The sequence below is a fragment of the Pseudomyxococcus flavus genome (assembly GCF_050038885.1).
GTDB classification, from domain to species: domain Bacteria; phylum Myxococcota; class Myxococcia; order Myxococcales; family Myxococcaceae; genus Myxococcus; species Myxococcus flavus.
Map to the genome: position 1 here is coordinate 3,593,257 of NZ_CP143624.1, position 227,736 is coordinate 3,820,992.

A 227,736-nucleotide genomic window follows, 5' to 3' on the forward strand; every position below is an offset into this window, starting at 1 on the left:
GCAACAGGCCCTTCACCCGCCGCCACGTGACGGAGGGGAAGAAGTCCTCGAGGTCCACCTTCACCACCACGTCCGCGCCCTGGTGGGCCAGCGCGTTGGTGAGGATGGAGCGCCCCGCGACGAAGCCGTGCGCCGCGCCGTGCACCGGCAGCCGCTCCACGACGTTGGACAGCACCCAGCGCTGGGCTTCCTTCAGCTCCGGCTTGGGCGACGTAATCGTGCGCTTGCCGCCGTCCCGCTTCGGAATCGTCCAGCTCACGTAGTGCGTGGCCGTGTCCACCTCGCGGTGGAACGCGAACCAGCGCAGCCTGGATACGCTCAGCCCCAGCGCCTTCGCCAGCGCGTCCGCCGAGTCCAGCTCCGCCAGGCCGTTGGCCTTCGCGCGCTCCTCCCGGTGGGGCACGTCGAACGCGTCCGCGGGGTGGTCCTCCTCCCAGTGCACGCCCGTGCCCAGGTGGCCCACGTGCGTGGCCTTCCACGCCTCGTAGGCCTGACGCTTCAGCGCGCGGCGCTCGGCGGCCTCGGCCTTCTTCTTCTCCTTCCAGGCCTTCTTCTCCTTCTCGGAGGCGCTGGAGAAGTCGAGGTCCTCCACCGCGAGGCCCTTGGCGACGAGCTGTGCCTGCACCCAGTCGTCGGCGCCGCCAGCTTCGTCGACGGCCTTCGCGCGGACGAGCAGCGCCTCGTGCGCGAGGCGGCGCGCTTCACGCTTCGCGGCCGCGTCGGGCGCCGGGGCGGTGGGTTCGGGCGTGGGCACGGCCTGCGGCGAAGCTGCGGGGACGAAGGAGTCCAGCCTGGCGGTCATGTCTGCACCTTGGACGCGCGCGGCGGCGGGAGACGGGACATGTCGCGAGCAGTCGAGGGAGGCCGGGAAGGCACCACCATCTCACCTGGGGCACGGTAGCCTCACCGGCTCTCCCCTCCTAGGCACTGCTGCCGGGGTGGGTAAACGGCGGTCGCGTCGTTGGCTCCGCTACCCACCCTGGCAGCAGTGCCTAGGAGGGAGAGAGCCAAGAACAGGCTACCTTGCGGAGAGTGTCCTGCATTCCAACCAGAGCGGCGCAACGCCGCTCCCGCGCTCGAGGCGCTCAGGCTGATGCACTCCAGACCTCTCTCGGCTGCTCGCGCGTGAAGCGCACGTCATCGTCTCTTCGTCGCACCTGTCCTGCCGGCCGCTCGCGGCGGCCGAGCCGTGATTGATGGGTTTACACCAAGGCCGAGGCTGCGTCGATGTAGCCTTCAGCCGCCAATTTCTCCAGGCGCGCGAAATACGCCCCGCGCGCTTCCGCGTCCGAGTCGAACCACAGGCGCTGGTGACGCGGCGAGCCCGTGCGCGGGCCCCACTCCACCGAGACCACCTGACCGTCCAGGGAAACCCGGTACACCGTCTCCTGGCCGCTCTCCGCGTCCCGGCGCACGTAGGCGCGCGTCTCTGCGCGGATGAGCTTGCGGCCCTCGGGCGTCTGCCGCAGCGCCTCTTCCTCGGCGCGGCGGCGCGCATAGGCCAGTCGCAGCGCCAGCAGGTGCTCGCAGGGGCCCTCGCGCAGGCCGGAGCGCCGGTGGTGCGGACAGCCGCAGCTGGCGTCCTTCACGCGGCCTTCCAGGTCCAGCGTGAAGCTGGGGAAGAAGCTTCGCAGCGCCTCGCGGTCCACCACCTCGCCGTGGATGCGGATGCCCTCGCCCACCACGTCGTGCACCTTCGTCAGCTTCACCTCGCCCGCGCCCGGAGCGCCGTCGCCGCCGAGCAGGCGGTGCGCGCGTGCCTCCAGCTCGCTGCCATAGCGGATGACGGCGGCGTCCACCGGCGTGGGCATCAGCTCGCGAGGGCGGTACTGGCCGCGCGCCACGTCGAAGAGGATGCGCCCGCGCAGGCACTCCAGCTGGAGCGCCGCGCGGACGGACTCCTTGGGCGCACCCGCGCTGGCGGCGAGCGTGTCGAAGGCCAGCGGCCCTTCCGCGCGCAGCCGGTCGCGGAGCGTGTCCGCCAGTCCGTCCGGCACCGCGCGGGGCATCAGCACATCGAAGGCCGCCGCGGAGGACCAGCCGCTCTCCGTCCAGCCCGTGAGGCCCAGCGTCAGCGTGGCCGCGCCCATGTCGATGACCCAGAACACCGGCAGGCCCGGGCCCATGAGCTGCACCCGCACCGACTTCGCGTGGGGCAGGAGGCGCGCGAGCGCGGCCAGGCGCTGGCGGCCGAAGGTGCGCACCACCGCGGGCGCGGTGCCGTTGTACGTGCCGCCGTGGCACTCCAGCACCAGCTCCCACGGCTCCAGCACCAGCCGGGGCGGGGCGCCGGGCACCAGCTCGAAGCGCAGCGCGCGCGGGGCCTTCTTCGCCTTGCGCGAACGGAGAGCGAAGAGGAGGTTGTAGAGGTCGATGGGCGCCAGCTCGCAGGTGCTCGCGGGCAGCGTGGCGGCGGACTGCACCTGGAGGAAGCCGCGCAGCCAGGCGTGGGGCACCTCCACGTTGCGCGGCGCCCGCGCCGGCTGCGTGGCTGGCGTGGACGGCGCGACGTGGGCCTCCAGGGAGATGGGCACGTAGGTGCGCAGCCGGTCCACCCGGCCGGGCAGCTCCGGCGGCACGTCCAGGAAGGTGGAGCCGTGCGCGGCCTCGCGGCCCTCGAAGAGGCGGTTGTCGAAGGACAGGCGGGCGTAGGCGCTCTCGTCGCGGGAGAACACCTCCAGGGACACGCTGTCCGGATCCACCGTGAGCACGGGGTCCAGCACGGCGTCCTGCTGCTTCTCGCCGTCCAGCGCGTTGTCGAGGAACGCCTTCTGCGCCTCCCAGATGAGCGCGCTGGCCCGCTTGCCCTGCTTCATCAGGTAGGCGAGGTACGCGGTGCGGTCCTTGCCCCGGTAGCGCAAGTCACTGGCGAGGATGCCGAAGGTGGCGGCCAGCGCGTCGCGGAAGAGGGCGGCGTCGGTGACGCGGCCGCTCACGCCCACGGTGCCACGCGAGCCCTCCAGGGCCAGCCGCACGCGGGAGCCATCCGCGCCGGAGTCGACGTCGCTGGTGGTGGTGTAGCGCAGCTCGACGGGGTGCCGGGTGGCGGTCGTCACGACGGGTTACCTTCCTTCCGGGCGCGCTCGGCGGCGCGGCGTGCGCGTTTGTGGGCGCGCCAGGCGGCCTTGCGCAGCTCCACGGTTTGGGACTTGTCGAAGGCGGCCTCGTGCAGCAGCTTCGCCGCGTCGTCTCCGCCCAGCCGGCCCAGCGCGGCCCACGCGTCCTGCCGCGTCTCCGGCTTCGCGTCGGTGGCCAGGGGCTTCAGGGGCTCCAGCGCGCGGGCGCCCAGCAGCGCGGGCACCGACAGGCGGCGGCCCTCGGAGGTGGCCAGCACCTCGCGCGAGGGCTTGCCGCCCATGGGCCCGAAGGCCACCGCGTCGAAGGGCTTCACCTCCAGCGCCCACGTGGCGGTGCGCTCGGGGACGAGCTTCGCCAGCGCGTCCGCCGCCGCCGCCCGCACCCGCGCGTCCGGGTCCACCAGCACCGCGCGCAGCGTCTCGGCCGCGGCGGCGCGCTCCTTCTCGTGCGTCAGCACGGGGGCTGGAGCCTGGCCGGTGAGCGTCAGCGTGCCTCCCGGCGTCGCCAACCGCGCCAGGGCGCGCGCCGCCTCCTGGCGCACGGGGGCCGGGGCCGCGTGCTCACCGCCCTGGAGGATGGTGCGCGCGGAGTCCGTCATGCCGGCGGTGCCCAGCCGGGAGCCTGCCCACAGCAGGCGCTCCCAGGCGGTGGCCAGCGGGGCGCGTTTTGGCGGCGGCGCCGAGCTCCAGTCGGCGGCCGTGCGGCGCTCGGCCGTCACCAGGGCGCGGGACAGCGCGGCCAGGTCCGCCGTGCCGGGCTCGCGAGCCTCCCCCGTCCAGGTGCCCACCAGCAGCGCGGCCTCCTCGCGGGCCTCCGGCTTGTCGTGGCCCAGCAGCGCCACCACCTCGGGCACGGGCAGGGCGCCCCGCCGCGCGAGCCCGCGCCGCAGGCGCAGCCGCAGCGTCACGTTGTCCAGCGTGGCCAGCCGAGGCACCAGCAGCGCCGGGTCTCCTTCGTTGGCGAGGTAGGTGGCGGCGGGCGCGGAGATGTCCGGATTCCGGCTGGCCACCGCGAGGAACTCCACGCGCGTCCGCTCGGTGGGGAACAGCACGTCGAGCGCCTTGCGCGCCTCCTGGCGCAGCTCCTGCTGCGGCACGTCCAGCGCGGCGGCGAGCGCGGACTCCGCCGCGGTATCCTTCAGCTTGCCCAGCTCCTGGGCCGCGGTCAGCCGCACCGGCAGCGCCGTGCCCGTGTCGCCGAGCAGCGCCTCCACCTTCACGCGGGCGCGCTCACCGCCGATGGCGCACAGGCCCTTCACGCCGGCCTGTTGCAGCTCCAGCGTGGTGCCCTCCACCGCGGCGGCCTCCACCTTGTCCTCGACGCGGCGGCGCTCCTCGCCCTCCGGCAGCTTCGAGGCGAGCCGGCCCAGGCCCTCGATCGCGGCCGACACCATGCTTGGCTCGACGGGGGCCTCCGCCGTGCCGCCCGCGGCCACCGTCTCGAGCTCGCTCAGGGCGCGTGCGTCACCCAGCGTGCCCAGGGCCCGCAGGGCGCGCTCGCGCTGGCCGTCCTCACCCGCGCGGGCGTACAGCATCAACGGTCGCAGCGCGCTGGCGCCGCCCTTGAAGGCGACACCCTCGGCGGCGGGCAGCATCAGCTCGCGCGAGCCGCCGCGCAGCACCGCCTCCAGCGGCTCCACCGGCGCGCCATGCTCGGTGACGCGCTTCGCGTAGCGCTCCACCGCCTCCGCGCCCACCGACACGAACCGGTCGGAGAAGAGGCCCGCCAGCAGCTCGGACTGACCGGCCTCGGCGCCGTGCTCCAGCTCGCGCAGCGCGGTCAGCCGCACGGAGACGTCCTGGCTCTTCACTACCTGCCGCAGGAAGGACACGGCCAGGGCCGCGTCGCGCTTCTTCACGTCCGTGCCGGCCACGCTCATGGCGGCGGCGACGCACGCGTTGCGGACCACGCCCTCCTCGTCCGTCAGGCACTGGCGGGCCAGCACCTCCAGCGCCTCGGCGCGGCGGGTGGCGCCCAGGGCTCCCACCAGGCGCTTCCGCTCATGGAAATCCCTGGCCGTGGGCAGCCGGGCCGCCAGCGCGCTCACCGCGGCGGGCGTGGCCAGCCGGGCCAGGGCCTCCGTGGCTCGCTTCGCGGCCGTCGTGTTCTCCGAGCGCAGGAAGCTGGCGAGCACCTCCACCGCGCGGTCATCACCCCGCCACGCGAGCAGCTCCGACGCGCGCAGGCGCAAGTCTTCGTGCTCGCTGGCCATGGCGCGGCCCAGCGCCTCGGTGACGCGCGAGTCGTTGGCGCCGGCCAGCCGCTCAATCACGCCCACGCGCAGGTCGGCGTGCTCGCTGCCGAGCGCGGCCAGCAGTGGCTCCAGGCTCCCGGGCGGGCTGAGCTTCTCCAGCAGCTCGAAGGCGTAGCGCCGCACGTCCGTCAGCGGCGAGTTCAGCGCGGCGCTGATGCGCGGCTTGGCGGCGTCACCCCGCGTGGCCAGCTCGTCCAGAGCGGCGCGCGCCACGTCCGGCGCCAGCGAGGCCAGGGCCAGCGCCAGCGGCTCGTCGCTGCCGGCGGGGAAGAGCTCCTTCAGCCCGGTGAACGCGGCCTTGCGCACCAGCTGGTGCGGGTCCTCCAGCGCGCGCAGCAGGGCGGCCACCGCGGCGGGCGTGCCGGCGAAGCCTTCCTGCGTGAGCTTCACCACGCGGTCCACCGCGTCGCGGCGCACGCGGTGGCCCTCGTCATCGCCCGACGACACCTGCCGCAGCAGGCCGACGTAGGCGCCGAAGGCCAGCCGGCGCAGGTGCTGCCGCTCGGCCTGGCTGGTGGCCTCGGGCGAGGCGGCGGGGGCATCCGGCTTCACCGCGGAGAAGATGCGCCGCAGCCAGCTCTTCGCGGGCGTGGCCTGCACGGGCGAGCTGGCGGGCGCCGTCTCTGGCTTCCAGGGCGCGTCCAGCGTGCTGGGCCGCGCCACCTTCTTCGCGTGGCGGAAGTACTCCAGCGGCTTGTCACGCAGCAGCAGCACCTGGGCCGCCGCGTAGCGCTGCTCGGGCTGGAGGCTGGACAGGGCCTCCGCGAGGCCGACGACGTACTTCGCGCGTTCCTCCTCAGCGGGCCAGTCCTTCATGTCCGCCACCTTCTCGGGGCGGGGCGGCAGCAGGGCCTCCACCAGCTGGGCGCGCGACGCGTCCGGTTCCGTGCGCAGCTCCAGCGCGCGGGCGGCGGCGTAGCGGACCTCCGGCCTGCCGCTGGAGAGGGCGCTGGTGAGCAGGTCGGGCGGCTCACCCCGGCGGCTGGCGCGCGAATCCCGAGCGAGGACGATGGCGAACACCATCTCCTGCACCTCGCGCGCGCGGTCCTCCAGGCCGTGCAGCAGGCCGCCGTCGCCCTCGGGCCCCAGGGCCGCGAAGGAGAGGATGGCGCCCAGCCGGATGGGGAGGTGGTCGTGGCGCAGGTTGCCGGTGAGCACCGGCAGGGCGCGCGCGTCACCCAGGCGGGACAGGCCATCCGCGGCCCAGGAGCGCACCGCCACGTTGGCGTGGCCCAGCGCGTCCAGCAGGAAGCCCTCGTCGCCCCGGCGGGCGGCGGTGGCGAGCCCGCGGGCGCCCTGTTCCTGAAGGTCGCCCAGCTCGTGCGGCAGCAGCACGGTGGCGAAGAAGGTCAACAGGCGCCGCGAGCCCAGCGAGGCCAGGGCCCGCGCGGCGCGGATGCGCAGCGGCACCAGGAAGGCCGGAGGGTAGAGCCGCTCCAGGTCCTTGTCGGTGATGAACGCGCGCAGCGGCTCGATGATGTCCTCGGCGCCGCGCGAGGCCAGCAGCTCCGCGGCGCGCACACGCACCGGCAGCGGCGCCGCGGCGAGCCCGGCCAGCAGAGGTCCATTCTCGCTGGGCAGCAGCTTGTCCAGCGCCTCCAGCGCAGCCACGGCGACGGGGACCTCCTCGTCCTGGACGCGCTTGAGCAGCGGCGAGCGCAGGGGCTCGATGGGGGCGTGGACGGCGCCCTTCGCGGCGTGCTCTCGCAGCAGCGCGTGCGGGGTGGCCAGCGCCGCCAGGTGGGCCTCCGTGTGCTCCTTGCCCACGTGCTTCACCCACGCGTCATACGCGGCGGTGGCCACGCTGGCGTCGCGGTCCTCCACGGCCTTCTTCAGCCGCTCCAGCGCCCAGCCCTCGGCGGCGCGCTGCGCCAGCACCTCCACCGCGCGGTGGCGCAGGTCGGGGAAGCGGCCCGCCAGCGCGCGGTCCAGGGCCTTCTCCGGCGCCTTCTCGTTCCAGGCCCACAGCGTGCGGAAGGCCTCGCCGCGCACCTTGCCGGACTCGTCCTCCAGGGCGTCGCCCAGCAGCGGCTCCGCGCCCGGCGTCGCCGCGCCCAGCTTCACCAGCCGGTCCAGGCCGCGCACGCGCACGTCCTCGTGGCCCGAGCGAAGGGCGGCCTCCGCGGACGCCAGCGGCGTCTCCGCGTCCAGCGCCACCACCGCGTCCAGCGCGGCGGCGCGCACGTCCGCGTTCTCGTCGTCCAGCATCCACACCAGCCGCTCGCGGGCGCGCGCGTCCTGGAGGGCCTGGAGGGAGGAGGCGGCCACCCGGCGGATGGCGGCGTCCGGCTCGCGGGAGAGCTGGAGCAGGGCGCCCAGCGCCCGCGCGTCGCCGAGCTGCGCCAGCCCGCGCGCGCCGCGCACGGCCGTGTCCGGCGTGCGGCAGGCCATGGCGGCGAGCAGCGGCTCCACGTCGCTCTCGGTGATGGCCGCGCCCGCCGTGCCCTGGCCAGGCATGGCGTTGCGCGCGGCCTGGAGCTCCTCGTCTGTGATGGGCGCGTTGTTCGTTCCACCCTGCGCGCGGCGCGCGAGCTGGGCCAGCCAGCGGACCACTTCCTTCACGCCCCGGGCGAAGTCCTCGTCACGCGACTCCAGCGCCTGGGCCAGGGCCCGCCGCTCCATCACCCGCACGGTGAAGGCCGCGCGGCGCACGCCCGGGTCCGCGTCGTCCAGGGCGCGGGCCACCAGCGGCTGGAGCTGGGGGTGGCCCAGCATCCCCTTCGCCGCGGCGCGGATGAGCACCTCCACCTTGAGCAGCGAGGGTCCGCGCTCGAAGGCGGTGCGCAGCGGCTCCGCGCCGTCGCCCGGGAGGACCTGGGCGAGCGCGTCCAGCGCCGCCAGGCCCACCGCGTCCTGCGAGTCCGCGAGCTGCCCGGCGATGAGGCCCGGCACCAGGGGCGACGTGCCACCCAGCTTCGCGAGCTTCTCCAGGCCCAGCACGCGGATGTCCGCGTGCTTCGACTCCAGCGCCGCGCGCGGGGCGGCCAGAGGCGACTCGGGCTCCAGCGTGGTGAGCGCCTCCAGCGCGTCCTTGCGCACGACGGGGTAGGCGTCGTTCAGGCACTCGCGCAGCTTGGGGCGCGCGGCGGTGCGGCCATGTTGCGCCAGCTCACGCACGGCGAGCCGCCGCACCTCCGGGTCCTTGTCCGTGGAGAGCACCTGGAAGAGGAAGTCCAGCGCCTCCGTCTCCTCCAGCGCGGCGGCCTCGCGCACCGCGGCCTCGCGGCGCGGACGGCCCGCCTTGAGGGACTCCGTCAGCAGGTCGATGCCGTGCTGGGACGTGTCGTGGTCGCCCGCGGGCGCGCCATCCGGGGAGAGGCCGAAGCGGTGCGTGCGGCGGTCATCCCCGCCCGTGAAGACCGACCCCAGGGACGTCTTCGCCAGCCGCGGGTTGGCGGGCGGGGCGAAGGCGAGCGCCTGCACCGGCTTGCCACCCGCGTCGAGCGTGCGTGGCTTGCGGCGAACATCCAGACGCCAGACCTTGACCTGTCCGTCGCTGCCGGCGGACCACACGCGGTCGCCGGGCTCTTCCTCTCCCGGCTTCGCGGTGGGCGTGGGCGGGAAGAGGAGGGCGAGCACCGGGCCGGCATGGCCGGTGTCCTTGTCGCCGCGGACCTCGAACTCCACCGCGCCCACGAGGTACCAGATGCGCAGCTTGCCGTCGTCACCGGCGGACACCAGCCGTCCGTCGCGCGGGGTGAAGGCGAGCGCGCGCACCGCGCCCTCGTGGCCGGGCATGTCCCGCTGCGCTCCGGTGGCCACGGTGAAGACGCGCACCACGCCGTCATCGCCAGCGCCCGCCGCGTAGGTGCTGGACGGGTCCAACGCCACGGCCCGAAGCGACTGGGGAGACGCCTTCCACTCGTGCAGCTTGCGCGTGGACTCCCAGTCCCAGGCGCGGATGGCGCCGTCCGCGCCCGCGCTGAGGAGAAGCTTGCCATCCGCGCTGGACGCGAGCGCGGTGACGCCGCCCGGGTGCACGCCGTGGAGCTGGAACCGCACCAGCCCATCGGACAGCTCGCCGATGCGCACCGTGCCATCCGCGCCCGCCGCGGCCCACCGCCCGCCCGAGAGCGCGAGCGCGTTCACCGCGGAGGGCAGCTCGGTGCTCCACAACACCTTGTTGGTGCCCGGCTCGAACGCGGTGAGACGGCTGGCGGCGGAGGCGCGCGCGCCACCCACGAGCAGCACGCGCGCGTTGGCCGCGAGTGCACGGACCTTCTCGATGTTGCCGATGGCGAGTACGGGCATCACGTTCCCCAGTGAGCGCCCTTCTTAGCACCGGCGCTCTCGATACGAGAGCGCACAGGCGCGGTGGCGCACGTGGCGCGCCGTCAGCGTCCGCTGCCCCGGATTCCCGTGGAGCGCAGGTAGAACCGGGCCGTCTGCGCGAGGAAGCGCATGGGAAAGCCCGGCTCGGCGAGCTGTCGCTGGAGCTCCGTGCCCAGCTCGGCCATCAACGTCCGGAGCAGCTCCAGCTTGCTCGAATCGTCCAGCGTGGAGGCACGCCCCAGCGAGGGCATCCGTCGACGCCACACGGGGCTGCTGGCCAGCGTGGCCCGCACGCCGTCGAGGATGTCCAGCAGCGTGGGCGGCATCAGGCCGATGGAGATGGAGAGCGCCTCTTCGGGTGCCTGGGCCATGTGCCAGTACCCGCCTGGGATGTAGATGAAGTCCCCGGCGCCCAGGGTGTGCGTCTCCACGGGCGTCTTCTCCTGCGCGGCCAGGGCGCCGCTCGGCACGGACTCCGGCAGGGGCACGGGGTGGAGCGTGTTCTCCCGCAGCAGGTACTCCTTGCGGCCCGCCGTCTGGAGGATGAACACCTCCTCCGGGTCGCAGTGCCAGCCGAAGCCGTGGTGTCCCGCGGGCGTGCAGTAGATGTGCAGGTTGATGCGGCCGTGCAGCTCCGCGCTGAAGCTGCGCGCCAGCTGCGCCAGCTCCGGGTGGTGCTGGTCCGGCTGCCGCAGCGCGAGCGTGTAGCCCTGCGCGAACAGCGCCCGCGCCTCCTTCGCCGTCGTGGGCCTGTCTCCCGGGTAGGGCACGCCCTGGCGCGCGAGCAGGATGTCGCAGGCCGTCTCCTCCACGAGGAAGTCGATGGTCTCCCACGTCCCCAGGCGCTGGAGGCGCTCCGCGGCGGAAGCGTTGGTGAAGGGACGCCGCTGGTAGTGCTCCTGGAGGAAGCGCTCCCGCGGAAAGCCATTCAGCAGTTCGTCGAGCAGCATGGTGCTTCCAATGACTCAGGCGCTTCCGAGCTGCACGCCCGGATGCGCGGCCCGCAGCCGCACCAGCGAGGCGAGGCAGCTCTGCCATTCCCCCTTGGCCAGCGAGCCGGTGAACTCCTCCAGCACCGGGGCCACCACGCGGGCGAAGGCCGCGTCGTCCAGGCCCAAATCCCTCACCAGCTCGATGACGCGGCGCTTGGCCACGCTGGCGGACAGGCGCTTCTGCACCTCGCCCTCGCGGGCCTCCTTGGCGCGGCCCGGCGGCAGGCCGAAGAGCATCTTCCGCAGGAAGGTGCGCAGCGCGTCCACGTCGGTGAAGCGCTCCGTGCCTCCGAGGGCCAGTGCCTCCATGGCGCCCGCGGGCTTCCACCCCTCCGGCAGGTGCGTGGGCCGGTGCTTCTCCCAGAGGAGCCGCACGGCGAACAGGCCCACCTCGCGGTCCGCGCTCTGCATGAGCCACGCGAGCCGCTCGGCGCCGCCCAGCCGCGCGTAGTGCCGGCGGATGAGCTCCACGGCGACCTCGCGGGTGCTGCGCCGGGTGCTCTCCGTGAGGGAGAACACCTTCACCGGGTCCAGCTCCTCCGGCTGGAGCGTGTGCCGCGCGTCCGCGCCTTCTTCGCCCGCGCGCAGCAGGGCGTCATAGGCCAGGTTGCGGACCTCCTTCGCCTCGGCATCCGCCAGCTCGTACACGCGCGTGTGCCAGCCCCAGGCGCGCAGCTCCGCGCGGGCGATGGCCACGGCGAAGCGGCGCACGTCGTCGCGCGAGTCGGTGAGCGCGGGCCACAGCAGCTCCGGCGTGTACGCCTTGCGCGGCGCGCGGGGCTTGAGGTTGTAGGACCTCGACTCCGGCTGCTCCGGCCCGATGACGGGGTGGTGGCAGCGCAGGTACGTCTGCGCGAAGGCGCGCACCGGCGCCGGCTGCTTCGCGCCTAGGGCCAGCTCGAAGAGGCGCTCCAGGCCCGCGGCGGCGTCGCCCGAGTCGCTGAAGTCCGCGGGGGCCACGTTCTCCAGCAGGTAGCGGTGCGCGAAGCCGTGCAGCTCCGGGTCGGCGCGGCGGGCCAGCGCGAGCAGCCAGGGCACGGTGAGCTGGCGCGCGGTGAACAGCTTGCGGTTGCCCAGCAGGGCCAGCGCCACGTGCCGGTACTTCGCGCTGAAGACGCGCGCCTTCACCTGCTCCACATCCAGTCCGGGCAGGCTGTCCGCGCGCAGGAGCCACTGGCTCACCTGGTGGCCGATGCGCGGGTGGGTGGCCTTCTCCAGCAGCCACTCCGGGCCGATGGTCGCCGCCGGGTAGGCCGACAGCGCCTTCATCGCCATCCCCTCCACGGGGTGGGGCTTCTTCGCCAGCCGGGGGTCGTCCAGCAGCGCCTTCCAGAAGTCCGCGGGCAGCTCGGTGGCGCCGTACTTCGAGGCGATGAACCCCTTCACCCAGCCGAGCTGCTCACCGGTGCCCAGGTACATGTCGCGCAGGAAGTCCGCGGGCAGCTCGGCGCGGTCGAAGGACTGTGCCAGCGCGGCGGTCGCGAACGCCGCGGTGGGCTTGTACGACAGCAGCCGCCCCAGCAGCGCCACGCCCAGCTCGCGTGGGTTGTGCTTCTCCAGCATGGCCGCGGCGAAGGCCTTCACGTCCGGCGCGCCCTGGGCCACCAGCTCCGCCAAGCGCTCCGCCGGCAGGTCCTGCGCCTGGGCGCGGGCATACTCGATGGCGTAGCCGCGGGCCTTGAGGCTGGGGGAGAGCAGCAGCGCCAGCACCGCCTCGTGCAAGCCGAGCTCACGCAGCCGGCCCTGGTGGAACTCGGGCGAGCCCTGCAGCGTCTCCACCAGGAAGTCATGCGCGCTGCCCAGCGGACGGCGGGCGAGCCGGTCCAGCCACGCGGGCGTCACCTTGCGCAGCGCCTCGGGGAAGTCCTTGCGCAGGCCCTGGATGGCGAAGCTGGCGGCCGGGTCCGACTCGCACAGGTCCAACAGGCGCATCAGCGCATCCGGCGAGCGCTTCCACGCGTCCGGGTAGGCGCGGTGCTTCACCATGTCGCTGGGCGGCGGCATGGCGAAGCTGTCCTGCGAGTAGTTGCCGCTGCCGTGCGCCCAGATGTGGTGGGCCACCCAGACGGTGTACCAGGAGGTGTCCGGCGTGTAGTGGCGGAGCACCTCCACCGCGAACTGCGGATAGAGCTCCGGGACGGCGGCGCCCAGGTGGCGCAGGTAGCGCCACGCGCGGCGGCGCAGGTAGGTGAGGGTGCCGGCAGAGACTTCGCGGCCGGTGCCGCCGCGGTGCCGCTCCACGTCGAAGCGCCAGGCGAGCACGCCGAACAGCTCCGCGTCGTGGTTGGCCTCCGCCAGCTTGTAGATGCGCTTGAGGCCGCCCCACAGGCCGAAGCGCAGGTCCGCGCGGCGGGCGATGTCCACCAGCGCCGCGCGCGAGGCCTGGGTGCCCCGCTGGTAGAGGGCCACCAGCAGGTCGGCCAGGGCCAGCCGGGGTGGGCGGGGCACGTCCTGCTGCGCGAGGTAGCGCTGCCACGCCTCCGAGGAGGCCTGGCGCCGGCTGTCCGGGTCGTAGTGCGCCCGGGCCTGGGCGAGCATCTGGAGGAGCGCCTCGAACGTGAAGGCGTCCTTCGGCAGCGGCTTCTCCGGCACCTGCTGGGGCTCGGCGAGCAGGGCGAGGACGGCATCGGCCAGGTCGGGGGACTCGGCGCGGACCAGCCGCTCCAGGTCAGCCGCGCTCAGCGCATCGCTCGTGGACGTGGACATGTCGCGGGATCTACCACGCTACTTCTTCCAGAACATCAGTGCGTCGAGCAGGTCCAGTCCGGGGCCCACCGCGGAGCGGGAGCTGTTGTTCTCGAAGTACGTCAGGTCGACGAGCAGGGCGACCGCCAGCACCAATTGCCGCAGCCGGAAGTCCGTGCACTGCGGTTGGAAGTCGAGGGTGAAGGTGTCCGCGGCGCTGAAGCTCTCCTGAAGGAGGCCACTCCAGCGCTTGCGGACGACGGCCACTTCCGCGTCACCCTGGAAGATGCGGAAGGTCCAGGGTCTGAAGAGCGGGCCCTTCACGGTGGCGATGACGGCGCCTCCGGGCGTCACGATGTCCAGCCTGCGCCCCAGCAGGGTGAAGCGCTGCTGGATTCGCGCCATCAGCCGGCCATCCCACGCCAGGACGTCCGCCTTCGTGAGGATGATGCTCCAGGGGCGCTCCACGACGAGCGCAACGATACCTCCCTGCGTCATGCACTCCAGCCGAGCCTTGTAGAAGGGCCAGAAGGTCCGCCGGAGCATGGCGCCGAAGCCACGTGCCTCCTCTTCCGCGTACAGCACGACGCGGCCCATGTTGTCGCAGACCTCGTAGCGGTTGCGTGTCTGGGCGCCGAAGATGATTTCCAGGCCCTCGCGGAACTGCCGCATGCGCAGCGCGGGCGTCTCCATCATCACCTGGAGGGCCATGCGCAGCTCGGTGCCCATGTGGCGCACGTCGCCCGGAAGCCCCTTGCCCGCGCCGGACGGCACCTCGACCTCGGGGAGCGGCTCCACGGCCGCGCTGGCGGGCGCTTCCGGCTGGCGGGGCGTGCGGCCACGCCAGTCCAGCTCCAACTCGGTCGTATCCGCCAGGGGGCGCTTGTCGCTCATTCGCTTCACGCTAAGCGTGAGCCGCGCCAACCGATAATCGGTCCAGGGTTCAGGGACTGGGCCGGAGCACGACGTGGATGTCCCGCGTGAGCGTCGCCCCGTCCGTCACAGTCAGCTCCTCCCGGTAGGCCTGGAGTTGCGCATCCCATGGGGCCTGCTTGCCGATGGCGATGAACGTGTAGCGCCCGGCTGGGAGCTGCTCGTACACCCGGCTCAGCCCGCTGCTCTGGGGGGACTCGAAGAGCTGCTCGGAATACGCTCGCCTTCGGAGCTCCACTGTCGACGTGGCGGGCGGCACGGAGCCTGGGATCAGCGCGAGGAAGTAGATGTTTTCTTCCTGGAGACCCGGGGGCAGCCGGACGCTGAGCCGCACCGTGGCGCTTCCGGGGGGCTCGCGAACGGCCAGCGTCACCCGGCCCATGGGAGGAATCTGGACGCGCTGGGCCAGGAACGTCACCGGGCGGCCCTCCAGGTTTCTCGCCTTCACGATATTCAGCACGTAGGTGCCACCCGGCACTTTGTGGGCGCGGAAGGTCCCCGCTGCTTCCTCGACGGACACGATGCCGGGTTCGGGATCGTCACCACCGACAGGTGAGAGCCAGACGGTGGCCTCGACGGGCTGACCGTCGCGGTCCGTCATCGCGCCCTCCACGTAGGCGCCCGGGTACAGCCGCAGCTCCAGGTCCATATCGCCGGTGCCCACCGGTCGCCGCAACTCGGGATGGGCGCCATTCAGGGGGTGAACGAGGAGGTCCAGCGGGCGGTCCTCCACCAGCGGCAGGTGGAAGGTGCCATCCGGGCCGGTGCGGCCCGCCACCAGGGGGGGATGGAGTCCCCTCTCCGCCACCCTGCCCTGACCCGGCAGGTAGGCCCCCACAAAGGCCCCTTCGATGGGTTGCAAGGTCTCCGCGTCCAGCACGTGCCCCCGAATCTGGCGGCCCGCTTCCATCCGAACCGCGCCCAGGTCCACCTCCTCGCCGGGGGATACATCGAGCTGTCGCGTGGTGTGATTGAGGCCAGGGACCGCGAACTCCAACGGCATGCCCCAGGGCCCGCGTGCTGAAATCCGGAAGGCGCCCTCAGGGTCCCGGAACTCCTGCTCGTTGATGAAGAAGTGGGTGATGGGCGTGCCGTTGCTGCGCACCAGCCGCCCGCGGACACGGCCCATACTGCGCAGTTCCAGCCGCACGTCCTCGTCCCCGGCCATGGCGCGGACCGCGGGTGTACTGTCGCCCGGGAACTGCTTCCTGGCGGACTCGAAGTCATAGCCCTCTTTTTGGGCCCGCAGCTCGCATGCGCCATCGGGCATGTGGTGAAGCGTGAAGCGTCCATCCGGGCCGGAGTACACGGCGTCGTCGAGGGAGGAGTGACGTTCTCCCTGAAGTGGTTTCCCCTCCACCTTTGCACGGGCCACCGGGTGCCCGCGCTCATCCACCACGATGCCTGACACCGGCTGCCCCGTGTCCAGCCGCAGGGAGGCTTCCACCGTCTCCGTGCCTTGCACGCTCACGGTGCGCGACGCGCGTTGCGGGACGCCGCCGACGTCCAGCTCCGCGTGCAGGGTATAGGTGCCCGGCGGAAGGCTGCCGAAATGGAATCGGCCCGAGTCGCCGCTGTCGGTCACCTGCGTGGGGTGCTGGCCATCGGAGGTCAGCGAGAGCTGCAGGGTGCGCAGCGGCACGTCGTAGGTGTTCGTGATGATGCCCTCCACGCGTGCCGCCGCGCGCAGCACCACGCGCAGGTCCGGCGTGGGCGCTTCGACCGGCACCTCCGCGGGCAGGTGGCGCTCGCTGCGGATGGTCAGGGTCGCGGCCATGGGCCGAGGGAAGTCGAGGTCGAAGTGGCCCTGCTCGTCCGTCACCGCGCCGGCCACGTAGATGCCCTCTCCCGCATCGACTCTCACCGCGGCGCCCGGCACGGGGCGGCCGTCCGCCTCGGTGACGGTGCCTTGCACGACATGCGCGCGCTGGAGGATGAACTCCAGGGGCGGATTGGAGTGGGAGAGGGTGACGTCCATCAGCTGTTTGAACTGGTAGCCCCTGGCGACCGCGGTGAACACGTAGTGCTCGCGCCGCAGGGGCCCGAGTCGGAACCGGCCATCCGCCTCCGTGGTGGCGACGACAGGCGCCAGTCCCAGCTTGCCCGGGACGCTCACCTCGGCACCCGCGATGGGACGTCCGGATTCGTCGCGCACGACGCCCTCCACGACGACGAGCGTGCCCAGATGGATGGTGGGCTCCAATGCCCTGCCTTCCTCCGTCAGCGTCACGTTCGCGAAGCCATGGCGGCCGAGGTGCTCCGCCCGCACCTCGTAGTCGCCGGGGGAGAGCTGCTCGAAGCTGAAGCGACCCTCCTGGTCCGTGGTGGTGACCCTTGAGCTGTGCACGAGGTGCACCTCGGCGCCCGCGACGAGGCTCCCCTCGGCGAGCACGCGCCCGGAGAACCCTCGGGAGGGATGGAGCGTGATGACGGTGAACGCGTCGTCCAGGCCCCGGTGGTACTCGGGCAGCAGGTCCGGAGCGAAGGCGACGGCGCTGTAGTCCCCCTTGGGCAGCGGGCCGAAGGTGAAGCGGCCTTCCGTGTCCGTGGTGGCCTCGAAGAAGCGCGAGTGCGCCTGGTGGAAGAGCGTCACGCGCGCGCCGGCCAGGCCCGCTCCGGATTCGCCGATGACCCGTCCCGGGAAGACGCGGCCGGCTTCCAGGCGAAGCTCCACGTCGTCCGCGCCGGCGCGGATGTCTGGCACCATCGCGGCATCGTGGCCACCGAAGGCCCACAGCGTCACGGTGCCCTCGGGCAGCGCGTCCAGTTGGAAGGTACCGTCTTCCGAGGTGAGCGCTTGGGCGAGCACGGGCGTGTCACCATGGCCTGCCTCGACCAGCCCCTTCACGAGCTCCTCCGACTCACCCAAGCAATTGCTGGACGACAGCGGCATGTCCTCCTCGGAGGTGTCACAGGGCAGCGCGGACAGGGACTCGCCGGGCATGGCGCGCGTGGCGGAGACCGTGGTGCCCGGGGCGGGGCGGCGCTGCGCGTCGAGCACGCGTCCACGGATGACGTGATTGCCCCGCGGCGGTGGGGTGGGGGCGCTGAGCGGCTGGCGCGTCCCTGAAGTCGTTCGCGAGGCCGTGGGAGCCTCTTCCGAGGTACCTGCCTGGAAGCGGATGAGTGCCACGGCCAGCACCAGCGCCAGAGCGCCGAGTGCCATCCTCATTGCCGACTGCTTGCGCATCGTATCGTGTTCCCCCGGTAGGGCCCCACCTCGAACCTGGTGCCCATCTTTGCCTGAGGCCTCGGGCTGGCGAAACACGTTGCCGTCCCATCGGCCCGGGCCGGAGGCCCTCAGGGGATGGGGCGGGGCGCCACCTGGATTTCGCGCGCCAGCGTTGCGCCCTCCGCGAGGGAGAGCTCCTCCCGGTGGAGCTCGAAGCGCGGAGGCGAGTCCTCCACCTCCAGGAGGACGATGAACGTGTAGCGTCCACCTGGAAGCTGCTCGTACACGTGCTCGGTGCCGTGGCTCTTCGTGGAGGCGCGGATGTCCCCGAAGCGGGCGCGATTGCGCAGGTCCCTGCCGGAGATGCCGGGTGGAAGCGTGCCCGCCAGCAGCGCCGTGTATTGTCCCGTCCCCGGAGGGATGGGCGGCATCCGGACGTCGAGCCGCAGCGTGCCGCCGCCGGTGGTCTCGGTGAGCGCGAACGCCACCTTCCCCATGGGCGGAATCGTCACGCGCCGCGGGAGGATGGTCACGCTGCGGCCCTCTGCCGTGCGGCCCACGGAGGCGGACAGGGTGTAGGTCCCCTCGGGGACGTGCTCGGCCAGGAAAGACCCCGTCTCCTCCTCGACGGGGAAGGAGGTGCCCTGGGCGTCGGGTATGAGATGCACGATGGCGTCCACGGGCTTCCCGTCGCGGTCCGTGAGGGTGCCTTCCACCCGCGCACCGGGGGGGATCCGAAGCTCCAGGTTCTCGTCACCCGTGCCAATGTGCTGGCGCCGCAGCGGGTGGCCCAGGTTCGTCTGGACCAGCACGTCCAGCGGACGTGCCTCCAGCGGTGGGAAGGTGAAGGCTCCGTCGGTACCAGTGACGGCCACGGCCACCGGGGTGGTTTCCTCCATCGAGCCGCCTTCGCCCGGCAGGTGGACCTCGATGATGGCGTCCACCAGGGGCTGATACGTCTCCGCGTCCACCACCCGGCCGCGCACCTTGCGGCCTGCCACCAGCCGCACCTCACCCAGGTCGAGGTCCTCTCCCGCGGCGACCTGCACCACGTGCACGGCCCGCGTCAGTCCGGGGGCCTCGAAGCTCAGCCGCTGCTCGCCGGCCATGAGGGCGGCGAACTGGAAGGCGCCGCGCGGGTCTCGGAAGGACTGCTCGTTGAGGGTGAATCGCGTGATGGGCGAGCCATCCTCGCGCACCAGGCGACCATGGATGTGGCCCTGGCTGCGCAGCACCAGGCGCACGTCGCGCGCTCCAGACTTCGCGAGCACCGCGGAAGGGCTGACGCCAGGGGCCAGGGGCTCGGTGGCCTCGAAGGCATAGCCGTCCTTCGATGCGCGCAGCGAGCTCGCGCCGTCCGCCAGGTGGTTCAAGGTGAAGCGGCCCTCCGCGTCGCTGTAGGCGATTGCGGGGAGGACGCCTCGGCCCTTCGTGTCGAGCGAGTTCGCGTCAATCATCGCGTTCGCCACCGGGCGTCCGAGCTCGTCCACCACGATGCCGGAGATGGGCTCCCCTGTGTCCAACTGCAGTGAGGTCTCCACGGTTTCGGTGCCGTGGACGGTGAGGGTTTGCGTCGCCTGCCGGGTCACGGAGCCGATGTCCGCTCCGGCCCTCAAGGTGTAACGGCCCGGTGGAACTCCACCGATGGAGAAGTGCCCCTCCTCGTCGCTCTGGACCTGCCAGGAGCGCTGTTTCGTCTCATCATCCACCAGGGTGACGGCGACGCGGCGGATGGGCGTTCCCCGGGAGCTCGTGACGGTGCCTTCCACCCGGGCTGCCCCGCGCAGCACCACACGAAGCCCCGAGCCGGGCGCGCTCGCCAGGATGCGCTCTTCCAAGTGGCTCTCGCTGGTGAAGACGAGGGTGTGACGCCCGGGCCTGGGGAACGCCAGCTCGAAGCGGCCGTTTGCATCCGAGGTGACGGTCTCCACGTCCTGGAGCTCCGTCTCCGCCTCGTCGCGCTCCTGGTCGTCGAGGGCGACCTCCACGTCGGCCACGGGGTTGCCCTGGGCGTCGGTGACGGCGCCTTGGACCAGGTAGGCGCTCGGGAGGGTGAAGTCCAGACGCAGGCCGGGCGCGGGGGTGTCCTCATGCAGCAGGCCCTGGTAGCCGGAGGCCACGACGTTGAAGACATAGGGCTCGAGCCGCAGCGGCCCCAATCGGAACCGGCCATCCGCCGACGTGGCGGCGTAGTCCACCGGCGGCGCCTGGCCTCTCGGCGGGGCGGCGCCCACCGAGGCCTCGCGGATGGGGCGGCCGGACTCGTCGCGCACGGTGCCTTCCAGGTACACGTGCGTTCCCAGCCGCACGGTGGCGTCCGCGTCTCCGCCTTCCTCGGTCAGCGTCACCGCGGCGAAGCCGTACTCGCCCTGGTGTTCGGCGCGCACCTCGTAGTCGCCTGGCGCGAGCGAGTCGAAGGAGAAGCGGCCCTGCGCGTCCGTCACGCCCGCCTGCGAGGTGTGCTCCACATGGACTTCCGCTCCCGCCACGGGCGCCTCGTCGGCGAGCACGCGTCCCGACAGCCGCCGGGGCGGGTGGAGGACGACGGGGTCGATGACCTCCTCGTCCACGTCCTGGAGGGAGTCCGTCAGCAGGCCCTCGCTGGCGGCGACGAGGGTGTAGTCCCCCGGAGGCAAGGGGCCGAAGGCGAAGCGGCCCTCCGAATCGGCCTGGGCCGCGAAGAAGCGGGAGTGCGCCTGGTGGAAGAGCGTCACGCGCGCGCCGGGCAACGGCCTGCCGGACTCGTCGACGACGCGGCCAGGAAGGAAGAGGCCTTCTTCGAGGACGAGCTCCACATCCTCCGTGCGGGTGGGGACGTCCAGCGCCAGGGCGGCGTGCCGCTCACCGATGGCCCAGAGCGCTACGGTGCCCTCCGGCAGTCCGCTGAGCACGAACGTGCCGTCCGGCGCGCTCACGGCCTGGGCAACCACCGGGGAAGCGCCATGGCCTGCCTCGACGAGGCTTCGCACCCGTTCCTCGGACTCGCCGATGCAATCGCCGGAGGATAGCGGGACGTCTGGCGCGGAGTCACAGAGCAGCGCGGACAGGGACTCGCCGGGCATGGCGCGCGTGGCGGAGAGGGTGATGCCTGGGGCGGGACGGCGCTGCGTGTCGAGCACGCGTCCGCGGAGCACATGGTTGCCATGCGGAGGTGGAGTGGGGGCGCTGGACACCGTGCGCGGGCGGGACGTCGCCTGTGAGGTTTTCGTGGGTGCTTCGTCTTCCGAGGTGCCCGTCCGGAAGCGCACGAACGCCACCGCCAGCACCAGCGCGAACACGCCGAGTGCCACCCTGACCGCTGGCTGCTTGCGCATGGTGTGGTGTCCCCCGGGGCGTGCCCTGCCTCGAACCCGGCGTCCATCTTGGACCGGGGCTGCGCTCTAGAGGAAGAGGGGGCTATGCGCCGGAGGCGTCTCGCGTCTGCGCCTCGATGCGCGCTTTTTCCGAGATGATGAGATTCCGGACGTGCTCACGCAGGGCGGGCACGTCTTCGAACGCGCTGGGGTCCACGGGGGGCATGACCTGGACGTGGCAGCGGGCGGTGGTGTCCAGCACCAGGCCATGCTTGGGCAGGGTACGCGCGGTGCCGGTGAGGACCACGGGGATGACGGGGCAGCGCTGCTTCATGGCCAGCACGAAGGCGCCATCCTTGAAGGGCTTCACGTTGCCGTCGGACGAGCGCGTGCCTTCGGGGAACATGAGGATGGGCACGCCGCGCGACAGCCAGTATTCGCACTGGGCCATCATCTTCGCGATGCTCGCCTTGTCTCCGCGCACCAGGGGGACATAGCGGTTGAACCGCATGTTCCAGCCGATGAGGGGCAGGTTGAAGTTCGACGCCTTGGAGACCCACTTGAAGGGACGGTAGAGGCCGAAGAGGACCAGGATGTCGCCGAGCGACTCGTGGTTGGACACGAGCACCGCCGCGCCCTTCCAGGGCAGGTGCTCGCGGCCGTCGACCTTCAGGTGCCAGAGCGGGTTGACGTAGAAGTAGAGCTGCGCCCAGAAGCACGAATACAGGTGCAGGATGCGCCCGTTCCGGTCGAACGGCAGCGTGACGGCCCAGACCAGGAGGGCGCCCACGAAGAGCACCGTGCTGGAGACCACCAGAAACGCCCAGAAGACGATGGAGAACAGGAGTCGGATGGCGCGGCAGTGTGCCACAGGCCCGTGGCTTGTGGGCCTGTACTTGGCGGTGCCGCGGCGCGGTGTCTTGGCCTGAAGCTTCGGGCGAAGGGACTCCGGCACCGCTTCACCCAGCGTTCGAGCCGCATGGCGGACGGAAAGTCAGGGGCTTCCGCGCTGGGCGCATCGGGCGAGCAGCGCCGAGAGAATAGGCTCGGCATGTGTCCACAGGAGCGCGCCGCCCGCGTCGGGTTCCAGGTGGAGCCGCGCGGTGGGGATTCTCCGGGCGAGCGTCCGCCCCTGGTCGGGCGAGTGGACCGTGCTCGTGTCGAGGCCACCGTACCAGAGGTCCACGGGCACGGTGAGCGCCTCCAGCTCGAAGGGCCAGCGAGACATGGCCAGCACCGTGTCCCGCGCATAGCCCGCCGCGCCCTGCGCGAAGCCCTCCTCCAGGGCGCGCCGGTACGCCTCGGCGAAGCGCGGCTCGGTATACACGGCGCGGTCGGCCTCGCAGCTCATGCCGATGACCATGTCCCACATCATCTGGACGCTCATCCCCGCGAAGAAGGCCTCGGCTCGGGCGGGCTCCGTGGCGGTGAGCACCACCAGCCGCGCGACGTCGGGATGGCGCAGTCCCCGCAGCGCCGGGTGCGCCAGCTCATCTCCCCCCGAGACGATGGCGGCGCCCTCCACGACCCGAGCGGCCGCGCAGGCGAGCGCGAACGGCGCGCCCTGGGAGAACCCCACCGCGAGCAGCCCGCGCAGCTCCCGAGCGGCGGAGAAGTGCTGGACGTCGGTGGCCCAGTCCAGGAGGTTGCGCCGAGGCGCGGGTGTGGAGGCTCCCAGTCCTGGTCGGTCGATGGAGATGAGCCGGACGCCCTGCCTCCTGAGCGCGTCCGCGCCGAAGCCCAGCCAGCGGCTCGTCGCCGCACCCGGGCAAAGCAACACGGGCCTGCCGTAGGCGGAGCCCCACTCGCTCCATCCCAGCACGCGGCCATCGGGCAGCGGCGTCGTCCCCAGGCGCTCGGGGCCCTGCAAGTCGGTCGTCGTCATGTCGCGGATGGTCGAGGCCCTGGAGGGAGCCTGACACGGCCTCCATGGCACTCAATACGTTCCGAGCACGCCGTCCTGGCGGCAGACCTACCCGGCCTTCAGCACGGGCACCGGGAGCGGGGGCTCGCTCGGGGGGACGTCCAGCGCCTGCACCCGGGCGCCCTCGGCGGCGAAGGCGTCGCGAAGCCAGGGGTGGCACGTGAAGGCGATGACCTGCTGGTGCTCGGAGAGCTTCGCCAGCAGGTGGATGGCGCCGCGCGCCCGCTCCGGGTCGAAGTTCACCAGCACGTCGTCCACGATGAGCGGCAGGGCGCCGCGCGTCTCGCCGAAGTCGCGCACCACCGCCAGCCGGAACGCGAGGTAGAGCTGCTCGCGCGTCCCCCGGGAGAGCTGCGCCGCGCTCCAGTCGCGCTGGCCATCGCTCACGCGCAGCTCGCGCTCCCCGCCCGAGGGGATGAAGACTCGCGGGTAGCGGCCCTGGGTGAGCGCGGCGAAGTGCTCCGAGGCGAGCTGCACCACGCGCGGCTGCTGCTCCTCCTCGAAGCGGCGCCGGGCCCGCGCCAGCAGCGCGAGCGTCAGCCGGTCCGCCGCGTATTGCTTCGCCAGCTCGGCGGCCCTGGCCCGCAGGGACTCCTCGACGATGCGGAGCTTCGCCAGCGCGTCGTCGTTCTCCCACTGCTCCAGCTGGTGGCGGAGCGCCCCGCATTCCGTGAGCACCACCTTCTGACGCTCCTGCGCTTCGGCCAGCTTCCCGCGCAAGGCCTCCAGCTCCGCGCGCAGGCCCTGCTCGCCGCCCACGTCCATGAGCGCCTGCCGCGCGGACGTCTCCGACAGGCCCGTGCGCGCCTCGATGCGGTGGGACAGCTCCCGCGTCCGGCCCGTGAGCTCCGCGTACCGGCGGGCCTGCGCCGCCCGGCGCCGGAAGGTCTCCTCGTCGGCGCTACCACCCTCGGCCAGCAGCGTCGCCAGCGCCGCCTCCTCGTCATGGCACAGCCCGTCCAGCCGCGCCTTCTCCGCCCGCAGCTCGGCGCGGCGCTCCTCCAACGTCCGGCGCTCCAGGCTCCGCGCGCGCTCCTGCTCCAGCGCCGCGGCCACCCGCGTGGCCACGGGCTCCAGTACGCTCGCGTCCAGGACAGGGGGCTCCGCGGGGGGCGCGACGAGCCCCGCCGCCACGGCCTCCGCCCACAGGCGTGACGTCACCTGCTCACAGGCCCCCGCGTCCACCGCGAGCGCCGCTTCCTCCGCGCCCACGTCCAGCAGCCGCTGCCGCAGCGCCGCCGCATCCCGCCACAGCGTCAGCGCCGCGGACGCGGCCAGCGTGGGCGGGAAGCACCGCGCGGACAGGTGCGTCGCCAGCTCGGCGCCCAGCTGCCCCTGCCGCGACTCCGCCTCGCCCACCGCCTCGCTCGCACGATGCTCCTCGCGCAGGGCGGCGGTGTGCTCGGCGCGCAGCTTCTCCTGCTCGCGTTCCAGCAGCTCGCGCCGGCCGGCCCGCTCCAGCGCGTCCGCCAGCGCTGCCTCGCGCGCCGCCATGTCAGCGGCCGTCGCCACCAGGTTCAGCCCGGCCTCGGCGGCGGCGGCCAGCAGCTCGCGGTGCAGCAGCTCCTCCCGCGCCGACAGCGCCAGCAGCGCCGAGCGCAGCCGCTCCTCCTCCTGCTGCCGCCAGCGCTGGCGAGCCCCCTGCGCCGCCACGTCCGCGTCGCGCGCCGCCTCCACACGGCGACGCGCCAGCTCCAGCACGCCCGTCAGCAGCAGCCCGCCCACCAGGCACAGCGCGCCCACGGTGTTCCCCGCCAGCAGCCACGCCGTCACCGCGAGCGCCACCGCCACCACCGCGACGGCCGGGACCCACCAGATGGGCAGCACCGCCGCGGTGACCTGCGGCTCGCCTTGCGTGCGGACGCTCTCGAACTGCCGGTGCAGCTCGGCGCGTTGCTCCGACAGGCGCTCCATCTCACTGCGCACCGCGCGCAGCCGCCCCAGGCCGGCCTGCTGCTGGCGCAGCTGCGATGTCCGCTCCTGGGGCAGCGTCGCCAGCTCCGCGTCCACGCGCGCCAGCGCGCCGTCCAGCCGCTCCCGCTCCGAGACGGCCCGCGCCCACGTGCCCTCCGCCTCGCGGTGCGCGGCCTCGGCGGCGCCCAGCCGCAAGGCCAGCTCCTCCAGCGTCACGCGGACGCTGGCGCTCAAGTCCAGCGCGAGCAGGCCGGGCCCATCCACGGGCAGGCCCAGCTCTCGCAGCGCCAGCTCCACCTGCCGTTGCTTCTCCGCCAGCGCGGCCCGCCGGGAGGGCAGGGCGCGCAGCAGCACCGCGCGCTCGGTGTACGCCGACAGCGCCAGGCCCAGCGCCTCCTCGCGGCCACGGACCCCCGAGGGCGCGGCCAGCCGCTCCAGCCCGGCGTCCACCGTCGCGAGCCGCTCCGCCAGCCGGGCCCCTTCCGCGCGATGGGTCCTGCGCCGGTTCAATCCTTCCTCCAGCCGCGACTCGCCCGCCTCGGGGAACGTCTTCAGCACGGGCAGCGTCATCAGCTCGGCCCTGGCCTGCGTCAGCGCCGCCACGTCCCCCAGCGCCGCCTCCAGCCGCGTCAGCCGCTCCAGCCCGGCGCCCATCTCCAGCAGGTCCGCCTCCAGCACCCGCTGCTCCTCGACGAGGGCGCCCAGCCGCGCCTTCTCCGCGAAGTAGCGCGCGGGCCGGTCGCCTTCCTGCCGCAGCCGCGCCTGCACGTCCTCGAGCGCCTTCAGCGTCTCGTTGAGGGACGGCTTCACGCCGTTGGGCTTGTAGATGCCCTCGGTGCTCTTGCGCAGCTGGTCCATGACCTCGGGCAGCCGGCGCGCGCCGCGCATGCTGGCGGCGACGAGGGCCTCGGAGGCGCCTCGCTGCTCGGTGAGCCGCTCGAAGCCGGCCAGCTCATCCAGGCGGAAGGCGAACACGTCGAAGAACAGCTCGCGCGACACGTGGGCCAGGGCACCCTCCAGCCACTCCTTCGACAGCTCCTGCCCCTCCGCGTTGTGCACCGACAGCTCGCCTTCCGACGCGCGCCGGCTCGCGATGCGGCGCACCCGCAGCGTGCCGCCGCTGGTGGACAGCGTCAGCTCGCCACCGAAAGCGCCGCCGTGGGCCGGCTCGTACCGCTCCGGCTGCCCGCGCTTCTCGAAGCCGAAAAGCATGCTGCGCAGGAAGGCCAGCAGCGTGCTCTTCCCCGCCTCGTTGGGGCCATACAGCAGGTGCAGCCCCGGACCCAGCTCGCGCGTGAGGCCCGAGAAGCGGCCGAAGCCCAGCACGTGCATCGCGTCGATGCGCAGCCCGGGTTTCATGAGGACTCCTCCTCGTGCAGCGACTCCACGCCGCGCAGCCCCGCCTGGACCATCCACTCCGCCCGCGGCGCCTCCAGCGCGTCCACGCCCAGGCGCTTCAGCCGCTGGCTCAGCGTGCCCAGCGCCTCCTCCTCCCAGAGCCGCGCCAGGGCCTCCGGGTCCTCCGCGAGGAACCCCACCTCGTCCAGCAGCGTGCGCGCGAAGCCGCCGGCCGCGCACACCGCCTCCAGGTCCACCTCCGGACGACTGCCGTCGCGCAGCGACTCCAGCAGCACCGGAGGATGACTCCGCGCGAGCTGCTCGCGCAGGTCGTTCTCCAGCTGCGCCAGCGCGCCGGGCCGGGCCAGCTCGCGGTGCAGGGGGCCGCGGCCGGTGAGCATGAGCCGCACCGCATGCCCGTCCAGCTCCGGCGCGCAGCGCGACTCCACCACTTCCAGCGCGGTGGCCAGCAGGCCATCCAGCGTGCCGACGCCGGACAGCGGGACCTCCAGCTTGTGCCAGCGCACGCCGTCCACCGGCACGAAGCGGCGCCGCATGCCGCCGTCCTCCACCTCCACCAGCATGCACCCGCGCGGGCCCGTCTCGTTCGCGTGACGGCCCTGCGGGTTGCCGGGGTACACCGCCACGCCGCCGCCCGGCAGCGTGTGCTCGGCCCGCGTGTGCACGTGGCCCAGCGCCCAGTAGTCCAGCCCGCGCGAGCCCAGGCCCGCGGGGGTGCAGGGCGCATAGTTGGCGTGGCCCTCCACGCCGCCCAGGTTGGCGTGCAGCAGGCCCACCGTGAAGCCATCGCCGGTGCGGCGGAAGCGCGCGGACAGGTCGTCGCGCACCTCCACGTCGGGATACGAGATGCCCTGCACGCGGCACAGGCGCCGGCCCTCGCGCTTCACCTCCACCTCTTCCCAGTCCGGGCCGAACACCTTCACCGACGCGGGCAGCCCCAGCGCGCCGGTGTCGCCGCTGAGCGGGTCATGGTTGCCGTGCACGATGAAGGTGGAGATGCCCGCCGCGTCCAGCCGGCCCAGCTCGCGCCGCAGCGCCAGCCGCGCGCGCACCGAGCGGTCCTTCATGTCGAAGAGGTCCCCGGCGAGCAGCAGGAAGGCCACCCGCTCGCGCAGGCACAGGTCGGTGATTCGCGTGAGCGCGCGGAACGTGGCGTCCTGGAAGCGTCCGAGGAGCGGCCCCTGGGTCGCGACGCCCCGGAAGGGCGTGTCCAGGTGCAGGTCGGCGGCATGAACGTACTTGAAGGGCATGGCGCGCCACCCACCGTACCCGATGCGGCCAGGTGACCCGACTTTCCGGTCCGGACGCTCGGTCGCTGGCCGACAGCAACCCCTCCCTTTGTTCCCGGAATGCGTCGAATCGCCGCCACACGGGGTGTGGTGGCCAGGACAGAGCCACGTTCCCACGGGGCGTCTCACCCGGAGCGGCGAGCCCCACCGGTCAGGTTGCCCGTGCGCGGGTCATGACGCGGACGGAGCCCAGGAACCTCCCGGGCCCCGCCGAGTCCCCGCAGGTTGCCCAGCGCGGCGCGACTACTGGCCTTCGGGGCTCTGCGTGCCCGTGTCCATGCCGCGCTGGTCCTGGTTCATCATGTCGGAACCGGAGCCGCCGGTGCCCGCGTCCATGCCCTGCATCTCCTGGCCGCTGCCGCCGGTGCCCGCGTCCATGCCCTGCATCTCCTGGCCGCTGCCGCCCGTACCGCCGGTACTTCCGGTACCGCCGCCGGTGTCGCCCATGCCCCCGCCCGAGGGGGGCTGCTGGCCGCCCTGGCCGCCGCCGCCCGTGCCTTCCTCCATGCCCGGGCTCCCCTGGCCGCCACGGCCCTGCTCCCTGCATCCCGTGATACCCACCACGGCGGCCACCGCGCCCAGCACCATCCAACGCTTGAGAACCTGCATCGCGATTCCTCCCTGAGTAGCGACTTGCCCAAGGCTGGGGCCGGTCCTCCCGTACCGCACCCCGCCCTTTCGGCCGTTGCGTGTGACTGTTCAGGCAGCGGCCAGCCAGGCAGGCGCCCGCAGTCCCTCGCGGCGCTGCTCGCGATGTCAGGCGGGCCGGCGGAGCACGAGCAGCGCGTACTCCAGACCTCCGTCCATCAGCGCCTGTTGCAGGCGCAGGTGCTCGCGGCTGGATTCTCCGCGGCCGGCCTGCGCCAGCGCGCGCAGCGGGTGCTGGGTGGGGGAGGCGGACGCGCGCTCGTGGACCAGCAGCTCCAGCGTCAGCGACCAGAAGCCCACCACGCGCGAGGACACGTCGTCGCGCACCTCCAGCTCCAGCCCCGCGGCGTGCGCGGCGGACAGGTATTCGTCGACCGAGCCGATGCGTGTGCGCCAGTACCGGTCGAAGGGCGCGGCCAGCTCCGAGCGGCCCAGGAAGCAGTCGGCGATGGCCACCACGCCTCCGGGCTTGAGCAGCGTCCGCGTGCGTCGGAACCATTCGGCGCGGGGCAGGTAGCAGGCGCTCTCCACCGCCACCACCGCGTCGAACGCGGCGCGGCCCGGCACCGCCAGCGCGTCGCAGAGCAGGGGGCGCACGCGCGTGCCCACGCCCGCGGCCTCCGCGAAGCCCTGCACGAGCGCCACGTGCGAGGGCACGTTCGTCACCGCCGTCACCTGGGCCCGATGCTCGGTGGCCCAGAAGAGCGCGCCGCCGCCCAGGCCGCAGCCCACGTCCAGCACCTCGCCGCCGTCCGGGAAGCGGCCCACGGCGCGCGCCAGCTCCACCAGCATCGCCTCCTGCGCGGCGTGGACGCTCGCGCGCAGCGCCTCGGGCGGAGCGCCCGGCGGAGGCAGCACGTCCACCAACCCGGAGTGGTAGTGCACCCGGGGGCCGGGCCCGTATCGCTGGAGCAGCCGCTCCGTCTTCGCCTCGTAGTACGCGCTCACCTCGTCGCGTCTCCACTCGGGTTCCACGGCTTCGGCCCTCATGATTTCCCCTCCGGCAGCATCGGTTCGATGCGGCGCAGCGCCGCGTCCAGGCAGCGCAGGTCCTGGCGGCGCAGTGACTGGGTGGCCGCCCGGGCCCAGTCCACGATTTCATGTCGGTCCGCCTCGGGCATGCGGGTGAAGCGCACATCGCGCGAGCGGATGTCCTCCGCCACGTGCGCCGCCACGCCCAGCGCCCGGCCCGCGGCGGCCGCGCGGGGCTCCAGCACCGTGCCCGCCCACAGCACCTGCAGGTACGCGGCCCACTGCTGGCCAGCGATGCCCTCCGCCACCTGGCGGAACAGCGGCGCCGTCCACTCGCGCGCGCGCACCTCCAGCGCCTGCGGACCGGCGGCCACCGCCAGGGTGCGGACGGCCTCCTCCAGCACCGGGCCCGGCAGCTGGGCCTGCGCGCCACACAGCGTGGCGAAGGCCAGGTTCTGGAGGATGAACTGCACGCACGGCCCCACGCGGACGGGCGGGTCGTGGTACGTGCACTCGCCGTCGATGAGGTCGTCGGCGAGGTTGCCCGCGCAGAAGCTCAGGAAGAGCCCCGCGCCCCGCGCCAGCAGGGCACTCCGAGGCAGCCCGGCCTCCGCGCCCGCTTCATAGAAGAGGGCCAGCGGGCCCGGCTGCGCCGCCTCCATCGCCGCGAGCACGTCCCGCTCGGACACCTCCGGCAGCGCCAGCCGGCGCAGCGCGCGCAGCGACTCCTGGTACAGGGCTCCTCCGCTCATGGGTACTCCCTGGGAAGGACCATGCGCAGCACGGCCCCGCCTCCGGCCGCGTTCTGCCGGTGCAGCATGCCGCCGCTGGCGCGCAGCAGGCACTCGCTGGTGTAGAGGCCCAGGCCCGTCGCGTGGGCCTTGCTGGTGTAGAGCGCCTCCGCGGGCCGGCTGAGCTGCCCGGGTGGGAAGCCCGGCCCGTCATCGGTGATGACGACCTCCAGGCGCCCGCTGAGCGGCTCCACGCGCGCGTGGATGTGGACCCGCGCCGCGCCCTCCTCGCCGTCGCCCTCGCAGGCGTTGAGCACCAGGTTCTCCACCACCCGCCGCAGCGTGGGCGCGCCGCCGCGCATGAGCGCGCGCAGGGGCGCGGCGGGCTGCTCCACCTCCACCTGGATGTCCACGTCCGGGAAGCGCAGGCCCACGCTGGCCTGCACCGAGTCCAGCACCGGCGCCAGCTCCACGGGCTCGGGCTCCGTGCCGGCGTGGCGGCGGCCCTTGGTGCGGGCGTCCGTCACCGTGTCCCGGATCCGCGCCAGGCTCTGGTTGAGCCGCCGGAGCAGCTCCTCGAACTCGGAGCGGCCCGGCGCGAGGCGAGGGGCGCCCAGCACGGCCAGCATGTCCGCCGCGCTGCCCGCGGCCATGAGGGCGTTGTCGATGTCGTGGTGGTAGCCGAGGATTTCCGCCAGCGCCTGCGACAGGCGGCCCACGTCGCGCTCCTGCTGCTCCAGCAGCTGGGCGTGCACGGCGGCGCGCAGGCGCTCCGCGTCCGCGCGGGCCCGGTCATGCTGCACGGCGAAGGTCCCCAGGTACAGCTCGGCGGTGAGCGCCGCGGGCCCGATGACGCCGAAGAGCGCCAGGTGCTCGTCGCTGCCGCGCAGGGGCAGGGCCAGGCCCAGCGCCACCGCGGTGCCCAGCGCGAGGAAGGGCTGGCGCGGCGTCACCCGGTGCAGCCGGCCGTGGAAGGCGGTGGCGAAGAGGAACAGCGAGGCGATGACGGCCGCCCCCGGCAGCGCCGACAGCGCCATCAGCGCGGCCAGGAAGAAGTGCATCGCCGCCACGCCGGCGGCCAGCCACACCCAGCCCCAGGGCTCGATGCGGCGGCGCCGCCGGTGGACGAGCGAGAAGAGCACACCACTGGCCAGCATGGGCACGGCACACAGCAGCGCCGTCCCGAAGTGGATGCCGAAGAAGCTCCGCGCGCCCGGGGCCCAGGCCGCCATGGCGAGCATGCCCGGCACGAAGGCGCACAGCGCGAGCCACGGGCCCAGGCCCGAGGCGGCCATCACCTCTGCGGCGTTCTGGGCGCGAACCCATCGCCGGAACGAGGCCAGGACGGCCTGGCGCCCGGCGGTGCGCGCGCTCATACGGTGGCGGAGAGGGTGTCACCCGCCTCCGTGTCCAGATGGGCGGACTCCACGGTGACGCGCTCGGCCCGGAGGTTCAGCTCATGGACGATGTCCGCGTTGCCACGCCGGAGGACGTGCACCGCCACCTCGCCGCCCGCGAGCACGTGGTGGAGGGCCTCCAGCACGGGCTGGAGCGCGGGGTTGAGCACGCGGGCGCCCAGCGGGCCTTCCATGGCCCCCAGCTGGTGGCTGCGCGACAGGTAGTCCGCCAGCGCGCTGGCAGGCAGGGGCTCGGCGCGCGGGGTGCTTTCTTCCGGTCCGATGACCCGGGGCCGGGTCCGGACGGGCGCGGGTGCACCCGTGCGGGCATCCCAGCGCGGTGGACATTCTCGTCGCGTGCGAAGCGGATGAAACCGTATTTCTCGGACTCTTGGATTCATGCTGGCTCCCCCCGGGGCCTGGCACAGTCGTTTCACCACCGAGCAAAGCGAACGGTCCCAAGTCCCGTCAAACTCCTGGCCGGGCGAGTGTTGTCCAGCGTGTTCTCCTCACCCTGCGGGGCAGGAGGGTGGTACGGGGTGGACAGTGGGCGAGGTGGAAGAGGTGCGCGGTATGTCTCGAGTCTTGACCCGTCCGGGCCCCGTGACGGTGGCTGTCCTCACGCTGCTGGTGGCGATGACCTCCATCCAGACGGGAGCCTCGCTGGCCAAGCGTGTCTTTCCCGTGCTGGGCGCCTCGGGCGCGACGGCGCTGCGGGTGTTCTTCGCGGCGCTCATCCTGGCGGCGGTGTTCCGCCCCTGGCGCCAGCGGCTCTCCCGTAAGGACTTGCAGGCGGTGGCCATCTACGGCGCGGCGCTGGGCGGGATGAACCTGACCTTCTACCTGGCGCTGGAGCGAATCCCGCTGGGGATTGCCGTCGCCATCGAGTTCACCGGGCCGCTGGCCCTGGCGCTCTTCTCCACGCGCCGGCCGCTCGACTTCGTGTGGGCGCTGCTGGCCGTGGCCGGCATCCTGCTGATTCTTCCGCTGGCCGAGACGTCGCGGGCGCTGGACTGGATGGGCGTCTTCTGGGCGCTGGTGGCCGCCACGTGCTGGGCGCTCTACATCCTCTTCGGCCAGCGGGCCGGAGGCGCCGTCCACGGGGGCACGGCGGCGTCGCTGGGCATGTTCATCGCGGCGTTGCTCGTGCTGCCCTTCGGCGTGGCGCACGCGGGAACGAAGCTGCTGGACGTGACGCTGCTGCCCATCATCCTGGGCGTGGCGGTGCTGTCGAGCGCGCTGCCGTACTCCCTGGAGATGTACGCGCTCAAGGCGCTCCCCACGCGCACGTTCGGCATCCTGATGAGCCTGGAGCCGGCGCTGGCGGCGGTGTCGGGGCTCCTGCTGCTCGACGAGCGCCTGTCGCTGGTGCAGTGGGTGGCCATCGGCTGCATCATCCTCGCGTCCGTGGGCAGCTCCGCGACGTCTCGGAAGGCGGCGGAGGAGAAGGCGGCGCCGGCGTGACGGCGGGCGGTGATGTCCGGTGCTGGATGGGACGAGGCTCCCGCGCCCGTGCGCCCCGGGTGGCGCGGCGCCGCGCGCGCCCCCAGGCCCTCTTCGGGCTCGCAAGGGGCGCGGCGCCGCGCTAGAGGACGGCCACATGCGTGACCGAATCCTGGCCGTGCTCCGTCAGCTGGCCCAGACGCCCGAGCTGGAGGCGCGCTGGCTGCACACCCTGTCCCTCATGGAGTTCATCGGCGCGCGGAAGATTTCGCGCACGGTCGCGGACCGGCACCCGTCGCTGGAGGTGCTGGGCCACCTCGCCGACGAGACGCGCCACGCGTTCGCGTTCAAGCGCCTGTCCGCCGAGGTGGCCGGCGCGGAAATCACCGCGTTCCTCTGCCCGGAGGCGGCGGGCCGCTACTTCCAGGCGCTGGACCACGAGCTGGCCGCCTGGGCCACCGCGTTCACCGGCGCGCCGGACGTCTACCTGCACTACCTGCTCACCACCACCGCCATCGAGCGGCGCGCGATGGTGCTCTATCCGCTCTACAAGGCGGCCTCGCGCCACCCGGGCGTGCGCGAGGAGCTGGGGCGCGTCGTCACCGAGGAGCAGAGCCACCGGCGCACCATCGAGGACGCCTGCGTCGCGCGCCTCACCGCCGTGGGCGCCACGCTGGAGGCCGCGCTGGCGCTGGAGGAGCGGCTCTTCACGGCCTTCATCGGCGAGCTGGAGGCCGTCGTGGCGCGTGAGGCCGGTCCGGCGGCGGCCTTCGCCCCGACGGCGGTGGAGGACGTGGCGACGGGCGCGGCGAAGTAGCGCGCGGGTCCGTGGGCGGCCTTCGCCCCGACGGCGGTGGAGGACGTGACGACGGGCGCTGCGAAGCAGCACCGCGGGCCCGTATCCATGGCTCGCGCGCCCATGCCGCGCGCTGCCAGGCGAGGTGCGCCACGTCGGGGCCCCCGCGTGCCGGCCACGTGACTACAGCGCGTCGTCGCCTCCGCCGGGCGCGCCCGTGCCATGCGCGCCCGAGAGCACCAGCGTGCCCTCCTTCAGCTCCGCGCGCAGGTTGCGTGCCTTGCGCGCCCGCTTGCGGCTGAGCTCCACGCCCACCGCGTCCAGGCCCAGCGCGTTGGCCACGGCCAGCACGGTGCCGTGGCCACAGAAGGGGTCCACCACCGTGCGCGTCCGCGTGTGCTCCATGAGGAAGCGGCACGCGATGAGGCAGGCCTCCACGCCCATGCCGCGCGTCCACGTCACCTCGCCCGCCTCCGGCATGACGTCCGGCGTGGACTTCGCCATGTCCACGCGCACGCCGCGCGAGAAGCACAGCATGTGGGAGTACGCGGGCCGGCCGAACGTCACCGTCCCGGGCGGCCGCCGGCACACCACCTTGTGCCAGAGCATGTCGACCCCCGCTTCCTCCGCGGCACGCGTCACCAGGTAGCCCTTGTCCACCCAGGTGCCCGCTTCCTTCACGTCCGTCTGGTAGAAGATGGCCACGCCGTCCGGGGGCACGCGCGAGAGGAGCAGCCCGGCCGCGCGGATGAACCACGCCTTCCACTCCGCCAGCGAGAGCGACGGGAACTCGGACAGGTCCGGCAGGGATGCGATGGCCGAGCACCCCTCCAGCACCGGCTGCGCCTCCAGCCACGCCAGCGCGTCCTCGCAGTACACCGTGCGCCGGGGCTCCCGCCGCGTCGCGTCCCTGCCACCTTCCCGTTCATCCACCATGAGGCCGCGGAGTCTGCCAGAGCGCCTGCCCACGCTGCTGGAGCGGTGACGGGACGCATACCCCGGGTGCGCCCTGGCGCACTGCATCGCGCCCTCGCTCCGGCCGCACTCTCCGCGTAGGTGGTAGCCAACCGCCCAAAACCATGGCTTGCTAGAGGTTCCACGGATTTCTACAATCCTGCTTTATCCAATTTTGTGCAGAGGAGGCGCCATGCCCTCGACATCAGCGAAAGACGGAACGTCACTCCACTACCGGGTCGTGGGTGACGGTCCGCGCACCGTCGTGCTGGTCCACGGGTGGATGGTGTCCGGCGCGGTGTGGGATTCACTGGTGGAGCGGCTGGACCTGTCCGGGCTGCGGCTGGTGATTCCGGACATGCGCGGCTCCGGCAAGTCGGGCCGGCCGGAGACGGGCTATGGCCTGGAGACGCTGGCGAGCGACGTGCTGGCGGTGGCGGACGCCTCGGGGGCGCAGCGCTTCACGCTGGTGGGCCACAGCATGGGCGGCCAGCTGGTGCAGTGGGTGGCGGCGGAGGTTCCGGAGCGCGTCGAGGGGCTGGTGCTCATCAACTCCGTGCCCGCCGCGGGCCTGCCGCTTCCTCCAGAGGCCGCGGGGTTGTTCCGCACCTCGGCGGGGAGCCGCGAGAAGAAGCAGACCATCCTCGGCCTCGCGTGCAAGCAGCTGCCGCCGGAGGCCCTGGAGGCGCTGGTGAAGGACTCGATGGACATCAGCCAGCCGGCCATCGAGCACGTCTTCGACGCGTGGACTGCGGGGGGCTTCGCCGACAAGCTGGCCGCGATTACGGCGCCTGCGCTGGTGCTGGCCACGGACGACGCCTTCCTGCCGGCGCCCTTCCTGCGGGAGTCCGTGGTGGCGAAGATTCGCCGCGCGCGCCTGGTGTACCTGCCTGGCCCCGGCCATTACCCACAGGTGGAGCGCCCGGCGGAGACGGCGGCGCTGGTGTCCGCCTTCCTCGCCGGCACCCAGCCAGCCTGAGCGCTTCGAGGAGACCGTAGAATGGCCTGGAGCATGTCCTTCGAGTACGACGCGCAGAACGACGTCGTCACCGCGCACTTCACCGACTGCGTCCTGGTGAGTGAGGCGGACGTCCTCCGCTGGAGGAAGGAGGTGGAGGAGCACCTCTCCAAGTACCCGTCCAAGGTGGACCTCCTCATCAACCTGGACGGGCTGGTGGTGAAGTTCACCGCGGGCCGCGTCTTCGGCAAGGAGCGCCGCGAGGTGCTGGAGCGCTACACGCACCGCTCGTACCGCTTCGGTGGCGACGAGATGACGCGCATGTTCGTGCTCACCAGCGGTGCCATCAACGGCGCTGCCGTCAATCACTTCACCTCGCGCGACGAGGCGCTGGCCGCGCTCCAGGCCGAGCGCGAGGCCCTGCGCAAGCGGGGCTTCTCGCCGTTTGGCGGAGGCTTCGCCGGCAGCAAGGCCTGAAGCCCGGGCGGCTCAGACGCCGGCGAACCACTCGTAGCCGCGGTCCTCCCAGTAGCCGCCGGTGGGCTCGGGCAGGAAGTTCACCTCGGTGAGGTACTTCACCATCTTGTAGCCCAGCTTCACGCCCGAATAGAGGCGCAGCGGCGCGCCATGCCCGGGCGTCAGCGGCTGGCCGTTCATCCCGTAGGCCAGAATCGTCTGGGGATGGAAGGCGCTGGGCCGGTCCCACGACGAGTAGTAACCGGCGTCGAACGAGCGCAGCTCCACGTAGCCGGCGCGCGTGTCGGCACCCACGTACCGGGCGAGCTCGCTCACGCGCACGCCATGCCAGGACGCCACCGCGCTCCAGCCTTCCACGCAGTGGTGGCGGATGCGCAGGTCGGTGCGAGGCAGGCGCTGGAGCGTCTCCAGCGTCAGCACGGAGGGCCGCGCCACCTGTCCGCCCACCTGGAGCGCCCAGCCCGCGGGCGCGAGCGGCACCGTGTCGGAGACGAAGTACTCGGGGAACTTCCCGGGCGGCGTCGTCTCCTCGGGCGGCAGCTCGGGCGCGAGCCGGTGTTCGTCGAACAGCGCGGCCTGGGCGCGGGCGTTGAAGCGCTCCATGGCGCCCAGGAAGCCCTCTCGCGGGCGGCTGCTGTCACACGCGCCGGCCGTGAGCGCGCTGGCGCCCACCAACGCCGCGCGCCGCGTGAGCAGGTGTCTAGGCATCGGGCTTCCTTCCACCCGTCACCATCTCTCCCAGGCTTCGTGGGTGGAGCAGCACCAGCACGATGTGCCCCACCGTGAAGAGGGCGAGCAGCGCCAGCACGACGAGGTGGACGGCGCGCGCGGTGTCGTAGCCGCCCATCAGCGTGGTGAGCGCGCCGAGCTGCACCGGCTTGTAGAGGACGAGCCCGGAGAGCACGGCGAGCAGCCCCAGCGCCAGCGTGCCGGTGTACGCCAGCCGCTGGAGGCCGTTGTAGAGCCCCTGGGCCGGGGCGTGCCGGCGCACGCGCAGGTAGAAGGCGAGCGTGCCCAGGGCGTTGCGCGTGTCGCGCCGGGGCAGGAAGAGGCGGCGGCGCCACTCGCCGCTGATGGCGAGGTAGAGCACGTACGCCACGCCATTGAGCGTGAGGAACCAGGCGAAGGCGAAGTGCCAGTGGCGGGCGCCCGCGAGCCAGTCGCCCAGGCGCGCCCACTCGGGCGGAGGGACGCCCTGGAAGGGGTACCAGCCATAGGGCCGGCCCTGCGGCCCGAGCATGGGGTAGGCGACGAGAATCTGCAGGCCGCTGGCCGCCATGATGAGCAGCAGCGGCACGTTGAGCCAGTGGGCCACGCGGATGGGCCAGGGCTGGGGCCTGCGTCGTTCGGGGGCTTGCACGCGCGCGGAAGAAAGCACCCGGCGTCCCGCGGCGGAGGCATCGGCCTGGCTGAGGTGATGGGCAGCCATCAGAAGCGGGGGGGCGGCGGAGGGTGTGCGTCACGCCGGGGACGGGCGCTGGCCCTGGAGGGTGACTGCCCGGGACGCACGCGGCGGCGGAGGTGCGCGTGTCGCGGGAGGCACACGGCGGTGACATCGTCGTGGTGAGCGCGCTCCGCCAGGGTCGCACGTCCTGGTTCACGCTGCCCCAGTGGGAAGAGCCCGCGCTTGTGAGTTCGTGAGCGTGGGGACTCAGCGGTTCTCGAACGGCGGCGGGAGGAGTTTCCGCACTTCACTGATGAACTTCGGCACGGACTTCGACAGCCCATCTAGCAACCGCGGAAAGGTGATGGGCGGGTTCTTCAACATCTCCGCCTGTGTGCGCAGCAGCTCCAGGACCACGCTGGGAGTCTGGCTGAGGAGGTTCTGCAGGAAGGTGTCTGCGTCTTGTGCCTGCATGGCCCGAGGCAGATGCTCCGCCGCGAAGTCGCGCAGGTTGTTGGTGACAATGGTTTGCGCGCCCACATGCACTGCCGCCGCAAGGACGTGCCGGTCCTTGGGGTGATTCGTCATGGCCGGGACAAGACGCTCGTAGCCGGACACCATCGCTTCGGGAAAGTGCCTGCGCATGGCGGTGACTCGGCGTTCTGCTTGTGCACCCGTGAGCCCAACCTGCTCGACGAGGTTGCGGCGCACCTCCTCGAGGATTTCCTCCGTCCAGTAGAGCTGGATGAGCCCTTCGTCAGCGGCCAGGAGCAGGACGTCACAGAGTGAGACGGGAATCAGGACGTTTGCGTCGAGGACGACGGGAAATGGGGCGGGGTTCACAGCCCAGTCGTCCCGCGTCGCTTTCTTGCTGTCAACGGTGGCTTCGCCGTCGGCTCACTCATCGAGCTCGGGATAGCCACCGGCGAGCTGCGAGTCCTGAATCATCTCGACCAGCTTCGCCCGGCGATCTGCTTTTCTGCGCGCACGGTACTCGAGCACGTCCTGCGTGTAGACGCGCCGATGGGTGCCCGTGCGGTGGAATGGAATCTTCCCCTCGTCGAGGAGTTGCACGAGGTATTGGCGAGACACGTTGAGCAGGTTCGCGGCCTGCTGCGTGGTGAGTTCCTTCTGGACTGGGACGATGGAGACGGCATCGCCCGATGCCAGGACAGCGAGAAGCTGCTGAAGCAGGGTCAGCACGTCCTTGGGCAGAGGGAGCGCCTCGTGATTGGGGCCGAGGAGCGTGAATCGAGGCTGGGACCCCGTTCCATGAAGCGTCTCGGTGATCAGTTTGGCGAGCTGTTGGACCTGCCCCAGGGTGCTCTCCGTGGCCGCTACGGGCTCCGAAACACGCGAGCGCGCGTCGTCGGTGTCTGAATCGAGAGTGGATGGCGACATGCGGACCCCGTGGGACGCCTCCTGAGCGGCGCCTTACGAGGTAATACCCGAACATGATGGGGTATTACCCGGTATCGTCCATGTAATACGTGGCGTTATTCGACGCAAGTGCAGGTTCCGGCGGAGTTTTAGGTTGAATAGGTCGCATTCGCCACGCTCTATCTGTCCCAAGCGCAAGTTCCTGCATTGTCGCCGGAGAGGGAAGGCTCAGACGCTCGCCTGCCCCTCCAGCTTCTGCATCTCCTCGCGGCGGACCTCGGACGCCGTGCGGACGATGTCCTTGCACGACATGCCCAGGTCCTGCTCGGTGAGTTTCTGGCCGAGCTTGGGCAGCACGTCCCGCTCCTCCATCGTCACGTGGTCCTTCACCACCTTCTCCAACTCGCCAATCAGGGAGGTCAGCTTCCCCACGTCGTTGCGCGAGCGAATCATCTGGGCGATGAGCTGCTTCATCTCCCCGTGCTCCTCGATGGAGTCCTGAATCAGCGCCTCATCCACCACCCTGCGCGCGGCGGGATATACCCAGCGCTCCTCGATGGTGCTGTGCAGCGTGAGCGCCTCCGCGAGCTGGACGCAGAGCTCCTTCTTGCTCGCGTCGTCCTGGGCCGCCCGGCAGGCGTCGAACAGCGCTTCGGCCTCGCGGTGCTGCTGAATCAACAGGTCAATCACATCCACGTCTGCGCTCCTTGGAATCGGTTCCGTGCCACTCAACGGTCCGCACGCGTGCGGGGGCTCGCAATCACCGCTCCAGGCGCGCGGGGCCCTGCCCGTTTCCCAGCACCCGCGGGCGCTCAGCCCTCGCCTGACCCGTACTTCTTCTGCACCCGCCACAGCGTGGACGCGTCGATGCCCAGCACCCGCGCCGCCTTGTCCAGCGTGGGCGCCGAAGCCATGACAAGCCGCACGTGCTTGCGCTCGATGTCCTCCAGGGTGTGCGGCCCGCCCAGCGCTCCATGGACCTCCCGCCGTGAAGCTGCAGTCCGGGACGCCTGCGGCACCAGCACCCGCATGGGGCGCTCCCGGATGTCCATGGCTTCATCCTAGGAGCAATGCCCGCGCCGGGCGCCCGCCACGCGCCCGGACTGCTGCCCAGCGTGCGGGGGCACACGCAACCCAGGCATCGGTGCCCGCCGGAAGTTGGCGGTTGCCGCACACCCGCCGCACACCGCGCTGGCCTTGTTCTCCGGATTGGGATGGAACAGGGGGGTATGCGCTTGATTGGGATGATGGTGGGCGGCACGCCCCCGGGAGATGGCGAGGAGGAGAACGTCTTCTCCAGGGCCCGGGGCCCCTCGGCGTCGGAGCGGCGGACCCGGAAGGCGCTGCTGCTGGGCCTGGTGCTGCTGCTCCTCGGCGGGGTGTGGCTGTACCTCCAGGGCGGTGAGAACCGGGCCCTGAACGCGTTGTCCCCGGCGCAGCGCGCCTCCCTGTTCCAGGAGACGCGCGAGTCCTTCCGCGAGCTGTGCATGGGGGACGCTGGGACGAGCCGCTTCCCGAAGCGCTGCGCGCAGATGGCGGGCTTCCTCACCCGCTTCACGGAGTGCGACGAGGCCTGCCGGCAGGAGATTGCCCCCGCGCTCCAGCGCGCCGTGCGCTGATGAACGGCGGTGGGCGGCACGGAGACGGAGCCTCGGCCGCCCGCCCGGTGAGCACACGAAACAAAGACATCCGTTGTTTCATGATGTAGGTGGGGCGGCACCTACCCGGATTTCATGTCTCTCCGTATCTGCCTGGGTGACACGGACCGTGAGAGTTACCTGCTCGTGCACAGTTGGCTATCCTGCGTTGCGCGCGGCGTGAACAACGGCCGCACGGGTTCGAGGCTCCTGCGGGAGTCCGCGGAAGGATGGCGACATGTGCTGGCGCAGCGGGCCCCGGAAAACGGGGTGGCTCTTCAACAGCCGGATGGCGGCCGTGAGACCCGGCCCGAATCCACGGCGGTTGAAGCGCGCTCACGGTAGCGGGGAGGTCGCCCGGTGCGTTTGAAGCTCAAGCAGAAGCTGATGTTGCTGCCCGCGGTCGTCGCGGTGTTCCTGGTGGCCATCCTCGTGGCCTTCATGGCCCTGGGCTCGCGCTCGGGCGCCGTGTTCGAGCGCATCAGCGCCTCGAACGCGCCCTCGGTGGAGCTGAGCCGCGAGGTGATGCACCGCTTCCCGGGGCTGCACCGCGGGGTGTCGGCCGCCGTGGCGGGGAAGGTCTCGGACGGCCTGGAGCGCCTGCGCCCGGAGGTGGAGCAGCTCCAGGCGAAGCTCGACCAGGCGCGGGCCGTGCCGGGCGCGAACGTGGCGCGGGTGGATGCGCTCAAGGCCTCGCTGTCCGCGTACTGGGCCACTGCCGAGCAGGGGCTGGCGGGGGACGCGCAGGCGGCGCTGGCGACGCGCTCGGAGCTGGAGTCGCAATCGGCGGCGCTGCGCGAGGCCCTGGAGCAGGCCGCGGCCGAGGACGGCCAGGCCGTCACCGACTCCTACCGGGAGGTGGCCGGGCTGCACAGCGCCACCACCTGGACGGTGTGCGTGCTGGTGCTGCTGTGCATCGGGCTGACGGTGGGGCTCGCCATCTGGCTGCACCGCGAGGTGACGGTGCCGCTGGCGAAGCTGACCCACGTGGCTACGCGCATCGCGGAGAAGGGCGACCTGACGCAGGCCATCGACGTGCGCGGCGAGGACGAGGTGGGCGAGCTGGCGCGGGGCTTCCAGGTCATGGTGACGCGGCTGCGCGACGTGCCCACCACCATCCAGACGGTGGTGGACGAGCTCTCGGCCGCGGCGAAGACGCTCACGCAGGCCAGCAAGGACCAGGTGGACTTCCTCACCAACCAGTCGCGCAGCCTCACCGAGGCGAGCACCACCATCGCCGAAATCGCGCAGACGTCCAGCATGGCGGCCAGCCGCGCGGAGATGGTGCTCCGCGTCGCCGGGCAGGCGGATGCGTTCGGCGCGTCGGGGCAGGAGTCCATCGAGAAGAGCGCCGAGGGCCTGCAGCAGATTCGTCAGCGGGTGGGCGCGCTGGTGGGCAGCATCGCGCACCTGAGCGACCAGGCCGTGCACGCCGGTGAAATCATCAGCACCGTGAAGGACCTGGCGGACCAGTCCAACGTGCTGGCGCTCAACGCGGCCATCGAGGCGGCGCGCGCTGGTGAGGAGGGCCGGGGCTTCGCGGTGGTGGCGAAGGAGATGCGCTCGCTCAGCGGCCAGTCGCTGCAGAGCACCCAGCGCATCGGCAAGATTCTCCTCGAAATCAACCAGGCCATCCGCCAGACGGTGGGCATCGCCGAGGGCGACAGCGAGAAGATGGAGGAGGGCATCGAGCAGGTGCTCGCCTCGGCCAACACGCTGAAGGAAATCACCACCGTGGTGCAGGAGAGCAGCCAGGCCGCGCGCCAGATTGTCGCCTCCGTCACCCAGCAGAACGCGGGCATCGCGCAGATGACCGACGTGATGACGACGCTGTCCTCCATGATGGCGGACGTGGTGACGGCCACGATGACGGCCGAGCAGGCGGTGACGCAAATCAACGCGTCGCTGGAGCAGCTCCAGACGCTGTCCACCGGCTTCCGCGTCTGACGCCGCGCCCGGGCCGCGCGGGTGCCACCGACGTCGGTGGCACCCCGGCCCTTCCAGGCGTCACTCCCCCTGCATCAGCCCGGTGACGCGCCCGTCGTCGTGGACGGTGACGCGGCGGGCCGCCGGCTCGCGCGGCAGGCCGGGCATGGTGAGGATTTCCCCGGTGAGCGCCACCAGGAAGCCCGCGCCCGCGGACAGGCGCACCTCGCGCACGGTGAGCGTGAAGCCGCGGGGGCGTCCCAGCTTCGTGGGGTCGTCCGACAGCGACAGGTGCGTCTTCGCCATGCACACCGGGAGCTGGGCGCCGCCCAGCTCGCGCACCGCCTCCAGGTCCTTCTTCGCGCCCGCGGTGAAGGTGACGTCGTCCGCGCCATAGACGGTGCGGGCGATGGCGGCCACCTTCTCCTCCGGCGCCTGGTCCACGTCGTAGAGGAAGCGCGGCTGGGGCGGGGCGGCGTCCGTGCCGTCCAGCATCTCCAGCACCCGGTCGGCCAGCTCCAGCGAGCCGTCTCCACCCCGCGAGTAGCCGTCGCATACGGCCATCTCCACGCCGCGCGCCTTGCCGAAGGCCCGCAGCTCCTCCAGCTCGGCGTCCAGGTCCTGCGGGAAGCGATTCACACACAGCACCGCGGGCAGGCCGAAGGCGGCCACCGACTCCAGGTGCTTCTCCAGGTGCGCGAAGCCGCGGACCAGGGCCTCGCGGTCCGGCTCGGCCACGCGCGAGGGCGCCGCGCCCCCGTGGTGCTTCAGCGCGCGCAGCGTCACCACCAGCACCACGCCCCGAGGCCAGATGCCGGCGCTCCGGCACTTGATGTCGAGGAACTTCTCCGCGCCCAGGTCGAAGCCGAAGCCCGCCTCCGTGATGACCTCGTCCGCGTAGGCCAGCCCCATGCGCGTGCCCAGCACGGAGCTGCACCCGTGGGCGATGTTCCCGAAGGGGCCCGCGTGCACCAGGGCCGGGCCGCCCTCGCGCGTCTGGGCGAGGTTGGGCATCAGCGCGTCCTTGAGCAGCGCCACCATGGCCGCCGCCGCGTCGACGTCCCGGGCACGCACCGGCTCACCGTCCCGGGCGTGGCCGATGACGATGCGGCCCAGGCGTGCCTCCAGGTCCTTCAGCCCCTCCGCGAGCGCGAGGATGGCCATGACCTCGCTGGCGGCGGTGATGTCGAAGTGGTCCTCGCGCGGCACGCCCTGCGCCTTGCCACCCAGGCCGACGATGACGTTGCGCAGGAAGCGGTCGTTCATGTCCATGGCGCGCCGCCAGCGCACGCGCGTGGCGTCCAGCGCCACCGGCTGGCCGTAGTAGACGGCGTTGTCCACCAGCGCGGCGAGCAGGTTGTTGGCGCTGGTGATGGCGTGCAGGTCCCCGGTGAAGTGCAGGTTGATGTCGGCAGCGGGCTCCAGGCTGGCCTGCCCGCCGCCGGTGCCGCCGCCCTTCACGCCGAAGACGGGGCCGAGCGACGGCTCGCGCAGGGCCGCCACCGCCCGGCGCCCCCGCTTGCGCAGCCCCATGGCCAGGGCCACCGACATGGTCGTCTTCCCCTCGCCCGGAGGCGTGGGGTTGATGGCGGACACCAGCACCAGCCGGCCCTGCCGCCCTCCGCGCTTGCCGAGCGCGTCCAGCGACACCTTGGCGCGGTGGGTCCCCCACGGCAGCACGTCCTCGGGAGACAGGCCCAGCTCGGCGCCCACTTCGGTCATGGCTCTCAGCTTCATGCCGGGACTCTCCGCGTGGCATGGGCCCCTGGTCAACCGCGGCAAGGCCTGGGCCGAGGTCAGGGTCGTGCGCCGGTCAGTCCAGGCGGAAGCCCTCGGGCGCGCGCGGGTCCTTCCGGTCGTACATGTTGAGGTACAGCGTCACCGGCTTGTCCAACCCGTCGTAGATGACGTCGTACACGTCGAGCAGGCCGCTGCCGAAGGGCGAGTTCTCCGACGCGAAGGCGCAGCAGCTTCCTCTCCGCTCGTAGCGGACCTTCTGGCCCTCCGGCCCCCGCAGGTGCTCGAGGTACTCGTATTCACCATCGACGCCGCCGCCCACGTGGATGGGGTCGTTCTCGCTGTAGCCGTAGCCGGAAGGCGCGGGAGCGGCCTTCGGGGCCTCGGCGGTGGGCGTGGGCTCGCCGGGGCGGGTGCTCGACGCGGTGGACGCACACCCCGTGGCCAGCGTGGGGACGAGGAAGAGCAACGCGAGTCGTGAGGTCGTCATGCCGGCCAGCCTAGCGCTTTCGCACAGGGCCCGGCCCCGGGGCGGGAACCCTGCCGTCCATGGCTGACAGGCAAGGCCCGCCGGTGGACCCTTTGACGCTCCGGGTGGGGGTCGCATGTTTCCCGATGGAGTCCTGGCCCGCCGCGGAGGAGCGCTCATGTCGAAGGCCCACATCCATGACGGAGGACGCGGCATGTGGAGCGTGGCCGCGCAGGCCAGGGCCCTCCGCTCGGACAGGCCCTCGTTCTCTCCGACGCTGCTCCAGGTGGGGGCCAGCCTCCAGGCGGCGCTCATCGTCGATGCGCAGGGGCGGGTCGCCTTCATGGACGAAGCGCTGCTCCGCGCCACCCGATGGAGGGACGGTCCCCTGGAAGGCCGGCTCATGGGCGAAGTGCTCCGCGGGCTGTCCTGGCTCACGGAGGCGCTCGGGGTGGCGCTCGAGGGCAAGGCGGGCGTCCAGGAAGGGCCCGGAGCGGGACAGCGGCTGACGGCCTTCGTCCTCCCCATCTTCGGCGACGGAGGGGCGCTGCTCGGCGCCTGTGCGCGGCTCCAGCTGCCCGAGCCGGCCAGGGACGGGCCACCCGACCGGAGCGCGATGGCACACGGCGCGGAGTCAGGGGAGGCGCGGCATGGGCCCGAGAGCCTGGAGCACATGAACTCGGTGCTCCGCGCGACGCTCGACTCCATCGCGGAGGGCGTCATCGTGGTCGACCTGAGCAGGCGCGTCACCGCCTTCAACAAGCAGTTCCTCGATATGTGGGGGCTCACCGAGGAGATGATGGAGGACCGCGACGCGGAGCCGGTGCTGGTGCGCGCGGCGAAGAGCGTGAAGGACCCGGAGTGGTTCACCTCGCGCATCCGGGAGCGCTTCGAGGCGTCGGCGCAGGTGGACGTGGAGACGGTGGAGTTGCTGGACGGGCGCATCCTGGAGCGCAAGTCGCTGCCGCAGCGGTTGGGGAGCACCATCATCGGTCGCGTCTGGAGCTACCGGGAGGTGACGGCGGAGCGGCACGCCGAGGCCGAGCGCGAGCGGCTGCTGCGTGATGCCCAGGAGGCCATTCGCGTGCGGGATGACTTCCTCTCCATCGCCGCGCATGAGCTGAAGACGCCGCTCACCCCGCTGAAGCTGCACCTGCAGCGGCTGCGTCAGGACGGAGTCCTGGGAGACGCTCCGCACGCGCGCCACGTGGACAAGTCGCTCATGCAGGTGGCGCGGTTGTCCGGACTGGTGAATGACCTGCTGGACACCTCGCGCATCCAGGCGGGGCGGCTGACGCTGAAGCACGGGCCCATTCCGTTCCAGGAGCTGGCCAGTGACGTCGCCTCCGAGATGCGCCTGGCCAGCGCGCACCACCATGTGGAGTTCGACGCGCCCGACGAGCGGCTGGTCGTCCTGGGGGATGGAGACCGGCTCGCGCAGGTGCTCGTCAACTTGATGGAGAACGCCTTCAAGTACAGCCCCAGCGGTGGGACGGTGCGCGTCCGGGTGCGTCGGGATGGTGGCCACGTCCGGGTCTCCGTGCAGGACGAAGGCATCGGCATCCCACAGGACCAGCACGAGCGCCTGTTCGAGCGGTTCTTCCGCGCTCACAACGCCCCCATCTCTGGCTTCGGTGGGCTGGGCCTGGGGCTCTACATCTGCCAGGACATCGTCGAGCGGCATGGCGGCCGCTTGTGGGTGGAGAGCGAGCTGGGCAGGGGCTCCACCTTCCACTTCACCGTGCCGCTGGCGGGGTGATGCTCAAGGCGCGGGGGGGCGTGCGCTCAGGAGGAGCATGGCGGTGGCGAGGACGAAGAGGGCGAAGCCCTTGCGCAGGTGCGATGGCGAGACGCGGCCCGCGAGTCTCCCGCCCAGCAGGCTGCCCGTCATCGCGGCCAGCAGCACCTCGCCGGTGAGCACCCAGGGCAGGTCGACATGGCCCAGGTGTCCGACGAAGCCCGCGGCGCACTGGAGGGCGATGACCACCAGCGAGGTCGCGGTGGCCATGGGCGCGGAGAGGCCCACGAGCATCAGGGCGGGGACGATGAGGAAGCCGCCTCCCGCGCCGACGAGGCCCGACAGGATGCCCACCGCCGAGCCCTGCGCGAGCACGCGCGGCGTGGACGGCGCGGGTCGGGGACCGGAGGTGGACGGCGCCGCGTCCTTGCGGCGCAGCATGGCCACGGCGGCGGCGACCATGACGCCCGCGAAGAGGACCAGCAGCGTGTCGGGTGCGAGATACGGGTTGAGCCTTCCGCCAAGGAAGGCTCCCGCCATGCCGCCCGCTCCGAACACGAGCCCGGTGCGCCAGCGCACCCGGCCCGCGCGGGCGTGGAGGAAGGCGCCGCTGGCGCTGGTGATTCCCACCACCACGAGCGACATGGCGATGGCCGTCCGGGGCTCCACGCCCAGGACGTACACCAGGAGGGGCACGGTGAGGATGGAGCCGCCACCTCCCAGGAGCCCCAGCAGGATGCCCACGAGCAGCGAGCCTGCGATGCCCGCGTACAGCATCAGCAGGTGCCTTCGGGAAGCGCCACGGCGAGCTGGTCCCTGAGGCTGCGTAGCAGGTGCTCGAAGGCTGCTGTGTCCTGGATGGCGGGGGGACGCGCCGCCTGGAGCGCATCCAGCACCGCGGAGAGCGCCAGGCGCGAGGGGCAGATGCCGGCTCGGAGTGAATCGGGATGCACGGTGGACGTGACAGCGCCGCTCGCGAGCAGGGCACCGGAAATGGGGGCACGAGGCACGGCCGTGACGTCACGCGAGTCCTGAGCGGCTGGGCGGGATGCGTGAGGCGCGGCCGTGGCGGCTCGTGCGTCCTGGACGGCGGCTGACGCAGCAGCGCTGGTCTCGAGCAGGGCACTGGGAATGGATGGGCGAGGCGCAGCCGCAGCGTCACGCGCATCCTGCATGGCAGGCACGTCGCGACCTGGCGGCTCGGACGACAGGAGCAGGTGGAGGCCTTGGAACAGCCTGTCTCGCACCGCCGCCAGCGTGGGCAGGGGCGCGGGATGCGTGCGCACCACGGGCAGTTGCTCCGTGTTCCAGGCGAGCATGCCGCCTCGCAGGTTCATCACCCGGCTGAATCCGAGCGCCACGAGCTGGACCGCGGCCCTCGCGGAGCGCGCTCCGGAGCGGCACACCAGCACGACCTGCGTCTGCCGAGGCCAGGTGCTGACGACGTCCTGCACTGTCGCGAGAGGCGCGAGCCGCACGTCGGCGATGCGACCCAGGATGCCGTCGAGCTCGGCGGGCTCGCGCACATCGAGCACCGTGAGGCTGTCTCGCGAGGCGGCGGCGAGCTGGCGCACGTCCACGTCGCGGTAGCCCGCGGGGTGGGGCGTGTCGTCGTCGAAGAGAGGGGGCATGGCGCAAGACCTCCGTGGTGCGTCAGGCCTGGACGGTCGTGGGGACACGGCCGCAGGCCCGGTTGGCGGGAACCGCCACGTCCAGCTTCCGGGGAGGCGGCAGGTTCCGGTCCTTCATGAAGGCGATGAACGCCTCGCGCGACCGGCCGGCGAGCCGGGGGTTGTGCCGCTTCTCCTCGCCCACCGTGGACATGGCATGCCCGGCGTAGTCGTGGCCCGGGTACACCTCTGTCTCGTCGGGCAGGGTGAAGAGGTGGCGGGTGATGGCGTCGTAGAGCTGGCCGGGGTCGCCGTTCTGGAAGTCCGTACGGCCCGTGCCTCGGATGAGGAGTGCGTCGCCGGTGAAGAGCCGGCGCTCGCACAGGAAGCTGAGGCTGTCATCGGTGTGGCCGGGCGTCTCCAGCACGCGCACCTCCAACTGGCCCACATGGACCACGTCGCCGTGCCCTACCGCTCGGTCCACACAGGGCGCGCCACGGCTCGACGCCACCACCGTGGCGCCCGTCCGCTCCCGGAGCGCGCCCGCGCCGGTGACGTGGTCGGCATGGACGTGCGTCTCCAGCACCACGGTGAGCTTCAGGCCCAGCTCCTGGAGGAGCGTCAGGTCTCGCTCTACCTGCTCCAGCACCGGGTCGATGAGCGCGGCGGCGCCAGTGGCCTCATCGGCCAGGAGGTACGTGTACGTCGACGTGTCCGCATCGAAGAGCTGCCGGAAGAGCATGGCCTGCCTCAGAGGTGGAAGTTCCGGGCCCGGGGATTGCCAGCATCGTGCCAGCCATGGCGGTGCGGGGTTTGCCGAGGCGCTTCCAGAGGGAACGTCAGACCTCGAATGGGTGTGGGACCCACGGCAAGGCACAGCGCCAGGGCGTGAGTGTTTCACGAGGGTGCCCTCCGGAAACACCGTTGAAACACTTGATGAAACGGCGGCCAGACTCCTGCTGCGAAACGTCTCCGGAGCCGCACTGCCGGCGCGGCGAGGTCATCCGAGGGATGACTTGCGATAGCGGCTACCGTGCGACACGCAATCCAGCGCTTCGGCGTCGAGCAGGCCGTGCCACCTCGAACCCTGGCTGACGCCGAGCGGGCGCGTGGCCTCGCGGCTTCACGAGACACGGGGCCCGGCACCTTGAAGCCATGCGGCAGCCCTCCACGGCGAGCCCGTCTCATCCCAAGCAGGCGCGCGGCGACGCGGCGCCTCGGCTCAGCGCTTCGAGGCCGTGCTCGAATCGCGCAGGCGCCGCCACAGCGTGACGCGGCTGACGCCGAGCAGGCGCGCGGCCTCGGAGCGGTTGCCGCCCGCCTGGGCGAGCGCGGCCTGGACGCGCTCGGGCTCCAGCGAGACGTCGCGCGAGGTAGGCGGCGCCTGTGGGGCGGGCGCCCGGGGCTCGGCGAACTCCGGCGGCAGGTCCGCTTCACGGACCACCGGCCCCTCTCCGATGACGTAGGCGTACTCCATGACGTTGCGGAGCTCGCGCACATTCCCCGGCCAGGCGTGCTCAACCAGCAGCCGCCGCGCGCCCGGGGAGAAGCGCTCCACGCGCCGGGGGCCTCGTTGGTTCAGCTCCTCCAGGAAGCGCATCGCCAGCGGGAGGATGTCGCCCCGGCGCTCTCGCAGCGCGGGCAGGAAGAGGGGCACCACGCGCAGGCGGTACATCAGGTCCGCGCGGAAGCGGCCCGCCTCGACCTCGCGGCGCAGCGGCCGGTGGGTGGCGGCGATGATGCGCACGTCCACGGGTACGGGCTGGCGGCCTCCCACGGGGATGACGGTGCGCGTCTCCAGCACGCGCAGCATCTTCGCCTGGAGGTCCAGCGGCATCTCGGCCACCTCGTCGAGGAAGAGCGAGCCCTTGTCCGCCAGCCGGAAGTGCCCCGGGCTGTCGCGCACGGCCCCGGTGAAGGCGCCGCGCACGTGGCCGAACAGCTCGCTCTCCAGCAGGTTGGGCGGCAGCGCCGCGCAGTTGATGGCGCGAAAAGGCCCGCGGGCGCGCGTGGACAGCGCATGCAGCGCGTGGGCGATGTGCTCCTTGCCGGTGCCGGACTCGCCCCGTACCAGGACGCTGGACTCGGTGCGCGCCACCTTCTCGACGATGCGGAAGACGCGCTGGAGCTCCGGTGACTGCGTCCACAGCCCGTGGAAGAGCTCGGCGCGCTGGGGCATGGCGCCAGTGGGCGCCGGGACGACGAGCAGCGCCCAGCCCGCCCTCCGCGGCCCCTGCGACAGCGCTTGGGCACGCACGCGCACCGCCTTCGAGTGGCCGCCCACGCGCAACTGGGCGGACGCCTCTCGCCCCTCGACCAGGAGCTCCTCGCCGTCGTCGGGCACCAGCACCCGCGCCAGCGGCGTGCCGGCGCGGAGCGTGCCGCCGAGCGCGGCCTCGAGCGCGGGTGTGAGCGCGGCCACCTTCCGTGCCTCGTCCACGAGGAGCACGGGCCCCGCGAGGACATCCAGGGCGGGGAGCACGAGGCGGGAGGTGGGGCTGGGACGGGAGGATGGCATCGTCAGGGCCGGGAGGGGCCTGCATAGCCCGGCCCCCGGCGCATCAGGCAAGGCCTCGCATCATGAAGGTCCAGTAGAAGAAGGGCAGACCATGCTTCTTCAGCAGCCACAAATCGCTCCGCTCCTGGGTGGTGTCGATGAAGGGGATGCTGGGCGCGGGCTTGCCGTCGTAGTCGAACTCGGCGAGCAGCAGCCGTCCGTAGCCGGTGGTGAGGGGGCAGGACGCGTAGCCGTCATAACGCGCGGGCAGGGGGCGGTCCCTCATGCAGGCGAGGAGGTTCTCCACCAGCACCGGCGCCTGCTTGCGCACGGCGGCGCCCGTCCTGCTGGTGGGCAGGTCGGACGCATCCCCGAGCGCGAAGACGTTGGGATGGTCCGGGTGCTGGAGCGTGTACTTGTCCGTCTTCACCCAGCCGGTGTTCGGACCCTCGCGCCAGGCCAGGGGGCTGCCCTTGATGAAGTCCGGTGCGCTCTGCGGTGGGGTGACGTGCAGCATGTCGTAGGAGAGCGTGAGGCGCTCCGTCTGCCCGTCTCGCGAGGTCTCGAAGGTGGCCTCTCGCTTGTCGCCGTCCACGGCGACGAGGTCGTGCTGGAAGCGCGGGGTGATGCCGTAGCGGTGCACCACGCCCTCCAGCACGGAGGCGAAGGGCTTCACGCCGAAGATGGCCTTGGCACCGGAGCCGAAGACGACGCTGGTGCGCTCCAGCACGCCGGTGCGGCGGAAGTGGTCCGCGGCCAGGTACATGATTTTCTGCGGCGCCCCGGCGCACTTCACGGGCGTGGACGGCTGCGTGAAGAGCGCCGTGCCGCCCTTGAAGCCCTGGATGAGGCGCCACGTCTTGGGCGCGAGGTGCACGTCGTAGTTGCTGCTGACGTGCGGCGTCTTCAGCGCCTCGCGAAGGCCGGTGACGCGGTCCCAGTCGAGCTGGATGCCGGGAGCGACGACGAGGAAGTCGTAGCCCAGGCGCAGGCCACCGCGGGTGCGGACCTCCCGGGCGTCCGGGTCCACCTCCGTGGCCGCATCGCGCACCCACCGCACGCCGGGCGGAATGAGGCGGGCTTCGTTGCGCACGGTGTCCTCGATGCGAGCCTCACCGGCGCCCACCAGGGTCCACAGGGGCTGGTAGTAGTGGTGCTGCGAGGGCTCGAGGACGGTGACGCCCTTCTGGCCGGCGCGCGCCAGCCGGGCGGCCACCGCGATGCCCGCCGTGCCGCCGCCGATGATGAGCACGCGATGATGCTCGCGCACCGGTGCCACCAGGGCGTCAGGCGACGTCATCAGGTTCTTGCGGTCGAAATCCTCGCTCGTCTGCATGTCGCGCGCTCCCTCGTGAAACGTGAAACGGGCAGAAAGCCCTAGCAGGGCGCGTGCCACACTCGTCCTCAGGTGCAGGCCCCAGGTGGCGGGGTGAACAGGGTGTTTCGCGAGCGTTTCAGCGTGTTTCAGGAGCGCCCGCGGCTGGCGGCGCTCCGGGCATGAAAAAGGGCCCGGACCGTGAAGTCCGGGCCCCCGTCATTCGGGTCGGCTTACTTGCCGAAGAGGCCGCGCAGGCGCTTCTTCGCTTCCTCCTCGGCGCGCTTCTTCGCCTCGGCCTCCAGGCGCGCCTTCTCCGCGGCGGCCTTGGCCTCCAGCTCCTTGCGCTTGGCCTCGGCCTCGGCGCGAATCTTGTCCTCGCCGCCCTCGATGAGGCCCTGCACCTGCTGGCCGCGCTCGCCGCCAATCAGGCTGCCCGCCAGCGAGGACGCCGCCAGCTTGGCGATGAGCGTCACCGCCGGCTTCACGTCCAGGCTGGTGACCTCCGGCTTCCACGCGGGGCCCGTCAGCTTGAGGCCCACGGGGATGTCGGACGGCGGCGTCACCTTGCCCAGCGTGAGCGTCTTCACGGTGGACGGCGTGAGCGACACGGTGCCCGTCAGGTCCAGCGTGCCGTCCAGGCGGATGCCGCCGTCGAAGCTCAGCTGCGCCTCGGGCCGCGCCCACGTCAGCGGCTTGGACAGCTGGGCCACGCCGTTCTTGATTTGCACGTTGAAGGGCAGGTCGCCGCCCAGCTTCGTCACCTGCTCGTTCTTGAGGCCCTTGGCCGCGATGGGCAGCGCCTTGGCGAGCGGCTCGGACACCGCCGCCACCAGGTCCTTGCCCAGCAGCTCACCGTCCAGCAGGTCCCCGCTGATGCCGCCCAGCAGCGTCTGCTTGAGCTGGTCTGGCGTGTAGCCCACGCCCTTCACGTCCACGTTGCCGTTGAACTTGCCCGTCACCGCCTTCTGCGGGGTGAACTGCGTCAGGGCCTGCTCCACCGCGACGTTCTCCACCTTCACCTTCGCCTCGAAGGGGCGCTGCTCCGGCAGCGGGCCCAGGCGCACCGTCGTGCCGTCGGCGACCACCTTTCCGCCGAAGACGCCCGTGGAGAACTTCTCCACCGTGATGAGGTCGTCGGTCATCTTCACCACGCCCGTCACGTTGGACATGTCCATGTCCAGGTAGCGCAGCGTGCCCACCGCGAAGCGGATGTCGCCCCGGTAGCCGTTGAAGCGCGTCGGGTCATCCGACGGCGGCTCCTCCGGCGGGGGCCCGCCGCGGGCCTGGACTTCCTCCTCGCTCATCATCAGCGCGTCCGCGTCCAGCTTCGCGCTCTTGAGGTCCGCGGCGAAGGTGGTGGTCTGCTGCTTCCCCTGGCCCGCGAGCGCGAACGACGCGCTGCCCGTCAGCGTGTCCTCGAGGACGTTCGCGGTGAGCTCGGGGATGTCCACCTTCATGCCGGAGCCCTTGCCGGGCGCGTAGGTGCCCGACGCGCTCAGGTCCATCCGCTGCCCCGGGGCCTTGGCCACCAGCAGGCCGGGCCGCAGGTCGATGCCGCCCAGGTCCGCCTTCGCGTCGAAGCGCAGGGCGCCGCCGCTGGCCGCCGCGCCGGAGACGCGCGCGGAGAGCTTCATCGCGCCGCCCGCGTCCTTCGTCAGCTGGGCGGGCACGCGCAGCCGCACCGGCGTCAGGTCCACGTTGACGTCGAGCGCCTGGGCGTCCTGCGTGCCGCTGCCGCGCACGTCCAGGCCAATGGGGCCGGCAATCATCCCGTTGAGCTGCTTGCGCAGCGGCGGGTAGTACTCGGCGAGCGCGGCCGGGTCGAGGTTGCGGCCCGTGAGCTCGAAGCCCTCCACCGCGGGCTTGTCCGTGAGCAGGCCCTTCACGCTGCCCTTGCCGGTGAGGCTCGCGGGGCCCAGGTCCACCTTCAGCTTCGTGAGGGTCAGGTCGCCGGTGGCGATGTCGCCCGCGACGTCGGTGTCCATCACCACGTCCAGCGCCTTGCCGCCCTCCGAGCCGGTGAAGCTCAGGCCCAGGGCCTTGATGATGCCCACCAGCCGCGTGGGGCCCTGGCCGCCCGGAACGGCGCCGCCGAGGTCCGCCTGCCAGTCCGCGTCCAGCGTGCCCGCCTGCAGGCCGATGTCCGGCGGCAGGAAGGGGCCCAGCGGGGCGAGGTCGATTTTCTGCGCCTTGAGCGTCACGCGCTCGGGCGTGGGCACCAGGGTGGGGGGCAGCGGCGCGGCATGGAGCGACACCTGCAGGTTCTGCGTGTCGGCGAGCACCGCGGCGGCCAGGTTCACCACCAGGGGCTTGCCGGCGCGCAGGTCCTTCACCTCGATGTCCAGGTCCTTCACACCCAGCTCGCGGGCCTGCTGTCCGGCGCCGCGGTCCACGAAGCGGATGGCGCCGTCGGTGAGGGCCGCGCGCTCCACGTGGACGCCGGAGAGGTCCATGGGCTGTGACTCCTCGGCCGGCGCCTCCTCCTTGGGCTGCTGCTCCTCCAGCCGCTGGAGCAGGCGCTGCACGTTGGTGGTGCCGTCCGGGAAGCGGACCAGGTTGACGGTGAGGCCGGAGACCTCGGCGTTCTTCACCTGGATGTCCTTGCCGCTGGAGGACAGGAGCGGGCCCGCGGCGACGCGGACGTCCACCAGGGCGAGCTGCGCCAGCGGCAGGTCCTCACCCTCGGCGGGGCCGACGGTGACGTTCTCCACCTGGGCGCCGAGGGTGGGGAAGAGCTTGGTGGAGATGTCCCCGATTTCGATGGGGCGGCCCAGCAACTGGGAATAGGTGGCGGCCTGGTCGCGGGCCGTCTTCAGCAGGATGGCGTCCAGACGCCAGAGGGCCACGGCCACGACGATGACGAGGAGCGCGAAGACTCCTCCGAGCACATAGGGCCAACGGCGCTTCTTCTTCACGACGGTGTCGGACATCGCTTGAAACCTCCTCCAGCGAGCGGGCCGCAGGCGCCGGCCTGGTGTGCGGTACCCGGGGAGCAAGCAGACGCTTAGCCCAGCCCTGGCTCGTCCGCACGCCTCAGGCGCGCTGGCCCGCCTCGGGACAGCAGAATCTCAGTTCTGCCGGAGTGGACGCTGGAGGCGGAGGGAAATGCACGGAGGCGTACATTTCAGAGGCTGGCCGGCTGTCCCGCGGGCAAAAACAACGGGGGCGCCAGCCGGCTCCTGGCGCCCCCTGCCACTCGACACCTCTGGAAGTGCGCACGCGGCGCCAGGAAGGGAAGGCGGCCCGTGTCGTCCCGGCCGCCCCTCCCTGGCGGGGGGGACTGGGAGGGGGCGGGCGCCTGCACCCGGGCGCGGCGGCCTACCGCTCAGCGCGCGCCAGCCACGCTACACGTCCCCGCGGGCCGGAGACGCAGCGCGCGCAGCTCGCGCCCGTAGTCGGTGCTGTCGGTCGCGGTGAAGTAGACGTCCCAGCCCGAGCGCACGAAGCCCTTCGGCTCGGAGTGCATCGTGCCCGGCGCGATACCCATCAGCTCGAAGGCCCCGTCCTCACGGCTGTCGCTCACCCACGCCTCCCGGCCTCCCTCGTCCGTCTGGGCGCTGAAGAAGAGGTACGCCTCCACGGCGGTCAGCTCCGACGGCGCCGAGCCCAGCGCACCGGGGGCGATGTCCGCGCGCAGCACGGTGCCGGCGCTCGTCCCGTCGCTGACCCACAGCTCGCGGCCATGCACGCCGTCATCCGCGGTGAAGAAGAGCCGGTCCTTCACCACCGTCAGGCTCTCCGGCTGCGACGGCACCGGGCCGGGGAAGATGTCCTTCACCCGCGTCGTACCGGACGTCGTCCCATCGCTGCGCCACAGCTCGAAGTCGTCGCCCGTCTCGTCCGTCGCCGCGCTCAGGTAGAGCCGGCCCTTGTACGCGGTCAGCTCGGAAGGCGTGCCGGTGAAGGTGTAGACGAACCGCGCCCAGCTCGACGTGCCGCTGGTGACGTAGAGCCGGGTCTCCTGCTCATCGTTGTTCCAGGTGAAGAACAGCCTGTCCCCCACCGGCGTCAGGTGGCTGATGGTGTTGTCCTCCGGCCCGTCCGCGAGCCGCACGAAGCTCGTGCCGTTGGTGCGGTAGAGCTGGACGCGGCTGGGGAAGTCGTTCGACGGCGAGAAGACATCCACCTGGACGAAGAGCGCGTTCGAGCCGGCCACCAGCTCGAAGCGGCTGGAGACCTGGTCCCCCACCACGCTGAAGTCGCGCAGGAGGTAGGTGCCCTCCTCGGTGCCGTCGCTGCGCCACAGCGCCCGGCCGTTCACACGGTCATCCGCCGTGAAGTACAGGATGCCGTCGAAGACGGTCAGGTGCTCCGGGTCGGAGTCCTGCGGCCCTGGCGCGATGTTCTTCACCAGCGACGTGCCACCGGGCGTGCCGTCCGTCTTCCACAGCTCGCGGCCATGCACGCTGTTCTTCGCCGCGAAGTACGTGGTCGTCCCGCTCTGGATGAAGGGGCCCGCGTCCGAGTTCGGGCTGCCGGAGTGGATGTCCATCAGCGGCAGCGTGCCAGGGGCCACGCCCGAGCTGAGCCACAGCTCACGGCCCCAGACGCCGTCCGTGGCGGTGAAGAGGAGCGTCTGGTTGCCGTGGTGGAGGTGGAGCGGGTTCGAGTCACCGGGGCCCGGAATGATGTCGCGCACGAGGCGGGCGTTCGTGTCGCACAGCTCCCAGTCCTCGGTGGGCTCTTCCTCCGGCCGCGCGCTGTCGTCGCGTCTGGCCTCGGCCTCCACCTCCCCGTGCTCCAGGCGGACCGGGTAGGGGGCTTCAATGCCGCATCCGGTGGCGGCAATGCCTGAGACGACGGACAACAGCAAAGGAACGCTCTTTGCGCGAAGACGCATACTCACTCCTTGTTGCGGTGGCTGGCTGCGGTGGGGTGCCGCGGTCGCGCAATTTGGTCGGGATGTGACGGAACCCAACCCGTCCGCGAGTCGGTCCAGGGCTGCCATTGCGTGACAGTCCTTTCGCACCGCGTGCGTCCGGGGGGCTCGGCGTACGAGCCCGGAGCCCTTCAGCGAACAGCTGGAGTGCGCGGTGTTCGACGGCGGAACCTCCCGGACGCGCTTCCCGCTTTCCGAACCGCGGCCGCATAACGAGACTCGGCGCGCCATGCGCATCCGCTCCGCTTTCGTCCTGTTGGCCTGTGTCTCCGCTTGCGCCTCACGCCCGGGCCCCGGGCCCGCGTCGTCCCCCACCATGTCCACTGCCTCACCCACCGCGGCGGAAGCCGACTACGTCCTCCTCGCGCGCGAGTACCTGGACTGGTACGCGGCGGCGAACCCCACCCGGGCCACGCAGCTGGGCTACCACATGCATGACGCCCACCTGCCGGACCTCTCCTCCGACGCGCTGAACCGCAAGTCGGAGGCCCTGCGCGGCTGGCTGAAGCGCCTGGAGCAGCTGGACCGCGGCGGCCTGTCGGGGGACGCCGCCGTGGACGTGCGCGTGCTGGAGAACGCGATTCGCGCCGACCTGGTGGAGCTGGAGGAGGAGCGGCCCTGGGAGCGCAACCCGGGCTTCTACGTGGGGCTCATCTCCAGCGGGCTCAGCAGCCTGTCGTCACGGGAGTTCGCGCCCCTGGTCGAGCGCCTGCGCGCGATGCGCTCGCGGATGGCCCGCATCCCCGGCGTGCTGGACGCGGCCCAGTTCAACCTGGACGGCGTGCCGAAGCTGTGGGCCGAGTACGCCATCCGTGACGCGCGCGGCACCGTGGCCTGGCTGCGCGGCGACCTGCTCCGGGCCCTGGAGGCGCAGGGCTACGCGCAGGTGCCGCTGAGCGAGCGCGCCGCCTTCACCGCCGCGCGCGAGGAGTCCGCGCGCCAGCTGGAGGCCTTCGCGGTGTGGCTGGAGCGCGAGCTGCTGCCGAAGGCGGACGGCGACTTCCGCCTGGGCCGCGAGCGCTTCGAGAAGAAGCTGGCGCTGGAGGAGCACGTGACGTTGAGCGCGGACACCCTGCGCGACATCAACGAGCGGGCCATCCGCGAGTACAAGGCCTGGGTGGCGCGCGAGGCCGCCCGGGTGGACCCCACGAAGACGCCCGAGCAGGTGATGGCGGCGCTGGTGAAGGACCACCCGAAGGCGGAGGAGCTGGTGGCCTCGGCGCGGAAGCAGCTGGTGGAGCTCCAGCGCTTCGTGCGCGAGCGGGACATCCTCACGCTGCCGTCGGACCGGCTGCCCGTGGTGCGCGAGACGCCGCCCTACGCGCGGCTGGGCTTCGCGTCCATGGACACGCCCGGCCCCTTCGAGACGAAGGCCACCGAGGCCTTCTACAACATCACCAACGTGGAGCCCGGCTGGACGCCCGAGCAGAAGGCGCAGCACCTGACGTACTTCAACCGCGCGGGCCTGCTGGGCATCACCGTCCACGAGGCCATGCCCGGCCACTTCGTGCAGTTGCTCTACGGCTCGCGCATCCCCACGGACGTGCGCAAGGTCTTCACGCCCGCGTCCCTGGTGGAGGGCTGGGCGCACTACACCGAGCAGATGATGGTCGACGAGGGCCTGGGGGACGGGGACCCGGTGGTGCGCCTGGGGCAGCTGCGGCGCGCGCTCCAGCGGCACGCGCGCTGGTACGCCGCGCTGGCACTGCACGTGTACGGAGAGCCCATCGAGGCGGTGGCGAAGCGGTACGCGGAGATTGCGTACTTCGAGCCCTTCCCCGCGCTGCGCGAGGTGGAGCGTGGCACGCTCAACCCCACGTACCTGTATTACGCCCTGGGGCGCATGCAGATTTTCAAGCTGCGCGATGACTACCGCCGCCACCTGGAGGCGCGCGGCCAGAAGTGGGTGCTGAAGGACTTCCATGACCGGCTCCTCCAGCTCGGGCTGCCCGTGGCGCTCGCGCGGGAGGTCTTCCTGCCGGGCGACACGGCGCCGTCGCTGGAGTGAGCGGGCGCGGGCTACAGCTCGATGACCCGGGGGGCTTCCTCGGGCTCGGGCTGGGGCCGGCTGGCGAGCCCCTGGAGGCTGAAGCCGTGGGGCGCGTGCACGGCGCCCGCGGTGTTCGGGTCCAGGTACAGGTTCACCGGGGCGGCGAGCCCGTCGTACGTCACCTCGAAGACCTCCAGCTCGGTGGGCGCGCCGGTGCCGCAGCAGGGGCCCACGCGCCGCCAGGCGATGCGCTCACCGTGAGGGCCGCGCAGCAGCTCGAGGAAGGCCATCAGCCCCCGGTCACCCCAGCCCACGCGGATGGGGTCCTGGGGATGGAAGCCGTACTCCACCACCTCGACCCGCGGCGCCGCGGCCGCCGTGGCGCGTGGCTCCGGCGCCACCGACTTGTTGGATGATGCACACGCCGCCAGGAAGAGCATCCCGGCACAAGCTGCTCGAAGTCGCGACATTCCGACCCTCCCCACCACCACCGTCCCGCGGGGAAGATGTGCTCGGGTGGCGACGCGTGCACCCCGGCCTGGACCGCGGCCGTTCAGCGCAGGACGTTGGCCGGACCCGGCGTCACTTCTTCGGCTTCTCCGACATGGAGCGGATGAAGACCTTGTCGATGCCGTGGATGCGCATGCGCACCAGCTCGTCCGCGGTGATGTTCGGGTAGCCCGCCTCGCGCATCTGCTTCACGAAGTCCGGCGTGACCTTGTGGATGCGGAAGGCCAGGACCTGCTCCTGCGTGAGGTCCTTGAAGCCCAGCTCGCGCATCTGCCTCACGAAGTCCGGCGTGACGCCGTGGATGCGGAAGGCGACCACGTCATCCGCGTCCGTGGTCTTGAAGCCCAGCTCGCTCAGCTGCTTCACGAAGTCGGGCGTGACCTTGTGGATGCGGAAGGCGACGAGGTCCTCGTTGCTGATGTCCTTGAAGCCAAGGCCCCGCATCTCCCGGGCGTCGTCGGGCGTGACGCCGTGAATCGTCATGGAGATGAGCTCGTCCCAGGACCCGGGCTTGATGCCCGCGGCGGTGAGCGCCTTCACGCGCTCCGGCGTGGCCTTGTGGATGCGGCCCTGCACCAGCTCCTTGAACGTCAGCTGGGGGTAGCCCGCGTCGGCCAGGGCGCGCGCGTACTCCGGCGTCACGTCGAAGATGCCGGCCTGGATGAGGTCATCCACGTCGAGCTGCTTGTAGCCCATCGCGGCGAGCCCCTGGACGCGCTGGCTGGTCACGTTGGTGGCGGCGAGCTGGAACTGGGCCCTGGGCGTGAGGTCCTTGTAGCCCAGCGTGGCCATCGTCTTGGCGAAGGCGGCGCTGGCGTCGAAGCGGAAGTGCCCCGCGCCCTGGCCGTCCTGGAACTGGCCCTCGAAGTGGAAGGTGCCGGCCTCGCGCGGCAGGGTGAAGGTGGTGGGGCCGCCCGCGGTGGACAGGTCCTTGAAGGAGGCCAGGGGCTCGCTGAAGCCCATGTGGTGGCTCGTGCCCTGGTGCAGCTGGAGGTTGAGCGTGTGGGCCTGGCGCCGGTGCGGCGAGGCCGTCCAGGTTCCGCGAGGCTCGAACGGAGCAGCGTCGGCGGACGCGACGGTGGCCATGAGCAGCGCGGCCACGAGCGGCGGGAGTGACGAGGGGCGACGCATGGAGGACTCCTTCGGGTAGACCCCTCCCGTGCGGCGCGCGTCCGGAGAGCGGCGCGCCGAGCGGGGCGGGGTGGTTTCAACAGGTGAGGGGAAGGGCGTTGGGACGCCGGCTCACTTCTTCGAGCCGGTGCCGCGCATCTTCCGGATGAAGTCGGCGTCCACGCCGCCGGTGCGCAGCCGCACCAGCTCGTCGGCGGAGAGGTCCGTCATGCCCGCGTCGCGGAGCTCGCGGATGAACTCGGCGTCCACGCCCATGGTGCGCAGCCGCTTGAGCGTCTTCGCGTCGGTGGCCTGCACGCCCGCCTTGCGCATCCCGGAGAGCCACTCAGGCGAGACGTCCACGGCCCGAAGCTGCTTGAGCTCCTTGGGCGACAGCCTGGACAGCCCGTGCTTGCTCATGGCGTCGATGTACTCCGGGCTCACGCCCACCGCGCGGAGCTGGGCGAGCTCGTCGAGCGAGAGGTTCGTGTAGCCCGTGGCCTTGAGGCCTCGCACGTAGGTCTCGTCCACGCCCACGGCGCGCGCGTGGACCAGGGCGTCCGGGTCCTCGACGGAGAAGCCCGCGGACTTGAGGGCCTCGATGTACCCGGGCGTGACGCCCAGGTGGCGCATGCGGGTCAGCTCCTCGGCGTCCAGCTTCCTGCCGAAGCGGGCGTTCATCTCCTGGACGTACTCCGGCGTGACGCCCGCGTGGTGCATGCCCACCAGGTTGGAGACGGTGGGCGTGTAGCCCAGGTCCGTCATCTGCTTCACGTGCTCCGGCGTCACCCCCGCGACCTTCAGCTTGACCAGCTGGTCCACGGAGAGGTGCTGACCGGCGCCCACCTGCGTCTGCGAGTCCCGGGCCTTCTGCGAGCGCGCGCCCAGGCTCCGCGTCGCGTCGAAGGCCAGCTGAGGAAGGCTGTCCATGACGGCCTCGACCGCGGTGAGGGCCGTGGCCGCGATGGTCGCGGAGAACTCGGGCGCCGCTTCCGGCTCGGGCGGGGCCACCGGCGTGGGGGCCGGCGCCGGACGTGGGGCCGCGGACGCCGGCGCCGCCTTGATAGCCGCGGTGCCTCCGGAGGCGGCGGGCGTGGCGACCGGCGCGGGCGTCGCCTGGGCCGCCGCCATGCTCGCGGAGGCGGCGGGCGCTGCGACCGGTTCCGGCGCCGCGTTGATGGCTGCGATGCCCCCAGCGGCGGCAGGCGCTGCGGCCGGCGCGGGCGCCACTCGGAGGGCCACGACGCCCGCTGGGGCTGGCGGCACCACCGGTGCGGGGGGCGCGACCGGCGCGGGAGGAGCCCTTGGCGTGGGGAGGGGACGCCCGTGGATGGCCGGGCTGCCCGCGGCCACTGGCGACAGGCGGAGGGGCGCCGCGGCACCGACGCGCTCGGATGCCTCCGGCACGGCGTCGCCCGACGTCCCACCATGGGGCGCTCCCGGCGTCGTCGCCGTGAGGCGCTCTGGCTCGACGTCATCCGCCTGCGCCGCCAGCTGCCCCAGCATGAGCGACGTCAGCGGCGCGGCCATCGCGAGGCTGCTGACCAGCGTGAGCACCGAGGCGCCCGCGGCCCAGCGCGAAGCGCAGCGCGACGAGGGCAGGGTGATGAGCCGGCGCACGCGCTCCGGCAGCGAGCCCCCGAGCGCGGACATCGCGGGGCTCGGCGTCTCCGGCAGGACACGCAAGGCCTCGAGCGCCGTCAGCGCCCGGGCGTAGGAGACGGAGCTCCCGCTGGCCGCCACCGCGACGTCATCGCAGCAGTGCTCGCGCTCGACGCGGATGACGTGGGAAATCCACCGGACCGCCGGGTGGAAGAAGAGCAGCGTCTCCACCAGCACCTGGGCCAGGTTCACCGCGAAGTCGTGGCGGCGGATGTGGGCCAGCTCATGGGCCAGCACCATCTCCAGCTGCCGCGCGGGAAGCCCGGACAGGGTGGACACGGGCAGCAGCACCATGGGCGACAGCCAGCCCACCGCCGAGGGCACATCCACGTCGTACGACTGGAGCAGCCGCACCGCGCGGCGCAGGCCCAGCTTCCGGGCCAGCGCGTCCATCCGCTCCTGCCACGCCTCGGGCGCGGGCAGGGCCCGCTGCGTCAGCCGGCGCAGCTTCATCCACTCCGCCGCCATCCGTCCCGAGCACAGGCCCACGCCCGCCACCCAGGCCAGCACCAGCCAGTGGAGGTGCAGCTCCACCACGGACAGCGCGCGTTGCAGCAGCAGGCCGCCAACGACGAGCATCGGCCCCATCCGCGCGAGCACGGTGCTCTCGACGCCGAACGCGGGGCCGTCCTCGGCCATGTCCGCGTCAATCCACTCCTGCGCCGCGTCGGCCGGAGCCTCCGCCGTCCGGGCCCGGGTCTCGGGCTCCGGGCGGAGCCCCGCCGCGAACGCCACCGCGGGCTCGTGCGCCGCCACCTCCGGGCGCGGAGACGGCACGTCCACCGAGACCGCCGCATCCCGCCGCGCGGGCGCGCCCTGGAAGTGCTTCCACCCCGACACCACCGGCAGCGCGAGCGTCAGCACCAGCGCCCCACACGCGAGCGCGTAACGCGCATGCGCCGCGCGCCGCCCCACCGTGACGAGCGCCACCGCCAGCGTCAGCGCCACCAACGTGCCCTGCCAGAGCGAGTGCAGCAGGGCCCAACCGATGGACTCCATCAGCAGCTGGCTCATTCCTCGCCTCCTTCCAGGGTGTCGAGCAGCCGGCGCAGCTCCGCCAGTTCCTCGGGACGCGTCTTCTTCGACGCCAGCGCCTGCATCGCCAGCCGCGCCGGAGACCCGCCAAAGGCGCGGTCCACCAGGTCCGTCACCAGCTGCCGCTGGGTCCGCTGCTCCGTGGCGCGGGCGCGGTACACGTGCGCCCGCTGGGACTCGTCGCGCTCCACCAGCCCCTTCTCCGTCATGATCTGCATCAGCTTCAGCACCGTCGTATACCCGGTGCCCTCCGGCTCGTTCCGGGTGAGGGCCTCGTGCACCTCCCGCACCGTGCTGTCCCCGCGCTCCCAGAGCACCCGCAGGATGGCCAGCTCCCCATCCGTGGGGCGCGGCAGCTTCGTCTCGCTCATGACGCTCCCTCTGCGACTCGATTGCCTGTGGCTATATTACGAATGCGTTCGTAGATGTCAACGAAGCCCTTCGTAGATTGAGTCCGTGAAAAGCCCCCTGCCTCGGCGTGAGGAAGGGGGCGGGCCTTCGTCCGGGCGCCTGGCCGTCAGCCCTCCTGGCGTGCCGCGGGCTCCGTCGGGGGCTGGGGAGCGCCGGGCGCGGCCGTGTTCTCCCAGAAGCGGCGCGGGTGGCCGTCGCCGCGGGTGCCACCGGAGAGGCGGTCCACCCAGGGGTAGCGCTGGGCCTCCTCGGCCGTGTAGCCGAGGTTGAAGACGGTGGGGCTCTTGGGCCGGTCACCGGACTTCTCGTAGTAGGTCCCGAAGAGGCGGTCCCAGAAGTAGTTGGTGATGCCGTAGTTGCCCTGCTCGTTGTGGAAGTGGTGCGACAGGTGCAGCCGCTTGATGTCCTTCAGGAACTGGAGCTTGGGCGTGTAGTTCAGGTGCTGGATGCAGTGGCAGAACTCGTAGAAGCACGTAATCACCATGGCCCAGCCCAGCGCGGCGGCGGCGCCCGCCTTGCCCCCGATGAGGTAGCCGATGGGCGCAATCACCCCGCCCACGGTGGGGAGCACGTTGGCCAGCGCGCCGAAGAGCACGCGCAAGTCATTGGGGTCCTGGTGGTGGTCGAAGTGGATGCGCTTCCACGTCGCCGCGGTGAGGGGCGACTTGTAGAGGAAGCGGCTGTGCAGGATGTGCTTGTGGACCAGGTACCAGCCGAAGGGGAACGCCACGCTCGCGGCCAGCATGGCCAGCAGCATGCGCAGCGGGTTCTCGAACCACTTCACCGCCAGGGCCAGGCTGATGAGGCCCACGGTGATGTAGGCCACCACGGCGTAGTAGGTGAAGAACGAGAAGACCAAATCCCCCAGCGTCATCCGGTCCAGGTTGTGCTTCCGGTTCTTCAGGAACGAAAAGGGTGCGCTGACCGCCACGGTATCCTCGCAAGGAGTCGCTGCCCTCGAGGGCAGACAGAGCAGGACAGGATCCACGCCGCGCCCGCCGGCCTCGGGGCTTACGGCGGTGCTGTCAGTAGCAGGGGCGTTTGAAAATGCTGCATCCTGAATGACGCCCGGTAGCGTTTTTCTGGAGCCGCCAAGAAGCAAGCCTGTTGAGTGAACAGACGGCACGCTGCCCGCCTGCCCAGAGGCCGGCTCAGGCACGGGCTTCCTTCGCGTCCGACAGCAGCCCACTTTCTCGGAAGACAGGACGACTTTCCGGGAGGTGCCGATGGCGGAGCATGAAGGACAACAGACCCCCAGGACGCAGGTGCGCAGACGCAGGACGGCGGCCTCCAGGCCGGTGCGCACAGGTGAACGAAAGGCCCCACCCGAGCGAGGCGCCATCGCGCTCCGCCGCACGGCGTCGGAGTACCGCGCCACGGCGGAGGAGCAGGCGGCGCGCGTGCGTGAGGAAATCGAGGCGGCGCTCGTCCAGGCCCGCAGCACGCGCGAGGCCATCGAGCAGCGCATCGCGGATCAACTCCACGCGCCGCTGGTGAGCCGCAAGCCGCCTCCGCGCCGCAAGCGCTCGGGCCGTGCCTCCGAGAAGTAGCCTCATTCTCAGGGCATGAGGCGCGTGGGCTGGGACGCCGCCACCGGCGCGACGTCCTCGACGGGCGCGCTCGAGGGCGGCTCGCCCAGCTGCTTCAGCTTTCGTGCCAGCTCGGCGGCCTGCGCGCCCTTGGCGCCCAGTTCGCTGCCCTGCACCCCGATGAAGGACACCCGGGCCCGCTCCAGCAGGGCCACCTGCGCGTGGAGCTGGGCCAGCAGCCGCTCGCTGCGGCGAGCCAGCACGTCCAGGTGATTGAGCTCCTCGCCCAGCGAGGACGCGGCCAGCTCCAGCTGCCGCCGGGCCACCGCGTCCTGGGTGGCGGCGGCGCGCTCGCGCAGCTCACGCACCTGGGCGTCCACGTCATTGGCCACCACCGAGCCGAGCTGCGCCGCCAGCCCGAAGTGGGCCTCCGCCAGTGAGAAGCTCTCCGCCGCCAGCTTCTCCAGCACGCCCAGCAGCTCGGCGCGCCCGGTGCTGGCGGGCAGCTTCATCACCGCCGCCTTGCACTGGCGGTAGAGGCCCAGCGCGCGCACGGCCAGCACGCGGGACTCGCCCTTGAGGGCGTCCTCCAGGCGCCGGCCTCGCGCCTCCACCGCGTCCAGCTCCACGACGATGTTGGCCGGCAGCGTGCCCACGCTCCAGAAGAGGCCCACGACGAGGAAGCCCACCAGCGCGGACAGCAGACCGGTGCTCCCCAGGAAGCGCGCCTCCAGCACCTGCTGGACGTACAGCCCCAGGGGCACGAGCACGCCCGCGGCGGCGGCGCTCGCGGCCACCGCGTCGGGCTTGCCCGGGTGCTCGCGCCCATGGCCCAGCCAGGCCACCAGCGCCGCGGCCAGCGCGGCGCCGATGCTCTGGGGCACCGGGTCCGGCGCCTCGAAGAAGTGGGGCAGGGCGGGCAGCACCGCCAGCGCCAGGCGAAGCGCCAGGGGGTGGACCCCGGTGGGCTTCGCGCACGCGAGCGCCGCGGCGGCCACGGCGAAGTACCCCGGGCCCAGGTCCATGTGCAGCCGCTGGGCGGCGCCCGCGAGCAGGCCCATGCCGGCGGCGCCTCCCAGCGCGCGAAGCGTGCGGGTCTCGAACTCCTCGCGGTGGAACAACTGCACGGAGAGGGCCATGTGGGTCACCGTCCTGCTAGTACGTATTGTTCTGGCCGAAGTTCTTGATGGACTTCTTGAGGAGGTTGCGCGACTCGGCCTGCGCCTCCTCCACGCTGGCCGCTCCCGCCAAGGCTGCCTGGGAGGTGCGCACGTCCGCAAGCTCCCCCGCGAGCGCGTCCGCGGAGGTGCCGAAAATCGACCGGGCGTTGTCCAGCAGGCTACGGGCCTTCGCCTTGTTGCCGCGCTTCATCTCCTCCGCGGCGGCCACCATCTGCTGGGTGCCCAACGCCCGCGTCGCGTGGACCCGCACGTCCTTGTCCAGGTGGGCGCGCACGCGCGCCACGTCGTCCGTGACCTGCGCGGTGAGCTCGAGCGCCGTCTCCGTCGGCATGTCGCGCGCCACGTCCACGTAGTGCAGCCGGGCCTTCAGCAGCGCCAGGGTGCCCGCGCGCTGGTCCGTCTTCAGCGACAGCTTCGCCACCACGCGCACGCTCTGCGAGCCCGCCAGGTCGTACAGCGGCACCTTCAGCACATTGCCCTCGCGGAAGGACGCCATGCCCATGACCTCCAGGTCCTGCACCTCGGGGGGCACGTCCAGCCGCAGCTCCACCAGCCGGGCCACGGTGCTGGTCGCCTGGTCCAGCTCGCGGGAGAAGACCTCCGCCAGCCGCGACGAGTCGTCGATGAAGCCGGAGAAGCCGCCGCCCTGCTCGGCCATGCCGCGCATCAGCAGCTCCTGGTAGTCCAGCCCCACGCCCAGCGCGCTGACGGTGATGCCGTCCGCGCGCAGCCGGCGCACCTGGTCGAACAGGTCCGTGTCGCGCGTGAGCCCGGTGGTGGGCTGCCCGTCGCTCAGCAGGATGGCGCGGCTGACGCGGTACTCGCGCATGTGGGGCCGCAGGGTGTCGGCCGCCGCGGCGAGCGCGCCGCTGATGTTGGTGCTGCCGTCATCGCGCAGCGCCGCGATGAGCGAGAGCAGCTCCGCGCGCGCCTCGGGCGTCATCTTCTGGCTGTGGTGCACCTTCACGTCGGTGCCGTAGTCGATGAAGGCCAGCCGGTCCTCCGGCGTCAGCCGCTGCACCAGCTCCATGGCGGCGCGCCGGGCGTCGTTCAGCTTCTGTCCGCCCATGGAGCCGGAGCGGTCCAGCACCAGCGCCAGGTTGACGGGCACACGCTGGCCGGACTCGGGCGCGCGCGCCTTCAGCTCCAGCCACGCGAAGGCCTCGCTGGGCCCCGTCTGCACGTATCCACCGGAGAGCTTGCCCGACATGGAGACGGCGCCACCTTCCGGCGCCGACGACACCAGCGGCAGCGTGTAGACCGCGGGCGGGTCCTCCGGGCGCCTCACCGTGTGGCTGGTGTCGGTGACGGCCGGCGGCGGCGGCTCAGGCGGCTGAGGGGGCTTGCCCAACAGGAGGGCGCCCACGGCGAGCGCACCGGTGGCGGCGACCAGCAGCAGCGAGCGGTTCATTCAGGGCCTCGGAATCGGAAAGGGTGTCAGGGGTGCTGGGTCGCCACACTCGCCCGAGCCCCACTCTCCGCGCATCGGTCACCGGGAGGAGGGTCCACCCGTTGGCCGATGCCGCCGCGCGCCCCCCGCTCAGGCGTCGTGCGCGGCCTCCTGGCGTTGGCGCACGATGTCCTCCACCACGGTGCGGACCCGTGACTCATCGAAGGGCTTCTCCAGCAGGAGGTTGGGGATGCTGGCCAGGAAGTCCCGCGCGCCCGTGGTGAACGCGCCGCCGGAGACGAACACGAAGCGGCGCTCCAGGCCCGCGTGCTCACGCAGCACGGCCTCGTACACGTCGCGCCCGGTCAGGTCCGGCATCATCACGTCGCACAGCACCGCGTCCGGCTCCAGCCCCTGCTCCAGCATCTCCAGCGCCTGGCGGCCGCTGCACGCCACGTCCACCTGGTGCCCCCGGAGGATGCGCTGCAGCACCCGCCCCACCGCGGGCTCGTCGTCCACCACCAGCACCCGGCCGCGCGGCGCGCTGGGGGGCAGCGGGGCGGGTGGCTCCGCGGCGCCCCAGCGCTCCACCGACTGCGGCGTGGGGAGCACCACCCGGAAGAGCGTGCCGCGCCCCGGCTCGCTGTCCACGGTGATGTCGCCGCCCAGGCCGCTGATGATGCTGTGGCAGATGGACAGGCCCAGGCCGGTGCCCACGCCCACGGGCTTGGTGGTGAAGAAGGGGTCGAAGATGCGGTCGATGACCTCGCGGGCGATGCCCACGCCCGTGTCGCTCACCTCCACCACCACGCGCCCGACGCCGTCCAGCCGCGTGGCCAGCCGGATTTCGTGCCGGTGCGCCGCGCCCTCCGGAATGGCCTGCGCCGCGTTCACCACCAGGTTGAGGAACACCTGGCTGAGCTTGCCCTCGTTGGCCATGACGGGCGGGATGTCTCCGTACTCGCGCCGCAGCTGCGCGCGGTGGCGGATTTCGTTGGCCGCCATCATCGCCACCGACTCCAGCACCGCGTGCACGTCCAGCGGCGACACGTGCTCCTCGTCCGGGCGGGAGAACGTCTTGAGCTGGCGGACAATCTGCCGCACGCGCTCGGCGCCCTCGCAGGCCTCGCTCAGCACCTCCTGCCATTCCCCCAGGTCGGGCTCGCCCTTGAGCCGCGCCTGGAGCGCCGCCGCGCCGTCCCCGGGCGGCAGGCTGCGGCGGAACTCGTCGGCGAGGAAGCCCAGGTTGGACAGCACGAAGGCCAGCGGGTTGTTGATTTCGTGGGCGATGCCCGCCGCCAGCGTGCCCACCGACGCCAGCCGGTCCGCCAGCGTCAGGCGCGCCTGGAGCTGGCGCTGCTCCGTCACGTCACGGGCAATGGACACCACGGCCGGCTGACCGTCGAAGCGCAGCGGCAGCGACACCACCTCCGCCACCCGCGTGCGCCCGTCGCGGCGCACCAGCCGCCGCTCGCCGGTGAGCGCGCCCGCCTTCACCGCCTCCGGGCTGCGCATGTCGCGCACGAACTCCGTGAGGGCCCGCCCCACCAGCTGGTCCGCGCGCTCGAAGCCCAGCGTGGCCACCAGCGCCGCGTTGGCGTAGACAATCTGGTTGTCCCGCTCGATGGCGGCCGCGTCCGGCACGCCCTCGAGCAGCGCGCGGAAGCTCGCCTCGGACAGGCGCAGGGCCTCCTCCGCCTGCCGGCGCTCGGTGATGTCGCGCGCCAGGCCTTCCACCGCCACCATCCGCCCGGAGGCGTCCGTCACCGGCGCCACCACGTGCTCCAGCCACAGCGTGCGCCCGTCGGGGTGGAGGAAGCGCACCACCACCGGCGCGCCCTGGAAGGGCTCGGGCGCCTCCAGCAGCTGCTCCATCAGCGCCCGGTCCTCCTCGTGCACGCGCCGGTACCACAGCTCCGCGTCCGCGTAGTGCGCCACCGGCCCGTAGCCCAGCTTGGTGTGGGCCACGCGGCTGACGTAGGCGAAGCCGCGCGGGGCCTCGCGCCGGTAGACGTAGAGGACGTCCGACGCGTTCTCCGCCAGCTGCCGGAAGCGCCGCTCGCGCTCGCGCAGCGCGCGCTCCGACTCGCGCCGCTCCAGGGCCATGGAGATGGCGCCCGCCGCCGCCGACAGCAGGTCCACCTCCAGCCGGTCCCACCGCCGCGCCTCCAGGGTGTTGTCGAAGCCGATGAAGCCCGTCAGCACCCCGCGCACCCGCAGGGGCAGCGCCAGCAGCGACAGGATGCCCTGCGGCTCCAGCAGCTCGCGTTCTGGCAGCGGGAAGTCCGCCACCAACCCCTCGATGACGTCGCCGCGCGACATCGTCTCGCTCCAGCGCCGCAGCGCGGGCTCCACGGGCAGGTTCTGGAGGTCCGGGTTGTCGATTTCCGGCTTCACGCCGGGGGCGCACCACTCCGCCTTCTGGCTGCACAGCATCGAGCCGTCCGGCGCCCGGTGCAGCTCGAACACGTAGACGCGGCTGGCGCCCGACGCCTGGCCCAGCGGCGCCAGCGCCGGGCCATAGAGGTCTCCGCCGTCCTGCGTGGCCAGCAGCCGCTGCTGCATGTCCACCAGCGCGGTGAGGTAGCGCTCGCGCCGCGCCAGCGCGCCGTCCGCCGCCTTGCGCTCCGTGAAGTCGTTGAGCGTGCCCGCCGTGCCCAGGATGGTGCCGTCGCTGTCGTGCATCAGCCGGGCGAACACCTCCACCCAGCGGTAGTCGCCGTCGCGCGTGCGGTAGCGCACCTCGTGCCGCACGGACTCCACCTCGCCCGCGAACAGCCGGCGCAGGGGCTCGGGGTTCTGTCCCACGTCCTCCGGATGGACGAAGTCCATGAAGGAGCGCCCCAGGCTCTCCTCCACGCTGAAGCCGGTGATGTCCGTCCACGCCAGGTTGAGGAAGGTCCACGTCCCATTCAGGTCCGTCTGGAAGACGACTTCCTTCAGGCTGTCGATGACCAGGCGGTAACGGTGCTCGCTGGAGGTCCAGTCAGGCGTGGTGTGCGGCTTCTGCATGATGGAGCTCGAGAAAGTGGGCCGCACGGGTGGACGCAAGGTCACCCGGGTGCGCTACAAAGGGCGAGAGAATCTGGATTTCCGGGCAGGCAAGCAAGGGGGGCCTCGATGACCCTGGTTGGCTCGGGATGGGGATGCAACCCCTCCTGGTGTTGTGTGGAGGCACGGGGGCTTACTTTCTTCCGCAGTGGCGGACATGCCTCCATGCTGCCTCTGCTTGCGGGACGTCCCTCATGGCCTCTGGAAGCGCTTCGCTTTCGATGACTCGTCCGGACTCCGAAGAGGTGGACGCCCTGCTGAAGGATGGGGTGCTCCGGCTGCTGCTCGAGCAGTCGGGAGAAGCGCTCGTGCTGCTGGATGTCACCGGGCGTGTGCTCGCATTCAACAGAGAGGCTGGGCGCCACTTCCGCATGGGCCGTCCGGAGCGCGCCGAGCACGGGTGGCTGCCCGGCTGTGTATGGATGCGTGCGGACGACGCATCCATGTCGGTGGAGGTGCCGCCGCTGGCGCGCGCGCTCACGGGCGAGCAGGTGCCGGAGGCCCACTGGCGGGTGCGCCGGCCGGACGGGACGCAGGTGGTGCTGCGGGCGTCGGCGGTGCCGCTGGGGACGCGTGAAGGGCTGACCGCGGGGGCGCTGCTGCGCGCGTGCGAGGTGGCCTCGTCGCCCGAAGTGGGCGCGGTGGACTCCACGCGGCTGCTGGCGGAGGCCGGCGCGCTGCTGGGCGCGACCTTCGACGAGGAGGTCGCCCCGCGGCTGCTCCGGCTGCTGGTGCCGGCGCTCGCGGACGCCGCGGTGTTGTACCTGGGCGCGCCCGGTGAGGCGCCCCGGCCGGTGGCGTCGCTGCATGCCGAGCCGGACCGCCACGCCCTGCTGGAGGAGGTGCTGCGCGACTATCTGCTGCCGCCCGAGCGCGTGCTGCCGCTGTTCGGCACCGGCCAGTCGGAGCGGCTGCGGGTGACGGAGGCGCAGCTGACCGCGTCGGCGCGGGACGCGGAGCACGCGCGGCTTTTGCGAGGGCTGGGCCCGTGCTGCTACCTGGGCGTGCCGCTGGTGGCGCGCGAGCGCGTCATCGGCACGCTGGCCCTCTTTCGCGCGGACGCGGCGCGGGACTTCGGCGTGGAGGAGGCGAGGCTGGCCGAGGAGGTGGCCCGCCGCACCGCGCTCTCCGTGGACAACGCGCAGCTCCTCCAGGAGGCGCGCGAGGCGGTGCGCCTGCGCGACGAGTTCCTGGGCATCGCCAGCCACGAGCTCAAGACGCCGCTGACGCCGCTGCACCTCAAGGTGCAGCTGCTGCAACGCCAGGTGGATGGGATGGCCGCGCACCACCAGCCGGTGCCCGCCGAGCGCGTGTCGGAGACGCTGGAGGTGGTGCAGCGCCAGGTGCGCAAGCTGACGAACCTGGTGGACAACCTGCTCGACGTGTCGCGGATTACCGCGGGCCGCCTGAAGCTGGAGGTGGAGGAGCTGGACCTGGCCAGCGTGGCGGTGGACGTCCTCTACCGCTTCGCGCCGTCCGCCGCGCAGCTCCAGTGCGAGCTGGAGCTGCACGCGCCGGTGCCCGTCATGGGCCGGTGGGACCGGTTGCGGCTGGAGCAGGTGGTGACGAACCTGCTGTCCAACGCGCTGAAGTACGGCGCCGGCCGCCCCGTGCGCGTGGCGGTGGAGGCGGAGGGGCTCACCGCGCGCCTCTCGGTGCGCGACGGCGGCATCGGCATCTCCGCGGAGGACCTGCCGCGCATCTTCGAGCGCTTCGAGCGCGCGGTGAGCGACAGGCACTACGGCGGCCTGGGCCTGGGGCTCTACATCACCCGGCAGATTGTGGAGGCCTTCGGGGGCACCGTGCGGGCCACCAGCGAGCCCGGCCAGGGCTCCGTCTTCGTGCTGGAGCTGCCGCGCGGCGATGACATCCCCGAGGAGTGGCTGACGGCGCACAGCGTCCCGGAGCCCTCGGCGGACTGAGCCGCGCTCAGGCCGCGCTCGCGGGGACGGCGGGCCCGGTACGGCGGGGCAGCCGGACGTGGAAGCTGCTGCCGCGCTGGGGGCCGGGGCTCTCCACCCAGATGGTGCCGCCGTGCCGCTCCACGATTTCACGGCAGATGAAGAGGCCCAGCCCCAGGCCGCCGAAGTGGCGCGCCTGCGCGTTGGACGCACGGGCGAAGGGCCGGAACAGGTCGGCCACGTTCTCCGGGGGGATGCCGATGCCCTCGTCGCGCACGCGCAGGAGCACCGAGTCCTCTGCCTCCTCCAGTGACAGGCGCACCGCGCCGCCATGGGGGGAGTAGCGCACGGCGTTGCTGACCAGGTTGGTGAGCACCTGCTCCAGGCGGAGCGCGTCCCATTCCCCCTCCACGGCGTGGCCGGGGACCTGGAGCTCGAAGGTGATGCCGGACTCCGCGCGCAGCTCGAAGCGCTCCACCACCTCGCCCAGCAGGGGCACCAGGTCCAGCCGCTTGCGCTCCAGCTCCAGCCGCCCGCCCTGGATGCGGGCGGTGTCCAGCAGGTCGTCCACCAGCCGCGTCAGCCGCTCCGTCTGCCGGGCCATGGAGCGCAGCGCCTTGAGCAGCCGCTCGCGCTCGGGGAAGTCCCCGCTCTTCTCCAGCCGCTGGAGCGTCAGCGCGGCGAAGCCCTTGAGCGGGGTGAGCGGCGTGCGCAGCTCGTGGCTGGCCACGCTGAGGAACTCCTCGCGCGCGCGCACGGCCTCCTTCAGCTCCGTCTGCGTGGCGCCGGTGCGGGCCGCCATCTCGTTGAAGCCGCGCGCCAGCTCGCCCAGCTCGTCGTCCTCCTCCACGTCCACGCGCTGCGCCCAGTCGCCCGCTGTCAGCGCGGCCGTGGCGGCGCGCAGGTGGTCCAGGCGGCGGATGATGTCGCGGGCGACGAGCTGGGACAGCACCAGCGCCATGAGGACGCCCAGCACCACCAGCCCCACCACCGCGGCGCTCATGCGCGTAATCGCCGCGTAGGCCACCACCAGCTCCTGCGTCACCAGCACGCTCCAGTCGGTGCCATCCACCGGCGCCTCGGCGGCGAGCATGCGGCGGTCGGCCGCGTCGAAGGCCTCCAGCACGCCGTTGCCGGGCCGGACGAGCTCCAGGTTGAGCGCCTCCGGCAGGTGCGCCTCGCCCAGGAGCAGCGCGCCCGGCGCGGTATCCCGCAGCACCTTGAGGCCGCGCCGGTCCAGCACCTGCACGCGGAAGCGCCGCGAGGCCGGCGTGGTGTGCTGGCTCAGGCGCTCCAGGGACAAGAGGCCCACCAGCATGCCGCGCACCTCGCCGTCCTGGCGGAAGGGCTGCGTCACCGCGACCAGCGGCTGTCCGGGGGGGCGGATGAAGGGCGGGGAGACCTCGGCGCCGTGGGTGAAGGCCGCGGGCAGGAAGTCGCGCGGGGCCAGGTTCCAGCCCTCCACGCCCGGCGACGCGGCCAGCACCGTGCCCCGGGTGTCCACCGCCAGCGCCGCGTCGAAGGCCCGGGCCTGCGCGGCCAGGTTGCCGAGGTAGGGCTCCAGCCGCTCGCGCTCACCGGCCACGAAGGCGGCGCGGAAGCCGGGGGACTCCAGCATCAGCGCCAGGGACTCGCCCGCGTCGTCCAGGTAGCGGCGCAGGAAGTCCGCCTCGCCCGCGGCGGCCCGCTGCGTGTCGTCCCGCACCTGCTGCTCAATGGCGTTCTGCGCCAGGTAGGCGGCGAGGCCGCCCAGCGCCAGCAGCGGCACCAGCCCCGCGAAGGCCAGGCCGCGCAGCAGCTTCCACCCCACGGTGCGCGGCGCGCGCGGGCGCCAGTCGAGCGCCTGGCCGACACACGCCAGCGTGAGCACCGCGTACACGCAGGCGCCCAGCCAGGACGAGCCCCGGCCCAGCGCGTAGGCGAGCATCGCGAAGGGCACCGCCAGCCCGCCCATGAGCAGCGACGGCAGCCGGCGGTGGAGCCGGTGCGCGGGCAGCAGCATCCCCACGCCGCACAGCGCGAAGAGCATGCCCACCAGCGGCCGCAGCGGCGCCAGGTGCGCGTAGACGGACAGCGGGAAGCGCTCGGGCACCACCAGCATGGCCACGCCGAACGCCGCGCCGGTGAGCGCCGTGAAGGTGCGCAGCACCGGCCGCTGGCGCATGGCGGGCCAGGCCTCCAGCACCACGCCGCCGAAGAGCACCGGGTAGAGGATGATGCCCGTGAAGCTGCCGGGCAGGACGTTGAGCACCCACCAGTACAGCGCCATGGCCGCGCCCAGCAGCAGGCGCCCCGTCACGTCCAGCCAGCGCGGCGCCCGCGGGTACAGCAGCGCCCCCATGAGGAGGATGCTGCCCGTCAGGTAGGTGACGCCCAGCAGGCGCACGTACGGGTAGAGCGGCCGGAACGAGGCCACCCGGAACTCGTACGGGACATAGGTCATCAGCACGCCGAACATCAGGCCCACGACGGCGGCGGGCCAGGTGAGCGGCAGGGGCGAGGGCGGAGGTGGCGCCTGGATTTGCGGTGAAGACGAAGAAGACATCTTTCCCGGATTCACGCGCGGCGGGCGCCTTCGGTACTACTGCCCCCCGGGCTTTCGTCAATGGCCCGACATCACGCGACCTCGAGCACCGTCCACTCACGAACCTCGCCTGCCAGCGTCACCTCCACGGTGTCGCCTGCCTTACGTCCCATGAGGGCCCGGCCCACGGGCGAGGCCGGGGTGATGACGGACAGGAAGCCGTCGCCGCCGGGGCCCGTCAGCTCGGTGCCCGCCCCGGCGGGCAGCACGAAGAAGGTGCGCTCGGCGAAGCCCTCCTCGTCCTCCGTGCTGACGTCCACGATGGCGCCCAGTCCCACCGGACCCTGTCGGGTGAATCGCGGCAGCTCTCCCTGGCCGAACTTCGTCAGCGCCAGGAGCTCTTCCTGGACGCGCCGGGCGCGCTGGGCCTGTCCGGTGGCGAGGCTGCCGAACTCCAGCGCGGCGCGGCCGTCTTCCTTCTTCTCGGACTCCGTGGCCAGGCTGCGGGCCGCCTCGCGGGCGTCGGCCTCGGCGCGGTGGGCCAGCCGGTCGCTCTGCTGGAGGCGCTCGGCGAGCTGGCCCAGGAGTGCATGCTTGTCGAGTCGCATGATTGTACAGGACTGTAGCGTCCGCCGTGGACACCTCCAGTTTTCGGCTGGGCCTCCGCGCCGCGCCCGGCCTTAGAGTGGGGGCATGACGCCTCAGGAACTCTCGGAGAAGGCCCGGCAGCTCGTCGCCGAAGGCGCGGTGCTGCTGGATGTGCGCACGCCGCAGGAATTCCAGGAAGGGCACCCCGAGCCCGCCCGGAACATCCCCGTGCAGGAGCTGCCCCGCCGGCTGGCCGAGGTGGGGCCTCCCGGCACGCGCGTGGTGGTGTACTGCGCCGCCGGTGGCCGCAGCGCCCAGGCCGCACACCTTTTGCGCGCCAACGGTTTCCCGGACGTCTTCGACCTCAAGTCGGTGCGCAACTGGTAGCCATCCGCGGGAGGTGACACCGGCCCGCCCTTGGAGCAGGGTTCGCCCTCCGGCCATGAGCCGCACGGCGGGCTTCCTCATCGTGGCGTTGTCAGGGGTGTGCTTCGGCGCGCTCGGCCTCTTCGGACGTCTGGCGTACGCGGCTGGCACGGACGTGGCCACCTTGCTCTTCCTGCGCTTCATGCTCGCGGGGCTGGTGCTCGCCTGCGTCATGGCGTGGCGCCGCCAGCGGCCACCTCGCGGCGGCGTGCTGCTGGGGCTGGTGCTGCTGGGCGCCGCCGGGTACTTCAGCCAGTCCGGCGCCTACTTCTTCGCCTTGCAGCACGCGCCCGCGGGGCTGGTGTCCCTGCTGCTGTACTCCTTCCCCGCGCTGGTGGCGCTGGTGCAGCGCCTCGTCTTCCGCGAGCACCTGGGCCGGGTGAAGTGGCTGGCCGTCGTCCTGTCGGTGGGCGGCACCGTGCTGACGGCCGACCTGTCCCAGGGCGGGGCGACGCTGCTGGGCGTGCTGCTGGGCCTCTTGTCCGCGCTCCTCTACACCGTCTACGTCGTCGCCAGTGCCCGGGTGTCCGGCAGCGCGGGGCCGCTGGCCTCCAGCACCGTCATCCTCTGTGCGGCGGGCTTTTCCTTCGGCGTGGCCATGCTGGTGCGCGGCCCCGCCTTCCCCGCCACCGCCACGGGCTGGGCCGCGGTGCTGGGGCTGGCGCTGGTGTCCACGGTGGCCGCGGTGCTGCTCTTCTTCGTGGGCATCCAGCGCATCGGCGCGGTGAACACCTCGCTGGTGTCCAACCTGGAGCCGCTGACGGCGGTGGTGCTGGGCGCGCTCTTCCTGGACGAGCGGCTCACCCCGCGCCAGATGCTGGGCGGGGTGCTCATCCTCGGAGCCGCGGTGCTGCTGGCGCGGGCCGATGTGCCCCGCGCCTCCCCGGAGCCGCCGGCGGGCGGCGGGGCTCCGGGGCCAGTGCCGGGCTGATGCGTCCCGGGCGTCCTACCCGCGCGTCACCGAGCGCAGGAAGCGCTGCACGTCCTGGTTGAAGCGCTGCGGACGCTCCGCGTGCGGCGCGTGGCCCGTGTCCGGGTACAGGATGAAGTCGGCGTCGGGCAGCGCGTCCACCAGCGCCTGCTGGTCGGCGACGGGGAAGAAGCCGTCCTGGTCACCGCCGATGACGAGCACCGGCACGCGGATGCGGTCCAGCCGCGCCGAGTGGTCCTCCGTGAGCATGCCGTCCAGCGCGTCCTGCCACACGCGCGCGGGCACCTTGCTGCTCTCCGACACCAGCCGGTCGATGTACGACGCGGGGACGGGACGGACGAAGGTGCTCTCCTGGAAGGCGCGGATGAACTCCGGGTCCACCGTATCCTCAAACGTGTCCACGATGGACTTCAGCTCCAGCGCCACCGGGTTGCCGGCGACGGTAGGGGCCGAGCCCACCAGCACCAGCCCGTCCACGCGCCGGGGGAAGTCGAGCGCCACCTGCTGCGCGATGAAGCTGCCCATGGAGTGGCCCACGAGGATGGCGCTGCGCTCGCCCACCGCGTCCAGGAAGGCCGCCACGTCCGCGGCGAAGGACTGCTGCGTGTAGCAGCACGCCGGGCGCGTCGAGTCGCCATGGCCGCGCTGGTCCAGCACGTAGACGTGGTAGCCGCGCGAGAAGGTGCGCAGGTTCAAGTCCCACGTGTGGTTCGAGTCCGAGAAGCCGTGGAGGAACACCACGGCCGGACCAAACGGTACACCCTGCTCCACGTAGCGCAGCGTCACGCCGGTGTGCAGCCGGACGGAGCGCTCGCGGGGAATGACGAACAGCTCCTGCTCGGTGGAGGCCAGCTCGGCGCCCTCGGGGGCCTGCTGCAGTTCATTCGAGTCGGACTCCGGCGCGGGGCCACAGGCGGCGAGAACGGGAAGAGCGAGCAGGGCAGCGAGGAGCTTTCTCATGCGTGAATGCCTCGGGGCTCTCCGGCGGGGAAGTCCGCCGGTGCATGAAGGATTCTACGGCTACCTCTGACATTGCCTCGTCGGAAGCGACTCGCGGGGTTGTCGCGAGCGCGGTTTTCAGAGGCGTGTCGCTGTCAATCCGCTCGAAAAACGCACCGTGGACGGAAGGTTCTCGCGACGACGGCGCGCCCGTCACGGACGTGCAAGGCGCGCCCGCGTAACCTTTGGGCCCCCGCCGTCGTGGTGTCGCCAGATGCCCGGAATTCCACCGGGCCTTTTCGGAGGACGGCAGATGGCGACGGCTCGAGTGGCAGTCATCGGCGGAGGGCTGGGCGGCCTGGCCGCGGCGGCTTTGCTGGCGCGCGATGGTTGCGAGGTGACGCTGTACGAGCGCTCGAAGCAACTGGGCGGCCGGGGGCAGACGTCGGACGTGGAGGGCTTCCGCTTCAACCTCGGCCCCCACGCGCTGTACCGGGGCGGCGCGGCGTTGCGCGTGCTGGGGCGGCTGGGCGTGAAGCCCACGGGCGGCGCGCCCGGCGCGGGCTCGTACCTGCTGCGAGGCGGGCGCCTGCACACCATGCCGCGGGGGCTGGTCTCCATGATGGCCACGGACGCGCTGGGACTGTCCGGGAAGCTGGAGCTCGCGAAGCTGCTCGCGAGGGTGGGCAGCGTGGACCCCGCGTCGCTGGCGCGAACGCCGATGCGCGCCTGGGTGGAGCAGCGCCTGGCGAACGAGGACGCACGCGACTTCGTGATGGCGCTGACGCGCGTGATGACCTACTGCGCGGACGTGGAGGCGCTGAGCGCCGAGGTGGCGGTCGCCCAGCTCCAGGCCCTGCCCAGCGTGCTCTACGTGGACGGCGGATGGAGCACGCTCGTCTCCGCGCTGGAGGCCCGCGCGCGTGAGGCGGGCGCGCGGCTGGCGCTGTCCGCGCGCGTGACCTCGGTCATCCTGGACGAAGCGGGCCATGGGGTCCGGGGTGTGCGGCTCGCGGATGGGATGGAGCACGCCGCGGACGCGGTGGTGGTGGCGGGCGGGCCCAGCGACCTCGCGGAGCTGCTGCCCGGTGACGCGGCGCTGGCCCGGGACGCGGCCCGGGCCGTGCCGGTGAAGGCGGCCACGCTGGAGCTGGGGCTGTCCCGGCTGCCCCGTCCCGACGCGCTGTTCGCGCTCGGTGGCGACGGGCCCTGGTATGCCTCCGTGCACTCGGCGGTCGCGAAGCTGGCGCCAGAGGGCGGCGCGATGGTGCATGTGATGCAATACCTGGGCGGCCGCGGTCCGGAGGCGAGTGAGGCTCGCCTGGAGGAAGTGATGGACGTGCTTCAGCCGGGGTGGCGGACGTCGGTGGTGGCGCGCCGCTACCGGCCCTCGTTGCGGGTGTCGAACTGGCTGCCGACGGCGGAGACGGGCGGCCTCGCTGGCCGGCCTCCGGTGGAGGTGCCGCACGTGCGCGGGCTGTACCGGGTGGGAGACTGGGTGGGCCCGGAAGGGATGCTCGCGGATGCCTCCTTCGCGAGCGCCGAGTCCGCGGCGCTCGCGCTCCTCGGAAGCCAGCGGGCCGTTTCACGCAGGGGGATGGGGGCCTGACGCATGGCGCGCCACGCGCACGGAGAGCTGGCGGAGGCGGCGCGAGCGCACGAGCGCTTCCTGTGGGGACTCTGCTACCGCATGACGGGTGTGTCGGCGGACGCGGATGACCTGGTGCAGGAGACCTATGCACGCGCCCTGGCCTCGCCGCCCGCGCGTCAGGAAGAGCTGCGTCCCTGGTTGACGCGGGTGGCGGTGAACCTCGCCAGGGACCTTCTGCGGCGCCGCAAGCGCGAGGGCTACGTGGGGCCCTGGCTGCCCTCGCCGCTGGACACGGGTGAGGACGAGCTTCCGCCGCCGGGCGTGGAGGCGCGGCTGCCCGGCGGAGGCTCGACGGAGGGCCACTACGCGTTGCTGGAGAGCGTCTCCTTCGCCTTCCTGCTGGCGCTGGAGGCGCTGTCGCCCAAGCAGCGGGCGGTGCTGCTCCTCCGCGACGTCTTCGACTACACGGTGCGCGAGGTGGCCGAGGCGCTCCACATGAGCGAGTCCAACGTGAAGGTGGTGCACCACCGCGCGCGAGCCGCCATGGCGGCGTATGACAGGGCCCGCTGCCTGCCGACGCGGGAGCTCCAGGCGCGCTCGCGCGCCGCGCTGGAGGGGTTCCTGGGCGCGCTGCTGTCGGGGGACGTGGCGGCGGCGGAGGCGGTGCTCGCCAGCGACGTGTCCGCGCTCTCGGACGGCGGAGGCCAGGTGCGCGCGGCGCGCGTCCCCGTGCTGGGGCTGCAGCGGGTGTTCCTGCTCTACCGGCGGCTGCTGGAGCTGCGCGGACCGCCCGAGGCCATGGAGCTGCGGATGCTCAACGGGCTGCCGGCGATGGTGGCCGTGTACCCGCCATCGAAGCGGGACCCGATGCTGGGCACGCGGCTGGTGCTGCGCGTGGAGCTGGGCGAGGAAGGGCGCATCACCCAGGTCCACTCCATCCTCGCGGACCACAAGCTCGCCGGGCTAGGCATGCCCGCTTCCGCCTGAACCCCAGGCCCGCGGACGCCGGGAGACGCCGCGCTGGCGCCGCCGCACTCGCCGCTCTCCGCCTCCGGGCAGGGGGGCAGGTCCCGCTTCGAGACGAGACGGCCCGGAGGCCCAGGCGCGCACGCCGGAGCTCCGGGCCGAAGGTTGCGACGGACCCTGCGGACGCGTGGGCCCGAGCCGCCTACCGCGCGCCCACCGTCCCCGGGTTCTTCGGCGCCGAGGGCGGAGACGACGCCGTGCCCGGCTCGCGGCGGCGCAGCAGGCCCCAGACGCCGTAGAGCAGCAGCGCGATGGAGCCGTACTGCGCGGGCGTCAGGCCGAAGTAGCGGGCGTCCACGTAGGCCATGTCCGTGGCGCGCAGGAAGTCGAAGAAGAAGCGGCAGATGGAATAGAGCACCGCCAGCAGTGGCAGCAGCCGGCCCTTCAGCTTCCCCGAGCTGCGCAGCGCGTACAGCACGCCGGTGATGGCGAAGAGCGCGATGGCGTCGTACATGCCCAGGTCGTGCCGCGGGCCGCCGGGGAAGGCCACCGCGAGGAAGAAGTCGGTGGGCACGCCCGGGTGGTCATGCACCGCGAAGCAGCCCAGCCGCGCCACCGCCCAACCCGGCGCCACCCCCAGGGCGAACGCGTCCGCGTAGTCCGAGAAGCGCAGCTTGCGCATCCTGAAGAACACGACGGCGGCGAGGATGCCGCCCAGCAGGCCGCCGAAAGAGGACAGGCCATCCCAGACCTTCAGAATCTGGAACGGGCTCTTGGAGAGCTCCTCCGGGTGGTAGAAGAACAGGTGCACCAGGTGACCCACGACGACGCCGACGCCCACGCCCCAGGGCGCGAAGTCGGCGAGGGGTTCCGGGTTGAGGCCCTCCTTCTCGGCCTGACGGCCAAGCAGGCGGGCGGCCAGCAGGATGCCCGCCGCGACGAAGATGCCGAAGGGCTCGATTTTGAGGGGCCCCAGCTCCAGCGAGGGGGCGTGCCAGTAAGGAATCACGTCAGGCGGCTCCAGGGGAAGCGAACACCCCACCCTTAATCCGGGCGGAGGGATGTGGGCGAACAATTGTCGGAACGGAGTCTTTCCCGACTTCGTCTTGTCCGAGGTCGGGTGGCGGACACCGCGCCTGTGTGCCTCCGGGCACCCCGCTCGTACCCGGGAGGGAATCACTCCCACTTCCGGACGTTCGCGCAAGGCCAGTTAGAACCGAATTACCCCATTCGTGCGTGTACTGCGGGAAATCCGTGGTTTTTTGTCAGGCCCTTCCTATCCAATCGAACGGGGAGCCCAGGGCCTATCCGGAGGAAGGGGGACAGGCATGACGCCGCAAGAAGGACGCCACCACATGCCGGGCGCGAGAGGCAGCGCGAGGCCGACGTGCGCGCGTTCGTGGCCACGCCATCCGCAGCCTCTGGGGGACGCCAGGGACTCACATCCTCCACCCGCCGGCCCGGAGGTCCCGGTGGGAGCCCGCCACAGGCACGCGGCGCGCACGTCGCGCCGTCGGGCCTCCCTCGTCGAGTGCGCGCGGCCACGTGCGCGCCTCCCTCGCCCCCGTCGCACGCGAGAGGCTCCGCACGCGATGGGCGCTGACCTGGTGCTGGACGCCCTTGCCGCATGCGTCTGGTGTTGCACGGTGGTTCAAGGAGCACACAACTCATGAAGTCCTACCTGTTGGTACCCAAGGAGTCCATCGAGACGCAGGCTCGCGTGGGGCCTCGCGGCACGGAGCAGGGCGAGCGCGTGCTGTCGCGCACGACGGCGCTGCGCTTCACGGTGGCGCACAAGGCGCCGGACACGCTCTTCGCGCTGGGGCTGCGGTCGGCCACGCTGCCCGGACCGCGTCCGCCCGTCAGCGGCCAGGAGGAGCGCCGCAAGGGCAAGGGCCGGAGCGCGAAGGCCACGCGCGGCGCGGACTCCACCACCGCGCCCATGCCGGGCGCGACGGTGGCGGAGCAGACGGGCGCGGAGCCGGGCAGCTACCGGTACATGCCGCTCATCGGCGCCACCATGGCCCACTTCTACGAGGACCACACCGAGAAGGAGGCGCGGGGCGAGCTGGAGCGCGACTTCGAGTTCATCCCCGACGTCGTTCCGCTGTCCTTCCCCGGCCCGGTGTCGGCGGGACAACCCGGACCGCGCAACCGGGGCATGTCCTCGCTGGCGGAGCGCGAGTGGCCCGACGAGTCCGGCGTCCCGCTGGCGCACGCGCAGGGCATCCGCGGCGCGGGCGTCATGCTCGGCATCCTCGACACCGGCGTGGACGCGGACCACCCCGAGCACGCCGCGCGCGTCATCCAGTTCCGCTACGTGTCGCTCTTCCCCAACTCGCCGCACAACCCGGCGCGAGACATCCGCGGCTTCGACCCGGACGGCCACGGCACGCACGTGTGCGGCATCGCCGCGGGCGTGCACCACGGCGTCGCTCCGGAGGTGGACCTCTACGTCGCGTCCGTCATCGAGTCGGAGACCATCCGCACCAGCCTGGGCCGCGTGGCCGCGGGCATGGAGTGGCTGCTGCACCAGTTCAGTCGGCCAGAGAACTCGTCGCGGCCCGCGGTGGTCAACCTGTCGCTCGGCTTCCCGCTGATGCCGCCGCCCGGCATCTCGGAGGCGGACTACAACCTCAACCTGCGCGCGCTCCAGACGATGATTCGTCGCCTGCTCGACAGCAACGTCCTCCCGGTTGTGGCGGCAGGCAACAGTGGCCCCGACACGGTTGGTTATCCAGCCGCCTTTCCGGAATCACTGGCTGTCGGCGCGGTCGACTTCGCGCGTAACGTGGCCACATTCTCCGCGAGTGGCACCGTGGGTAGGCGCGTCGTGCCGGACGTCATGGGGTATGGCGTGAATGTCTATTCCAGCACGGAGCGCCGCTGTAACAACCAGGCGTTCTACGAGCGAATGAGTGGCACGAGCATGGCCGCGCCTTATGTAGCGGGTATCGCAGCGCTGTACCGCTGCCGTGCCCCTGACTTGACGGCACTCGAGGTGAGGGATTTGATCCTGGCGAATGCGGTGAAGCTCCCTCGCTCGGGTACGCACAAGACAGGCAAGGGCCTGGCCGTATTCAGGTGACGGTGGTGGTTGAAGCCGGGGTCGGCGCCATTGCGCGCGCCGGACCCGGGGGAGGAAGAGGCCATGAGCAGGAAGAATGGCGATTGGGGGGACGTCCGGGCCGGCGGCGTCCCCGGTGTGTCCGCGCGCGTGCGTCCCTTGCCGGGCGCTGCGGGCTCGGACACCCAGCCAGACTGGATTGACGTGACGGTGATGCCCCGCGAGGAGCCCGCGGCGGTGTCGCGTGGACGCACGTCTCCGCGTCCGCCGCTCCGCTCGCGCGCGGAGGTACACCAGGCGGGCCTCGCCGAAAGCGCGCGCTTCCACCAGAGCCTCATGCGCTGGCTGGAGGCACACCACCTGCTGGGCGCGGTGCGCTCGGTGAGCGAGCCGGGCTCCATGCCCATGCTCCACCTGCGCTGCGCGCCGCGCGTGCTGGACCAGCTGCGCCGTGCCCCGGAGTTCGAGGCGGGCACGATGATGCCCCTCGACCTCATCTAGCGGTGGGTGCCCCTCGCCGCGCACCCCTGGTCTGGGACTCCCTCCCTATCTGAAGAGGGCTGCCCGGGTGGCTTTCCCGCCACCTGGAGGCGGCGCGTATTCGCGCCTTTCTCGAAGATGCGTCTGAGCCTCCGTTTCCGCTACTGAGAACCGACGACCCCGCCGCTTCTTCCTGAATAACGTAGAATCTCTGGATTGCCCTGCTCATCTGCCAGTCGCCCGTGAGTCGAATGGTGACGTCGGGTGGCGGACGGCGCGTCGCGAAGGACGTGCGAGTCTGTGCGTGCGGTGACGTGTTTCGCGGTGGCTGTCAGTCCCTTGCGCCGGGTCTCGCTGTCACCTGCGTCGCGCGGTGTGCTGTCCAGTGCACACGCGCACAGTCCGTTCGTCCCGGACTCGTCCCAGGGCCGCAAGGAAAACCGCGGACCTGCGTTTGTCCGTTGGAAGGCATGAAGGTTGCCTTTCGCGGTCCGTCTGGACCGTTTGGACGTGGACGTGTGCCCCCGGAGTCCATCCATGGAACTGGCGACGAAGCCCTCATTCGCAGCGGAGTGCCGTGGTGCGTGCAGCCCTTCCCCTGGGGAGGTGGTGTCATGACGTCCTGGACGCCAGGCAGCTCGTGCCACCGCTGCCGCCGGACGCGCTCACGCCGCGTGTCCCGCTCCACCGCGGCGACAAGTGCGTCTCGCGCTGGTCCCCACGCCAGCGCCGCGGCCCGCTGCACCGCTGGCAGGCGGTGTGACTGCGCGACGCCGCGTCCCCGCAGCGTCCGCCGCCGGGTGGAGCCCATTCGCCGCCAGCAGCGGCAGTGGTGGTGACTGGTGACGCCAGTCACCAGCAGGTGAGCGGTGTCATCGGCTCACAGGCCCCTGTTCACCCCATGGGCCTGCGGAAGTCCTTGAAATCACAGCGGCCATGGCGCGGAGCCTGACTCGCTGCGGCAGGCACGGGAGATGCTCTGGTGTCAGAGCGTCGCCTACCTCCCGCTCCCCGAGGCTCCCCATGAAGATCCGCTCCAAGCCGTCCTTCTCCGCGCCGAAGCCCTCCCCGTCGTCGTCCTCCTCTTCCTCGCGTCCCCGCGCGAACAGCGCGCCCCCCAGGCTGGACGCGAGCAGGCCGCAGAGGACGGAGACAGCGGCGAATCCTCAGGCGCCCCGCCCGACGCCCAGCGAGCTGCAGACGGGCAGGGACAACCTCAAGCGCGCGGACTACGGCGTGGTCCACCCGGACCTGCAGGGCATCCGGACCCGCCGTGACAGCGACCCGCGGCAGACCGGCGCGGACTTCGCGGACTTCACGTCGGACGTGCGCAACTCCACGCACCGGCTGATGAGCCGGCCCGAGGGCAACCGGATGCTGACGGAGCTCAACGGCCGCACGCAGGCGGTGAACCCGGGCACGACGGGCACGCTGAGGACGCCCATCACGGTGGCCGACATCCGCTCGAGCCGTCCCATCGAGGACAAGCCCGACTCGTACATGCCCAACTCGCACATGCCCCGCAACGACGGCACGCTCGCTTCGACGCGCCCGGCGTACCGCTACGACGGCCAGCCCAGCGCGGGCCGGCCCAGCGACATCAAGTACGACGAGCGGGCCTCCGGGCCGCGCTTCAACAGCCTGGGCCACGAGTCGGTCCACGCCTGGCGCGCGGCCAACGGCCTCCAGGTCAGCCCGCTGGCGGCCAGCAAGCACGCCGACGCGCCCGTGTTCCACCAGCAGCCGCAGTTCACGGGCGCCATGAAGGAAACGGTCGACGACCGGCTGCGCCTGACGGAGGAGTTCGAGACGGTGGGCCTGCGCCCCACGCCGCACACGCCCGCGGGCTGGGCGCCGACCGAGAACAAGATTCGCGCCGAGCACGGGCTGCCGCTGCGCCAGGACTACTCGGGCATGCGCCCTGGCAATAACAGCGTCAACCAGAACCTGGACATGTTCAACCTGGGCTCGGACAACCGGAACCCCCTCCAGAGGCTGCTGGGTGCGCCGACGCCCGTCGAGAAGATTCTCAACGACCTGGAGAAGTGAGCGCCGCCGTCGAGTCACCGGGAGGACCCGTGGGAAAGGGGCCCTCCCGGTGAGGGCGGACACCGGGCCCGCGTCATCCTGGACGAGGGCCCGGGCCTGCCTCACGAGCGCAGGCTCAGCGCGACATCACGGCGTGGTCGGCGTCTCCGCGACGCACGTTCCGTCCTGCTCCACGTAGCCCTCATCGCAGTGGCAGTGGTCGCCGTGCGAGTGCCCGTGCTCGCCGCAGTCCAGCGCGGGCTCCTCCGCGACGCAGGTGCCGTCCTGCTCGACGTAGCCCGTGTCGCAGTGGCAGGTGTCACCTTCCATGTGCCCATGGCCGCCGCACTCGGCGGGCACGCAGGTGCCATTCTCCTCCGCGTAGCCCTCGTCACAGTGGCAGTGGTCGCCGTGCGCGTGTCCGTGCTCGCCACAGTCCAGCACCGGCGTCTCCGCGACGCAGGTGCCGTCCTGCTCGACGTAGCCCTCGTCGCAGTGGCAGTGGTCCCCGTGCGCGTGGCCGTGCTCACCGCAGTCCAGCGTGGGCTCCTCGGCGGGCACGCAGGTGCCGTCCTGCTCGGTGTAGCCCGTGTCGCAGTGGCAGTGGTCGTCGTGCAGATGGCCATGGCCACCACATTCGACGACGGGCTCCTCGGTGGGGACGCAGGTGAGGCCGTCCGCTACGTACCCCTCGTCACAGTGGCAGTGGTCACCGTGGAGGTGCCCGTAGCCTCCGCACTCGAGGTCGTCGGAGTCGGAATCGGATGAGCCGCAGGCGGAAAGGGCAAGCGCCGCCGCGGCCAGGAAGGCCAGTGAAAAGGGTCGAAGGTGCATCACGGTTCCCGGCACGTAGGTGTGTGGCGCGAAGCCCTCAGTCGGCTTCAGCGCGTCACCGCATATGGCACGGTCATTCCGGTTGTGCAATCATGTTGCAATAGAATCTTGGGTGCCGAGCTGCCGCCGACGACTCCGGCGGGTCGTCGCGCGTCCCGTGCCGCCGGCCACGGGGCGTCGGGGTGGGCGTGAGTCCGCGCTGGCCCGTGGTGGTGCCATGCGCCACCTGTCCGCAGAGCCGCCTACGTGCTCGCGCGCCGAGCCGTTGGGTATCGAGCAACCGCCGCCGTACTCCAGGCCGTGCTGTATCCGCTGGATGACGGGGGCGCGAAAACCCGTGTGAGGTACCGGTCCCAATCTCGCCCCGCGTGACGATGCATTGCCGTCCCTGGTTCAACGATGAGGGCGGTCATGGACGGACTTCGAGCAGGTGCCGCGGTGTTCCTCGCGTGCGCGGGCATGCTGGGCGCCCCCCCTTCCTGGGCGCAGGCGCCGCTGGAGGAAGCGCCCGGCGAGGTGCTCTCCGAGGACCAGCTGGAGGCGCTGCTCGACTCACCCGCGGCGCAGCCCTCCGACGGCGAGCTGGATACCCAGGCCTTCGGACCGGAGCAGCTGGCGCCCTACTTCGCGGAAGGCTCGCTGGCGAAGGCACACGCGGAGTTCCGGCGGGGCCGCTACGCTCGCGCGCGGGCCCTGCTCTCACAGGAGGAGGCCACTCCGCAGGTCCGCTTCCTCATGGCGCAGAGCGCGCTGCTGGCGCGCAACCACGCGGTGGCGGCCACGGAGTTCGCCGCGCTGGCGGAGGACTACGGCGTGCTGCGCGACCACTGCCTGCTGCGGGCCGCCCAGTCCAATGAGCGGCTGCGCAAGCTGGACACGGCCGCGGGGCAGTACCGCGCCGTGAGCTCCGGCTCGCCGCTCTACCCGGAAGCGCGCTTCAGCCTGGCGCGGGTGCTCAAGCGGCGGGGGGATATCCCGGGCGCGCTGACGGCGCTCCAGGAGCTCATCGACAGCCGCCAGTCGAGAGGGCCGGACGCGCTCCGGATGAAGGCGCTGCTGGCCATCTGCGACCTGGCGCGTGCGCAGGGGCAGTACAACGCCGAGCACCGCGCGCTGCTGGAGGTGTGGGCCACCAGCCCGCTGTCGCGGGAGGCGAAGCGCGCCGAGCAGCGGCTGAGGGGCCTGCCCCTGCCCCTCAAGTGGCGGGTGCGCCGGGCCGAGGCGCTGGTGGAGCTGCACCGCAACCACGCGGGCATGGCCCTGCTGGACAAGGTGCTGCCGCACGTGAAGATGCCCGACGAGCTGGCCTGCCGCGCGCACCTCACCTATGGCCGGGCCCTGCGCAAGGAGCGCAAGCACCGCCGGGCCATCGACGTGCTGGAGCCCATGGTGGCCGGCTGCACGGCGTCGGAGCAGCGGCCGCAGGCGCTCTACATCCTGGGCTACTCCCAGTCGGTGGTGGACCCGAAGGCGGCCATCGCCACCTACGCCACGCTCGCGCGGGACTACCCGGACCATGGCTACGCGGATGACGCGCTCTTCTTCGAGGCGTGGCTGCTCCAGCGCCTGGGCGACGTGGACACCGCCCTCGCTCGCTACGAAGAGGCGGCGCGGCGCTACCCGGCGGGGAACTTCGCCTCCGAGTCGCTCTTCCGCGCCTTCTGGCTGCACTCGCGCAAGGCCAACGCTGCGGCGGCCCTGGCCGCGCTGATGGCGGTGGAGAACCTGCCCGAGGCCGCGCGCACGGACGAGGCCCTGTGGCGCTCGCGTTACTGGCGCGCGCGCATGCAGGAGGCGGGCACCACCGCGCAGGAGGCGCTCGACAGCTACGAGCACATCGCCACTGAGCGCCCCGCGGCCTGGTACGGCATGCTGGCCCGCTCGCGGCTCGCGCTGCTGGCGCCGGAGCGCGTGGCGCGGCTGTACGCCAGGCCGGCCGGTCCCGAGGCGCTGGAGGGCACGGGCGGCTCGGGCCGGGCCGATGTCCCGGCGGACGCGGCCCTGGAAGAAGTAGGCGAGTCGGAGGAAATCTGGCCGCTGCCGCCCGGCTCGCTCGCCAGGGACGCGCGCTTCCTCGCGGGCGTGGAGTTGATGCGGCTGGGGCTACCAGGCGCGGTGGAGGAGTTCCTGGCGGTGGATGCGCGCGGCCTGTCCGAGGCCCCCGCGCGCCTGCTGTACCAGACGCTCAAGCGCACCGGCCGGAACCGGGCCGCGCGGCAGGTGGCGCGAACGTCCCTCAAGCAGGAGGTGCACGGGCCGCTGAGCGCGGCGTCACGTCCCATCTGGGAAGCGACGTGGCCGCTGGCGTACCGGAGGCACATCACGCGATATGCCCGCGCCCACCGCGTGGACCCTGACCTGCTCCAGGGCCTCATCCGCGAGGAGAGCCGCTTCAATGCCCGCGCGCGCTCGGCCACGGGCGCGCTGGGGCTGGCGCAGCTGATGCCGGCCACGGCGCGGCAGGTGGCGGACTCACTGGACATGCCGATACCGGGCGAGGCCGCGCTGCTCCAGCCCGCGACGAACATCCGCCTGGGCGCGGCGTACCTGGGACAGCTGCTCAAGCACTTCGGCGGCAACGTCGCCTACGCGGTGGCGGCCTACAACGCCGGGCCCCGCGCGGTGGAGCGGTGGCGGCACGCGCTGCCCGAGGCGGAGCTCGACGAGTGGGTGGAGCACATCGCCTTCGAGGAGACGCGCGGGTACGTGAAGAAGGTGCTGGGCAGCTACAGCGCCTACAAGCTGCTCTACGCGGACGAGCCCGCGGTGCTGCGCGACCTGCGCCTCAGTGACGCCAGCCGGCGGTGAAGCCACGGCGTGAAACGGACGCCGCCGCCAGGTGTGGCCCGCCCACCGAAGCGCCGGCGGCGCGGTGGAGCGCCGCCGGGATGCCCCTGGACAACCTCAGAAGTTGAGGCCGCCGTCCACGTCGATGGTGCGGCCGTTGAAGTAGTCGCACTCGATGATGAACTTCACGGCCAGCCAGATGTCCTCGGGCACGCCGATGCGGCCCACGGGGATGGCGGAGACCAGGGCGTCGCGGGCCTTCTGGTTCATGCCCTGCGTCATCGGCGTCTCAATCATGCCCGGGGCCACCGCGCCCACGCGCACGCCGAAGGGGCTGAACTCACGCGACCAGGTGACGGTGTTGGCCGCCAGCGCCGCCTTCGCGGACACGTAGTTGGACTGGCCGCGGTTGCCGTGCCGGGCGATGGACGACATGTTGACGACGACGCCGCCCTTCTGGCCGGACTCGGCGATCTTCGCCACCACCTCGCGCACCATCAGCGTGGCGCCCGTGAGGTTGACGCCGATGACGGCGTTCCAGTCCGCGGTGGACAGCTTCTTCACCTCGCCCGTGTTGCGGTCCTTCTTCACCAGCAGCGCGTCGCGGAGGATGCCCGCGTTGTTGATGAGGCCGTTGAGGCCGCCCATGGCGCCCTGCGCCCAGGCGACGAAGGAGACGATGTCCTCCTCGGAGGACACGTCCAGCTTGCGGCGGTGGATGCCGGCGGGCAGCGCCGCGAGGCGGTCCTCGGCGACGTCACCCACGGCCACCTGGGCGCCGGCCTCGTGCAGGCGCTGCGCGAAGTGAGCGCCCATGCCCTGGGCGCCGCCCGTCACGATGATCTTCAGGTCCTTGAGCTGCATGTGTCTCTCCGGCAGGTGGGGTGGTACGAAATGCCGCGCAGGGTACGAAACCCCGCCCGCCCTGGCCAGCGGCGAGAGATTTGAAACCTGAATCAATCTTCAACTTGGGTGAAGCGAAGCGCGCCGCGCCGTCTCCGACGCGGCGCGGCAAAGACGCTCCGTCAGCGGGCTACTCCAGCGCCGCGGCAATCACGCCGCCCAGGCGGCGCATGCCCTCGGTAATCAGCTCCGGCGGGCGGTTGGAGTAGTTGAGGCGCATGAACTCCGGCCGCGGGGTGTTGGCGAAGAAGGGGGCGCCGGGCACGAAGGCCACCTTCTGCTCCACCGCCTTGGGCAGCAGCGTCTGCGCGTCCAGGCCGCCGGGCAGCTCCACCCAGAGGAACATGCCGCCCTCGGGGTGCGTCCACCGGGTGCCCGCGGGCATGTGCGCCTGGAGGGCGTCCAGCATGGCCTGGGCGCGCTCGCCGTAGACGGGGCGCAGCGACTCCAGGTGGGCCGCGTAGTCGAAGCGCGCCAGCAGCTTCACCACCGCGCGCTGGGCCAGGGTGGCGGTGTGCAGGTCGGTGGACTGCTTGGCGATGGCGAGGCTGCGCACGAAGTCGCGCGGACCCGCCACCCAGCCGATGCGCATGCCCGGCGCCAGCGTCTTGGAGAAGGTGCCCAGCGACACCACCACGCCCTCGTCGTCGAAGGCGGCCAGGGACGGCAGGTGCTCGCCGCGGAAGCGCAGCTCGCCGTACGGGTCGTCCTCCAGGATGAGGAAGCGGTGCTGCTGGGCCAGCCGCACCAGCTCGCGCCGCCGCTCCGCGGAGAGGGTGGTGCCCTTGGGGTTCTGGAAGTTGGCCACCACGTACACCAGCTTGGGCCGGTGCGTGGCGAGCAGGCGCTCCAGGTCGTCGGTGCGCATGCCCTGGTCGTCGCTGCCCACGGTGGCGAAGCGCGCCTCATAGGCGCCGAACGTCTGGAGCGCCGCGAGGTAGCTGGGGTTCTCCACGATGACCAGGTCACCGGGGTCCAGCATCACCTTGGCCACCAGGTCGATGCCCTGCTGCGAGCCGTTGGTGATGAGCACCTGGTCCGCGGTGGCCACGCGGCCGCGCTTCTGCAGGTGGCTGCAGATCCACTCGCGCAGCGGGCCGAAGCCCTCGGTGGTGCTGTACTGGAGCGCGGCGCGGCCCTCGGTGGCGAGCACCTCGGCGTGGGCCTCGGCGATGGCCTCCAGCGGGAAGAGCTCCGGAGCGGGCAGGCCTCCCGCGAAGGAGAGGATGTCGGGCCGCTCGGCGACCTTCAGGATTTCGCGCACCGCGGACGTCTTGATGCGGGACATCCGCTGAGCCAGCCGCCATACGGGCGGCGGGGGAAGGGGGGCGCTCATCGCGTCGGCGCTCATACCTCACGCTCCTTTCGGGGGTCTGGAGGCACGTGCACATGCGTGTCCTCCTTCATGGACGTCAAAACGATGGTGGTCTGCGTGCGGGTGACGCCCGCGATGGTGCGCAGCGTGTCCACCAGCAGCGAGTCGAGCGACTTCGTGTTCGCCGTCTTCACCTTCAGCAGGTACGAGTCCTGGCCCGCCACGCGGTGGCACTCCAGGACGTCCGGCAGCGCCAGGACCTTCTTCAGGAACTCGTCGAAGTACTTCGGGTGCTCGATGCTCACCCCGATGAAGGCGGTGATGTCCTTGCCGAGCTTCCCCGCGTCCACGCGCGCCGTGTAGCCGGTGATGACCCCGCGCTCCTCCAGCTTGCGGATGCGCTCCGCCACGGCCGGCTGGGACAGCTTCACCGCACGCGACAGCTCCAGCTGCGTGGCTCGGCCATCGCGCTGCAACAGGTCGACAATGCGGAGGTCCTGTTCGTCCAGGTACATGGGGCGCATGGCCTTGAATTTATAGGTGGTTCGGCGTGGGCGCAGATAATTTATATTTGATGCTCCAATGATGCAACCCCGGGGGCGACGTTTGATCGCGCCTGGAACTGTGCTGGTGACCGAGGGTGGAAGGTGTGCGGATCCGCCGGGCGAGGCCTCGGTTGGATGCTGGCGGGAAGGCGCGTCCGGCGGGCTGTGGCCGTGTGCGGGTGAGCGATGCGCCAGCAGTCCGGGCGGGAAGGTAGGCCCGGAGGACAAGGTGCGCACCGCCGGCTGTGCGCGGGTGAACGTTGCGCTAACGGCGGCTCGTCAGTGGTACGCGGGTGGATATCGCGCCGGTGGTGGCTTGTAGGCTGCGTGCGGGTACGTCGCGCTGGCGGCGGGATGCAGGCTGCGTGCGGGTACGTCGCGCTAACGGCGGCTCGTCGGCCGTGCGTCGGTGCCCGTGTGTCGGCAGCCCAGCGCGACGGACATGCGAAGGGACGGGCCATCGCAGGTGTTGGACACGCCCTTTGTCGCCTTCCAGATGGGGATGGAACGGGTTGGTTCTTGGCTGCGTGACCTTACAGGTGACATCGGAGCCAGCTCGGAGTTCGATGCGCGAAGGCCTGGGGGGCACGCATGTCCGACAAGGGCGAGGTGTATGTGAATGGCATGACGCCCGTCACCACGGAGAGCGGTGGCAGGGGGGGCTTTCCGGACGTGTGCAAGGTGCCCTCGCCTGGAGGGCCCATGCCCGTGCCGTTCCCCAACGTTGCGGAGAGCAAGGAGCTGGAGAATGGCTCCCGGACAGTACGCATCAACGGCGCATCGGTGGCCGTGCGGCCCCCGAGTTTTTGCGGGAAGTCACGACCGCCCACGCGAAGGGCGGTGTGAGACCGCTACGTGGAGGCCGGCCACAAGAAGGGCAACGTCGTCGTTGCACTGCTCCCCGGCCCAGCACCCATGGGGGCGATAGGGCTTCGTCCAGCGCGGCTACAAGCTCACGCGAATGGCCATGAACTCGGAGCCCCCGTCCGTCGTCCAGGTCCGTCCGACGAGGACGAGGCGACCGCTGGCGTCCAGGGTGGTCGCATGCAGCGCGGTGCTGCCGGAGCCGATGATGACGTCTTGGCGACCGTTCGTTCCAAATCCAGGATCGCGGCGGCCGTCGGAAAGGTAGCGCATGAGCAACCCGTGCTCGACCAACCCAGGGGCCGCGGCGCTGGCCAGCGCCAGGCTGATCTTGCCATCTGGCAACAGGGTCAGCCCCATCGGCGTTTGCTGGAGAGCGTAGTCATTGCCGCCGAAGGTCTCGGACACGACGCCGCCCGTGCCAAAGCTCGTGTCGAGCGCTCCGCTCGGTCCCACGCGCACGATGTCCACGGCACCCGTGGCGGTCGCCGCGACCGCGAGGACCGCGCCGTCGTCCTGCACCGCCACGGCCATGGGTTTCATCTCGGGGACATTGCTGACTTCGATCGCCCCGAAGTCGGTGTCGAGGGTGCCGTCGGTATTGAATCGCACCAGCACCGGCGTTGCGCGCCTCACCCCAAGCACGACGAGCTTCCCGTCGGGCTGGACCGCCGCATGGGTCGCGCCGCTCCCCGGCTCCCCGAACGCCGTGGTTGCGGCACCTCCGTCGCCGAAGCTGGGGAGCCGGTTGCCTTCACCATCGAGAGCGATGACACCAAACTCGGTGACCGACTCGCCTTCTCTCACCAACGTCTGCCCAAAAACGTAGATGGTTCCGTCCGGCGCAGTCGTCATCCCGTGGCTCGTGGCCGGCAGGTCCCCAACCACAGGTCCGCCGGCGATGCCTTGCTGGCCAAAGCTGGGATCCAGCTCGCCGGACTCAGCGACACGGCGCTCGACGACGAAGCCCGAGGGGAAAGCGCGGTCATCGGACGTTCCGCTCACGAGCACCGACCCACCCGGACCTTCGGCGATGGAGCGCACCCGGCTAAAATTGGGGAAGTACGTCATGCTGCCACGGTAACCAAAGCCGACGTCCTGGGCGCCATTCTCGTCCAGGCGCACAATGGCGGCGCCGTGCGTCCCATTGGTGATGCCTGCGATGAGGATTCCTCCGTCCGCGGTGGTCGTCACGGCGAGGGCGCTGTCGAAGGAGCCGCCGCCTGGCGTGATTCCCTCGGCCATGCGGGTTCCGTCCGCGCTGGTCTTGCTCCACGACGGCAACACGCCTTGTTGGCCGCCCACTCCAACTCCAGCCGCGGTGAACGAACCGTCGGGCTCGACCACGACGTTGCTCAAAGCACTGTTGTAGCTATGGGCTCCGACGCCCGCGTTGCCGAAGCTGGGATCCAGGTTTCCATCGGCGTCGAACCGCGCGCTGCGTCCAAAGATGTTCTCGTCGAGCTGCACGAACCCGCTGGCGATGATGTTGCCGCTCGCGTCTCTGCCAAGGCCCATCGCCGCCCCGCTGACGCCAATGGCCCCACCCGCGAAGCCATCATCTGGCGAGCCGTCAGCGTGAAAGCGCTCGATCCACAGCTTCTCAGGGCCCGTCCCGCCCACAGCGCCCCCGACCACGAACCCTCCGCCGGCATCAAGGAGAATGCTGGAGAGCCTGCCACTGGAGCTGGTGCCCAATCCTCGGACGTAACCCTCTTCTCCAAAGCTCGTGTCGAGTGCGCCCGAAGCAGTCACCCGAACCACGTAGGCATCACCCGCCGCCAGGATCGCGCCAGCGGAGGTGATGGCCATGTCGACAATGCGCATGGGGCGAGGCAGCGCGGTGCGGCCCGCGGTCCCGAAGCTGGGATCCGCGCTGCCATCGGCGAGGAGGCGGTGAATCGTTGAGAGGCCCCCCACCACGATCTTCCCGTCGCCGAGGAGGGCCAAGGCGCTGGCCGTCTGGAAGTCCTCGTGGACGACCAGTCCCCCGTCCCCGAAGGAGGCATCCAGCCTTCCGTCCGCCTCCAGGCGCGCCACCAGTCCAACAGCCCTGGGCTGAAGCCCCTGACCGCCGTTTGTCCTCAGGAATGGCGAGGCGACCAGGATCTTGCCGTCTGGTTGGATGGCACAGCCATAGCCATTGTTGCTTCCGTTCCGCTGACCGGTAGGGATCTGAACCACGCCATTGCGCCCGAAGCCGAGGTCCATCGCGCCACTCGGGAGGATGCGGACCACCAACACGCCCTCCCGGCTGAATCCGACCCCGACGAGCTTGCCATCGGGTTGTCGCGCGATCCGATACAGCGCCGCCAGGGCGCCGTCATAACCGAGGCGAAAGAGACCGTCGTCGCCGAAGCCAACGTCGAGTCCGGGGAAATTCGGGCGGGCTTCGGACTCGTCTGGCGGATTGACTTGTGGAGGAGTGACTTGGGGATCGACGCCGGCGTCACTCGGAGCTGGTTTTGTGCTGCCACTGCTGCACCCAAGGCAGGCCGCCATGAGGAGAACGATGAGCTCGCGCATGACTGCATACTACGGCGCACGGAGTGGGGTGCAATTGCGATGCATGGTGTGCCCCGTTCCAGACGCCGCTTCTTCGTAAGTGCTCGCCGTCGCCGTCGTGACCAGCACAACCGAGTCGTGAGACGTCCTGCCCCCTCACCCGAAGAGTTGGAGATGGGCGCGGAGCTGGAGCGGTTCCGGCAAGAGGTGGCGAGGCTGCAGGAAGGGCAGGTGCGCAGCTCGGTGCGCTACCCCGAGGCGCTACGGAGATTCGCGGTGCGCTACGCGACGGAGGCGTTGAAGCGCGGAGCGTCGCGGGTGAAGGCGGCGGCACGGTTGGGGATTTCCGAGCCGACGCTGGGGGCATGGCTGTGTGGGGCGACGTGGCGAAAGAAGGAGGGCTCCGCGGAGGCGCCCAATCCAGGAGCGCGGCTGGTGCAGGTGGGGTACGAGAGGAGCGGGCGCGGGACGCCACGGGGCCGGAGGCAGCGAGCCGCCGGTGATTCGCGACACGCCCTCGTGGCTCCCCACGCCCAGGTCCACCAGCACGGCCTCGCCATCCTCCGCGCGCACGAGGACATTGGCTTCCTTCACGTCCCGGTGAAGCGCCCGGTGCTGATGGAGCGCCCGCAGCGCTCGTGCCACGCCGCGCACCCGGAGCAGCACCGCGTGCGCGGACGGGTTCTCCAGGTCCGCCCAGACGTCCAGCCGCTGGCCGCCCACGTACTCCATGATGATGACGAGGAAGCGGGGTGCCCGGTCCGGCCACTGCCAGTGGCCCAGCAGCCGCACGACGTTCGGGTGCCGCACCTTCGCCAGCATGAGCAGCTCGCGCTCGCCCCGGGCGCCCAGCCCGCCCCTGTCAGGGGAAGCAGCTTCAGTGCATCGCGTTGCCCGCCACGCTCTGCGAGATACACCTTGCCGAAGCCGCCCTGTCCGGCCAGCCCCATCAAGAGGTAACCGCCCACGTCGTCGCCGGGCGCGGGCTCCGCTGACTGGACTCTGGCGCGTGGGTGCATGGAAGTGCCGGAGCGCTGCAAGCTCAACACGGGGTCACCGCCCGCGAGGCGGCCCAGCGGCTGGTGCCACGGGGCATGCTGGGACCGCGGCTGGATGGCATGACACCGGAGCCTCGCGGGCTCCGCGATGTCCGCCCCTCCCATGAACGAGAAGCTGGCCGCAGCCATCGGAAGTGCCGCTCGCGCCGCCCGGGAGCGGCTGGGCCTGACCCAGGTCGAGGTGGCGGGGCGCATGGGGCTCTCCCCCCATCGTCTACAACCGGCTGGAGCGGGGGCGGATGCTCCCCAGCGTTCCCACCCTGGTCCGGCTTTGCGAGACGCTGAAGGTCTCCCCGGAGGTCATGCTCGGGGCCGCCGAGCCGCCCGTGAAGGGGAGGGGCCGGGGCACGAGGCGTGAGGAGGCGCCGCCCTCCGTGCACCTCCTGCCGGGGCTCGCGCGAAAGCTGGACGAGGAGCAGCGCCAGGTACTCATCCTCATGGCGAAGGTCCTCCTGCGCTGAGCGCCACCGGGCCATGGCCGCCTCACCCGGCGTCCTCGTCCATGTCCGGCATCAGCTCGTGCGCGTCGAGCCCGGGGGGATGGATACCGCCTTCAAGGGGGGCCCCGAGCCCGCGCATGCCGCTGGCATCGATGATGACGCGCGCCATGTCCTGGGCCGCCTCGGCGCGCCCGTACCCGGGCGACAGGGTATGGAGTTGGGCGCGCAGCTCACGACAGAGCGCCTCGGCCGTGGCGTACCGTTCCTCGGGGGCCTTCGCGAGCATCCGGCGCAGGATGGGCTGGAGCCCGGGGGGCACGAAGCCGTCGCGCGCGCCACGTCGTCCTGGGTGCAGCGCTTCGTGAGGGCGAGTATCGGGACGGCGTCCGGAGCGCCAGGTGTGGAGGCCCCCGCCTCGCGAGGCGCCATGCACGTTTCCCCCGCGCGCAACACTCCTCGTTACCAGCGGCCGCACGCGCCGAGGATGATGCGGCACGTCGTTCCCGCGCCGCACCCGCGGCGTGGGGCGCGCGGGCCGCCCCGAGGCCATAAAGCGCGCGAACGCTGCAATCACGGTAGGCTCTTCTGTCGTTGGCGCGACACGCGCGCTGACGCCCTGCGTCGTTCACTCTCTTTGACGCGCAGAGCCATCGACCGCGCTTTGACAACCCTGTCAGCCGGGTGCTACCGCTAGGTGAAACATGAATCGGGCTTCAGCTTCTCCAGACCGCTCCGGACCCGTCACGCCGCGAGGCCAGCGGACGCGTGCGAAGCTGTTGAAGGCCGCGGAGTCGGTCTTCGGTGAGAAGGGTTACGAGCGCGCCTCCATCGCGGACATCACGCGCAAGGGAGGCGTGGCGCTCGGGACGTTCTACGTCTACTTCCCCGACAAGCAATCCATCTTCGTGGAGGTGGTGGACGAGCTGGGCACGCGCCTGCGCCGGCTCATCGCCGAGTCCGTCGCCGACTGCAAGAGCCGCATCGACGTGGAGCGCCAGGGCCTGCGCACCTTCTTCCAGTTCGTGCGGCAGCACCCCAACCTCTACCGCGTGGTGCGGCAGGCGGAGTTCGTCGACGAGGCCTGCTACCGCCGCTACTACGACCGCTTCGCCCGGGGCTACGTGAGTGGCCTCACCCGCGCCATGGAGTCGGGCGAGGTGCGCCGCATGGACCCGGAGGCGCTCGCCTACTGCCTCATGGGCATCAGTGACTTCCTCGGCATGCGCTGGGTGCTCTGGGAAGAGGACCCCGGCCTGGAGCGCGTGCTCGACACCGCGATGACGCTCATCTCCCACGGCCTGGACACCCGTGGGGCACCGGCCCGCAACACCGTGAAGTCCACCGCCGCTTCGAAGTCGAAGCCCAAATCGAAGACCCCGAAGAAGAACACCCTGCGTCCCGCCCGCCGTCCGGCGCGCGGCGCCCGGAGCTGACGAACACCCATGCGATACGCCCAGATTCTCTCCACTGGCCGCTACGTTCCCGAGAAGGTCCTCACCAACGCCGACGTCGAGAAGATCCTCGGTGAGAAGGTGGACGAGTGGCTCCAGCAGAATGTGGGCATCCGCGAGCGCCACATGATGGCGGACGACCAGGCCACCTCGGACCTGTGCGTGGGCGCCGCCCGCCAGGCGCTGGAGCGCGCGGGCACGAAGCCGGAGGAGCTGGACCTCATCATCATCGCCACCGACACGCCCGACTACCTCAGCCCCGCCACCGCCTCCGTGGTGCAGGCGAAGCTGGGCGCCGTGAATGCCGGTACCTACGACCTCAACTGCGCGTGCGCGGGCTGGGTGACGGCGCTGGACGTGGGCTCGAAGACCATCGCCGCGGATGACAGCTACCAGCGCATCCTCGTCGTGGGCGCCTACGGCATGTCGCGCTACATCAACTGGAAGGACAAGAAGACCGCCACCCTGTTCGCGGACGGCGCGGGCGCGGTGGTGCTGGGCGCGGGCGACAAGCCCGGCTTCATGGGCGCCAGGCTGCTGGCCAACGGCGAGTACCACGACGCGCTCGGCGTCTACACCGGCGGCACGAACCGCCCGGCCACGGCGGAGTCGCTGGCGCTCACCAACGGCAAGCCCGCGGTGCAGTTCGTCCGCAAGTTCCCGGCGACGTTCAACACCGAGCGCTGGCCCATGCTGCTGGAGCAGCTCCTCAAGCGGCAGAACCTGAAGCTGGACGACGTGAAGCAGTTCGTCTTCACGCAGCTCAACCTGCGCACCATCGAAGCCACCATGAAGATCCTGGGCCAGCCGATGGAGAAGGCCCACTACACCATGGACAAGTGGGGCTACACCGGCTCGGCCTGCATCCCGATGACGCTGGATGACGCGGTGGTGCAGGGCAAGGTTCAGCGCGGCGACCTCGTCGCCCTGTGCGCCAGCGGCGGCGGTCTCGCCATGGCCTCCGCCCTCTACCGCTGGACGGCCTGAGCCACGCCATGACGGAGGGCGCTCACATGTTCATCGGTGACTGGATGGGCCGTGGCGCCCTGTACTGGCCCGATAGCGTCGCGGTGGTGGACGCGTCCCGCGGTGACGCGGGCCGCTTCACCTACCGCGCGATGAACGCGCGCGCCAACGCCCTGGGCGGCTGGCTGCGGGACGTGGCCGGCGTGAAGAAGGGGGACCGGGTGGGCCTGGTGGCCCACAACGGCGTGGAGTACCTGGACGCGCTGTTCGCCTGCGCGAAGATTGGCGCCATCTTCGTCCCCTACAACTGGCGGCTGCACGCCGCCGAGCTGGCGGACCTGGTTCGTGCCATTCGCCCCAGCGTGCTGCTCTTCGGCGACGAGTTCCGGGACACCGTGGCGGACGTGCGCGAGCGCCTGGGTGGCGGCCCGCGGCTGGTGGCCCTGGAGCCCCAGGGGCTGCCCGGCGCGGACGCCTACGAGACGGCGCTGGCCCACGTGCCCGCCGCGCCCGTGACGCAGGACGCGGTGTCCGAGGAGGACATCCTCTGCCTCATCTTCACCGGCGGCACCACCGGCCGCTCGAAGGGGGCGCGCGTCAGCTACCGCATGGTGGCGTGGAACACGCTCAACACGCTCATCCACGAGGTGCGCCCCGGCGACGTCACGGTGACGCACACGCCCATGTTCCACACGGGCGGCCTGCTCGTGTACACGCTGCCGCTGCTCACCGTGGGCGGCACCGTGGTGCTCATGCGGCGCTGGGAGCCGGAGGCGCTGCTGGAGCTCATCCCGCGGGAGAAAGTGACGCTCTTCTTCGCGGTGCCCACGCAGTACCAGCAGCTCCTGGAGTCGCCGCGCTTCAAGACGACGGACTTCTCCACCGTGCGCTTCATGACCAGCGGCGGCGCGGCGCTGCCGGTGCCGCTCATCCAGGCCTGGCAGGCGGTGCACCCGGTGCCCTTCAAGCAGGGCTTCGGGATGACGGAGTTCGGCCCTGGCCTCTTCAGCATGGGGCCGGAGTACGCGGTGTCGAAGGCGGGCTCCATCGGCCGGCCCAACTACTTCATCGCCGCGAAGCTGGTGGACGACGACGGCCGCGAGGTGCCCACGGGCGAGGTGGGCGAGCTCCTCCTCAAGGGGCCGTCCATGTGCTCCGGCTACTTCGAGGACGAGGAGGCGACGCGCGAGGCCATCGACGCGGAGGGCTGGCTGCACACGGGGGACCTCGCGCGCAAGGACGCGGACGGCTTCTTCACCATCGCCGGACGCAAGAAGGACATGTTCATCTCCGGCGGCGAGAACATCTACCCGCTGGAGCTGGAGGCCGCGCTCTACGAGCACCCCGAGGTGGCGCAATGCGCCGTGGTGGGCGTGCCCGACGAGAAGTGGGGCGAGGTTGGCCGGGCCTTCGTGGTGCTGAAGCCCGGTGGGAAGGTTTCGGCGGAGGCGTTGTTGGAGCACCTGCGGGGCCGCGTGGCGCGCTTCAAGGTGCCCAAGCGCGTGGAGTTGATGGAGCGCCTGCCCATCTCCGCGGCCGGAAAGATTCTCAAGCGCGAGCTGCGTGAGGCGGCGGTCGCCGCCGAACGGGACAAGCCGCGTCATTGAGAGAGTGCGCACCTTGAAGGACGGGCCACGCCAACGGTGGCTCGCAGCCTGTCGACTGTCGCGTCAGCCCGGCGATGCCGCCGGAGGAAGAGGAGCAACCATGAAGACGAAGCTGCTGTCCGCGGTGATGACGTCCGCGCTGTGCCTGGTGGGTTGTGGCGAGAGCGACCCGGTGGACAACACCCCCAACCTGAGCACGTCGCAGGGCATCCTGGCGTTCCTGGAGGGAAAGACGCTGACGATGGAGGGGGAAGACATTCCCAGCCATCCGAACGGCTTCAGTGAAGACATCAACTTCGGTGCCAGCTCGCAGTGTTATCAGAGCGTCACCATGACGGTGCAGGGCGGCAACTTCCGGGTGGACAGCATCCCGGGCACCATCGAGGGCGCGCCGAACGCAGGGCAGGTCGGTACCTGCAACCCCGAGGTCCCTCAGAACGCGCTGAGCTTCACCTCCACCGTCGTGAGCATCGAGAACGTGCAGGGCCAGGGCGAGTGCTTCGACGTCGCGTTCACCTTCCCGGGCTTCCGTCAGGTGGGCCGCGGCCGGTTCTCCGCGGACCGGCAGACGCTGGACCTGGAGCTCTTCTTCGAGGGCGGCGCCACGGGTGCCAACTGCGCGGCGGGCGCGGTCGGCTCGGACACGGTGAACCAGGTCATCGGGGACCAGAGCCAGCCGTTCGACGGCAACGCGGTGCAGCGCTACACCATCAGCCAGTAGCCTGAGTCCCTGTGGAAGGGAGGCGTGCTCCTCCTCCCTTCCGCGTGGGACCCGTGCCCGGCAATGGCCGTGTGGCGCGGGCGAAGGAGTGGAAAACGGCCTCGCGAGGCGGGCAGTCCGCGGGCCATGGAAGCAACGAGCTCGCAGACGTTCGCAGCCCGGCCGGAAGGCTGGGAGCGCCCCCCTGGCGAGGGGCCGAGGTGTTTATGGCACGGTGGTGGTTGTCCAAGGCACGCAGGACGGCACGGCGCTCCGCGGGAGCGCTGGCGTTGGCGCTGGCGGGGCTGTCGCTCCCGGCGGCGGCGCAGAGCACGCCGGTTCCCGGCTTGTATTACGGTGAATGGAACGACGAGGAGAACCGCGACGAGGACGCGAAGCCGCGCGAGTTCAGCCTCATCAACTACTTCTTCACGCGCGTCTCGGTGCAGAACCAGGTGGGTGACCCGGCGGGCCTCCGCGGCGTGTCGCTGGGCCCCATCGGCCTGCCCGCGGGAAGCGCGGTGCGCGCCGAGCCCGGCCTGTCCGCGTACTTCATCGAGCAGCGGTGGATTCCCGTCATGGAGTACAGCCCCCACTTCGTGGACGGGCTGGCCTCCTTCCGGGCCCAGTTCGAAATCGACTACATGTGGGGCCGGTCGGCCAACGCGCTCCAGCAGAACGAGGGCGGCGGCTTCAACGCCGACCAGGTCAACATCCAGACGAAGAACGTCAACGTCGCGCTGTACCCCACGCGCAACCCGCGTCAGCTGACGCTGCTGGTGGGCACGCAGCCCGTCTACGACAACGTCTACGACCCCACGCGCACGCCGCTCGCTGAAATCACCCGCACCGGCTACAAGATGAGCTTCCTGGGTAGCGACGCCACGGGCATCTCGCTCTTCAGCGGCTACAAGGGCCTGGCCAAGCTGAGCCTGATGCCGCTGGGCTCCGCGCAGGCGGACAAGGGCACCCGCAACGACCCGCGCCTGAAGTACATCTGGCTCATCACCGGTGACTACGTGTACCCGGTGCGACCCAACACCAACGTGGGCCTGTCGCTGTGGCTCCTCAACGACCAGACGAAGGGTGACGCCTACGCCTTCGAGGGCCTGGTGAAGAGCGGCCCGTCGTCCACGGGCCTCAACACCTTCACCGGTACGGCGCGCTTCGACATCGCGCGGCCCACGGGCAACGTCTTCTGGGCGGGCGCCAACTTCAACCACAACATCGACTTCCGCACGGGCCGGTTCGGCGCCTCCGGCTTCGTCATGTACAACGGCGGCAAGTACGTGAGCGACGACCCGGAGCGCTCCGCCCTGGACGAGCTCACCATCTCCGGCCTCTCCGCCAACCTGGAGCTGATGTACCAGTGGGGCCGCGGGCCCGCGGACATGCTCACGCTCGAGGGCATGTACACCACCGGTGACGACGACCTCTCCGACAGCCGTTACACCGGTGCCTTCACCCTCAACCAGTACGGCCTGCCGGGCGCGGTGTGGTTCAACCACAAGATGCTCATCCTGTTCCCGTTCACCAGCACGGTGAACAACTACACGGGCGCGGTGACGGACATCTCCAACCAGGGCTACGGCATGCGCGCCGCCATCGCCACCGCGGCGTGGGACGTGGTGCCCAACAAGCTCAACCTCAAGCTGGGCGTGGGCACGGCCACCTCGGACGCGACGCCCGTGCGCTGGACGCCCGAGGTCGCGCGCGGCCGGTACATCGGCACCGAGGTCAACGCGGAAGTGCGCTACCACCTCCGCTACCTCATGACGCTCGGGCTGCACGCGGGCTACCTGTTCCGGGGCAGCTTCTACGACGGCTCGCCCACCATCCGGACCAACCCCTACTCCGTCTTCACCACCTTCACCTGGTACGCGTTCTGACCATGAGCACCTCCCGCGCATTCACCGCCCTGCTCCTCGCGGCGGGGCTCTCCTCCGCCGGCTGCGTGCGCTCGTACGCGCACCAGCCCGCGCTGTCCTTCCAGGACCTGGACTACACCTCCGAGGGCACGAAGCAGCCCTGGCCCGTGAAGCGGATGCCGTTGCCGCGCACCGCGAATCAGTACGGCATGGCCGTGGTGCCCGAGATGGCCTACGTCGACATGCCCGGCAGCGGGCCGGACGCCAAGACGGTCGTCTTCATCCACGGCCTGGGCTCGTACCTGAAGTTCTGGCGGGCGCAGCTCGACGCCTTCCAGCAGCAGGGCTACCGCGTCATCGCGGTGGACCTGCCCGGCTACGGCAAGTCCGACAAGCCCGGCACCTTCCCGTACACCATGGAGGCCATGGCGGACGCGGTGCTGGAGCTGGTGGACACGCTGGCGCTGGACAAGCCCGTCCTCGCCGGCCACTCCATGGGCGGGCAGACGTCGCTCTCCTACGCCATCCGCTACCCGGATTCGCTGAGCGCGCTGGTGCTCGCGTCGCCCGCCGGCTTCGAGAAGTTCAGCTGGAAGGAGAAGGCGTGGTTCGCGAAGTCGATGAGCACGGAGTTCATCAAGTCCGCGCCCGAATCCAGCATCTGGGGCAGCGTGCGCCAGGCCAACTTCATGCACTGGCGGCCGGAGCTGGAGTGGCTGATTGAGGAGCGCGTGCGCCTGGCGAAGTCGCCCGAGTTCGACGCCTACGCCTACGCCAACGTGCGCACGGTGCGCGGCCTGTCCAACAACGACTTCGTGCGCGACAACCTGAACCGCGTCACCGTGCCCACCGTCATCATCTACGGCACGGATGACCGGCTCATCCCCAGCCCCTTCCTCCACGGCGGGGAGACGCGCGGCATCATGGAGTACGGCGCGTCCCACATCCCGGGCGCGAAGCTGGTGGCCATGGAGGGCTGCGGCCACACCGTGCAGCTCGACTGCCCGGAGCGCTTCAACGAGGTGGCCTTCGCGTTCGTGCGTGACGCGGTGGCGGGGAACCTCCCGGTGCCGTCCGCTCCCGCGAAGGAGGAGGCGCCGAAGCCGGAGTCGCCCTCCACGCCGTCGTCCGAGCCCCAGACGCCGGAGCCCCTGCCTCCGCCCACGCCGGGGCAGGAAGGCGAGCCGACGCCGGGCGTGCTGCCCCAGCCGTAGCGGCGAGGCGAACCGGTTCACCTCCACCCTCTCGAAGGGTGGAGGCGCCGGGGACGGACGGTTACGGGATGGTGTGGTTGACCACCATGCCGTACTGGACCTCCGCCGTCAGGTCCTTGGTGTTGAAGTGGCCGTAGGGGTAGCCGGTGTAGCGCTTCTCGCCCGTCTGCCCCGGGATGCGCGACGTGTACTCACCGTAGACGATGCCGTCGTAGCCGATGATTTCGTCCGCCGTGGAGTAGATGCTGTAGCGGTAGGCGCCCTCGTAGCCGCTCTGGGAGAGCAGGTCATTGAGGTACGACGAGCGGCCGGTGACGCCGAGCCAGGAGACGTAGCCCGGGTACAGGCCGTTGGTGGCGCCGCAGGTGGGCGTCGTCGGGCCGGACATGTAGCAGGACGTCAGGCCGAGGTTGGCGCCCGCGATGCCCACGAAGGTGTCCACCGAGGACGTGAGCGGCGCGCCCACGTTGTACGTGCCGCCATCCGCCGCGTCATGGGCCGTGCCACCCATGATGGCCTTGCGCGCCAGCGTCACGCCCATGGAGTGGGCGATGATGTCCACCTTCGAGGCGCCGGTGTACGCCTTCACCGCCTCGATGAACTTGCGCACCTTCATCACGTTCTGCTTCGAGTGGTACTGGTTCGGGGACTGGAGCGCGTTCGCCGGGCCCCACGTCGTCGCGTACAGCTCGCTCGTCTTGTAGCCCCGCGAGTGGAAGTACTCGATGGAGCTCGTCCAGCCCGTCTGGCCGAAGATGGAGCCCACCGCCTTGTCCGAGTTGCCGTGGATGAAGATGACGGGCTGCTTCGTCACGGTGTCGGTGCTGCTCGCCTTGCCGCCATAGCTGCCGCCCGACAGGTCCGCGCGAACGAAGTCGTAGCTCCCATAGCCGTTGGCCGACAGCCAGTTGCGGAAGTGCGAGGTGACTCCCGACGTGGAGACCGCCGCGGCTTCCACCGCGCCGAGCTCCTCCTCGTGCGGCGCGAAGTCCTCGCCACAGCCAGTGGTGATGCCAAGCAGCAGCGTGCTCGCGAGATACAGCGAAGGCCTCAGTCGCATGGGCATACTCCTTCGTTTGTTTTTGGAAGACGCACCCGGAACGAGACGTGTCCTCGAGCGCGATACACAGTCTAGAGACATCTCACGCGAGCGTCTTCCCTCGACTGCATGTGCCCGGACGTTGTCGCGATGCGTCGCGTGGTAAGCAACGGGCCATGCGCGCACGCAAGGTCGTCATCCGGAAAGCCGGTGGGTACGAGCAGCTCCACCTTGAAGAGGTGAATCAGGTTTCACCTGGAATCGGGGAGGTCCGCGTGGCCACCGAGGCCATCGGCGTGAACTATGCGGACTGCGTCATCCGCATGGGGCTGTACGCCTCCGCGAAGGAGTACGTGGGGTGGCCCATCACCCCGGGCTTCGAGTTCGCGGGCCACGTGGAGGCCGTGGGACCCGGCGTGGAAGACCTGGCCCCCGGAGCGCGGGTGTTCGGCGTGACGCGCTTCGGGGGTTACGCCACCCACGTGACAGTGCCCCGCCACCAGGTGTTCGCGCTGCCCTCGCGGTTGAGCATGGAGCAGGCCGCGGGGTTCCCCACGGTGTTCCTCACCGCGTACTACGCGCTGTTCGAGCTGGCGCATCCGCGGCCGGGCGCCCACGTGCTGGTGCACTCGGCGGCGGGCGGCGTGGGTGGAGCGTTGCTCCAGTTGGGCCGTATCGCCGGGTGCCGGATGGTGGGTGTGGTGGGTGGGACGCACAAGGTGGAGACGGCCCGCGCGCAGGGCGCGGAGGTCGTCATCGACAAGAGCCGGGAGGACCTGTGGGCCGCGGCCAGGAAGGCTGCGCCCCGTGGATACGACGTGGTGCTGGACGCGAACGGGCCGGCCACGCTGCGGGACAGTTACAAACACCTGGCGTCGCCGGGGAAGCTGGTCATCTACGGGTTCCACTCCATGCTGCCGCGCACGGGCGGTCGGCCGAACTACGCGAAGCTCGCGTGGGACTGGTTGCGGACGCCGCGGTTCGATCCGCTCTCGCTCACCAACGCCAACACCAGCGTGCTGGCGTTCAACCTGTCGTACCTGTTCGAGCAGCGCGCCGTGCTGGAGGAGTCCATGGCGCGGCTGCTGGGCTGGCTGGAGGAGGGGATGCTGGTGCCGCCACCGGTGAAGGCGTATCCGTTGGACGCGGTGGCGGACGCGCACCGCGCGCTGGAGTCCGGCGGTACGGTGGGGAAGCTCGTGCTGGTGCCGTGAGGGCGCGCTTCAGAGAGGGAGCTGCGCGCCCTGCAGGGTGAGGAGGCTCTGCGGGACGACCCATGCCGCCTCCGGGTCGGAGAGCACGCCGAGGTACGCGCCTGGCACCACATGGGGGCCGTGTGCGACTGGGACTTTCAACCGGAGGGGGACCTTTCGCGGCGATGGGTGGGACAGGTGCCACGGGGTGACGTGGAGGTCGAGCAGGTAGTGGGTGATGCGGCCTTTGCTGTCCGGCACCTGCTCCACGATGGCCGAATCCGTGATGCGCGCCCACGTCAGGATGGCGCGGCTCACGTGTTCGATGCGCGCTGCCTCGTCGCGCTTGCGGGTCTTGCTCTCCTGGCTGAACAGGAGCGCGGCGAAAATCCACGCCAACAGGCCTCCGATGAAGCCCACCATGGCCACGGCGCGCTCGTCTTCGTGGAGGGCGATGGCGCCCAGTAGCGGGAGGCCGGTGCCGATGATGATGGCGTTCGTGGTCCCTTGATAATGCGCTGGTGGCTTTGGCTGAACGCGCAGCGGTGGCGGCGGCCACGGTGGAGTGGCGCCCTCGGCGAGGGTCGACGGCGCGGGGCTCAATGCAACGAGCTGGGTGTCGTGGTGCGCGAGCATGTTCGTGACGACTTCCTGGGTGCCGAGGATGACGCACTGTCAGGCCGTGCGGGCGTCTGTTCCGGAACAGGCTATCAAATGCGCGATGGCCTGGCCGAAAGCCCCGTTCTAGCGAGCGGGCCGAGGTACCTGTTGGCGAACGGCACCCTTCGTGGGAGCGGCCTGGGGGCGTGTGCGTTGCCGCTTCCTCATCATCGCGTCGATGCGGCGGCCCAGGGCTGGGATGCGCTGCGTGTAGCTGATGGCCGTGCTGACGTAAGGGAAGCCGTCTTCGCCCTTCCCGAAGTCGGCCGCGCCGGCCACCGTCGCGTCGTAGTAGCGATAACCCAGGTTGGACAGGAGCACGACGATGTATCGGCGCCAGGGTTTGCCCGGCAGGGAGCGGACGATGCCTCCGTCGCTGCCGTAGTTCTCCGTCAGCCCCGTCTTGTGGAGGAACGTGACTTCCGCCGCCGCGTTGCAAGGGCGCGTGTCCCGGCCGAAGGAAGTCTCCGCCGCCGTCACGGTGCCGTCCTCGGAGTTCACCCATCGCGTTGGGACTGCCGCGGGGATGCCTGGCTCCGCGCGGGCATCTCCGCAGAGGAGCGTGGATGACAGCGCTTCGTGGAGGGCCTGGTCGGTGAGCAGGGATTGGAGGTGGGCCCTGGACGCGCCAGAGAGCTCCTTCGCCGTTACCTCTTGCCCCGAGGCGGTGCGCCAGAGGACGCCGGGGCCTCCTTCGATGAGCAGCAACAGCCGCGCGGTATCCAACGCCGTCATGTGAATCTGGCCGGGGTTCCAGCTTCGGCCCGTCACCGGGGACGTGCCATGGATTTGCAGCGTGTCCAGGCCCAGCGCGGCCAGCTCCGCGTTGAGGCCCGCCATCGCGCCTTGCTCGTGGAGCAGCTTCACCAGTGCCTCGGTGGCGGTGTTGTCCGATTCGGTCACCATCGGCTCCAGCCAGTCACGTATCGGGCGCGTGCCCTTGTCCTCGGTGTCCCGGAGGAAGCGCCAGGGCTGGTCCAACGTGAGGTGGCCCCGGTCCACCCACTGGAGGACGCGAAAGGCGATGAGCAGCTTGAAGAGCGAGGCGGGGTAGGGCGCCATGAAGTGGAGCGGCGCTTGGTCTCGTCCGGGGACCAGGGCCTCTGTGAGGGTGGGGTCCTGGGCGCCGCTGTCCCAACGGTCCAGATTCCACGCCGAGTAACGCACTGCCGTGGTGCCCAGCGTTTCGACGTCGATGGGGACGATGGCGCCAGCTGGGTGGTCGCGAGACAGCAGCACGTTGGCGGCGGCCGTGGGGCGGCTCCGGGCGTCCAGCTCGATGACGGCAACGTCGACATAGGGGGTGTGGGCGATACGTGCACCGCCGCGCTTGAAGTCGAGCACCTGGTCGAAGCCAGCGTCCCGCACGGCCGCGAGGAGTGACTGCTCCAGGGAAGCGGAGGTTTTCGCGCGGCGTGTGCGTTCGGCGCGCGGCATCCTTGTGGAGGCGGCGCCTGCTTCCGCGCACAACAGGAGGCTCATTGCGACGAGCAGCCATGGGTGGGATGGGGGCTGCATGTCGTGTGGCCCTCCGATTGGGTGGGGAGGTGACGGCGAGGTGGGTTGCCTGCCCGCCTCCCTCTCATGAGCCGGGCGCGATGCCGCCGGGTTCAGCTAGCGTGGATACCATGCCTATCGTCCATGACTGGCTGGCCCGGCGTGCCGCGCTGGCCCCTGAGCGTACCGCCCTCATTGACGCCGACCATGGCGAGCGACGCATCTCCTTTCGTGAATGGAACGATGCGGCTTCGCGTACTGCCGCCTTCCTCCACCAGGGACTGGGCGTGGGGCGAGGGGACCGTGTCGCCGTGCTCGCCTACAACTGCGTCGAGTTCCTCGACCTCTTCTTCGCGTGCGCGAAGCTGGGCGCCGTCCTTCAGCCGCTCAACTGGCGGCTGAGTGCCGCGGAGCTGGGTGGGCTGCTCGCGGATGCCGAGCCCTCGGTGTTCGTGTTCGGGCCGGAGTTCCGTGCCCAGGTGGAGGCTGTGCGGCCGGGTGCGTCCTTCGTGCGCCACTGGCTCAGCCTCGCGGCTCCAGGGCCGGGTGAGCGGGCCTTCTCCGAGCGCGAGACGCAGACGGACGTGTCCCTTCCTCCGCTGGAGCTGGAGGAGGATGCCCCATGGGTGCTCTGCTACACGGGTGGAAGCACCGGTCTGCCGAAGGCCGCTGTGCTCACGCATCGCTCCATCACCGCCAACGCGGTGAACACGGTGGTGGGGTGGGGACTGACCGCCGATGACGTGGCAATCCTCAATGCGCCGTTGTTCCATGCCGGAGGACTCAGCGTCTTCACCGCGCCGCTGGCCTACGTCGGCGGTGCATCGGTGGTGTGCCGGGGCTTCAGTGTGGAGGGCGTGTTCGACCTCGTGCAGCGGGGCGTGGTGAGTCTCTTCTTCGGCGTGCCCACCATGTTCATCGAGATGCAGCGCCACCCGCGCTTCGATGCCGTGGACCTGTCACGCCTCAAGCTGGTCATCAGCGGTGGCGCGCCCTGTCCGGACCCCGTCTTCGAGCGTTTCTTCGCTCGGGGCGTGGACTTCAAGACGGGCTATGGCCTCACGGAGGCGGGGCCCAACAACTTCTGGCTGCCGCCGGAAGACGTGCGCCGCAAGCCGGGCGCCGTGGGCGTGCCGCTGTTCCACGTCGAGGCACGCATCGATGGGGAGAGGCAGCCGGGGGACGTGGGAGAGCTGCTGCTGCGTGGTCCCCATCTGTGCGCGGGGTACTGGCGCAGGCCCGAGGACACCGCGCGCGCCTTCGCGGGCGGGTGGTTGCACACGGGGGACCTGGCCGTGCGGGACGCGGACGGGTGCTTCCGCATCGTGGGGCGGAGCAAGGACCTCATCATCTCGGGCGGGGAGAACATCTATCCGTCGGAAGTGGAGAGCGTCCTCGCGGGGCATCCCGATGTGGCGGAGGTGGCTGTGATTGGGGTCGCGGACCCGAAGTGGGGCGAGACGCCGCGTGCGCTTGTCGTGGCCCGGCCGGGCACGGCGCCGACTACCGAGGCGCTGCTGGCTTTCTGTGACGGCCGGCTTGCCCGCTACAAGACGCCGAAGTCGGTGCGCTTCGTTGATGCATTGCCGAGGACCTCGGCGGGCAAGGTCGACCGGCGCGCCTTGAGCGCCACGCACGGCGCGCCCTGAGTTGCCCACACGTTGTACCTCGTCGAGGCGCTGCCGGTGCCGGGGCCTGCCGGCATGCTCGAGCGCCACGCACGGCGGTGTCAGGACCGCGGACGGACGTGCACTCCGACCGACAGGATTCGCATGGTGCGAATGTCCACGGCGTACGTCGTGACGTCCAGCAGCGGCTTTCCGGAGCGGGCCTCCACCGAGAGCTCGGGAGAGGGGGGACATACCGCGTCGTTCTGGGTGAACTGGACCAGGACCACGCCTTCCGGCCCGGGGGCGAAAGTCACGTCGTAGGACCGTTGCTCGTAGAGGCAGGTTTCGTCTGGCCGCGTGTCCGCGGGGATGGGGAGGCCTCGAGGACGGAAGTCCTCCAGCGCGAGCTGGATGGCAGCTGCCGTGTTGCCATCGAGGTGAAGCAGTCCTTCGGCCGGGAGCTCCGTCGGGAAGGTGAAGCGCGACGCCTCTTCTGCCGGCGCACGGGGAAGCGGAGCTGGCGTGATGGCACAACCAAGTGCCATGGCGCCGAGCGCCAGAAGCGACAGCGGTCGGACGCGCGTCATGGCTGCTGCACCGCCAGGATGCGCCAGGCTCGGGTATCCACTGCGTAGGTAGCGCCCATGTCCAGGACGGCACCCTGCTGCATGCAGGCGCCAGGGCTGACCGAGAAGCGGATGAGCATGATGCCCTCGGAGTGGGGCGAGGTTCTCACGTCATAGGACTGCCGCTGGTTCAGGCAGACCTCGACGTCGGAGGCGCCGTCCGGCAATCGGAGGTGTCTTGGCAGGAAGTCGTCCATGGCGAGCTGGATGGCGGCGACCGTCACCGCGGGCACTTCGCGCCTGCCATCGACTGGCAGGGTCTCCGGGAACTTGAACCACGCGGCCTCTGCTGGAGGGACGCGGGGGAGCGCTGCGGGCCGGACGGCACAACCGGAAAGCAGGACGCTGATCGCGAGCACCTTGGGCTTCATTCCGTCACCGTGGTGATTCGGCCGGTGGCCTTGTCGTCGGGGAGGATATGTCCGACGAGCCGCCAGCGCTTGTTCTCCCGGACGTACAGCTCACCTGGCCTGGGCTCGTTCGCGTAGGGAATGAGCTTGTGGATGATGCACCGGGCATCGAACTGGATGCGGATGAAGTATCGCTGGGTGGCCGCCCTCCGGTCTTCTTCGGACATTGGCGAGGGGGACCAGGGGTGGCTGTGGTAGTCGGCGATGACCGATGCCCTGCCGCGTGTGTCTCGGACGCTCAGCGGGGCATAGCAGGTCTTCCTCTTGCTGGGACCGACGGGGCGCCTGGCGCCCAGGGGCGAGGGGAAGCTCGCATGGTAGACCCCGTCGCCCAGGGTGTAGAGCGCCCCGCAGTATTCCTGGCCATAGTCCCGGTCCGTGGCCCCCGGTAGCTTCATGATGGCCGGGCAGAGCTGGTCAATGACCTGGTCGATGTCTTCGGACGGCGAGACGGCATTCCATGGCCCGCGGACCCAGACCCGCTGGTTGGACGGGCTCGCGTAACCGAAGTGCTCGGCTTCGCGAGGCGCCCAGGGCGCACTCGAACACGCGACGAGACAAGTGCTGGCGAGGAGCAGGCATCGTCCGCGGGGCATTCCCGGCAGGATACCAGCGGCCAGCCGGCCCCTCACGCCCGCGCGGTGAAGCGCGAGGCCAGCTCCTTCAGCTTGGAGGCCCGTGCGTGCAGGTTCTCCACGGCGCGGGCAATCTGCTGCACGCCGGCCACCGACTCCGTCGAGCGCACCGACAGCGCCTGGATGCGCCCGGCGATGTGCTCGCCGGACTCGGACTGGCGCGTGTTCTCGTCCGCCATCCGCTCCACCTTCCCGCCAATCTCATTCACGCCCGCCAGCAGCCGTGACAGCGCGTTGCCCGCCACGGAGGACAGGCCCAGGCCCTCGTGCACCGCCGCGGTGCCCTGGCGCATCAGCTCCGCCGCCGCGCGCGTGTCCGCCTCGCTCCGGCTCAGCATCGCCTGCACCTGCCCCGCCGCGTCCCGCGTCCGGTTCGCCAGCTTGCGCACCTCGCCCGCCACCACCGCGAAGCCCTTGCCGTGCTGGCCCGCTCGCGCCGCCTCGATGGCGGTGTTCACCGCGAGCAGCTGCGTCTCCTCCGCCACCTGCTGGATGAGCCGCAGCATCTCCGCCGTCACCCGGCCGGAGGCCTGCAAGCGCTCCACCGTCTCCGCCGAGCGCTCCACCACCCCCACCATCTCCTCCATCTTCCGCAGCGCCTGCCCCACCGCCGCGCCGCCCTCGCGCGCCACCGCGCCGGTGTCCACCGCCGCCTTCGCCGCCGTGCGCGCCGCCTCCGCGCCCTGGGACACCCGCGCGCTCATGCCCTGCACCGTCTCCGCCGCGCGCTGCAGTGAGTCCGACTGCTCCCGCGTGGTGACGGACAGCGCGTCCGCGGACGTGCGGATGCGCTCGGCGTCCGCCGCCGTGGCCCCCGCCGCGTCCACCAGCGCCCGCACCACCTCCCCCAGCCCCGCCACCATGGTGTTGAAGGCCGCTGACAGCTCGCCCACCTCGTCCGAGGTGCGCACCTCCACCCGCGTGTCCAGGTCGCCACGCGCCACGCGGCGCGCCGCCCGCGCCAGCTCCCGCACCGGCCGCACCACCCGCCGCGACAGGTACATGCCCGCCGCCAGCGCCAGCAGCAGCGCGCCGCCCACCGCCACGAGGATGCGCTGGCGCACCGCCGCCACCTCGCGCTCCACGTCCTCCACGTACACGCCCGTGCCCAGCACCCAGCCCCAGGGCGCGAAGAGCTTCACGTAGCTCTCCTTCGGGATGGCCTCCGGCGAGCCCGGCCGCGTGGCCTCGTAGGACACCGCGCCCTCGCCCTGCGCCCGCGCCAGCGTGACGATGTCCACGAACACCGGCTTGCCACGCACGTCGCGGTAGCCCTTCAGGTCCTTGCCCAGCATGTCCGGCAGGTGCGGGTGCATGACGAGCCGCGTGTCCAGGTCGTTGACCCAGAAGTACTCCACCTCCGAGTAGCGCAGCTGCTCCAGCAGCGCCGAGGCCTGGGCCTGGGCTTCCTGCCGCGTCAGCGTGCCGGCCCGCTCGCGGGCCTCGTAGGCCTGGAGCACGCCGTAGGCCGTCTCCACCGCCTGCCTCAGCGCCAGGACGCGGTCCTCGCGTAACTGCTCCCGCAGCTGCGGCAGCACGAACCCCAGGATGACCAGGAGCAATGGCAGCGCCACCACGCCCATGGCCACGCACAGCTTCAACAGCAGATTCCGGCCGACTGACATCGGCCCGCAGCGTAGCCCCCAGCCCGCCGCGCCGCTCGTCCACCTGAGTCTGGAAATACCCCCGGTCTCAGTTCCGCCCAGTTTGCGCACACCCGGTGAGGTCTCCCCTGCCTCACCAAGCCCAGTATTTCCAGATAGATATGGCACATGGGCGAGCCCTTACGCGCACGCTGAAAACATGAACCAACCCTAGAGGGCGGGACAGCGTGCAGGACTCGACGGAACCGTAGGAAATTTGCCGCCCAACGTATCAAGTCCTTCGGCGACCCAGGAGCCTCCGTACCTCCGGAGGGCCCGCCCGCGTCCTCGCGCCGCCGTTCTCCGTCGAGAAAACGCGTGGGTCAGGCACGGCATATGGACCTCGCGAGTCCACCTCGTGCACAGCAACCCTATGGGTGAACAATTGGAGACTGACCCGGCAAGTTCTGTCTGTCTGCCCCCGTGCGTCCTATGCCAGCGGCCAAACGTTTCGGGTTGGTAAGGCATGGACAAGAAACTCGCAACCACCATCGGGGCTGCTGCGCGCGTTGCTCGCACCCGTCTGGAGCTCACCCAGGCGGACGTGGCCGAGCGTATCGATGTGGCCACCGAGGTCTACGGGCGTCTGGAGCGCGGCGGGATGCTGCCCAGCGTGCAGACGCTGCTGAAGCTGTGCCACGAGCTGCACGTGTCCGCGGACGAGCTGCTGGGGCTCTCCTCGAATGGCGCCCCGCGCCCCGGTGAGCCGCCCGCCACGCCGCAGGAGCGCCCCGAGGTGCGGCGCCTGCTGCGCACCGTGCGCCCCTTGGAGCCCGCGAAGGTGAAGCTGCTGGGCCTGGTGGCCAACGCGTTGATCCGCCGCTGAGCTCCGCGCTCGCGCCGTCAATCCCTCACAGCTCCGAGAGAACCCGGTCCAGCTCGTCAGGCTTCACGGGCTTGACGAGATGACGGTCGAAACCGGCGCGCATCGCCTGGTCCCGTCCTTCCGGCCCGCCATAGCCCGTCAGCGCCACCAGCCGGATGCCGTTGCCCACCTGGGTGCGCAGCGCCTCCGCCACCCGGTAGCCGTCCAGTCCGGGCAGGCCGATGTCCACCAGCGCCAGCTCGGGCGAATGGGACAGGGCGAGCGCCACCCCCTGAGGACCATCCGGCGCCACCGCCACCTGGTGGCCCCACAGCTCCAGCAAATCCCTCATGGCCTGACACGCGTCCAGGTTGTCCTCCACCAGGAGGATGCGCCGGCCCCGGCGGACGTCCGCGCCGTCGCGGGCGAGGAGGGGCAGGGCCACTGCGTGGGTCAGGGGCAGCTTCACCACGAACTCGCTGCCCTGACCGGGGCCCTCGCTGTGCGCCGTCACCTCGCCGCCGTGGAGCTGCACGAGCTTGCGCACCAGCGTCAGCCCGATGCCCAGGCCGCCGCGGGAGCGCTCCAGCGAGGTGTCCGCCTGGGCGAACAGCTCGAAGATGCGGGGCAGCACGTCTCGCGGAATGCCGATGCCGGTGTCCTTCACCCGCACCACCGCGCGGGCGGAGCCGTCCACGCCCTCCTGCGCCACCTGCAGCATGATGAAGCCCTGGTCCGTGTACTTGACGGCGTTGTCGAGCAGGTTGGTGAAGACCTGCTCCAGCCGCGTGGCGTCCGCGTCCAGCCACAGCGCTCCCGGGGGCAGGGAGACCTCCAGCCCCAGCCCGCGCGCCTCCGCCAGCGGCTGCGTCACCTGGAGCACCTGCTTCAGCACGGGAATCAGGTCCAGCCGTCCGGGGCGCAGCTCCACCTTGTCGCGGGTGATGCGGCTGACGTCGAGCAGGTCATCCACCAGCCGCGCCAGGTGGCTCGTCTGGCGCTGGATGATGCCGCGCATGCGCGCTTCCTTGTCGTCGGACGCGGGCCTGCGCTCCAGGATGCCAATGGCCGTCATGATGGCGGCCAGCGGGTTGCGCAGCTCGTGCCCCAGCATGGCGAGGAACTCGTCCTTGCGGCGGTCCATCTCCGCCAGCTCGTTGGCGCGGTGGCGCGCCACCTGCTCCGCGTGGCGCAGGCGCAAGAGCGACTTCACCGTGGCGATGAGCTCCGCGCCCTCGAAGGGCTGGGTGAGGTAGGCGTCCGCGCCGCCGTCCAGGCCGCGCACCTTCTTGTCCGAGGTGACGAAGGTGGCGGAGGTGTGCAGCACCGCCATGGCGGACGTCCTCGGGTCGGCGCGCAGGCGCTCGCAGACCTCGTAGCCGCTGATGTCCGGCAGCTTCACGTCCAGGATGACGACGTCCGGCAGGTGCTGCTGCGCCATCAGCAGCGCGCCCATGCCGGTGGCTGCCTCCAGCACGTTGTAGCCCGCCAGCGTCAGGATGCGGTTGACGAGGTATCGATTGGCGTCGTCGTCGTTGACGTTGAGGACGGTTGCCAGGCGAGGCTCAACCACGGCGGCTTCCCTCCTGTAGGCCGTTCGCGCCCAGTCCCGCCTTGGACAGGGCGTCGCGGATGCGGGTGATGGCCACCTCGCGGCTCAGCGTGTGCTTGGCGAGGATGGCGGCCGTCTCCTTCGCCAGGCGCGTGCGCTCGTCCTCCTTCAGCTCGTGCGAGGTGTGGAGGATGACGGGCACGTCCCGCGTGCGCGGGTCTGCCTTCAGCTCGTCGAGCACGTCGAAGGCGGTGATGTCCGGCAGCACGAAGTCCAGGAAGATGAGGTGCGGGGCCTTCTCCCGTGCCATGTGGACGCCCTCCTTGCCGCCGGCGGCCTCCAGCAGCACGTAGGGCATGTCCTTGAGGAGTTGCTTGAACAGGTAGCGGTGCACGTCATCGTCATCGATGAGGAGGACGCGCTCCACCGGGCCGGTGCGCGCCATGGCCTGCAGCTTGCGTTGCAGCCGCGCCTCGTCCACCGGCTTGAGCCAGAACTCGTCGGCGCCCAGCGCGCGGGCCTTCTGCTCGCGGTCCGTCACGGTGACGACGAGGACGGGGATGTCGCGGGTGGACTCGTTGTTCTTCATCTCCGCCAGGAAGCCCCAACTCGTCTCGCCCTCCAGCATGACGTCCAGCACCATGGCGGCGGGGCGCACGCGCTCCAGCACCCGCCGGGCCTCGTCCGTGCTGCGCACCGGCAGCACCTGGAAGCCGGAGCGGGCCAGGTACTTCTCGTAGAGGAAGAGTGTCTGCCGGTCGTCCTCGAGCACCAGCACCGGCGCGCGGCCGGGGTCCAGGTGCTCGCTGCGCTCGGTCATCCCCGTCATCTCCGAGACCTCCATGTGGACGCGGGGGACGGTGATGGTGAAGGCGGCGCCCTGGCCCAGGGCGCTCTTCACGGTGAGGGTGCCGCCCAGCAGCTCCGTCAGCCGGCGCGCCAGCGGCAGGCCCAGGCCGGTGCCCTTCGTCTTGCGCTGCAGGTGGCTCTCCACCTGGGAGAACTCTTCGAAGATGCGCTCGTGGTGCTCCGGCGCGATGCCGATGCCGGTGTCCTGCACGGTGAAGACCACCGTGTCCCGAGGCCCGGGCGCGGCGGAGACGGTGACGTGGCCGGTCTCGGTGAACTTCAGCGCGTTGGACACCAGGTTGCGCAGCACCTGGCTGAGGCGGGACTCGTCCGTCTCCATCTCCAGGGGCTCGGCGGGCTCCACCAGGCGCAGCTCCACCGGCGAGCCGGGCGGCAATAGCGGCTTCATCATGCCGCGCAGCGCGCTGAGCACGTCGCGCACCACGAAGCGGCTGTGGCGCAGCGTCGTCTTGCCGGCCTCCATCTTGGAGAGGTCCAGCAGGTCGTTCACCAGCTCGGAGAGCGCCTCCGCCGAGTTGCGGATGAACTGGACCTGCTTCTCCTGCTCGCCGCTCAACGGCCCGTTGATGGGGTTGAGCAGCACCTTCGACAGGCCGAGGATGGAGTGCAGCGGGGTGCGGAACTCGTGGCTGACGTTGGCCACCACGCGGCTCTTGATTTCGGCGGCCAGCTGGAGGCTCTCGGCCTTCTCGTCCAGGGCGGCGTGGAGGCTGCGCACGCCGCGGTTGGACTCCTCCAGCTCACCGTTGAGCCGGGTCAGCTCGTCCGCGCGGCGCTTGAGCTCGCGCTGCTGGCGCTCCGTCTCGCGGTGGAGCACGGACAGCTCGCTCAGGGTGGTGCTCACCCGCTCGAGCGCGACGCCGTAGTCCTCCGGCACCAGGCTGCCCACCAGCAGCACGCCGCCGTCGTGGGGCCGGGCGCGGAAGGCGAAGGTGGTGGGCACCTGGTCGCGGCAGAGGATGAGCTCCCAGCCCTCCACCGCCTCGTCACGGGCCTGGACCAGCAGCCGGTCCACCTTCTCCTCGGTGCCGAGGGCCGCCAGGCCGCGCAGCGACTGGCCGGGCGCGGCTGCCAGGATGTCGCGGGCGCGGGCGTCCACCCAGGTGAGGGTGCCTCCCGCGTCGCAGGCCAGGGCGACCTCGCGGCTGAGGTCATCGAAGAACTGCGACTCCTGGGAGGCGAGGGGCCTCATGAACGGGTCTCCTCCCAGGACACCCCCGCTTCGGCGAGGAGTGTCCGTGCTTCGGCGTGGCGTGAGCCCAGCACGGACTTCAACATGCCCAGCACACTGGGAAATGCCAGGAGGCCAAATCCACGCCTCGGCCAGAAGCCGGCGTACCAGCGGACATGGTCGCCCATGAGCGCGGGCTTGCCGGCGGCGAGCGCATCCGCGAGGTAGGACAGATGCAACTGGAGCTCTTCCTCGAGGCGGCTCTGGTCCTCGGGGATGATGTACAGGGTGAGGCGCGAGGTGGCGGCGCGCGCGAGCTCGGGCGCGTCTTCTTCCAGCAGGCGTGCGGGCCCGTCGGGGTAGCGCAGGGCCTGGCGGGCGGCGCCCATGTAGTCGTGAGGCTCGGTGCCCGGGCCCCAGCCTTCGGCTTCCAGCGCGGCGGCCAGCCCGGCGAAGTGCCGGTCCAGGTGCCGCGAGCACATGCCGCGCGACACCAGCAGGGTGCGCAGCCAGCGGGCGTAGCCCTCCAGGACGGAGGGCCGGCGCTCTTCCAGGGCCTGCACCAGATAGCGCACGTGGAAGCGCGCGTCCTCGTCACCGAAGCGCTGGGCGCGCTCCAGGCCGTAGCGGGCCTCCCAGAAGGGGTCCTGGTAGAGCGCCTCCTGGGAGGCGGTGGCCAGCCGGTCTGCCCGTGCTTCCACGCTCTTGCTCACGCTCTCCATGCGGTTCTCAGACTCCCAGGACCCGGCAGGCGGTCGCGACGAATTCCCGCGCGTCCTTGCCGAAGAGGTTCACGCCCAGCTGGTCCTCCAGGCCCGGCGCCCAGCTGAAGGCCAGGCCGCCCACGGCGAGGGGGGCATCCGGGAAGACCTTTCGCACATGCGCCACGGCCTCGCGGAGCGCGGGCAGGTGGTACGTCATCGTCACGGAGAGGGCGACGAGGTCCGGGCGAACCTCGCTCACCATCCGGGCCAGGTGCTCCGGGGGGACGTTGGCCCCCAGGAAGCGCACGTCGAAGCCGGCCATCTCCAGGAAGTCGCTGGCCATGCGCGGGCCCACTTCGTGGAGCTCGCCCTGGACGCAGGCGATGAGCACGACCTTGCCGTTGGGCGGGTCCCTGGGCAGGTGCCGGTACAGGTGGGCGAGCGCGAGCTGCGAGACGGCGGTCGCCAGGTGCTCCTGGGCCACGGAGATGATGTTCTCCTGCCACAGCCGGCCGATTTCGTACTGGGCGGGCTGGATGACGTCCAGGTGCAGCGTCTGGAGGGGGATTCCCCGGAGGATGCCCTCGTCCACCAGCAGCCGCAGGGCCTCACGCCGGTTCCCGGCAAGCTGCGCTGCCAGATACGCGTTCAGCAGCCCGGTCAGGGCGGATTCGTTCGAGGTCAGCACGGGCGCCGTGGGGAGGGGGCGAGAGGGCAAGGTAACGGGGTTGCGTTTCTCAGTTACAGCGAACGCGCCCCGATTTCATCGCCAACCTGACAGTGGCCGGCCCTTCTTTTGTGCGCCCGTGTGCCCGGCTGCTTGTAGCTTTTACCGATTCGTGGGCCCGCATTGTACCTGGGTACAAGGGCCGTGGCCCAGCCGGGGCTCAGGGGGATGCCAGGCGGAACTCCAACTGCCCAGGAGGCCCCAGCTGGGAAATATCCACGGAGCGGCAGGAGACGGGGAGATTGCTCGCACCATCGCGTAGGCGCTGAGCGTTGCTCGGGTTGTCCAGGTCTCCCCGGACCGGGACCACACAGAGGGTGTAGTGGCCCGGCGACAGCCGGGAAAGGCTCACGGGCTGCCCATTCAACAACAGTTGGACCCGGGTCTGCCCCTCGCCACGTGAGGCAAGCACGGTTTCGAGCTGCCCCAGGGTCGCGGCTTGCACGGCTCCGCTGCTGAGGTAGACCTGCCCATTCAGGAGCCGTTGCCCATCGTGTTCGAGGACATGGACGATGAGGCCTTGGCTGCCCAGGGCAACGTCGATGTCGAAAGCGGTGCGCTGAGCGCCCACCTGCGCGAGCAGGCTTTGCTGAAGTTGGCTCGTCGGACCTTCTTGCAGCACCGCGGTCACCACGTGGTCACCCGTGGCGAGTCGGTCGAAGTGGTAGTGGCCGTCCGCGCGCGTGACGACCATGAAGCGACCCGTGCTGCTGCCGCGTGGCGCTGCGACGACCGCGGCATTCCCCACCGGCTGTCCGTTGCTCCTCACGGTCCCTTCGAGGCTGCCCAGCGCACGAAGCGTCAGCTCCAAGGAGGGGCTGTTGGTGTCCACGGTGGTGACCACTGGGAGTGAGCGTCCGAAGTCGGGGTGTTCGGCCATCACCGTCAGGGGCTCCTGCCCGCCGCCTTCGAGGCGGAAGCGACCGTTGCCATCGCTGCTCCCGCGAAGAGGCGCGGGGCCCAGCTGGCTGCCGTTGCCAAGCAGATGAGGGCCCGCGAGTACCGATGCCCCAGGCACGGGAGCGCCCTTCTCGTCGAGGACGACGCCTGTGAGTTGCCGGCCTTCGCCAAGAGTGATGATGCCCAGGTCCTTGTCCTCGCCCGCTTCGATGGCGATGTCCGCTATCGTTCTTGGGGCGAGGCCCTGCGCGAGCACGGTCAGGACGTGTTGACCCGCGGGGACGTCCGCCAGCACGAAGGTGCCTTGGGTGCCCTGTATCTCCATGGGAGGCGACATCGAGAGGGCGACCGAGAACCGTTCTGGCGCGGTGCCATCCATGCGCTCCACCCGCCCGCGCAGCGTCCCCGGTGACTGGAGTGTGAGCCGCACGTTCTCATCGCCCACACTGGCAACCACCCCGGTGGAGAGCCAGAACGTGGACGCCTGCAACGAATGCGTGAGGGAGCCCCGCAGCCGGTAGCGGCCCTGGGCGAGCCCCATCAGCCGGAAGCGGCCGTTGCCGTCGCTGATGTCGGAGGCGTACCGCCCCGAGCGCGACGCAGAGAGCGCGCTGCGCTCGGCCCTGTCCTCTGGGATGGCCACGACTTGAGCTCCTGCGAGAAGGCTGCCGTCCGCTCCGACGACGACCCCTGAGATGGTGCCCTCGACATCCAGGCGCAGGGTCACGTTCGCCACGCCTGGCTCCAGATTGACGTCCTGGGGTACGGCGGAAGCGCGGTCGCTTCTGGCTTCCACGCGGAAGCGGGCCCGAGGCAGTCCGGTGATTCGGAATCGGCCGGCGGTGTCCGCGACCGTGCCATGGCTCGCGCTGCTGTTCATTCCAGGGCCTGCGGGGCGCACTTGTACACGTGCGAAGGGGGCGGGGCGCCCGGTCCTTTCCACCACCGCTCCCTCGAGAACAGCGCCCTCCCGAAGCACGATGGAAATGGACGCAGGGGACTGGCGACCATCCAGGGACACCACGTCAGACAGACCGGGCGCGAGCAGGTCGTGCTCCGCGATGAAGCGGAAGGTGCCCGCGGGCACGGCGCCGAAGGTCCACCGTCCATCCGGGCCCGTGTGCACCTCGTCCACGACGCCGCCCTCGCCTGGAAGGGCGGTGCTGACATCCAGCGCACGGACGCGTGCGTCTGCGACAGCGCTTCCTGCCTCGCTCACGACACGGCCATGAACCAGCGCTCCACGATGGAGCAGCAGTTGCACCTGGATGGGACTGCTGGCGCGGGCATCATGGAAGACGGTGGCGCGCCCCGGGGCGCGTCCGGCGGCCACGGCTTGGATGAGATGTCGGCCTGACGAAAGCCCCCGGAGCTGTGCCTTGCCTTCCATGTTCGTCTGGGCCGTGAGGTCGTCCTGCTGCTCCACGGTGATGCGCGCGCCTTCGATGGGGCTTCGCTCGTCCGCGTCCAGGACCGACACCTCGACGGTGGCTGACGGCCGCACCACGAGGATGACCGGCTCGGTCGTGGGCGTCAGGCGCGTTTCCACGGGCTCCGCGACAAGTGCGCCATGGCGGGCATGCAGCGAGTAGGTCCTCGGAAGCAGTCGCTCGAAAGTGAAGACGCCATTGGGCTCGGTGAGGACGGCGCGGGGCGGAACGGTGTTCAGCGTCACCCGGGCGCCTGCCACGGGGCGTTGCTCATCGTCGATGACCTGTCCTTCCAGGCGGAGCGCGCCTTCAGGCTCGCGTGTCTCCCGATATCCGTGGAGCGGAAGGACCGGCGCTGGCGGAGAGGCGTGTTCCGGAGACACGGCGCGCGGCTGGGCGGAGCCGGGGATGGGGACCTCGGCACGAGGAGGCGGCGCGTCGGGGCCCTGGTCTGAGGTGCCCAGCACGAGACCTGCCAGCGCCGCGGCAAGGACCACGATGGCGGTGACCAGCTTCCGGTTCATCTCACTCCTCGAGTGTCATGAAGGCCGCAGGGCACAGGCCGGCGGTTCGATGGGGCCACGATGCGGAGACACAGGCCGGGGGCCTGGCATCATCTCCCCCAGAGAAGGGACGCCGCGAGCGCCCCAGCGAGCAGTGTCAGTTGCGCTGCCACTCGGAGCGTCCGGTGAGCCGCGAGATAGGTGAAGGGGACCAGCGCGCTCGTACCGATGACGCAGAGGAGCCAGACCTTGCGCTCCCAGCCCACCATCAAGCAGAGCCCGGCTGCTGGAATGAGCGCCGCCGTGCCCCACTGGAACAGCAGTCGTGCCCTGAGGATGGCGCCTCGGGGCGCCAGCCGCAGCCGGTCCGGGGTCATCAGCTCCGGTTCGAGGACGCGGTCCAGCATCACGGCCACGCCCTGGACGGCCAGCAACGCGCAAAGCACGGTACGAAGCTCGGGCTGGTCGAAAGCAACCGCCATCACGGGAATGAGCCCCAGGAGCGCGAGCAGCCACGGCGAGCGAAGTGCGAGCCGGCTCCAGCCCGGAGTTCCCCAGGCAGGCTCGGGCGCAGTGCGCGGCGTCTGGGTGCCTTGGAGGACATCGATGAATCCGTGAAGGGCACGCTCCCACAACACAGGCAGGAGGAGTGGGGTCAGGGCGAGGAACATCACCAGGGCGGGTGTCCCCAGCTGCCTCCGAACCAGCGCGCCAAACGCCATCATCGCCAAAAATGCCAGCCAGCCAGAGAAGGCGGCCAGCAGGCGTGCCCCGCGCTCTCGGCCGAAGCGCTGCCCGATGAAGGTCGCGCAGGCAACGGCGGCCAGCACCGCCCACCCCAGGGCACACGCCCCCGCGAAGAGCATGCTGGTTGCCACGAGCGGCGCCCGGCGCGCCGCCAGCACCGCGAAGGGAAGCCCGACAAGCGTCAGCGGACAGAGGGCCGCGAGCAGGGCGGGGGCAAGCGCGATTTTCAGTGCCGTCTTGGGGGGCGTTGGCGACAAGGACAGTAGCCACAGGGCCTCAGGGCGTCCAAGCAACCGGGACAGGGCGAGGCCTGCCGCGCCGGTGGCCAGCAGCAAGTTGAACCCCACGAAGCCGCCGACCACCCCGATTTCGAGCGGGCGCGGCGAGGGAGGCGCGAGGAACAGCACGAACACGAACAGCCCGGCTTCGAGCGCGAGAACGAGGGCGACCAGCAGCCATCTGGCCCAGCGCCAGGGCAGGAGCTGCCGGAATGCGTGTCGGGTTTCCCACGCTGCCGCGGCAATCAGGTTCAAGCGCCTGGCTCCCGTTCTTCGCCCGCTCGAAGCGCCTTCGGTCCACAGGTGGCGTGGAAGATTTCCGCCGTGCCTCCCCGCCGCGCCACCTCCGCTCGGTCGTAGAGCCCTGCCAGCTCCCCTTGGTGAAGGACGGCGAGTCGGTCGGCCAGGGCGTCGAGCGCCTCGGGTTGGTGACTGCTGAGGAGAATGCAGTCGCCCGCTTCTGCGCGGCGGCGAAGCAGGTCCCGGAGCCAGAGGACCGCGCTCATGTCGAGCCCGTTGAACGGCTCATCCAACACCAGCACGGGAGGCTGGTGTAGCAGCGCGCAGGAAAGCGCGAGCTTCTGCCGCATGCCGCGCGAGAAACCCTCCACCCAGGTGTTGCGTTCCTCCCAAAGGCTGGTCTCGCGAAGCAGCGCCTCGCTTCGGTGACGGGCCTCTGCGCCAGGAACGCCCCACAGCACTGCGAACTGGTTGAGGTTCTCCAGCGCGCTCATGCGCGGGTAGAGCAAGGGCTCATCCGGAACGAAGCCGAGGCGGCGGCTGGCTTCACGCCGGTCCTCTGCCACATCGATATCCGCCACACGGATGCGCCCAGTCCGAGGCTTGAGCAGCCCGGCGATGAGCCGGAAGAGCGTGGTCTTTCCGGCGCCGTTGACGCCAAGCAATCCCAGGATTTCTCCAGGGCGTGCCATCAGGGACAGGTCGCCCAGGATGTCAGGCCCTTTTCCATGGCGGAAGCCAAGCCCTTCCACTTCCACTCCAGGCATTCAGCGCTCCTCCGTTCCCACTGGGGTGGCCCGGGACCTTGCCGCCTCAGTGTATGTCGATGGTGTTACGGGCATGGGCTGACGCGATGCCAGATAGGCGCTGAGCCGTTGGCCCTGCCCCGAGAGACCGGCGAGCGACTGTACCGGTCGCGAACGCCAGAACCTGGTCAATTGAGGCGTGAGCGTACGCTGCTGCCAGTCGTTGAACCATGCGTATTCCTTGTCGGTGACGAGGAACAGCTCGAGGCCAATCATGGCCACCGAGAAGCAGATGAGGCCCATCAACGTGGCGATGCCCACATGCATGAGGACGCCAAAGGCAAGCCAGAGCAGGCGTAGCCGCGTCAGGACCGCGATGGGGAACCAGACCTGGAAGAACAGGGTGGCGTAGCTGGCAAGCGTGGTGAGGTACGGGTTCTGGAAGGGCTCGCGCATTGCTGGGTGGGAGAACCACTCCACCTGACTTATGAGGTACATGGCGGTGCCGTTGCTCCACTTGTCGCCCGTGGCCTTCAGGAAGCCGGAGGTGAGATAGAGCACGCCAATCTGAAGCCCGATGGCGAGGATGGCGATGTTGTGCAGCCAGACCTCCAATGAGCCACGACGAGGCTGTCGGTGTGCGGGCAGGGCGAACAGCATGTACGTCAGTACCAGCCGAGCAACGTTGTCTCCGCCGTCCCCCAGCTCCGGAAGGCGCGCTGCCAGCGCAAGAGAGCTGAAGAGCGCCCCTGCTGTTGCGAGGCGCGTCGACCATCCAAAGATGAGGCAGACGGCCGAGGCCCCCATGAGGAGGACCAGCAGCTGGGGGCCCTGCTCCACGGTGAAGAGTTTGTCGACGACGGGAGCCAGTCGCGGGTGAAGGAAGTCGATGGTGGAGCCTGCGCCGATGCCCTGGGGCCCCCAGAGATAGTTCGCGAAGCGCCCCTCTGTGCTGGCCCGAAAGAGCAGCATGAGGCCGAGGCATACCTGGAGTGCCCGGAGCCCCTGTCGCTGGTGAGGTTCATTGGCCAACCAGTCCCATCCATTGCGGAAGTAGCGCTTCATGTTCCCTCCGCTGCATAGAACCCTGGCAAGGCGACTGTTTCGTCGAGCTTGAAGACCCCGAGCTCGAAGTCCTCTACCTGGGGCTGTCCTCCATGACGGGCAGACCAGGGGACGGCGCTGCGCTCTCGAAAGCGGAGCGCGACAGCGCCCAAGGCCTTCCCGGGATACGCCTCGCGGCAGAATGCGGAGCCAATGCGGCGGAACATTCGCGCGGCTTGCTCGCGTCGCGGCTGGAGGGCTGTATCCCGCACCTGGCAGGCTTCCGCATCGCCTTTTCGGCAGGCGTCGTGGAAGGGGTACAGGTCGGGGCCCCCATGCAAGTACTGCCGCAGCGAGTTCTGCAGCGGCCTCACCAGCCGTTCATAGGCGGAGAGTCGGTGCCGCTGGGCCTGGACGAAATGTGCAGAGGAGACGTCCTCCCACCCATCCGTGGGGAGGGCGCTGGAGGAGGAGGCTGGAATCTCCTCGGCAGACAGGCAGCGCACGAGGAGGGCCTGGGTGCTTTGGACAGGCGTGGGTGCGAACAGGCTCCAGTTCTGTGGGAAGTACGTGCCGATGGTGAGGTTTGCCAGGACCCCAAGCTCCATCTTCATGGGGTTGAGCGGGAACACGTAGAGGAGCGTCAACGCGAAGTGGAGGACGAGCCCCACGAGCGTCAGGACACGAACGGCGTGTCCGAGATAGGCGAGCGGACGGCGCATGAGAGACCCGCTAGAAGAAGCGGGACCGGCCAGTCCACCAAGCAGGACGGCCGGTCCCGTGTTCCGTTGGAGGCTGGCTCAGTCGAGCGCGCTCAGCGGCGCGATGGTCGCTACCGGCTGTTGCGCGGAACCAATCATGTAGTTCCAGGCTTGCGTGCCGGCGTAGTACGCGCCGCCAGACACGGCACCCGCGACGCCACCTGCTGCCGCGCAAGCTGCCGCGCCCACGGGTGAGCCCACCAGCGCCGCGGTCACCGCTCCGCCCGCTGCACCACCAGCCGCCCAGCCTACGACCTGTCCACCGAAGTCCGTCCACGTCCAGGTGTCATCACGCATCTGCTTCTGCGTGATGGCCGAGGCCTCGCGGGAGACCGTGGGCTGCGCTCGCACCGTGGTGGAAGAGAAACCCAACCCAACGACACCCACAACGGCGACTACTTTGATTGCGATGTTCATGTTGCTTCCCCCTCGTCATCGGCTCCCCCATGGGCCGATGGAGACTGCTGTCGACTTCTTTCAGGGAAGGCACTGGTGTCACCGCTGATGGATGACTCCGCTTCAGCAGGACGCTCCATCGCTGGAACTGTCGAGCCGGCTGCGGCCGTGCTGCTTGCTGTGTCCCCCCCTCTCGCTGATGCCCCTCAGTGGGCCGTACTGGCTGGGCAGCAGCGCTTCGACTCGCACTTGCTGTACGACCATGCCGTTGGCATGTCAACAGGATTGCCGGCGAGAGGGCGGATGTTTCCGCCGTGAACTGCATCGACCGGAGTGGCAGGAAAGGGTGGACGTGCGCAGGTCCTGAAAATGCCGGCCGCGAAATGCGGGACTGAAAAGTCAGGGTGACAGTTCTCCGGGGCCGTGGTGTTCCCCTTTCCGCGGCAACCGAGGGAGGCGAAAGACCGGTGTCTATCGATGTGGAGGCCTATTACCGGCGTTACGGCCCCCAGGTGCTCCGGCGCTGCCGCTTCCTCCTGCGTGACGAGGAGAAGGCCGTGGACGCCATGCACGACGTGTTCGTCCAGCTGCTTCGCTACCAGGGCGCGTTGAAGGACGCGGCGCCGTCCAGCCTGCTGCACCGCATTGCAACCACGGTGTGCCTCAACAAGCTGCGCGGCGCGAAGCGGCGCCCGGAGGACCGGGAGGACGAGCTGGTGCTGCAGATTGCCGCCGCCGAGGACACCGAGGCGCGCACCGCCGCGCGGGGCCTGCTGGACCGCCTCTTCGGCCGGGTGCCCGCCTCCAGCCAGGACATCGCCGTGCTGCACCTGGTGGATGGGATGACGCTGGAGGAGACGGCCCGCGAGGTGGGCCTGTCCGTGTCCGGCGTGCGCAAGCGCCTGCGCGCGCTGTCCGCAGTGCTGCAAGAGCTGGAGCTGGAGGCCGCATGACGTCCACCCACCGCACCCCGGATTGGCTGCTGGAGCGAATCGCCCTGGGGGAGCTGCCGCCCGCGGAGCTGGCCGCGGCCCGCGCCCGCCTGGCCGAGGAGCCCGACGGGCTGGCCCGCCTCGCCGCGCTCGAGGCCGACTCGCGCGCCACCCTGGAGAAGCTCCCCCCCGCCCGGGTGGTCCGCGAGGTGAATGCCCGCGCGTCCCGCCCGGAAGCGTCGCGCCCTTTCTTCCGCCTGTCACCCGCCTGGGGCCTGGTCCCGGTGCTCGCCGCGGTGGCCCTCTTCGTCGTGGTCCGGCCGTCCGGGCAGGTGTCGTCCGGCGTGGCCACGGGAGAGGTCCCGGAGGTGACGCGCGTCAAGGGGCTGGCGCCCCAGCTCGTCATCCACCGGCAGGCCGCCGGCCGTCCCGAGCGCCTGGCCGACCGCGCGGCCGCCGCCGCGGGTGACGTGGTGCAGGTGGGCTACATCGCCGCGGGCCGCTCGCACGGCGTCATCGTCTCCATCGACGGCAACGGCGCCGTCACCCTGCACGCCCCGGACGAGGGGCCCCAGGCGATGCCCCTGGCCCCCTCGGGGACCCAGGCGCTCTCCCGCGCCTACGAGCTGGACGACGCCCCTCATTTCGAGCGCTTCATCTTCGTCGCGTCCGACGCGCCCTTCGACGTGGAACCGGTTCTGGCCGCCGCCCGCGCGTTGTCGGGAAAACCCGACGCATCCACTGCCCCGCTGTCGCTGCCCGGGAACTTGACGCAGGTATCCCTCACGCTGGAAAAGCATGAGTGATGAACTCCTTGGCGCTCCTTGCATTCGGATGGTGGGCAGGGGTGGTGTCCCCCGGGCCCCTGTCCGCGCACCGTCTGACTCTCCTCGATGAGCGGCAGGGAAGCTTCGCACAGCAGGCCGATGACGATGTCCCGGAGCCGCCCTCGCGGGGGCTGCGCCGGGGGGGCGCCCACATGGAGTTCTGGGTGAGCGACATCCAGGTCTCCAACATGGGCGTGAAGCTGGGCGGAGGGCCTGTCTACTTCACGTTGATGGCGGGCCTGCAGCCGGGCCGCGACGCGCGCTTCAGCTTCGCGGCGGGCGTGGGCGGGCACCTGACGCTCGCCCGGCGACTCTGGGTGGACCTGGATATCACGGGCGGCGCGGTCCAGCCGGTGCGCAACCCGCTGGAGGGCGACGGCGGCAACGTGCTGGGGCAGGCGCGGCTGATGCTGGGCTTCCAGCTGCTGCCGCGCCTGGCCGTGTTCGCCGGGCCCACCTACAACGCGTGGTACTCCTGGGGCGAGTCGGACTTCGACAGCATCACCAAGATGCCCCTCCGCGAGACCCATCCGGACGCGGATCACCGCCTCCAGCACTGGCCCGGCATCCAGGTGGGGCTCCACATCTGAGCCCCGGCCCGGTGGGCCGCCTCAGTTCTCGACCTTGCTGGCGCGCAGGACGGTGGCCGCCCCCGCGGGGCCCGCGTTGGGCCGCGTCTCCAGGGTGCCCTGGACCTTGAGGCCGGTGCCGTCCAGCGTCTTGCGGATCAACGACTCCGTCTTCTCGTCCGAGCCGTCCGTCACGGCGGACAGCTCCAGCTCGTGCACGGGGATGGGCTCCGCGTCCGGCTTGTCCACCGGGAAGGCGTTGTAGCTGGGGCAGGGCGGGGCGATGCAGCGCACGCCGCTGTCCTTGACGATGTAGACGGCGCTCTCACCCTGCTTGGGCTGGGAATCGTTGGTGGGCGGTGGGGTCATGGCGGGCGTTCCGTTCTCACTGTTCTGGGGGGCGGCGTTGGCGGCAGACGCGGCCGTGGCGCCGGGCGGCTTGCTACACCCGAAGGCGAGGCCCAGGGCAAGGGCGGCGAGGAGCAGCGGGCGGCTCTTCATGCGGGGCTCCAGGGGAGGAGGGAGGCGCCAGTGTGCTTCGGCTCGCCGCGCGGGGCCAGCCCGTCCCGTACATTGGTGACTGGCGGTCATTTGCAAGCGGGGAGGGTGGGCGACAGGGCGCGGACAATGATGTTCCGGAGGTGCTCCGGGTTCGTTGACGGACCGGAGTGCAGGGGCTACATCCGGCCTGCATGATCGGCCTCCGGGGCCGAGACCTGTAAGGACGCCCTCCGATGGAATTCCGCATCGCCGCCGACGAGCTGAAGAAGGCCCTCTACCGCGCCCAGGGCATCGTGGAGCGCAAGACGACGATGCCCATCCTGGCGAACGTGCTCGTCAACGCGAACAAGGGCGGCATCACCGTCACCGCGTTCGACCTGGACATCGGCATCGTGTCCGAGCACCCGGCCGAGGTCATCAAGACGGGCGCTGTCACGCTGAGCGCCAAGTACGTCTTCGACATCGTCCAGAACCTGCCGGACGCCCAGGTCACGCTGAAGAAGCTGGCCAACAACTACGTGGACATCTCCAGCGGCTCGGCCCACTTCAAAATCGTGGGCATGGCGGCCGAGGAGTACCCCAAGCTGCCCAAGGAGGAGAACGCGCCCCTGGTGCAGGTGGGCGGCAACACGCTGCTGGAGATGATCAAGAAGACGCAGTTCGCCATCTCCAGCGACGAGACGCGCTACATCCTCAACGGCGTCTTCTTCGAGCCCCAGGCCACCGGCAAGGTCCGCATGGTGGCCACCGATGGCCACCGGCTGGCGCTGGTGGAGCGCGAGCTGCCGGGCGACTTCAAGCTGAAGGGCGGCGTCATCATCCCCCGCAAGGGCCTGATGGAGCTCAAGCGCCTGCTGGACGAGGCGCCAGACGCCGAGTGCCACCTGGGCTTCGCGGAGAACTCGGCGCTGTTCAAGAAGCCGGGCCTCACCATGGTGATGCGCCTCATCGACGGCCAGTTCCCCGAGTACCAGCGCGTCATCCCCAAGGAGGGCGAGAAGGTCGTCCTGGTGCCGAAGGTGCGCCTGCTGGAGGGCCTCAAGCGCATCGCCCTGCTGTCGGCGGACAAGAGCAACGCGGTGCGCATCGGGCTGGAGGAGAACCAGCTCATCATCACCGCCAGCAACCCGGACCTGGGCGAGGCCAAGGACGTGCTGGAGCTGGCCTACCGCGGCAACAGCATCACCATCGGCTTCAACGCGCGCTACCTGATGGACGTGCTCGCCGTCACGGAGACGGACGAGGTCTCCTTCGAGCTGGGCGACGAGCACAGCCCGGGCGTCCTCCACGCCCCGGGCGACCGCAGCTTCACCGCCGTCGTCATGCCCATGCGGGTGTGAGGCGGCCGGCTCGCATCGTTCACTCGTGACGTGAGGGGCCCCGCGGGGGCCTGACACCCGGCCGGTGCCTCCCTATCGTGGAGGCATGGCCACGCACCCGGACATCCTGCGCGCCCGGCTGGAGGACCGCGCGGACCTCCTGGAGGCCACCCGCCTGCGCTACCGCGCGCTGCGGGGCATGCTGGCGTCCTTCTTCTGGAAGGAGCGGGTGCGCGCGCAGTTCGAGCTGCTGCTGGAGGTGGCTCGCGCGCAGCCGGAGGTGGACGCCGCGCTGGCCGCGCTGAAGCGCCGCGCCGCCGCGGAAGGGTGGCCGCCGGATGCCGCGCCGATGAAGCTGATGCGTGAGGTGGAGCGCCTGCGCGAGGCCGTGCGGCGCGCGGCCTTCAAGCGGCTGCCCCCGGACGGACGGCCCGCGACGCTGGGCGAGGCGCTGCTGAAGCTGGAAGGGACGGTGCTGGAGGCGGGGCCGCTGTTGGGGCGGCACATCTGGGCGCGCGCGGTGGAGCTGCTGCCGCGCAACCTGCCGGAGCTGCGCGCCGCGTGCGCCGCCGCGGAGGTGTTCGAGCGGGTGTTCATGCGGCCCGCGCCGGAGAGGGTGTTTCCCTTCACGGTGGAGGAGGCAGAGGCGCTCCAGCGCGCGCTGCCCCTGGCGGAGGCGTCCCTGGCGGCGCTGTGGCAGCGGCTGGAGCGCTTCGATACGCGGGGGCAGGTGAAGGGCTTCCTGGCGGCCCGGGCCTCACGTGCACCGCGGCGGGTGCCGCGCAGCGGGCCGGAGCTGCTCCTGCACGCGGCGTTCTGGCGGGGCGTGGCGTGGGCGCGGCTGCGGGCCTTGCTGGAGGAGCGGCTGTCTCCGGTGGTGCCGCGAGATGACGAGGTGCCGTCGCTGCTGGTGTGGCTGGCGGCGCGGGAGGCGCGGCTCGAACGCTCCGTGCAGGAGGGCGAGGCCCGGGCCGGGGACGTGTTGGCGCAGGCGGCGCCGGGCCTGGAGGCGCCGCGCTCCTTCGCGGGCGACGCTGCGCGGAGCGGATGGCCCGCTGGGCATGCAAGCGTCGCCAGTCCGGCGCGGCTGGGCGGCATGGGCATCGATGCGGCCGGGGAGGCGCGGCTCGCCGCCTGCGAGGCGTTTGGCGAGGGCCGCGCGGGGCTCTTCGAGCTGGCCGCGCAGCTGGCGACGCTGTCGCGTGAGCGGCCCGTGGGAGCCTGGAACGAGGAGACCGCGTGGGCGCGGCTGTGGAACGCGGCGCAGCGCGCGCGGGACGAGCAGGGCCCGGACGTGGAGCGGCTGCGGGACGCGCTGCGCCTGTTCATCCTGCTGCGTGGCCAGGGGCAGACGCCCGCGCGCCTGTTCTCGCCCGAGCGGGCGCGGGTGCCCGCGGCGGAGGCAGGTTCCGACGCGGGGCCTGGCCTGAAGGACCTGCCCGCGCTGGTGCATGCCGCCCGCGCGGCGGCGTGGCGCGGGCGCTAACCGGCGCGGCTCGCCGCACCTTCGCGGGGGCGCTTGCGTCAGCGCACCTGGCAGGTGAACCGCACGCGTCGCACGCCTTCCATCATCTCCAGCGCGAACTGCGCCGACGCTGGGGCTGTCCGGAAGCCGCAGCGTGCCGCCGTCCCGCGTCGTCGTCCTTCCGGCTGTGGGTCAGCGCATCCGGCAGGGCCCAGTGCAGGTGGATGCCGGCGGGCAGCCGGAGGAAGCTCCCGGAGGGCGACGGCGAGAGGATGCTCGTACTGAGGTTGGGGCGCTCCCGGCTGAGCGGGTAGAAGTGCGGAGCTCCGCCAGAATCCTTGTAGACGAAGGGGTGCCGCCCATCGTCCGCCAGCGCTTCCCGGACGTTCGTGTCCGACGTCAGGCAGAGGGCATCCAGGTGCAGGGGGACCAGAAGTGCATTGGGCATGGCGCACCGGGGCCCGCGGCAATCGGCACGCCACGGCCGGGCCCTTCGCGCGTGCGCTCAAGCTCGCGAAATGAGGTGCGGCACGTCACGTTGCGGAGGGGCGTTGACGCGTCAGCGCGTGGGCGAACGCGTCAAGGACGCGTGGAACGTGTCACGGCGCCGTCGCGTCACGAGAATCCGTCGGGAGAACCGGGGCCCGTTGCGTCGGCGCTGGCGCCGCGCTGCAAGGGCGCAGGCCGCCCGCGTGAGGCGGGCGGCGCTTGCACGGAGGTGCGGTCGGTCACCCTGGGAGGATGGCCGCCTGTCCGGCGGAGGGCTCGAGTGTGGGCATCAGCCGCGAGGCCAGGCCGGCGAGGAGGGCGTCCTCCGTCAGGGCCACCGCCACGTCCGGCACGCCCAGCTTCTTCGTGGCGCCGCGCCGCAGGGCATAGAAGGCCCAGCTCGACGCCAGCGCCGCCACCGCGCCGAGGGCCGCCGCGGCGAGCCGCCCTCCGCGTTGCCGCTCCGCCGTCACCGAGGCCGCCGCCAGCGCGCCCGCGAGCATCCGCCCCGCCAGGGGCACCGCCATTACTCGCGCGGGCGTCTTCGGCAGCTTGTCGACGATGAACTCACCGGCCGTGAGCAGGCCCAGCACGCGCGGCGCCCAGGGATGGGCCATCACCCGCGAGAGCCTGTCCTCGCGCTGAGCGCGTGTCCGCGTCAGCCACCGGCTCGCGAGCGTCGGTGCGCTCATGCTCCGCATCCCCGCCAGCACGCCCAGCCCCAGGGCCGTCAATCCGAGTCCTCGATTCATGGCCTCTCTCTCCTCCTCCAACTGCGTTTCACGGCGTCCTCGCGCCCGCTGCGCGAAGAACTGCACCGGCGCGGTGGTCAGCGCATGGCCGGAGTGCTCCAGCTGGCCGCTCTGCGCGGGCTGCCCCACGAGCTCTGGATGCTTCCAGACGAGCTCGCGCAGCCGCACGTGTGTCAGCCGGTGCCACGCGCGCTGGTAGCGCGGCGCCACCATCGCGAAGCCCAGCCGGCTCCACCAGTTGGGGAACTGGCCGGGGCGCCAGGCGGCCTCGATGTGGAAGCGCACCTCGCCGCTCTTGTGGTCCTTCCTCAGCAGGAACCACTCGCGCCCGGCCTCGATGTGCCCATTCAGCGTCTCGAAGCTGAAGCCGAAGACGCTGCACACCTCGCCATGTTCCTGGCGCGTGTCCCCCACGCGCACGCCGCACAGGTAGCGCAGCTGCTGCCCCAGGGAGCGCAGCTCCAGCAGCACCGTGCGGCCCTGCAGCGGCTCCTTGGCGGAGAAGTGCCAGGCGACGATGCGCGGGTCGGAGAAGTCGAAGGTCTCCAGCACCTGCCGGGCGCGCTCGAAGAGGCCCCTCGGGACGGGGAGGCCCGGGGCCTCGTGGCCGAGCACGCTCCGGGAGTGGACCTGGCTCCAGCCGGCCTCCAGCGTCATCTCGCCGGAGACCTCCGGGAAGTTCCGCTCCAGCATGCGGGCCTTCGCCAGCCGGGGAACCATCTCCTCTTCCGTCCAGCCAGAGAACCAGCGCCACTCAATCATCGTCTTCAGTCTCCCTGCGCCAAGAAGGTGGGCCCGTGTTCGGCGTCTCCGCCGGGGGGCTCGTCGTCCAGCTCCGTGGTGTCCGCGTGGATGACGCCCAGCACCCCGTCGCCGGCCGTGAGCGCGGCGCGCAGCACGAACTCGGTCCAGGTGTTGGTCTGCATCGCGTCTCCAGCGGTGACGAAGCCGAGATAGTGGAACGTGGAGCCGGAGCGCGCCCGGCTGCGGATGTGGAAGATGACATCGCCGTGCGCGTTCCGGTAAGCGCCGAAGGTGATGCGGCCCGCCTCCGGGTGCCCGTGGAGCGTGCCGAGCGTGAGGCTCTGGGCGTCCTGGTGGATGACGCGCACCGCGAAGGTGCCCGCGCCCTGGATCTTCACCGTCATCTCGTCACCCAGCCTTAGCGGCTGCCCCTGGTGCGACGGGTCCTTGTGTTCGAAGACGCAGAGCTCCGCGGGTGCGAACTCGGCGAAGCGCAGGGCCACCCAGCGCATGAGCTCCGAGGGGGAGGCCCGGCTGTTCCGGATGACCGCCCAGTAGTCGCGCTGGAGCAGGGGGCCCGCGCCCGCTTCAGGGAGCTGGAGCTCGCCTGATTGGTTGGCGTCTGTGTGCATGGATTCGCTCGCCATCTCGCCCTTTTCCTCCATCGGTCACACCATGATGGGGACCTCTCCGGCGGACTGCAGGCGCGTTCTGCACGACGGGTGGGGCGTGGGACGGGCCTGCCTGCCCGTCCAGGGAGGGAGCATGCAAATGGACGTCAACCCGGCGAGCCGGGCCTCGGAGCATGACTACAAGGACGTGCCTCCGGTGGTGCGCGCGGAGCACGCGGAGTCTTCACTGACGCGCATGATTGAGCAGCAGACGGCCAAGGTGCCCTCGCACGTGTTCCTCGCCGCGAGCCTGACGGCGATGGCCGCGTCGGCCGCCCTGGAAGTCATGGGGCGCTCGCGCCCGAGCCGCTTCGTTGGCCAGTGGGTGGCGCCGCTGTTGGTGATGGGCGTCTACAACAAGCTGGTGAAGATATTCGGGTCGCGGTGAGGCGGAGTCCCTGACAAGAGAGGCGCGGACGCCTGGGAGGGGCTGGGCAGACAGGCATTGGAGTGGGCCGCCTATGCGGCACACGCATGCTGTCTGCCTCCTGCTGCTCGTCATTCCGTGGCTGGGATGTGCCTCCGTCGAGAGGCCCGCTGGAGTGCTGCTCAGCATGCACAACCGGGAGGCTGCCGACACGTCTTGCTGCAAGAGATGCAGGTGTCTCCACAGGGACACCCACGCTGACACACCTTGCAGCAAGGCCTGGTGGGCATGGTGGCCGCAGGCGTCTCCGTCCCATGGGAGGCGGGCTTCGCGCTCGTGCGCTTGGGAGCAGGCGGTGGCGCGGCCTCCATGGGGGGGGACGCAGGCGGTGCGACCGCGCTGGGCGCCTCTGCTGGAGGGCTCACGGACCGCGGGCTCTTGTACCCACCGCAGTATGCGGTCAGTCCTCCCACGAGCAGCACCCATATGATGGTGCTGCCGCATCCACTTCCCGCCTGATTCTTGGCCGCCATGCGCCCCCCTTGGAGTTGGCGATGGCGCCGACGGTAGCTCCGGCCGATGCCGCTCGACCTTCACCCCCGGGAGGTATTGAGGCGGTACTGCTTTACGCCTGCGCGTCGCGGGCGGCCAGGATCGCGTCGATGGTGCTGGCGTGCTCCGGGAGCTGCGCCCGGAGCCGCTGGAGCAGGCGGTCGAAGTCCTCGGGCGTCTGCGCGAAGCCCGCCTCACGCGAGATGTTGAGCAGCACCACCAGGGTGCTGTTCGACGGGTCCTCGTTGCCGTTGCCCATCGTCGACAGCAGCGCGTAGGCGTCGTCGCCGTGGATGCCGTAGGCCTTGAACATCTCCACCACGGGGTCGAAGTACAGCCCGTTGTTCGTGCCCTCGGTGAGCAGGCTCGGCATCTGCACGGCCAGCGCCTGCACGTCCTCCGCCGAGATTCCCAGCTCGTGCCGGAGCTCCTCGATGCGCTCCGGGTCGGCATCGCGCAGCACCTGGCTCAGCTCGGGCGAGACGCCAATCGCTTCCAGGTAGCGCTTGCGGGCATCGTTCAGCTTCGCGGCCTCGAAGGGCGCCACGGTGAGCTCGCCAATCGCGCTGATGGCCGCGCCGATGCCGCTCACCACGAACCCCACGGGGGCCGCTGGCGTCAGCTCCAGCACGGAGCCGAGGACGCCCACCGCGTCGCCGAACGCGGCGATGAGGTAGCCCGGGTTCTGCTCCTGGGCGAACTGATTGAGGTGGATGCCCAGCGCGGTGGCATTGGCCACCAGCCCCAGGGCTGGCGCGAGCTTCGCCGCGAAGGAGGCCGCGCGCGAGGCCTCCCCGACGATGGACATCGACTGCAGCACGCCCGCCGTCAGCTGAGCGCCGCGCTCGCCCGCGCTCGCCAGGCCTTGCAGCATGCCGGCGAAGTCGCCCTCCCGGCCCGCCGCGATGGCTGACACCGCGCCGAAGGCCACGCCCGCGACGGCGAGGCCGCGCATCAGGGGAGAGGCCGAGTCCCAGCGCTGCGCGAGCTGCGTCAGCCGGTCGTAGTTGCCCGCCCGCGCCTGCTGGATGGCTTCCAGTCCGTCCTTCAGGTCCCGGTAGGCCGTCGCCGCGGGCCCCTTGGCGTTCTGCAGCGGCTCGAGCAGCTCCTGCAGCCGCGCGAACGCCGTCTCCGGGTCTTCATCCGCCAGCAACTGCGCGGTCGCGTTGGCGATGCCCTTCTCCAGGACCTTCGTCTCGAAGTCACCCCAGTGGGCGACGACCTGGCCCATGGGGCTGGTGGGGTCCGCCAGGTAGCGCGCGCCCATCTCCAGCGCCACCGCCGCATGGCTGGAGTCCGCCAACAGCTCCAGGGCCTTGCGCAGCGCGGCGCCATCACCCTGCGGGTCCGCGTACGCGGCGGCCTCCATCACGGAGGCGTTGGCCTGCACGACCTCCGCGAGCCGCGCCGCCTTCGCTTCCAGGTCGTCGTAGACGGCCTTGTTCTCCGGGTCGTTGCGGTACGCGTTGATGTACGCCTGTTTCTGCTCCTCAGTGAGCAGGTCCCCCATGTCCGCGAGCTGCTGCGCCAGCCACTCGTCCCTCTTCCGGGCCTCCTCCTGCGCGGCTTCGTATTCGCTCGTCGCCTGCTCCACCTCGGACACAGCGGCATCCGCGCCCGAAGGCGGCTGGGCCACCTGGACACCCAGCGCCCCGAGCACCTCCCCCCAGACGCCCGGCGCGACCTGCGCGAAGGCCTGGAGGTCCGCGTCGTTGATGACCCCCGCGTCGCGCGCGGCCTGGAGCGCGCCCAGCAGCGCCTCGCGGTGCGCTTCACTCCCCTGGTATTCGCCCGCGCCGCTGATGATGAAGAGCCCCTCGAAGCCAGCCACCACGTTCTGGAGCTCGCCCTCGGGGCCGCTCTCGGCGAGCAGCCCGATGAGGTGGGCCTGATAGTCCGGGTCCCCCGCGTGCTCCTCCAGCAGCGTCGCTGTCAGGTAGGGCCGCGCCAGGTAGTGCGCATCCATCAGCCGCTGGAAGTCTTCCTCCGCCTGGGCCTTGGAGTCCGCGTCCAGCGCCCGCATGGCGGCGGGTGTCGCCTCAGCCACGGTGCGTGCCCGGGCATCCGAGGACAGCAGTCGTTGCAGGCTGGGGCTCTCTCCCGGCGTCCGCCGCTTGCCGGTGGTGCCTGGCGCGGAGTCGAAGAAGCGCGCCGCCTGCGCCGCGGTCAGCGTCACGGCCTGGGAGGACTCGACGGGCACACCCGGGCGCACCACCGCCGCCGCGGGCTGGCTCGGGGGGGGCGAGGCAGCGGCGGGCGTGAAGGGAGCGGCGCCTTCCAGACGAGCCCTGTTCCCGGGGCGCCGGGTGGACTCGAAATGAGACTGCGCCGCGTGCCCCGCGCCTGGAGCGGGCTTGTGCTCCGGGACGCGAGCGGGCGCCTCCGGCTTTCGTGCCACGCCCACCGCGGACGCGGTGGTCACCGGCTTCGAACCCTTGATGGTCATGCGCGTGCTCCCTGGGGGCGGAGTGCGGCCCACAGTTCAGGTATCGCCGCGCGCTCGAGAGAGTTGCCTGTGGACTCTCAATTCCTGACGAAAAGGGAGCCTGGGCTCCACGCGGGGCGGCGCATCGCAGGCGGGAGGGATGGCTCCCCCTACCTGCTCACCTCGACGACGCCCAGCGGCAATCCCTGTCCATTCACCAGCGCCTCGAAGCGGTGCGGGCCCGGGTAGTGCTTGCGCGTGGTGAGCTGCTCGAAGGAGACGCGCTTGCACAGCGCCTCCGTCTGTCCCGGCGCCAGCTCCAGCTCGCGCACCTTGAACACCTTGGGCTTCGCCTCGCCGTTCGCCTTCTGGAAGTGCACGGCCAGGTCCACCACCAGCGTCTGACGTTGCTTCGAGCGGTTGGTCACCTCGAAGTGGACCTCCACCGTGCCGCCCAGGGCCGCGCGACGGGGGAGCTTCGTCACCCGGGCCTCGATGCCCGACGGTCGCCCCGCGCCCACCACTTCCAGCGCCGCCGGCTCACCCCGCTTGATGGAGGAGCGCAGCGCGTGGCGGACCAGCCACGCGCGCTCGGGCGTCGCGTCCTTCATCCACGCCTTCGCCACCTGCACCAGCAGGGCGGGGTGGTCCTTGCCAATGTCGTTGAGGTTGTTGGCCACCGAGCGGCGCACGTACAGCTCCGGGTCGTCCTTCAGCCGCTCCAGCAGCGCGAGCACGGGCGCGGGGTCCTTCTGGAACGCGCGCAGCCGCGACGCCCACGGCAGGCGCGGCCGCGTGCCCTCCGACACGAGCCGCCGCACATGCACGCTCGGGTCCTTCGTCCACTCGCGCAGGCGCGCCAGCGTCTGCTCGGTGTGCTGCTCCAGGTAGGGGCGGATGGAGAACTCCGCGGTGAAGCGCTGGGTGAGCGCGTGCTGCGCCCGCATGGAGTCCTCGAAGTGCGCCAGGCCGTGCTCCGCCACGAACAGCGTGTGCGGCAGGTAGAAGAACGAGGACATGGCCCCGCCTTCCATCGGCTCCGCCTGGGGACCGAGCGAGCGCAGGAGCACGTCCACCGCCTCCGGATAGTCGCTCGGCAGGGCACGATGCATCGCGGCACCGATATGACGCGCCCGGTCCATGAGCGCTCGTCCGTCCAGCCCCGCCGCCGCCTCCTGGAGGAAGGTCGCGCGAGGGAAGGCCGGGGATGCCTGGTGAAGTGATGCGGCGAGCCGCTCGACGAGCCGGGCGTCGAAGAAGGTCTTCAAGGGGTCCGCCATGGTGCATGCATCCTGGCATGCGCTCTCCAGCGCACCAGCCCGATGTGCGTCCCAGGGGGCGCCGGTGGGCGGGCCAGACGGGCGCCGAAGGTGGACTGTGCAGCCCGCGGTGGCTCTGCTACGCCCTCGCCCGTGGCGACGCGAATCGGCGAGCACTGGACTCAAGACCTCCGAGGTGGGCCCAGCGCTCCGGAGGCCCGTTCATTGCGCGAACAGCTCGCCGCGGTGCCGGATTCGCTCGCGCTGCTCGAAGGCCTGTTCACCCACTCGCCCGTGCCCTACGCCATCTTCACCGCGGACGGGCACTGCCTGCTCACCAACCCCGCCTTCCTCCAGATGTTCGGGGCGGGACCGCCTCCCGAGTACAGCCTCTTCCGCGACGAGCTGCTCGTGAGGCTGGGGTACACCCAGCTGCTCATGCGCGCTGTCTCGGGCGAGCGCGTCCAGACGCCCGTCTTCTGGTACGACGTGAAGGAGCTGGAGCACGTCCGCGCGCCCGATGAGGCGAAGCGCATCGCCATCTCCTGCACCGGCTTCCCCCTGGTCTCCTCGAGCGGCGGCGTCACGCACATCGCCGTGGCCTACGAGGACATGACGGCGGAGCTGGCGGCCCGGGAGGCGGCGCAGGCGGAGCGGCGCAACCTGCTCCAGGTCTTCACCCAGGCGCCAGTGGCCATCAGCGTGCTGCGCGGCTACGAGCTGCGCTTCGAGTTCGCCAACCCGCTGCTCCAGAAGCTCATGGGCGGGCGCGAGCTGACGGGCCGCACCCAGGAGGAGGCCATCCCGGACCTGTCCCCGGAGCTGCTGAGCCTCCACCGGGGCGTGCTGGAGACGGGCGAGAAGGCCGTCGCGCAGGAGTGCCCCGTCACCATCGACTACGAGGGCCACGGCCGCGTCGAGACGAAGTTCTGGAACATCATCTTCGAGCCGCTGCGCGACGAGCGTGGCCTGGTGGACGGCCTGGTGACGTTCGCCTTCGACGTCACCGAGCAGGTGCTCGCCCGCCAGGCGGTGGAGAGCCAGCAGAAGTGGCTGGAGGCCGTGCTGGACCTGATGCCCATGCCGGTGGTGATGGCCGACCCGAACACCGGCGACCTCAACTTCTCCAACGCCGCGGCGGACCGGCTCTACGGCCGGAGCATCCCCAAGGACGTGCCTGCGTCCGCGTACGGCGAGCACTTCCACGTGACGGACCTGGAGGGCCGGCGGCTGCGCGTGGACGAGATTCCCTCCAACCGCGCCGCCCGCGGCGAGCGGCTGGATGGACTGGAGGTCCACTGGCACACGCCCGCGGGCCAGTACTTCCTCAGCATCTCCTCGGAGACGCTGCCGGCCATGCATGGCCACCCGTCCTCGGTGGTGATTCCCTTCCTGGACATCACCCGCCTGAAGACGGTGGAGCAGCACCTCCAGGAGGCCGTGCGCGCCCGCGACGAGTTCCTGTCCGTGGCCAGCCACGAGCTCAAGACGCCGCTGACGTCGCTGGGGCTGCGGCTCCAGTCGCTCGTGCGCGCCGTGCAGGCGGACCCGTCCTCCTCGCTGGCGCAGCGCCACGGCCGCGAGGTGGAGGCCATGCGCCGGCAGGTGACGCGCCTGTCCAAGCTGGTCGACGGGCTGCTCGACGTGTCCCGCATCAGCACCGGGCGGCTGAAGATGCAGTACGAGCCGGTGGACCTGCCCGCGCTGGTGCGGGAGGTCGCCGCGCGCTTCGAGCTGGAGGCCGTGCGCTCGGGCAGCGAGCTGCACGTCACCCAGGCGGAGGGCTTCACCGGCACCTGGGACCGGCTCCGGCTGGAGCAGGTGGTCTCCAACCTGCTGTCCAATGCGCTCAAGTACGGCGCGGGGACACCCATCCACATCGACGTGGCGCCCGGCGGGCTGGGAGCCCGGCTGTGGGTGAAGGACCAGGGCATCGGCATCAGCCCGGAGGCCCACGCGCGCATCTTCCAGAAGTTCGAGCGCGCCGTGTCCGAGCGGAACTACGGCGGCCTGGGCCTGGGGCTGTACGTGACGCGCACGCTGGTGCAGGCCATGGGGGGCACCATCCAGGTGGACAGCCGGCCCGGCGAGGGTGCCACCTTCGTGGTGGAGCTGCCGCTCCAGCCGGAGAGATAGGTCCCCCTCCGGAGGGCGGAGAGGTTATACGGAGGGGGCCGTGCGCCTCCTCGCGCTTCACGTCCACGACTTCCGGAACCTCCCCCAGGTCCAGCTCGCGCCCAGCGCCCACGCCACCATCGCCGTGGGACAGAACGGGCAGGGCAAGACGAACCTGCTGGAGGCCCTCTACTTCCTCGCCACGCTCAAGCCCCTGCGCGCCGGGCGGCTGTCAGAGCTGGTGCGCTGGGGCTCGCAGGGCGCGCGGGTGACGGGCCGCTTCCTCCTCAAGGGCGCCGAGCGCGAAATCTCCGTGGAGGTGGGCGGGGGCACGCGCCAGGCGTTCGTGGACGGGAAGAAGGCCTCCAGCCTGGAGGACTACTTCGGCGGCGTGTCCGTGGTGGCCTTCACGCCGGATGACCTGGAGGTGGTGAAGGGCGGACCCGACTCGCGGCGCGGCTTCCTGGACCGGGCGGTGTTCAACCGCTTCCCCGCCTTCCTGCGCGAGAGCCGCGAGTACGCGCGCGCGCTGAAGAACCGCAACCGCCTGCTGCGCGAGGGACACGCGGTGGACGCGGTGTACCTGGAGGCCTACGACGAGACGCTGGCGAAGGCCGGCGCGCGCATCTACTCGCGGCGGCGCGCGCTGATGGCGGAGCTGGCGCCCCGGGCCCAGGCGACCTTCGCCTCCATTGGCCGCACGGTGGACCCGGCCGCGTACGGCTACCGCCCCGCGCACCTGGACGGGGACTTCGCCAACGCGGACGAGGCGACGCTGGCCGCCATGCTGCGCGAGTGCCTCTCCGCGCGCCTGCGCCGCGACATGGAGCGCGGCTTCACCTCGGTGGGCCCCCACGCGGATGATGTGTCGGTGACGCTGGGGGGGCGCAGCGCGCGGGCCTACGCGAGCCAGGGCCAGCAGCGGGCGCTGGTGCTCGGCTGGAAGATTGCCGAAATCGAGAACCTGGAGGCCGCGATGGGCTTCCTGCCGCTGCTCCTGCTGGACGACGTGTCGAGCGAGCTGGACCCCGAGCGCAACGCGTACCTCATGGGCTACCTGGCCCGGAGCGGCGCGCAGGTGGTGCTCACCACCACGGACGGCTCGCTGGTGCGCGGCGCGGCGGCGGAGGACACGTTGTGGCTGGACGTGCACGCCGGGCAGGTGGTGGTGCGCGCGGCGGACGCGGCGCCGACCGCCGGCTGAGTCACGGCGTCGCGCGCCGCCGGTGCCAGGGCCAGTGGACGTGGAAGCGCTTCCCCGTGTGGTGCGGCACCGCGTCTCCCGACACGTGCTCGAAGAAGGGGAAGCGGTACTCCGCCCAGAGCACGCCGTAGCCCACGGCGAAGAGGAAGGTCGCGATGGGCAGCCAGAAGGGCGTGCCCACGGCCAGGGCGATGACGGTGAGCACCAGCAGCACCACGCCCATGCCCAGCGACAGCTCGCGCAGCCGCTTCGATTCGCTGAAGGCCATTCCCATGGAGATGACCGACAGGAGCAGGACGGAGACGGCCAGCCAGTAGCTGTGGCGCGTGTACAGGTTGGCGATTCCCAGCAGGAAGAGGCCAAAGCCGAAGACCGCGAGTCCGCCATCCATGTGTGTCCTCCTTGTCTCGTGCGTGGGGACGCGCTGCGTTCCACGGCTGGCGCGTGTCGGGACAAAGCTGGGGCTTCATGGGGCCGGCTGGGACTGCTTGGCGCGGGGCGCCCGTGATGACGGGCCGCTATCGCGGCGAACAACCGTCCACCATGGGCGACGGGAATGTGACGCGGCAAGGCCCTATAGAGGTGTGACAGTGGACGTTTGCCCCCTACCCCACGGCATGGAATTCCTTGCAGGGGCGCGACTTGTGACGCATGACTCGGGCGCAGGGCCGGAAGAGAGCCACGAAGAACGGTGCCATGCTGCGGAAGACGTTGCTGTGCCTGCTGGCGGTCATGCCCCTGACGGGCTGCCACCGGACGACGTTCAAGGACTCCGTCCTCACCAAGTCCGCTGTGCGCTACCGCATTGGCGAGCTCCCCGCGTACTGGGAGCGGGTGTGGTTGGATGACAATGACCTCGCCTTCGCCGAGGCGGGCACCGGCCGCGCGCTCTCCGTCAACGCCACGTGCAAGGGGCATGACGACCCGTCCCTGCAGGTGCTCACGCGCCACCTGCTGTCGGGCTTCACGGACCGGCAGGAGCTTGCCACGCAAAACATCCCCATGGCGGGACGTGAGGCGCTGCGCAGCCGCTACCTGGCGAAGATGGACGGTGTCCCCGTGCAGCTCGAGCTGGTGGTGCTGAAGAAGGACAACTGCGTGTTCGACTTCACCTACGTGGCGCCGCCCGGGCTGGCGGACGCGCGGATGGCGGACTTCGACGGACTGCTGGCGGGCTTCGAAGCGGAGCGCCGGGGATGACGACTCGGCAGCCTGAAGTGGGCGCGGTGGCGCCCCCCGCGACGCCGACCCTGATGGAGCGCGCGAAGGAGCGGCTGGAGTCGCTGGGCGCGCTGTCACGCATGACGGGGCAGGTGTTCAGCCGCGCGGTGCGCCCGCCCTATGACTGGCGCGGGCTCGTGTATCACACCGAGTCGCTGGGCGTGCGCTCGCTGCCCATCGCCCTGCTCACGGCGATGTTCGCGGGGCTCGTCATCTCCCTGCAGTTCGGCTACTTCCTGGCGCGCTTCGGCGTGCAGTACACCGTGGGGCGCGTGGTCATCCTCACGCTGTTCCGCGAGCTGGCGCCGGTGCTCACCGCGCTCACCGTGGGCGCGCGCATCGGCAGCGGCATCGCCGCGGAGCTGGGCGCCATGACGGTGACGGAGCAGGTGGACGCCATCCGCGCGCTGGGCGCCGACCCGCTGCGCAAGCTGGTGGTGCCCCGCGTGCTGGCGTGCCTGATTGTCCTGCCGGTGCTCACCGTGTTCGCGGACGTGGTGGGGCTGGTGTCGGGCGCGCTGGTGGTCAACTTCCAGTATGCGATTACGCTGAACCTCTTCTTCCAGGGCGCGCTGGACGCGGTGCTGATGCAGGACTTCGCCTCCGGCGTGTTCAAGGGCGCGGTGTTCGGGCTCATCATCGGCCTGGTGGGGTGCTTCCGGGGGCTCACCGTGGAGGGCGGCACGGAGGGCGTGGGCCGCGCCACCACGCAGACGGTGGCCACCACCTCCGTGTCCGTGTGCCTGGCGGACTTCTTCATCACCCAGCTGACGCTGAGCCTGTGACGCGCCATGCGCTCCTCCCGTCCGCCATCCTCCGAGTTCGAGTTCCTCCCGCCCCGCGCGGGAGAGCAGCTCATCCAGTTCGAGCACCTGACGAAGGCGTTCGGCCCCAAGCGCGTCTATGACGACATGCACCTGGACGTGCGCGCCGGCGAGACACTGGTGGTGATGGGGGGCTCGGGCACGGGCAAGAGCGTGCTGCTCAAGTGCCTCATCGGCCTGCTGGCGCCGGACACCGGGCGCATCCTCTTCCAGGGGCACGACCTGACGCGCTTCACGGAGGAGCAGTTCATGCCGGTGCGCCGGCACGTGGCCATGGTGTTCCAGGGCGCGGCGCTCTTCGACTCGCTCAACGTGGGGGAGAACGTGGCCTATCCGCTGCGCGAGCACTTCCCGGACATGCCGGCGGACGAGGTCCGCGCCCGCGTGGCGGAGAAGCTGGCGCTGGTGGACCTGCCCAACACCGAGACGCTGATGCCCTCCGACTTGTCGGGCGGCATGCGCAAGCGCGTGGGGCTGGCGCGGGCCATCGCCACGGAGCCGGAGGTCATCCTCTGGGATGAGCCCACCACGGGCCTGGACCCCGTCACCACGCAGTCCATCAACGTGTTGATCAACTCGATGAAGACCCGGCTCGGTTGTACGTCCATCGTCGTGACCCACGACATGGTGAGCGCGTTCACCGTGGGAGACCGCATCGCCATGTTGGCCAATCGGAGAATCGTGCAGGTGGGCACGCCGCAGGAGATGCTCCACTCCACCGTCCCGGAGGTCCGGGCCTTCCTCGACGCGCGCCGCGTGGAGCTGTATCCCGGAGGGGCGCCATGAGCCTGTTCTCTCCCGCCGGGTCCGAGCGTCGCCTGGCGTTTCGCGCGGGGCTCTTCGTGGCCATCGGCCTGGCGGTCGCTGGCGTCGTCGTCATGGTCATCGGGCAGCAGTCGCGCCTCTTCGAGCGCAAGACGACGTACCGCGCCTACTTCGCGAACGTGCAGGGGTTGAGCGACGAGTCGCCCGTCTGGCTCGGCGGCCTCAACGTGGGGCGGGTGACGGGCATCACCTTCTCGCCCGACCCGAAGGACCCGCGGCTGGAGATCCGGTTCCAGGTGTCCTCGCGCTACACGGACCGCGTGCGGCAGGACTCGGTGGCGCAGCTGTCCAGCATGGGCGTGCTGGGGGACAAGGCGGTGGACATCTCCCTGGGCAGCCCCACGGCGCCGCCGGTGGAGCCGGGCGGGGTGCTCCAGTCGTCCACGAGCGGGGACCTGTCCGCGCTGCTCAACGGCGCCTCGCAGGTGATGGAGAACTCGGTGGCCATCAGCAAGTCGCTGCGGGCCGCGGTGGAGACGTATGCCGACCCGCAGATGGCCGAGGACGTGACGCGCGGCGTGGCGGCGCTGCGGGCGCTGCTGGAAGAGGTGGAGAAGGGCGACGGCGTGCTGCACGCGCTCATCTACGACAAGCAGGCCGGCCGCGAGGTCCGGGGCCTGCTGGCCAACGCGTCCAACGCCGCGGCGCGGGTGGACGGCGCGGTGGGCGAGCTGGAGGCGCTGTTGCGCGAGGTGCGCACCGGGGACGGCACGGCGCACGCGCTCATCTACGGCCAGGAGGGCACGAAGGCGCTGAGCGAGCTGGGCGAGGCGGCCGGGCAGCTGGCGGGGCTCATCGAGGATGCGAAGAAGAGCCCCAACGGGGCGGTGCACCAGCTGGTGTACGGCGACGCGAGCGGCATGTTCGCGGACCTGGGCAGCGCGGCTGCGGACCTGAAGAAGATTACGGCGACCGTGGCGAAGGGGGACGGCACCGTGGGCGGGCTCATCAGCGACCCGACGGTGTACGAGGACTTGCGTGAGGTGATTGGCAACGTGAAGCGCAACCGCATCCTCCGCGCGCTGGTGCGCTTCTCCCTGAGCAATCGGGAAGATTTGGAGCAGGTGGGCAAGGTGGAGCGCGTGGAGCCGAGATCGGAGGCCCCGGCCGCGGCTCCCGAAGGCGCGGCACCCGCTGCTTCTGGAGAGACGGTGACCCAGCCCTCCTCGGGGGAGATGGCGCCCTCGTCGCAGTGAGGCACGGGGTGTCCGCGCCGTGGAGGAGCGGCTCACGGCTCATGCTGTGCGAGCATCTTCGCCGCGTGTCAGGAGGACGGCGGCGGTCTGCCCCGCATCAGAGATCGAGCTCAGCAAGGCGCGCTCGCCGGTCGTGTGGCCCCTGAAGAACGCCCAGGCCGCCGCCGCGAGTGATATCGGCGCGGAGGCCGTGCCCGTTTCTCCCAGCGAACTCGCGATGTGCAGGATGCGGCAGCGGGGAAGGTCCAGTTGCTCGGCGAGCAGCACCTGGACGTGGCCCCAGACCTGGGCTCTCCAGGCCTCGCCGTTGAGGTCGAGGTAGAGGTCACCCTGGAAGCGCGGTGGGGCAGCGTGGGCGGGAAGGACGCGCTGAAGTGACTCCGCGAGCACGCGTCCGAGCTGCGCGTGCGTCATGCCTGCCTCCGGGAACCCGCCAAGCGTCACGGCTTCCACCTGCACGGCCGAGAAGGCGCGCCTCCCGCGGGCCGTCACGGGGCGCTCCAGCAGGATGGCGGCCCCTGCTTCACCGGGCATGAGGCCTATCTGCCGCCGCGGAGACTTGAGCCGATGGCGGCTGGCGAGCCACGTGAGGCTCTCCGGGTCTACATAGGAGTCCGCGGCCAGGACGAGCACCCGGTCCACGGCCCTGGAGGTCAGCAAGGCGTCCGTCTGCTCGAGCGCCGCCGCGAGGCCGCAGTGCCCCAGCGCCAACGCTCGTGCGTGTTCCTCCCGGATGGGAACGTCCATGAGGGACACGAGGGGGCGCAGGTAGAATGACTCGAGCGCCTTGGGCATCTCCTGGAGCGACCAGCCGAAGCGCTCCTCGTCGACGAGAGGGGCCAGGACGATGAGCCCGGTGCGGTGCCAGAACGGGGCGTCCACGCGGGAAGGCAGCGCGGCGGCGTCGCGGAGGTCATCGAAAGCGCCCGACGCCAGCCGCACCCAGGCGCCCGTCTGGAAGAACCCATCCGCGAATGGTGTGGCGGGAAAGCCGGTGACGGGAATGGCTTCGCCTGGCTCATCCTCGACGGTGAAGGCCGGGAGGGGGCTGGGATGGGAGAGTCCCGCGCGCAGCGCGGTGCAGGACCCCACGACGCCATTGCCGACGGAGGTGACGAGCCCGAGTCCTGTGACAGCGAGCTTCATGGTTCCTGCACTGGGGCGTTCGCCATGCCCTGGATGGAGGTGATGAGCTGCTGCCAGGACGCCGGAGGCGGGAGCCGGGCACGGTCGAGCCGGCGGGCCACGGAGGGCGCCAGCGGGTAGTGCATCTCGGTGGACAGCCCCGCGCGCTCGGCCAACCGCAGCAGCGCGAGCACCTCCACGGAAAGGTGGGCGGTGGTGGAGGCGTCGTCAGGGGAGAGGCGCTCGGCCGCGATTCGTTGGCGCAGCGCCTGGGTGCGGGCCTCCAGCAGGAGGCCCAGGCCGTCCTCGAAGCGCTGGGCGTCTGCGGCGACCAGGGCCTGACAGAGTGTGAGCCGCACATCGTCGTCCGCTGTCGGGAGGCGCTCGTAGCGTTTCATGGTCACGTCGAGGTGGTCGTTGGACGCGGCCAGGGTGAATCGCTCCATGAGGATGCGGGCATAGAGGAAGTCGTCCTCGTACTCCTCACCGGGGCTCCAGGTGGCGCGGGAGTGCTGGGCAATCTCTCGCTCCGCCTCGGTATCCCCACAGGCGATGGCGTCGAAGTATGGCTCGGAGCGGCTCGTCGTCTTGGCGGAGTCCTGAGCACCCTGGAGAAAGAAGAGGAAGGCGCGCGCCGAGCGGGAGAGGTCCTCGAAGAAGCCATCCGGCAAACCGGAGAGGAATAGCTGGGCAATGCCCATGCGCCGGTAGAGGGCGCAGACGCTCATCATCTGGGCCTGGGTGACCTGTCGGGCGAGGACGCGCGGCAGGACCATCTGGAGCTGGATGAGGCTGTTCTTCTCGATGAGGGGCAGGGGCGTTCGCACCATGGATGGGGCTTTGTGCCGCGCGTTCGCTGGATCAGCTCAGGCCTGTTCCAGCTTGGTGAGGTAGACGTTGGTGGGGTTGAGTTGCCGCAGTTCGTCCACCAGCGTGTGGCTCAGGACGTAGACGTAGGGGTCTCCCTTGATGCGGAAGAAGTCAGGCGCGGAGCGGAGCTTCTCGGTCGAGAGTACGTATTTGTCGATGCCAATGATTTCTCCCGGCATCTCTTTGGAATACTCGATTTCGCTCTTCTCGATGTGCAGGCAGTCGAAGGTGCCCAGCGGGTTGATGATGAAGTAATCACGGCTGGCCACCTGCCCCTTGTGGTCGAGCAGGGTGAAGTTGAGGCACTCCATGGGAACGCCAGTGCGCTCGAAGACATCCTTCAAGGCCCGCTCCACCACGACATAGTGAGAGGCGATGAGCGAGGCCAGTTTGCTTCCGCCGTACTTGCTGCTCATCTGCCACACTGCGTCTGGGGGGTACTTGTCCCCCATGGGGTAACCTTCCGCCAGTCGGTGGCTGAACATTCTCAGGCCCTGGGGCTCACGTTCGAGCATGCAGAGACTACGATCAACGGTAGGGCCTCGGGTGAGAGCGAAATAGTCCATAGAGTTCTAGCTAGAGTTCTAGCTTCGAGGGAGCTTGGGCATGTCTGAAATGGGTTCGCCGGGGTTTGTTTGTCCTAACGCCGTGATGCTCCTGTAGCAAATCGTTGAGAGCCGCTCGAGTTCCACCTTGGAGAGTTTGAACTTCGAGGTGTCGCAGTTCTTGCGGAGCTCCGCATCGCATATTTTTACATAGCGGTTGATGATGGGCTCGAGCCTGTCCTGAACGTTCCAGTTGTAGCCCAGGTGGTCGAACTTGGGGCTGTCTTCAATCATCCAGGAGCCATCCTCCAAGATGAGATGCCGGGGCAGTCCCAGGACGCGGGCGACCTCCAGGTCCTGTGGCAGGATGATGACGTTGATATGGTGGTTGATGTTGTAGCCGGCGCGCAGCAGCGCCAGGCGAATCAGCGTCTGGCAGTCGGCATCATCGATTTCCGCGATGGTCTCGTTGAAGAGCCCCTTGGGAATCAAGTGGTGCGAGTTGTGCCAGTACGGCCACGTATGCTTCGAGAAGTTCTGTCCGCGAGGAATAGACCTTCCCGCGGCATCCGCCATGTCGTCCCGGGTGGGGCCGTCCAGGTGCCAGTCGCCTGGCTCCGGCAGGCAGATGACGGCGCCGTACTGTCCCGGGTAGAGATTCCCCCGGGTGCTCAGGTAGGCCGACGTGGCCAGCAGGCCCATGGGCGCGGGCTTCTGCCGCTTCCCGGCTGTGGGAGTCTTGTCGTAGAGCGCCGTGCGGTTCCGCCTGGACTCCGTGAGCGCCTGCCAGCGATAGGAGCAGGTGCTGGGGGCGAGGCTGGAATCGTGTCCTGTCAGGCACGCGCCACCCTCGGTGTCCTCCTTCACCACCACGTGAGGGCAGGTCCCGTCCGGATTGACGACGTGTTCGTCGGTGCTCTTCCCCATGGCGTTCCTTCCTGCCGTGTCCGGCTACTTCATCTGCTTCTTGCAGATGAGGCAGTACGGGGCTCCAGCGTTCTTCCCCGTCGCAACCACGGGAGGCTGCATGAGTGGAAAGGGGGGCGTGTTCTTGTCGTTGTGCATCATCAGGTCGAGGGCTCGCGCCACGTTCTTCCCCTCGAACTTCACGTCGAAGGAGTAGTTGACGAACTCCGCCTTGCCCTTCGTCTTCCCGGAAATCACGCCACCTCCCGCGGCGCCGGCCTCATCTCCGGTGCTCGTGCTGAAGTTCGAGTCCTTCAGGCACACGGGATTGCCCTCCACGAACACCGTGCTGCTGCCCTGCGCGGTGTCCGCCGAGCGCGCGACGTTGGGGTAGGGGATGGGGACGGGCCCCGCGGGACTGGGCGTCTTGCACACGTCGGGGAAAGCCACTGTGGTGCCGTTGCTGTCCTTCGTCACCACGGACATCTTGTTCACGCCAACGGTATTGCCCATCTCCTGCCTCCAATCTGTCTCTCAGCGGCTCATCCAGGTGGCGAAGGGTCGCAAGGCGGCCCCGCCATTCCAGCTTCGGGCTTCCGCAGCTTGCCGACGCTGCACATGCAACCATCCGCGGGGCTCCACTGCGTATTGGCCTCCGGTGCGGATGGCCAACTCCAGCGCCAGCGGAGGCCGGCGCCGCATGGGCAGCGTCTCCAGTGCTTCGACGAGGCGCGTGGCCGTGAGTGGTCGGCCACCCAGGACGCGCGAGTCCGGCCGGAGATGCTTGCGCGCTTCGCTCCACCAGCGTTCCACCTCGGAGGCGCGGGCCAGCGGGAGCGCATCATCGGGCTCGGGTGTCAGGGGTGTGCGGAGGTCCTCCTCCAAGGGCGGCAGCGAGTCATCCTCCTCTTCGCGCTCCCGGAGCAGGCCGTCCTTGAGCACCAGGCCGGTGATGGCGCAGAAGGCCTCCGCGGCTCGGCCTCCCAGCCGCGGGTCCTCCAGCCAGGGAAGACACGCATCCGCGGCCGCGGTCCGTCCGGAGAAGCCCAACGCCCACAGGGTGTCAGGTCTCAGGGGCGGCGTGTCCAGGAGCTTCACCAGCCGGGAGATATCCTCGTCCTCTCCTCCCAGCGCGAGGAGCAGCCGCGCGGTGCGCCCCATCGCATCCGGCGCCTCCGCCGCCGCACGGCAGGCCTGCCAGACCGGGCGTTGCGCCTGGACCAGCCCTGCTTCCAGCGCTGCCGCGCGGAGCTCGGGCAGACCCGACTCCAGCCCCCGCCGCACGAGCCCTGCCTCCGCGTCTCGTGGCCATCGCCGTGCTGCTCGCAGGGCCGCCAGCCGGGCCTCGGGCGATGGATGCGCGAGCGCACCTGTCAGCACGGCGCCTCCGGGGGAATGCCCCTGGAGACGCAGGGACTCCAGCGCTGACGCCTGGACCTCGGGCTGCTCCCTGGGGTTGAGCAGCGAGACAAGCTGGTGGGCCAGTCCGGGCCGCTCACTGAGCGCCAGGGCTTCGGCGACCCAGCCCTGTCGCTCGGGAGTTCCCTCCCTCAGCTCCGTCAGCACCGCCGTCAGGCCATGAGGGGCCTCTCTCGCGAGCAGGGCCAGCGCCGCCACGCCCGTGCACTCCCGGTCATCCTCCTGGAGATTGGGAAGCAGCAGCCGCTCGGACACCCGCGAGGCGCTGTGCGCGAGCATGTCGATGAAGGCGCGCAGCCGCTCCTCATGAAGCTCCGCGACCTGGCCAGGTTGGAGGGTCGCTGACTGGAAGAAGTACTCACGTTGCTGCCACTGGTAGCGTGCCTCGTCGAACGCTTCCTCCAGGAGGTCCCAGCGTGGGCTCAGGTCTGGACGGAATGCCCACATGGTCAACCGTGGCCCTTCGCGTGCTCGGTGGATGCCCGGACGTTGCCACTCGCCAGGCGCGCCGCCTGTTCGCTCAGCGTCGGGAGGCCGTGTCGGCGGCGCGGTACGCGCTCCGCGCAGGTCGCAATGATGGCCTTCCTCATGCCGTTCCCCCTGGCTGTTCGCGGCCTGGAAGTGTGCCTGTTGCTTGGAACCCTGTCGAGCGACGCTCGGATGGGGATGCGGCGGGCAGGTGTCTGGCGCGTGGCTGGTGTGATTCGACGGCGTGGCCGCATCTGGCGTTCGTGCTCCCAAGCCACTAAGACGGCGGCCCGCCACCTCGGCGCTGCCGGAGCGCGAGGGGCTCTCGTCGCGATGAGCTCACCTGCCGTCTCCACGTCCGCCGCTGCCGCGCCCACGCTCCCCAGGTCTCGGACCTGGGCCGGACGCGTGTTGCTCTTCGTGGGCTTCTTCGCGGCGCTGGCGGCGTTCCCCGTCTACACGCCCTTCGACTCCAAACTGACGCTCCCCACCACGCTGTCATTGCTGCGGGAGGGGAACCTCGACCTCGATGAGTACGCGCCCACCTTCGAGTCGTACCGCCATGGCCTCTACGAGCGCGACGGCCACCTCTACAACTACTTCCCCCTGGGCCCCTCGCTGGCCGCGTGGCCCATGGTGTTGCTGGTGGATGGCTTCGTCCGCCTCGCCACGCCCGTGGGCAACCTCCACCCGGCCCTGGCCCGGCCGCTGGCGCACTGGCGCCACATCTACGACGCCACGGGCCGCGTGGACCTGGACGCGTGGAACGGACCGCAGCGCCTCTTCGCGTCCGTACTGACCGCGCTGGCCGGCGTCGTCATGTACGTGCTCGGCACCGTGCTGCGCCTGTCCCGCCAGCGCGCGCTCCTGCTCGCCGGCGTCTTCGTCTTCTGCACGCCGCTGCTCTCCACCGCCAGCCGCGCGCTGTGGCAGCACGGCCCCTCGCTGCTGTGCCTGTCGCTCGTGCTCCTGTGTCTGGTGCGCGCGCGCGAGGCCCCGAAGCACGTGGCCTGGGCAGGCATCCCCCTCGCGCTCGCCTACGTCATGCGGCCCACCAACAGCATCTCCGTGCTGCTGCTGTCGCTCTACGTGCTGTGGACGTACCCGCGTCAGGCCTGGAAGTTCTTCGCGGGCGCGCTCGTGGTGGCGATTCCGTGGGTGACGGTGAACCTCGTCCACTATGGCACCGTGCTGGCGCCCTACTACGAGCCCCAGCGCCTGGAGCTGTCCGCGTCACGCGTGGCCGAGGCCCTGGCTGGCAACCTCGTGTCCCCCGCGCGAGGGCTGCTCGTCTTCACGCCCGTCCTCCTCCTTTGCGCCTGGGGCCTGTGGTTGGACCTCCGCGCTCGCGCCTTCACCCGGCTGCACGCCGTCCTGCTCGCGGTGGTGGTGCTGCACTGGGTGGCCATCTCCACCTTCCCGCACTGGTGGGCGGGGCACTCCTATGGCCCGCGCTTCTTCACGGACATGGTGCCCTTCCTCGTCTTCTTCCTGGTGCCCGTGGTGCGCGCGCTGCGCTGGCGCGGCCCGGAGGCCCGGCGGGGACTCACGGCCACCTTCGCGGTGCTGGCGGTGCTGAGCCTGGTCATCCACATCCACGGCGCCAGCTCGCGCGCCGTGTACCGGTGGAACAGCTTCCCCGTCGACGTCGACGAGCACCCGGAGCGGCTCTGGGACTGGAAGGATCCGCAGTTCCTCGGCCGCCGCTGAGCTACTCGCCGCGCGCGTGCCGCACCAGCGCCCGCGTCAGGTGCCCGGCCACGTCCGAGCCGCCCCGCGCGTCGAAGCCGAGGAACATCGCCGAGCCATTCAGCTCCAGGAAGCGCGGCACGCCATCCGCGTCCCGCTTCAAATCCAACCCCGTCCACCGGAGGCCCAGCACCTCGCACGCCTTCACGCAGGCGCGGGCCACGTCCTCGGGAAGTGTCACCAGCTCGATGCGCTCCTCGTTCTGCCGGAAGTCCAGCGACGCGGTGACGATGCGCAGGCTCGCGATGACGGCGCCGTCCAGCACGTACACGCGGAGGTCCTCGCCCGGCAGCAGCTCCTGGAAGGTGACGGGCGCGGCGGACAGCGCCGCGAGGCGTTCATCCGTGAGGTCTTCCGCGCGCAGCTCCCGCGTCGCCGCGCCGCCCATGACGGGCTTGTACGCCACGCGCCCGCCCCGCGCGAAGCGGCGCACCGCCTCCGCGTCGTTCGTCCACAGCGTTCGGGGCACGGGCAGCCCGGCGGCCTGGAGCGCGGCGAGCTGCGCGGGCTTGTGCATCACCCAGTCCGAGGAGGGTGGGTTGTACAGCGGTACGCCCAGGCGCTCCCACCGGCCCAGCAGGCCATTCAGCAGGGCGCTCTTCTCGCGAAAGGCGGTGAGCGTGGTGCGCCAGTCCGCGTCCATGGCGTCCTGCGCATCCACCAGGTACGCCAGCGGGTGGGCGTGCAGCCCGCGCAGGTACACGGCGGCGGGCCGGCCCACGTCGCGCCCATCCACCACGATGCCCGCCAGGTCCTCCGTGAGCGACAGCCGCGTCTCCTCGGGAAAGGCGAGCGTGTCCACCACCACGCTGTCCACGTCCTCGGCGCTGAGCCGGCGCGCCATCTCCTGCACGTGCGCGTCCTCTCGCGAGCCTACCAGCACCACCGTGCCTGTCCGTGTCACGAGCATCCTCTCCCGTCGATGTCAGGAACCGCTAGCGTTGTAGCGCGTCTCCGCTATCGGTCTCCTCTCCGACTTTCATCGTGGTCACCGGGTCTGACGGCGCGGGACGCGTCCCGGGCGAGGTCGGCGTCCAGTCCCGGATGAAGAGCGCGCGACACGGCTTCGGTGGAGCTGGCTTGGGCATGGTGGTGACAAGATGGGGCCGGGCGCCGTGCCGCACCAGGGGCCTCGCTGGGGCCTGGGACACCGCGTCACCTGGGTGTCGGGCACTGCGCGGTGCGCCGCGCGCGCTGTCGTTTCCGGTGACTTCCACCGGGCGCTTGGGCTCCAATCGCACGCCATGAAAGCGCTCTCCCTGCGTGAGGACCGATTCCTCGACGTGCTCCGGCGGCTCATCGCCCTGACTCCCAAGCTGCAGAACAACCCTGGCGCGGGGCTGGTGCCCGAGGAGCGGCTCGCCGCACAGGTGGTGCTGGACACGCTGGCGCCGCACATCGAGAGCGGCTTCATCCAGGCGGAGTCCATCGCCGGCCCGGGCCAGGAGGCTCGCCCCTGCCTGGTGCTCACCGTGCAGGGAGAAGGGGAGGGCGCCATCGGCTTCGTCGGCGCGCACTTCGACGTCGTCCCCGCGGACGAGAAGGCGGAAGGGTGGGAGCGCAACCCCTTCGCGCTGTGGGAGGGCCCTGGCGGCGTCCTCTACGGGCGCGGCGTCACCGACTGCCTGGGGCACGTCGCCGTGCTCACCGACCTGCTCGCCCAGCTCGCGGAGCGCAAGGTGCGCCCCAGCCGCACGCTGAAGGTGGTGCTCATCTCCAACGAGGAGTCCTCGGAGCTGCCCGGCCTGGGCCTCAACTACGTGGCCGAGCAGGGGAAGCTCAAGCCGCTGGAGGGCGAGCCGGTGTACTGGCTGGACAGCGCCAACTTCGGCCCCACGCTGGGCACCGCGGGCGTCACGTTGTGGGAGCTGAAGGTGACGGGCGTGGGCGGTCACTCCGGCATGCCGCAGAACTGCGTCAACGCGCTGGAGCTGGGCATGGCCGCGTCGCTGGAGCTGGCCCGCTTCTTCCACGAGCGCTTCCCGCCCACGGAGGACGAGCAGCGCTGGGGCTTCCTGTCGTCCTCCAGCCTCAAGGCCACCGTGGTGGAGGCGCCCAACACGAAGGAGACGAAGGTGCCCGCCGACGTCGTCGTGCGCGGCGACATCCGCCTCACGCCCTTCTATGACATGGCCGAGGTACAGCAGGCGGTGGGGGACTTCGTGCGCGAGCTGGACGCGCGGCTGGAGCGCGGCGAGGCCCCCGCCCACTTCCCCCGCACGCGCACCGCGGGCGGCAAGCGCGGCGCGCTGGCGCTGCGCTTCCTGGGGACGGGCACGGAGGGCATCGCCTGCCGGCTGGACTCGGAGGGCCTGCGCGCGCTGAAGGAGGCGATGCAGGTGGTGCGCGGCGTGACGGCCACGCCCTTCTCGCTCACCGGCTCGCTGCCGCTGGTGAGGGACCTGCAACGCCAGGGCTGCGACGTGCAGATTACGGGCTTCGGAGACATGCAGTACTACCACGCCCCCAACGAGCAGGCCCGGCTGGAGGACTTCCGGCAGGGCTTCGCCATCCTGCGCGAGCTGCTCGTCCGGCTCTGAGGCCGCGCCCTGTTCAGCGCGGGCCACCGGACACACGTCTGGCGCATCTGTGCGTGGACAGCGCGGCCGGGGGCCGTCACAGTCAAATCGAGCCGCGGGCACCCCCGCCCGCGGCGGCTGCGCGAGAGGAGCGGTGACGCCGTGAGAGACTTGCTGATGATTCCCGGGCCGGTGGAGTTCGAGCCGGAGGTGCTCCAGGCGCTCGGCGCGCCCACGCTCAGCCACACGGACCCCGCGTTCATCACCGTCTTCGGCCGCGCCCTCCGGCGGCTCCGGGAGGTGTGCCTGGCGCCCTCCTCGCAGCCCTTCGTGGTGTCCGGCTCCGGCACGCTGGCCATGGAGCTGGCGGTCGCCAACCTGGTGGAGCCCGGCGACGCGGCCCTGGTGGTGAACACCGGCTATTTCAGCGACCGGATGGCGAAAATCCTGGAGCGCCACGGCGCGACGGTGACGCACGTGCGCGCGCCTCCGGGGGACGTGCCCTCCCTGGACGAGGTGGAGACGCACCTGGCGAAGGGGACCTTCAAGCTGCTGTCCGTCACCCACGTGGACACGTCCACGGGCGTCCTCGCGCCGGCGGAGGCGCTGGTGCGCGCCGCCCGCAAGCACGGCGTCCTGTCGGTGGTGGACGGCGTGTGCGCCACCGCGGCGGAGGCCTTCCACCAGGATGCGTGGGAGGCGGACGTCTACCTCACCGCCAGCCAGAAGGCGGTGGGCGTGCCGCCCGGGCTGGCGCTGCTCACCGTCGGCCCCCGGGCCATGGAGGCGTGGCGGAAGCGCCGCGCGCCGGTGGCCAGCGTCTACGCGGACTGGGCGGAGTGGCTGCCCATCATGGAGGCCTACGAGGCTGGCAAGCCGGCCTACTTCGCCACCCCGCCGGTGAACCTGGTGGCCGCCCTGGACGTGAGCCTGGGACAGATTCTCGCCGAGGGCATGGAGGCCCGCTTCGCCCGGCACCAGCGCATGGCGCGGGCCTTCCGTGCGGGGTGGAAGGCGCTGGGCCTGCGCCTGCTGCCCACGTCCGACGCCGTGGCCGCCAACACCTTGAGCGCCGTGTACTACCCGGAGGGTGTGGACGCCGCGCTGGTGGGCGGGGTGAAGGGGCAGGGCGTCGTTGTGGCCGGAGGCCTGCACCCCGACCTCAGGACGCGCTACTTCCGCGTGGGCCACATGAACCGCGTGGGGCCCGCGGACGTGTTGTCCACGGTGGGGGCCCTGGAGCGCGCCCTGCTCGCCGCGGGACACCGCTCGGAGCCGGGTGCCGCCGTGGCCGCCGCCCAGGCGTCCCTGCTCGCGGGCTGAGCGGACAGGGCCGCTGCTGCCTCGGATGATGTTGGCTGTTGGAAGCTTGTCTCGGCCCGCGGGGCGAAACGGGTTTGCTTCGACAGTACCGTAAAAATATGCGACTGTTGGCTTCCCGGAAGTGGGGGGAATCCAGGGAGCCTGGAAGCATCCGCGAGGTTTGGTGGCGGTGTGTTCCCCGGGCGCCCTGGTGGGTCCCCTCGGGGAGACGACCATGTACGCGGGTTATGAATCGAGCGCGGGTGGCGGGGCGGCCTGGGAGCTGGAGTTGCGCCGGCTGGCGGCCACGGACGACGACATGGCCCGGGGGATGTTCTTCCAGGGCACGCTGGACGTGGTGGGTTTCCTCGGCGGTGAAGGCGCCGTCGCCCGGTGCAAGGGCGTGGCGGGCATGTGGGAAATCAACCTCCTCCACCTGTACCCCATCACCCGTTTCCTCCGGATGACATCGACGGCGGCCCGCCTGCTGGCGCCGCAACTGGAGGGCTTCGAGAGCGTGCTGCGGCGCATGGGCACCCAGGCCACGATGGACTTCCTGGCGTCCGTGTTCGGGCGGGAGCTGATGCGCACGGCCTCCGGGAAGCCGCGCGTCCTGCTGGAGTCGCTGGGCGAGGCCTACCGCTCCGCGGTGACGTACGGCGAGCGCTACCCGCAGTGGACCGGCGAGACGAGCGCCCGCTTCATCATGCGCCGCGATTTCATGCCGGCCGCCTACCACGAGGGCGTGCTGCACGGCGTGCTAGAGGCCATCGGCATGCGCGAGGTCCGGGTCCAGGGCCGTCAGGTGGGGCTGCTGGACAGCGAGTACGAGCTTTCCTGGAAGTAGCCTCGAGAAAGGACGCCCGAGTGCCCGCGGCGGACGCGCGCGAAGCGTCCGCCGATATGTGGCGCTGGGCGCCGGACGTTCACCAGCCATCGCTCGTGGCGGCGCGTCTTCCGCTTCACCTCCGAACTTCCGAATGGGCAGTAAGCTCATGCACGTGCCGCGGGCCGCGCGAGCGCAGCGGTGCGTGTTACCCCGGGCGGGCCGTTGGAAGACAAGGAGAGGCGTGAGTGAGTCGGCCGTTGCTGGTGGTGGATGACGACGCGGACCTTCGTGAAGCGCTGGAAGAGGTGCTCCGCGACGCGGGCTACACGGTGCTGGGTGCCAGCAACGGCAAGCATGCCCTGGAGGTGCTGGGCGCGGCGACGGAGCTGCCGGGGCTCGTCCTCCTGGACATGATGATGCCCGTCCTGGACGGCGGCGGGTTCGCCAGGGCCATGCGGCAGGTGCCGGAGTGGCGCGAGATTCCCGTGCTCGTCTTCTCCGCGTCCGCCAATGCACGGCAGGTCGCGGACGAGATTGGCGCTTGCGGACACCTGCGCAAACCCGTGGACGTGGAGACCCTGCTGGACGCCGTCGGCCGGCACCTGACGTCGTAGAGCAGGCAGGCGCATGCCCGGGGACGTCCTGCATCCCCGCTCGGTTGACGCATATGGGGCTCGTTGGTAAGTGCCAGCTTAACACTTTACGTGGAGGGCCGGATGCACACCAACGCACTGGCGCTGCTGATTCTGCAGCTCATCGTCATCATCGGCTTGTCGCGGCTCATTGGCCGCGGCGCGCGGTGGTTGGGACAACCGCTGGTCATCGCGGAGGTGGTGGCGGGCATCGTCCTGGGGCCGTCGCTGCTGGGCTGGCTGGCTCCTGACGTGATGAACGGGTTGTTCCCGGCGTCGTCCATGCCGGTGCTGACGATGCTCAGCCAGGTGGGGCTGGTGCTGTTCATGTTCCTCATCGGCCTGGAGCTGGACCCCCGGCTGCTGAAGGGACGTGGCCATGCGTCGGTGGCCATCAGCCACTCCAGCATCATCGTTCCCTTCGCGCTGGGCGCGGGCGCGGGCGCGCTGTGGTTCTACAAGAGCCTGTCGTCGCCGGAGGTGCCCTTCTCCTCGTTCGTGCTCTTCATGGGCGTGGCGATGAGCATCACCGCCTTCCCGGTGCTGGCGCGCATCCTCACCGAGCGCGGGCTGCTCCAGTCGAAGGTCGGCACGGTGGCCATCGCCTGCGCGGCGGTGGATGACGTCACCGCGTGGTGTCTGCTGGCCTTCGTCGTCTCCATCGTCCGCGCGTCGAGCCTGGCGCAGGCGGCGCTCACCACGATGCTCGCGCTGGGCTACATCGCCTTCATGCTGATGGTGGTGAGGCCCTTCCTCGCGCGCCTGGGCGCACGGGTGGCCAGCCGCGAGGGGCTCACGCAGAACGTGGTGGCGGGCACGCTGGTGCTGCTGCTGGCGTCCGCCGGCGTGACGGAGCTCATCGGCATCCACGCGCTCTTCGGCGCCTTCCTCTTCGGCGCGGTGATTCCCAAGGAGGGCCGGCTGGCGGAGTCGCTGGCGGAGCGGCTGGAGGACGTGGCGGTGGTGCTGCTCCTGCCCGTCTTCTTCGCCTTCAGCGGCCTGCGCACGCAGATTGGCCTGCTGAACACCGCGGAGGACTGGGTGATGTGCGGCGTCATCATCGTGCTGGCCTGCCTGGGCAAGTTCGGTGGCAGCGCGGTGGCGGCGCGGATGACGGGCCTGCGGTGGCGCGAGGCGAGCGCCATCGGCATCCTGATGAACACGCGCGGCCTGATGGAGCTCATCGTGCTCAACATCGGCCTGGACCTGGGCGTCATCTCGCCCCAGCTCTTCACGATGATGGTCCTGATGGCGCTCGTGACGACGTTCATGACCACGCCGCTGCTGCGCTGGATTTATCCGACGGAGGAACTGGCGAGGGACCGCGTGGTGCTGCCGCTGCCGGTGGAGCCGGGGCCGGCGCCCTACAGCGTGCTGATGTGCGTGTCGCACGGGCAGGCGGGGCCCGGCATGGCCACGCTGGCGCGCTCGCTCACGGGGGTGGACGAGGGCGCGCAGTTGCACGCGCTGCACCTGGTGTCCCCGGAGCGCGCGTCGCTGCGTCCGGACTCGCAGAAGGACCCGGAGGAGGACAGCGCGCTGACGCCGCTCCTGGGACGGGCCGAGAGCCTGGGGCTCTCCGTGCGGCCGCTGTCGTTCGTCTCCGGCGAGCCCGCCCAGGACATCTGCCGCACGGCGAAGGCCCGGCGCGCGGACCTGGTGCTGCTGGGCTGGCACAAGCCGCTCTTCAGCCAGACGGTGCTGGGGGGGACGGTGCACGAGGTGATGCAGGAGGCGAGCGGGCCGGTGGCGGTGCTGGTGGACCGTGACCTGGCCGAGGTAAAGCGCGTGCTGGTGCCCTTCATCGGCAGCCGGCATGACCGCGCGGCCCTGGCGCTGGCCCGGCGGCTGATGAAGCAGTCGGGCGCGGAGGTGACGGTGCTGCATGTGACGTCGGACCTGGGCGGCCAGGGCGGAGCCCGGGCCCAGGTGGAGGAGCTGTTCCCCGCCACCGAGGGCGGTGTGGTGCTGAAGGTGGTGCGCAGCGCCGCGCCGGACGAGGCCGCGCTGGAGGAGGCGCGCCACGGCTACGACCTGGTCGTCGTGGGCATGGGCGCGCAGTGGGGGTTGGAGGACAAGGCGTTTGGCCTGAACCGCGAGCGCCTCGTCCGGGACGCGCCCGGGTCGCTGCTGGTGGTGTGCGATGCGACGCCCGCCTCGGCGGCGGAGGCGACGTCGGAAGCTGCTGACGCCGGGCCCCACGCGGCCCGTGCGCTGCCCGCGAGGAGCTGATGCACCTGGGAGCCACCCTTCGGCTGCTGCGCGTGGACGCGGGCCTGTCCCTCCGGGACCTGGCCCGCCGCATCGGCGTGTCCAGCGCCTACCTCAGCCGCGTGGAGAACGGCGTGGACGCGCCGCCCACGCCCGAGCGCCTGTCCGCCATCGCCCGCGAGCTGGACGTCCCGCCCGCGCTGCTGATGGACGTGGCCAACCGCGTGAGCCCCTATGTGGCCGGCTACCTGGAAGAGGTGCCGGGCGCCGGGGCGCTCTTCCTGGAGATTGCCCGGCGGCGCCTGTCCGGACCGCAGCTGGCGCGGGTGCGTGACTTCCTCGACGCGGAGTTCCCCGTGCGCGGCGCGCGGGGCGACGCGCCCGTGCCTCCGCTGGCGCCGCTCCTGGCGCCGGAGCGGGTGGTGCTCCAGCTGTCCTGCGCGGGCTGGGATGACGTGCTGGACGTGGTGGCCGAGCGCCTGGCATCCGCCCGGCCTGGGATAGACGCGGCGCTGCTGGTGAAGGGCCTGCGGGAGCGCGGCGAGGAGTCCTCATGCGCGGTGGGCGCGGGCGTGGCGGTGCCGCACGTCTTCGTGCCCGGCGCGGCGCCCACGGCGGCCCTGGTGACGCTGGCGAAGCCCTTGAAGGGGGACACCCCGGACGGGCAGCCCCTGCGGCTGGTGGTGGCGGCGATGGACGGCGGACATGGCAGCGCGCGGCTGGTGCGGCTGGCGCACGTGGCACGGCTGGCCGCCTACGGGCTGGCCGACCGGCTGCTGGAGGTGCGCCAGCCGGCCCAGGTGCTCTCTGTCCTGTCGGAGCTGGAGGCGCTGCGCTGAGCGCCTGCGAGCTGGCGAACCGACTGCTGACAACGTACCAGCTGGCTCCGGCTCGCTGCGCGCTGGCGGAGCAGGACGCGCTGTGCTGATTCAGGCGCCGGGCTGGCCCCGGTGCTCCCGGGGCGTGGTCTCCCCGCCGCTGGTGGCGGGGGCGGCTCCGGTGGGAGCATGCTCCCACCGGAGCCGCTTGCCCCGCTCCCACACCCGGAGCGCGATGGCCCAGCCGCTGGCGGAGGGCTCGGCTCCGGCTGACTCAGGTCCCCTCTCGGCCCCAGCTCTCCCACGCGCCCAGATCGCGATAGCCGAGCCGCTGGTAGAGCGGCTTCGCCTCGGGGGTGGCCTGGAGCACCGCGGCCTCCATCCCCCGCGCCCGTGCCTGGTGATGCAGGCCGTGCATCACCTGCGCGGCCAGGCCCCGGCCCCGCGCCTCGGGCACCGTGGCCACCATGTAGATGCCCGTCGTGTCCCCCACGTCCCGGGCCATGCCACACGCCAGGGGGACACCGGCCTCCTTCGCCACCAGCGTGTGCACCTGGAGCCGGGGCGGGCGCAGCCAGACATCGAGCTGATTGCCCAGCGGGCGCCAGACGCGCTTGTTGATGGCCACCATGTCGTCCTGCGTCTCGGAGACCTCCAGGGGGATGTCCGGCCGGGTGTCCGGAATGTCCTCCAGCACCAGGCCCATGGCGTCCGCCCGGACCGCGTCGGGGCGGTACCCGGCGCCCTCCAGCACCCGCCGGCCCTCGGCGTCCCCGGGCAGCACGACGACGCGCCAGGCGGGGACGCCCAGGCCTCGGAAGAAGTCCTCCAGGGCGGGGAGGGCCGCGGCCAGCGCCCCCGCGTCCTGGAAGTACGCCTGGTGGAAGCGCAGGTGCTCCGGGCGCTCCGGCACGCAGAAGGCGTCCACGCCCGGCAGGCCCAGGTGGCGCAGCGTGCCCCGCTCCCGTTGCAGGTGCTTGAAGTCGATGACGTTCGTCCGCAGGCGCGCGGTCAGCTCGGCATTCGTCATGGGGCGTCCCAGCGTAGGGCACGCTCCGCCCGGCGGAGAACACACGGGGCGCTCAAAACCGCGCACCCGCGCGCCGGGAGGATTAGGGTGCCAGGGCACTCATGAGCAGCCCGCGCTTCTACGCCTTCGACCCTCGCGCCACCCGCCTCGCCCTCTTCGCGGGGGCCTGCGTGCTGGCAGTCCTGACGGCCTGGGCCCTGGCCGATGCCCGCTCCCAGGGCGGCATCCAGGCCATGGCCCGCGCCGGTGTCTCCGCGGGCCTGATGCTGACCTTCCTGGTGTCCTTCCACAAGCTGCGGCCCCGCACCGGCTGGGGCGTCACCGTGGACGCGCGGGGCGTGCGCGTGGCCCGGCCCTTCAGCCAGAAGGAGCTGGACTTGCACTGGGGGCAGATTGATTCCGTGCGCCGGATTGGCCGCAAGGGGAGCGTGCTCGCCCTGTTCCTCAAGGAGGAGGGCCGAGTGCTCGTCACCCGGCATCTCTTCGCCCGCAAGGCTGTTTTCGAGGAGTTGATCGCGGCGCTGGAGGACCGCCTCCCGCCGCCCCGTTTCGACGCCTGAACACCCCGTTTCCGGGGACTGCCTCCCAGGCAGGCGACCGAGCGGATTTCACGAATGTTTACGCAGCCTTGCGAGTCCTCGTTAACCTTGTTCGACGTGCCTTGAAATGGTACGCACGGACCTGTTGCAAGGCTCCTTTTCCCAAGGACAGCTTCACATGGAAAAGACCCCCGCTACCGGCTCGGCGGTTGCCCCGCCGCCCGTGGAGTATGGGACGGACAGCATCACCAAGCTCGAGGGCCGCGAGGCGGTCCGCAAGCGCCCCGGCATGTACATCGGCGACACGGTGGCCTACGGGCTCCACAAGCTCGTGTACGAGGTCGTCGACAACGCGGTCGACGAGTCCCTGGCCGGGCACTGCACCGACATCGAGGTCGTCATCCACGTGGATGGCTCCCTGAGCGTGCAGGACAACGGGCGCGGCATCCCCGTGGGCCCGCACCCCAAGTTCCCCGGCAAGGACACCCTGGAGGTCGTCCTCACGGAGCTGCACGCCGGCAGCAAGTTCGGCAACGGCGCGTACAAGGTCTCCGGCGGCCTCCACGGCGTGGGCGTCACCTGCGTCAACTTCCTCTCGGAGTGGTTCAAGGTCCGCGTCCAGCGCAACGGCAAGGTCTACGAGCAGTCGTACGCGCAGGGCCTGCCGGACACGCCGCCGCGCGAGGTGGGCTCCACCGACAAGCGCGGCACGTACATCGCCTTCAAGCCGGACGCCTCGGTGATGGAGCTGGTGGAGTTCAACTTCGAGACGCTCAGCCAGCGCCTGCGCGAGCTGGCCTTCCTCAACGCGGGCCTGCACATCTCCATCCGCGACGAGCGCACCAACAAGGAGCACGACTTCAAGTTCGACGGAGGCATCTCCTCGTTCGTGGAGTACCTCAACAAGTCGAAGCAGACGCTCCACGACAAGCCCATCGCCTTCAAGGCGGAGCGCGAGGGCGTCACGCTCGAGATCGCGATGCAGTGGAATGACGGCTACGACGAGCGCATCTACACCTTCGCGAACAACATCAACACCCACGAGGGTGGCAGCCACCTGTCCGGCTTCAAGGCGGCGCTGACGCGCACGCTCAACAGCTACGCGGAGAAGGGCGGCCTCTGGAAGGACCTCAAGGAGACGCCCACCGGCGAGGACGCCCGTGAGGGCCTGTCCGCCGTCATCTCCGTCAAGCTGACCAACCCCCAGTTCGAGGGGCAGACGAAGACGAAGCTGGGCAACAGCGAGGTGAAGGGCCTGGTCGAGCAGATGGTGAACGACCAGCTCGGCTCCTTCCTGGAGGAGACGCCGGCGGTCGCCAAGAAGGTCGTGGCGAAGATTGGCGACGCCTGCCGGGCGCGGCTGGCCGCGCGCAAGGCGCGCGAGACGGTGCGGCGCAAGGGCGTGCTGGATGGCGGCGGGCTCCCCGGCAAGCTGGCGGACTGCCAGAGCCGCGACCCGAACGAGAGCGAGCTCTACATCGTGGAGGGTGACTCCGCAGGTGGCTCCGCCAAGCAGGGCCGGGACCGGCGCAACCAGGCCATCCTTCCGCTGCGCGGCAAGATTCTCAACGTGGAGAAGGCCCGCTTCGAGAAGATGCTCACCAGCGCCGAAATCGTGACGCTGATCACGGCCCTGGGCACGGGCATCGGCGCGGAGGACTACGACCCGGAGAAGGCGCGCTACCACCGCATCATCCTGATGACGGACGCCGACGTGGACGGCAGCCACATCCGCACGCTGCTGCTCACCTTCTTCTTCCGGCAGATGCCGGAGCTCTTGCAGAAGGGCTACCTCTACATCGCGCAGCCGCCGCTCTACAAAGTCACGCGCAACAAGAAGGACCAGTACGTCAAGGACGAGCACGCGCTGAACGAGTACCTGCTCAAGATTGCCTCCGAGCACGCGCGGGTGCTGACGCCCGAGGGCGAGCTGGGCGGCGCGGAGCTGAAGGCGCTGCTGGAGAAGGTGATTACCTACGAGGAGCGCCTGGAGAAGCAGGCCAAGCGCCGCGACGCGCGGGTGGTGGACGCGCTGGTGCAGGGCGCGCGGCTGTCGGCGGAGACGCTGACGGACGAGGCCGCCATGGAGGAGGCCGCGAAGGCCGCCTACGCCACCTTCGAGCGCCGCATGCCGGACGTGCTGGGCCGGGTGCGGCACGAGCTGGTGCAGGACCCCGAGCACCACACCAAGAAGCTGGTGTTCCACACCGACGTGAATGGCGCCATGCGGGAGACGGTGTTCGACCACGCCTTCCTGTCCTCGCCGGAGTACGTGGAGCTGGCGGCGCTGCGTGACGCCTTCGCGTCGCTGGGCAAGCCGCCCTTCAAGGTCCGCGTGGAGGCGGGGGAGGTGACGGTCTTCTCGGTGCAGGAGGTGCTCGCCGCCGTTCGCAAGGACGCGCAGCGGGGCCTGGGCCTGCAGCGCTACAAGGGTCTGGGCGAGATGAACCCGGAGCAGCTCTGGGAGACGACCATGAACCCGGCCACGCGCACGCTGCTCCAGGTGCGGGTGGAGGACGCGGTGGAGAGCGACGAAATCTTCTCGCTGCTGATGGGCGAGGCGGTGGAGCCGCGGCGCGAGTTCATCGAGCGCAACGCCCTGGACGTGCAGAACCTGGACATCTGAGGCGTGTCCCTCAGAAAGACGCGTGGGCCCGGTGCCCCCTCGGCCCCGCGCCCACGTGCCTTTCCCGTCCTTGTCGAACCGGGCCGCAAGGATGCCGGGCCCTCGTTAGCCCTTACGGCAGGAAGCCAGGCCCCCGTCGCCGGACGACGCGCGGGGCCGCATCTCTCCGGAGGGTAGTCACCGTGATGGCTCGTGGACGCCAGGCGGCGCTGCTCGCCGTGCCCGTTCGTGGTCCGGGCTGCCGCGAGTCGGCTCGCCCGGGTGGCCGCTACCGCGCCGAGCGGTCCGTGCCCTTCATCGCCTCGGCGCGCTCCTTGCGGGACATGGACGTGATGTCGACGATGTCCACCTCGAAGGCGCCCTGGTTGTCGCTCACCTGGGTGTCGGGGAAGGTGCAGCGCAGGTCCTCGGCGCCCGTCACCTGGTAGCGCTTTCCAGTCTGGAGGATGCGGTGGGTGGCGCGAGCGGAGGCGGGCTGCGGGCCCCGCTCCGTGCACAGCACCTGGCGCACGCGGCCGTTGGGGCCCGGGCGCAGCTCGGCGAAGTCGTCGCGCACGGTGAGCAGGTAGGTGGAGCGGGGATTGAGGCCGCGCAGCACCATCTGGTGCTCGGGCTTCAGTTGCAACGCGTGCTCCTTCGCGTCGAAGGTGAACGAGCGCGGCGGCACGTAGGCGGACTGACGCACGTTGATGCGGATGGTGCCGCTGTTGTCCTCCGGCCCGGTGTCGTCCAGCGCGAAGACGTGGAGCCGGCGCGCCCCCTTGATGGTGCGCGTCGACGCGCCGAGGAGCCCGAAGCTGTTGTCCGCCGGTCCGTCGCCCTCGATGAAGTAGCCCAGCGTGTTGGAGGCGGTGCCCCGGCCCTCGGCCATGGCGGCACTGCCCTGCGCCCACACCGAGTAAGAGGCGCCGGGGTTCAGCTCGATGCTCGCGGTGGGGTACTCGCCCACGGGGAACGCGTTGTACCGGGGGCGCAGCACCAGCACGCGGGTGGGGTAGTTCTCCTCGTTCATTTCTCGTGACGCCGGGGGCGCGGCCTCCTCCGTCTCCGCTCCCTCCGCCGCGGCCACCTGCGTCGCGCCGCCGCCGTCCTCCTCGAGGGGCGCGCCCGCATCCTCCGCGGCGGCGAGCCCTTCATTCGTCAGGCCTCCGTCCCCCAGCGCGGGGGCCTGCGCCTGGACCACCGCGACCGGCGGTGGCGGGGGAGGCGGCGGTGGCTCGGGCTCGGCGACGCGCTTCAGCTCCGCCGTCAGCGGCTCCACCAGGCTGGACGTCGGCGTGAAGCGCTTGGTCCAGGGCAGGTGCCCGGGGAGCGTCAGGGCCAGCGTGTTGGTCTCGCCAATCCGGACCTCGACCATCATCGGAGTGACGCCCTTGAGCGTCCGGTCATTGAGCCGCACGGTGGCGCCCGGCGGCTTGGAGGCGAGCCACAGCGTGGTGGTGGACGCGTCCAGGTCGTCGAAGGTCGACTCGCGCGCGATGACCAGCTTGTAGAACACGCCGATGAAGAGCAGCGCCGCGGCGGCGTAGAGGATGGCCATCGTCAGGGTGCGCGCCTTCTCCTTGCCCTTCGCCACGCGCGCGGCCTCCTCGCGCGCCAGCTTGTCGCGGGCCTCGTCCACGGTGGTGCGGTAGCCCTTCGGGCCCCACGTCCCCACCGGATGCGCCTGGGTGGTGGGCTCTTCCCCATCGACGACGGCGGCGGGCACCTCGACGGGGGTGTCGTGCGGCGTGGCCAGGGTGGGGGGCGGCGCGTCGCTCGCGTCGGTTCCCGGCTCCGCGTCCAGCTCGGGTACCGGAGGCGCGGGGCGCTCGGACGTGAAGGTCCTCCGCGTGCCACCCTCCGAGCGGGGGAGCTGCGGATTCGTCACGCGCCGCACGCCGCTGCTCGTGGGCCGGCGGACTCCCGGGTTGCTCGCCGTGGGGCGGCGGCCCCCTTCGCTGCCCGGCCGGCCCCCGTCACTTCCGGGGCGGCTGCGCATGCCAGGGCTGGAGCCCCGGGCGCCGTTGCTGGACAGGGGCCTCGCGCGGGCCTGCGAGGACTCCGTGGCCCCTGTCTGCCACGCGGCGAGCTGCTCCTGGAAGGCGGGGGAGAGCTCCACCTTGCGCCCCTCGGCGGCCAGCTCCTCGGCGAAGAGGTGGGCCATCAGCTGCGACAGCAGCGTGGGGGTGAAGCGCGGGTTGTCGCGGTAGAGCAGCTCCACCAGCGACTCGCTCAGGTCCTTCGCCGTCTGGTAGCGCGCCTCGCGGTCCAGCGCCATCGCGTGGGAGATGACGCCCTCCAGCTCCGGGCTGAGGGTGGGGTTGAGGACGGAGGGGGGCTGGCAGTCGCCCACGAGGATGCGGGGCAGGACGGTGACGAACTCCCCTTCGTAGGGGCGCTTGCCGCACACCATCTCGTAGAGGACCACGCCCGCGGCGTACACGTCCGTGCGCGCGTCCAGGTCCTGCCGGCCCTGGGCCTGCTCGGGGGAGAAGTACGGGTACTTGCCCTTCAGCGTGCCCGGAGACGTCTTCGCCTCCACCGCGCTCGTCGCCTTGGCGATGCCGAAGTCGATGACCTTGACTTCGCCCTCATAGGAGATGAGGACGTTGTCCGGGGACACGTCGCGGTGCACCAGCCCCAGCGCCTGGCCGTCCTCGCCGATGTGGCGGTGCGCATAGTCCAGGCCGTCACACAGCTTGCTGGCCACGTGCAGCGCCAGGGGCTCCGGGAAGAAGCCCATGCCCATCTTCTGGGCGCGGCGCAGCACCTTGGACAGGGGCTGGCCGTGCACCAGCTCCATGGCGATGAAGTACTGTCCGTCCACCTCACCGAAGTCGAAGACCTGCGCGATGTTGCTGTGGCTCATGCTGGCCACGACGCGCGCCTCCCCGATGAACATCTCGACGAAGTCCGAGTCGTCGACGAAGTGCGGGAGGATTTGCTTGATGACACAGGGCTTGGTGACCCCCGCCGCTCCGGTCATCCGGGCGCGGTAGGTGACCGCCATGCCTCCCGCGGCAATCTTCGAGAGGAGGACGTATTTGCCGAATTGCTGGGGGCTGTTTTCCGCCACGGTGGGTCAGCATACCCTCCTTCCGGGGAAAGTCCCGGTTCCGGATTGCACTCCCTGCGAAGTTTTTCAGGTGCCCACGGGGGAGGGCCTTCACACTTCTTCATGCTGGGGCCTGCCGTGAGAGGCTCCCGCCCGGTTATCTAGGCAGACGCGTCCGGCCCGGCCGGCGGGCGGGGGCGGCCGGTCCCTCGTCGAGAAGAAGAGGCGGAGCCGATGGTGTCCGAGCACCCCCCGCGCTCGCGGTGGGCCTCCCTGTCTTTGATTGCAGTGCTGCTGTCCTCGACGCCGGCCACGGCCCGTGAGGGTGGCGCTGGCGCTGGCAGCCCCACGGACGTGCCGCTCCAGGCGCAAGGCGCCGTCCCGCATGCGCCGCTGCCGCCGGCGGCGGAAGGTGGCCACCTGGCGCCGGGGACCCCGCCGCATGGGACGCCCCCGGCGCGCCCGGACTTCCAGCCGCTCGCGGTGCCGGTGGCGGTGGTGCCCGGGCTCCTGTTCCACGGGCTCGGGCCGCTGGTGGCGGGGGACACGCACACGGCGAAGCGGCTCTTCGCGCTGGAGGGCACGGGCCTGGGGCTCATCGCGCTGGGCGGCGTGCCCATTGCCCTCACGGGGGCGTCGCGGCGTACCATCGCCCCGCTGTACGCGGTGACGCTGGCGGGCTTCAGCGTGCTGGGCATCTCCGCGCTGGCCAACCTCTACGCGGTGACGGCGCCGGCGTTCGACCCGGGCGTGGCGCCGCCCAGCCTCCCGCCGCTGGAGCTGGAGGTGGGCTACCAGTACGTGAATGACTCGGCCTTCGACTACCGCCACTTCGTCTCGGTGGGGGCGCAGGCCCGCTTCGAGTCGCTGCGCCTGCTGGGCGGCGTGCGGGTGGACCCGTCCGAGGGCAACACCCAGGTGCGCCTGGGCGGCGCGTGGCGCCTGCTGGGCGCGCCGGAGCGCGCACTGGTGGGGACGGATGGCAGCGCGCTGGATGCGGAGGCCTTCGGCCAGTTCCACCGCTACCCCACGGAGGGCTTCGCCGTCGTCAGCGGCGAGGTGGCGCTGCGCGGCCGGCTGGCCATGTCGCGCATCAGCCCGGCCATGGCGGGCTCCTTCGCGGAGGTCAGCCTGGGCACCTCGCTGGAGACGTACACCTACCCGGGCGCGGTGAGTGACGGGAACCTGCACGAGCAGCTCCTCTTCACCTTCGGCTACGGCGTGTGGCTGGGCCGGGGCGGCGGGCCGTTCCGGGGCGAGGCGATGCTCTATTACGACCACCGGAAGGACACCTTCGCGGGCGGCGTCCGCTCCCGCGGAGGCGGCATCGTGGGGGCCTTCGGCCTGCGCGGCCGGGCGCTGCTGACGGAGTCGTGGGGTGTCGCCGCCGAGGTGCAGGCCGGCGGCGCGCTCGTGGGTCGGCTGTCATTGATTTACGCCCTGGGAGGTGAGCGGTGAAGCACGTGGGAGCGAAGGGCTGGGCGCTGGCGGCGCTGGTGTCGGTGGGGTGCGGGCTGCGGCCCGCGGAGAACCGCGCCATCGTGGACTCGAAGGTGGGGCAGGCCCAGCAGGGCGGCCTGACGCTGGCGGTGGCGGACGGGCTGGCGTCGGTACGCGAGCTGGCGCCGGGCACGCTGGTGCTCTGGGGCAACGCGCCCGCCTTCTCCGCGCGCATCGACGTGAGCGCGCAAGCGCCGTCGGACTGGCTGGTGACGGTGCGCAACGCGATGCCGGACGCGGTGCTGGTCGCGGAAGAAGAGGGCGGCGAGCCGCTGGCGCAGGAGGCCCTGCCCCAGCCACTGCCCACGGTGAAGGTGTGGCGCGTGGCGCTGCGCGCGGGGACGACGGTGCGGCTGTCGGTGGCGCCGCCGGACGCCGACGTCCGCGAGCCATTCCGCTTCCTCGCGCTGGCGGACGTGCAGGAGGCGCTGCCGCGCGTCGGGGACATCTACGCGCGGATGCGGAGCGACGACACGGCGCGCTTCATCCTCTTCGCCGGAGACCTCACGGAGTCCGGCACGCGCGACGAGCTGCTGGAGTTCCAGGAGCGGCTGGAGGCCGGCTCGCGGATTCCGCTGTACGCCACCCTGGGCAACCACGAGACGTTCACCCGCGACGCGGCCGAGTACCACGCGCTGGTGGGCCGCGGCAGCCAGAGCTTCGTCTTCAAGGGCGTGCGCTTCTCGGTGGTGGACTCCAGCAACGGCACGCTGGACCCGGCGGTGGAGGAGCAGCTCGAGGGGTGGCTGGCGTCCTCGCGCGACGGCACCCACGTGGTGGCCATGCACGTGCCGCCGCAGGACCCGGTGGGCCTGCGCGGCGGTGGCTTCGCGAACCGGGGCGAGGCGGCGGGGCTGGTGGGGAAGATGGCGCGCGCGGGCGTGGACCTCACGCTCTACGGGCACATCCACTCCTATTATTCGTTCACCAACGCGGGCATCCCCGCCTTCATCTCCGGCGGCGGCGGCGCGATTCCGGAGACGTTCGACGGCGTGGGCCGGCACTATCTGGCGGTGGACGTGGGCGCGGACGACGGCCTGCGGCAGGCGGCGCTGGTGCGGGTGGATTGATCCGCACGGGTGCTGTTTTAGCCTACCCTCTTGATCTGACACTGAACATCTGGGCAGATAGGGGCCACCTTCCCGCAAGGAGCCAGGAGGCCCGCCCATGTTCGACTCGAACGAGAACGACCCCATTTCCCCGGCGCTGCGCGCGCTGCTCGAGCTGTTCGCCACGGAGCTGGCGGAGGTCCGCTTCCCGGACATGAACGGCGAGGTGCTGGACGCCGCGGCCGAGCAGGTGCGGGAGAAGGCGGAGGCCGTGGCGCGCGCGCAGGCGGCGCTGGAGGCCGCGCGGCAGGCGCTGCAGGAGAGCCAGGAGGCGCTGCTGCAGAAGGGCCAGCGGGCGCTGGCGTACGCGCGCGTCTTCTCCGAGGAGAACGCGGAGCTGAGCGCGCGGCTGGACGGCATCCACCTGCCGCGGCCGGTGCGCAAGGGCGCGCGGGGCGACGGCGCGGGGGACTCCGCCAGCGCGGCGCCGGGCAACGAGGAGAACGCGCCCCGTCGCCGCGGCCGTCCGCCCAAGGCCCGCGCCGCCGCGGGCGCGTCCCTGTTCGCGGACGGGGCCACGCCGGAGGCGCTGGCCGCCGCGGCGCACCACACCGGCAACGGCATGCTGTCCGAGGCCTGAGCGGCCCCGAGGACAAACGAAGCCGCCCGGTGTGTCGCCGCCACCGGACGTCCTCGTGAGGACGGGGGCGTCAGTTGGGCAGGAACACCGCCCGGACGCAGCCGTCCTGCTTCTTCTTGAAGAGCTCGTACCCCAGGGGCGCGTCCTCCAGGGAGAAGCGGTGGGTGGCGAGGAAGGACGGATCCAACTCGCCCTTCACCACGTGCTCCATCAGGCGCGGCAGGTACTTCTGCCCGTGCTGCTGCGCGGAGCGGACGGTGAGGCCCTTGTTCATGATGGCGCCCATGGGGAACTTGTCCATGAGGCCGTAGACCCCCATCACGGACAGCGTGCCGCCCTTGCGGCACGCGAGGATGGCCTGCCGCAGCGCCTGGCCCCGGTCCGACTGGAGATGCAGCGCCTGCTTCGCGCGGTCATACGCGGAGCCCACGCCGGTGCCGTGCGCCTCCATGCCCACCGCGTCGATGCAGGCGTCCGGGCCCCGGCCGCCGGTGAGCTCCTTCAGCACGTCGAGGACGCTGTCCACCTCCTCGTAGCTGATGGTCTCCGCGCCCACTTTCTCGCGCGCCAGCTTCAGCCGCTCCGGAAAGCGGTCGATGCCAATCACGCGCTCGGCGCCCAGGAGGAAGGCGGCCTTCTGCGCCATCAGCCCCACGCCGCCGCAGCCCCACACGGCCACCGTCTGGCCGGGCTGGATGTCACAGAAGTCCGCGCCCATGTAGCCGGTGGGGACGGCGTCGGAGAGGAACAGGGCCTGCTCGTCCCGCACGCCCTCGGGGACCTTGAAGCAGTCGGTGTCCGCGTGGGGCACGCGGACGTACTGCGCATGCGCGCCCGCGTAGCCGCCGAAGGCGTGCGTGTAGCCGTAGATGCCGGCCGTCTGGTAGCCGAACAGCGGCTCCTGCAGCTCGCCCTTGGGGTTGGTGTTGTCGCAGAGGGAGTAGAGGTCGTGCTGGCAGTACCAGCAGCTGCCGCAGCAGATGAAGGAGGGGACGACGACGCGGTCGCCCACCTGGACGTTCTTCACCTCCGGGCCCGTCTCCACGACCTCGCCCATGAACTCGTGGCCGATGACGTCGCCCTTGCGCATCGTCGGGATGTAGCCGTCGATGAAGTGCAGGTCGGAGCCGCAGGTGGTGGACATCGTCACCTGGAGCACGACGTCGTGCGGGTTGACGATGCGTGGGTCGCCCACCGTCTCCACGCCCAGGTCGTTGATGCCATTCCAGCAGAGTGCGCGCATGGGCAGGTCCCTCAGTAGGAGTAGCCGCCCTCGCGAGCGGCGGGGTTGGGCCGGGTGGTGGGAATCTCGCCTGTCTCGACGAGGCTCTTGAATCGCTTGAGGGCCTTGAGCGCGAGCGCGGCCGGCACGGCGCCCAGCAGCTTCACCGCCTTCTCGCCCACCACGCCGCCCGGCGGGTCGAAGACGAAGCGCAGCGTCACCGCCGTCCCCCAGTCTCCCGGAGCGCGGCGGAAGCGCACCCAGCCCTCGTTGGGCAGCGCCGTGGCGCCCACGGACTGCCAGCGCAGCAGCTCCCCGGGGTGCTCCTCCACCAGCTCCGCGTTCCACTCGAGGCTCTTGCCGAACACGCCCGGCACCTTCCAGTGCTGCAGGCCCTCGCGGGGAGTGGTGACCTCGGCGAAGTGCCCCATCACCTGGTTCAGCGTCTCCGCGTCGCGCCAGCGGCGGTACAGCGCCTCCGGGGTGCCGTTGATGGTGATGGAGCGCTGGAGCACCGTCATCTCGACCTGCGCGCCCCGGCCGCGTTGCCGGCGGAGAGTGCGGACGGCGACGCCGTGCTTGTGGACGTGGGGCTCTGGCTCGGTCCGGGTGCCGCGGAAGAGCAGGCCGCCCCCCGCGAGCGCCAGGGCCGCGCCTCCCAGCCTGCCGCGGCGCAGGCCCAGCGTGAGGAGCGCGCCGCCCGCGAGCGCGGAGGCGAGCTGCGAGAGCCGCTCGTCCGAGGCGAAGCGCCCATGTCCGCGGCTGCCCAGGAGGCCTCCTCGCGGAAGCTGGGCGGGGATTCGGGCAATCGTGTCGCGCATGGCGGTGGCTCCTCCAGGGCGGGCAGGAGTCGAGCCCGCCACCGGAAACGTTGGGGGAGCCACCCGGGATGACAACCCCGCGGGTGCGGGCCTCGCGGGGCGGGGGGCCCCAGGCCGCCAGCAGGCCCCGGGCCCTTCAAAGGCCACGGCCCGACCGGGTGCCATCGCCGGAGCCCCCCTCCGCGCGCTGCACTCGACCGGGCCATGGGACCGGGACCTCCGCGCTCGCGTCTGGCGGAGGCGCCCGGCTCAGTTCAGCGAAGGAACGTCAGTCCTGCGGGAAGGCCGTCCAGCCGGCCAGCCAGTTCTCGGCGCCCACCGCGCCGACGAAGCGCGCGGAGGTGTCGAAGCCGGCCGGCGGCGTGGCGGCGGCGTCCGGGTTCAGCGCGGGCGAGCCGGCCGCCGGCATGAAGTTCGGCGCCGTCAGGTTGCCCGCGCCGGTGAGCTGCGGGTCCACCACGCGGTTGTTCAGGCTGGAGGCGAGCACCTCCACCGACTCGTCGAAGTTGGTCGAGTCCGGGTTGGTGACGTTGCCGTTGGCGTCCACGGTCGGGTTCGGCGCCGCGGGGATGGAGGTGGTGTCGCCGCGGTTGTTCCAGAAGATGGTGTTGCGCAGGTACAGCTCCGGGGTGGCCGCGTTCCACAGGGCCGCGGAGGCCGTGCCGCTCACGTCCACCGCCAGGTCGGCGAAGTTCGCGACGATGACGTTGTTCAGCTTCCCGCCCGCGCCGGTGTTGAACACCATGCCCGCCTGCGCGGGGCTGGTGCCCGGTGCACGGCCGGAGCCGAAGAAGGTCGCGTTCCAGATTTCCGGCACGGACCGCGGCGTGGCCGCGTTCTGGTTCTTGTTGCCGGAGGCCTCGATGCCGAAGTTGCCCACCGTCGCGTTCTGCTGCGCGATGAAGAACTGGATCTTCCCGTTGTAGCCCAGGTCGTAGTCCAGTGAGTCGTCGTCCGTCTGGGTGACGACCGCGTGCTTCAGCCCGGCCGAGCCGCCGAAGAACTCCACGCCGTCATCCGCGCCCAGGTGGACCTGGATGTAGTCCAGGTCGGTGTCGGTGCCGCAGCCGGCCACGGTGAGGCCGTTGAGCTCGTTGTCCTCGGACAGCTCGAAGCCAGCGAACTCGATGCGCACGTAGTTCAGCTTGCCGCAGTCGTGGGCGTCGTCCGGGTTGTCGCCGCCGCCGTACTGGGTCAGCGGGTTGTTACCGGAGGCGAAGAAGCCCTCCACCGTGTTCTCACCGCCTTCCACGTTGATGCGCCCCTTGCCGAGCAGCACGACACCGCCCCAGTCACCGGGCGCGCGGTTGCCCTCGGGCTGCGAGCTGGTGAAGACGATGGGCGCCTGCGCGGTGCCCACGGCGTGAATCTTCGCGTTGCGGGTGATGATGAGCGCGCTGCCCTGGTCGCCCAGGATGCGGGTGCCCGGCTCGATGGTGAGCGTGCCGCTCTCCACGAAGATGTAGTTCTTCAGGGTGTAGGTGACGCCCGCCTTCCAGGTGGTGTCCTGGGTGATGTTGGCGGACACGTCCACCTCGGTCTCGGACGGGTTCGGGGTCGGGTCCACCGGCGTGTTGTCGTTGTCGTCGTCTCCACAAGCGGCGGTCAGGGAAAGGGCGGAGATCGTCAGGAGGGAGGCAAAGAGGCGCTTCATGGGTGTGCTTCCTTCTGCGGGTTAGAGGGACCAGCCCAGCGACGCGCTGAACGCGATGCCGGGTTTGTACGTCTGCACGTCCACCGACTCCTGACGGAGGGTGACGGACGAGTTGAGGAGGTTGGCGGCAGTGAGCTTCAGTTGTGCCGAGCCGAGCTGCTGGGTCAGCGAGATGTCCACGCGGTGGAAGGGCTGCTCGTAGACGTCCGGCAACCGCTGGACGCCCACTTCACTGATGCGGCGGCCGTACACGTTGTAGAGGAGGGTGAGCTCGGTCCCGCTCTCGGGACGCGAGTAGCCGAGGTTGAGGTTGATGACGTACGGAGACTGTCCCTGGAGGGGACGGTTCTTGTTCGTCTGCGCGCCCACCGCGCTACCCAGGTCCACGTTGGACTGGATGAGCGTGAGGTTCGCGCCCACGCGCAGGGACTTCAGCGCCTCGGTGAGCCGGGCGAGCGAGGCGCGGGCTTCCAGCTCCACACCGTAGGTGTCGGCGCCTGCCGCGTTCTCGAAGCCGAGGTCACCGGACTCGGGGTTCTTGATGACGCGCTCGATGGGGTCCTGGAAGCGCTTGTAGAAGACGCTGGCGGCCAGCACCTCGTTCTCGCCCGTGAACCACTCCACGCGGGCGTCGATGTTGTGGATGCGCGTCTGGAGCAGGTCCGGGTTGCCGGACACGTTCCGGCGGCGAACGAAGTCGAAGTAGATGAAGGGCGCCAGCTCGCGGAAGGTGGGCCGCGCCAGCGTGTAGCTGTAGCCGGCGCGCAGGTTCACCGTGGGCGTCAGCGCGTAGATGGCGTTGAGGGCCGGCAGCAGGTTCGTGTACGAGGAGGTGGTCTTCTCGCCGGACGCGCCGGTGAACGGGTCCTTCAGCGTGAGCTGCTGGGTGGAGGACTCCACGCGCACGCCGCCCACCAGTCGGAGGGATTCCAGCACCTGCGCGTCCGCAGACGCGTAGCCGGAGAAGATGCCCAGGTACGCGTCATACGCGTCGTCTGGACGGGTGTTCTCACGCACGCGGATGCCCGTGCCCAGGTTCTCCGGGGCGAAGAGCTGCTCCGGCGGCAGGGTGCGGTCCACCGGCGTCGTGCCCAGCATGTAGCGGAAGCGGCGGGCGCCGAAGTCGCGGAAGGATACCTGCGTGAGACCGCCCACCTTCAGCCGGACGGCGGAGAGGGGAACGGTGACGTTGAGGCTGCCACCCGTGGACGTCTCGCCCAGCTCGGCGAAGAAGCGCTCGCCGCTGTTGGGCTGGTTGGGGAAGGTGGGCGTGCCCGATGGCGTGGAGAGGTTGTCGCTGTAGAGCGTGTCGCGGGTATCGGGCTCGTCGCGGTCCACGCGGGACAGGTTGGCCTGCCAGTCGAGTTCTGCGTCTCCCAGCAGGCCCAGGCGGTGGAAGCCCCGGAGCTGGTTGAAGAAGAGCTGCCGGCTGACGAACTGGAGGCGCGTGCTCTCGTAGCTCTCGCCGCGGACGATGTTGCTGCCGCGCGCGGTGAAGGTGCGGGTGTCGGTGCCGCGGGTATAGAGGCCGAACCAGGTCAGCTCGTTGTTCCGGTCGAGCTGGAAGCCCACGCTGCCCAGGCCGCTGAGGCTGGCCGTCTCGAAGCCCTGAACGCTGCGGGCCGCGTCGCGGGCGTTGAGCTCGTCATTCTCGTCGCGGTCGGCCCGGGCGAAGGTGCCCTCCTGCACGCCGTCGCGGTGGCCGTAGTTGGCGCTGGCCAGGTAGCCCAGGCGGCTGTTGCCGAAGCGCAGGGTGTCACCCACGGACACGCCCAGGCCCATGTTGGGCAGCGCCGTGGTGCGGCGCGCTTCCCAGATGTTGGGGAAGCTGCGGTATTGCTGCGCCAGCACCTCGCTGGACTCACCGGAGCTGCCCAGCCCGGCGTTGCGCGGGATGGCGTTGGGGAGCTGTCGGCTGCTGCTGGGGAAGCCCAGGTTCTCCATGAAGCCGCCCTGGGCCTGGGTGTTGCGCTCGCGGAACGTCGTCACGGAGTCGCCGCCCAGGCTGATGCGCGGCTTGAGCTCGAACTCGCTCGGGTAGGAGTTGGTCTCGATGAGCAGCGTGCCGCCGCCGAAGGTGCCGGGCAGGTCGGGCGTGTAGCTCTTCACCACGTTGAGGTTGGCCAGGAGGCTGGTGGGGAAGATGTCCAGCGGGACGCTGGGCTCGTCCGGCTCGGGGCTGGGCAGCAGCGCGCCGTTGAGCAACGTGGTGCTGTAGCGGCCACCCAGGCCGCGCAGCAGCACGTAGCGGCCGTCCACCACCGTGGCGCTCACCACGCGCTTCACGGCGTCGGAGGCGCTGGAGTCTGGCGTGCGCGCGATTTCCTGCGCGCTGATGGCGTCCGACACGGCGGCGGCCTTCTTGCGCTCCTGGAGCAGCGCGCCTTCGGCCCGACGGTCCGCGCGGGCCTCGACGACGACCTCCTGCACCGCGCCTTCGTCCGCGCTGAGCGCGACGTCCAGCTTCGTGGCCTTGCCCTTGGTCACCACGACGCCGGTGATGCGGCGGCCCTGGTACACGTCGTAGAAGACGCGCAGGTCGTACTTCCCGGGCGGCAGGGCCACCCGGTAGAAGCCGTCCAGGTCGGTGAGGACCTGCTTCTGGGCGCCCGTCACGACCTTCACCGTGGCCTCGATGAGGCCCTCGCCGTTGGTCGCGTCCGTCACGCGGCCGTGGATGCCGGTGAAGCCTGGCGGCGGGACGGCGGACTCCGCGAGCATCTCGTCGTCGCCCATGGCCTCGGCGCCCATGGCGCCGTCGGCGGGCGCGGCCGGCTGCTGCGCGGTGGGGGCGGTCTCGGTGCCAGGCTGCGCGGCCGTCGGCGCCGTCTCGGTGCCGGGCTGCTGCGCGGTCGGCGCAGTCTGGGTGCCGGGCTGCGCTGCAGTAGGCGCGGTCTGGGGCCCCGGCTGCTGCGCGGTCGGAGCTGGAGTGGCGCCGGGCTGCTGCGCGGTCGGTGCGGCCTGAGTGCCAGGCTGCGCTGCAGTAGGCGCGGCAGCGGGCTGCTGCGCAGTGGGAGCGGGCGTAGTGCCCGGCTGCTGTGCAGTGGGCGCGGGCGCGGCAGCGGGCTGTTGTGCAGTGGGCGTGGTCTGGGTCCCCGGCTGCTGCGCGGTCGGCGCGGGCGTGACCCCGGGCTGCTGCGCGGCGGCACCCGTGCCCGCGGGATCAGCCGCGGTGGCGCCCGGCTGCTGCGCGGCGGGAGCCTTCTGCGCCGAGTCGGAATCCTTCGTGGCCGACGGCTGGGTTTCCTCGGGTTCGGGAAGCGGTTGCGTGACGGGGTCGACCGCGGGAGCGGGCGCCGCGCCCGGGACACCGGGCGCCTGGGCGAACACGGGCGTAGCTGTGACGACAAGCGCGGCCAGGAAGGCGCGCAAGGTGGCAGTGCGAGACAACACGACACTCCTTACCGAGGTGCGCGTAGAGAACGCGACACGCATGGCAGCTGGATGAAGGGGCTGTGACGATTCAGGCGGCGGACCGAAAACTCCGCGTCACGGTCCGCCGCGGGGCTGCATCAATCCGCGAGCTTGTCCGGCAGCACGCCCACCGTGATGTCCCCGCCTCGCGCGAGGTCCAGCACGTCCATGGCGGCGCCGTACGGCACGTCATCACTGGCGTCGAAGAACACAATCTTGTCCGGGCGCGCGTTGAGCATGCGCTGGAGCCGGGCCACGACCTGGTCGCGGGGCACTTCTTCCCGGTTGATGCGCAGCACGCCGGACTTGTCCACCGTGAGGACCACCGGTGGCAGTGCATCGGGAGGAGGGGGAGGGGCCTCCTGGTCATCGCCCTTGGCGGGCACCGTCATCCACATCTGCTTCGTCATCAGCGGCGTGACGACCATGAAGATGATGAGGAGGACGAGCACCACGTCCACCAGGGGCGTCACGTTCATCGCCGGGCGGATGCCGCCTTTGCCGCCGCCTCCGAGGTCGAATGCCATGGCGTGCGCTCCTAGTTCTTCTTCTTGTCGACGACCTGCAGGTTGATGCCGGGGAAGCCCAGCTCCTGCATGGCCTTGAAGAGGCCGCGCACCTCGGAGTAGCGCACCCCGCGGTCGGCCTTGAGCACCACGGGCGAGTCCGGGTCCTTCGCGCGCACGGCCTTCAGCTCGGCCATGAGCGCGTCGCGCTTGAGCTCCTTGCGGTCCAGGTAGAAGGCCCCCGTCGCGGAGAGGCTCACCGTGGTGGGCGTCAGTTCCTTGTTCTCCTTGTCCGGGTTCGTCGCGGTGGGCAGGTCCACCGAGGCGCCGGACTCAATCTGGGGCGTGACGACCATGAAGATGATGAGGAGGACGAGCACGACGTCCACGAGGGGCGTCACGTTCATCTCCGGCGTCAGGCTCCTACGCGCTGTGGACATCGCGGGACTCCTTGCGAGCAGCGAGCTCCGGCCCCGTGGCCACCGCGGCGCCGTTGGCGGCGACGGGCTTCTGCGGGTTCAGGTCCTCCAGGTAGTCCATGAACTCGCTGCGCGCGGCGTCCAGCGAGAGCTGGAGCGCGTCGGCGCGCGTGGAGAGGAAGTTGAACATCAGCACCGCGGGGATGGCGACGAGCAGACCCAGCGCGGTGACGACGAGCGCCTCGGCGATACCGGCGGACACCGCGCCCAGGCCGCCGGAGCCCTCCTTGGCGATGCCGGAGAAGGCCTCGATGATGCCGACGACCGTACCGAGCAGACCGACGAAGGGGGCCACCGAGCCGACGGTGGCGAGCACGGACATGCCGCGGCGGACGTCCGCGCTGACGCGCTCGTTGATGCGGACCAGCTCGCGGCGGGTGAGCTCCACCGGGCCCAGCTTGCCGGCCGGGGCGCGGGACTTCGCGAGGAAGTGCTTCATGCCGCCGCCCAGCAGCATGGCCAGGTGGCTGCCCTTGGTGGCCTCCGCCTCCTTCACCAGCTCCTCATGCTGGTGCTGGGTGAGGAGCGGGCCGGCGCGGGACGCGAAGCGCTTGGAGATGGAACGCGAGCGGAAGAAGACGAAGAGGCGTTCGAAGAACACCGCGAGGGACGCGACGGCGAAGAGGATGAGCGTCCACGCGATACCCAGCGCGAACACACCCATGTGGTTGTAGATGTCCCTGAGATTGAAATTCATGACGGGTTGCTCCTGGGGGGCAGGTGCGGGTGAGGCGGTGACGGCCTACGACTTGAGACGGAAGGGAACCTTGAAGATGCGGAACACGGCGGTGGGCTGACCGGCGACGATGGCGGGCTTGAAGCGCCACGTCTTCGCGGCGGCCATGGCCGCGCTGGCGAAGGGCTCGTCGCCGCGCATCACCCGGAGCTGGGTGACGCGGCCATCCACGCCCACCACGCCCTTGAGGATGACCATGCCCTCCAGGCCCTTGGAGCGGGCCTCGGCGGGGTATTCGGGCGTGAGGTTGGAGGCCAGGGGTTCCGGCGGCGTGCCGGACTCGGGCAGGTTGATGGGCGCGGCGCGTCCGCCGCCACCCGCGAGCGTGTCACCGCCCGGGACACCGCCCACCACGCCGCCGGGCACGAGCGTGCCAGTGCCACCCACGGCGATGGGCGCGGCGGCCACCGTCTCCGTGGCGGACTCGGGCGGCTTCTCCAGCGGCACTTCCTTGGGGACGACGATGGGAGCGGGCGCCACGACGGGCGCGGCGGGAGGCGGTGGCGGTGCTTTCGCGACGGCCGGGGGCGCGGGCTTGGGCGCCAGCTTCGGCTTGGGAGGCGGTGGGGGCGGAGGCGGCGGCTTCGCCTCGACGACGGGAGGCGGCGGAGGCGGGGGCGGAGGACGGAACACCACGTCCATGCCCTTCTTCTCCTTGATGACTTCCGTCACCTTGCCAGCAGCGGTGACGGCGGCGATGCCCATCAGCGCGAACACGGCGACGGAGGCCGTGGTGGAGAGCGCGAACCGCCGCGCCGAGTGGACGTCCGGGCCACTGTCGAAGGTCTCGAACATGACTGGACGCGCATATAGCGACGCCATGTGTCGGACCTGTCCGGGCCCCGTGACACTTTGCCTTCATCAAAATCACGGACGGGTCACGGCGCGAGCCCGCCTGTAAAGCAACGTGGCAGGCGTGCCACGGCATTGTCTTCCACCATGGCGCGAGGCGCGCCCACGCGCCGCATCTGTGCCAGCAGGACGACCAGTAAAGCGGTGTAGACGATGGCGAAGGGGCGCCACAGGAGCACGTGGCGGCTGGCCTCCAGGCCCAGCACCGAGTCGGAAACCAGGATGCCGGTGAGGGCGATGAGGCCCACCAGCGCCAGGTTGGGGCGGTGCCGGCTCTCCACCGCGGCGCGGATCAGCGGCCAGGCCAGCACGAAGTTCGCGCGCCACGCCAGCGGTGACAGCAGCGTGACGCCCAGGCAACACACGGCGACGAAGTCGGCCGGACCGGGGCGCGCCCACGCCACCGCGGCGACGAAGAGGGCCAGGGCCACGGCCTGCGCCAGCGATATCGCACCCGGTGCCACCACCGCGCCGGGTGGGTACACCAGCGACAGCAGCAAGGTGGGCAGTCCCTGGGGGTTGGACTGCAACGCCCAGGGCGGGGTGGTGCGCGCGAGCGTGTCACTCCAGAGCTGGAACTGGATGAGCGTTCCGTCCACGCCATAGCGGACGAGCGTGGGAAGGGTGAGGGCGATGCCCACCACGGCGGTGGCGCCGATGACGCGCCAGTGACGGCGCCAGAGGAAGAAGAGGCCGACGAGGGCCGCCGGGGGCTTGAGCAGGAAGGCGACGGCGAAGGCGGCCCCGGGACGCCACACCTGCCCGCGCTCGGCGCCGAGCGTGGACACGAGGATGAGCAGGAGGATGACGGCGTCCACCTGTCCGTAGAACAGCTCGAAGGTGAAGGCCGGCAGCAACGCGAGCGTCGTCACCACCGGGGCCCAGCGCCAGGGCGTGGCCTCGCCCGGTCCGGGGGCGGCGCGCATGGTGAGCCGCGCCGCCACGGCGAGCGCGGCGATGGAGCCCAGGTTCCAAAGCGCGACGGCCGCGCGGGCGGGCAGCAGGGTGAAGGGGAGGAAGAGCGGCGCGGTGATGGGCGCGTACTTGAACGGCATGGTGCCGTCGGACAGGCGGTAGATGTCCGTGCCCTCGAGGAAACGCTCCGCGGCCATGAGATAGACGCGGAAGTCCACGCCCCGGCGCGGGTGCTGGCCCACGGCGACAGCGGCAATGGCCAGCCCGAGCAGCACCAGCCACCAGGCCCAGCGGTCCCAGCTTCCATCGGCGGGGGCGCCGCGCTCCGAAGCGGCCGGTGGTGGGGAGGCAGGGCGTGAGGGGCCCGGGTCGGCAGCGGTCATCGGACAGTGGGGGCGGGGGGAGCGGCACCATTCCACGCCCACCGTCACGGGCACAACGGAGCGTGCTTGTAAGTGCTACAATCCGTACGCTTCCAGCAGCTTCAGCCACACCTCGCTCACGGTGGGGAACGAGGGGACCGCGTGCCAGAGCGTGTCGAGCGGGACCTCCCCCGCGACGGCGATGGTGGCCGCATGGAGCATCTCTCCCACCTCGGGCCCGGTGAAGGTGGCGCCGACGAGCACCCGGCGCCGCTCGTCCACCACCAGCTTCACGGTGCCGGTGAGCCCCTTGCCCAGCAGCGAGGTGCCGGCCACGTCCTGGAGCTGCGTCTCCACCGTGCGCACGGGGATGCCCGCCTCGCGGGCCTTGGCCTCGGTGAGGCCCACGCTGGCCACCTGGGGATGGGTGAAGACGACCTGGGGCGTGGCCTTCGCATCCGCCCAGGCCCTCGCCTGCTTGCCCGCGATGACGTCACCCACCTGGCGGGCCTGGTACTTGCCCATGTGGGTGAGGAGGTTGCGGCCATTGATGTCGCCGCACGCGTACAGCCAGCCGCCTTCCACGCCCTTGGCACGGAGCTGGTCATCCACCTCCACGGGCTTGCCGCCCTGAAGCCCCACCGTCTCCAGGCCCAGCCCGTCCGTGCGGGGGACGCGGCCCAGGGCCACCAGGATTTCGTCCGCGCGGACCTCCTCGCCGGTCGACAGCGTCACCGTCACCTCACCCTTGCCGCCGGGCCGGCTCACCCGCGAGGTCTCCATGCCCAGCAGCACGCGCACGCCGGCGTCGCGCAGCGCCTGGGCCACCTGCTCACCGGCGAAGGGCTCGGTGCGGGACAGCAGTCGCTTTCCACGCTGCACCAGCGTCACCTCGGCGCCCAGCGTGCGCCAGGCCTGCGCCAGCTCCACGGCCACCGCGCCGCCGCCCAGCACCACCAGCCGCCGGGGCACCTCCCTGGCCGCGGTGCCCTGGCGGTTGTCCCAGGGCTTCGCGTCCCGCAGCCCGGGGATGTCGGGGATGCGTGGCCGGCTGCCCGTGGCCAGCACCACGGCCTTGCGGGCCTCCAGCTCGCGCACGGCGCCGTCCTTGCCTTCGACGCGCACCTTGCGCGGGCCGGTGAGCTTGCCGGTGCCGCGGAGCACCTTCAGCTTCGCGCCCTCGGCCCACTTCACCTGGGAGTCGTCCTGGTAGTTGCTGACCATGGCGTCGCGCTGGGCCAGCACCGCGCGCGCGTCGATGGGGCCCTTGAGCAGCTCGCGCACGCCAGCGGTGTGCTCGGCAAGCCAGCGCGTGTCGCCGGGGCGCAGCAGGGCCTTGCTGGGGATGCAGGCCCAGTACGAGCACTCGCCGCCGAGCAGCTCGTGCTCCACCAGCGCCACCGACAAGCCGGCCTCCGCGGCACGCGCACCGGCGACCTCCCCCGCGGGCCCCGCCCCAATCACCACCACGTCGAAAGCTTCCGCCATGTGCATTCACCTCGTGCCCGTTCCGTAGCGCGAAGGCGGGCCTCGCCCATGCCTCGTCGGGGCGCACGTTCGCTGCTGGAAAGTGAGGTTGGTCACCCGCTGACACCCGTCACAGGGCGAGAGGCCGGGAGGCGGCTGGCTGTCAGGGTTGCTCGCGTCCGGGCGTCGGGGGCGGGCGCTTGACGCGGGGAGAAGGGCGGTCGCATCTTCCCCGCGGAGCATCGGGGTCCGCGCCGGAGTCTCGCGCGCGGCGGGAGGTGTGCCATGGGACGTGTCTCGAACGGAGTCTCGGGTCGCTTCGCGCCGGACGTGCTGGACCGGGTGGACCGCCTCCCTCGCTGAGCCCATTGCGCTGAGCGGGACGGAACGCGTTCCCCTCCCTTCGTGCACCGGACGCGCGCGGAGCCTCTTCCGCCGTGCAACAGGCCGGCGTGTGCCTCGTGTGTCGCTCACGGCAGGGAAGCCGGGAGCCCGCGTGGGCCGCGCACGGCCTTCAGGGAACCGTTCGTCCACGCATGTCTTCTTCCAGCAATCGCCGTCACCCGGCACCGCGCCATCTGCGCGTGCAGTCCCATCTGTTCCAGGAAGTCTCCCGTACCTTCCGCGATGAGCTGTCCGACCCGAGACTCGAAGGCGTCGCGCTGACGTCCTTCGAGCTGTCGCCGGACGGGCGGCTCGTTCGCATGGGCTACACCGTCACGCCGGAAGCCGCGGCGTCCGGCCTTCGTCCCGTGCAGGAGGCGCTGGACCGCGCCTGCGGCTACCTGCGCTCGCAGCTCGCGGAGCACCTCGACCTCAAGCGGGTGCCGCGGCTCCGCTTCATCTTCATCGGCGTCTCGGAGCAGGCCCCCGAGGCGGAGGAGGGCGAGTCATGACGCCCCGTGTCCTTCCGCCCGCGCCGGGGGGCAGGCCCATCCTCGTCTGGGCCCGCACGCTGCCTCCCGGCGCGGAGAAGCAGCTCCGTCACCTCGCCGCCCAGCCCTATGTGGTGGAGCACGTGGCCGCCATGCCGGACTTTCACGTCGCTTCCGGCGTCGCCGTGGGCACCGTGTTTGCCACCGAGCACCACGTCGTTCCCGGCGCGCTGGGGGGCGACCTGGGCTGCGGCGTGAGCGCCTGGCGCTTTCCGCTCGCCCCGCGGCTCCCCGGCCGCGACAAGCTGGCGCAGGTGCTGTCGCGGCTGGCCGACGTGGTGCCCGTGGGAGACGCCGTCCACCGGGGCAGGGGGCTGACGCTGCCCGCGGCGCTGGCGTCGCCGCCCCTGTCCACCCGGAAGCTGGTGCATGCGTGGGAGCGGCTGGCGCCCAGGCACCTGGGGACGCTCGGCGGCGGCAATCACTTCCTCGAGCTGGACCGGGACGCGGAGGGCCACCTCTGGCTGCTGCTGCACACCGGCTCGCGAGGCGTCGGCGCGGCCATCGCGGACCACCATGGGCGCGTGGCCCGGGCGCTGGGGGAAGGCAGCCTGCCGGCCCTGAGCACGCACACCGAGGAGGGCGCGGCCTGCCTCGAGGACACGCAGTGGGCCTGCCGCTTCGCCCGAGCGAACCGGGACGCCATCGCCGCGCGTGCGCTGGATGTCCTGGAGGACGCCCTGGGGGTGGCCGCCGAGGCCGCGCCCGCCGTGGATGTGCACCACAACCACGTCGCCCCGGAGGTGCACGGGGGACGCGCGTTGCTGGTGCACCGCAAGGGCGCGGTGGGGCTCCTGGCGGGCCAGCGCGGGCTCATCCCCGGCTCCATGGGCACGGCGTCCTACGTCGTGGAGGGCCGGGGCGAGCCGCGGGCCTTCGGCTCCTGCTCGCATGGGGCGGGGCGCGTCCTCTCTCGCTCGGAGGCGCGGGCCCGCATCCGTCCGGCGGCGCTGGAGCACGCGCTGCGACGCGTGGTGTATGACCGAGGGCGCATCGCCGCGCTGGTGGAGGAGGCCCCCGCCGCCTACCGCGACATCACCGAGGTGCTGGAGGACGAGGAGGACCTCGTCCGGCCCCTCGTGCGCCTCACGCCGCTCGCCGTCCTGAAGGGCTGAACGCAAGGCCCGGGCCCCTCGCGACAGCGAGGGGCTTTACTCCGGGTGTCAAGAAGGAGCGACAACGCGCCCGGCTCCCGCCCCGTCCGGCCCCCCGCGAGGGGTCCAGTGGCTGACACGTGCACGGAACCGCGTCAGGGGAGTTCCCCGCACCCGTCGGGATGCCGTACACTCGGACGCCAGAAGTACACGAGAGAACCTGCTGGGGCGTCGTCTAATGGCAGGACATCAGACTTTGACTCTGAGTATCAAGGTTCGAATCCTTGCGCCCCAGCCACTCCGCTCCGGGGGGACGCGGTAGCCAAGCGTCTGTCCGTGCACGAAGGACGGTGGGCCGATGCCGCAGAAGACACTCCTTCTGGTCTCCGTGGGTAATCCGCCGGCCTCTCTCCTGAGGGACTTGCAGGACCCGCTGGCGGCGCAAATGGGTGTCTCCGCCGTGGTGTCGAAGACGGTGCTCCAGACACCGGCCTATGCCTTCAACAAGGACCGCGGCCAATACCACTGCAACGCCATCATGCGGCGGCTCACGCCCATGCTGGAGCCCGGGCAGTTCGCGGTCATGGGCATCACCGACGTGGACCTCTTCGTTCCGGACTCTCCCTTTGTCTTCGGTGAGGCGGACCGCGAGTCGAAGACGGCGGTGATGAGCCTCCATCGCCTGGCCCAGGGCGTCGCCAGCGACACGCTCCGGCGCCGCGCGCAGGTGGAGGTGGTGCACCAGGCGGGACACCTGCTTGGGTTGTCCTACTGCGAGGACCCGCGGTGCGTGATGTTCTTCGCCCAGACGCCGCAGGACTGCGACCGCAAGCAGCTGTCGCTCTGCAACCTCTGCCGCAACGAGCTCCAGAAGCTCAACCGCTGACCTCCGCCGCGCGTTGAATCACCCGTGGCGCGTTGACGTCGGACCCGGTGCGCTCTGTAGTACGGGGCTCTCTTTCGGCCGGGATGCGGAGTGACGACGATGACGGGCAAGCGGAGGTTTCTCGGGGCAGTCTTGGCGGTGGGGATGCTGGGGGGCTGCGAGCCCCTGGACGACGGTGGCGGCGGCACCATCGGGGACGTGCTGTTCACCCGGGGCTTCGCCTTCGTGCGTGAGAACGACCGCAACGTCTTCGTGGTGGACGACAACGGCGACGCCAACAGCCCCCAGCGGCTCACCAGCGTGGGCGGCGCGTACTGGCCCTCCGTGTCGCGAGACGGCCGCAGCGTGGTGTTCGTCCAGCGCAGCGGGGGCACCACCTCGCTTCTGACGGTGCCCACCTCGGGTGGGACACCGTCCACGTTGTTCCGGGCGAATGACGCGGCGTGCGCGCGCGGCTGCTCCGACTTCCGCACGCCCACCTTCAGCCCGGACGGGCGCAGCGTCGTCTTCGTCTTCTCGCCGGGCAACAGCTCCCAGACGGCGCTGGCGCGCATCAACACGGACGGCAGCGGCTTCCAGGAGCTCACGCCCAACAACGTCATCGCCTATGGGGCGCCGTCCTTCGTGCCCAATGGCAGCGCGGTGGTGGCGGGCGCGGGCAGCTTCTCGAACCAGCTCGGCCAGATTGCGTACGTGCCGCTCAACGGCGGCACCATCATCTACAGCTCCCTGAGCGCGGGCGTGCAGTTCGTGGAGAACCGCGTCGCGGTGTCCCCGAGCGGCTCCCAGGTGGCGCTGGACGGGCGCCTGACGTCCGGTGGCACGCGCATCTTCGTGGCGCCACTCTCGGGCGCCAACGTGGGGGCGCTCCAGCGCGTCACCAACAGCGGGGAGGGCTCCGAGGAGTCCTGGCCGAGCTGGACGGGCTCCAGCCAGCTGGGCTTCCTCATCAGCGCGGGCGGCAGCGACCCGGGCATCTACCGGGCGACCGTGGGCGCGGGCTCCACGGGCTCGGTGTCGCTCGCGGTGCCCAGCGCGGCCGAGCCGTCGTACGGGCCCATCTGACCTGTCGCGCGCCGGGCGGCATGCAAGCGTCCGGGGGCGACTGGCGTATCGGTCCGCGAGGCGCGATGCTGCCTCGCGGAGGTCGGTGATGTCCCTCTTCGATGCCGTGCTGGCGGGCGACCGCGCCGCCGTGGAGTCCCACCTGTCCGCCGGAGCGGACCCGAACCCCTTCGACGAGGAGGGGCGCACGCCGCTGATGGCCGCGGCGCGCGCGGGGCGGGCGGACCTGGTGCAGCTCCTCCTGGAGGCGGGCGCGGACCCCGAGCTGACGGACCGCGTCGGCGAGTCCGCGCTCATCATGGCCGCCGCGCATGGCCACGCCGAGGTCTGCCAGTGGTTGATGCCTCACGCGCGTGACGACGACCAGGACCTGGCCCGCACGCTGCTGTCGGGCCTGGGCATCACCGACCTGCGCCTGGACAAGGCGCCTCCGCCGGACAACGGCTTCCGCCGCAAGCTCGCCTCGGCCGGGGCCTATGTCTCCGGCAAGCTGGGCGACGACGGCGCCACGAAGCGCCTGGAGCGCCTCCTGCGCGCGGAGAAGCAGCGCAAGCCCTGAAACGGCGAAGGCCCGGGGCTTCACGGTGGAAGCCTCCGGGCCCTCGTTGTCGTCGGCGGGCCACCCGAAGGGGCCCGCCGTCTCACCCCGGCTGGGGCGCTACTCCGGCTTGGCGCTCACCGTCGCGCCCGGTGCCACGGTGCCCACCGCGCCGCTCTTGGACTCCAGCGCGTCGGCCACCAGCTCGGTGATGTCCTTGATCTTGATGTTCTCCTCGCGGCCGGTGTCGTTGACCGCGTCGGAGAGCATCGTCGAGCAGAACGGGCACGCCACCGCGACGATGCCGGTGCCGCCCTTGTCCTTGTAGTCGCCCACCTGGCCCGGCTTCTTCTTGTCCGCGGCGTTGGGGTAGGGCGTGGACGGGTCCTCGGCGTGCTTCAGCGTCAGCGCGGCCTCGTTCAGGCGGTTGTGGTTGATGCGCGTGCCGATGTGCTCTTCCATCCACATGCGGCCGCCGCCGGCGCCGCAGCAGAAGCCCTCGCGCTTGCTGCGCTGCATCTCCACCACCTCGAGCCCGGGGATGCTGTTCAGCACCTCGCGCGGGGCGTCGTAGACGCCGTTGTGGCGGCCCAGGTAGCAGGGGTCGTGGTAGGTGAGCTTGCTGTTCATCACCGCGGAGAGCTTGATGCGCTTCTCCTTCAGCAGCTCGTTGATGAGCTGCGTGTGGTTGATGACGCGGTACTCGCCGCCGAACTCCGGGTACTCGTTCTTGATGGTGTTGAAGCAGTGCGGGCACTGGGTGATGACGGCCTTCACGCCCATCGAGTTCCACGTCTCGACGTTCGTCTTCGCCATCGTCTGGAACAGGTACTCGTTGCCCATGCGGCGCGCGGAGTCGCCGTTGCACATCTCCTGCTTCGACAGCGTGGCGAAGCTCACGCCCGCCTCGCGCAGAATCTTCACCAGCGCGCGGCTGACCTTCTTCTGCTTGTCGTCGTAGCTGCCCGCGCAGCCCACGAAGAACAGGTACTCGTACGGGCCGCCGTCGTCACCCCAGGTGGGGAGCGCCAGGTCCTCCGCCCACTCGTCGCGCCGGTCCTGGCCCAGGCCCCAGGGGTTGCCCTGGCGCTCGATGCCCTCGAACACGCGCTGGATTTCGGGCGGGAACTCCGCCTTCACCTGCACCTGGTAGCGGCGCATGTCGATGAGGCGCGGCACGTTCTCGATGAACACCGGGCAGGCCTGCTCGCACCAGCCGCAGCTCGTGCACGCCCACACCGTCTCCGCCTTCAGCGCGCTGCCAATGATTTCGGGCAGCGGCTCCTTCGTCTTGTTCGGGCCGTAGCCTTCCTCCACCCACTGCTCGTTCTCCCAGATCCAGTGCTTCAGGTCCTGGTTGACGCCCTTGTGGGTGAGCGGCTTGCCGGTGATGTACGTCGGGCAGTGCGTCTGGCAGCGGCCACACTCCGTACAGGAGTAGAGGTCCATGCCCTGCTTCCACGTCAGGTCCCTCACCGTGGCGGCGCCGAACTCCTCCTTCTCCAGGTCCGGCGTGGGCAGCTTGCCGGTGGAGTGCGTGCGCTGGAAGAAGACGGTCGGCAGGCCGGTGATGATGTGGAAGTGCTTGCCCAGCGGCAGGAAGTTCAGGAACGCCAGGATGATGCAGAGGTGAATCCAGAAGCCCGCCACGCCCAGCACGTGCGCGGCGCTGGCGCCCAGCGGCATCATCGCCATGCCCGTCAGGCTGGTGAACGGCTCCCACCACACCAGGGCGGCGGGCGACTGGGGCACCTGCGTGGCGCCCATCTGCACCTGCGCGGCGGCGGCGTGCTGGGCCACCATGTGGCTGCCGCCGAAGACGAACTCGGAGATCATCAGCCCGGCGATGAAGCCCAGGATGAGGTACGCCTCCCAGGACGGCGTCATCCGGTCCGGCTTCACCTTCCAGCGGACCCAGACGTAGTAGGCCACACCCAGCAGGGCCAGCGCGGCGACCACGTCCTTGGCCAGCAGGTAGACCTTGTAGAGGCCCAGCAGCGCGGATTGATCCGCCCAGAACGGGTGGCTCAGGTCCGTCAGCACCTCCAGCGCCGTGGACGAGAAGCCCATGGCGAAGAGCATGATGGTGCGCAGGGCCAGCACCATGAACGCCGCGTAGATGAGCACGTGGAACAGGCCCGGGGTGAACTCCTCCGGATCCACCAGGCGCTTCTGGCCAAGGCCGAAGCGCACGAGCTGCGCCACGCGGAAGGGGATGTTGTCGAGCCGGTTCTCCTTCTTCATCGCGAGCAGGACGCCCACGCGACCGGACATGGTCATGACGAAGATGGGAATGGCGAGGGCTAGCAACAGGCCGGTGATGATGGGACTCATGGGACTCTGAGGACCTCGAGGGCGCGGCGGATGGGCCCGGGCTGCCGCGTCGCGGCAATTCTTGCGTGCACTTCAACCCTAACAGGGGTGATTCGCGAATCAAGCACCCTGCTGCCCCACGTGTCCGTCATTGGAGAACCCGGCCCAGGTCCGCCGGGGAGTGAGCGGCCAGGGCACGGATTTACCAGGGCGCGCCCGCCGCCGGTAGCGCCTTGAAAATACCACTTTGTCAACCGCCGTGGGGTTCCCTTCCGGACCGGGGAGGATTACCTTGTGCGATTGCCGCGGGCACTGTCCGACGCCCGACGTTCCGTAACCTGCTGTAAATATGCGTCTTCATCCTTGGCGAGCAGGCAGGTAGGCGGATGGGGGACACGGCGCCTGGAACTTTGAGACCCCAAGGGCTTTACAACGCAAGGCGACATCCCCAACATGGTCGGTAAATCGGTCAACGTCTAATCGAGCGGGCCTCGCATGGGGCGGGCCCGGGTCGACCGAAGCGGGATGCCCACCTTCGCCAGGGGGCCTCCAGGGGAGCCGGACATGGTGCACGACGACACCACGTACATGGACGATGAAGGGTTGCCTTATGTGGATCCGCGACCGGACGGTGATTCGGAGGCTTCGAGTCCCGACGAGGATGCGCCCGGCCGCCGCTGGGGCTACGCCGAGGAGTCGTGGGGCGGCTGGAGTGCGGCCGAGTAGTGCGCGGCCCCCGCGGCCGGTGGATGCGCGGGGGCATCTGCGGTAGCCGGGACGGTGGCTGCCTGAGCGGTGGCTCCCCCTGCGGTGAGCCCCCGGGCCCTGGGCCCAGGGTGTGGCTCCCGGATGTGTGGCCTGCCTGCCCCCCTTGCCCCAAAGCACGACTCCCGACATTCTCAAACCCCGCAGCCTGCCCGTGGGCGTCCCCCGCTCCCGTGCGTTGTGGCCCATGAGACTTCCGGCATCGAGGGCCGTCCGTCCTCAGAGATTGATTCGCGGCACAATGCCTCGTGCGACCACGGGGGAGTACGTATGAAGCAGACGGCCTGGGCAGTGGAGCGTGACGCCGAGCACGGCCGTGAAGTGCTCCTCCTCGTCACCCTGGAGGCCGACGCCGACGCCCCCCGCGCGCCCGTGGCCATCAACCTGGCGCTGGACCGCAGCGCGTCCATGCGCGGCGTCCCGCTGCTCTCCGCGGTGCAGGCCGCCCAGGCCCTGGCCGAGCGCGCCAGCTCGCGCGACTACCTGGGCCTGCTCACCTTCGACGCCGAGCCCGAGCAGGTCCTCCCCATGCGGGCCATGGACGCCAACGCCCGGGCGCAGCTCCTCAAGGTGCTCGCGCGCCTGGAGTCCGGCGAGGGCACCGCCCTGCACGAGGCCGTCGATCGCGCCGCCGAGTCCGTGCGCCGCGTGCTCGTTCCCGGCGCCCGGCCCCAGGTCCTGATGCTCACCGACGGCGAGCCCTCCGTGGGGCCGTCGCAGCTCACCGAGTTCAAGTCGCTGGGCGCCCGCGTCGCCGAGTCCGGCGTCATGCTCCACGCGCTGGGCCTGGGCCGGCACTACCTGCCCGACGTCCTGGAGGCGCTCACCCACCCCTCGGGTACCGGCTTCGTGCACGTGGATGACCCCGAAGGGCTGCCCATGGCCGTGGGCCAGCTGGGCGCCGAGCTCTTCGGCGAGGTCGTCGCGGACGCGCGCGTGCACGTGCTGCCCACGGGCTTCGCAGACCTCCGGTGCCGGCACCGCTACCCGTCGCGCGTCGAGGGCGACGCCATGAGCGCGACGCTGGGCGCCATCTCCCAGGGCTTCCCGCGCCGCGTCCTCTTCGCGGGCCTGCTGGACCAGGCCGAGTGGAACGTGGGCGTGTCGCTGTCCTTCTCCGAGCGTGGCGACACCCGGCGCATCACCGTGCCGGTGACGCGTGTGCTGCCCGACAGCGACCCGGGCCGCTTCGTGCGCGCGGTGGCCGCCGAGCTGGACCTGGTCGCCGCCGAGTCCGCCGCATGGAAGGCCCTGGGCCGCCGCCACCAGGACGCCGCCGAGCGCGCGCTGGAGGCCGCCGACGTGGCTCTCTACAAGCTCGCGCGGCTCAGTTCACCGGAGGTGCCCGCGCAGCGCCACGTGGAGCGGCTGGCGGACCTTCGCCGGGTGATGGAGCGCCGCGCGAATCAGCTCCCCGCGCTGGTGATGCGCCGCGCGCACTCGGAGGTCTCCCGCATCACCATGAGCCGGGTGGGCCCCGCCGCTCCCGCGCCCGCGCTGGTGCCCTGGAAGACCGAGGACTGACGCCGCCCGGCTGCTCCTCCGTGTGGGTTCATGACGTCGTGTCTGTGACGCTGTAACCCTTCCGCCGTCGTCCGCTCGCTCCGGCAAGGGCCAGGGATGGCGCCGACGGGGAATGCTCGCCTGCCCGGATGGTTCACTGTGCTCGGGGCCACGCGTCTGTCGCTGGCGGGTCGGCCTCCTCTGGGTTAACGGGAGTCGCATGACGCATCGGCAGTCCAAGAGGCTCGGTAGGGTTGGTGGAATCGGACTGCTGCTGATGGCGGCGGTCGCGTGGGCGGACCTGCCCGCTTCCGCCGTGGCGTCAAGCGCACCGGACGAGGGGAACCCTCGGGTCGAAGGCGCGCTGCTGGTCGACGCGACCCAGGTCAAACCGGGCGACACCTTCCGCGTGGGCGTGCGCTTCCGGCTGGACCCGGGCTGGCACATCTACTGGAAGAACCCGGGCGACTCGGGTCTGGAGACGGAAGTCGCGTGGGACACGCCCGGCGCCACCGTGGGCACGTTGCGGTGGCCCTTCCCGGACACCTTCCGCACGCCCGACGGCTTCATCACCACCTACGGCTATGACAACGAGGCCATCCTCGTCGCGGACGTGAAGGCCACGGAAGGCGCTGCCACCGGCGTGCTGAACCTGTCGGCCGCCGTGGAAGCGCTGGTGTGCGAGGTGCACTGCATCCCCGCGGAGCTGATGCTGACGCGCTCCCTTCCGCTGGGCCCCCAGACGCTGCGCGACGCCGAGACGGCGGCGATCTTCGACGCCGAGGTGGCCAAGGTGCCCCGGCCCGTCGCGGACAGCGGCCACACCGTGTCGCTGGCGCTGGATGCGCCCCAGCTCACCGCGGGCCAGGAGTTCACCGGCACCCTGACGGTGACGGGCCCGGGCGGCGCGGCGGTGCCCGCGGTGGAGGGTGACTTCTTCGTCGCCGAGCGCATCCCCGGCGTCGCGCGCGTGGGCCTCACGGCGGACGGCCCTGGCCGCTTCAAGCTGCAGGGCAAGGCGGAGCCGGACGTGCAGGCGTCCGCGCCGGGGCTGACGGGCGTGCTGCGCCTGGGCACGGCGGCCACGGGCTACCAGTTCCTGGAGGTGAAGGCGCCGCTGGCCCCCATGGTGGCGGCCGGTGGCGCGGTGGCCGGTGCGCCGGCCGCGGTGAAGCCGCCGTCGGTGAAGGACAGCATCGCCGCGGTGAAGCCGGTGGCGGCCGCGGCCGTAGCGCCGCCTGCCGCCGCGGAGTCGTCCGTGGGCCTGGGGCTGGCGCTGGTGTTCGCCTTCCTCGGCGGCGCGCTGCTCAACCTGATGCCGTGCGTGTTCCCCGTGCTGGCGCTGAAGGCCTACGGCTTCACGCGCATGGTGCAGCAGGAGAAGGGGCGCGTCGGCGCGCACGCGGCGGCCTACGCGGCGGGCATCGTCGGCACCATGCTCCTGCTGGCGGGCGGCGTGCTCGCGGTGCGCGCCGGCGGGGCGAGCGTGGGCTGGGGCTTCCAGTTCCAGGAGCCGCTCTTCGTCGCTGGCGTGTGCGCGGTGCTGGTGGCCTTCGCGCTCAACCTCTTCGGCGTCTTCAACGTGGGCCTGGACGGCACGGCGCTGGCGGGCAAGGTGGACCAGAGCCAGGGCCTGCTGCACAGCGCCGGTGAGGGCGTGCTGGCGGTGGTGCTGGCCACGCCCTGCTCTGCGCCGCTGCTGGGCACGGCGGTGGGCTTCGCCTTCGCGGCCGGCCCCCTCACGGTGCTGGCCGTCTTCACGATGCTGGGCCTGGGGCTCGCGCTGCCCTTCTGCGTGCTGGTGCTGGTGCCTGGATTGGCGAAGCGGCTGCCGAAGCCGGGCGCGTGGATGGAGCGCTTCAAGCAGGTGCTGGGCTTCGCGCTGCTGGCCACCACCGTCTGGCTGGTGTGGGTGATGGGCGGGCTGGCCGGCGTGGACGGCATGGCGCGGCTGCTGGCGTTCCTCGTCGCGGTGGGGCTCGTCACCTGGCTGTACGGCCAGGGGCAGGCGCAGGACGGGGTTCGCAAGCTGGCCACCATGGCGGTGGCGGCCGGCATGCTCGTGGCCTCGGCCGTGCTGACGCTGCGCTTCGATGAGCAGGGCCCCGCGGCCGCGCCCCGGCTCGGGTCCACGGTGGCCCAGGCGCAGCCCTGGGACGACGCCGCGGTGCAGGCGGCGCTGGCCGCCGGGCAGCCGGTGTTCATCGACTTCACGGCGGACTGGTGCCTCACCTGCAAGTTCAACGAGCGCACCGTGCTGTCCACCGACGAGGTGCGCAGCGCCTTCACCCAGCACCGCGTGGCCTTCTTCATCGCGGACTGGACGCGCCGGGACGCGCGCATCACCGCCAAGCTGGCCGAGCACGGCCGGGCGGGTGTGCCCATGTACCTGGTGCTGAGCCCGGGCGCGCCGGACAAGCCGGAGGTGTTGCCGGAGCTGCTGACGCCGGGGCTCGTCGCGGACGCCGTGAAGCGCGCGGCGGAGTGCGCGCCCTCGAAGCTGGGCGGCCCCAACGTCCTCTGCGCCGCGGGTTTCCCAGGCCACTGAAGCACCGCAGTCTTCCGCTGTGTCGAACCCAGGAGGAACACCATGAAGCAGGTCGTCACCACGCTCGCCCTCGGTGCGCTGTTCGTCGGGGCCCCCGCCTTCGCCGACGCCGAGGTGGGCAAGCCCGCGCCCTCGTTCACGCTGAAGGACGAGTCCGGCAAGGAGCACTCGCTGGCGCAGTACAAGGGCCGCGTGGTCATTCTCGAGTGGACCAACCCCGAGTGCCCCTTCGTGCAGCGGCATTACAAGGCCGACACGATGGTCAACACGCTGAAGGGCTTCGACGCGAAGAAGGTCGTGTGGCTGGCGGTGGACTCCACCGCGCACAACACGCCGGAGAAGTCCGCCGCCTGGAAGAAGGAGGAGGGCTTCCCCTACCCGGTGCTGCAGGACGCCAGCGGCACGGTGGGCAAGGCCTACGGCGCGAAGACGACGCCGCACATGTATGTCATCGACGAGAAGGGCGTCGTCCGCTACGCGGGCGCCATCGACGATGACCCGCGCGGAAAGAACGCCAAGGCGACCAACCACGTGAAGACGGCGGTGGACGCGGTGATTGGCGGCCAGCAGGTGCCCGCGGCGACCACGACGCCGTACGGCTGCACGGTGAAGTACAAGAGCTAGTTCGCGCGCGCCTTCGTTGATTCCCCAGGCCCTCGCCCCGCGGTGGACGAGGGCCTTCTTGTTGGGCCAGGCAGGCCGCTCCAGGCCCGAACGGACGGCTGCACGCGGCGCCATGGCAGGCACCTTGCCCGGTGCGGAGAGGGTTCGGACCTTTCAGTCCGAAAGGGGAAACGACCATGGCCGACAACAAGGGCAGCCCCGTGAGGGGTGATGAGCGGATGGACACGACGCGCCCGGAAGAGCTGGAGCGAGAGGCGCGCCACCAGGCGGGTCCGGTGCGGGGCGACGTGACGGACGAGGACGTGGGCGAGGACCGCATCCTCCAGAAGGGAATCGGTGGCTATGGCGCGCAGAAGGGCACCGAGCCCGCGCGCGAGTCCCCGCCGTTGAGCGACGAGCACGGCCGCCGCTGAGTCTCCCGGCGGAGCGCGCTCTCCGGAGGCTCAGGGCGCGGCGGGTGTGCGCCCGGCCTCCCGTGGAATCGTGAGCAGCGAGCACAGCGCCCCCACGGCGCACAGTCCGGCGGATACCCAGAGCGCGCGGCGCGTCCCGGCAAGGAAGTCCGTGCCGGTGTCGCCCGCCAGCCCTCCCAGCAGGGGCAGCAGCGCCACCGCCAGCAGGCCCGCGATTCGGGCCACGGCATTGTTCACGCCGGAGGCGACGCCCGCGTAGCGGTCCTCCACGGCGCCCAGCACCACCGCCGTCAGCGGGCCCACGCTGAGCGCCAGGCCCAGGCCCAGCACGAGGATGCCAGGCAGCACGGTGGTGACGTAGTCGCCTCCGTGCTGGAGGCGCGTCAGGAGCGCCAGCCCCACGCCCGCGAGCATGGGCCCCGCCGTCATCAGGGGCCGTGCGCCGATGTGCCCGGCGAGCCTGCCCACCGGAGGTGACAGCAGGAGCAACATCAGGGTGATGGGGAGCAGCGCCGCCCCTGCTGCCAGCGCCGAATACCCAAGCTGTTGCTGCAGGGCGAGCACCACGAGGAAGGTGGCGCCGCCGAGCGCGAAGTACACGACGAGCGTCGTGAGGTTCGCGCCGGAGAACGTGCGCGAGTGGAAGAGGGTGAGCGGCAGCATGGGCGCGCGCTGCCGTGCCTCCAGGAGGATGAAGACGCCCAGCAAGGCGGCGCCCGCGCATGCCGCGAGAAGGGCCGTCACGGGCCAGCCATGACCAGGGCCTTCGATGAGCGCGTAGATGACGCCGCCCAGTCCGAGCGCCGCCGTCACCGAGCCCGCGATGTCCAGTCCATGCGCGCCCCGCGTCGGCGCGATGTCCGGCACGTGGCGCAGCGCGGCCCAGGCGGTGAGCGCGGCCAGCGGCACGTTGAGGAAGAAGACGAAGCGCCACGAGCCTGCGTCCACGAGCCACCCGCCGAGCAGTGGGCCCACCGCCGTGGTGACGCCGGACAGCCCGGCCCAGGCGGACACGGCGCGCTGCCGGTCCTGGGGTGGGAACGAGGTGCGCAGCAAAGCGAGGCTCGCGGGCACCAGCAGCGCGGCACCGATGCCCTGCGCCGCGCGGAAGGCGGCCAGCGTCCAGGCATTCGGCGCCAGCCCGCACAGCACCGAGGTGACGGTGAAGGCGACCATCCCCAGCAGGAAGACGCGGCGCTGTCCCTTCGCATCCCCCAGCGCGCCGCCCGTGAGGACCAGGGAACCGAGCGTGAGGAGGTACGCATCCACGGCCCACTGGAGCCCGGCCAGACCCGTATGCAGTTCCCGGCCCATGGCCGGCAGGGCGACGTTGACGGCGGTGGAGTCGAGGAAGGCCATGCCGCTGCCGAGCACGCTGGCGAGCAGGACGCCCTTTCCGCGAGGGCTGTCATAGGTGACGAGGGTTGCGGGGGCGGTCGCGGCCATGTGGCTCTACCGTGGGGCCGGGGTGGCGGCCGCGCCATCCGGCTCGACAGGCAGGGGGTGAGCCGATAGCGGCTCGCTCTCCGGGCGAGTGACCGCTGATGACCAGGGCAGCCAGTGCCTACCGTGTCAGGGGGCGCGGCTTGCCCGGGGAGGTGTCACATGGAACCGATTTGCGAGCACATCGAGCAGGCGGGGGACCCGGCGCCTCGCGCACGCGGCTGCGAGGAGTGCCTGGCCATGGGGGCAAGCTGGGTGCATCTGCGCCGCTGTCTGCAGTGTGGCCATGTCGGGTGCTGTGATTCATCCCCGAACCGGCACGCGACCAAGCACTTCCAGCAGACGGCGCATCCCGTGGTGCAGTCCTTCGAGCCGGGCGAGGAGTGGGCGTGGTGCTACGAGGACGAGCTCTTCGCCGAGCACCGCCCTGCGCCCCCGGAGGCACGGGTGTAGCGTCACCCGCCTAACGGCGCCCGCGGTACCAGGTGTCGTTGGGACCCCGGTGAAACGGCTTGTCGGAGGTGCAGAAGATGGGGGCCCCGCCGATGAGCGCGATGAGGAATGCCAGCGCGAGGTACCGGACAACCTGGATGGCCTTCTCCCGGAAGGGCCGGGGGGCGATGTCATGCGGAGGCTTGTTCACGAGCACCCGTCCTAGCAGAGTCCTCCGCTATCATCCCGCCGCCCACTCTTGCGGGTGGGAAGAAAGGCGCGACACCGCACCATGGACGCGTGGACTCTCGAGGGCTCGCGCATCACCGACCCGGAGACGTTGAGCCGGCTGCGCGAGATGCTGACGAACGAAAGCCCGCTCATCATCGAGCACCGCTTCTACCGGGACACGCGCGCGCCGCACCGGTTCATCTGCGACGATGCCGACGTGCTGGACGAGTACCTCCAGGAGTCGCGTCCTGGAGACTCGTTCTGGGTGTGGTCCTACAAGAGCCTGTGTCGGGATGACAACCTGCTCCTCCAGGGGAAGATGCCCGACGCGGAGGGACGGACGCCTCGCGGGAGCGCGGCCTGAGTCAGGCGGCCACGGCCTCCACGCGCTGAAGCGTCCGTGCCCGGGCCGTCTTGCGGCCGGCGCCCCTGCGCAAGAGGTCCAGCGTCACCTCGTCGTCCGTGGCCAGCGCCATGAGCCGCTGGAGGTCGTCCACGCTGTGGACGGGCCGCTGATTGATGGCCAGCAGCAGGTCATCCACCTGGAGGCCGGCCTCGTGCGCGGGCGTTCCCTCCTGCACACGCAGCACCTTCACCGCGCGCGACTGGCCATGCTCCCGGGTGAGCCGCGCGTCCAGGCTCACCGCTGTCGCCGCGATGCCGAGGAAGCGTCGCTCCACCTTGCCACGGTGGATGAGCAGGCTGGCAATCCACGCCGCCGTGCTGGCGCTCACCGCGAAGCCGATGCCCTGCGCATAGGGCAGCACCAGCGTGTTGAGGCCCACCACCTGCCCGCGCGTGTTGAGCAGCGGCCCACCCGAGTTGCCCGGGTTGATGGCGGCATCCGTCTGGAGCATGCCCTCCAGCATGACGCCATTGGGCAGGTGGATGCTGCGGTTGATGGCGCTCACCACGCCCAGCGACACGGACTGCTCCAGGCGGAACGGGTTGCCAATGGCCATGACGAGCTGACCCACGCGCACCGACTCGGGCTCGGCGAGCGGCAGGGTGGGGAAGTCACTGCCCTCCGCGCGGACCACGGCGAGGTCCGTGGGCGCGTCGCTGCCCACCACCGTCCCGCGCAGCTCCTCGCCGTTGGAGAGCTGCACGGTGAGCTTGCGCGAGCCGCGGCCCACCACGTGGCGGTTGGTGAGGACGTAGCCGTCGGGCGTGAGGAAGAGGCCGGTGCCGTGTCCGCGCGCGTGCTCCACGCCGACGACGGCGGGTGAGGCCCGCGCCACGAGCGATTCCAGGTCATCCGAGAACTGTTGCAGCAGCTTCATGAGGGGCTCCGGTCACGCACGCTTGCCAACGGTGATGGGGATTTCGCGGACCGCTCCGGCGCGCAGCACGCGGACGGGGAGGGTGGTGCCCACCTTCTCGTCGCTCAGGGCGCCGAGCAGGTCCTCCACGCCGTGAAGCGGCTGTCCGCCCAGGCTCACCAGGACGTCTCCCAGCAGCAGGCCCGCCGCGTGGGCGGGACCGTTCGGGTCCACGGACAGGCAGATGAGGCCGTGTTCGTTTCCCTCGCCCAGCTGCGGTGGCAGCCGGACGGGATAGGCGCCCACGCCCAGGTAGCCGCGCCGGATGCTGCCGTGCTCCTTGAGCGACGTCAGCACCCGCGTGAGCGTGTCCGTGGTGATGACGACGGCGGCGGTGCGGGAGAAGGCCGCGGTGAGGAGTCCGATGAGGCGGCCCTCGGCGTCCACCAGCGCGCCGCCGGAGAAGCCAGGAGGGAGGTCGGCGTCGGTTTCGAGGGAGCGCTCCACGCGGCCTCCGGCATGGGTGCGCCAGCCCTCGCCGTGGGTGCTGACCATGCCCAGCGTCGCGCGGGCGGTGCGGCCCGGGCGGGCCACGGCGACGACCAGGTGACCCACCTTCACCTCGTCCAACGGCGCGAGTGTCAGCGGCGCAAGGCTGGAGGCTCCGGCCTTGAGCAGGGCCAGGTCGGTGCTGGCGTCACGGCCCACGAGCTCGGCGGAGACGGTGCGGCCGTCGGGCAGCCCGACTTGGAGCGGGCCCTCGTGCTCCACGGCCTGGCTGGTGGTGACGATGTGGCCCTCTGCGTCCCAGACGATGCCGGTGGCGCCGCGCCTGCGACGCGTGTCCACGCGGACGATGCTGGGAGCGGCGCGCTCGACGACGGATGCGAGGGATTGGGACAGGGATTGGAGGAGGCCGGTGGACATGGCGTGTTCCTTTCGAGGCACAAGGTAAAGGCCGCGAAAAGGCGCCACATCGGCGAACCGGCTAGGGCAGGGACCTGCCCATTCGGGGAGGTCCCCTCTCCATCAGGTCAGCTTGCTTTGCACGGCCAGCCTGCCGGAGGAGCGGTCCCGCGACTCCAGGCCCACTGCTTCCACCACGCCTGCGCATCCCTACGTTCTCCTGGAAACGTCAACACGGCGAACGAAAGGTCAGACCCATGGAAGAGACAGGCGAGCGCATCGCGAAACAGCCGCAGGGTGTCGTCCAGGGAGACTTCCGGGAGTTCGAGGCGCTGCTGAAGGACTACGACACCGCCCTCCTCACCACGCGTGGCGTGGACGGGCATTTCCACACGCGACCCATGGCGGTGGCGAAGAAGCACAAGTCGGGCTCCGTGCTGTGGTTCGCCACCTGGGCGGACACGCAGAAGGTGCAGGACCTGGAGGCGGACCCGCACTGTTCACTCGCCTTCCACGCCTCGGAGGACAGCGCCACCTACCTCTCCGTGTCGGGCATGGTGGAAATCGTCCGCGACCGGAGGACCATCCATGACTTGTGGGAGCCGGGCTGGAAGCCCTGGTTCCCCAAGGGGCCGGACGAGGGAGACATCGCCCTGCTGCGCTTCATCCCGGAGCACGCCGAGTACGTCCACCCGGCGGGCGGGAAGCTCAAGGTGCTCTTCAGCACCGCGAAGGCCCTGGTCACGAAGCAGCGGCCCGACGTCGCGCCCAAGAAGGAGCTGGACCTGCACTGAAGCCAGGGCGAGCGCCCTTTCAGCGCAGCTCCAGCAGCGCGCCGCCCGGGCCGAAGCCCAGCGTGAGACACAGCACGCGCGAGTGTCGGGCCAGGCGCGCGTCGCCTCGCGCTGCCTCCGCGGCCAGCTCCGCGTCATTGAGCACCAGGGCCGTGCCACGGCCCTCGTTGCCCATCGCCGCTTGGAGGATGTCAGTCACCAGCGGCGCATGGCCCTCCCATCCATACGTGCAGCCTCCGGGCATCAGCAAGGCATCCAGTGGGCACGGCAGCGCGAGACACAGCGCATCGGGCGCCGGCCCCGAGAAGGCACGCAATGCGCTGGAGATGAACGCCACCGCCGCCTTCACCTGTCGCCCATCGTCCGGACGCGCCATGCCGATGAAGTACCGGGGCAGCAGGGTCGTGTCGCGCTCGAACACTCTCGGCGCCGCGGACGGGCGCATGCACTTGATGCCCGTCTGTCCCACGTCGAGCGCCACGGGACGCGCGGCATGCAGCGGCTCCAGCAGGCGCAGCCCGGCCTGGGCCGGCGCGAAGAGCGGGTCCTCCGCCACGTACACGGGGCAGGGCAGCGTCGCGGATGCTTCCGCGAGCATTCCACCGAAGCCCTCCAGACAGACCAGCCCGCCGCTGAGCCACACCGCGTCCACGGCGTGCCGCTGCACCAGGACCGTCAGCGCCTCCGCGAGCGCCGGCCTCAGCCGTCCCGCGAGCGCTGCGCCTGAGACGCCCGCGCGCTGGTCCTCCTCGACGCGAGGCGAGCCGAGCAGTTCCCAGAGCTCGTGTCCCAGCACCGGCAGGTTCCAGACTTCCAGCGGCGCCACCCCTGGCGGCACCTGCCGTCGAACATCCCAATCACGCATGAAATCACTCACGCCACGAGCCGGGTGATGCGTTCAGCGGCTTCCTTTGCGCCGTCGCGTGCCTGGTACGACGCCGCGATGCGAGCCACCTGCTGCCGCAGCGCCGTCCCCGGCGCCAGCAGTTCACGGAGCGCCGAACGGCAGTCCTCCACGGTGAGCGTGCGCGGCTCTCGCACCAGCCCCGCCCCGGACTTCGTCAGGAAGTGCGCCTGGATGGGCTGGTCGTTGCAGACGGGGAGGAGCAGCATCGGAACGCCTTCGGTCAGCGCCTCCATGACCGAGTTGGCGCCGCCGTGAGACACGAGCACGGAGGCTCGCGATAACAATTGTAGCTGAGGTGTGTATGGCACGGCGACCACGTCGCCGGGAAGCGTGTAGACAAAATCTGTATCAGCCAGCTCACCCGCGCTCAGCACCACCGTGACGCCCAGAGGCGCCGCGGCCTCGGTGAGGGTGCGGAACAACTCCGGCTGCCATGAAATCTGGCTGCCGAAGGACACATACACCACGGGCTTCGAGCCCAGCCGCTCCCACGGGAAGTCCACCTCGTCGCCCCGCGGCTCCAGGGGCCTGGACGGCCCGACGAGCTGCGTGGCGGGAGGGAGGCCCGCGTCGGGGCCCAGGAAGGCCTCGGTGGCGAAGATGACGTTGAGGTCCGGGGAGAGGCACTCGCAGTTGCGGAAGCGGGCCTCGAAGCCATGGCGGGCGAACAGGGCCTGGCGCTCGCCGGCCAGCGCGCGCACGTTGCGGCGCAGGCCGTAGTCGATAGGGGGCTCCAGCAGTGACAGCGCGGAGGACACCCCGGCCCAGGGAATGCGCAGGTCATGGGCGGCGAGCACGGCGGCGTACTGCATGCCGTCCAGGGCCATGACGTCCGGGCGGAAGCGCTCCACGGCCTCGCGCACCGGCGCCAGCAGCGCGGGAACAGCGTCAATCAGCAGCCCGCGAATCCACTTCCCCAGCGCCACCTCGTCGAGCACCAGCCGCGCCAGCGCCTCACCGCCCGTTTCAATCGTGGGCACGGGGGCCTGCGCGTGGGGCAGCTCGAGCACCTCCACGCCCAGCCGCGCCAGCTGGGGCGCGGGCTCGGGGATGCACAGCCAGCCCACGTGGTGGCTCATGCGGCGCAGCCACTGGGCGACGCCCGCCATGGGGTTGAGGTGGCCCTTCTCGGGGGAGGTGGCAATCAGGATTCGGGACATGGCGTGCGGACACAGGCGTGCGCGTGGAGCATGGCGAGTGAGCACAGCCGCATCAACAGCCGGTCCATCGCGCCCGCCTCGGGGGCCTCGGGCGTCAGTCGCGCGTAACGCTCCAGCAACGCCCGCGTCGCGCCAGGGTCGACGAGCTCCAGCGGGTCCAGCCGGGCCGGGGTAAGCCATTCCCGGTACAGCTCCAGCCAGCGTGTACGGACGGGACTGGAGAGCGCGGTATGCGCATAGCGGGGCGTCTTCCGCGCGAGCCGGACCGCGTCCGGGACGAGCACGCGCACCGCGTGCCGGAAGAGCCACTTGCCGGCCCCTTGCCGTGCGAGCACGTCCCTGGGAAGCGCCAGCGCCACGTCCGCGAAGTCCGCGTCCAGATACGGCGTGCGCACGCTCACGCCGTGCGTGGCCGCGCTGCGCAGCTCCGGGGGCAGCACCAGCTCCCGCAGCACCCAGGCCGCGTAACGAACCTCCTCCGGATGATCCTCCGCGCCCGGCGTGCCCCCCGCATCCCAGGGCAGGCCGGGTGCTCGCTGATCCATCCCCAAGTTCTCCACAAGGTCGCCACGGAGCACCTCGCGCGCCAGCCGCCGGTCCTCGGCCACGCGGGCCGCCGCGCCCGTGAGCGCCTCCGGGTTGCCCAGGAGCACCTCATCCGCGCCGGCGCCGCTCAGCAGGGTGGTGGCGCCTTGCCTGCGAGCCTCCGCGTAGAAGGCGAAGCTGGCCACGGCCCGAGCGTTGAGGATGGCCGTCTCCTGGCTCAACACGGCGGGCTCGAAGAGCTCCGGGAGCACCGAGTCCGGGATGGCCACGTCCACCAGCTGCACGCCGGCCGCGTCCGCCACCCGCCGGGCGTTCCGGCGCTCCGTGGCGTCCGCGAAGTGGACATCCATGGTCCAGGCGCGAACACGTCCGGGCGAGTGCCGCGCGGCCATGGTGCACAGCGCGGCGCTGTCCACGCCTCCACTCAGACTCACGTCCACGACCGCCGCCACCGCGTGCCCGCCCACGGCGCGCGCCAGCGCGGCCAGCAGCCGCTCCGCCAGGGCGTCCTCACCCGGGAAGCCCGGCCCCTGGCCGGTACCGCGTCGCACCCGTGGCGGCGCGACGGGTACCCGCTGCACGCCCCGGAACACGCTCGCGTCAGGAGGCAGCACATGACACAGGAACGCGGCGACGGCCTCCGGCTCCAGTCCCGGGGGCCCGAGCTGCCACACGGATGCCGCCATGCGTGCCGGGGATTGGTAGCGGGGCAGGGTGGCGAGCAGGCCGCCAGAGGCGTGAGGCACGTGGATACTGTGACAAGCGCCAGGGGCCCCGGGCAACCTCGCTATAGTCCCGCCGTGCGCTACGAGCTCCAAGACGGACGCATCCTCACCTGGTCCCTGGAGACGCACGTCGCCACGCACTGCAACCTGCGCTGCGTGCAGTGCTGCCCGCTGTCACCGCACCTTCCGGCCTGGGCCGTGGACCCCGCGGCACTGGGCGAGGACCTGCGCCGGCTGGCCCGGGCGCTGCGCCCCAACGTCTTCAAGCTCACCGGCGGCGAGCCCTTCCTGCACCCCGACCTGCCGGCGGTGCTGGATGCCGTGCGCGCCTCCGGCATCTCCTCGCAGGTGTCCGTCACCACCAACGGCTTCCTCGCCCAGAGCGCGCCCGACGCCGTCTACGAGCGCCTGGACCGGATGACGTTGTCCGTCTACAGCTCCGCGCCGCTTCCGGAGCGCTCCATCGCCCGCATCACCGAGCGCTGCGAGCGGCACGGCGTCCACCTGACGGTGAAGCACATCGACGCCTTCCAGCAGCTCACGCCCGAGGCACCCCACGCCACGGACGAGGCCGTGCGCGGCGTCCACGCGCGGTGCTGGCTGAAGGTCCGCTGCCATCTGGTCCACGCGGGCCGCTTCTATGCGTGCACGCGGCCGCCGCATATCGCCACGGTGCTTGGCCGCGAGTACCCGGACATGCCCTCGCTGGGAGAGGTCGACGGCGTGCCGCTGGACACGCCGGAGCTGCTGGGACAGCTCCTCGGCTACCTCGAGCGGGAGACGCCGCTGGCCACCTGCCGCTACTGCCTGGGCGGCGACGGCGAGTGGCGGCCGCACGCCCAGCTTCCCCGGGCCCGGAGCTGAGGGGCCTGTCTCCAACCCGGCGCCCCGGCCCCTCCGCCCGCCTCACCGTGCGCCCGGCTGGGACGACTTCGGCAGCGTGGACTGCATGGCCGGCGGGTAGCGCTCGCCCGCGGCGACGCCCGGCGGCGCGATGGCGTTGATGGCGGCCAGGTCCTGCGCGGTGAGCGTCACCCCCAGCGCGCCCAGGTTCTCGTCCAGGTACTTGCGGCGCTTGGTGCCGGGGATGGGCACCAAATCCTGCCCCTGCGCCAGCACCCACGCGAGCGCGAGCTGCGCGGGCGTGCACCCCTTCTCCTTCGCCAGGCGCTCGATGTGGGCGACCAGGTCCAGGTTGCGGGTGAAGTTCTCACCCTGGAAGCGCGGCGAGAAGCGGCGGTAGTCATCCGGGGCCAGGTCCTCGAAGCGCTTGAGCTGCCCCGTGAGGAACCCGCGGCCCAGCGGGCTGTACGGGACGAAGCCCACGCCCAGCTCGCGGCACGCCTGGAGCACGCCGTCCTCCGGCTCCCGGCTCCACAGCGAGTACTCGCTCTGCAGCGCGGTGATGGGATGGACCGCCGAGGCCCGGCGCAGCGTGTCCGCGTCCACCTCCGACAGGCCGAGGAAGCGCACCTTTCCCTCGCGCACCAGCTCCGCCATGGCGCCCACCGTGTCCTCGATGGGCGTCTGCGAGTCCAGCCGGTGCAGGTAGTACAGGTCGATGACGTCCAGGCCCAGCCGACGCAGGCTGGCCTCGCAGGCCTGCTTCACGTACTCCGGCCGCCCGTTGATGCCGCGCTTGTGCGGGTCCGCCGGGTCGCGGACGATGCCGAACTTCGTCGCCAGCACGATTTTCGAGCGGTGCGGCTTGAGCACCCGGCCCACCAATTCCTCGTTGGCGCCGGAGCCGTACATGTCGGCGGTGTCGAAGAAGGTGATGCCCCGCTCGAGCGCATGCAGCAGCGTGGCCTCCGACTCCGCGTCATCCCTGCCCGCGTAGAAGTCGGACATCCCCATGCAGCCCAGGCCCAGCGCCGAAACGGTGGGGCCCTGCCTTCCCAGCTTCCGAGTCTCCATGTCCTCAGCCCTCTCTCGTGGTGTCGCCCCCTCTAACCTGCGATGACGGGCCTCGCATGGCCTTCGCGCCCGGAATCGTCAGGGCACGTGCAGCGCCTGCTCCGCGCCGAGGTTGCTGGGCAGGTCCACGGTAAATGTGGAGCCCTGGCCCAGGGTGCTCTCCACGTAGACCTGCCCGCCCATGGCCTCCACCAGCGTGCGGGTGATGTAGAGCCCCAGGCCCAGGCCACCGTAGTTGCGCTCGGATACGGCGCGCTGGAAGCGGCCGAAGAGGCGGGGCAGGTGCTCGGGGGCGATGCCGATGCCCTCGTCCCGGACCGTCAGCCGTGCACCCCCGTCATGGGGCTGCAATCGCACGTGGATGGGCTTGCCCCTTCCGTACTTCACGGCGTTGTCCACCAGGTTGGTGATGACCTGCTCCAGGCGCAGCCGGTCCCACCGGCCCCGGAGACAGCGCGCCTCCACGTCCAGCAACAGGGTGGACCCCGTGCGCGCGGCCTGGGGCTCATACCGGGCGACCACCTCCCGGACCAGCGGGCCCAGCTCCATCTCCTCCAGCTCCAGCGAGAGCCGCCCCGCGGTGATGCGCGACACGTCGAGCAGGTCGCCCACCAGCTCCGCCAGCTTCTTCACCTGCCGCGCGCCGACCTCCACGTAGCTCTCCACCACGTTGCGCGGAATCGGGCCAGGGTGCCGCGCCAGCTCGCGCGTGAGGGCCTGGAGCTTCAGGCTCAGCGGCGTGAGCGGCGTCTTCAGCTCATGGCTGGCAATGGACATGAACTCGTCGCGCAGGCGGATGGCCTCCCGGGCCTCGGCGTAGAGGCGGGCGTTCTCCAGGGAGAGCGCCGCCCGGTGCGACAGCTCCTTGGCGAACGCCAGGTCCGTCGCCGAGTAATGCCGGCCGGAGTGGGACTGGACGAAGGTGAGGGTCCCCAGCACCTGCCCCCGCACCATCAAGGGCACGGAGATGAGCGAGACCATCCCCACGGCCTGGAGCACCCGTGCGTGCTCCGGGTCGTGCGCGAACGCGGCGGCGCGCTCGCGCGTCACGTGCTCGATGTGCACGGCCTCCGCCTGGCGCAGCGCGGTGGTGAGCGGGTGCCAGGGGTTGCCGCCTGGAAGGGGCCTGTGGCGGAGGATGGCTTCGGCGAGCGCATCGTCCTCGGGCCGGAAATGCGCCGCCTCCAGCCTCCGGAAGGTTCCTCCCGGCTCCGCCACGTCGACGAGGCACCAGTCCGCGAAGGTGGGCACCACCAGCTTCGCCATGTTCCGCAGCGTGTCCTCGTCGTCGAGCGACGAGGACAGCACCGCGCCCGCCTCCGCCAGGAGCCAGTCACGCGCCTCGGCCTGCTGGAGCTCCAGCGTCAGGGCCTCGGCGCGCTGCCGGGCCCGCACCAGGTCCGTTACGTCGAACCCGAACCCGGCGATGCCGTCCACCTCACCCCGCTCGTTCCGGGTGGGTTGATAGACGATGTTGAGGTAGCTCTCCTGCGTCTGTCCGTTGGGCAGGAGGCGCGGGAAGGGCATGGCATTCCCCACGAATGGGACACCGGTGCGATAGACCTCATCGAGCAGGGCGATGAAGCCCCGCGCCTCCGCCCAGGACATCGCATGCCGCGCTTCCTTGCCCACCAGGTCGTCCCTCCCTACCAGCGCGTTGTTCATGGTGTTGGAGAAGGAATAGACATGCCGGGGGCCCTTCATGAGGATGATGCAGGCGGGGGCATCCCTGAAGAGTGCGTGGAGCTGGGCTCGGCCGGCCTCCGCCTCGCTCCGCGCCTCGCGCTCCCGCTCCAGCAACTGGGCCCGCTCCGCGTTGGCCTTGCGCAGCATGACGTTCAGCTTCGTCATCATCAGCGCCAGCAGGACGAAGACGCCCAGCGAGATCGCGCCTCCCGCGCCTGGCGCGAGGTCGAGCAGCGGCTCGATGAAGTAGAGGTCCACCACCAGCACGGACAGCGCCGTCGTCACGAGCGCGGGCCCCCAGCCCCCCCACCAGCCGGACACCATCACCGCTCCGAAGAAGAACAGGTACGGCGTGGTCGGGATGAACGATGCCAGGCCGGCCTGGACGGCACAGGCCGCGAGGAACGAGAGGAGCGCGACCCCGTAGCGTCCGGTGCGTGAGGCCCAGAGACGGCGATGTTGAACCGGACGAGGGGGCATGGTCAGGGGCGGGCTCCCGGCCGGCTGGATTACCACCGGTGATGAACCGTGCACCTCTCAGGTAAGCACCGGGACCCACTGCATGACATCTTGCTCGCCGCTCTGACATGCAAGGCCGCTCAACAGCAGCGGCGGAACGGCTGAGGCTTGGCGCCCGTCGCCAGCGCGGCGGTCTCCACGGTGGACACGTCCAGTTGGACTTGCGTCCATCCCAGGTTTCGCAGCGCGGCCGTGAGGCGCTCGCACAGCGGCCCCACGCTGGAGAGGGGCGCGCCCGCCAGCTCCAGCTGGAAGTGCGAGCCGCCTGCCTGCGTCAGCCGGAAGACCCGCAGCGCATGGTGCTTGAACACCCAGGCCAGCGCCCAGGCGTCCACCTCCCGGCCCGACGGCGTGACGAAGCGGCAGGCGCCGCGTCCGCCGAAGTGCTCCAGCGTCCACCCCTGGAAGCCGCAGGCGCAGGCGTCGCGCCGCACGGTGCCCGCATCGCCCGGGCGGTAGCGCAGCAGGGGCAGCACGCTGGGACGCAGCCGTGTCACCACCACCTCGTCCAGGCCGGGCTCCAGCCAGACATCCGGCGCGAGGACGTGGAAGCGGCCCGGGGCCTCGTCACGCAAGCACTCCCAGGCCAGCGGGCCCGTCTCCGTGGTGGCGTAGTAGTTGAGAAGGGGCGCGGGCACCACGCGCGCCAGCTCCGCACGCAGGCCCGTGGGCAGATGCTGCGCGGACGTCAGCACCAGCCGGGGCGTGGGCAGGTCGCGCTGCGAGGCCAGCCACCGCAGCCCCTCCGGGTCGGAGAAGAGCACGGCGGGACGCACGCGGCGCAGGCGCTCGACGGCATCCTCCCGCAGCACGGAGATGCGGTGCAGCGCTCCGTCCTGGAGGATGGGCAGCCGCACCGAGTACTCCAGCCCGCCGGGGAGCGCGTCCAGCAGCACGACACGAGGATGCGGAGGCAGCACCGCCCCCGCGCGTGCCACGAGGAAACGGAGCACGGCCCACATGTGCAAGCAGTCCTGCCGGTCTCTCACCACGTTGACCGGCGCGCCGGTGGAGCCGGAGCTCTTCACCACGACACACGCGTCGGCGTCCGACATCGGCGTGGGCACGTCGGCCCAGTGCGCCGCCAGGGTTTCGCGGTCGAGAAAGGGAAAGTGGCCCAGGTCCTCCAGCGTCTGGAGGTCACCGGGGTGGAAGCCCGCCTCGCGGAGCGTCGCGGCGTAGTACGGCGAGTCGCGCAGCGCGGCACGCAGAAAGGACAGTCGGTCGTCCAGCGCCGCGCGGGCCGCGTCCTCGTCGGGCAGGGAGGCGAAGCGGGCCAGTCCCTCGGCGATGGACTCGGCCCAGGGAATGTAGGGGCGCTGCGTGGAGGTATCCCTGCGGATGTTCGCGCGCGGAGCGACGCGCAGGTCCGCGGAGAAGGCCTCCGTCACTCGCGCCACCCGCGCGCATCCGCGGCGCGCTGCTCCGCCTCGCGAAGCGCTTGCTGGCGCTTTTCCGCCTCCAGCCTGCGGGCCGCCTCCGCGCGCCGCATCTCCGCTTCCGCCTTGCGGTAGTCCAGTTGCTCGAGTCTCGCGACGGAGCCCTTGGGGGACTCCCCCTTGCACTGGCCGCCCACGACGCGCACCCACTTGCGCACGAACTCCTCGCGGCGGAAGGTGTTGGAGCGAATCATCTCCGCCGTCAGCGGGGCCACGTCCTGGAAGAAGCGCTGGAGCAGCGTGGTGGCATCGTCGTTCTTCTGCAGCGTGCGCACCGTCTCCTGCCGCAGCGTCGAGGACACCAGCACGTGCGCGAGCATCACCACCTGCTCCCGCCACAGCGGGGAGCGGGCCCGGTCCTCCATGGCACCCCAGTCCGCGCGCGACGGGGGGCGCATCTTCGCGAGCCGGAAGGTGTCGCAGATGATGGCCAGTGCCAGGTCATGCGAATACGGCGACACGATGGGGGCTGCTTCGAGCTGCGTTTGAATCTCGCGGATGTCGAAAGCCATGGGACTCATTTCTCCAGCAATGCCTGGGCGAGGTCACCCGCCGCCTTCGCGAAGTCGGAGGGCCACTGCACCAACACCAACCGGAAGCGGCGCTCGCGGAGCAGCGGCGCCAGGGCCTCCCGGGCGCGCTGCTCGTTCGGGTGGGCGAGGAAGGCCACCACCAGGCGCGAGCGGCGAATCGACGCCAGCACCGGCTCCAGGTCCTCCTCCGCGCGGAGGTTCGCCAGGAAGTCGCCGTCGGAGATGATGATGCGAATCGCGTCGGGCCGCTCGCGGGACAGCCTGTCCAGGAGGTCGAAGGGGAACTGCGTGCCGCCGCCGATATACGTCAGCAGGAAGTCGCGCGCCTTCTCCTCGTCATACATCCACGGCGACACCTGCGGGTTGTCGTGTGAGTACACGATGCCGCGCACCGTGGCCTTCTTCCGCAGCGCGGAGGCGGACAGCACCTGGGCCGCCAGCGTCATCGCGTTGAGGCTCGTCTCCGGGTTGGGCATGGAGCCGCTGGTGTCCAGGTAGATTTCCACGGAGGGGACGCCCAGCTCGGAAGGTGGCGGCAGGTCCGCTTCCAGCTCGCGGCGCAGCGGTGACACCGCGGCCAGATGCCCCTGGGACAGCACCGTCAACGTCCAGTCGATGCTGGACGGGTCGTCGCCGTACTCCCACGCCTGGGGCGTGGTGCGCAGGTAGGGCTCCGGCTGGGAGGGCGCGGAGGGGAGCTTCAGGATGTGCGCGTCCACCAGCCGGCGGTAGTGCTTCGCCACCAGCGCCCGCCGCAGCCTCCCTTCGCCCTTGCCGGGGAGGTGCTCGGTGATGCGGTGGATGGTGTCCAGCGCATCCTTCTCCCGCGAACGGGTGCTCAGGGGCTCCAGCCAGCCTTTCTCCTCCGCTTCGTCCAGCGCCTCGTCCCAGCGGCTGCTGCCGTGGATGGCCGCGTCCAGGTCATCCACGTCCGGCACGGAGACGTCCCCGCCCAGGGGCAGGCGGAACTCGAGGTCCGCCGGCTTCTCGATGTAGCGGATGAAGGTGGCGCAGAAGTAGAGGAACTGGAGCTTCCCGTTCGGCAGCGCGTAGAAGGTCTGCGCGAACATACGCGCCTCGGCGCGCACGCCGGGGAAGCGCTGCTCCATGGGCGCGAGCTGCGATGCCAGCACCAACGCTCCGGGCGTCAGTCCCCACAGCTCCTCGTAGATGGCCAGGTAGAAGAAGAACAGCGGCGACATCTCGCCGCCCTGTACGCGCTGGAAGCCGCGGTACACCGCGCACAGCGCCTCCGCGTGCGTGCGGCCCACCACCTCGTTCACCTGCAAGTCGTAGAAGAGGTTGGTGAGGGACTGCTTCAGCCCGGGAACCAGCCGCTGCTCCTGGACGCGCAGCTCCGCGTCCCAGCCCAGCGTGTGAGGGAAGCGTGCGTGGTGGCCAATCTCATGCGCCAGCACCGCCGTGAGGCTGCTGGTGGCCTCCATGGCCTCCAGCAGGTCGAAGTTGACGAAGACCTGCCGCTTCACCAGGTCGATGTACGCGAGCGGCTCCTGGGCATGGCTCACGTCGGGCCGGAAGGGCACGTGGGGCTCGGGCGGGCTGAGCTGCACGCGCACGTCCCACAGCGCCAGCGCGTCGCGCCAGCTCGTGGCTACGTCCTCGCGAGTGACGCGCGGCAGGCTCATTCGGGGAGGAACACCAGCACGTGCTGGGACGTGTGCAGCGTGGCCGCCGTCCGCCAGTCATTGGCCAGGGTGGCGAACCACGCGTCCGCGCGCGGGTCCTCCCGCAGCGCCGCGTCCAGGTGCGGGCGCTCCACGCTCGTGTGCTCGGGCACCTCTCGGCAGCCCATGGCCCCCAGTGGGACAGGCGTCTCCGCCAGCCAGATGCCCTGGGTGGCCGCCTCGCGGCCTGCCACGGCCTGGCGGTGCCGGTCATGCACGCACACCACGGTGGGGGACAGGAAATGCAGCGCGCCGGGCAGGAAGCGGCTGTCCTCCTGCGACAGGTCCACCCAGTGGGCCCGGGCGCGCGCCCCCAGCGGCTGGCTGGGCGGCTCCAGCGCCGCCTCGGACGTCCTGCGCAGCTGCGTCTCCAGGTCCACCAGGGACGTCAGCCCCCGGCCCACGCGCCAGAAGATGCGCTGCACCCACGGGGGCGCGGACTCCAGGTTCTCCCCCAGGTTCCACAGCTGGGCGAACACTTGCGAGCGCTCCGGGCCGGGCACGGCGGCCAGCAGGCGCGGAATCAGGTCCGACCACGCGAGGGTGAAGAAGTTCTGCCGCCCCGCGCTGGCGGGGTACAGGTAGCCCAGGCCAATGGCCTCCGCGCCCAGCTGGAGGTAGGCGCGCAGCAGCTCCTCGCCCTCCGCGGCCGGGGTGCCCGCCGCCAGCAGGGACTGCCCCAGCCGCGGCGCGGCGTCCCCCGTGAGCTCGCGCCACAGGGCGGAGTCCCAGCGCACGAAACGCGCGCGGGCGTTGGCCTCCAGCTCGTCCATGAAGGTGCTCATTGGCGGCCGCCCGGGTTCTCCTTCAGCCACGTCGCATAGTTCCGGTAGCGGCTGTACAGGGACTTGAGGTGGATGACGTCCTCGTAGACGGGGCCGGACAGCTCGCGCTGCGCGAGCAGCACCTTCATCAGCACCGTCACCTGGTTCATGCGCTTCTCGGTGGTGGGCAGGTCCACGCCGGACAGGCCCTTGTCCAGCTCCTGCCGCAGCGCCGTCACCTTGCGGCGGATGGGCTGGTGCGTGTCGTAGTGGCCCATGGCCATGTCGAACATGTTCCGCAGCCAGGCCACGCGGTCCTGGAGGAGCATGCGGTGGCCCTTCACCTCGAAGAAGGCGCTGCGCGCGTTGGGCACCAGCTTCTCGTGCAGCACCCAGGGGGCAATCTGCCGGAAGTCCTCCAGCTCCACGGCGGTGTGGCCGCGGAAGAAGGCCATGGCCTTCGCGAAGTGGAGGATGGTCTGGTAGGCGCGCACGCTGACGCCGTTCTCCGTCTGCGTGCAGAGGTGCACCTTCTTGTCCAGCGGGCACTGCTCGTTGCACACCGCGGACACCGACTGCCCGGCCAGCTTGAGCGTGTCCTTGTGCTTGAACTCGAAGCGCGGCGAGGCCATGCGGCAGAAGTCGAGCTGCCCCAGGAAGAAGGCGATGCGCTCCAGCACGTCCTTGGGGACCTCCACCTCCAGGATGGCGGCGTAGGCGCGCTCCAGCTCGCCGGGTGTGAAGACGATTTCCTTCGGCAGCAGCTCCTCGGGGGACTTGTCGGCCTCCAGCCGCTGGAGGAGCTGGTCCATGAAGCCCGAGTTGAAGGGCACCGCGCGCACCACCACGTCGATGCGGTCCTTCAGCGCCTCGATGACCTGGAAGGTGCCGCCGCCCTGGTCGTCATTGGCGGTGAGGAACCAGGACGAGCGGCCCGCGTAGACGTACTGGTCCATCATCTCCGCGTAGCCCTCGGCCATGAGGGACAGGAGCGCGGACTGCGTCTTGGTGGGGATGCGGTTGTACTCGTCGATGATTTTCACGCGCTGGCCAATCCACTTGCGCCAGCTCACCTTCACGGCGGACAGGTCCTCCGCCTTCAGCATGTCGGAGGGCAGCGGCGCGCCGAGCAGGTCCGCGATGGACAGCTGCGGATGGCCGCGCTGGATGCCGCGGTGGACCTCGTCGCGGCCCATGCCGGACAGCAGGGCCATGAGGATGGCGGACGTCGTCTTGCCGCGCCCGGGGCCACCCACGAGCAGCGCGCGCCGGCAGGTGAAGAGGGTGAGCAGGGGGATGAGGACGAACGAGCTGTAGCTGGTGTCCTCGGGGAGGTGGAGCTCTTCACCCGCGGGCGTCTTGAGGGCCGCGGACGCGCCGAACTCGAGGTCGTAGTAGGGGCAGATGACGGCGTTGTTGGTGATCCACCAGTACGCCTGTCGCATCTTGTCGTGGAGGCTGCCGCCGTCGCGCTCGGAGAGGTGGACGTTGAGGTTCTTGTCCGCCGTCGCGCGCCCGGTGAGCAGGCGCGTCACCCAGTCCTGGTTGGCCATGTGTGGGGGAGCCTATCACTGCCCCATCACGCCGCGCGGCCGAGTCCGCCCTCACAAGGTGACCAGGCCCAGCTTCGCCGCGCGGACCACGGCTTCGGTGCGCCGCTGGACGCCCAGCTTGGCGAGCACGGCATTCACATGGAACTTGGCGGTGTGCTCGCTGATGGCGAGCCGGTCCGCGATGGCCTTGTTGGACAGGCCCTCCGCGAGCAGCCCGAGGACCTCGCGCTCGCGGGGCGTCAGCGCATCAAGTGCGCCCCTGTGTGAGGCGAGGGATGCGTCCCGCGGCACGGCACGCAGCTCCGAGAGGGCCGGGTCGAAGACGCTCAGCCCCCGGGCAACGGCGAGCAGCGCGGCGGTGAGTGACGCCGGGTCCACGTCACGAAAGAGCAAGCCCCGGGCGCCCGCGCTCAGCGCAGCCTCTCCGGCCGCTTCGTCCGCGACCAACGCGAGCACCGGGGCGCCCAGGTCGGGTGACTCCACGCGGGCCTGTGCGCCGGACAGGCGCAGCCCGGTGTCCCACAGAACCACGTCCGGCGGCTCACCCGGTGTGGACTCGAGGTCGACCTGGGAACCGGACACGACAGTGAAGGGCACGTCCGCCTGGTCGCCCAGGGCCCGGGAGAGCGCACCCCGGGCCAGCGGGTCCTCCGCGACCAGAGAGAGGCGAAGCGGTGAGGTGGATGCGCCCAGCACGAGGCGTCTCTATTAACGGAGGCGCGCCAGCGACGCTGCGTCCGGGGACACCTCGGGTCAGGCCACGCGAAGCGGCCTGCGCGAAAGCGCCCTCAAGGCCCTCGCAGCCGCCACATGAGCAGGAGCGCCACGGCGAGCACGAGCAGTGCGCCCACCCCCGTCCAAAGGGCGACGGAGCACCCAGCTGGCGTCCTGGGGATGATGGGCAGCTTCTGTGTCCGGAGCTCCTCCGTGATCTGCGCCAGCAACCCGGCGTCGTAGGACACGGGCTCGCCCTTCCGAATCTTCCGGCCCATCTCTTCCAGCTCGCCGCCCGGAAGGTACCGGTCGGAGAGGAGCATGCTGCGCGCCTGGAGCTCCCGGTCCGTACCGTGTGCGGCGGGGTCGAACCCACACCCCGCGCAGGGCGCGAACGCGCCCACCTTCGAATCGCCGCACCGAACACAGACAGCCAAAGTCATGCACCTACCCTAGCGCGAATGCGGCGGCGTACCCCAGATGCGTGGCCCGTCACGCCTCACGGGCCACAGACGTGTGCTACGTCAGGGCACGAAGGGGCTCATCCGGCGTTGCCGGCGATGGGCCACGGCCGTGGCCATCGTTGCCAGGCCGAGCGACGGAGCGACGAGGCGCGGCTCAGGCCCGCGTGACGCCATGGCCCGGCGCATCCGCCGACAGCTCCAGCCGCGAGCCCGCGTACCGGGCGCCACCCTGGAAGGGATGGCTCGCGATGAACAGCGGCGTGTCCAGGTCGGCGTAGGTGAAGCCGCCGAGCCCCGCCGCCAGGTGCGCGGAGGTGGACATGGCCAGCACGCTCTCCACCATGCCGCCCACCATCAGCTCGAGGCCCGCGGCGCGCGCCAGGCTCCACATCGTCAGGGCTTCCACGACGCCGCACTTCATCGTCTTGATGTTGATGGCGTGCGCGGCGCCCTCCCGGATGAGCCGCAGTACGTCCCTCGCCGAGCGCGCCGACTCATCCGCGCACACGGGCACGCGCGAGCGCCGAGCGAGCTCCGCCATGCCGGCCACGTCGTGCGCGGGCACGGGTTGCTCGAAGAGGGCCAGGGGGACGTCGGCGCGCTCCAGTTCCTTCAGGAACGCGAGCGCCTCGGCCACGTCGTAGCCCCCATTGGCATCCGCGAAGAGCCGGGCCTGGGGCGCCACCTCGTGGATGGCCACCAGCCGCGCCGCGTCCTCGCCGGGCGTCAGCGCGCCGACCTTCACCTTCAGCGTGGAGATGCCCCGGGCCAGGATGGCGCGCGCGGACTGGCGCGCGTGGGCCACGTCTCCCGCCGTCACGGTCATGTCGATGTCCAGCGCACGCTGCGCGCCACCGAGCATGACGTACAGGGGGACGCGGTAATGCCGCGCCAGCGCATCCAGCAGCGCTGACTCCACGGCACACCGGGCGGCGGGGGCCAGCGCGAGCGAGTCACCCAGTGCCTCGGACATCGGCCGCCAGGCACGGACGTCCTGTCCCACCAGTCCCGCGCGCACCAGCTCCAGCGCACTCAGCGTGCTGGCCTGTGTTTCACCACTGACGGCGGGGAAGGGCGCGGCCTCGCCCAGGCCCTCGGTGCCATCCGCCAGTGTCAGGCGCACGAGCACGTTCTCCGCGGCGTACTGGGCCCCGGTGGCGATGGCGAAGGGCTCCGTGAGCGGGAGGTGCAGCGGCTCGAAATGGGCGGCGGTGATGAGGGTGGGCGTCATGGGCGGGCCTGGAGCCTACTCGCTTGGCCACGTCCCCGCGGCGGCCGGGCCCCGGCGGAGCGGCGGGTGGCCGACACATGTGACATGAGACTGATACATGCGACTCCGGCGACCTTGTGATTGCCGGCGGTTCGTGGCGACATGGGCGCATTCTGAAAGACAAGTCCCAGGCCGTTCCGGCTCCAGACACGGAGACGTTGTTGGCGGCGCTCGAGGAGGCGGAGCGCCAGCAGCCCGAGGGCTGCATGGTGCTGCGCGCCCTGCGGGACGCGGCCGGAGCGGTGGTGGACTTCCAGTGGGCGTGGGCGAATCCGGCGGCGGCCCGGGCGCTGGGGCACGTACCGGAGGCGCTGCGGGGCCAGCGGCTGCGAGAGCTGATGCCCGACTCCGGACTGGGGCGTCGGTGGGGGCTGCTGCGCGACGTGGTGGAGTCGGGCAGGCCCGTGGTGGACAACTTCGAGGAAGGGCGCGCCTGGGTGCAGGGGACGGCGGTGCCGCTGCGAGATGGCGTGCTGTTGCGGCTGCGCGACATCACCAGCGCCGTCCGGTTGGAGGCGGGCGTCCGAGACACGCTGGACTGGGTGCACAACGTGCTGGAGACGACACCCGACGCGTTCTTCACCGTGGATGCGGACTGGCGTGTCACCTACGTGAATCACGAGGCCGCGGCCCTCAGCGGGCGCTCGCAGGCGCAGCTCTTCCGGCAGATTCTGTGGCAGGCCTGTCCGGAGCTGCTGGGCACGCGCATGGAGCGGGAGCTGCGTCAGGTGGCGAGCGGCGCTGGCGCCACCATCTTCGAGTGGCGAGCCGCGCCCGGCCGCTGGCACGAGGTACACGCCTGGGGTGCCAACGGGAATCTGTCCGTCTTCGGGCGGGACATCACCGCGCGGAAGAAGGCGGAGGCCGAGCGCGACGTGCTCCTCTCCCAGGAGCAATCGGGCCGGCGGGAGGCGGAGGCGCTGGTCCACGAGCGCACCCGCGAGCTGATGACCGCGCGCGAGCGCCTGGTTCAGTCGGAGAAGCTGGCCATGGCGGGCCAGCTCGCGGCGGGCGTGGGACACGAAATCAACAACCCGCTCTCCTACGTCGTGGGGAACCTCCAGTTCGCGCTGGAGCAACTGGAGCCGCACGCGTCCCGCCCCGGTGCCAGCGACGCACTGGCGCGCGCCCTGCACGAGGCCATGGAGGCGCTGCGCGAGGCGAAGGAGGGCGCCGAGCGAATCCGCACCACCGTGCGTGACTTGCAGACCTTCGCCCGCGCGGAGGAGCCGCGCCTGTCACCCGTGGACGTGCACGCCGCGCTCGAGTTCGGCCTCTCCATGGCCATGCCGCACCTGCGCCACCGGGCCCGCGTCGAGAAGAACCTCGGCGACGTGCCCACGGTGATGGCTCACGAGACGCGGCTGGGACAGGTGTTCCTCCAGCTGCTCCTCAATGCCGCGCAGGCCATTCCGGAAGGCGACGTGGCGCGCTACGAAGTCACGCTCTCCACGTGGAGGGACGGCGCCACGGTCGTGGTGGAGGTGGCGGACAACGGCCACGGCATGGCGCCCGAGGTGCTGGACCGCGCCTTCGAGCCCTTCTTCACCACCCGTCCCCTGGGCGAGGGGGCCGGGCTGGGCCTGTCCACCAGCCTGGGCCTGGTGCGCAGCATGGGGGGCGAGCTGTCCGCGACGAGCGCGCCGGGCGTGGGAAGTGTGTTCCAGGTGCGCCTGCCCACCACGGATGCCGCGGCGCCCGCCACGGGGCCCGTGGAAGGCAGGGAGCTGCCCGGGCGCAAGCGCGTGCTGGTGGTGGATGACGAGCCCCTCCTCGCGGCGGTGCTGGGGCGGGTGCTCGGGACGCGTCACGAGGTGGTGGTGGTCCACAGCGGGCGCGAGGCCTTGGACCTGCTGGCGAGCGACGCGCGGTTCGACCGCGTCTTCTGCGACCTGATGATGGACGGCCTGACGGGGATGGACGTCTACGACGTGCTGTCCGCGAGACAACCGGAGGTGCTCTCGCGCTTCGTCTTCATGACGGGCGGTGCCTTCTCCGAGCGGGCGCGGACCTTCCTCCAGTCCGTGCCGCTGCCGCGAATCGAGAAGCCCTTCGAGCTGGGCGCCCTGCACGCGCTGGTGGAGGAGGCGCCGCCGCGCGCCGGCAGCCAGGAGCGGCCGGCGCGCGAGCCCGAGTCGGTGTGATTACAGCTTCACTTCGTCCCGGTCCGGCCGGGTGATGTAGCCGGAGCCCGCGGCGACCAGCTTGGCCATCAGCTTGTCCATGCCGTTGGAGCGGGCGAAGGCCATCTCGTTGCGGGTGGCGCCCACCAGGGTGAGCAGCTGCACCTTGCCGCTGGGGAGCACGAAGTGGTCGGGCCGCGACGGGTCCCGGACGAACACGAAGCCACCCAGCTTGGACTCGCCACCATCCAGCGAGCCCTCCACGGGATAGCGGTGCCCCATGGCGAAGGCGCGCAGGGACACGAGGTTGTAGGCCATCATGTCCAGCAGCCGGAACACCGGCCACTTCGCCTCTTCGGGCGTGTGGATGACCATCTCGTAGCCCAGCCCGCTGGGCGCGTCGTCGGGGAACTCCTCACCGGGCGCGACGGTGAAGGGGTTGGACAGTCCACTGGTGACATAGGTCCAGTACGGGTAGCTCTCGCTGGGCGGTGCGACGCGCACCCCCATGGGGCCCCAGTTGGGGTCCGCTTCCTGGACCTGGGCCAGCTCACTCTCCATCCACGCCTGGATGGCATCCGTCTGGTCGAGCGTGAAGACGCCTTCGTCAATGGCGCCGAACATCTTCGGATACTCGACTTCGTCGCGGTCCGCCCAGCAGTCCTCGTACCACTGGATGAAGTCTTCGTCCGTCTCCGGGGCTTTCATGGCCGTGACACTCTAGAGGCTCACCCCGGTTTCACAACTTCAAGTCGCGGGGAGGCCTCTTCGGGCTGACAGTCCGGGGGGCGCTCAGGTACCGGTCGCTCCTTTGGGGCCCGAGGAAGCGGCCAGCGGCCACGGCTTCAGCCCGCAGATGCGCTCCGCCTCCTCCACCGCGGGTGCCAGCCGGGCATGCTCGCGGCGGAGGAAGCCTCGCACCGCCCCGTCCAATGTCTTGTCGAAGATGAGATGGGCGCTGTGGACCGCCGTGGGCTCGAAGCCGCGAGACACCTTGTGCTCGCCCCCGGCGCCGGGCTCGAACACCTTGCGGCCGGCCCGGATGCAGTCCTCCACGGAGTGATACAGGCAGACGTGGAAGTGGAGGAAGGGGTGCTCCTCGAACGCGCCCCAGTACCGACCATAGAGGCGCTCCGGCGTGGCCAGGTTGAAGGCGCCAGCGATGACCTTCTGGCCCCGGACCGCCTCCACCATCTCCACCGAGCCCGGCAGGGTGCGGAAGACGCGGGCGAAGAAGTCGGGCGTGAGCTGAATCTGCCCCCAGGCGTGGCGCTCGCAGGTGGAGGTGTAGAACCCGTAGGCGCGTTTGGCGTGGGCGGGGGACAGTTCCTCGCCGCGCACGGTGCGCAGGGTGATGCCCTGGGTGGCCGCGGCGCCGCGCTCACGCTTGAGCTGGTTGCGGCGCTTGGAGTCGAAGCGCGCCAGGTAGTCGTCGTAGCTGCGGTAACCCGGGTTCTTCCAGTGGAACTGGAGGGTGATGCGGCGGGCGAGCCCCTCGGCCTCCAGGAAGTCCGCCTCGTCCCCGGTGGGGTAGAGGATGTGGACGGAGGAGCAGCCCACCTCCCGGGCGCTCTCGGCGGCTGCGGCGAGCAGCAGGCGGCGCAGGACGGGGACGTCCTCTCCCGGGGCGATGAGGAAGCGCGGCACGGTGGCGGGGGACAGCGGTCCGCCCACGACGAGCTTCGGGTAGTACTCGACCCCGAGCCGGGCGGCGGCGTCCGCCCAGCCGAAGTCGTAGATGTACTCGCCCATGCTGTGGAACTTGAGGTACGCGGGCGCGGCGGCCACCAGCTTGGGGCCTCGCCACAGCGTGAGGTGATGCGGCGCCCAGCCCGTCTCCTCGGTGGCGCTGCCGCTCTCCTCCATGGCGGCCAGCCAGGCGTGCCGGACGAAGGGGGGCGCATCGGGGCCGGCCAGGGCATCCCAGGCATCGGCCGGTGCATCAGTCACTGCTTCGAGGATGCGGAGTCGGAGCGAGGTATCGGCGGGCACGGGAGCACTCTTAACGTGTCCCGCGCGTGCCCGCCGTGGGTTGCTTGCCCGTCGCTCAGGCGGCCCGGGCGGCGCCACCGGCCCGGGTAGCCTCGCGCGGCTCCGGCCACACGGCACGCTGCGGGGTGGCGATGCGGATGATGCGCAGCCACGCCAGCACGCGCATCACCTGCCACGTGGGGTCCAGCTCGAACTTCCGGGCGGCGAAGTTGGGGCTGCTGCCGTACTTGTGGTGGTTGTTCTGGAAGAGCTCGCCCATGCAGAGGATGTCCATGGGCAGCGTGTTCCGGGACTTGTCGGTGCTGTCGAAGTTCCGGTAGCCGTACTTGTGGCCGCACCAGTTCACGATGGCGCCGTGCACCGGGCCCATGAGGAAGTGCAGGGGCAGCAGCAGGAACTGCCAGGGCGAGGTGGCGAACATCACATAGAAGGCGGAGTAGAAGGCCACCCAGCCCAGCGTGGCGAGCCACGAGGTGCGCAGCGTGGTGTCGACGAGCGGCCACTCCGGGTAGCCGCCCAGGAAGCGGGCCTCGGGCTGGCCACGGCCCGAGGCGTAGTCGTCGTAGCGTGCCTTGGTGTGCCACATCATCCGCGCCACATCCTTGAAGAAGTGGGGCGAGTGCGGGTCCTTCTCGGTGTCGGAGAACGCGTGGTGCTCGCGGTGCAGGATGGCGTAGGCCTTGGGCGACAGGTACGACGAGCCCTGCACCAGGTAGGTGAGCAGGTGCATCACCCGCTCCGTCTTGGGCCCCATGGTGTACATGCGGTGGGCCGCGTACCGATGCTGGAAGAAGCTCTGGAAGAACACGCAGAGCAGCCAGTGCGAGACGAAGAAGATGAGGACGGCCATTCGAGTTCCCGGTTCAGTGTCAGACCTGGGGTAACACCAGCCATGTCATGGCAGCGTCACGCGGGGCCGAAGAGCCGGGGCGTTGCCCTGGAGGGCCATGCGCCCGGGCGTCCCGCTTCAAGCGGCCATCAGTAGAACGCGGCGCGGCAGGAGATGACGCGAGGCGCCGTTGGGCGCTCTTCCGGTACGGAGGGGGCGCAGGACACCCAGGAGAGGAGGACACGCGTGGAGCGGGCGGACATCGTCAGGCTGGACAAGGCGCACGTCTGGCATCCCTACACGGCCATGGAGGCCTACATCGCGGAGACGGATCCGCTGGTGGTGGTGCGCTCGGAGGGCGTGTCCCTGTTCGACGCGGACGGCACGCGCTACCTCGACGCCAACGGCTCCTGGTGGGTGTCCACGCTGGGCCATCGGCATCCGCGGCTGCTCCGTGCGCTCGCCGAGCAGGCCGCGATGCTCCCCCATGTCTCCCTGGCGGGCATCACCCACGAGCCTGCCGCCCTGCTGGCCTCGGAGCTGGCGGCCATCGCGCCCGGCGCGGACCAGCCAGGCCTGCCCGCCGCCGAGCGCCTGTCGCGGGTGTTCTATTCGGACAATGGGAGCACGGCGGTGGAGGTCGCCATCAAGATGGCGGCCCAGTACTGGGCGCAGAATGGCAAGCCGCGCCGCACCCGCTTCATCACCCTGTCGGGCGCGTTCCACGGAGAGACCCTCGGCGCCACCAGCGTCGGGGGTGTCCCGCTGTTCCGCGAGGTCTTCGGCCCGCTGCTCTTCGACGTGGTGCACGTCCCCTCTCCCGCGGAGGCGGAGGGGGGCTGGGCGCGGGCCTTCGACCAGGTCCGGGCCACCCTGCGCGCACATCCGGATGAGATTGCAGGCGTCATCCTCGAGCCCGTGCTGCAGGGCGCGGCGGGCATGGTGATGTACTCGCCAGACTTCGTCCGGGCGGTGCGCGAGGCCACGCGCGAGGTGGACACCTTCCTCATCGCCGACGAGGTCTTCACGGGGATGGGGCGCACGGGCGCACGCTTCGCGGTGGACCTGTCAGGCGTGGTGCCGGACATGCTGTGTCTGGCAAAGGCCGTCTCGGGGGGAATCCTGCCCTTCGGCGTGACGCTGGCCTCGGAGCGAGTGTTCTCAGGGTTCCTCGGACCGTCGAGCCGGGCGCTGTATTACGGGCACTCCTATTGTGGGAACCCGCTCGGCGCGGCCATCGCCCGCGAGGTCCTGGCCATCTACAGGGACGAGGATGTCCTGGGGCAGGTGGCCAGGAAGGCGCCGCGCGTGCAGGCGGCTTTCGAAAGGATGGCCGCCACGATTCCGGGCCTGGTCCGTCCCCGGGCAGTGGGCATGGTGGGAGCGGTGGACCTGGGGGGGGGCGGATACCTCGCGCGTGGAGGCTGGCGGGTATACGAGGCCGCGCGCCGCCGAGGGCTCTACCTGCGGCCCATGGGGGACACCGTGTACATCGCGCCCGCGCTCAATATCTCTGATGAGGACCTCGACGAGCTGCTCGCCGGGGTGGAGGCGTCGCTCCGGGAAGTGGCCGGCCGCTGAGTGGCGGATCCGCAGCTCGCGAATGTGCGGGAGCGAACGAAGTGGTGATTGACAGGTCGCGCGTCGCGGGGATAGAAGCCGCGCCCCGCCCGACGCAGATCCGGTCGGGGAGCTGACAGCAGAATAAAAGGGTCGATGAAGATTGTTGACCCAGGACGCGGCGGTGGTAGAAGCCGCGCCCCTTCGGACGGGCAGCTGATCTCAGCGGTGCGCCGGAGAATCAGCGGGGAAATAGAAGGATCAGCCCAGAAAGTTGATCCCAGGGGCGGTGGTGGTAGAAGCCCCAGCTCTCACGAAGAAGCCCGCGCACTGGCGCGGATCCGCTTTGAGTGGGTCGGTAAGAAAATACGGAATACGGCAGTCAACGCAGCGAGTTGACAGGAAATGCGGTGGTGGTAGAAGCCGCGCCCCCGACGAAGAAGCCCGGAAGCAAGAGGGCAGGCGAGTCGAGGGAGTCAACGAAGCAGCGGTTGACAGGGAGGGCGGCGAAGCGGTAGAAGCCGCGCCCCTCCGGAAGAAAGCAGCGGAAGCCACTGGGCGGCGCTGAAGACTCCGGAAGCCAGCAGGACGGCGAAAACAGCAGCTTGACAGAAGACGCCGGACTGAAATAGAAGCTGACGCCCCGCCGGACGAAAAGACGGCGGCGGCAACGAAGAAAACGGTAGCAAGAAGTCGCGGGAAGCACAAGCGACTCGGTCTTTGAAAACCAAATAGCAAGCCCAAGAAGAAGCTAGATTGCGGAAACCGCAGTCAATTTCTTGAAACAGTGCCAGCCAGGTCGCGCTGCGAAGCGCAGCCGGCAGCACTGTCCGAATCAGCGAGTTTCAGGTTCCTTAGCCGGGCCTGGGACTGACGCCGGTTCAAATCTTCAAAATTCAATTGGAGAGTTTGATCCTGGCTCAGAACGAACGCTGGCGGCGTGCCTAACACATGCAAGTCGAGCGCGAATAGGGGCAACCCTTAGTAGAGCGGCGCACGGGTGCGTAACACGTGGATAATCTGCCTGAGTGCTCGGGATAACCAGTCGAAAGATTGGCTAATACCGGATAAGCCCACGGTTTCTTCGGAGACTGAGGGAAAAGGTGGCCTCTGCATGCAAGCTATCACATTCAGATGAGTCCGCGGCCCATCAGCTAGTTGGCGGGGTAATGGCCCACCAAGGCGACGACGGGTAGCTGGTCTGAGAGGACGATCAGCCACACTGGAACTGAGACACGGTCCAGACTCCTACGGGAGGCAGCAGTGGGGAATTTTGCGCAATGGGCGAAAGCCTGACGCAGCAACGCCGCGTGTGTGATGAAGGTCTTTGGATTGTAAAGCACTTTCGACCGGGAAGAAACCCTGTTGGCTAACATCCAACAGCTTGACGGTACCGGGAGAAGAAGCACCGGCTAACTCTGTGCCAGCAGCCGCGGTAATACAGAGGGTGCAAGCGTTGTTCGGAATTATTGGGCGTAAAGCGCGTGTAGGCGGCGTGACAAGTCGGGTGTGAAAGCCCTCAGCTCAACTGAGGAAGTGCGCCCGAAACTGTCGTGCTTGAGTGCCGGAGAGGGTGGCGGAATTCCCCAAGTAGAGGTGAAATTCGTAGATATGGGGAGGAACACCGGTGGCGAAGGCGGCCACCTGGACGGTAACTGACGCTGAGACGCGAAAGCGTGGGGAGCAAACAGGATTAGATACCCTGGTAGTCCACGCCGTAAACGATGAGAACTAGGTGTCGTGGGAGTTGACCCCCGCGGTGCCGAAGCTAACGCATTAAGTTCTCCGCCTGGGAAGTACGGTCGCAAGACTAAAACTCAAAGGAATTGACGGGGGCCCGCACAAGCGGTGGAGCATGTGGTTTAATTCGACGCAACGCGCAGAACCTTACCTGGTCTTGACATCCTCGGAATCCTTCAGAGATGAGGGAGTGCCCGCAAGGGAACCGAGAGACAGGTGCTGCATGGCTGTCGTCAGCTCGTGTCGTGAGATGTTGGGTTAAGTCCCGCAACGAGCGCAACCCTCGCCTTTAGTTGCCACGCAAGTGGATCTCTAGAGGGACTGCCGGTGTTAAACCGGAGGAAGGTGGGGATGACGTCAAGTCCTCATGGCCTTTATGACCAGGGCTACACACGTGCTACAATGGCCGGTACAGAGCGTTGCCAACCCGCGAGGGGGAGCTAATCGCATAAAACCGGTCTCAGTTCAGATTGGAGTCTGCAACTCGACTCCATGAAGGCGGAATCGCTAGTAATCGCAGATCAGCACGCTGCGGTGAATACGTTCCCGGGCCTTGTACACACCGCCCGTCACACCATGGGAGTCGATTGCTCCAGAAGTCATCTCACCAAGAGGTGCCCAAGGAGTGGTCGGTAACTGGGGTGAAGTCGTAACAAGGTAGCCGTAGGGGAACCTGCGGCTGGATCACC

186 protein-coding genes, 1 tRNA gene and 1 rRNA gene (2 of these 188 cut by a window edge) are annotated in these 227,736 nt (G+C 70.9%); 72 read left to right on the top strand and 116 right to left on the bottom strand.

The window, feature by feature from the left end; all coding sequences use genetic code 11:
• The 17 genes from VZL07_RS15080 to VZL07_RS15160 form a co-directional block, all read right to left on the bottom strand.
• A protein-coding gene (locus VZL07_RS15080; RefSeq protein ID WP_426756233.1) for a reverse transcriptase family protein crosses the window boundary here: on the bottom strand, window positions 1–802 show its 5' portion. 653 nt of this gene lie to the left of the window's left edge; 802 of the gene's 1,455 nt are visible here — the first part of the coding sequence; the start codon lies at window positions 800–802; its stop codon lies beyond the left edge, outside the window.
• 400 nt (window positions 803–1,202) lie between these two features.
• A complete protein-coding gene (locus VZL07_RS15085; protein WP_426756234.1) occupies window positions 1,203–3,056 on the bottom strand; it encodes an SWIM zinc finger family protein in 1,854 nt (617 codons plus the stop codon).
• Entirely contained in the window at window positions 3,053–9,583 is a 6,531-nt protein-coding gene (locus VZL07_RS15090; RefSeq protein WP_426756235.1) for a HEAT repeat domain-containing protein, read from the bottom strand. Before VZL07_RS15090 ends, VZL07_RS15085 begins: the two co-directional genes overlap by 4 nt.
• A gap of 83 nt (window positions 9,584–9,666) precedes the next feature.
• Window positions 9,667–10,554, bottom strand: a complete 888-nt coding sequence (locus tag VZL07_RS15095) for a JmjC domain-containing protein (RefSeq protein ID WP_426756236.1) — start codon at window positions 10,552–10,554, stop codon at window positions 9,667–9,669.
• A gap of 15 nt (window positions 10,555–10,569) precedes the next feature.
• Window positions 10,570–13,302 (bottom strand): hypothetical protein, encoded by a 2,733-nt coding sequence (locus VZL07_RS15100; RefSeq protein WP_426756237.1) that lies wholly within the window; start codon window positions 13,300–13,302, stop codon window positions 10,570–10,572.
• Between the two features lie 18 nt (window positions 13,303–13,320).
• Window positions 13,321–14,175 carry a phospholipid scramblase-related protein gene (locus VZL07_RS15105; RefSeq protein ID WP_426756238.1) on the bottom strand — a complete coding sequence of 285 codons (855 nt, stop codon included), beginning with the start codon at window positions 14,173–14,175 and terminating at the stop codon, window positions 13,321–13,323.
• Window positions 14,176–14,224: 49 nt separating this feature from the next.
• A complete protein-coding gene (locus VZL07_RS15110) occupies window positions 14,225–17,380 on the bottom strand; it encodes a carboxypeptidase regulatory-like domain-containing protein (RefSeq protein ID WP_426756239.1) in 3,156 nt (1,051 codons plus the stop codon).
• 134 nt (window positions 17,381–17,514) lie between these two features.
• Window positions 17,515–20,700 carry a carboxypeptidase regulatory-like domain-containing protein gene (locus VZL07_RS15115; protein WP_426756240.1) on the bottom strand — a complete coding sequence of 1,062 codons (3,186 nt, stop codon included), beginning with the start codon at window positions 20,698–20,700 and terminating at the stop codon, window positions 17,515–17,517.
• Window positions 20,701–20,782: 82 nt separating this feature from the next.
• Window positions 20,783–21,478 (bottom strand): lysophospholipid acyltransferase family protein, encoded by a 696-nt coding sequence (locus VZL07_RS15120; RefSeq protein ID WP_426757292.1) that lies wholly within the window; start codon window positions 21,476–21,478, stop codon window positions 20,783–20,785.
• A 195-nt stretch (window positions 21,479–21,673) separates the two neighbouring features.
• Window positions 21,674–22,564, bottom strand: a complete 891-nt coding sequence (locus VZL07_RS15125) for an alpha/beta fold hydrolase (RefSeq protein ID WP_426756241.1) — start codon at window positions 22,562–22,564, stop codon at window positions 21,674–21,676.
• A gap of 87 nt (window positions 22,565–22,651) precedes the next feature.
• Window positions 22,652–25,876: an AAA family ATPase gene (locus VZL07_RS15130; protein ID WP_426756242.1), complete on the bottom strand. Its 3,225-nt coding sequence runs from the start codon at window positions 25,874–25,876 to the stop codon at window positions 22,652–22,654.
• Entirely contained in the window at window positions 25,873–27,126 is a 1,254-nt protein-coding gene (locus tag VZL07_RS15135; RefSeq protein WP_426756243.1) for a metallophosphoesterase family protein, read from the bottom strand. Before VZL07_RS15135 ends, VZL07_RS15130 begins: the two co-directional genes overlap by 4 nt.
• Window positions 27,127–27,408: 282 nt before the next feature.
• The gene (locus VZL07_RS15140; RefSeq protein ID WP_426756244.1) at window positions 27,409–27,774 is read right to left on the bottom strand and encodes a hypothetical protein; all 366 of its coding nucleotides are present in this window, start codon (window positions 27,772–27,774) and stop codon (window positions 27,409–27,411) included.
• A gap of 147 nt (window positions 27,775–27,921) precedes the next feature.
• Window positions 27,922–28,803 carry an SAM-dependent methyltransferase gene (locus VZL07_RS15145; RefSeq protein ID WP_426756245.1) on the bottom strand — a complete coding sequence of 294 codons (882 nt, stop codon included), beginning with the start codon at window positions 28,801–28,803 and terminating at the stop codon, window positions 27,922–27,924.
• Entirely contained in the window at window positions 28,800–29,537 is a 738-nt protein-coding gene (locus VZL07_RS15150; RefSeq protein WP_426756246.1) for a hypothetical protein, read from the bottom strand. Before VZL07_RS15150 ends, VZL07_RS15145 begins: the two co-directional genes overlap by 4 nt.
• Entirely contained in the window at window positions 29,534–30,892 is a 1,359-nt protein-coding gene (locus tag VZL07_RS15155; RefSeq protein WP_426756247.1) for a sensor histidine kinase, read from the bottom strand. Before VZL07_RS15155 ends, VZL07_RS15150 begins: the two co-directional genes overlap by 4 nt.
• On the bottom strand, window positions 30,889–31,107 hold the full coding sequence (locus VZL07_RS15160; protein ID WP_426756248.1) for a hypothetical protein: 219 nt from the start codon (window positions 31,105–31,107) through the stop codon (window positions 30,889–30,891). Before VZL07_RS15160 ends, VZL07_RS15155 begins: the two co-directional genes overlap by 4 nt.
• Window positions 31,108–31,486: 379 nt before the next feature.
• On the opposite strand from VZL07_RS15160, the gene rhtA reads away from it, so the two are divergent.
• Entirely contained in the window at window positions 31,487–32,377 is an 891-nt protein-coding gene (gene rhtA, locus VZL07_RS15165; RefSeq protein WP_426756249.1) for a threonine/homoserine exporter RhtA, read from the top strand.
• Window positions 32,378–32,513: 136 nt separating this feature from the next.
• The gene (locus VZL07_RS15170; RefSeq protein ID WP_426756250.1) at window positions 32,514–33,173 is read left to right on the top strand and encodes a hypothetical protein; all 660 of its coding nucleotides are present in this window, start codon (window positions 32,514–32,516) and stop codon (window positions 33,171–33,173) included.
• Between the two features lie 162 nt (window positions 33,174–33,335).
• Here VZL07_RS15170 and VZL07_RS15175 read toward each other — a convergent pair whose 3' ends face one another.
• Complete coding sequence (locus VZL07_RS15175) at window positions 33,336–34,088, bottom strand: SAM-dependent methyltransferase (protein ID WP_426756251.1); 753 nt, start codon at window positions 34,086–34,088, stop codon at window positions 33,336–33,338.
• 211 nt (window positions 34,089–34,299) lie between these two features.
• On the opposite strand from VZL07_RS15175, the gene VZL07_RS15180 reads away from it, so the two are divergent.
• Window positions 34,300–35,085 (top strand): alpha/beta fold hydrolase, encoded by a 786-nt coding sequence (locus VZL07_RS15180; RefSeq protein ID WP_426756252.1) that lies wholly within the window; start codon window positions 34,300–34,302, stop codon window positions 35,083–35,085.
• A gap of 21 nt (window positions 35,086–35,106) precedes the next feature.
• Window positions 35,107–35,541, top strand: coding sequence for a hypothetical protein (locus VZL07_RS15185; protein WP_426756253.1), 435 nt, complete (start codon window positions 35,107–35,109; stop codon window positions 35,539–35,541).
• A gap of 12 nt (window positions 35,542–35,553) precedes the next feature.
• Here VZL07_RS15185 and VZL07_RS15190 read toward each other — a convergent pair whose 3' ends face one another.
• The 6 genes from VZL07_RS15190 to VZL07_RS15215 form a co-directional block, all read right to left on the bottom strand.
• Window positions 35,554–36,249, bottom strand: coding sequence for a molybdopterin-dependent oxidoreductase (locus VZL07_RS15190; RefSeq protein ID WP_426756254.1), 696 nt, complete (start codon window positions 36,247–36,249; stop codon window positions 35,554–35,556).
• Complete coding sequence (locus tag VZL07_RS15195; RefSeq protein WP_426756255.1) at window positions 36,242–36,919, bottom strand: cytochrome b/b6 domain-containing protein; 678 nt, start codon at window positions 36,917–36,919, stop codon at window positions 36,242–36,244. The genes VZL07_RS15190 and VZL07_RS15195 overlap by 8 nt, the downstream gene beginning before the upstream one ends.
• Window positions 36,920–37,192: 273 nt before the next feature.
• Window positions 37,193–37,768, bottom strand: coding sequence for a PIN domain-containing protein (locus VZL07_RS15200; RefSeq protein ID WP_426756256.1), 576 nt, complete (start codon window positions 37,766–37,768; stop codon window positions 37,193–37,195).
• A 54-nt stretch (window positions 37,769–37,822) separates the two neighbouring features.
• A complete protein-coding gene (locus VZL07_RS15205) occupies window positions 37,823–38,326 on the bottom strand; it encodes a helix-turn-helix domain-containing protein (protein WP_426756257.1) in 504 nt (167 codons plus the stop codon).
• A gap of 207 nt (window positions 38,327–38,533) precedes the next feature.
• Window positions 38,534–39,001 carry a hemerythrin domain-containing protein gene (locus VZL07_RS15210; protein WP_426756258.1) on the bottom strand — a complete coding sequence of 156 codons (468 nt, stop codon included), beginning with the start codon at window positions 38,999–39,001 and terminating at the stop codon, window positions 38,534–38,536.
• A gap of 116 nt (window positions 39,002–39,117) precedes the next feature.
• Window positions 39,118–39,357 (bottom strand): helix-turn-helix domain-containing protein, encoded by a 240-nt coding sequence (locus tag VZL07_RS15215; protein WP_426756259.1) that lies wholly within the window; start codon window positions 39,355–39,357, stop codon window positions 39,118–39,120.
• A 177-nt stretch (window positions 39,358–39,534) separates the two neighbouring features.
• Here VZL07_RS15215 and VZL07_RS15220 point away from each other — a divergent pair, with 177 nt between their 5' ends.
• Entirely contained in the window at window positions 39,535–39,924 is a 390-nt protein-coding gene (locus tag VZL07_RS15220; protein ID WP_426756260.1) for a hypothetical protein, read from the top strand.
• A gap of 378 nt (window positions 39,925–40,302) precedes the next feature.
• On the top strand, window positions 40,303–41,889 hold the full coding sequence (locus tag VZL07_RS15225) for a methyl-accepting chemotaxis protein (RefSeq protein ID WP_426756261.1): 1,587 nt from the start codon (window positions 40,303–40,305) through the stop codon (window positions 41,887–41,889).
• A 60-nt stretch (window positions 41,890–41,949) separates the two neighbouring features.
• Here the strand turns inward: VZL07_RS15225 and VZL07_RS15230 are convergent, their stop codons facing one another.
• Both VZL07_RS15230 and VZL07_RS15235 read right to left on the bottom strand, forming a co-directional pair.
• Window positions 41,950–43,605, bottom strand: a complete 1,656-nt coding sequence (locus VZL07_RS15230) for a formate--tetrahydrofolate ligase (protein ID WP_426756262.1) — start codon at window positions 43,603–43,605, stop codon at window positions 41,950–41,952.
• Between the two features lie 76 nt (window positions 43,606–43,681).
• Complete coding sequence (locus tag VZL07_RS15235; protein ID WP_426756263.1) at window positions 43,682–44,095, bottom strand: hypothetical protein; 414 nt, start codon at window positions 44,093–44,095, stop codon at window positions 43,682–43,684.
• A gap of 157 nt (window positions 44,096–44,252) precedes the next feature.
• On the opposite strand from VZL07_RS15235, the gene VZL07_RS15240 reads away from it, so the two are divergent.
• Window positions 44,253–45,833 (top strand): ATP-binding protein, encoded by a 1,581-nt coding sequence (locus tag VZL07_RS15240; protein ID WP_426756264.1) that lies wholly within the window; start codon window positions 44,253–44,255, stop codon window positions 45,831–45,833.
• A gap of 3 nt (window positions 45,834–45,836) precedes the next feature.
• Here VZL07_RS15240 and VZL07_RS15245 read toward each other — a convergent pair whose 3' ends face one another.
• The 7 genes from VZL07_RS15245 to VZL07_RS15275 form a co-directional block, all read right to left on the bottom strand.
• The gene (locus VZL07_RS15245) at window positions 45,837–46,589 is read right to left on the bottom strand and encodes a sulfite exporter TauE/SafE family protein (protein WP_426756265.1); all 753 of its coding nucleotides are present in this window, start codon (window positions 46,587–46,589) and stop codon (window positions 45,837–45,839) included.
• The gene (locus VZL07_RS15250) at window positions 46,589–47,443 is read right to left on the bottom strand and encodes a rhodanese-like domain-containing protein (RefSeq protein ID WP_426756266.1); all 855 of its coding nucleotides are present in this window, start codon (window positions 47,441–47,443) and stop codon (window positions 46,589–46,591) included. Before VZL07_RS15250 ends, VZL07_RS15245 begins: the two co-directional genes overlap by 1 nt.
• A gap of 22 nt (window positions 47,444–47,465) precedes the next feature.
• Entirely contained in the window at window positions 47,466–48,164 is a 699-nt protein-coding gene (locus VZL07_RS15255) for an MBL fold metallo-hydrolase (RefSeq protein WP_426756267.1), read from the bottom strand.
• A gap of 480 nt (window positions 48,165–48,644) precedes the next feature.
• The gene (locus VZL07_RS15260) at window positions 48,645–49,940 is read right to left on the bottom strand and encodes a sigma-54 interaction domain-containing protein (protein ID WP_426756268.1); all 1,296 of its coding nucleotides are present in this window, start codon (window positions 49,938–49,940) and stop codon (window positions 48,645–48,647) included.
• Between the two features lie 43 nt (window positions 49,941–49,983).
• Complete coding sequence (locus VZL07_RS15265; protein ID WP_426756269.1) at window positions 49,984–51,255, bottom strand: FAD-dependent oxidoreductase; 1,272 nt, start codon at window positions 51,253–51,255, stop codon at window positions 49,984–49,986.
• Between the two features lie 212 nt (window positions 51,256–51,467).
• Window positions 51,468–54,167 carry an AsmA family protein gene (locus VZL07_RS15270; protein WP_426756270.1) on the bottom strand — a complete coding sequence of 900 codons (2,700 nt, stop codon included), beginning with the start codon at window positions 54,165–54,167 and terminating at the stop codon, window positions 51,468–51,470.
• Window positions 54,168–54,562: 395 nt separating this feature from the next.
• Window positions 54,563–56,077, bottom strand: a complete 1,515-nt coding sequence (locus VZL07_RS15275) for an ELWxxDGT repeat protein (protein WP_426756271.1) — start codon at window positions 56,075–56,077, stop codon at window positions 54,563–54,565.
• 355 nt (window positions 56,078–56,432) lie between these two features.
• Here VZL07_RS15275 and VZL07_RS15280 point away from each other — a divergent pair, with 355 nt between their 5' ends.
• Window positions 56,433–58,124: a DUF885 domain-containing protein gene (locus tag VZL07_RS15280; protein WP_426756272.1), complete on the top strand. Its 1,692-nt coding sequence runs from the start codon at window positions 56,433–56,435 to the stop codon at window positions 58,122–58,124.
• Between the two features lie 11 nt (window positions 58,125–58,135).
• On the opposite strand, the gene VZL07_RS15285 is transcribed toward VZL07_RS15280, so the two are convergent.
• The 5 genes from VZL07_RS15285 to VZL07_RS15305 form a co-directional block, all read right to left on the bottom strand.
• On the bottom strand, window positions 58,136–58,576 hold the full coding sequence (locus VZL07_RS15285; protein ID WP_426756273.1) for a fibril protein: 441 nt from the start codon (window positions 58,574–58,576) through the stop codon (window positions 58,136–58,138).
• Window positions 58,577–58,688: 112 nt separating this feature from the next.
• A complete protein-coding gene (locus VZL07_RS15290; RefSeq protein WP_426756274.1) occupies window positions 58,689–59,747 on the bottom strand; it encodes a 4-hydroxy-3-methylbut-2-enyl diphosphate reductase in 1,059 nt (352 codons plus the stop codon).
• Between the two features lie 111 nt (window positions 59,748–59,858).
• The gene (locus tag VZL07_RS15295) at window positions 59,859–62,402 is read right to left on the bottom strand and encodes a M56 family metallopeptidase (protein WP_426756275.1); all 2,544 of its coding nucleotides are present in this window, start codon (window positions 62,400–62,402) and stop codon (window positions 59,859–59,861) included.
• On the bottom strand, window positions 62,399–62,794 hold the full coding sequence (locus tag VZL07_RS15300; protein WP_426756276.1) for a BlaI/MecI/CopY family transcriptional regulator: 396 nt from the start codon (window positions 62,792–62,794) through the stop codon (window positions 62,399–62,401). Before VZL07_RS15300 ends, VZL07_RS15295 begins: the two co-directional genes overlap by 4 nt.
• A 146-nt stretch (window positions 62,795–62,940) precedes the next feature.
• Window positions 62,941–63,765, bottom strand: coding sequence for a sterol desaturase family protein (locus tag VZL07_RS15305; protein WP_426756277.1), 825 nt, complete (start codon window positions 63,763–63,765; stop codon window positions 62,941–62,943).
• 295 nt (window positions 63,766–64,060) lie between these two features.
• Here VZL07_RS15305 and VZL07_RS15310 point away from each other — a divergent pair, with 295 nt between their 5' ends.
• A complete protein-coding gene (locus tag VZL07_RS15310) occupies window positions 64,061–64,384 on the top strand; it encodes a hypothetical protein (protein ID WP_426756278.1) in 324 nt (107 codons plus the stop codon).
• An 8-nt stretch (window positions 64,385–64,392) separates the two neighbouring features.
• Here the strand turns inward: VZL07_RS15310 and VZL07_RS15315 are convergent, their stop codons facing one another.
• From VZL07_RS15315 to VZL07_RS15325, 3 genes are all read right to left on the bottom strand, one after another.
• Window positions 64,393–65,502, bottom strand: coding sequence for a hypothetical protein (locus tag VZL07_RS15315; RefSeq protein ID WP_426756279.1), 1,110 nt, complete (start codon window positions 65,500–65,502; stop codon window positions 64,393–64,395).
• A gap of 16 nt (window positions 65,503–65,518) precedes the next feature.
• Window positions 65,519–66,955 carry a vWA domain-containing protein gene (locus VZL07_RS15320; protein ID WP_426756280.1) on the bottom strand — a complete coding sequence of 479 codons (1,437 nt, stop codon included), beginning with the start codon at window positions 66,953–66,955 and terminating at the stop codon, window positions 65,519–65,521.
• A gap of 129 nt (window positions 66,956–67,084) precedes the next feature.
• A complete protein-coding gene (locus VZL07_RS15325; protein ID WP_426756281.1) occupies window positions 67,085–69,946 on the bottom strand; it encodes a PAS domain S-box protein in 2,862 nt (953 codons plus the stop codon).
• A gap of 260 nt (window positions 69,947–70,206) precedes the next feature.
• On the opposite strand from VZL07_RS15325, the gene VZL07_RS15330 reads away from it, so the two are divergent.
• Window positions 70,207–71,907 (top strand): ATP-binding protein, encoded by a 1,701-nt coding sequence (locus tag VZL07_RS15330; RefSeq protein WP_426756282.1) that lies wholly within the window; start codon window positions 70,207–70,209, stop codon window positions 71,905–71,907.
• A gap of 7 nt (window positions 71,908–71,914) precedes the next feature.
• Here the strand turns inward: VZL07_RS15330 and VZL07_RS15335 are convergent, their stop codons facing one another.
• The gene (locus VZL07_RS15335) at window positions 71,915–74,431 is read right to left on the bottom strand and encodes an ATP-binding protein (protein WP_426756283.1); all 2,517 of its coding nucleotides are present in this window, start codon (window positions 74,429–74,431) and stop codon (window positions 71,915–71,917) included.
• Window positions 74,432–74,502: 71 nt separating this feature from the next.
• Window positions 74,503–75,018 carry a GreA/GreB family elongation factor gene (locus VZL07_RS15340; RefSeq protein ID WP_426756284.1) on the bottom strand — a complete coding sequence of 172 codons (516 nt, stop codon included), beginning with the start codon at window positions 75,016–75,018 and terminating at the stop codon, window positions 74,503–74,505.
• Between the two features lie 85 nt (window positions 75,019–75,103).
• On the opposite strand from VZL07_RS15340, the gene VZL07_RS15345 reads away from it, so the two are divergent.
• Both VZL07_RS15345 and VZL07_RS15350 read left to right on the top strand, forming a co-directional pair.
• Window positions 75,104–75,385 carry a rhodanese-like domain-containing protein gene (locus VZL07_RS15345; RefSeq protein ID WP_426756285.1) on the top strand — a complete coding sequence of 94 codons (282 nt, stop codon included), beginning with the start codon at window positions 75,104–75,106 and terminating at the stop codon, window positions 75,383–75,385.
• A gap of 55 nt (window positions 75,386–75,440) precedes the next feature.
• Complete coding sequence (locus VZL07_RS15350; RefSeq protein WP_426756286.1) at window positions 75,441–76,355, top strand: DMT family transporter; 915 nt, start codon at window positions 75,441–75,443, stop codon at window positions 76,353–76,355.
• A gap of 15 nt (window positions 76,356–76,370) precedes the next feature.
• Here VZL07_RS15350 and VZL07_RS15355 read toward each other — a convergent pair whose 3' ends face one another.
• Window positions 76,371–77,315 (bottom strand): alpha/beta fold hydrolase, encoded by a 945-nt coding sequence (locus VZL07_RS15355; protein ID WP_426756287.1) that lies wholly within the window; start codon window positions 77,313–77,315, stop codon window positions 76,371–76,373.
• 292 nt (window positions 77,316–77,607) lie between these two features.
• Between VZL07_RS15355 and VZL07_RS15360 the strand changes: the two genes are divergently transcribed.
• Both VZL07_RS15360 and VZL07_RS15365 read left to right on the top strand, forming a co-directional pair.
• Window positions 77,608–78,903 carry a phytoene desaturase family protein gene (locus VZL07_RS15360; protein ID WP_426756288.1) on the top strand — a complete coding sequence of 432 codons (1,296 nt, stop codon included), beginning with the start codon at window positions 77,608–77,610 and terminating at the stop codon, window positions 78,901–78,903.
• 3 nt (window positions 78,904–78,906) lie between these two features.
• Entirely contained in the window at window positions 78,907–79,872 is a 966-nt protein-coding gene (locus tag VZL07_RS15365) for a sigma-70 family RNA polymerase sigma factor (RefSeq protein ID WP_426756289.1), read from the top strand.
• Between the two features lie 181 nt (window positions 79,873–80,053).
• On the opposite strand, the gene VZL07_RS15370 is transcribed toward VZL07_RS15365, so the two are convergent.
• Window positions 80,054–80,860 carry a prolipoprotein diacylglyceryl transferase gene (locus VZL07_RS15370; RefSeq protein WP_426756290.1) on the bottom strand — a complete coding sequence of 269 codons (807 nt, stop codon included), beginning with the start codon at window positions 80,858–80,860 and terminating at the stop codon, window positions 80,054–80,056.
• Window positions 80,861–81,520: 660 nt separating this feature from the next.
• Between VZL07_RS15370 and popC the strand changes: the two genes are divergently transcribed.
• The 4 genes from popC to VZL07_RS15390 all read left to right on the top strand — a co-directional run bounded on the left by popC (window position 81,521) and on the right by VZL07_RS15390 (window position 85,447).
• Complete coding sequence (gene popC, locus VZL07_RS15375; protein ID WP_426756291.1) at window positions 81,521–82,939, top strand: subtilisin-like protease PopC; 1,419 nt, start codon at window positions 81,521–81,523, stop codon at window positions 82,937–82,939.
• A gap of 63 nt (window positions 82,940–83,002) precedes the next feature.
• Window positions 83,003–83,419, top strand: coding sequence for a PopC secretion inhibitor PopD (gene popD / locus VZL07_RS15380; protein ID WP_426756292.1), 417 nt, complete (start codon window positions 83,003–83,005; stop codon window positions 83,417–83,419).
• Between the two features lie 559 nt (window positions 83,420–83,978).
• Complete coding sequence (locus tag VZL07_RS15385) at window positions 83,979–84,161, top strand: hypothetical protein (RefSeq protein WP_426756293.1); 183 nt, start codon at window positions 83,979–83,981, stop codon at window positions 84,159–84,161.
• A 260-nt stretch (window positions 84,162–84,421) separates the two neighbouring features.
• Window positions 84,422–85,447, top strand: a complete 1,026-nt coding sequence (locus VZL07_RS15390; RefSeq protein WP_426756294.1) for a M91 family zinc metallopeptidase — start codon at window positions 84,422–84,424, stop codon at window positions 85,445–85,447.
• 126 nt (window positions 85,448–85,573) lie between these two features.
• Here VZL07_RS15390 and VZL07_RS15395 read toward each other — a convergent pair whose 3' ends face one another.
• On the bottom strand, window positions 85,574–86,260 hold the full coding sequence (locus tag VZL07_RS15395) for a hypothetical protein (RefSeq protein WP_426756295.1): 687 nt from the start codon (window positions 86,258–86,260) through the stop codon (window positions 85,574–85,576).
• A 411-nt stretch (window positions 86,261–86,671) separates the two neighbouring features.
• On the opposite strand from VZL07_RS15395, the gene VZL07_RS15400 reads away from it, so the two are divergent.
• The gene (locus tag VZL07_RS15400; RefSeq protein ID WP_426756296.1) at window positions 86,672–89,068 is read left to right on the top strand and encodes a transglycosylase SLT domain-containing protein; all 2,397 of its coding nucleotides are present in this window, start codon (window positions 86,672–86,674) and stop codon (window positions 89,066–89,068) included.
• 96 nt (window positions 89,069–89,164) lie between these two features.
• Here VZL07_RS15400 and VZL07_RS15405 read toward each other — a convergent pair whose 3' ends face one another.
• From VZL07_RS15405 to VZL07_RS15415, 3 genes are all read right to left on the bottom strand, one after another.
• On the bottom strand, window positions 89,165–89,911 hold the full coding sequence (locus VZL07_RS15405) for an SDR family oxidoreductase (protein WP_426756297.1): 747 nt from the start codon (window positions 89,909–89,911) through the stop codon (window positions 89,165–89,167).
• Window positions 89,912–90,080: 169 nt separating this feature from the next.
• A complete protein-coding gene (locus tag VZL07_RS15410; protein ID WP_426756298.1) occupies window positions 90,081–91,301 on the bottom strand; it encodes a PLP-dependent aminotransferase family protein in 1,221 nt (406 codons plus the stop codon).
• Window positions 91,298–91,789, bottom strand: coding sequence for an Lrp/AsnC family transcriptional regulator (locus VZL07_RS15415; RefSeq protein WP_426756299.1), 492 nt, complete (start codon window positions 91,787–91,789; stop codon window positions 91,298–91,300). The genes VZL07_RS15410 and VZL07_RS15415 overlap by 4 nt, the downstream gene beginning before the upstream one ends.
• Before the next feature lie 723 nt (window positions 91,790–92,512).
• Here VZL07_RS15415 and VZL07_RS15420 point away from each other — a divergent pair.
• Complete coding sequence (locus tag VZL07_RS15420) at window positions 92,513–92,656, top strand: hypothetical protein (protein ID WP_426757293.1); 144 nt, start codon at window positions 92,513–92,515, stop codon at window positions 92,654–92,656.
• A 99-nt stretch (window positions 92,657–92,755) separates the two neighbouring features.
• On the opposite strand, the gene VZL07_RS15425 is transcribed toward VZL07_RS15420, so the two are convergent.
• Complete coding sequence (locus VZL07_RS15425; RefSeq protein ID WP_426756300.1) at window positions 92,756–95,200, bottom strand: hypothetical protein; 2,445 nt, start codon at window positions 95,198–95,200, stop codon at window positions 92,756–92,758.
• 240 nt (window positions 95,201–95,440) lie between these two features.
• Entirely contained in the window at window positions 95,441–96,031 is a 591-nt protein-coding gene (locus VZL07_RS15430; RefSeq protein WP_426757294.1) for a protein kinase domain-containing protein, read from the bottom strand.
• Between the two features lie 445 nt (window positions 96,032–96,476).
• Between VZL07_RS15430 and VZL07_RS15435 the strand changes: the two genes are divergently transcribed.
• Complete coding sequence (locus VZL07_RS15435; protein WP_426756301.1) at window positions 96,477–96,698, top strand: hypothetical protein; 222 nt, start codon at window positions 96,477–96,479, stop codon at window positions 96,696–96,698.
• 22 nt (window positions 96,699–96,720) lie between these two features.
• Here the strand turns inward: VZL07_RS15435 and VZL07_RS15440 are convergent, their stop codons facing one another.
• Window positions 96,721–96,996 (bottom strand): hypothetical protein, encoded by a 276-nt coding sequence (locus VZL07_RS15440; RefSeq protein ID WP_426756302.1) that lies wholly within the window; start codon window positions 96,994–96,996, stop codon window positions 96,721–96,723.
• A gap of 382 nt (window positions 96,997–97,378) precedes the next feature.
• Between VZL07_RS15440 and VZL07_RS15445 the strand changes: the two genes are divergently transcribed.
• The 6 genes from VZL07_RS15445 to VZL07_RS15470 all read left to right on the top strand — a co-directional run bounded on the left by VZL07_RS15445 (window position 97,379) and on the right by VZL07_RS15470 (window position 104,483).
• The gene (locus VZL07_RS15445; protein ID WP_426756303.1) at window positions 97,379–98,110 is read left to right on the top strand and encodes a TetR/AcrR family transcriptional regulator; all 732 of its coding nucleotides are present in this window, start codon (window positions 97,379–97,381) and stop codon (window positions 98,108–98,110) included.
• A gap of 9 nt (window positions 98,111–98,119) precedes the next feature.
• Window positions 98,120–99,115, top strand: a complete 996-nt coding sequence (locus tag VZL07_RS15450; RefSeq protein ID WP_426756304.1) for a 3-oxoacyl-ACP synthase III family protein — start codon at window positions 98,120–98,122, stop codon at window positions 99,113–99,115.
• Between the two features lie 26 nt (window positions 99,116–99,141).
• Entirely contained in the window at window positions 99,142–100,701 is a 1,560-nt protein-coding gene (locus VZL07_RS15455; RefSeq protein ID WP_426756305.1) for an acyl-CoA synthetase, read from the top strand.
• Window positions 100,702–100,801: 100 nt separating this feature from the next.
• On the top strand, window positions 100,802–101,422 hold the full coding sequence (locus VZL07_RS15460) for a hypothetical protein (protein WP_426756306.1): 621 nt from the start codon (window positions 100,802–100,804) through the stop codon (window positions 101,420–101,422).
• Between the two features lie 221 nt (window positions 101,423–101,643).
• Window positions 101,644–103,290: a hypothetical protein gene (locus tag VZL07_RS15465; RefSeq protein ID WP_426756307.1), complete on the top strand. Its 1,647-nt coding sequence runs from the start codon at window positions 101,644–101,646 to the stop codon at window positions 103,288–103,290.
• 2 nt (window positions 103,291–103,292) lie between these two features.
• Window positions 103,293–104,483 (top strand): alpha/beta fold hydrolase, encoded by a 1,191-nt coding sequence (locus VZL07_RS15470; RefSeq protein WP_426756308.1) that lies wholly within the window; start codon window positions 103,293–103,295, stop codon window positions 104,481–104,483.
• 61 nt (window positions 104,484–104,544) lie between these two features.
• Here the strand turns inward: VZL07_RS15470 and VZL07_RS15475 are convergent, their stop codons facing one another.
• Window positions 104,545–105,543 (bottom strand): lipase family protein, encoded by a 999-nt coding sequence (locus VZL07_RS15475; RefSeq protein ID WP_426756309.1) that lies wholly within the window; start codon window positions 105,541–105,543, stop codon window positions 104,545–104,547.
• Between the two features lie 155 nt (window positions 105,544–105,698).
• On the opposite strand from VZL07_RS15475, the gene VZL07_RS15480 reads away from it, so the two are divergent.
• Window positions 105,699–106,736, top strand: coding sequence for a synaptic vesicle VAT-1 family membrane protein (locus VZL07_RS15480; protein ID WP_426756310.1), 1,038 nt, complete (start codon window positions 105,699–105,701; stop codon window positions 106,734–106,736).
• Window positions 106,737–106,745: 9 nt separating this feature from the next.
• Here VZL07_RS15480 and VZL07_RS15485 read toward each other — a convergent pair whose 3' ends face one another.
• Both VZL07_RS15485 and VZL07_RS15490 read right to left on the bottom strand, forming a co-directional pair.
• Window positions 106,746–107,351, bottom strand: a complete 606-nt coding sequence (locus tag VZL07_RS15485) for a hypothetical protein (RefSeq protein ID WP_426756311.1) — start codon at window positions 107,349–107,351, stop codon at window positions 106,746–106,748.
• A 108-nt stretch (window positions 107,352–107,459) separates the two neighbouring features.
• Complete coding sequence (locus tag VZL07_RS15490) at window positions 107,460–108,743, bottom strand: serine hydrolase (protein WP_426756312.1); 1,284 nt, start codon at window positions 108,741–108,743, stop codon at window positions 107,460–107,462.
• Between the two features lie 260 nt (window positions 108,744–109,003).
• Here VZL07_RS15490 and VZL07_RS15495 point away from each other — a divergent pair, with 260 nt between their 5' ends.
• Entirely contained in the window at window positions 109,004–110,521 is a 1,518-nt protein-coding gene (locus tag VZL07_RS15495) for an acyl-CoA synthetase (RefSeq protein ID WP_426756313.1), read from the top strand.
• 80 nt (window positions 110,522–110,601) lie between these two features.
• On the opposite strand, the gene VZL07_RS15500 is transcribed toward VZL07_RS15495, so the two are convergent.
• Genes VZL07_RS15500 through VZL07_RS15515 form a run of 4 tightly spaced genes read right to left on the bottom strand, consistent with a single transcriptional unit; the run spans window position 110,602 to window position 113,754 of the window.
• The gene (locus tag VZL07_RS15500) at window positions 110,602–111,069 is read right to left on the bottom strand and encodes a hypothetical protein (RefSeq protein ID WP_426756314.1); all 468 of its coding nucleotides are present in this window, start codon (window positions 111,067–111,069) and stop codon (window positions 110,602–110,604) included.
• Complete coding sequence (locus VZL07_RS15505) at window positions 111,066–111,479, bottom strand: hypothetical protein (protein WP_426756315.1); 414 nt, start codon at window positions 111,477–111,479, stop codon at window positions 111,066–111,068. Before VZL07_RS15505 ends, VZL07_RS15500 begins: the two co-directional genes overlap by 4 nt.
• A complete protein-coding gene (locus tag VZL07_RS15510; RefSeq protein WP_426756316.1) occupies window positions 111,476–112,114 on the bottom strand; it encodes a hypothetical protein in 639 nt (212 codons plus the stop codon). Before VZL07_RS15510 ends, VZL07_RS15505 begins: the two co-directional genes overlap by 4 nt.
• Window positions 112,115–112,146: 32 nt before the next feature.
• On the bottom strand, window positions 112,147–113,754 hold the full coding sequence (locus VZL07_RS15515) for a methyl-accepting chemotaxis protein (protein WP_426756317.1): 1,608 nt from the start codon (window positions 113,752–113,754) through the stop codon (window positions 112,147–112,149).
• A gap of 508 nt (window positions 113,755–114,262) precedes the next feature.
• Between VZL07_RS15515 and VZL07_RS15520 the strand changes: the two genes are divergently transcribed.
• Window positions 114,263–114,622, top strand: coding sequence for a helix-turn-helix transcriptional regulator (locus VZL07_RS15520; RefSeq protein ID WP_426756318.1), 360 nt, complete (start codon window positions 114,263–114,265; stop codon window positions 114,620–114,622).
• 25 nt (window positions 114,623–114,647) lie between these two features.
• On the opposite strand, the gene VZL07_RS15525 is transcribed toward VZL07_RS15520, so the two are convergent.
• From VZL07_RS15525 to VZL07_RS15570, 10 genes are all read right to left on the bottom strand, one after another.
• Complete coding sequence (locus VZL07_RS15525) at window positions 114,648–116,174, bottom strand: response regulator (RefSeq protein WP_426756319.1); 1,527 nt, start codon at window positions 116,172–116,174, stop codon at window positions 114,648–114,650.
• On the bottom strand, window positions 116,167–118,215 hold the full coding sequence (locus VZL07_RS15530; RefSeq protein ID WP_426756320.1) for an ATP-binding protein: 2,049 nt from the start codon (window positions 118,213–118,215) through the stop codon (window positions 116,167–116,169). The genes VZL07_RS15525 and VZL07_RS15530 overlap by 8 nt, the downstream gene beginning before the upstream one ends.
• Window positions 118,212–118,916 (bottom strand): hypothetical protein, encoded by a 705-nt coding sequence (locus VZL07_RS15535; protein WP_426756321.1) that lies wholly within the window; start codon window positions 118,914–118,916, stop codon window positions 118,212–118,214. Before VZL07_RS15535 ends, VZL07_RS15530 begins: the two co-directional genes overlap by 4 nt.
• Before the next feature lie 7 nt (window positions 118,917–118,923).
• Window positions 118,924–119,586 carry a cobalamin B12-binding domain-containing protein gene (locus tag VZL07_RS15540; RefSeq protein WP_426757295.1) on the bottom strand — a complete coding sequence of 221 codons (663 nt, stop codon included), beginning with the start codon at window positions 119,584–119,586 and terminating at the stop codon, window positions 118,924–118,926.
• Between the two features lie 199 nt (window positions 119,587–119,785).
• Window positions 119,786–122,479: a carboxypeptidase regulatory-like domain-containing protein gene (locus VZL07_RS15545; RefSeq protein WP_426756322.1), complete on the bottom strand. Its 2,694-nt coding sequence runs from the start codon at window positions 122,477–122,479 to the stop codon at window positions 119,786–119,788.
• Between the two features lie 89 nt (window positions 122,480–122,568).
• Complete coding sequence (locus tag VZL07_RS15550) at window positions 122,569–123,738, bottom strand: hypothetical protein (protein ID WP_426756323.1); 1,170 nt, start codon at window positions 123,736–123,738, stop codon at window positions 122,569–122,571.
• Window positions 123,735–124,490 carry an ATP-binding cassette domain-containing protein gene (locus tag VZL07_RS15555; protein ID WP_426756324.1) on the bottom strand — a complete coding sequence of 252 codons (756 nt, stop codon included), beginning with the start codon at window positions 124,488–124,490 and terminating at the stop codon, window positions 123,735–123,737. The genes VZL07_RS15550 and VZL07_RS15555 overlap by 4 nt, the downstream gene beginning before the upstream one ends.
• On the bottom strand, window positions 124,491–125,534 hold the full coding sequence (locus VZL07_RS15560) for a hypothetical protein (RefSeq protein ID WP_426756325.1): 1,044 nt from the start codon (window positions 125,532–125,534) through the stop codon (window positions 124,491–124,493).
• Window positions 125,531–126,235: a DUF5819 family protein gene (locus tag VZL07_RS15565; protein WP_426756326.1), complete on the bottom strand. Its 705-nt coding sequence runs from the start codon at window positions 126,233–126,235 to the stop codon at window positions 125,531–125,533. The genes VZL07_RS15560 and VZL07_RS15565 overlap by 4 nt, the downstream gene beginning before the upstream one ends.
• Window positions 126,236–126,313: 78 nt before the next feature.
• Window positions 126,314–126,691 (bottom strand): hypothetical protein, encoded by a 378-nt coding sequence (locus VZL07_RS15570; protein ID WP_426756327.1) that lies wholly within the window; start codon window positions 126,689–126,691, stop codon window positions 126,314–126,316.
• A gap of 446 nt (window positions 126,692–127,137) precedes the next feature.
• On the opposite strand from VZL07_RS15570, the gene VZL07_RS15575 reads away from it, so the two are divergent.
• From VZL07_RS15575 to VZL07_RS15585, 3 genes are read left to right on the top strand one after another with little or no spacing between them, the layout of a single operon-like run.
• A complete protein-coding gene (locus VZL07_RS15575) occupies window positions 127,138–127,623 on the top strand; it encodes an RNA polymerase sigma factor (protein ID WP_002639690.1) in 486 nt (161 codons plus the stop codon).
• Window positions 127,620–128,408 (top strand): ActD-like protein, encoded by a 789-nt coding sequence (locus tag VZL07_RS15580; protein WP_426756328.1) that lies wholly within the window; start codon window positions 127,620–127,622, stop codon window positions 128,406–128,408. The genes VZL07_RS15575 and VZL07_RS15580 overlap by 4 nt, the downstream gene beginning before the upstream one ends.
• Window positions 128,408–129,019: a peptidase gene (locus VZL07_RS15585; protein ID WP_426757296.1), complete on the top strand. Its 612-nt coding sequence runs from the start codon at window positions 128,408–128,410 to the stop codon at window positions 129,017–129,019. Before VZL07_RS15580 ends, VZL07_RS15585 begins: the two co-directional genes overlap by 1 nt.
• A gap of 21 nt (window positions 129,020–129,040) precedes the next feature.
• Here the strand turns inward: VZL07_RS15585 and VZL07_RS15590 are convergent, their stop codons facing one another.
• Window positions 129,041–129,499 (bottom strand): DUF6748 domain-containing protein, encoded by a 459-nt coding sequence (locus VZL07_RS15590; RefSeq protein ID WP_426756329.1) that lies wholly within the window; start codon window positions 129,497–129,499, stop codon window positions 129,041–129,043.
• A 233-nt stretch (window positions 129,500–129,732) separates the two neighbouring features.
• Here VZL07_RS15590 and dnaN point away from each other — a divergent pair, with 233 nt between their 5' ends.
• The gene (gene dnaN / locus VZL07_RS15595) at window positions 129,733–130,839 is read left to right on the top strand and encodes a DNA polymerase III subunit beta (protein WP_426756330.1); all 1,107 of its coding nucleotides are present in this window, start codon (window positions 129,733–129,735) and stop codon (window positions 130,837–130,839) included.
• An 85-nt stretch (window positions 130,840–130,924) separates the two neighbouring features.
• Window positions 130,925–132,304, top strand: coding sequence for a hypothetical protein (locus VZL07_RS15600; protein WP_426756331.1), 1,380 nt, complete (start codon window positions 130,925–130,927; stop codon window positions 132,302–132,304).
• Between the two features lie 82 nt (window positions 132,305–132,386).
• Here the strand turns inward: VZL07_RS15600 and VZL07_RS15605 are convergent, their stop codons facing one another.
• The 3 genes from VZL07_RS15605 to VZL07_RS15615 all read right to left on the bottom strand — a co-directional run bounded on the left by VZL07_RS15605 (window position 132,387) and on the right by VZL07_RS15615 (window position 134,915).
• On the bottom strand, window positions 132,387–132,731 hold the full coding sequence (locus VZL07_RS15605; RefSeq protein WP_426756332.1) for a hypothetical protein: 345 nt from the start codon (window positions 132,729–132,731) through the stop codon (window positions 132,387–132,389).
• Between the two features lie 280 nt (window positions 132,732–133,011).
• The gene (locus VZL07_RS15610) at window positions 133,012–134,286 is read right to left on the bottom strand and encodes a DUF1990 family protein (RefSeq protein WP_426756333.1); all 1,275 of its coding nucleotides are present in this window, start codon (window positions 134,284–134,286) and stop codon (window positions 133,012–133,014) included.
• 5 nt (window positions 134,287–134,291) lie between these two features.
• Window positions 134,292–134,915 (bottom strand): DUF1990 family protein, encoded by a 624-nt coding sequence (locus VZL07_RS15615; protein WP_426756334.1) that lies wholly within the window; start codon window positions 134,913–134,915, stop codon window positions 134,292–134,294.
• 118 nt (window positions 134,916–135,033) lie between these two features.
• Here VZL07_RS15615 and VZL07_RS15620 point away from each other — a divergent pair, with 118 nt between their 5' ends.
• Window positions 135,034–135,327 carry a hypothetical protein gene (locus VZL07_RS15620; protein WP_426756335.1) on the top strand — a complete coding sequence of 98 codons (294 nt, stop codon included), beginning with the start codon at window positions 135,034–135,036 and terminating at the stop codon, window positions 135,325–135,327.
• A 604-nt stretch (window positions 135,328–135,931) separates the two neighbouring features.
• Here VZL07_RS15620 and VZL07_RS15625 read toward each other — a convergent pair.
• Both VZL07_RS15625 and VZL07_RS15630 read right to left on the bottom strand, forming a co-directional pair.
• Window positions 135,932–138,304 carry a hypothetical protein gene (locus VZL07_RS15625; RefSeq protein WP_426756336.1) on the bottom strand — a complete coding sequence of 791 codons (2,373 nt, stop codon included), beginning with the start codon at window positions 138,302–138,304 and terminating at the stop codon, window positions 135,932–135,934.
• A 149-nt stretch (window positions 138,305–138,453) separates the two neighbouring features.
• A complete protein-coding gene (locus VZL07_RS15630; RefSeq protein ID WP_426756337.1) occupies window positions 138,454–139,563 on the bottom strand; it encodes a DNA alkylation repair protein in 1,110 nt (369 codons plus the stop codon).
• Between the two features lie 204 nt (window positions 139,564–139,767).
• Between VZL07_RS15630 and VZL07_RS15635 the strand changes: the two genes are divergently transcribed.
• Both VZL07_RS15635 and recF read left to right on the top strand, forming a co-directional pair.
• Window positions 139,768–141,678 (top strand): ATP-binding protein, encoded by a 1,911-nt coding sequence (locus VZL07_RS15635; protein WP_426756338.1) that lies wholly within the window; start codon window positions 139,768–139,770, stop codon window positions 141,676–141,678.
• A gap of 40 nt (window positions 141,679–141,718) precedes the next feature.
• Entirely contained in the window at window positions 141,719–142,861 is a 1,143-nt protein-coding gene (recF, locus tag VZL07_RS15640) for a DNA replication/repair protein RecF (RefSeq protein WP_426756339.1), read from the top strand.
• A 1-nt stretch (window position 142,862) separates the two neighbouring features.
• On the opposite strand, the gene VZL07_RS15645 is transcribed toward recF, so the two are convergent.
• A complete protein-coding gene (locus tag VZL07_RS15645; protein WP_426756340.1) occupies window positions 142,863–143,252 on the bottom strand; it encodes a hypothetical protein in 390 nt (129 codons plus the stop codon).
• Window positions 143,253–143,557: 305 nt separating this feature from the next.
• Between VZL07_RS15645 and VZL07_RS15650 the strand changes: the two genes are divergently transcribed.
• Genes VZL07_RS15650 through VZL07_RS15665 form a run of 4 tightly spaced genes read left to right on the top strand, consistent with a single transcriptional unit; the run spans window position 143,558 to window position 146,927 of the window.
• Window positions 143,558–144,061, top strand: coding sequence for a hypothetical protein (locus VZL07_RS15650; protein WP_426756341.1), 504 nt, complete (start codon window positions 143,558–143,560; stop codon window positions 144,059–144,061).
• A complete protein-coding gene (locus VZL07_RS15655; protein WP_426756342.1) occupies window positions 144,058–144,867 on the top strand; it encodes an MlaE family ABC transporter permease in 810 nt (269 codons plus the stop codon). Before VZL07_RS15650 ends, VZL07_RS15655 begins: the two co-directional genes overlap by 4 nt.
• 6 nt (window positions 144,868–144,873) lie before the next feature.
• Complete coding sequence (locus VZL07_RS15660; RefSeq protein WP_426756343.1) at window positions 144,874–145,692, top strand: ABC transporter ATP-binding protein; 819 nt, start codon at window positions 144,874–144,876, stop codon at window positions 145,690–145,692.
• Complete coding sequence (locus VZL07_RS15665; protein WP_426756344.1) at window positions 145,689–146,927, top strand: MlaD family protein; 1,239 nt, start codon at window positions 145,689–145,691, stop codon at window positions 146,925–146,927. The genes VZL07_RS15660 and VZL07_RS15665 overlap by 4 nt, the downstream gene beginning before the upstream one ends.
• A 39-nt stretch (window positions 146,928–146,966) precedes the next feature.
• Here the strand turns inward: VZL07_RS15665 and VZL07_RS15670 are convergent, their stop codons facing one another.
• The 6 genes from VZL07_RS15670 to VZL07_RS15695 all read right to left on the bottom strand — a co-directional run bounded on the left by VZL07_RS15670 (window position 146,967) and on the right by VZL07_RS15695 (window position 152,239).
• Window positions 146,967–148,073 (bottom strand): hypothetical protein, encoded by a 1,107-nt coding sequence (locus tag VZL07_RS15670; protein WP_426756345.1) that lies wholly within the window; start codon window positions 148,071–148,073, stop codon window positions 146,967–146,969.
• Window positions 148,070–148,882: an Imm49 family immunity protein gene (locus VZL07_RS15675; protein ID WP_426756346.1), complete on the bottom strand. Its 813-nt coding sequence runs from the start codon at window positions 148,880–148,882 to the stop codon at window positions 148,070–148,072. The genes VZL07_RS15670 and VZL07_RS15675 overlap by 4 nt, the downstream gene beginning before the upstream one ends.
• 36 nt (window positions 148,883–148,918) lie before the next feature.
• Window positions 148,919–149,374, bottom strand: coding sequence for an imm11 family protein (locus tag VZL07_RS15680; RefSeq protein WP_426756347.1), 456 nt, complete (start codon window positions 149,372–149,374; stop codon window positions 148,919–148,921).
• Window positions 149,375–149,506: 132 nt separating this feature from the next.
• The gene (locus VZL07_RS15685; RefSeq protein ID WP_426756348.1) at window positions 149,507–150,394 is read right to left on the bottom strand and encodes a hypothetical protein; all 888 of its coding nucleotides are present in this window, start codon (window positions 150,392–150,394) and stop codon (window positions 149,507–149,509) included.
• 24 nt (window positions 150,395–150,418) lie between these two features.
• On the bottom strand, window positions 150,419–150,886 hold the full coding sequence (locus VZL07_RS15690) for a DUF4150 domain-containing protein (protein WP_426756349.1): 468 nt from the start codon (window positions 150,884–150,886) through the stop codon (window positions 150,419–150,421).
• Window positions 150,887–150,907: 21 nt separating this feature from the next.
• Window positions 150,908–152,239, bottom strand: coding sequence for a TIGR02270 family protein (locus VZL07_RS15695; protein WP_426756350.1), 1,332 nt, complete (start codon window positions 152,237–152,239; stop codon window positions 150,908–150,910).
• 354 nt (window positions 152,240–152,593) lie between these two features.
• Between VZL07_RS15695 and VZL07_RS15700 the strand changes: the two genes are divergently transcribed.
• The gene (locus VZL07_RS15700; RefSeq protein ID WP_426756351.1) at window positions 152,594–153,970 is read left to right on the top strand and encodes a hypothetical protein; all 1,377 of its coding nucleotides are present in this window, start codon (window positions 152,594–152,596) and stop codon (window positions 153,968–153,970) included.
• A gap of 1 nt (window position 153,971) precedes the next feature.
• Here VZL07_RS15700 and VZL07_RS15705 read toward each other — a convergent pair whose 3' ends face one another.
• Entirely contained in the window at window positions 153,972–154,919 is a 948-nt protein-coding gene (locus tag VZL07_RS15705) for an ATP-grasp domain-containing protein (protein ID WP_426756352.1), read from the bottom strand.
• Window positions 154,920–155,253: 334 nt separating this feature from the next.
• Here VZL07_RS15705 and VZL07_RS15710 point away from each other — a divergent pair, with 334 nt between their 5' ends.
• The 6 genes from VZL07_RS15710 to VZL07_RS15735 all read left to right on the top strand — a co-directional run bounded on the left by VZL07_RS15710 (window position 155,254) and on the right by VZL07_RS15735 (window position 162,341).
• Window positions 155,254–156,549, top strand: coding sequence for a M20/M25/M40 family metallo-hydrolase (locus VZL07_RS15710; protein WP_426756353.1), 1,296 nt, complete (start codon window positions 155,254–155,256; stop codon window positions 156,547–156,549).
• A 141-nt stretch (window positions 156,550–156,690) separates the two neighbouring features.
• The gene (locus VZL07_RS15715) at window positions 156,691–157,851 is read left to right on the top strand and encodes a pyridoxal-phosphate-dependent aminotransferase family protein (protein ID WP_426756354.1); all 1,161 of its coding nucleotides are present in this window, start codon (window positions 156,691–156,693) and stop codon (window positions 157,849–157,851) included.
• A 214-nt stretch (window positions 157,852–158,065) separates the two neighbouring features.
• Complete coding sequence (locus VZL07_RS15720) at window positions 158,066–158,677, top strand: DUF2378 family protein (protein ID WP_426756355.1); 612 nt, start codon at window positions 158,066–158,068, stop codon at window positions 158,675–158,677.
• Between the two features lie 227 nt (window positions 158,678–158,904).
• Window positions 158,905–159,273, top strand: coding sequence for a response regulator (locus VZL07_RS15725; protein WP_426756356.1), 369 nt, complete (start codon window positions 158,905–158,907; stop codon window positions 159,271–159,273).
• Between the two features lie 102 nt (window positions 159,274–159,375).
• A complete protein-coding gene (locus tag VZL07_RS15730; RefSeq protein ID WP_426756357.1) occupies window positions 159,376–161,523 on the top strand; it encodes a cation:proton antiporter in 2,148 nt (715 codons plus the stop codon).
• Window positions 161,523–162,341 carry a helix-turn-helix domain-containing protein gene (locus tag VZL07_RS15735; protein ID WP_426756358.1) on the top strand — a complete coding sequence of 273 codons (819 nt, stop codon included), beginning with the start codon at window positions 161,523–161,525 and terminating at the stop codon, window positions 162,339–162,341. The genes VZL07_RS15730 and VZL07_RS15735 overlap by 1 nt, the downstream gene beginning before the upstream one ends.
• Window positions 162,342–162,594: 253 nt before the next feature.
• On the opposite strand, the gene VZL07_RS15740 is transcribed toward VZL07_RS15735, so the two are convergent.
• Complete coding sequence (locus tag VZL07_RS15740) at window positions 162,595–163,350, bottom strand: GNAT family N-acetyltransferase (protein ID WP_426756359.1); 756 nt, start codon at window positions 163,348–163,350, stop codon at window positions 162,595–162,597.
• A 101-nt stretch (window positions 163,351–163,451) separates the two neighbouring features.
• Between VZL07_RS15740 and VZL07_RS15745 the strand changes: the two genes are divergently transcribed.
• Together VZL07_RS15745 and gyrB are read left to right on the top strand one after the other, a co-directional pair.
• On the top strand, window positions 163,452–163,910 hold the full coding sequence (locus VZL07_RS15745) for a hypothetical protein (protein WP_426756360.1): 459 nt from the start codon (window positions 163,452–163,454) through the stop codon (window positions 163,908–163,910).
• 157 nt (window positions 163,911–164,067) lie between these two features.
• Window positions 164,068–166,515, top strand: a complete 2,448-nt coding sequence (gene gyrB, locus VZL07_RS15750) for a DNA topoisomerase (ATP-hydrolyzing) subunit B (protein WP_426756361.1) — start codon at window positions 164,068–164,070, stop codon at window positions 166,513–166,515.
• Between the two features lie 268 nt (window positions 166,516–166,783).
• Here gyrB and VZL07_RS15755 read toward each other — a convergent pair whose 3' ends face one another.
• Window positions 166,784–169,573 carry a protein kinase domain-containing protein gene (locus VZL07_RS15755; protein ID WP_426756362.1) on the bottom strand — a complete coding sequence of 930 codons (2,790 nt, stop codon included), beginning with the start codon at window positions 169,571–169,573 and terminating at the stop codon, window positions 166,784–166,786.
• 213 nt (window positions 169,574–169,786) lie between these two features.
• Here VZL07_RS15755 and VZL07_RS15760 point away from each other — a divergent pair, with 213 nt between their 5' ends.
• The 3 genes from VZL07_RS15760 to VZL07_RS15770 all read left to right on the top strand — a co-directional run bounded on the left by VZL07_RS15760 (window position 169,787) and on the right by VZL07_RS15770 (window position 172,741).
• A complete protein-coding gene (locus tag VZL07_RS15760) occupies window positions 169,787–171,010 on the top strand; it encodes a hypothetical protein (RefSeq protein WP_426756363.1) in 1,224 nt (407 codons plus the stop codon).
• A complete protein-coding gene (locus tag VZL07_RS15765) occupies window positions 171,007–172,122 on the top strand; it encodes a metallophosphoesterase family protein (RefSeq protein ID WP_426756364.1) in 1,116 nt (371 codons plus the stop codon). The genes VZL07_RS15760 and VZL07_RS15765 overlap by 4 nt, the downstream gene beginning before the upstream one ends.
• A gap of 97 nt (window positions 172,123–172,219) precedes the next feature.
• Window positions 172,220–172,741 carry a hypothetical protein gene (locus VZL07_RS15770; RefSeq protein ID WP_426756365.1) on the top strand — a complete coding sequence of 174 codons (522 nt, stop codon included), beginning with the start codon at window positions 172,220–172,222 and terminating at the stop codon, window positions 172,739–172,741.
• 70 nt (window positions 172,742–172,811) lie between these two features.
• On the opposite strand, the gene VZL07_RS15775 is transcribed toward VZL07_RS15770, so the two are convergent.
• From VZL07_RS15775 to VZL07_RS15820, 10 genes are all read right to left on the bottom strand, one after another.
• Entirely contained in the window at window positions 172,812–173,984 is a 1,173-nt protein-coding gene (locus tag VZL07_RS15775) for a zinc-dependent alcohol dehydrogenase (RefSeq protein WP_426756366.1), read from the bottom strand.
• Window positions 173,985–173,995: 11 nt separating this feature from the next.
• Window positions 173,996–174,784 carry an SRPBCC family protein gene (locus VZL07_RS15780; protein ID WP_426756367.1) on the bottom strand — a complete coding sequence of 263 codons (789 nt, stop codon included), beginning with the start codon at window positions 174,782–174,784 and terminating at the stop codon, window positions 173,996–173,998.
• Between the two features lie 268 nt (window positions 174,785–175,052).
• Window positions 175,053–176,438, bottom strand: coding sequence for a hypothetical protein (locus tag VZL07_RS15785; protein WP_426756368.1), 1,386 nt, complete (start codon window positions 176,436–176,438; stop codon window positions 175,053–175,055).
• A 21-nt stretch (window positions 176,439–176,459) separates the two neighbouring features.
• The gene (locus VZL07_RS15790; protein ID WP_426756369.1) at window positions 176,460–179,873 is read right to left on the bottom strand and encodes a TonB-dependent receptor domain-containing protein; all 3,414 of its coding nucleotides are present in this window, start codon (window positions 179,871–179,873) and stop codon (window positions 176,460–176,462) included.
• Between the two features lie 77 nt (window positions 179,874–179,950).
• Window positions 179,951–180,379: an ExbD/TolR family protein gene (locus tag VZL07_RS15795; RefSeq protein WP_426756370.1), complete on the bottom strand. Its 429-nt coding sequence runs from the start codon at window positions 180,377–180,379 to the stop codon at window positions 179,951–179,953.
• Window positions 180,380–180,390: 11 nt separating this feature from the next.
• Window positions 180,391–180,798, bottom strand: a complete 408-nt coding sequence (locus tag VZL07_RS15800; protein ID WP_426756371.1) for an ExbD/TolR family protein — start codon at window positions 180,796–180,798, stop codon at window positions 180,391–180,393.
• Entirely contained in the window at window positions 180,782–181,534 is a 753-nt protein-coding gene (locus tag VZL07_RS15805; RefSeq protein ID WP_426756372.1) for a MotA/TolQ/ExbB proton channel family protein, read from the bottom strand. The genes VZL07_RS15800 and VZL07_RS15805 overlap by 17 nt, the downstream gene beginning before the upstream one ends.
• A 45-nt stretch (window positions 181,535–181,579) precedes the next feature.
• Window positions 181,580–182,368, bottom strand: a complete 789-nt coding sequence (locus tag VZL07_RS15810) for an energy transducer TonB (RefSeq protein ID WP_426756373.1) — start codon at window positions 182,366–182,368, stop codon at window positions 181,580–181,582.
• A gap of 83 nt (window positions 182,369–182,451) precedes the next feature.
• Window positions 182,452–183,765 carry a glycosyltransferase family 87 protein gene (locus VZL07_RS15815; protein WP_426757298.1) on the bottom strand — a complete coding sequence of 438 codons (1,314 nt, stop codon included), beginning with the start codon at window positions 183,763–183,765 and terminating at the stop codon, window positions 182,452–182,454.
• A gap of 33 nt (window positions 183,766–183,798) precedes the next feature.
• The gene (locus VZL07_RS15820) at window positions 183,799–185,190 is read right to left on the bottom strand and encodes a dihydrolipoyl dehydrogenase family protein (RefSeq protein WP_426756374.1); all 1,392 of its coding nucleotides are present in this window, start codon (window positions 185,188–185,190) and stop codon (window positions 183,799–183,801) included.
• A gap of 515 nt (window positions 185,191–185,705) precedes the next feature.
• On the opposite strand from VZL07_RS15820, the gene VZL07_RS15825 reads away from it, so the two are divergent.
• The 6 genes from VZL07_RS15825 (at window position 185,706) to VZL07_RS15850 (ending at window position 189,708) form a co-directional block, all read left to right on the top strand.
• Window positions 185,706–186,065 carry a ribosome-binding factor A gene (locus tag VZL07_RS15825; protein ID WP_426756375.1) on the top strand — a complete coding sequence of 120 codons (360 nt, stop codon included), beginning with the start codon at window positions 185,706–185,708 and terminating at the stop codon, window positions 186,063–186,065.
• Complete coding sequence (locus VZL07_RS15830; protein WP_426756376.1) at window positions 186,062–187,219, top strand: RtcB family protein; 1,158 nt, start codon at window positions 186,062–186,064, stop codon at window positions 187,217–187,219. Before VZL07_RS15825 ends, VZL07_RS15830 begins: the two co-directional genes overlap by 4 nt.
• A 203-nt stretch (window positions 187,220–187,422) precedes the next feature.
• A tRNA-Gln gene (locus VZL07_RS15835) sits at window positions 187,423–187,496 on the top strand.
• A gap of 60 nt (window positions 187,497–187,556) precedes the next feature.
• The gene (locus VZL07_RS15840) at window positions 187,557–188,084 is read left to right on the top strand and encodes a non-proteolytic archaemetzincin-like protein (protein ID WP_426756377.1); all 528 of its coding nucleotides are present in this window, start codon (window positions 187,557–187,559) and stop codon (window positions 188,082–188,084) included.
• A 90-nt stretch (window positions 188,085–188,174) separates the two neighbouring features.
• Window positions 188,175–189,149: a TolB family protein gene (locus VZL07_RS15845; protein ID WP_426756378.1), complete on the top strand. Its 975-nt coding sequence runs from the start codon at window positions 188,175–188,177 to the stop codon at window positions 189,147–189,149.
• Window positions 189,150–189,237: 88 nt separating this feature from the next.
• A complete protein-coding gene (locus VZL07_RS15850; RefSeq protein WP_426756379.1) occupies window positions 189,238–189,708 on the top strand; it encodes an ankyrin repeat domain-containing protein in 471 nt (156 codons plus the stop codon).
• Between the two features lie 99 nt (window positions 189,709–189,807).
• Here the strand turns inward: VZL07_RS15850 and VZL07_RS15855 are convergent, their stop codons facing one another.
• Window positions 189,808–192,021, bottom strand: a complete 2,214-nt coding sequence (locus VZL07_RS15855) for a (Fe-S)-binding protein (RefSeq protein ID WP_426756380.1) — start codon at window positions 192,019–192,021, stop codon at window positions 189,808–189,810.
• Window positions 192,022–192,564: 543 nt separating this feature from the next.
• Here VZL07_RS15855 and VZL07_RS15860 point away from each other — a divergent pair.
• The 5 genes from VZL07_RS15860 to VZL07_RS15880 all read left to right on the top strand — a co-directional run bounded on the left by VZL07_RS15860 (window position 192,565) and on the right by VZL07_RS15880 (window position 197,853).
• Window positions 192,565–192,726 carry a hypothetical protein gene (locus VZL07_RS15860; RefSeq protein ID WP_426756381.1) on the top strand — a complete coding sequence of 54 codons (162 nt, stop codon included), beginning with the start codon at window positions 192,565–192,567 and terminating at the stop codon, window positions 192,724–192,726.
• A 309-nt stretch (window positions 192,727–193,035) separates the two neighbouring features.
• Window positions 193,036–194,289, top strand: coding sequence for a vWA domain-containing protein (locus tag VZL07_RS15865; protein WP_426756382.1), 1,254 nt, complete (start codon window positions 193,036–193,038; stop codon window positions 194,287–194,289).
• A gap of 199 nt (window positions 194,290–194,488) precedes the next feature.
• Complete coding sequence (locus VZL07_RS15870; protein ID WP_426756383.1) at window positions 194,489–196,816, top strand: protein-disulfide reductase DsbD family protein; 2,328 nt, start codon at window positions 194,489–194,491, stop codon at window positions 196,814–196,816.
• Window positions 196,817–196,858: 42 nt separating this feature from the next.
• Complete coding sequence (locus tag VZL07_RS15875; protein ID WP_426756384.1) at window positions 196,859–197,440, top strand: thioredoxin family protein; 582 nt, start codon at window positions 196,859–196,861, stop codon at window positions 197,438–197,440.
• Window positions 197,441–197,616: 176 nt separating this feature from the next.
• The gene (locus VZL07_RS15880; protein ID WP_426756385.1) at window positions 197,617–197,853 is read left to right on the top strand and encodes a hypothetical protein; all 237 of its coding nucleotides are present in this window, start codon (window positions 197,617–197,619) and stop codon (window positions 197,851–197,853) included.
• A 30-nt stretch (window positions 197,854–197,883) separates the two neighbouring features.
• Here VZL07_RS15880 and VZL07_RS15885 read toward each other — a convergent pair whose 3' ends face one another.
• Window positions 197,884–199,299, bottom strand: coding sequence for an MFS transporter (locus VZL07_RS15885; RefSeq protein WP_426756386.1), 1,416 nt, complete (start codon window positions 199,297–199,299; stop codon window positions 197,884–197,886).
• A gap of 159 nt (window positions 199,300–199,458) precedes the next feature.
• Here VZL07_RS15885 and VZL07_RS15890 point away from each other — a divergent pair, with 159 nt between their 5' ends.
• Window positions 199,459–199,749: a UBP-type zinc finger domain-containing protein gene (locus VZL07_RS15890; protein WP_426756387.1), complete on the top strand. Its 291-nt coding sequence runs from the start codon at window positions 199,459–199,461 to the stop codon at window positions 199,747–199,749.
• A gap of 10 nt (window positions 199,750–199,759) precedes the next feature.
• Here the strand turns inward: VZL07_RS15890 and VZL07_RS15895 are convergent, their stop codons facing one another.
• A complete protein-coding gene (locus tag VZL07_RS15895; protein WP_426756388.1) occupies window positions 199,760–199,939 on the bottom strand; it encodes a hypothetical protein in 180 nt (59 codons plus the stop codon).
• A gap of 81 nt (window positions 199,940–200,020) precedes the next feature.
• On the opposite strand from VZL07_RS15895, the gene VZL07_RS15900 reads away from it, so the two are divergent.
• Window positions 200,021–200,323 carry a hypothetical protein gene (locus tag VZL07_RS15900; RefSeq protein WP_426756389.1) on the top strand — a complete coding sequence of 101 codons (303 nt, stop codon included), beginning with the start codon at window positions 200,021–200,023 and terminating at the stop codon, window positions 200,321–200,323.
• Between the two features lies 1 nt (window position 200,324).
• On the opposite strand, the gene VZL07_RS15905 is transcribed toward VZL07_RS15900, so the two are convergent.
• Window positions 200,325–201,242, bottom strand: a complete 918-nt coding sequence (locus tag VZL07_RS15905) for a S1C family serine protease (protein WP_426756390.1) — start codon at window positions 201,240–201,242, stop codon at window positions 200,325–200,327.
• Window positions 201,243–201,254: 12 nt separating this feature from the next.
• Complete coding sequence (locus tag VZL07_RS15910; protein ID WP_426756391.1) at window positions 201,255–202,148, bottom strand: S1C family serine protease; 894 nt, start codon at window positions 202,146–202,148, stop codon at window positions 201,255–201,257.
• Window positions 202,149–202,384: 236 nt separating this feature from the next.
• On the opposite strand from VZL07_RS15910, the gene VZL07_RS15915 reads away from it, so the two are divergent.
• The gene (locus VZL07_RS15915; protein WP_426756392.1) at window positions 202,385–202,921 is read left to right on the top strand and encodes a pyridoxamine 5'-phosphate oxidase family protein; all 537 of its coding nucleotides are present in this window, start codon (window positions 202,385–202,387) and stop codon (window positions 202,919–202,921) included.
• A 19-nt stretch (window positions 202,922–202,940) separates the two neighbouring features.
• Here VZL07_RS15915 and VZL07_RS15920 read toward each other — a convergent pair whose 3' ends face one another.
• From VZL07_RS15920 to VZL07_RS15930, 3 genes are read right to left on the bottom strand one after another with little or no spacing between them, the layout of a single operon-like run.
• Window positions 202,941–203,786, bottom strand: a complete 846-nt coding sequence (locus tag VZL07_RS15920; RefSeq protein ID WP_426756393.1) for an ROK family protein — start codon at window positions 203,784–203,786, stop codon at window positions 202,941–202,943.
• Window positions 203,787–203,794: 8 nt separating this feature from the next.
• Window positions 203,795–204,988 carry a glycosyltransferase gene (locus VZL07_RS15925; protein WP_426756394.1) on the bottom strand — a complete coding sequence of 398 codons (1,194 nt, stop codon included), beginning with the start codon at window positions 204,986–204,988 and terminating at the stop codon, window positions 203,795–203,797.
• Entirely contained in the window at window positions 204,973–206,280 is a 1,308-nt protein-coding gene (locus VZL07_RS15930) for an asparagine synthase-related protein (RefSeq protein ID WP_426756395.1), read from the bottom strand. The genes VZL07_RS15925 and VZL07_RS15930 overlap by 16 nt, the downstream gene beginning before the upstream one ends.
• A 54-nt stretch (window positions 206,281–206,334) precedes the next feature.
• Between VZL07_RS15930 and VZL07_RS15935 the strand changes: the two genes are divergently transcribed.
• Window positions 206,335–207,123, top strand: a complete 789-nt coding sequence (locus VZL07_RS15935) for a radical SAM protein (protein WP_426756396.1) — start codon at window positions 206,335–206,337, stop codon at window positions 207,121–207,123.
• Between the two features lie 42 nt (window positions 207,124–207,165).
• Here the strand turns inward: VZL07_RS15935 and VZL07_RS15940 are convergent, their stop codons facing one another.
• The 10 genes from VZL07_RS15940 to VZL07_RS15985 form a co-directional block, all read right to left on the bottom strand.
• A complete protein-coding gene (locus VZL07_RS15940) occupies window positions 207,166–208,176 on the bottom strand; it encodes an aldo/keto reductase (RefSeq protein ID WP_426756397.1) in 1,011 nt (336 codons plus the stop codon).
• Window positions 208,177–208,254: 78 nt separating this feature from the next.
• Window positions 208,255–210,342, bottom strand: a complete 2,088-nt coding sequence (locus VZL07_RS15945) for an ATP-binding protein (RefSeq protein WP_426756398.1) — start codon at window positions 210,340–210,342, stop codon at window positions 208,255–208,257.
• A gap of 119 nt (window positions 210,343–210,461) precedes the next feature.
• On the bottom strand, window positions 210,462–211,781 hold the full coding sequence (locus VZL07_RS15950) for a phenylacetate--CoA ligase family protein (protein ID WP_426756399.1): 1,320 nt from the start codon (window positions 211,779–211,781) through the stop codon (window positions 210,462–210,464).
• A complete protein-coding gene (locus VZL07_RS15955; RefSeq protein ID WP_426756400.1) occupies window positions 211,769–212,341 on the bottom strand; it encodes a hypothetical protein in 573 nt (190 codons plus the stop codon). The genes VZL07_RS15950 and VZL07_RS15955 overlap by 13 nt, the downstream gene beginning before the upstream one ends.
• Window positions 212,338–213,999 (bottom strand): M48 family metalloprotease, encoded by a 1,662-nt coding sequence (locus VZL07_RS15960; RefSeq protein WP_426756401.1) that lies wholly within the window; start codon window positions 213,997–213,999, stop codon window positions 212,338–212,340. Before VZL07_RS15960 ends, VZL07_RS15955 begins: the two co-directional genes overlap by 4 nt.
• Entirely contained in the window at window positions 213,996–214,823 is an 828-nt protein-coding gene (locus VZL07_RS15965) for a hypothetical protein (RefSeq protein WP_426756402.1), read from the bottom strand. Before VZL07_RS15965 ends, VZL07_RS15960 begins: the two co-directional genes overlap by 4 nt.
• Window positions 214,820–216,355, bottom strand: coding sequence for an AAA family ATPase (locus VZL07_RS15970; RefSeq protein WP_426756403.1), 1,536 nt, complete (start codon window positions 216,353–216,355; stop codon window positions 214,820–214,822). Before VZL07_RS15970 ends, VZL07_RS15965 begins: the two co-directional genes overlap by 4 nt.
• A 51-nt stretch (window positions 216,356–216,406) precedes the next feature.
• Window positions 216,407–217,051 (bottom strand): LuxR C-terminal-related transcriptional regulator, encoded by a 645-nt coding sequence (locus VZL07_RS15975; RefSeq protein WP_426756404.1) that lies wholly within the window; start codon window positions 217,049–217,051, stop codon window positions 216,407–216,409.
• 92 nt (window positions 217,052–217,143) lie between these two features.
• Window positions 217,144–217,392 carry a hypothetical protein gene (locus VZL07_RS15980; RefSeq protein WP_426756405.1) on the bottom strand — a complete coding sequence of 83 codons (249 nt, stop codon included), beginning with the start codon at window positions 217,390–217,392 and terminating at the stop codon, window positions 217,144–217,146.
• 295 nt (window positions 217,393–217,687) lie between these two features.
• Window positions 217,688–218,764 carry a dipeptide epimerase gene (locus tag VZL07_RS15985; RefSeq protein ID WP_426756406.1) on the bottom strand — a complete coding sequence of 359 codons (1,077 nt, stop codon included), beginning with the start codon at window positions 218,762–218,764 and terminating at the stop codon, window positions 217,688–217,690.
• Window positions 218,765–218,961: 197 nt separating this feature from the next.
• Here VZL07_RS15985 and VZL07_RS15990 point away from each other — a divergent pair, with 197 nt between their 5' ends.
• Window positions 218,962–220,947 carry an ATP-binding protein gene (locus tag VZL07_RS15990; protein ID WP_426756407.1) on the top strand — a complete coding sequence of 662 codons (1,986 nt, stop codon included), beginning with the start codon at window positions 218,962–218,964 and terminating at the stop codon, window positions 220,945–220,947.
• Here the strand turns inward: VZL07_RS15990 and VZL07_RS15995 are convergent, their stop codons facing one another.
• The 3 genes from VZL07_RS15995 to VZL07_RS16005 all read right to left on the bottom strand — a co-directional run bounded on the left by VZL07_RS15995 (window position 220,948) and on the right by VZL07_RS16005 (window position 223,768).
• Window positions 220,948–221,634: a suppressor of fused domain protein gene (locus tag VZL07_RS15995; protein WP_426756408.1), complete on the bottom strand. Its 687-nt coding sequence runs from the start codon at window positions 221,632–221,634 to the stop codon at window positions 220,948–220,950.
• An 84-nt stretch (window positions 221,635–221,718) separates the two neighbouring features.
• Window positions 221,719–222,918, bottom strand: coding sequence for a GNAT family N-acetyltransferase (locus tag VZL07_RS16000; protein WP_426756409.1), 1,200 nt, complete (start codon window positions 222,916–222,918; stop codon window positions 221,719–221,721).
• A 55-nt stretch (window positions 222,919–222,973) separates the two neighbouring features.
• Window positions 222,974–223,768: an acyl-CoA desaturase gene (locus VZL07_RS16005; RefSeq protein WP_426756410.1), complete on the bottom strand. Its 795-nt coding sequence runs from the start codon at window positions 223,766–223,768 to the stop codon at window positions 222,974–222,976.
• 225 nt (window positions 223,769–223,993) lie between these two features.
• Here VZL07_RS16005 and bioA point away from each other — a divergent pair, with 225 nt between their 5' ends.
• Window positions 223,994–225,328 carry an adenosylmethionine--8-amino-7-oxononanoate transaminase gene (gene bioA, locus VZL07_RS16010; protein ID WP_426756411.1) on the top strand — a complete coding sequence of 445 codons (1,335 nt, stop codon included), beginning with the start codon at window positions 223,994–223,996 and terminating at the stop codon, window positions 225,326–225,328.
• An 876-nt stretch (window positions 225,329–226,204) separates the two neighbouring features.
• Window positions 226,205–227,736, top strand: a 16S ribosomal RNA gene (locus VZL07_RS16015); it runs 6 nt beyond the window's last position.

What these genes read in the sequence shown, in the direction of transcription:
- VZL07_RS15090 (WP_426756235.1), bottom strand. Translation starts at nt 9,583, where the DNA reads ATGCCCGTACTCGCCATCGGCAACATCGAGAAGGTCCGTGCACTCGCG.
- VZL07_RS15095 (WP_426756236.1), bottom strand. Translation starts at nt 10,554, where the DNA reads ATGCTGCTCGACGAACTGCTGAATGGCTTTCCGCGGGAGCGCTTCCTC.
- VZL07_RS15100 (WP_426756237.1), bottom strand. Translation starts at nt 13,302, where the DNA reads ATGTCCACGTCCACGAGCGATGCGCTGAGCGCGGCTGACCTGGAGCGG.
- VZL07_RS15105 (WP_426756238.1), bottom strand. Translation starts at nt 14,175, where the DNA reads ATGAGCGACAAGCGCCCCCTGGCGGATACGACCGAGTTGGAGCTGGAC.
- VZL07_RS15110 (WP_426756239.1), bottom strand. Translation starts at nt 17,380, where the DNA reads ATGGCACTCGGCGCTCTGGCGCTGGTGCTGGCCGTGGCACTCATCCGC.
- VZL07_RS15115 (WP_426756240.1), bottom strand. Translation starts at nt 20,700, where the DNA reads ATGCGCAAGCAGCCAGCGGTCAGGGTGGCACTCGGCGTGTTCGCGCTG.
- VZL07_RS15125 (WP_426756241.1), bottom strand. Translation starts at nt 22,564, where the DNA reads ATGACGACGACCGACTTGCAGGGCCCCGAGCGCCTGGGGACGACGCCG.
- VZL07_RS15130 (WP_426756242.1), bottom strand. Translation starts at nt 25,876, where the DNA reads ATGAAACCCGGGCTGCGCATCGACGCGATGCACGTGCTGGGCTTCGGC.
- VZL07_RS15135 (WP_426756243.1), bottom strand. Translation starts at nt 27,126, where the DNA reads ATGCCCTTCAAGTACGTTCATGCCGCCGACCTGCACCTGGACACGCCC.
- VZL07_RS15140 (WP_426756244.1), bottom strand. Translation starts at nt 27,774, where the DNA reads ATGCAGGTTCTCAAGCGTTGGATGGTGCTGGGCGCGGTGGCCGCCGTG.
- VZL07_RS15145 (WP_426756245.1), bottom strand. Translation starts at nt 28,803, where the DNA reads ATGAGGGCCGAAGCCGTGGAACCCGAGTGGAGACGCGACGAGGTGAGC.
- VZL07_RS15150 (WP_426756246.1), bottom strand. Translation starts at nt 29,537, where the DNA reads ATGAGCGGAGGAGCCCTGTACCAGGAGTCGCTGCGCGCGCTGCGCCGG.
- VZL07_RS15155 (WP_426756247.1), bottom strand. Translation starts at nt 30,892, where the DNA reads ATGAGCGCGCGCACCGCCGGGCGCCAGGCCGTCCTGGCCTCGTTCCGG.
- VZL07_RS15160 (WP_426756248.1), bottom strand. Translation starts at nt 31,107, where the DNA reads ATGGAAGGCCCGCTGGGCGCCCGCGTGCTCAACCCCGCGCTCCAGCCC.
- rhtA (WP_426756249.1), top strand. Translation starts at nt 31,487, where the DNA reads ATGTCTCGAGTCTTGACCCGTCCGGGCCCCGTGACGGTGGCTGTCCTC.
- VZL07_RS15170 (WP_426756250.1), top strand. Translation starts at nt 32,514, where the DNA reads ATGCGTGACCGAATCCTGGCCGTGCTCCGTCAGCTGGCCCAGACGCCC.
- VZL07_RS15175 (WP_426756251.1), bottom strand. Translation starts at nt 34,088, where the DNA reads ATGGTGGATGAACGGGAAGGTGGCAGGGACGCGACGCGGCGGGAGCCC.
- VZL07_RS15180 (WP_426756252.1), top strand. Translation starts at nt 34,300, where the DNA reads ATGCCCTCGACATCAGCGAAAGACGGAACGTCACTCCACTACCGGGTC.
- VZL07_RS15185 (WP_426756253.1), top strand. Translation starts at nt 35,107, where the DNA reads ATGGCCTGGAGCATGTCCTTCGAGTACGACGCGCAGAACGACGTCGTC.
- VZL07_RS15190 (WP_426756254.1), bottom strand. Translation starts at nt 36,249, where the DNA reads ATGCCTAGACACCTGCTCACGCGGCGCGCGGCGTTGGTGGGCGCCAGC.
- VZL07_RS15205 (WP_426756257.1), bottom strand. Translation starts at nt 38,326, where the DNA reads ATGTCGCCATCCACTCTCGATTCAGACACCGACGACGCGCGCTCGCGT.
- VZL07_RS15215 (WP_426756259.1), bottom strand. Translation starts at nt 39,357, where the DNA reads ATGGACATCCGGGAGCGCCCCATGCGGGTGCTGGTGCCGCAGGCGTCC.
- VZL07_RS15220 (WP_426756260.1), top strand. Translation starts at nt 39,535, where the DNA reads ATGCGCTTGATTGGGATGATGGTGGGCGGCACGCCCCCGGGAGATGGC.
- VZL07_RS15230 (WP_426756262.1), bottom strand. Translation starts at nt 43,605, where the DNA reads ATGAAGCTGAGAGCCATGACCGAAGTGGGCGCCGAGCTGGGCCTGTCT.
- VZL07_RS15235 (WP_426756263.1), bottom strand. Translation starts at nt 44,095, where the DNA reads ATGACGACCTCACGACTCGCGTTGCTCTTCCTCGTCCCCACGCTGGCC.
- VZL07_RS15240 (WP_426756264.1), top strand. Translation starts at nt 44,253, where the DNA reads ATGTCGAAGGCCCACATCCATGACGGAGGACGCGGCATGTGGAGCGTG.
- VZL07_RS15245 (WP_426756265.1), bottom strand. Translation starts at nt 46,589, where the DNA reads ATGCTGTACGCGGGCATCGCAGGCTCGCTGCTCGTGGGCATCCTGCTG.
- VZL07_RS15250 (WP_426756266.1), bottom strand. Translation starts at nt 47,443, where the DNA reads ATGCCCCCTCTCTTCGACGACGACACGCCCCACCCCGCGGGCTACCGC.
- VZL07_RS15255 (WP_426756267.1), bottom strand. Translation starts at nt 48,164, where the DNA reads ATGCTCTTCCGGCAGCTCTTCGATGCGGACACGTCGACGTACACGTAC.
- VZL07_RS15260 (WP_426756268.1), bottom strand. Translation starts at nt 49,940, where the DNA reads ATGCCATCCTCCCGTCCCAGCCCCACCTCCCGCCTCGTGCTCCCCGCC.
- VZL07_RS15265 (WP_426756269.1), bottom strand. Translation starts at nt 51,255, where the DNA reads ATGCAGACGAGCGAGGATTTCGACCGCAAGAACCTGATGACGTCGCCT.
- VZL07_RS15270 (WP_426756270.1), bottom strand. Translation starts at nt 54,167, where the DNA reads ATGTCCGACACCGTCGTGAAGAAGAAGCGCCGTTGGCCCTATGTGCTC.
- VZL07_RS15275 (WP_426756271.1), bottom strand. Translation starts at nt 56,077, where the DNA reads ATGCGTCTTCGCGCAAAGAGCGTTCCTTTGCTGTTGTCCGTCGTCTCA.
- VZL07_RS15280 (WP_426756272.1), top strand. Translation starts at nt 56,433, where the DNA reads ATGTCCACTGCCTCACCCACCGCGGCGGAAGCCGACTACGTCCTCCTC.
- VZL07_RS15285 (WP_426756273.1), bottom strand. Translation starts at nt 58,576, where the DNA reads ATGTCGCGACTTCGAGCAGCTTGTGCCGGGATGCTCTTCCTGGCGGCG.
- VZL07_RS15290 (WP_426756274.1), bottom strand. Translation starts at nt 59,747, where the DNA reads ATGCGTCGCCCCTCGTCACTCCCGCCGCTCGTGGCCGCGCTGCTCATG.
- VZL07_RS15295 (WP_426756275.1), bottom strand. Translation starts at nt 62,402, where the DNA reads ATGAGCCAGCTGCTGATGGAGTCCATCGGTTGGGCCCTGCTGCACTCG.
- VZL07_RS15300 (WP_426756276.1), bottom strand. Translation starts at nt 62,794, where the DNA reads ATGAGCGAGACGAAGCTGCCGCGCCCCACGGATGGGGAGCTGGCCATC.
- VZL07_RS15310 (WP_426756278.1), top strand. Translation starts at nt 64,061, where the DNA reads ATGGCGGAGCATGAAGGACAACAGACCCCCAGGACGCAGGTGCGCAGA.
- VZL07_RS15315 (WP_426756279.1), bottom strand. Translation starts at nt 65,502, where the DNA reads ATGGCCCTCTCCGTGCAGTTGTTCCACCGCGAGGAGTTCGAGACCCGC.
- VZL07_RS15320 (WP_426756280.1), bottom strand. Translation starts at nt 66,955, where the DNA reads ATGAACCGCTCGCTGCTGCTGGTCGCCGCCACCGGTGCGCTCGCCGTG.
- VZL07_RS15325 (WP_426756281.1), bottom strand. Translation starts at nt 69,946, where the DNA reads ATGCAGAAGCCGCACACCACGCCTGACTGGACCTCCAGCGAGCACCGT.
- VZL07_RS15330 (WP_426756282.1), top strand. Translation starts at nt 70,207, where the DNA reads ATGACTCGTCCGGACTCCGAAGAGGTGGACGCCCTGCTGAAGGATGGG.
- VZL07_RS15335 (WP_426756283.1), bottom strand. Translation starts at nt 74,431, where the DNA reads ATGTCTTCTTCGTCTTCACCGCAAATCCAGGCGCCACCTCCGCCCTCG.
- VZL07_RS15340 (WP_426756284.1), bottom strand. Translation starts at nt 75,018, where the DNA reads ATGCGACTCGACAAGCATGCACTCCTGGGCCAGCTCGCCGAGCGCCTC.
- VZL07_RS15345 (WP_426756285.1), top strand. Translation starts at nt 75,104, where the DNA reads ATGACGCCTCAGGAACTCTCGGAGAAGGCCCGGCAGCTCGTCGCCGAA.
- VZL07_RS15350 (WP_426756286.1), top strand. Translation starts at nt 75,441, where the DNA reads ATGAGCCGCACGGCGGGCTTCCTCATCGTGGCGTTGTCAGGGGTGTGC.
- VZL07_RS15355 (WP_426756287.1), bottom strand. Translation starts at nt 77,315, where the DNA reads ATGAGAAAGCTCCTCGCTGCCCTGCTCGCTCTTCCCGTTCTCGCCGCC.
- VZL07_RS15360 (WP_426756288.1), top strand. Translation starts at nt 77,608, where the DNA reads ATGGCGACGGCTCGAGTGGCAGTCATCGGCGGAGGGCTGGGCGGCCTG.
- VZL07_RS15365 (WP_426756289.1), top strand. Translation starts at nt 78,907, where the DNA reads ATGGCGCGCCACGCGCACGGAGAGCTGGCGGAGGCGGCGCGAGCGCAC.
- popC (WP_426756291.1), top strand. Translation starts at nt 81,521, where the DNA reads ATGAAGTCCTACCTGTTGGTACCCAAGGAGTCCATCGAGACGCAGGCT.
- popD (WP_426756292.1), top strand. Translation starts at nt 83,003, where the DNA reads ATGAGCAGGAAGAATGGCGATTGGGGGGACGTCCGGGCCGGCGGCGTC.
- VZL07_RS15390 (WP_426756294.1), top strand. Translation starts at nt 84,422, where the DNA reads ATGAAGATCCGCTCCAAGCCGTCCTTCTCCGCGCCGAAGCCCTCCCCG.
- VZL07_RS15395 (WP_426756295.1), bottom strand. Translation starts at nt 86,260, where the DNA reads ATGCACCTTCGACCCTTTTCACTGGCCTTCCTGGCCGCGGCGGCGCTT.
- VZL07_RS15400 (WP_426756296.1), top strand. Translation starts at nt 86,672, where the DNA reads ATGGACGGACTTCGAGCAGGTGCCGCGGTGTTCCTCGCGTGCGCGGGC.
- VZL07_RS15405 (WP_426756297.1), bottom strand. Translation starts at nt 89,911, where the DNA reads ATGCAGCTCAAGGACCTGAAGATCATCGTGACGGGCGGCGCCCAGGGC.
- VZL07_RS15410 (WP_426756298.1), bottom strand. Translation starts at nt 91,301, where the DNA reads ATGAGCGCCGACGCGATGAGCGCCCCCCTTCCCCCGCCGCCCGTATGG.
- VZL07_RS15415 (WP_426756299.1), bottom strand. Translation starts at nt 91,789, where the DNA reads ATGCGCCCCATGTACCTGGACGAACAGGACCTCCGCATTGTCGACCTG.
- VZL07_RS15420 (WP_426757293.1), top strand. Translation starts at nt 92,513, where the DNA reads ATGCCCGTGCCGTTCCCCAACGTTGCGGAGAGCAAGGAGCTGGAGAAT.
- VZL07_RS15425 (WP_426756300.1), bottom strand. Translation starts at nt 95,200, where the DNA reads ATGCGCGAGCTCATCGTTCTCCTCATGGCGGCCTGCCTTGGGTGCAGC.
- VZL07_RS15435 (WP_426756301.1), top strand. Translation starts at nt 96,477, where the DNA reads ATGCTCCCCAGCGTTCCCACCCTGGTCCGGCTTTGCGAGACGCTGAAG.
- VZL07_RS15445 (WP_426756303.1), top strand. Translation starts at nt 97,379, where the DNA reads ATGAATCGGGCTTCAGCTTCTCCAGACCGCTCCGGACCCGTCACGCCG.
- VZL07_RS15450 (WP_426756304.1), top strand. Translation starts at nt 98,120, where the DNA reads ATGCGATACGCCCAGATTCTCTCCACTGGCCGCTACGTTCCCGAGAAG.
- VZL07_RS15455 (WP_426756305.1), top strand. Translation starts at nt 99,142, where the DNA reads ATGTTCATCGGTGACTGGATGGGCCGTGGCGCCCTGTACTGGCCCGAT.
- VZL07_RS15460 (WP_426756306.1), top strand. Translation starts at nt 100,802, where the DNA reads ATGAAGACGAAGCTGCTGTCCGCGGTGATGACGTCCGCGCTGTGCCTG.
- VZL07_RS15470 (WP_426756308.1), top strand. Translation starts at nt 103,293, where the DNA reads ATGAGCACCTCCCGCGCATTCACCGCCCTGCTCCTCGCGGCGGGGCTC.
- VZL07_RS15475 (WP_426756309.1), bottom strand. Translation starts at nt 105,543, where the DNA reads ATGCGACTGAGGCCTTCGCTGTATCTCGCGAGCACGCTGCTGCTTGGC.
- VZL07_RS15480 (WP_426756310.1), top strand. Translation starts at nt 105,699, where the DNA reads ATGCGCGCACGCAAGGTCGTCATCCGGAAAGCCGGTGGGTACGAGCAG.
- VZL07_RS15485 (WP_426756311.1), bottom strand. Translation starts at nt 107,351, where the DNA reads ATGCTCGCGCACCACGACACCCAGCTCGTTGCATTGAGCCCCGCGCCG.
- VZL07_RS15495 (WP_426756313.1), top strand. Translation starts at nt 109,004, where the DNA reads ATGCCTATCGTCCATGACTGGCTGGCCCGGCGTGCCGCGCTGGCCCCT.
- VZL07_RS15500 (WP_426756314.1), bottom strand. Translation starts at nt 111,069, where the DNA reads ATGACGCGCGTCCGACCGCTGTCGCTTCTGGCGCTCGGCGCCATGGCA.
- VZL07_RS15505 (WP_426756315.1), bottom strand. Translation starts at nt 111,479, where the DNA reads ATGAAGCCCAAGGTGCTCGCGATCAGCGTCCTGCTTTCCGGTTGTGCC.
- VZL07_RS15510 (WP_426756316.1), bottom strand. Translation starts at nt 112,114, where the DNA reads ATGCCCCGCGGACGATGCCTGCTCCTCGCCAGCACTTGTCTCGTCGCG.
- VZL07_RS15520 (WP_426756318.1), top strand. Translation starts at nt 114,263, where the DNA reads ATGGACAAGAAACTCGCAACCACCATCGGGGCTGCTGCGCGCGTTGCT.
- VZL07_RS15530 (WP_426756320.1), bottom strand. Translation starts at nt 118,215, where the DNA reads ATGAGGCCCCTCGCCTCCCAGGAGTCGCAGTTCTTCGATGACCTCAGC.
- VZL07_RS15535 (WP_426756321.1), bottom strand. Translation starts at nt 118,916, where the DNA reads ATGGAGAGCGTGAGCAAGAGCGTGGAAGCACGGGCAGACCGGCTGGCC.
- VZL07_RS15545 (WP_426756322.1), bottom strand. Translation starts at nt 122,479, where the DNA reads ATGAACCGGAAGCTGGTCACCGCCATCGTGGTCCTTGCCGCGGCGCTG.
- VZL07_RS15555 (WP_426756324.1), bottom strand. Translation starts at nt 124,490, where the DNA reads ATGCCTGGAGTGGAAGTGGAAGGGCTTGGCTTCCGCCATGGAAAAGGG.
- VZL07_RS15560 (WP_426756325.1), bottom strand. Translation starts at nt 125,534, where the DNA reads ATGAAGCGCTACTTCCGCAATGGATGGGACTGGTTGGCCAATGAACCT.
- VZL07_RS15565 (WP_426756326.1), bottom strand. Translation starts at nt 126,235, where the DNA reads ATGCGCCGTCCGCTCGCCTATCTCGGACACGCCGTTCGTGTCCTGACG.
- VZL07_RS15570 (WP_426756327.1), bottom strand. Translation starts at nt 126,691, where the DNA reads ATGAACATCGCAATCAAAGTAGTCGCCGTTGTGGGTGTCGTTGGGTTG.
- VZL07_RS15580 (WP_426756328.1), top strand. Translation starts at nt 127,620, where the DNA reads ATGACGTCCACCCACCGCACCCCGGATTGGCTGCTGGAGCGAATCGCC.
- VZL07_RS15585 (WP_426757296.1), top strand. Translation starts at nt 128,408, where the DNA reads ATGAACTCCTTGGCGCTCCTTGCATTCGGATGGTGGGCAGGGGTGGTG.
- VZL07_RS15590 (WP_426756329.1), bottom strand. Translation starts at nt 129,499, where the DNA reads ATGAAGAGCCGCCCGCTGCTCCTCGCCGCCCTTGCCCTGGGCCTCGCC.
- dnaN (WP_426756330.1), top strand. Translation starts at nt 129,733, where the DNA reads ATGGAATTCCGCATCGCCGCCGACGAGCTGAAGAAGGCCCTCTACCGC.
- VZL07_RS15600 (WP_426756331.1), top strand. Translation starts at nt 130,925, where the DNA reads ATGGCCACGCACCCGGACATCCTGCGCGCCCGGCTGGAGGACCGCGCG.
- VZL07_RS15605 (WP_426756332.1), bottom strand. Translation starts at nt 132,731, where the DNA reads ATGCCCAATGCACTTCTGGTCCCCCTGCACCTGGATGCCCTCTGCCTG.
- VZL07_RS15610 (WP_426756333.1), bottom strand. Translation starts at nt 134,286, where the DNA reads ATGATTGAGTGGCGCTGGTTCTCTGGCTGGACGGAAGAGGAGATGGTT.
- VZL07_RS15615 (WP_426756334.1), bottom strand. Translation starts at nt 134,915, where the DNA reads ATGGCGAGCGAATCCATGCACACAGACGCCAACCAATCAGGCGAGCTC.
- VZL07_RS15620 (WP_426756335.1), top strand. Translation starts at nt 135,034, where the DNA reads ATGCAAATGGACGTCAACCCGGCGAGCCGGGCCTCGGAGCATGACTAC.
- VZL07_RS15625 (WP_426756336.1), bottom strand. Translation starts at nt 138,304, where the DNA reads ATGACCATCAAGGGTTCGAAGCCGGTGACCACCGCGTCCGCGGTGGGC.
- VZL07_RS15630 (WP_426756337.1), bottom strand. Translation starts at nt 139,563, where the DNA reads ATGGCGGACCCCTTGAAGACCTTCTTCGACGCCCGGCTCGTCGAGCGG.
- VZL07_RS15645 (WP_426756340.1), bottom strand. Translation starts at nt 143,252, where the DNA reads ATGGATGGCGGACTCGCGGTCTTCGGCTTTGGCCTCTTCCTGCTGGGA.
- VZL07_RS15650 (WP_426756341.1), top strand. Translation starts at nt 143,558, where the DNA reads ATGCTGCGGAAGACGTTGCTGTGCCTGCTGGCGGTCATGCCCCTGACG.
- VZL07_RS15655 (WP_426756342.1), top strand. Translation starts at nt 144,058, where the DNA reads ATGACGACTCGGCAGCCTGAAGTGGGCGCGGTGGCGCCCCCCGCGACG.
- VZL07_RS15660 (WP_426756343.1), top strand. Translation starts at nt 144,874, where the DNA reads ATGCGCTCCTCCCGTCCGCCATCCTCCGAGTTCGAGTTCCTCCCGCCC.
- VZL07_RS15665 (WP_426756344.1), top strand. Translation starts at nt 145,689, where the DNA reads ATGAGCCTGTTCTCTCCCGCCGGGTCCGAGCGTCGCCTGGCGTTTCGC.
- VZL07_RS15670 (WP_426756345.1), bottom strand. Translation starts at nt 148,073, where the DNA reads ATGAAGCTCGCTGTCACAGGACTCGGGCTCGTCACCTCCGTCGGCAAT.
- VZL07_RS15675 (WP_426756346.1), bottom strand. Translation starts at nt 148,882, where the DNA reads ATGGTGCGAACGCCCCTGCCCCTCATCGAGAAGAACAGCCTCATCCAG.
- VZL07_RS15680 (WP_426756347.1), bottom strand. Translation starts at nt 149,374, where the DNA reads ATGGGGGACAAGTACCCCCCAGACGCAGTGTGGCAGATGAGCAGCAAG.
- VZL07_RS15685 (WP_426756348.1), bottom strand. Translation starts at nt 150,394, where the DNA reads ATGGGGAAGAGCACCGACGAACACGTCGTCAATCCGGACGGGACCTGC.
- VZL07_RS15690 (WP_426756349.1), bottom strand. Translation starts at nt 150,886, where the DNA reads ATGGGCAATACCGTTGGCGTGAACAAGATGTCCGTGGTGACGAAGGAC.
- VZL07_RS15695 (WP_426756350.1), bottom strand. Translation starts at nt 152,239, where the DNA reads ATGTGGGCATTCCGTCCAGACCTGAGCCCACGCTGGGACCTCCTGGAG.
- VZL07_RS15700 (WP_426756351.1), top strand. Translation starts at nt 152,594, where the DNA reads ATGAGCTCACCTGCCGTCTCCACGTCCGCCGCTGCCGCGCCCACGCTC.
- VZL07_RS15705 (WP_426756352.1), bottom strand. Translation starts at nt 154,919, where the DNA reads ATGCTCGTGACACGGACAGGCACGGTGGTGCTGGTAGGCTCGCGAGAG.
- VZL07_RS15710 (WP_426756353.1), top strand. Translation starts at nt 155,254, where the DNA reads ATGAAAGCGCTCTCCCTGCGTGAGGACCGATTCCTCGACGTGCTCCGG.
- VZL07_RS15720 (WP_426756355.1), top strand. Translation starts at nt 158,066, where the DNA reads ATGTACGCGGGTTATGAATCGAGCGCGGGTGGCGGGGCGGCCTGGGAG.
- VZL07_RS15730 (WP_426756357.1), top strand. Translation starts at nt 159,376, where the DNA reads ATGCACACCAACGCACTGGCGCTGCTGATTCTGCAGCTCATCGTCATC.
- VZL07_RS15735 (WP_426756358.1), top strand. Translation starts at nt 161,523, where the DNA reads ATGCACCTGGGAGCCACCCTTCGGCTGCTGCGCGTGGACGCGGGCCTG.
- VZL07_RS15740 (WP_426756359.1), bottom strand. Translation starts at nt 163,350, where the DNA reads ATGACGAATGCCGAGCTGACCGCGCGCCTGCGGACGAACGTCATCGAC.
- VZL07_RS15745 (WP_426756360.1), top strand. Translation starts at nt 163,452, where the DNA reads ATGAGCAGCCCGCGCTTCTACGCCTTCGACCCTCGCGCCACCCGCCTC.
- gyrB (WP_426756361.1), top strand. Translation starts at nt 164,068, where the DNA reads ATGGAAAAGACCCCCGCTACCGGCTCGGCGGTTGCCCCGCCGCCCGTG.
- VZL07_RS15760 (WP_426756363.1), top strand. Translation starts at nt 169,787, where the DNA reads ATGGTGTCCGAGCACCCCCCGCGCTCGCGGTGGGCCTCCCTGTCTTTG.
- VZL07_RS15770 (WP_426756365.1), top strand. Translation starts at nt 172,220, where the DNA reads ATGTTCGACTCGAACGAGAACGACCCCATTTCCCCGGCGCTGCGCGCG.
- VZL07_RS15775 (WP_426756366.1), bottom strand. Translation starts at nt 173,984, where the DNA reads ATGCGCGCACTCTGCTGGAATGGCATCAACGACCTGGGCGTGGAGACG.
- VZL07_RS15780 (WP_426756367.1), bottom strand. Translation starts at nt 174,784, where the DNA reads ATGCGCGACACGATTGCCCGAATCCCCGCCCAGCTTCCGCGAGGAGGC.
- VZL07_RS15785 (WP_426756368.1), bottom strand. Translation starts at nt 176,438, where the DNA reads ATGAAGCGCCTCTTTGCCTCCCTCCTGACGATCTCCGCCCTTTCCCTG.
- VZL07_RS15790 (WP_426756369.1), bottom strand. Translation starts at nt 179,873, where the DNA reads ATGCGTGTCGCGTTCTCTACGCGCACCTCGGTAAGGAGTGTCGTGTTG.
- VZL07_RS15795 (WP_426756370.1), bottom strand. Translation starts at nt 180,379, where the DNA reads ATGGCATTCGACCTCGGAGGCGGCGGCAAAGGCGGCATCCGCCCGGCG.
- VZL07_RS15800 (WP_426756371.1), bottom strand. Translation starts at nt 180,798, where the DNA reads ATGTCCACAGCGCGTAGGAGCCTGACGCCGGAGATGAACGTGACGCCC.
- VZL07_RS15805 (WP_426756372.1), bottom strand. Translation starts at nt 181,534, where the DNA reads ATGAATTTCAATCTCAGGGACATCTACAACCACATGGGTGTGTTCGCG.
- VZL07_RS15810 (WP_426756373.1), bottom strand. Translation starts at nt 182,368, where the DNA reads ATGTTCGAGACCTTCGACAGTGGCCCGGACGTCCACTCGGCGCGGCGG.
- VZL07_RS15820 (WP_426756374.1), bottom strand. Translation starts at nt 185,190, where the DNA reads ATGGCGGAAGCTTTCGACGTGGTGGTGATTGGGGCGGGGCCCGCGGGG.
- VZL07_RS15825 (WP_426756375.1), top strand. Translation starts at nt 185,706, where the DNA reads ATGTCTTCTTCCAGCAATCGCCGTCACCCGGCACCGCGCCATCTGCGC.
- VZL07_RS15830 (WP_426756376.1), top strand. Translation starts at nt 186,062, where the DNA reads ATGACGCCCCGTGTCCTTCCGCCCGCGCCGGGGGGCAGGCCCATCCTC.
- VZL07_RS15840 (WP_426756377.1), top strand. Translation starts at nt 187,557, where the DNA reads ATGCCGCAGAAGACACTCCTTCTGGTCTCCGTGGGTAATCCGCCGGCC.
- VZL07_RS15850 (WP_426756379.1), top strand. Translation starts at nt 189,238, where the DNA reads ATGTCCCTCTTCGATGCCGTGCTGGCGGGCGACCGCGCCGCCGTGGAG.
- VZL07_RS15855 (WP_426756380.1), bottom strand. Translation starts at nt 192,021, where the DNA reads ATGAGTCCCATCATCACCGGCCTGTTGCTAGCCCTCGCCATTCCCATC.
- VZL07_RS15860 (WP_426756381.1), top strand. Translation starts at nt 192,565, where the DNA reads ATGGTGCACGACGACACCACGTACATGGACGATGAAGGGTTGCCTTAT.
- VZL07_RS15865 (WP_426756382.1), top strand. Translation starts at nt 193,036, where the DNA reads ATGAAGCAGACGGCCTGGGCAGTGGAGCGTGACGCCGAGCACGGCCGT.
- VZL07_RS15870 (WP_426756383.1), top strand. Translation starts at nt 194,489, where the DNA reads ATGACGCATCGGCAGTCCAAGAGGCTCGGTAGGGTTGGTGGAATCGGA.
- VZL07_RS15875 (WP_426756384.1), top strand. Translation starts at nt 196,859, where the DNA reads ATGAAGCAGGTCGTCACCACGCTCGCCCTCGGTGCGCTGTTCGTCGGG.
- VZL07_RS15880 (WP_426756385.1), top strand. Translation starts at nt 197,617, where the DNA reads ATGGCCGACAACAAGGGCAGCCCCGTGAGGGGTGATGAGCGGATGGAC.
- VZL07_RS15885 (WP_426756386.1), bottom strand. Translation starts at nt 199,299, where the DNA reads ATGGCCGCGACCGCCCCCGCAACCCTCGTCACCTATGACAGCCCTCGC.
- VZL07_RS15890 (WP_426756387.1), top strand. Translation starts at nt 199,459, where the DNA reads ATGGAACCGATTTGCGAGCACATCGAGCAGGCGGGGGACCCGGCGCCT.
- VZL07_RS15900 (WP_426756389.1), top strand. Translation starts at nt 200,021, where the DNA reads ATGGACGCGTGGACTCTCGAGGGCTCGCGCATCACCGACCCGGAGACG.
- VZL07_RS15905 (WP_426756390.1), bottom strand. Translation starts at nt 201,242, where the DNA reads ATGAAGCTGCTGCAACAGTTCTCGGATGACCTGGAATCGCTCGTGGCG.
- VZL07_RS15910 (WP_426756391.1), bottom strand. Translation starts at nt 202,148, where the DNA reads ATGTCCACCGGCCTCCTCCAATCCCTGTCCCAATCCCTCGCATCCGTC.
- VZL07_RS15915 (WP_426756392.1), top strand. Translation starts at nt 202,385, where the DNA reads ATGGAAGAGACAGGCGAGCGCATCGCGAAACAGCCGCAGGGTGTCGTC.
- VZL07_RS15920 (WP_426756393.1), bottom strand. Translation starts at nt 203,786, where the DNA reads ATGCGTGATTGGGATGTTCGACGGCAGGTGCCGCCAGGGGTGGCGCCG.
- VZL07_RS15925 (WP_426756394.1), bottom strand. Translation starts at nt 204,988, where the DNA reads ATGTCCCGAATCCTGATTGCCACCTCCCCCGAGAAGGGCCACCTCAAC.
- VZL07_RS15940 (WP_426756397.1), bottom strand. Translation starts at nt 208,176, where the DNA reads ATGGAGACTCGGAAGCTGGGAAGGCAGGGCCCCACCGTTTCGGCGCTG.
- VZL07_RS15945 (WP_426756398.1), bottom strand. Translation starts at nt 210,342, where the DNA reads ATGCCCCCTCGTCCGGTTCAACATCGCCGTCTCTGGGCCTCACGCACC.
- VZL07_RS15955 (WP_426756400.1), bottom strand. Translation starts at nt 212,341, where the DNA reads ATGAGTCCCATGGCTTTCGACATCCGCGAGATTCAAACGCAGCTCGAA.
- VZL07_RS15960 (WP_426756401.1), bottom strand. Translation starts at nt 213,999, where the DNA reads ATGAGCCTGCCGCGCGTCACTCGCGAGGACGTAGCCACGAGCTGGCGC.
- VZL07_RS15965 (WP_426756402.1), bottom strand. Translation starts at nt 214,823, where the DNA reads ATGAGCACCTTCATGGACGAGCTGGAGGCCAACGCCCGCGCGCGTTTC.
- VZL07_RS15970 (WP_426756403.1), bottom strand. Translation starts at nt 216,355, where the DNA reads ATGGCCAACCAGGACTGGGTGACGCGCCTGCTCACCGGGCGCGCGACG.
- VZL07_RS15980 (WP_426756405.1), bottom strand. Translation starts at nt 217,392, where the DNA reads ATGCTCCTCTCCGACCGGTACCTTCCGGGCGGCGAGCTGGAAGAGATG.
- VZL07_RS15985 (WP_426756406.1), bottom strand. Translation starts at nt 218,764, where the DNA reads ATGACGCCCACCCTCATCACCGCCGCCCATTTCGAGCCGCTGCACCTC.
- VZL07_RS15995 (WP_426756408.1), bottom strand. Translation starts at nt 221,634, where the DNA reads ATGAAAGCCCCGGAGACGGACGAAGACTTCATCCAGTGGTACGAGGAC.
- VZL07_RS16005 (WP_426756410.1), bottom strand. Translation starts at nt 223,768, where the DNA reads ATGGCCGTCCTCATCTTCTTCGTCTCGCACTGGCTGCTCTGCGTGTTC.